Source organism: Paenibacillus sp. NPDC058174 (genome assembly GCF_042883865.1).
Lineage (GTDB): Bacteria > Bacillota > Bacilli > Paenibacillales > Paenibacillaceae > Pristimantibacillus.
This window is the reverse complement of the sequence record NZ_JBHVUY010000001.1, coordinates 1,909,157-2,139,842: the sequence shown is the minus strand read 5'-3', so window position 1 is coordinate 2,139,842 and position 230,686 is coordinate 1,909,157. Positions and strand designations below refer to the sequence as shown.

Here is a 230,686-nt window from a genome sequence, read left to right as displayed (position 1 = left end):
CGTTGCAAATAATTATATACTGTATACTATCAATTTGTAGTCAGGAGAGAAAACGGCATGAACAGCAAAAAACAAACCTCACCGGCAGTAAAAGTCATTTCAAAAGTACTGTTGGTTATGATCGGAGCCATTATCACGGCATACGGTCTCGAAGCGATATTAATACCGAACAACGTCTCGGACGGCGGCGTGACAGGCATTAGTATCGTTGGTTCACAAATGTTCGGATTACCATTAGGGATGCTTATTGGAATTATCAACATTCCTTTTGTATGGTTAGGCTATAAGCAGATCGGTAAAAGCTTTGCGATTTATTCCGTTATCGGTATCGCCTCGCTGGCAGTCAGCACTACACTCATGCACCATGTTCCTACAATTATTGAAGGGGATACGCTGTTAGTTACCGTTGTTGGCGGGATTATTATCGGTTTCGGGATGGGTTTAGCCCTGCGTAATGGCGGAGCATTGGATGGAATAGATATGCTAGCGGTACTGCTGTCGCGGAAATTGCCTTTTGGAACGAGTGATCTGATTCTATTCTTAAATATGTTTGTATTTATTATCGTTTCAACGGTGTTCGGCCTTCAAGGAGCTATTCTGTCGGCACTTGCTTACTTTATTGCATCTAAGGTTATACATATTGTGGAAGAAGGCTTGAGCGGCTCGAAAACGTTTAAGATCATTACGAAGCAGCCAGATATCATTATCGAGACGATTCGGGACCGCTTAGGCCGTGGAGCGACCTATACCGATGTGTATGGTGGTTACTCCAACGAGCCGTTCAAAGAAATCACTTGTGTCATTAACCGGATGGAAGAAAGCAAAATTAAAGAAATTATCCAGCAAATAGATCCTAATGCCTTTATCATCGTCTATGATGTAGCTGAGGTTAAGGGCGGCACCTTTAAGAAAAAGGATATTCACTAGCTGTATAAGATTAGCTCACTGAAAAAGTGGAAAGCCGCTAAATTAGCGGCTTTTCTTGATATTAGGCCAATCAGTTATATGATATAATCGCCATGACAATGACACCATGAAGAAGGGGAGGTACAGCCAATGCTTCAAGATGAGAAGTTTATAAAAGGCGGGCCTCTGTCCTGGAAGCTCTTTTTCGGGCTGAAGCTCATACTTGGCTTGCTCGTCTCCGGTATTTTTTATTTTGAGACGTCAATTGAGGCCTTTTGGCGGTTCAGCTTCCTAGTATTTTCGGTTGTGGTGTTTCTGCTCGTCAATCTGTTCTATTCGAATGCAGAGAAGCGGAAAAAATGGCTGTTTCATCTGCTCATTCTGGATTTTCTAGTATCCGCTGCTTATGGCTATATCTTTATCGGCGGACACTTTCCGAATCAGCTGTTCGTTGGCATTACGGCACTAGCGATTCTTATGTTTTTAAACAATTTTCGCATGCTTATCCTCACTTGCCTGTTTTTGCTGATCCTCTATCTGGTGACGATGGGCAGTGTCGATTGGTATTTATATGGGCAGTTTGATAGCATGAGCTATTTCATTACCTGCTCTTTCATTATATTTGCAGGTATTGTCAGCTCGCTGATTCATTTCTATCAGAAGGCGCGCAAGGATACGCAGAAGCTATACGAGCAGCTGATGGAGTCTCATGAGCGTCTTCAGGAGTATGCGATTAAGGCAGAAGAGTGGGCAGCTGCTAGAGAGCGTGTGCGAATTGCTCGCGATATTCATGATACGGTGGGCCATAAGCTGACGAGCCTGATTGTGCAAATGCAGGCCGCTCGCAAGCTGAGTCAGATAGATGCGGGGCGAAGCGAGAAGCTCTATCTGGAGAGCGAGGATCTGGTGCGATCTGCTCTTCAGGAGGTCCGACTTACAGTCCGGACGATCAGGGACGAACCGGTTCAGCCGATGTTTCTGCATGAAAGTCTGGACAAGCTGTCGGAAGAGTTCACGAAGTTTACGCAGGTTGAGACTCGATTTGAGGCTGAAGGAAGCACGGTGCCGCTGCCGGGTGAGCTTCAGCTCGCGGCATACCGCATCGTACAGGAATCGCTCACGAATGCTAAGAAGCATGCAGATGCAGAACATGCGGTTATCCGAATTGTCTATTCGGAGGGCGGGTTCTCGCTTCGCATCTCCAATGACGGCAGCGTGCCGGACGAAGTGAAGCCGGGCTTTGGATTATTAAATCTTCAAGAGCGAGTAAAGGAATGGAATGGCCGGGTATCCTTCGGGAAGATTGACCGGACGCAGTTTGCGGTGCAAGCAGACTTTCCATATCCAAACACAGAAACGGAGGTGCCGCTTCTTGAGAATTCTGGTAGTTGACGATCAGCGGCTTATGCGGGAGGGGCTTGCGACCATCCTCAATCTGGAGCCTGATATGGAAGTGGTTGGGACAGCTATCGACGGCCGGGATGCGTTTGCTAAAGTAACTGAATTGCAGCCGGATGTCGTATTAATGGATATCCGCATGCCAGGCATGGACGGGGTGGAAGGCGCCGAGCTGATTCTAAGGCACTTCCCGGAAATGAAAGTATTGATCTTGACCACCTTTGATGATGCAGAGCTGATTCTGCGCGTATTGGAGAAGGGTGTGCATGGCTATTTGCTGAAGGACATGCCCTCCGAGGCTATCGTCAGTGCCATCCAAACGGTATACAATGGGGGAACGGTTCTTCAGCCGGATATTACGGCCATGCTGCTGAAGGAATTGAAGAAAATGCCGGCTGTCCCGTCTGTGCCGGCGCCTCTGTTGAATGAGAATGATGGAGAACGGCTGGGAAGTCTGACTGACCGGGAGAAGGAAATTTTGGCTTTATTGGGGCAAGGCCTGAATAATAAGGAAATAGCTGACCGGCTGTTTATTTCAGAAGGGACGGTCAAGAACCACGTATCGAGCCTGATGTCCAAGCTTGGGCTGCGCGACCGGACACAAGCAGCAGTATTCTCAGTCCGTCATTATAAGTAATTAAATAGCATGACTTTTGGCAGGGGGGTGAAAATCTTCCGGTCCGTTCACTAAAAATGTATACATAAATCCATGACAACCCGCACATTTGCTGCGGGTTTTTTGTTGTTAAAATTCAGCTATAGACAGGCGAGATCATATGGAGGTGGCAGAAATGAGGTTTAAAAAATACCGATATTACGTATTGCCGGTTGCTCTGGCTGTCGTCATGGCCTACTACTTCTACAATGGGCCTAACCAATCCGCATTGATGATGGAGGGACATAAGTCTGTAAATATTGCACATGCCGGTCCCGTAACGAAATATGAAACTGCCATTTTTGCAGGAGGCTGCTTCTGGCAGTTTGAGCCGTACTTTGAGGATCTTACAGGCGTTCTCAGTGTTTCAACCGGATATACAGGAGGTCATACCGAGAATCCGACCTATAACGAAGTATCCTCTGGAGGAACTGGACATTTGGAGTCGCTGGAAGTTCGTTTTAACCCGAGCCAGATTTCATATGACAAGCTGCTGCAGGTATTCTGGCACAGCATTGACCCAACAACTGCAGACGGCCAGTTCGACAACCGCGGCCCGCAATATCATACCGCTGTGTTCTACAACAGCGAGGAGCAAAAAGCTGCCGCTGAAGCTTCCAGAGATGCACTAGCAGAATCTGAGAAATTCGACAAGCCCATAGTGACCGAGATTGCTGCTGCAACTGAATTTTACATGGCAGAGGAAGAGCATCAGGACTATTACAAAAAAAATCCGTTTCTCTATAAGCTTAACCAGTATATGTCGGGGAGGGATTCCTTTTTGAATCGAACTTGGGGATCAGACAGGACAGAAGAGGCTGCTGATCAAGAGAAAGCCGTGAAGGATTTCAATAAGGCGGAGCGGCTGAAAGCATTGACTACGATTCAATATAACGTAACCCAGAAAGACGCAGATGAACGGCCGTTCGAGAATGAATATTGGGATAACCAGCAAGAAGGTATCTACGTGGATATTGTTTCCGGTGAGCCGCTGTTTAGCTCCAAGGACCAATTTGATGCCGGAACAGGCTGGCCTAGCTTTACACAGCCGCTAGACAAGGATCATGTTGTGCTGAAAGAAAAAGGCGGCTTTTTCTCTAAGTCTACCCAGGTAAGAAGCCGAGATGCCGATTCTTTCTTGGGTGATCTGTTCCATGATGGCCCTGAGCCTACGGGACTTCGCTATTGTATCAATTCTGCATCGTTGAAGTTCATTCCGAAGGAAGAGCTGAAAGATAAAGGCTATGGCGATTATGCCGGGCAATTCGAAGAGCAGTAATACTAGAAGGATACGGAAAGTTAGGTCGACCAATATGAGGAGGTATAAACGATGAGAAACGATTTTATTTTCGACATTTTGAAGAGCCGTCATAATCAATTGATAGAGCTGGTTGCCCAGTGTCCGGAGGATAAGCGTAATATTGTGCCGGAAGGCTTCAAGAACAGCATTCACTGGCATATCGGACATGTGCTTACGGTGACAGAATTTCATGTGTTTGGCCTTTCGGAATTTGAACAGAATCAGAAGCTTCCTGCAAGCTATCAAGACTTTTTCGCCTATGGCACGAAGCCCGCAGACTGGCAGAGCGAACCGCCCGCATGGGATTTGCTGATCGGTCAATTACGGAAACAGCCGGACGAGATCCGGGAATTGCTGGAGACTAAGCTGGACGTACCGGTAAAAGAAAACTTTTTGAAGGCGGAGACGTTCGGTGAATTGATTGTCTCCACGGTGCTGCATGCAGCCGATCATATCGGCTTTGTCTCCGCCTTGCTGAAGGCATTGAAATAATTGTACGATTCTAAATCCATGACAGCAGTTCAAAGGGAACTTTGGACTGCTGTTAATGGGTTATACAGCTAAATCCGGCGTATACAGGCGATACGCTGTATGATACGGGATTTATTTCAACGGGGGGATCATCATGAAAGGAAAGACAGAGGGGAACAGAAGACAATGGCGGTTCACAATCCGGAATAAATTGCTGGTCACTTCGCTCGCAATTCTGATCATTCCGGCATTGCTGGTAGGGAGCATGAGCATCTGGGTGTCAGCGCGAGAAGGCGATCGGCAGACGGAGACAAATCTTCGGAACACGGTACAAATGGCTTCGGAGCTGATCGTCTCGTTCGAGGATGCCGTTAAGAAAGGCTCAATAAGCAAGGAAGAGGCGCAGGAGAAGATGAAGCAGCTGCTTCTTGGGCCAAAGCAGGGGGATGGCACACGGACCATTAATACAAATATAGATATTGGCGAGCACGGGTATTTTTTTGTGCTGAATGATCAGGGTGATCTGATTGCCCACCCGTCGCAGGAAGGGGAGCCTTTCTGGGACAAGCAGACCAGTGACGGCTTTTATCATATCCGGGATATGCTCCAGAAAGGGCAGCAGCCGGGCGGCGGTGTTACCGTGTATAGATGGCCGCTGCCAGATTCGAAAGCAGACGCTATGAAAATTGCCTATTCGCTAAGGAACAAGGAATGGGGATGGACGATAGTAGCCGGCTCTTACATCAAGGACTATAACGCGGGACAACAGCGAATTGTCCAAGGTATTGTATATACGCTGCTGGGATGTATTGCAGCCGGCGGGATTATCATTATCCTGTTCGCGATGCGTCTTACCCGGCCGCTTGTCCAATTGACACAGCAGGCCAGACAGGTGGCTGCAGGCGATTTGTCACAACGAGCGTTTGCTATACATAGCCGAGATGAAATTGGCGACCTGTACGACTCCTTTCAGATCATGCATAGCGGATTAAGGGAGCTGTCGCAGGGGCTGCTCTCCCATGCGGATGCGCTGTCTTTGGCCTCCCGTGACTTGTCCGTCACCTTCGGGGAGACAACAGCAGCGACAGATCAAATTTCCGTATCCGCACAAGAAGTGGCTTTAAGCAATAACACGCAAAAAAGAAGTCTGCAAGAGAGCACTTATGCGATGGAAGAGCTGTCAGTCAGTGCGCATCGGATTGCATCTACCTCATCGACAGCTCTTGAGGCTTCACAGGTTACTTTAACCCATGCCGAACATGGAAACGGGCTGATCTCACAGTCAACAGAGCAAATAGCTGCCGTATCTGCAACGGTGGGCGACCTTGCACTAATTGTTAATCAGTTGAATGAGCGGTCGCATCAGATCGGTGAGATCATTGATGCGATGACGGCTATTTCGTCGCAAACCAATCTGCTGGCGCTTAATGCAGCGATCGAGGCTGCACGGGCTGGCGAGGAGGGCAAAGGCTTTGCGGTTGTTGCGGACGAGATCCGGAAGCTGGCGGAGCGCTCCAGAATATCCGCAATGGAAGTCACCGAGCTGATTCAGGCCATTCTCGCTGATATTAATAAAGCAGCCCTTGCTATGGATCAAGGCGAGCAGGAGGTACAGGCTGGCGTTGATTCCATCCGGCATTCGGGGGAGGCGTTCCAGCGCATCCTGATCGCAACACGCAGCGCCGTCTTTCATGTAAAAGAAACCTCTGCTGCAGCTGAACAGATTTCTGCAAGCTCTCAGGAGTTCAACGCTTCCCTGCAAGAAATTGATCACATGTCGGTTAGATCCAATGATCTGGCACAGACAATTTCTGTCGCAACGGCCGAACAGCTTGCGGCGATGGAAGAGATCTCCGCTTCGGCAGATTCGGTGAATCGGATATCGGAAGAGATGCTTCTGCTCGTGAAGCGATTTAAGCTATAGCTTCTTGTAAAAAAAGGACAAGCCATGCAGAGTATGATGCGTATGGCTTGTTCTTTTTGCGCTGCTAAAAATGGGCTTGACCCTGCAAATCCGGCTTTGTTTCAGGAAGGAAAGTATATTCTTTTAAAATCAATGTAAATTCTTAAAATAACTTTTTTATATATGCGTTATTGCCAATATACCTATACATATCTATGTAATATTCGGTTTTTAACTTTTATAATAATGGTGTAGTAATAAGCAACAAGAGACCACATCAGGAGGAATATTTCATGAAGGAATCATTGCGCCAAGCGCATCGTTTGTTTAAAGAAAATTTGCCAAGCAATCCGGCATCGATTGAAGAGTTGAGGGCAGGTGTAGAAGCGATGTTTGGTCTGCTGCCTGTAGCAAGCGATTTAGTTACAGAAAAGGTAGACATCGATGGCATGGAAGCGGAGTGGCAACTGCTTCCGGAATCTAAAGATGACCGCGTGCTGCTATACTTTCACGGCGGAGGCTTTATGTACGGGAGTATTGAATCCTACCGGATCGAATCCAGTGAAATGGGTAGAGCGGCTCAAGCACGCGTGTTGTCGATCAATTACCGCCTGGCTCCGGAGCATCCGTTTCCTGCTCCGATTGAAGATGCGTTGAAGGCCTATGACTGGCTGTTGGATCAAGGGTATAAACCTCATAATATAATCATTGGCGGAGTTTCGGCAGGAGGAAATTTAACAGCTGCCTTATTGATGAAGATCAGGGACACCAAGACACCTATGCCTGCCGGAGGGGTCATGGTTTCACCGTGGATTGATTTGGGACAAACAGGTGAAACCTATGTCACGAAAGAGGGAGTAGATCCTGTCGTAACCAAAGAAGCCCTCGTGCAGCTGGCCGACAATTATTTGAACGGAGTTTCCCCGAATGTACCTTATGCGTCACCGATTTATGGTGATTTGAGAGGGCTTCCGCCGATTTACGTAATGGTTGGGGAGTCTGAACTTATGCTGAGTGAAGCTCTGACGTTTGTAACTCAGGCTGCAATGGCAGGTGTTGATATCCGTTTCAGATCTTGGCCTTCCATGTTCCACAACTGGCTTAGCTTTCATTCCACTTTGGAGGAAGCGCAAGAAGGCGTAATCAGTACCGGAAACTTCATGAATGAATTGTACGAGAAAAATCAGTAATAGATTTGAGAAAAACGCAATTATTAAAGAAGTTGATAGCTTTAATAGCCATATCGGAGAAGCTCCGGTATGGCTATTTTTCATATCCTATTGATCATTTCTGATCTAGCTACCCTTCCGCCGAGCTTACTGTTTCTGAGAAAGCCATGCCGCAAGCTCCTCTGTCTGTGAGAGAACTGCGATGGGATCATAGTACCAGGAGCGCTCTTCCTTCCACACATATAGACGGTCATTTTTGACAGCGTCTAACGTATTCCACAGCGGATCTTTCTTATAATCCTCAAGTGTCCGTGAGTTTGAAGTTAGAATGATATAGTCGCCAGCATATTGAGTCATCATTTCTTTGGACAGCTCCACATATTGCTTCTCCATAATTTCAGCTGCTACGCCGGAAGGCGGCTTGCGGCCAAGCGCCTGATAAATTGGCTGCCCGCCCCGGCCAAAATTATCTCCATACACATATACGGCTTTTTCGACATCTTCAAAGATCGTAAAGGTAGCTTCAGGAGGAATCGCTTGATCCACTTGCTCTCTCGCTTTAGCTAGTCTGTCCTCATACGCTGCCAGCCAAGCTTCAGCCTCTTGCTCCCGGCCAAGCAGCTTGCCGAAGTAGGTCAATTCTTCTCGGGCGTTTTTCAAATCGCCATAAGGGACAGAGATAGTAGGAGCTGCTTTGGACAGATTGTCATATTTGGCGGGATCATTTTCCGCTGTGATGATCAGATCCGGCTGCAACGCAAGGATCTTTTCCAGAGAAACGTTGCCATAGTCGCCGATATCTTCAACACCTTTAAGCGCTTCAGCAAAATAGAGATTTTTTAAATGCAGTCCAGGTGTACCAACAGGCGTAACCCCTAGCGCAATTAGAGAACCCAGATAGTCATCGGTTACGATGCGCATCGGCTTAACAGGGATTTCAATATCGCCATTTTTTGTGGATACGATTTTGGTCGTTGATGCTGTCGTTCCATCTGCAGACGAATCTGCTGTCGCAGCAGCTGCCGGAGGGACGTTGTTGTTACCAGCTGCCGTTGAATTGTTGTTTCCGCAAGCTGCCAGAAGCAGCACAAGCATGAGTAAAGCAAGCCCTAACCAGGAAGAACTCCATTTGTTTTGTTTCATGTGCTTAATTCCCCTCAATCTCTAATAATGATAATCATCCTCACTTGATTACTTTAAGCTTGTATGCATCCTATCGCCATGTCATAAAATGATATGGAAGGATGGCATTTTATGATATGAAACTGGCCATTAATAGTTTCAGTTGCTGCAAGGTGGATTGAGGGTCAAATCCATAGAAGAGATCGGCATGCTTCAGAATCACAACACGATGCTGCTTAACGGCCTCCATAGCAAGCCAGTCTGGTAAATCAAATAGCCGTTCTGTCTGCGGAGAATAGGGCGAATCCAAGAGCACGATATAATCTGCGGGATAATTGCAAATCTCATCCAGAGGCACTTCGATATAACCGCTTGTACGTATTCCTTTTTGGATTAAGAGATCAGGCATCTCAAAACCAAGATCATCATATAGCACATGCCCGCCGCGGCCATAACGATTGCCAAACGCATAGGCCGTATTCTCTTGTATTTCCCATATAATAAGGCTTCCGCGGCCGCCGAGTGCCTTATCCAGTTGAATATTGGCAAGCTTCACTTGCAGATTATACTGCTCAAGCAGATGCTCTGCCTGCTGCTGCTTTCCGGCGATTTCTGCAATTTGACGAAACTGCTCTCGCCAATCGAGTCTCATGAACGGCAAGGCAACTACGGGGGCAATGCTTCTCAGCTTCATGTCCTCGGACAACTTCTCGAAGCCAATGACGACATCCGGCATCAGCGTCTGTACCTGTTCATAGCTGCCGTAGTTCCCATCCCACCCAAGCTCTTGTCCCTGATCGTTTGGTGTACTTGAATATTGCGTTTGCACAAATGCGGAGTAAGCACCCAGAATCGGCTGGGTTTGTAAGGTAAGCAGCATCGCGGTATAGTTGTAATTTGTCGACAAAATGCGTTTTGGCTTGCGAAGGAATGTAGTGGGGGAGATCCCTACTACTTGCTTAAATTTGCGGCTTAAATAATAGCCGTCTTTGTAACCAACCTTCAGAGCTAGATCATGCAAATTACTTGGATTTCCAGTTAACAGTTGTTGCTGGACTTCCCTAATGCGCAGCGTGTTCATATAAGAGCTGAAGGTGCTGCCAATCTGTTTATGAAAAGTCCGGGAGAAATGCTCCGGGCTAATGCTTCCTAGCGCGGCAAGCTGCTCTCGTGTAAGCTCTTCGCGATAATGCAAATGGATATGGCTTAGCACGCTGCGAAGCCAATCACTTCCCTGGCAGACGGCTTTCTCCAATTCAAGCAGAAGCTGTTCAATAAGTTCAAGAAACAGCCGCTGAGCTTGAAAAGGCTGCTCGGATCTCGACTGCCACGCGGTATACAACCCTAGAGCCAGCATAGCCGTACGATAAGAGCCAGCAAGGGGCAATATACTGTTGGGCAGCGGCCTGGGAGCAGAATGATTCAGTGTTGTACAACTGTATTCAATGAGAAATGCCCGTTGTACCTGTTCCTCTATTATTTGAAGACTGGAACCTTTATCGCATAACAATACCGAATGGCCTTTTAAAGACTGCTCAAGCTTATTCACACGAAGTCGTAAGCTGCCATCCATAACGACCAGTAAAGAAGGATGTTCACGGCTTGTCAAATGACCTTCAATAGAGAAGGCGTCCAGTAAACTGCGAATTTTAACAGGAAAATAATACGTATAGTCAGGCATCCTGGTTATCGGTCTGCTCTTATTATTGTTCATAAGGACACCTCCAACTTATATTGTGAATGATAATTATTATCAATTAGAATTATAGTTGATGCATGACTGATATTCAAGAATAGGTAGAAATAACAGTGGTTGAACATCGGTACCGTTCTCGTCATGTAAATACGGCTTCGAGAAGACGACGGCAATACAAGTTTAAATGGAACTTCAAGAACAAAAGATTTTTAATAAAAAGGCACTTGTAAAAGTAAAAAGGGGCGTATATAATATGATCACAAGATGAAAGCGGTTTATATGTTAGCGTTTGCAGTGAATGTGGAATCGATACCAGAGAAAACCAAGGGAAGCAAATGAGGGATTAAAATTATACTTCATCGTAAAGTTTGATAACAATATGGAATCGATACCAGATCGAATGGCCAGAATCATTTCTGGAATCGATACCATACTAATGGTCTCAAATATGGTATCGGTTCCAGTCAAGTGCCGAATGAAAGGTTGTATGACTGAAGGAGGTGATGCAAAAGATAAATAAATGAATGTGAAGAAAATGAAGGATGGAATCATTAACAAGCTAAGCAAATGATCGTTACTAAATAGGGGGAATATACCAATGAAAATGAAAGCCTATTCCAGTATTTTATTGGCACTATGCCTTGCACTTGTCATTTCAGCTTGCTCTCAAAACACTTCTAAAACAGATAACGAAAACAAAGGCGATAATGGAAAAGTTACGCTTAAGCTATGGTACTGGAACGGCGCTTTTTCTGATGCATCGCTTCAAGCGGCAAAAGAAAAGTTTCCAAATATCAATTTGGAAGCCGAAAAGCTTCCATCCGGCGATGATTATCTGACAAAGCTAAGAACGACACTTGCTGGCGGCGGTAATGGCCCGGACATTGTAGCGATGGACAGCTGGGTTTCCTCCATGCTGCAGTACAAAGATCAATTCGTGAATTTGTATGACCAGGGCGCCCGTGACATTGAATCCCAATACTTGGACTGGAAATGGAAGCTGGCTGCAGATCAAGAAAATAGCTATTTAATCGGGCTTCCGATTGACGTAGCACCGGTCGTACTGTTCTACCGCACAGATTTGTTTAAGCAAGCCGGTGTAGCGAGCACGCCTCAAGAGCTTCACGAGCAAGTGAAGAGCTGGGAAGATTACTTTGAATTGCTGAAGAAAGTAAAGGATAAAACCGGCAGCCAAACCGGTAATATCGCGGATATCTTCAGATCGATTGTTGGTCAAAGCGCAGAAAACTTCTTTGATAAAGACGGGAAATATATTGGTGACCAAGGGGATGTGAAACGCGCTTGGGATCTTTCGGTTAAAGCGTTCCAAGACGGACTGACCTTCCCGTTCACGAGTGATACGGAGAAAAATGCAGCAATCAATGCGAACAAAATTAACTCCTTTAACGGCGCTTCGTGGAGCGTTGGCGATTTGGTCAGCGCTGCACCGGATACAAAGGGTAAATGGGGAATTGCTTATCCTCCGGGCGGAGTTGGCAACCAAGGGGGCTCTTTCTTAGGCGCATTGAAGCATACGAAGCATCCAAAAGAAGCTTATGAAGTGATCAAGTTCCTGGTAAGCCCTGATAACCTGGTTCAAGCCTATAAGGAATTCGGCAATTACCCGTCCACACCGGGAATTTATAACCTGCCGGAAATGGAAAGCAAAAATGATTTCTTCGGCGGACAAAACTTGAATGAAGTGTTTAGTGAAGCGGCTAAGGATGTGCAAGTTGCGCCGACCAATCCGCAAGACATCATGGTTCTGAATACGATTGTTGAAGGCTTGACCCAAGTAGACACCATGAAAAAGGATTCTAACAAGGCATGGGAAGAAGCCCAAACGAAAGTTAAACGCCAGCTTTCACGTTAATCGTTAAATCGTTACAACACAGGGAGAGCGCCTTAGCTTTCCCTGTACATCCTACTAGTGGAGGAATAAACATGGGAGGACTCTTAAAGGAGATTTATAAAAGCAGAACGTTATATCTGTTTATTTCTCCGTTTTACATCTTGTTTTTATGTTTTTCCGTATTCCCGATTTTCTTTTCCATGTACTTAGCTACACAAAGCTGGGATGGAATCGGGGAAATGAAATATGTTGGTTTAGACAATTTCGTCTATCTGTTTAATGACCCGGTGTTTTGGAAGGCTCTTCAAAACAATATTATTTTATGGCTGCTTAGCAACGGTCCGATGCTGATCATTTCGTTAGCCATCGCTTTTATTATTAATCTGCAGCTCGTTAAGTTTAAAAGCTTCTTTCGGATCGCTTTCTTCTTGCCTAATATTACAGCGATGGTAGCTGTCGTAATCATTTTCCAATCGTTTTTCGGCAATGAATTTGGCCTGATGAACTATTTGCTGACAGAGCTTGGCTTGAATAAAGTCGCTTGGTTTAACTCAGAGCTGGGCGTACAGACGGTCATTGCTTTAATGATTGGCTGGCGTTATATGGGCTACAACGCCATTATTTATCTGTCTGGCCTGCAAAAAATCCCGAAGGATTACTACGAGGCAGCAGAGCTGGATGGCGCCACTTTGTTTCAGCAATTTACGAAAATTACGCTTCCCGTTCTTAGACCGATTATTTTGTTCACGATTATGATGTCGACAATCGGCGGATTTCAGATCTTTACGGAACCGCAGGTGTTAGCTGGTCCTCAATCGCCATATCCGGGCTCGGATACTGTTGTTTTGTACCTGTTCCGTGAAGGCTTTAAATATCAGCATTTCGGTTATGCCGCATCCGTGTCGTGGATTTTGTTTATCATTATTGGTCTTTTCTCGTTTATTAACTGGAAGTTCTTTAACAAGTCGGAGGATTAGTAAAAAGAGGTGAACAGCATATGAGTGTTGAAACTTTATCGAAGAAAGCATTTTTTTACACCTTGTTAATAGTTGGAGTTATTATTTCTGTGTTTCCGTTTTATTGGCTTGTAGTCATGTCAACAAACGAAACCAGTGCAATGTTCGCCTTTCCGCCCAAACTGACCTTCGGCAGTTATTTCTGGACTAACTATGACAATGTCATGCAGAACATGAATTTTTACAGAGCCTTTTTGAATACCGTATTTATTGCAGTTGTGAGCACAACCCTTCAATTGTTTTTCAACTCGCTTACGGGTTTTACTTTCGCTAAATTCAAATTTCCTGGTTCAAAGATTCTGTTTTATATTATGATTGGTACGATGATTCTTCCGAGTCAAATGCTTCTAGTGCCTCAATTTATTATTATGAAAAATTTAGGCTGGCTTGGAAGCTATGTAGCATTGATTATCCCGAGCATTGCAACAGCGTTTGGTATTTTTTGGATTAGACAGTATGCACTGGCTATCTATGATGACTTGCTAGAGGCGGCTAGAATTGACGGATGCAACAAGTTCGGTCAATATTGGCATGTAGCATTGCCGGTATTGCGCCCTGCGCTCGCCTTCTTGGCTATTACTACATTCGTAGGCGTGTGGGAGGACTATTTGTGGCCTCTGATCGTATTGACTGATTCATCTAAATTTACGATGGTGCTTGCTCTTCAGCAGTTGAAGGCTGCTCATACATCTGATTACTCAATGGTAATGACAGGCACGATGCTTGCTACCATTCCATTGATTATATTTTTCTTAATTGTCAGCCGTCAGTTCATTGCAGGAATTATGGAGGGGGCGGTAAAAAGCTAAAACGTTATACGGAAGGTAGGATGGTAATCATGGCACCGAAAATTAAGGATGTTGCTAAACGTGCGGGTGTTTCTGTAACGACTGTGTCAAGAGTGTTGAATGGTGAAAAGTATGTGAAGGACGACTTGAAGGACAGAGTCAGAAAGGCAATTGATGAGCTTGGTTATTCACCCAGCCATATTGCCCGCAGTTTAGTTCGTAACAAAACCAATTTGATCGGGGTTATTGTACCGGATATAACGTCAAGCTTTTACTCCTCGATTCTTAGCAGCATAGAACGGTATACGAGCTTAAATGACTATAACCTTGTTGTATGCAACATTATGGAGGACGAAGACAAGGAATATAAATATTTGCAGGTATTTAAGGAGATGCGCGTGGAAGGCATTATTATTATGCACGAAAAGCTGAATGACGAGACGCGCGAGCTGATTGGCAAGCTTGGGGTTCCGATTATTTTTTCCAGCGTAAAGCCGGTTGAACAGCCTTTTATTTCTGTCATTATTGATGATTTTCATGCCGCTTATGATGCAGCCTGTCATCTGATTGAGCTTGGGCATAAGCAAATAGCCTTTATAGGCGGGGATATGCGGGACGTGACCTCCGGGCAGAACCGTTATGCCGGTTATATTCAGGCTCTCAGGGATCATAATATTGAAGTTGTTAAGGAATATATTCACTTTGGAGATTATAAAACGCCTAGCGGCTATGAGATTATGAAGCAGTTGCTTGCGTGTGAACAGCGTCCAACCGCAGTGTTCGCGGTCAGTGATGATATGGCGCTTGGGGCAATGAACTGTATTCATGATCATGGTTTAAAGGTGCCTGATGATATTTCTTTGATGGGCTTTGACGGCAGCCAATTAACTGAACTGGTGCGCCCGCGCTTGACTTCAATGGAGCAGCCGATTCAGGAGATGGGGAAAGAAACCGTCAATGTTCTGCTGAAGCTAATTTCAGGCGAGCAGAATATCGCTAATCATGACGTTATATTTGAGCATAAGCTGGTCGTGCGTGAAAGCTGCAGACCGATTGGCGTGCAATCGCAGACATAAATGTGGACTGGAAGAGGGAGACAGAATGGTTAAAATTTTCGATGCGGTAGTTATTGGGGATGCCAATGTCGATCTGGCGGTTGTAGGAGCAAATGAAATACCGCTGCCAGGTCAGGAGGTTTATGTGGACCATGTGTTGCTGAACGTTGGAGGAGGGGCAGCTATTTTTTCCCTGGCGCTAGCTAAGCTTGGTCTGCGTGTGGCGTTTAACGGTATTCTTGGAGATGATGTTTACGGACGTTATGTTCGGGAACATTTCTTAAAATATGGTATCGATACCAGAATGGTAAAAACGAGTGAATCGAATCAGACAGGCATCTCGATTGCCTTTAATCCCGAAAAGGACCGTTCCTTTATTAGTTACGCCGGTACGACTGCTGAGCTGCGCATGAATGAACTCGATTATGAGCAAATTGCCCAAGGCAGGCATGCTCATATTACGGGATACAAGGGCAAAAGCAATCATGAGGCTTATATTAAAATGGCCAAGGAACTGAAAGCAAGAGGGATGACGATATCCTGTGATGTCGGCTGGGATGATACAGGAGAATGGTATAAAGGCATCTTTGAGTTTATGACTTATACCGATGTGTTCTTAATGAATGAAACCGAGGCCTTTCATTACACAGGTCTTGAGGATATAAATGAAAGCTTGCGTTATATGTCCCAATATTGCGGCAATGTTGCGATCAAGCTGGGAGAGCAAGGCTCTGCAGCGATTAAAGACGGCGTTATTACGCATCAAGCTGCGTTCCGTGTGGAATCCATCGATACAACCGGAGCAGGGGATTGCTTTAACGCCGGCTATTTGATGGGCTTTCTGACCGGGAAGGATGTGCCAAGCAGTCTTATTCTCGGAAATGCTTGCGGTGCAAAATCAGTGTCAGCGTTTGGCGGAAGCACAGGCTTGATTGACGGGGCGGATTTGCAGCAATTCATTGCACAGCAGCAAGCGGATAAAGGAGCGGATCACGCATGCAACTCCCGGGCTCAGTAATTGCTTTATTGGAAGAAGCGAACGAGAAGCTGGCCCATGAGCCAAAGCTGCTCCAGCTGTTTAGAAACTGTTATCCGAATACACTAGAGACGACAACATCTGAATTGCAGGACGGTACAACGTTCGTCATTACTGGTGATATACCTGCAATGTGGCTGCGTGATTCGGTGGCGCAGGTCAGACATTACTTGCCGCTTGCAGCGGAGGATCAGGAGCTTCAAGGAATTGTCGAGGGACTGATCAAACGTCAAGTTGATTATATTCATATCGATCCTTATGCAAATGCCTTTAATGTAGAGCCGAACAGCAATCGTTACGATGAGGATTTGACGGAGCTGACGCCTTGGATCTGGGAGCGCAAGTATGAAATTGATTCGCTGTGCTATCCGATACAGCTTGCTTATCTCTATTGGAAGGCGACAGGACGCAAGGAAGTATTTACGGATAAGTTCCGTGAGGCTGCAAGTATCATCATTAAGCTTTGGAAGGTCGAGCAGCGCCACTTCGAGCAATCTCCTTACCGGTTTGCCCGTGAGAATTGTCCGCCAAGCGATACGCTGCGCAACAATCGGATGGGAATGCCGGTTAATTATACCGGGATGACCTGGTCCGGGTTCCGGCCAAGCGACGACGCTTGCACCTTTGGCTACTTGATTCCATCCAATATGTTTGCTGTTGTCGTACTGCGTTATCTAGTGGAAATAGCCAATGATGTATGGAGTGATAAAGCATTTGCTGCTTTGGCTGAGGAACTGCGCGAGGAGATCGATTTCGGTATTCAAAATTACGGAACGGTTCTTCATCCGAAGTACGGGCGTATTTACGCTTACGAGACGGACGGATTCGGCAATTATAATCTGATGGATGATGCCAATGTGCCTAGTCTGCTGTCTATCCCTTATCTCGGGTATACGGATGCTAATGATCCGATCTATAGAAACACGCGGCAATTTTTGCTCAGTACAGATAATCCTTATTATCATATCGGCGAATATGCGCGAGGCATCGGCAGTCCGCATACGCCAAAAGGCTATATATGGCCTATTAGTCTTGCTATGCAGGGCCTCACCTCCGAGGATGATGCGGAAATTAAAGAATTGCTGGACACTTTTAAACGGACGGATGCAGGTACTGGCTATATGCATGAGGGCTTCGATCCTGATGAACCTGCCAACTATACAAGACCGTGGTTTGCATGGGCAAACAGCTTGTTCGCGGAATGGATTCACAGATTGATGATGAAGGGCTATTTTAACTAGTTGATTGCCTGAACCTGAAAGGAGCGGATAACGGGTGTTGAACCTCAATCGTTATTGGGAAAACTTAGACGTCTTGCAAGTGAATCGAGAGGCAGCCAGAGCTCATTACATTCCTTATGGCGAGATGGAAGGCGCAAGCTCGGGTAAACGCGGTTATTCCCCTTACTATCAGCTGTTGAACGGGGCTTGGAAATTTCAATATTATAGCAGCATTGCGGATGTTCCGGCCGGTTTCTATGGGGAACATACGAATACACAGCTGTGGGATGATCTGATCGTTCCCTCCTGCTGGCAGATGCAGGGCTATGACCAGCGTCACTATACGAATCTGAACTATCCGTTTAACGTGGACCCGCCATTTGTTCCAGCCAGCAATCCGGCAGGAACCTATGTACGGGAATTTAATATCGCCGATGATTGGGAAGCGAAAGAGAAGTATGTCGTATTCGAAGGCGTGAACTCCTGCTTTTATTTGTGGGTAAACGGAGAGTTTGCCGGTTACAGCCAAGGAAGTCGTATTCCTGCTGAATTTAATATCTCATCTCAGCTTCGCCCGGGGAAAAACCGGATGGCTGTTCTCGTATTGAAATGGTGCGACGGCTCTTACCTGGAGGATCAGGATGCATGGCGTTATACAGGGATTTTCCGTGATGTCTATTTGCTTGCTCGTGATAGAGTACATGTTCGGGACGTCTTTAACCGTCAAACCTTCGAAGAGGGCTATGCCAAAGCAGTCCTCACAACGGAAATCGAGACGACCGGATCAACGGCTGTTGCAGGTGAGCTCAAGGATGCTGAAGGCCGCACGGTTGCTTCAGCTAATGCGGTCATTGACGGCAAGGGCAAGGGAACGCTCACCTTTGAATTAGAGCAGCCAAAGCTGTGGAATGCGGAACAGCCTTATTTGTACCAGCTCTATCTGACGAGCGGGGAAGAAGTATTGAGATTTCCGGTTGGCTTCCGTGAAATAAAGGTGGCGGACGGCCAGTTTTTCGTTAATGGCCAATCGATCAAGCTTAAGGGTGTGAACCGTCATGATTCCCATCCGGAGCTTGGGCAGACGATACCGGTTAAGCATATGATTCAGGACCTTGTACTGATGAAGCAGCACAATATTAATACGATTCGTACCGCGCATTATCCGAATGCTTCCCGGTTTATGGAGCTGTGCGACGAATACGGATTTTATGTGATTGATGAAGCGGATCTGGAGACACACGGTATGGGGATTGCTGGTCCCGATTGGAACCAGAAGAGTGTTCACCGCTTGTCGGCTAGTCCGGAGTGGCGTGAAGCATACTTGGACCGCATCATGCGGGTCGTGGAGCGGGACAAAAACCACCCTTGCGTCGTGATGTGGTCGCTCGGGAATGAGTCCGGGTATGGTGCCAACCATATTGCCATGGCGGAATGGACGAGAGAGCGTGACGGCTCGATTCCGATTCATTATGAGGGCGCAGCGCCTATTAATGAAGGATTGACGGATACAGCTTGCCTGGATGTCGAGAGCCGCATGTATACCTCTGTTCCAGACATCGTAGCTTATGCTACAGATGAGAACAATAGCAAGCCGTTGTTCATGTGCGAGTACAGTCATGCTATGGGGCAAGGGCCAGGCGATCTTCGCGAGTATTGGGAGGCCTTCTACCGGCATCCGAAGCTGATTGGCGGATGCGTATGGGAATGGTGCGACCACGGCATCTTGCAGCATGCGGAAGACGGCTCACCTTATTATGCTTACGGCGGAGACTTTGGCGACAGTCCGAACGATAAGCATTTTTGCATCGATGGATTGGTATCACCTGACCGCAAACCGCATACCGGCTTGCTGGAGCTAAAGTATGTGATGGCTCCTGTTGGCGTGAAGGTACTTGATCTTCAACAAGGCGTCTTTGAGCTGGAGAACCGCTATGACTTTGTTGATTTATCTCATTTGGAGCTTTATTGGAAAGTAGAATCGCATGGCAGCGTTATTCAACAAGGCCGTATGACTGCGCCAAACATCGCGCCTCACTGCGCGGATAAGGTATCGATTCCATATCAGCTGAAACAAGCGGATAGAGATGTAAACTTGCTTACGTTGTCCTTCAAGCTTAAAGAAGAGACATCGTGGGCAGAGAGCGGCTATGAGCTTGCCTTCGCTCAATTTGAGCTTCCAGTTCCGCAGACGGCACCGCAGAAAGCTGTGTTCCGTCCGAAGCACCCGCTGCATGCGGCCGAACAGGGACAATTATTGCAGGTGGAAGGCTTTGACTTCTGCTATTCGTTTAATCTTGCAACCGGCATGCTGCAGTCAATCGAGCGCAATGGCGTTGCGATGCTGTCGGCTCCGGCACAATACAAGATTTGGCGGGCGCCTATAGATAACGATATGCAAATCAGGGATAAGTGGCAGGATGCCGGGTATGACCGGGCGGTAATGAAAACGTACCGTACAGATTGGAATCAGCAGGCTGACGGCTCTATCCATGTAGAAAGCTCCTTCTCGATGGGAGCGGTTGGCAAGTTTGTTCTTCTTCATGGCAAAGCGGTATGGAAGATTTCCGCAACCGGTGAAATGGCGATGAAGACCGAAATCAAGATTGCCGAGGACCAGCCTTTCCTTCCGCGCTTTGGACTTCAGCTTGTACTGCCGCAAGGAATGGAGCAGATCGAGTATGAAGGACTAGGTCCGGATGAGAGTTATATCGATAAGCGTCAATATGTACGGCAGGGCCGGTTTCATATGACGGTAAATGACATGTTCGAAAACTATGTCATGCCGCAAGAAAACGGCTCTCGCTATGGAACGAAGTGGGCGATTGCAGCAAATAGTCAAGGCATGGGCCTGCGATTTGGAGCTGCAGATCCTTTTTCATTCAACGCTTCCCATTTCACGCCGGAGGATCTCACTGCAGCGATGCATACTTGTGAGCTGAAGGCGCGCAAAGAAACGATTATTCATTTGGATTACAAGATGAGCGGAGCAGGGTCGAACTCTTGTGGTCCCGAGCTGCTGCCCGAATATCAATTAAAGGATCAAGCCTTTGCTTTCGAGCTGACTATTCGTCCGATCTTCAGCGAGGATGAGCAATAAATAGCGGCGCCTGCGATTGGCGAGACATCAAAGGAGGAGTTCATAATGAAGCAATTGCATATTCCAGGTGTAGACAAGCCTCTCTCCCGGTTAGTAATGGGTACAGGCGACTTAAAGAAATTGGAGGAGCCGCAGCGCCAGATGCTGGCTGCCTATATTGAAGCGGGCGGCAACGTATTTGATACTGCTCATCAATATCGCGGCAGGGAGCAGGTGCTTGGACAATGGCTTGCTGAACATAACCTGCGGGAAAAGGTCGTTATTTTGTCAAAGGGCGCTCATCATGATGACGGAAGTCCGGGCGCGCGCGTGAACCCGGAAGCCATCCGCAAGGATTTGACGGAAAGCCTTGAGCGTCTAGGCACTTCCTATGTGGATCTGTACGCCTTGCACCGTGATGACCCGGCTGCGCCAGTGGGTCCGGTTATCGAGGAGCTTAATGAGCATCTGGCTGCCGGACGCATTCGCGTAATTGGCGCCTCGAACTGGAGCCATCAGCGGATTCAGGAAGCTAATGATTATGCTGCTGCCCGCGGCTTGACGGGTTTTACCTTTAACAGCCCTAATCTTAGTCTAGCCAAGCCTAACGAGCCTCGCTGGGAGGGATGTGTATCCGCAGACTTGAGCACTTGCCAGTGGCATGCCGGCAATCAGCTGCCGCTGCTGTCCTGGTCGGCGCAAGCGGGCGGCTTCTTCTCCGGCCACTTTACGCCGGACAACCGGACCGATGAGGAAATGGTTCGTGTTTATTACAACGACAATAACTGGGAACGATATAGCCGTTCCGTTCAACTTGCGGAGGCGAAAGGGATAACGCCGATTCAGGTTGCCTTGTCCTACGTACTGAATCAGCCGTTCCCTACTTATGCGATTATTGGTCCTCGCAGTCAAGTAGAGCTGCAGTCTTCGATTGAGGCTATGAATCTGGAATTGACGCCTCAAGAGGTAGAATGGCTTGATTTGATCAGAGAGGAGCTGTAAGCATGGGAATCAGACATCAATTGGCAGCGCAGCTGTCTACCGTTCGCAAGGAACTGAAGCAGGACTTTGAAGGCGTATTGCGCGAGCTGCATAAAATGGGCTGGACCGCCGTTCAAATCGACGGCCTGCACGGCAATCCGGCAAAGGACATAGCCGCCATAATGAATGAGCTGGGGCTCCGAACAGCAGGCATGCATGTCGGCCTTGAACGAATGAATAATGATCTGGAAGCCGTGCTGGAGGAAGGCCGTCTATTCCAGACTAAAGATTTTATTTGCCACTCGCTTCCGGACGGTCTGCAGACGCCAGAGGGCTATGCAAGTGTACGCCGTGATCTGTTAAGCGTAGCTGAACGGGTAAAGGGGACGGGCTTCCGTCCGGGCTATCACAATCATGATTTCGAATTTCACACTAAGCTTGATGGAAAATATGCGCTTGAATATTTGCTCGAGGATCCGGCTGTTTATCCGGAAATTGATACGTATTGGGTCCGGAAGGGCGGACTTGATCCCTTAACCTTCATTAGCAACTATGCAGGACGGATGCCTATTCTGCATTTGAAAGATATGACGAGCGATGGCAGAGAGTATTTTGCAGAAATCGGAACAGGTCTTATCGATTTCGTACCTATCCTGCGTTGGGGACTGGCTAATGGTGTTGAATGGTTTGCGGTCGAACAGGACTATTGCCCGGGCAGCCCGCTGGACAGCTTGGCGCTTAGTCTGGAAAATCTGCTGAAGTTAGAGAAACAGCTGTAAGCAGCACGTTATTTAGGATTTTAGGAGGGTAAGAGCCAATGTTATTTACAGAAAAAAAGTTGAAGGCAAGGCTTGAAGAGCTGAGCAATACTCGCTATAGAGACGTTATCAAGCTGGAGAGCTTCTGGGCTGCTGAAGATGAAGCGGGTGCGATCGGCGGCAGACCGCCTGCTGCAGCCTCTTCTTCGAAGCTTATGACAGGCGAAAGCTGGGTTGGCCGTGACCGTTATTTGTGGCTGACTGCTAACGCAGAGATACCTGCGGCATGGGCGGGCAAAGCGATCATGGGCCGTTTTGATTTTGGCGAGACCGGCGGAGGGAATAACAGCGGCTTTGAGTCGCTGTTGTATTGGAATGGAACGCCTTATCAAGGCGTCGATTCCAACCATCAGGAGGTTTTTCTTCCCGAGAATGCGGCAGGAACAACAGGGAGGATGGATATTCGCCTGTGGTCCGGTCTTGAAGGCGGCGGAGTACCCCGCGACCAGAAGCATACGATAAATGTGGCCGAGCTTTGCTGGCTGGATGAGAAGATCGACGATTTGTATTATACAGGCCGCGCCGTGCTGGAGACGATCGAAGTGCTGGACCCGAACAGCCCTGACCGTATGCGGCTGCTCAAGGCTCTTGACCGTGCGTTTCTGCTTATTGATTGGGCCGTGCCAGGCTCCGAGGCTTATTGCGAATCCGTATATGCGGCCCGCGAGCAGCTTCATGCCGAGCTGAATGAAATCGAGAAAAATCATCCCGTTACGGTTACTACAATCGGACATACCCATATTGACGTAGCTTGGCTATGGCGTCTTAAGCATACGCGCGAGAAATGCGCACGCTCCTTCTCGACGGTATTGCGCCTAATGGAACGTTTTCCAGATTACGTGTTCCTGCAAACGCAGCCTCAGCTGTACGCTTATATTAAAGAGGATTATCCAGAGCTGTACGCGCAAATTCAAGAACGGGTTCGCGAGGGCCGCTGGGAGATTGGCGGCGGCATGTGGCTGGAGGCGGATTGCAACTTGACCTCCGGAGAATCGCTCGTCCGTCAATTTCTGTTCGGTACACGGTTTATGCGCGATGAGTTTGGCGTAGAAAGCACCTATTTGTGGCTTCCGGACGTATTCGGCTACAGCTGGGCGCTTCCGCAAATTTTGCGCAAATCAGGCTTTGACGCCTTTATGACGACCAAGATCAGTTGGAACCAAATTAACCGCATGCCGCATGATACGTTTAAGTGGCGCGGTATTGACGGCTCCGAGGTCGTTACGCATTTCATTACGACGCCAGATGACTGGGAAGAAGCCAATTCCTTCTTCTATACGTATAACGGATTGATTTCTCCGCTGACGGTAAAAGGAGCCTGGGATGCCTATCAGGATAAAGAGGTCAACCAGGAGCTGTTATTGTCCTATGGTTATGGTGACGGGGGCGGCGGTGTAAACCGCGAGATGCTGGAAATGCGCCGTCGGCTGGAGGATATGCCAGGGCTTCCTAATGTGAAGACGGGCAGAGCGGACGACTACTTTAAGCGCTTGGTAACTACGGTGGAAGAAACCGATCGTTATGTTCATGTGTGGGACGGCGAGCTCTACTTGGAGTATCATCGCGGAACGTACACAAGCCAAGCGTACAACAAAAAGATGAACCGCAAGCTGGAGCTGCTTTACCGTGAAACAGAATGGCTGCATGCGCTGTCGGCAACCGTCCGCAAGGATTGGAGCAGCTATCCGCAGGAAGACATTAATCGCGGCTGGGTCATTATTCTTCGCAATCAGTTCCACGACATCATTCCGGGCACATCGATTGCTGAGGTTTATGAGGATAGCCGCCTTGAATATGCAGAAGCACAGCAGCTGGCCGATCAAGCTTGGGCTAATGCGGCAAGCGCACTTGGTGGAGCTCAGGCAGCTGGCGGGCAAATGACGGTACTGAACAGCTCATCTTGGCTGCGCGAGGATCTTATCGTTATTGAAGGCAAAGCTGATGGCGCTTGGTATAATGCAGAAGGCCAAGAGCTGGACGCGCAATATTCGGATGGCCGCTGGCTCGTTAAAGCGCCGTTGGTGCCTGCGCTTGGGATGGCGGGTATTCAATTCCAAGCTGCTGAAAGCTCTAGAGCAGAAACAGAGTCGCCATTCCGACTGGAAGGCCGCCAGCTGGTGACGCCGCACTATGAGCTGGAATGGAACGAGAACGGCCAGCTCGTTCGTATTTTCGACCTGGATCACAACCGTTCCGTCTTGGCAGAGAGTGCTCGCGGCAACGTGCTTCAAGTGTTTGAAGATAAGCCGCTTCATTTCGATGCATGGGATGTAGATATCTTTTATCAGGAAAAAATGCGTGAAGTAACGGATCTGATCTCTGTAGAACTGACAGAGAACGGCCCGCTGGCTGCTACGGTATTGTTCAAATGGCGTTATGCGAGCTCATTGATTACGCAATATATGACGATTTATGCGGACAGCCGCAGAATCGACTTTAAGACAGAAATCAATTGGCAGGAGCATCAGCAGCTGTTAAAGGTTGCGTTCCCTGTGGACGTTCGTTCAACCGAAGCAACCTATGATATTCAATATGGCAACGTCAAACGTCCAACTCATTGGAATACAAGCTGGGATTGGGCGCGGTTTGAAACGGTAGGCCACCAATGGGCGGATCTGTCCGAGCGCGGTTATGGCGTCAGCCTGCTGAATGATTGCAAATACGGCTATGACATTAAGGATAACGTCATTCGTTTGTCGCTGATCAAATCTGCGATTCATCCGGATCCAAATGCAGATATCGGTGAGCATTCGTTTATCTATTCCTTGTATCCGCACAGCGGCGACTGGTATGCCGGCGGAACGGTGCAAGAAGCATGGGCGCTGAACAATCCGCTGACAATTAGCAAAGCGGAATATGCGCAAGCGCCAGTTTCCTTGTTTACGCTATCTGCTTCTAATGTGATGGTGGATGCGGTTAAAAAGGCGGAGGACAGCGATATGCTGGTCTTGCGCGTGCATGAATTTGCCGGCGTGAGAACGCAGGTGGAGCTTGGAAGCGATTATGGCATCTCGTCCATTCAGGAATGCGATTTGATGGAAAAGGCGCTAGCGGATAGTGTGTTGTCCGCTCCTGTATTTGAGCTTAAGCCTTATGAGATCAAAACGTTCCTGGTTCGACTGGGAGGCTAATCTTGGAGAAATCGGCCAAGGCGTCAGTCGGCTGTTCGTTGGAGCAGCCTGTCTTGCCTTGGCCGACTAATCTACATGGGGGAGGTATGGCAATGGAAACGATTCGTTTAACGATGGCACAAGCGTTGTTGAAGTTTTTGGATCAGCAGTATTTGTCCGTTGATGGTATTGAAACCAAATTTGTTGCGGGCGTCATGGGCATTTTTGGCCACGGTAACGTGACTGGCATCGGGGAAGCGCTGGAGCGCCAGCCGGGTAGTCTTGCTTTTATCCAAGGGAAAAATGAGCAGGGGATGGTGCATGCCGCCACTGCCTTCGCCAAGCAGAAAAACCGCAAGCAAATTTATGCTTGCACGACATCAATTGGTCCGGGTGCGCTGAATATGGTCACTGGGGCGGCGACAGCAACGGTCAACCGTATACCGGTATTGCTGCTGCCCGGAGATCATTTTGCATCACGCCAGCCGGACCCTGTTCTTCAACAGATGGAAATTCCGAATGATTATACGATTTCGGCGAATGACTCCTTTAAAGCGGTAAGCCGTTACTGGGACCGGATCGTTCGTCCGGAGCAGCTGATGGCATCCTTGCTGCAAGCGATGCGGGTATTAACCGATCCGGTCGACACTGGCGCTGTTACGCTTGCTTTGCCGCAGGATGTACAGGCAGAAGCTTATGATTATCCGGCTGTTTTCTTCGACAGACGCGTTCATTATATGGACCGCAGACCGGCAGCAGCGGAAGCGATTGCCCGCGCTGCAGCACTTGCAGCAGGCAAGAAGCGTCCGCTTATCATTGCGGGCGGCGGCGTTCATTATGCGGAGGCGGTCAATGAGCTGCATGCATTTGCCGAAGCTCTTCAAATACCGGTGGCGGAAACGCAGGCCGGAAAAAGCGCCATGCCATGGAATCATCCGTTAGCGGCTGGCGGTGTAGGTACAACAGGAACGCTTGCCGCCAACCGGCTCGCTGCGGAAGCGGATCTGATCATCGCGGTTGGGACGCGGCTATCGGATTTCACAACCGCTTCCAAATCGGCCTTCCGCAATCCGTCGGTCTCTTTTCTTAATCTTAACGTGAGCGCCTTTGATGCGGTGAAGCTGGAGGGAACAGCGGTTGTTGCAGATGCCCGGCTGGCACTGCCCGTACTTCAAGCGGCATTGCAGGAAATCGGCTATAAGGCTTCGTACAAAGATGGCGAGCTGAAGGCGTTAAAGTCGGAATGGGATGCCGAGGTAGACCGTTTGTATGCGCTGGAAAGCGATGAAGGCTTTACACAAACGAAGGCGCTTGGCATTGTTAACCGCTTCCTTGGCGAGAAGGATGTTATTGTCGCGGCTGCCGGAAGCCTGCCGGGTGATCTGCACCGCGTATGGCGAGTGACTCAGTCTAAAACCTATCATATGGAGTATGGCTTCTCGTGCATGGGCTATGAGGTAAGCGGTGCTTTTGGCACAGCATTGGCAGAGCCTGACCGCGAAGTATATGCGATGGTCGGTGACGGAAGCTATTTAATGCTGCATTCCGAGCTTGTTACAGCTATCCAAGAAGGAGTCAAAATGACGGTTGTCTTATTCGACAATCATGGCTTCCAGTGTATTCATAATCTTCAGCGCGGCCATGGCAGCGAAGGCTTCGGCAATGAGTTCCGTTTCCGTTCCCCATCGACTGGCAAGCTAAGCGGAGCTTATATGCCAATTGACTTTGCCGCACATGCGCGGAGCTTGGGCGCAGCAGCTTATAAGGCTGTTAACGCAGAGGAGCTGGAACAATCGCTTGCCTTAGCCAAAGCGGAGAACGGGCCAGTGCTCATTGAAGTGAAAGTGCTGCCGGGTACGAATACAGGCGGCTATGAATCGTGGTGGCATGTCGGCGTGCCGGAGGTATCGGTCAGCGATAAAGTAACGCAGGCTCATGAACAGATGAAATCAGATCTTAAAGAAGCTAGACCCTACTAAAAATCAGAGGCTAAAGTGGTAAGCCTCTAACTGTCTTGAAGAAAGAAGGGACATGCCATAATGGATTCTATTGCATTTGCAGCAGACCGGCCGCTGGATTTTACAGCCATTGGCCGCTTGTGTATCGATTTGAACGCGAACGAAATTAATCGTCCGATGGAGGATACGGTTACCTTTACGAAATATGTGGGCGGATCTCCCGCTAATATTTGTATTGGTATGGCTCGTCTTGGCATGAAAACAAGCTTCATCGGCAAGCTGGCGGATGATCAAATGGGACGCTTCATTCAGTCTTATTTGCAGAATTCTGGTATCGATACCACAGGCATTAGTACGGACTATACGGGTGCTGTAACCGGTCTTGCGTTCACTGAAATCAAAAGCCCGGAGGACTGCAGTATTCTGATGTATCGCGATAATGCCGCCGATTTGCTTCTAGCTCCTGCCGAAGTGAACGAGACGCTCATTGCGAACAGCAAGGTGTTGCTTGTATCCGGAACCGCGCTAGCAAAAAGCCCTTCGCGCGAAGCGGTCATGCTTGCCTTGCAGTATGCCCGCAAGCATGGCACCAAGGTCGTACTTGATATCGACTATCGTCCTTATACATGGACATCTGCGGATGAAACAGCGGTTTACTATAATCTTGCTGCGGAGAAAAGCGATATGATTATCGGGACGCGAGAAGAGTTCGATATGCTGGAGAAATTCAGCAACAACAGTGAGCATAGCGATGAGTTTACAGCAAAGCAGTGGTTTGACTGCCATGCCGAAATCGTCATTATTAAGCACGGCAAGGATGGCTCGATCGCTTATGACAAAGACGGCGGCAGCCATACCAGTGAAATTTTCCCGGCTAAAGTCGTAAAAACGTTCGGAGCAGGCGACTCGTATGCAGCAGGCTTTATTTACGGCTTAATGCAAGGATGGCCGATCAGCCGGAGCATGTCGTTCGGCAGTGCGGCAGCATCGATTGTTATTTCCAGCCATAGCTGCTCTGACGCCATGCCGACCCGCCAGCAGGTGGATGCCTATATAGAAGCCGCAGGAAGAGCTTAAATTTAAGGAGAGATATAGCAATGACTCAGGACAATAAACCTGTAACGCTCCGCAATTTTATTGGCGGGGTATGGACAGCTTCCGCTGCTGAGGCTGCAGAGCCTGTATATAACCCGGCAACAGAAGAACTGCTGGCGTATACGCCGCTTTCATCACGTGAAGATGTTGATGCGGCAGTAGCCAGCGCTAAAGCGGCGTTTGGATCTTGGAGCAAGACAGCGGTTCCTCGCAGAGCGCGTGTATTATTTAAATACCAGCAGCTTCTAGTAGACAACTGGAGTGAGCTAGCCAAGCTGATAACACTCGAAAACGGTAAAAGCTATGAAGAGGCTTACGGGGAAGTGCAGCGCGGAATCGAGTGCGTGGAATTTGCCGCGGGCGCGCCATCCCTGATGATGGGCAAGCAGCTGCCGGATATTGCTACTAATCTGGAGTCAGGCATGTATCGTTATCCAATCGGCGTTATTGGCGGCATCACGCCGTTTAACTTCCCGATGATGGTTCCATGCTGGATGTTCCCGCTTGCGATAGCCTGCGGCAATACATTTGTGTTAAAGCCTTCTGAGCGTACGCCGCTGCTGGCTAATCGTTTGGCAGAGCTGTTCCAGCAAGCCGGTCTTCCAGACGGCGTTCTGAATATCGTGCATGGCGCGCATGACGTTGTCAACGGACTATTGGAGCATCAGGATGTGAAGGCGATTTCCTTTGTCGGCTCGCAGCCGGTAGCGGAGTATGTGTATACCAAAGCTTCGGCTAGCGGGAAACGGGTACAAGCTCTGGCAGGCGCCAAAAACCATTCCATCGTTATGCCTGATGCCGATATGGACGGAGCTGTCAAACAAATTATTAGTGCTGCATTTGGTTCAGCCGGCGAGCGCTGCATGGCTTGTTCGGTTGTCGTAACCGTTGGAGCTGCAGCGGATGTGCTGATCGATAAACTGCTTGCGGCTGCAAATGCAATTACGATCGGCAACGGCATGCATGAAAAAGTATTCCTTGGCCCGGTTATTCGTGATTCGCATAAGGATCGTACGCTTCGATACATCGCAGCCGGCGAGAGCGAAGGTGCCGAGCTGCTTCGCGACGGCCGTTCAGATGAAGCGGCAGACGGAGCAGGCTACTTTGTAGGTCCAACGATCTTTGACAACGTGACCTGCGAGATGTCGATTTGGCAGGATGAGATTTTTGCGCCGGTCTTGTCTATAGTGCGTGCTGCAACGTTGGAGGAGGCTATTGAAGTCTCGAACCGTTCTGAATTTGCAAACGGTGCTTGCATCTTTACAAGCAGCGGGGCAAGCGTTAGACAATTCCGCGAAAATATAGATGCCGGTATGCTTGGCGTCAACCTGGGCGTTCCGGCACCGATGGCCTTTTTCCCGTTCTCGGGCTGGAAAAAGTCGTTCTATGGCGATCTTCATGCCAACGGAACGGACGGCGTAGAGTTCTATACCCGCAAAAAGATGATTACAACACGCTGGTAAACCGAAAGGCACAATCCAGCAGAAACGGGGCGATAGCTATGAGTTCGTTAATCGTAACACCGGCGGCGGCGCCGGATCATGAAGGGAAGCTGCTTGAAGTTACGCCTGCATCCGCTGGCTGGACGTATGTCGGCTTTGAGGTATACCGCTTAAAGCCAGGCCAGAGCTTAACCCGGCAAACGTCGGATCGCGAAGCCTGTCTCGTCTTGCTTAGCGGAAGAGCCGATATCAAGACGGCGCATGAAGCTTGGGACAATATCGGCGAGCGGATGAGCATATTTGAGAAAATACCGCCGTACTCGGTGTATGTTCCCGGCAAAGACCGTTTTACCGTAACAGCAGCAACCGAGCTTCATATTGCAGTATGCTGGGCGCCAGGCGGCACTGCTCATGCCGCGCGTCTAATCGCGCCTGGGCATGTTGGGGTAGAAATGCGAGGCGAAGGCTCGACAGAGCGCCTTATTCATAATATTTTGCCAGAGTCGGAGCCGGCTGACAGTCTGCTGGTCGTCGAGGTCTTTACACCGGGCGGCCACTGGTCGAGCTTCCCTCCGCATAAGCATGACCGCGACGCGCTGCCGGAAGAATCCTTCCTGGAAGAAACCTACTACTATCAGGTTCAGCCTGAGCAAGGCTTTGCCATACAACGAGTGTACACGGACGACCGCTCCTTAAATGAAACGCTTGCTGTTCATAATGGTGAGGTTGTTCTCGTTCCGAAAGGATATCACCCGGTATCAGCGCCCCCTGGCTATGATGTGTATTATTTGAATGTGATGGCAGGACCAACGCGCACATGGAAGTTTTGGAATGATCCGGACCATGCGTGGCTAATGCCTCAGCCTAAATAAGCAACAGGAATGGCGCCGATTCGCTATCGGCGCCATTTTTTTTCGTTCCGCCAGCGGCCGGACAGCTGCTCCTATCATTAGAGCTTTGTTTGGATTACAGTTCATTCAACGTATAGTTGATCTCTAAATTGTATGCTATATTGGTTGGAAGAACAGTTCATAATAGCGAGGAGCAGTAAGATGGCAGTAGTAAGCCGGTATACAGTTGCACTCCATATATTGACCCTTTTAGCCTATAGTTCCACACGAAGCGGTACTTATTTGACTTCGGATTTTATTGCAAAAAGTGTAAACACGAATCCCGTATTTATACGCAGAATATTATCAAGCTTATCGGCTTCGGGACTCGTCCAAGTGAAGTATGGAACGGGATCGGGCTGGTGTTTGGGGAAAAAATCGGATGAAATTACATTTTTGGATGTTTACGAGGCGGTCGAGCAGAAGCAGCTGTTTGAGTACCATCACAGCACGCCAAACCAATTTTGTCCGATTGGCGGAAACATTCAGACTTCATTGGAGCCGTATTATCATGCAGCAGAACAGGCAATGAGAACGAGCTTGTCCCGGTCAACCATTGCCGATTTGTTATTGGATACGGTTCAATAGTCAGGGATAATTGGCAATTCGTCCGAAATGGACAAGCATAATTAGCCTTGTGGCCTCCTGTGGAGTACAGGGCTATTCAGCATGTCCTCCTTAGTAAACGGGAGACTGCATTTGATAGAAGTTTGCTAATTGACAAATGATCTGGATGTAACTATAGTAGTTTTAGCGAGAGTTAGTAAAAGCCAGTTTCATCCATTGAATTGCATATTCATGTTGACCGTATAAACGGAAACAATCCAAGGTAACGAGGGAGGTTTCTTTTTTTTATGTCTTGGATGAAACTGATTCAGTTACACTCATGTCGCATTAAATCCGATTATACTTATGCGGATAATAGAAACGAGGGTGTTGTTATATGCAAGAGGGTATCCGTATCGCATCGCTTTCCGACGCTCCCAGACTGCTGGAATTAACGCATCGGGCGTACGAATCGATTCGTGAACTTGGGCTGCAATTCCCTGCTGCATCAGCAGATTTAGAGATGGTCAATAACAATATTACAAACAACCTATGTTAAGTATTTACCATTCATGATGTCATAGTCTCCACAGTGTCGGTGGTTCAAGCCGAGTCGGTAAAAAAAGTCATCGATTACCCGTTTGAGCTTCCTTTTATTTGGTGGTTTGCAACCGACCCGGCTTATGGCGGACAAGGGGTTGGCGGGAGGCTGCTGGATGGCGTAGAGGACATTATTCGCAACGAGCGGCAAGCCGCTGCGGTTACGCTGGCTACTTCCATTCACCATCCTTGGCTTGTTGACATGTACAAAAGACGCGGCTATGACGTCGTTCATGAAATAGGGGAACACGGGGATTCGGTCATTCTTGAGAAGAAATTGATATAAGTCGCAAACATGAGGTGAAAGGATGCCTGTCAAATTAAGTGTGCTGGACCGAAGTCCTGTCATGAAGGGCGAGGATTCCGTCCTTGGTATATTGAACACGGTTAAACTGGCTCAACGGGCCGATGAATTAGGATTTCACCGCTTTTGGGTTGCAGAGCATCACGGTTCGGACATACTTGTAGGTTCTTCTCCCGAGGTGCTGATCTCTCATTTGACTGCACAAACCAGACGGATACGCATCGGCTCCGGCGGCGTGATGCTCCAGCACTACAGTCCCTATAAGGTCGCAGAAAATTTTAATCTATTGTCTGTTTTGGCTCCCGGCAGAGTAGATCTTGGAATTGGCAGAGGACCGGGCGGATTGCCGCTTTCAACGCGAGCCTTGCAAGCGGCTGTCATATCTGAATCTATTTCCTTTACAGAGAAAGTAGAGCAGCTGGATCAATATTTACGTTCGCAAGACGATGATGGGCTTCGAGCGGAGCCAGTTCCATCCATCCCGGCTGCACTGTATATGCTCGGAACTGGGGAGTCCAGTGCTAAGCTGGCTGCTGAACAAGGGATTCCATATGTTTATGCGCATTTCATTAATGGAGATGCTGAGCTGCTTCAGAATTCCTTAGCCGTGTATCGGTCCAAGTTCAATGCTTCTAAGGGCAGAAGGCCCGAGCTGATTTTGGCCGTATCGGTTCTTTTTGCAGAGTCGGAGGAAGAAGCTGAGCGTCAGGCAGAGGAACATGTGAACTATAAGGTGATTTTTGAAAGCGGGAAAACACTCTCCATCTATTCATTAGAGCTTGCGCAAAAGCTGGGGGAACAGGCTAAGGAGCCTTTTAGAATTAATGCCGTGCCTGCGAGCATTATTTATGGAACGAAAGAGACCGTGTTAATTAAAATCGAAGCCATAAGCCAGCTTCATAACGTTGATGAAGTAATGATTTTGCCAACCGCACATGCGCTGGAGCAAAGGATGCAGACCTATGAGTGGCTGTCCGCCGGTATCGTACATCATGTTGATGGAGGAGTAACGAAATGACAACGAATAGACAATTAAGACTGGGATTGGGGTTAACCGGAGTTGGAGCCAATCAGGCAGCATGGCGCAGACCTCAAGCGAATCTTAGAGCGAGCGTAGATATTGATCATTACATCCGTCAAGCACAGAAGGCGGAGTCGGGAAAGTTTGATCTGCTTTTTGTCGCGGACGGCTTATTTATTAATGAAAAGTCATTACCCCATTTTCTTAACCGTTTTGAGCCGCTTACGATTTTATCCGCCTTGGCAGCAGTAACTAAGCACACAGGACTTGTTGCAACCATTTCCACCTCCTATAGTGAGCCTTATACGATAGCCAGGCAGTTGGCTTCCCTCGACCAGATTAGTAAAGGCCGCGCCGGCTGGAATGTTGTAACTTCTCCGCTAGAAGGATCTGCGCTGAATTATGGCAAGGCGCACCCGGAACATGATGATCGCTATCATATAGCTGAAGAATATCTTCAGGTTGTGAAAGGGCTGTGGGATTCCTGGGAGGACGATGCCTTTGTCGGCGACAAGGAAAAAGGGGTCTTTTTCGATCCCGCCAAGCTGCATACGCTGAATCACCAAGGCAAATATTTTTCAGTGCGGGGCCCCTTGAATATTTCGAGATCCCGTCAAGGGCATCCGGTAATCTTCCAAGCGGGAACATCGCCTATCGGCCGTAAATTCGCTTCCACCCATGCCGACTGCATTTTCACAAACCTCGTATCGATTGAGAGAGCCAGGGATTATTATCAGGATTTAAAGAAAAGGGCGTCGGAAGCCGGTAGAGACCCCCATTCGCTTGCTATTCTGCCAAGCATTCAGCCCGTCTTGGGAAAAACACAAGAAGAAGCGGATGCCAAATTTCAAGCGATCGGAGATCTGCTCAGCCCAGAGGATACCTTGAATTATTTGGGACGCTTCTATGATCATTTCGATTTCTCGCAGTTTCCGTTGGATGAGCCGTTCCCTGACATTGGAGATATCGGCAAAAATGCATTTCAAGGCGGGAAGGAGCAGCTTAAGAAGGAAGCAAAAGAAAAGGGCTGGACTCTCCGTCAAGTCGCATTAAATATGACCCACCCGCGTCATCCGTTCATTGGAACGCCGGAGAAGGTTGCAGATGAAATTCAGAAGTGGTTTGAGACGGGAGCTGCAGACGGTTTTATTGTCGGCGAAAGTGAGGGAGGCGCATTTGATGAATTCGTTGACCTTGTTGTGCCTATTTTGCAAGAGAGAGGGTTATTCCGTACGGAGTATGAATCGGAGACATTCCGCGGCAATCTTGGCATCCCGGTTCCGCGGAATCAATACGAGACAAACTAAGCGTGAAGCGTAATTCAATAGACTGATTTATAGGAGATAGTGACATGAATCTATTTCATTTAAGAAATCAAGCCATTGTTCTAGCTGTACTTATCTTAACTATTGCTCTTGCAGGATGCGGTTCTGCCAAAAATGAATCTGCTGCCGTGAGCAGCAGCACTCCTGCGGTAAAGGACGAGAAAGCAAAAGTGATTAAAGTGGGTACATCGGCAGTTGTTAAAAACGTATCCTTTCTTGACGATAATGGAAAGCTGACCGGGTATGACATTGAGGTTGTACGGGAAATCGATAGCCGGTTGCCGCAATATGAATTTGAATTCGAAACGATGGATTTTCCAAATTTGTTTTTAAGTCTGGATGCCAAGAAAATTGATTTCATCGCAATGCGCCTGGAGCAAAATGAAGAAAGAAGAGCCAAATATCTTTTTAATCAGGAATTTTATGATTCCTCCCAATTATTAGTTGCTGTTAGTGAGAAAAGTACGAATATTCAATCTATTGATGATCTGAAAGGAAAAACCGTTATCGTTCCGGCTTCCAGCAGTTCAGCTGCTCTTATCGAAAGATACAACAAGGAGCACCAAGATGCGATTAAAGTGATATACGGTGATTATACCAATGCAGTTAATCAAATCAAATCCGGCAGAGCAGATGCAACGGTAATCGATGCGGGTCTTGCTAAAAGCTTGAATAAGGATGCAAATGCGCAATTAAAGCTGGTCGGAGAGAATCTTCATGCGGACTCAGGCGTCTACTTTGCTTTCCGCAAAGAGGACGGCTCAGAGCTGAGCCAAGCGATAGACGAATCGTTAAAGGCTATGAAGGAAGATGGAACGCTGAGCAAGCTGGCGAACGAATGGTTTAAAAGGGATTATCACTAAAGTAAAAGGTGAGTCGAATGAATGGGAAATGCGTTTGATTGGCAATCGATCTGGAAATACTTTCTGATTTTACTGCAATACTTGCCCGTTTCATTGATAATTCTCGTTAGCTCACTATTTGTTGGAAGTGTTGCGGGGGCGCTATTGGCTGCCCCCCGCCTTTACAAATGGCGATTTGTGAATGGCTGGAGTGCGGCTATCATTTCCTTTTTCCGGGGAACGCCTATAATCATTCAACTTATTCTAATTTTTTATGGCTTGCCTGAGCTGATGAAACCTCTTGGCCTGGACTTAACCAGAGTCTCACCTGCAGTATTTGTTGTTCTGACATTCGGATTAAACAGCGGAGCTTCATTAGCTGAAATTTATCGGCTGTCGGTCAATAGCATTGATCGCGGACAATCTGAAGCGGCAGCCTCTATCGGGATGACAGGCTGGAGCACCTTTTACCGGATCATCTTTCCGCAAGCTGTTCGTGTAGCGATGCCTCATCTATCGAATGTCGTCGTTTCGAGCCTGAAAGATACCTCGCTTGCCTTTTCTGTAGGCGTGATGGATATGATGGGCCGGGGAGAAGCGATCGGTCTTGTATCGTATCGTTTGCTTGAAGTGTATATCAGTCTGGCTATTATTTATTATTTGGTCTTTCTAATTCTGCAATATGTGTTTACACGGTTGGAGCGCAGAATGCAGCGATATTCACGTGCTATGACATAAGCAGCCGCTGTTCAAGCGGATGCAGGAGGCGATCTACATCACATTCGATTTCATCTTTTTCTGGGAAACATTAAATAAAATTATCGGTGCTGTGCCGCTAACCTTGTATATTGCGTGTTCGTCAATGGCAATTGGTTTGATCATTGGATTGACTGTCGCCATTATTCGTCTGAAGAAGACAGCAGTTCTTCATCCGCTGGCTGAGTTCTATGTTTCATTTACGAGGGGAACGCCTGTCGTTCTGCATTTGTATATCGTCTATCTAGCCCTTCCTATGATTTGGGACACAGTCGCAAACCATTATAACTGGGCCATCTACTCCAAGGATGTTCCGTTGCATTTGCTGGTTGTAGCGGCTTTATCGCTTACAGCCGGAGCATATATGTCTGAAATTATCCGGTCCGGCTTTCTGGCGGTGCCGGAAGGGCAGTTGGAAGCGGCTTATTCGGTGGGGATGACGACTTTTCAAGCGGTTTATCGTGTCATTTTTCCGCAGGCGCTCGGCGCGAGCATTCCTGGGATTTGCAACTTGGCTATAGGGATCCTTCACGGTTCTTCTTTAGCTTATTTGGTCTCTCTGCTTGAGGTCAATGGGGTGGCAATGATGGCGGGGAGCCAAAGATGGAGCTTTCTTGAACCTCTGTCCGCTGCTGCGCTGATCTACTGGGGGATCGCGGTACTCATAGAAAGAGCAGCAGCCCTCCTGGAGAAGCGCTGGAAGACTTACAGCGGAGGAGGTGTAGCATGATTAAGCTGGCAAATTTGAAAAAATCATTTAACAAGCTTGAGGTGCTGAAAGGAATTGATCTGCTGGTTCAGACAGGAGAGGTCATGGCGGTGCTCGGTCCAAGCGGTTCGGGCAAATCCACATTGCTGCGCTGTATTAATTTTTTGGACAGGGCAGATGAAGGCATCGTTACGATCGGGAGTACTACCGTTCCTTGCGACAATCCAGACAACCGGGATGTGCTTCAGCTTCGCCGGAAAACAGCCACCGTGTTTCAGAACTATAATCTGTTCAGGCATAAGACAGCATTGGAAAATGTAATGGAAGGTTTAATGATTGCACAGAAACAAAGCAAAAGCGCAGCGAAGGAAAAAGCTAAAGCGGTATTGGAGAAAGTTGGGCTTGCAGATAAGCTGGACTCGTATCCCAGCCAGCTCTCCGGGGGGCAGCAGCAGCGGGTCGGCATTGCCCGGGCACTCGCTTTGGAACCGGAAATCATTCTATTCGATGAGCCTACCTCAGCACTTGATCCCGAGCGGGTCGGGGAAGTGCTGGCGGTCATCCGGAATATTGCCAAGGAAGGCATCACCATGATGATTGTTACCCATGAGCTGAGTTTTGCGAGGGAAGTTGCGAACCGCGTTATATTTATGGCAGACGGGAAAATCATTGAGCAAGGACCGCCCGAGACGATTTTTAACGATCCGCAGCAAGAGCTCACCCGCCAGTTTTTCTATCGCTTTATGAACCATGCCACTTATAGTATATAGCCATCCATTCTTAGAGGAATGGAAATAACGATAATGATAGAGGGATGAATCTTAAATGGAAAATCAATTTATCGAAGCATTACAGAAAGGTTTGTTCAAGCCCTTTAATAGTTCCAAGCTTACTTTAAATAATCGGATTGTAATGGCCCCAATGACAAGAGGCTTCTCCAAAGATGGAATTCCTGATGATCATGTTGCAGCCTATTATCGCAGACAGGCAAAAAGCGGTGTCGGGCTGATCATTACGGAGGGAACACTTATCGATCATCCGGCTGCATCGGCTAATCCGGACTGGCCGCATATTCACGGCGAACAAGCGCTTGCAGGATGGGCGAAAGTCGTTGCTGCTGTTCATGAGGAAGGGGGAAAGATCGTTCCGCAGTTATGGCATTTGGGGACCGCGAGAAAAGCCGGCAGCTTGCCTAACCCTGAGGCGCTGCCGATCGGCCCTTCCGGATTGGATGCTGAGGGCAACAAGGTGAACGAGCCATTGGCAGAGGGAGAAATTGCTGATCTGATCTTGGCGTATGCAAAAGCTGCCGCCGCAGCAAAGGAAAATGGATTTGATGGCATCGAGCTTCATGGTGCACATGGCTATTTAATTGATCAGTTCTTTTGGGCGCAAACCAACAGAAGAACGGATAAGTACGGGGGTGATGTAAGAGGCCGTACCCGCTTTGCCGCCGAAGTTGTTCAAGCTTGCCGCAGCGCTGTTGGTCCAGACTTTCCTATTCTGTTTCGCTTCTCCCAATGGAAAGGCGGCCACTACGAGGCTAAGCTTGCTCAGACGCCGGAGCAGCTGGAGCAATTGCTTAGCCCGCTTGTCGACGCGGGAGTCGATGTGTTCCACGCCTCCACCCGTCAGTTCTGGCAGCCGGAATTCGAGCATTCCAGCTTGAATCTGGCAGGCTGGACGAAGAAGCTAACAGGACGTCCAACCGTTACGGTTGGTTCGATTGCTTTGGATCAGAGCTTTTGGCAGCAGACGGAAATAGTCCGGCGTCTTGCGGAATTATTGGAGCAAGGAGAGGCGGATTTGGCAGCCATCGGCAGATCGCTATTGTCCAATCCGCAATGGGTAAGCCAAGTTAGAGAGAATCGGTTGTCGGATTGGGCAACCTATGACAGCGATCTATTGAAGACTCTGAACTAGAAACAGTATTTAGCCCTGCGTAAAGCAGGGCTTTCTCGCTGGATATGGAGAGTAATTGGGCCGGACTCTCTGGCAGGAATGAACGGATAACAGCTAGAATGCTTCAATCCTCAGCGGAATGTCTGCTCCTGCTCTATCTGCAGCTTGAGAGAAAGAGGGGTCAGCATAGCCCAGATCCAGCACTGCAGCGATCCGTTCCTGCTTCTGTAATCGGAAACGTGTACGGAATTCCTCTGCATTCAGCCCGGTATGAATGGCCGTTCGCACGCCGAGCTGAATTTCATTAGCGAGCAGCCGGAAGTTCTGAATAAGTCCGTATACGGCGCATAGATCCTCTGTTTGCTTATGGGAGGATTCACTTAGACAGGCTACTACAATTAAATGTGCTGGTGCATATGGATGTCCCGGTAATACATCCTTGCCTGCGTTTCCATTCATATAAATAAACCGCCAAGGTTCACGAAGTCCGTCATTCGGGGCCCAGACGGATGATTCCAGCAGGGTGAGCACATCTTTCTCGTTCACAGGGCGGTCTGCCCATTTTACAGCAGATAATGGTGGTGATATTACGAGCGTCATAGCCATTCCTCCTATTTTATAGTTATTCGGCTGCTGAATATACGGTCCAGCGTTTAGCGGCAGGGGTACGTTTACGCGGACGAGGCGTTTTGTTGAAATAACCATAATGGATAATGCCCAGCATCCGTTCATTTTGTGTGAGAGAAAGGGCATCCAGCAATTTAGGTGAATAGAGCAGCTCATCCGTATCCCACAGCATGCCTATTCCGCGCTCCCACGCCAGCAGCTGCAAGCTCTGCATCATGTAACAGGCTTCAGCGATATATGCATCCTCTTGCTCTGTAATGACAATTAAGTGCCCCGGTATTTCCATGAAGCGATTGTAGGTCGCCTCCAACAGTTTGTCTGGCAGCCACTTGCCTAGCTTAGTAACGGAGAAAGCATCGGTCATGCCGCGCGACAAGCGAGATTTCGTATCCTGCTCGTTAGCCAGCAGGAAGCGGGTACCCGCCAGACGTTGCGGATGAGGACATAGGCCAGCAGACAATTGCAGCAATTCATGCAGTACAGAGGTTTCCACTTGTTTGTGCTCATATCTCCGAATGCTTCTGCGATTCTCAATCAAATCTTTAATACTCATGCTTCACCTTCTCCTTCATGGACTCGTTGTTCTAAGGAATGCCCCAGGTGTTGAAAAAACCGCAAAATGATCGTTAAATCCTCGCTGCTCCATTCCTCCAAAAATTGCATGAACTCCTTCTCCGCTTGCTGATGCAGCTGTGCATGCAGCTCAAACAACTCTTTACCCTGGTCAGTAAGTGAGAAGAGGTATTCTTTTTTGTTTTGCGGCAGCTGACTGCGCGTGATCAGCCCGTCACTTGTCAATCGGGTACTAATTTTTGTGATAGCAGCCTTCGAAAGCCGCATGAGAGCAGCTAGTGCTGTCCCGTTGACTGGCTCGAATCGTCCGATACAGTCGAGCACATGAATGGCGGTAATATTTATCGAGAGAGCCGGAAATGATGCCGCATCGGCCAGCTGCTTCAATTTCAACGGCTCCAGCTCGACGGTGCGTTCTGTGATGTGAACCAGATGCAAGTATTGATCATAAAATTGGCGTAAAAGCGTTTGTCGATCCATTAGCCGCAGCCTTTCTATTCAATAATGATTAACTAGTTAACAATATTTATATCACAAACAATAATGAGAATCAATATCATTTTATGATTAGGTAAATGCCGAGTCTATGTATGCCGTCCAAAACTGAAAAAACGCCATCACGTTATGTGAGGGCGTTTTTGTATTAACTTTGCTTATTTCTTTTTATCCAGAGCTCGTATAGGTACTGGAACTAGGGCAGCTGCGCATCTGCTTAAAGCGCCGGGTAATTTCAGGCAGGGCGATTGAGCCCAGTACAATAAGAACACCTGCCCAGCGAAGCGGGCTAATCGCCTCATGAAGGATGAAATACGAGGAAAGTACGGCGACGGGAAGCTCGGTAGCTCCTAGTATACCAGCCATTCCTTCTCCAACATGCGGAACGCCATAAGTGAACAATAGGGGCGGAATGAAAGAACCTAGGAATCCTAGAGAGAATCCATAGATGAGCAGCTCTCCAAAGATTTTACCGTTAATCAAAAATTCCGGTGGGAACAAGATGAATACGAGCACCATGCCGCCAGCCAGCATCCATACGCCTCGAGTCGCTACGGGCGCTTGGGGTACGGCTGATCCGCTTAGCAGGATGAACAAGGAATATAATAAAGCGGCACTTAGCCCGAAGAAAATGCCAAGCGGGTTCCAGCTTCGTATTCCATCATCCAGAAGACCGGCAGCAAGCACAGTCCCGATTAGCAAAATGAAAATAACGATAACAGTCATCCGGTCCGGAAGCCGTCTGTTTCTAATCGATTGGATCAGTGCGCCGATCCATATAAATTGGAATAACAGAATGATAGCTACAGAAGCAGGTACATAGGTTAATGATTTGAAATAAAGCAAGAAGCCTCCAGTGAGTGGAATGCCGGCGCTGGCAAGCGTAAGCTTTTGCTTCCAGCTTAGTTTTGCATGGTTCATCTGGCGGGATGCCGCTTTCTGCTTTTGCCTACTTGTACTCCATTTTTTCACCGTATAGAAAACAAGAGACAACATGAATCCAAAAAACAGTTGCGAGCCTACGACTTCGCCAAGCTGAAATCCTCTTTCATTGGCTAGTACAGCTATTGTTGATAATAGTCCAAAGCATGCTGATCCCATCATTACGGCTGCCATATATTTCATAGTGTCATTACATTCTTTACTACTTCAACAATAGCTCTCCCGTAATCGTCCAAATTGCGGCTTTGACTCATGTATGCTCACCCTCAGCTTAAAGTTTTGTTGATGCCAATAAAACTCTAAGAGTTAGAGTATAGTCGAAGTCAAGTGCCCTGTTAGATGCTTTTTTTATCCATTCAAGTATGAAGCTTCGTGATTACAAATTATTCAATATCCAGCCATGTACAGTTTGTTTGCGCGTGTATCGCTTCCGTCCCTGCTTCAATAGCTGTTTTGTAATAGTCAATTTTGAAATCGATTTTCCTCAAGTATTTGTTAAGCTCATCGATTTGGTTTAAGACCGCTTGTTTATGCGCTTCAAAGGTTGTAAGCCGCTCGGTTAACGTAACGTCTCCTTCCATGCACATTTTTATATATTCTCTAATTTGCTTCACAGGCATCCCGCTTTTTTTCAAGCAGGTGATAATGTCCAGCCATACAAAATCGCTTTCTTTAAAATCCCTGTTCCCCGCTTTATCGCGATCAACGAAGGGCAATAAGCCTTGTTTGTCGTAATAACGCAGAGTATAGGCAGTTAATCCTGTCCGATCGGCAACCTGACTGATTGTATATCTCAAGTTTTTTCCGCCTTTTATAGTGAATTATCATTAACCTATCGATTATACAGGTTAGAGTTTGCTCTAAGTCAAATCAATATTCATTCAGGAACAGATGCTTGACTTAGACCAGACTCTAACGTTTAGAGTTCGGTTTGTATCAATAACTATCTGTTAAGGAGAGATATAGATGAGCAACGATAAAGTTTGGATCATTACAGGATGCTCCACAGGCTTCGGCAGAGAGCTTGCAAAAGCAACGATAGATGCAGGGCATAAGGTTGTCGTTACAGCACGGAATGTTCATTCAATTGCTGATCTTGCGGATGGAAATACGGATAGCGTTCTAGCTCTAGAGCTTGATGTGACCAAGCCGGATCAAGTGGACAGAGCGGTAAAGGCTGCTATAGAGAAGTTTGGACGGATTGATGTACTTGTTAATAACGCAGGGGTTGGTTACTTCAGCTCGATTGAAGAAGCAGTTGAGGAAGAAACGCGGAAGATGTTCGAGATCAACTTCTGGGGTCTTATGCAAATGACCAGCGCTGTTTTGCCTATTATGAGGAATCAGCTTTCCGGGCATATTATTAATATATCGTCCATCGGCGGTCTAACATCGTATCCTGGAGTTGGTTATTATAACGCTTCGAAATATGCAGTTGAGGGCATTTCAGAAAGCCTTGCTCAGGAGGTTGCTCCTTTTGATATCCATGTAACGCTCATTGAGCCAAGTAATTTCCGTACGGACTGGTCCGGACGGTCAGCGGCCAGGACAAGCTCGGCTATCAAGGAGTACGAACAGCTAATCTCTCCATTCGTAAATGGAGAAACCCATGGGAACGAGCCTGGTGATCCTAAAAAAGCGGCAGAAGCCATTATCAGCATCGCAGGGTCTGAGGAACCGCCGCTTCGTTTGCTGCTTGGCGCAGATGCTTACCATTTCGCGGTGAAGAAATATACCGAGTCGCTGAAAAACTTCGAGAAGTGGAAAGATGTTGCGGTCAATGCTGATTTTTAATAAAAGATTCGTGCGCAGTCCAATTGGACTGCGTTTTTTTATTGAACCAGTCTTGTGAGGTTCAGTTCTGTTGCTAGAGAAGTTGATCTTGATTTAAGCTAGCTAGGGGCTGGAATTTCTCGTATAACGGGTCAAATGGATATCAACATGCAAAAGTGCAGGTTGTCAGCCGCTTTATTGACGATTTATCGCTTCAACATGCAAAAGTGCATTTTGATTGGTTCAAATCGTCTCATTTGAGCGGGTTTAGGAGGTTTCAACTGCACTTTTGCATTTTGAATGCTGTTTTGGGCATTTTGAGGCGGATCAGCCTGCACTTTTACATTTTGTTTATCGCGGAGTACGAGGAGATAGGCATATGAAGCGGATTTGATGCGGAATGGATCCGGATCCGGATAGGCGGCGGTTGTTGCGGTCGACCCGAACCTTACCAGCTTTCTGCCTCAAATGTGTCAATATAGCTACAGACATATGAAGTTCCTTCGTTATGTGATAAAATAAGTGGTCAAATTGATTTCTAGTAATCGGAGGCTTCTTAGTTTATGACATCATCGCCGCAACAAAATGTAAAAATTGTAACAGCAGACCCGAGCGCAATTGGATTATTCGGTCTGGCCATCGTCACGCTCGTTGCTTCATCGCAAAAGCTGGACATCACTTCCGGATTGAGTTATGTAATCCCATGGGCTATTTTCCTTGGTGCATTCGCTCAACTATTTGCTTGCATCCAGGATGCCAAGCATAACAACACGTTTGGTATGACTGCGTTTGGAGCTTATGCGTTCTTCTGGTTCGGCATGGCATCAAGCTGGTTAATTAAATTAGGTGTTTTTGGCCCAGAGCTGGCTTCCGGCCTTGATGTTAAGCAGTTAGGCTTTGTGTTCGCCGGCTATCTGATTTTTACGCTCTTCATGACCATTGGCGCAATGGAAACGAATAAAGTGCTGTTCGTGATTTTCCTGTTAATTGATCTATTGTTTATTGGATTAAGCTTAGATTCCTTCGGGGTAGGGAACGGAGCTTTTCACGATTTGGCGGCTTATGCTGAAATGGCAATCGCTATCGTATCCTTCTACGGATGTGGTGCTGCTGTGCTGAACACACACTTTGGACGTGTTTTCCTGCCGGTTGGCGCTCCTTTCGGAATCTTCAAGAAGTAATTCATGGAGTAGAAACCTGCTTTGCTTGAGCGGGGTTCATTATAGGAACAAGACAACAAGATACAACCATATTTGAAGAAAACCCGCAGGGCAGACTGCTTCCAGAAAAGCAGCCCATGCGGGTTTTCTTTATGTCCAAATGAAATGATAAGGATCGAATCACAATTAATTAGAGCCGTGATCTGATTTCTGCGAGAAGCAGCGCTTTCTCTTCCTCGCTGATTGCATCCGCACATAGCTTGCGGGCTGCAACAGGCATAATCCAGTCCTCGACTTCATCCAGAGAATTGCCTGACAAGCGGCGATACTCCTCGCAAAACACTTCAATAATATGCTTTCTCAGCGAATCAAAGCGGGCAACAGCGCTGCTTGGCGTGTGGGGAGGCAAGATGGCATAACGAATCATGATGATGTATTCGGCCAGATCTGCCTCGGGATTGCCTGTTGAAGCATTCATCCAATCAATGAATACTGCCTGATCTCCGCGAACCATAATGTTGCCCGGGTTAGGGTCGCCGTGACATACTTGCTTTTTGAGGGGCAGTGACTTCAGATGCTCAATCACCTGAGCTTTCTCGGACTTGGTTAAATAGCCAGCCGATTGAATAGAATGTATCATCATTTCTCTTTGGAAAGGCAAAGGCAGGTTATCTATACGATGCGTTTCACTTAATAATCTTGCAGTTATTTTTATCACGTCTTCGTTATCGTCAGTTTGATCGATTTCGGAAGGAGTTAGCATGAGATAACGGAAGAAATGCTCCATTAACGATTCCCCGTGAACTCTCTCCATGACGATCGAAGGACGGCCGTCAACTTCCAGAAATTGATAGGGACGAGGGGCTGGCAAGCCGTTCTCCCAGACAAGCATGCTATTCGAAAATTCTCTTTTCACCGCATCCGCGATCGTGTTGCCTTTCGCCACTTTCACAATTTGCTCATTTCCGCCGCCCCATTCAAATACCTCGGAACAACCGCCTTCGCCGACTTTTTTACCAACCATTTGCATCATGTTGATGCTCTCCCTTCATAGGCCATGATTGCTTCATACATGTCTCTAACCATTTCCACAGCTTCGTGGAAATCCATTTTCAGCGTGCCTGAATGGATCATCGTGCCAATGCCAATAAGATAGATCGAGATTTTGATGAAAATATTTCTTTGCTTACTTTCGTCAACAGCCCGAAACCGCTTGCTGTGGAGCATCGGTTTCATGCTTAATGTCTCGCCTATGAACACTTCCTGATTTAAATCAAAGCTTTTGTACCCGGATAAATACACGAACTGAAACATATGTCTTTCTTGCTTGGCAAAATGTAAAAATCCGATCGCCATATTGAGCGCGGGCGAGTTTTGCTCATCCTGATAGCTGAATATTTGATCCCGCATGAGGTCTACTGCCATTTCATAGACATGATCCTTCACTTCGTCCATATTCGCGTAGATTCGATATACCGGCTGCGTTGAGCAATTGAGCTTCTGTGCAATGCTGCGGGCAGTCAAGTATTCCAGGCCCTGCACCCGGACGATTTCAAATGCGGCTTGCAAAATCTGTTCTTTAGTTATGGTTGCTTTGGGAGGCATTGCTCTCAACATCCTTTTTTAAATAACATATGTTATGTAACTAATGTTATTTAAAGTCGTCGCTAGTGTCAACCCATTTTTTTCCGATCTAAAGACATCCTTACAGACACATCGAATTGTTTTCTAATCTTTGATTGATTATGCTAAGTATGAAGGAGATACATAGGTAAGTATCCAAATTACTTGTCCAGTTACAACAGGAGGGAGCGGCAGAGTGCGGGGAGAGAAATTTTATAGACATTTGTCGGCGGTTTTGCTTTTGGTTTTAGCATTAGGTGCAGCTGTATTTATCGGGTATGAGACGATAATTGCTATAGCAACGATTAGCTTGTTGGCAGCGGAATTAGGTATTTCTTATCTGTTATTAAAAAAGCGCACGCCACTGCAAATGATGCTTGCAGGTGCCATTGTTACAGAAGTCTTGTTTTTGCTAACCGGTATGTTTTGGACGCTGGTGCTGTCTATGGTATTGCTGCTGACAACCGGCATTTGGAAAGCGCTATTTGTGAAGTCAGCAAGCAACAAAGTAACCTCTTTACGGAGCATTGGAAAAGTGTTGTTCAGCATTGCAGCCTTGGTCATTAGTGCGTTATGGGTAATTAATATTTATGCGAAGCCTGTTACAACACCGTTGAAGCTGCCCGCTGATTTGTCAGTGACAATTGATGAAGTGAAATTGGATTCGGCAGAAGTTATGCTGAAGGATATTGAAGTGATGAACGCTTTTGGAAGCCGGGTCACTGGCTCCGTAGGACATAATGAATTTATCGCCTGGCTCGAGCAGCAGGTGACAGATATGGGACTTACCGTATACCGGAACAGCTACACGTTTGACCGTTGGGAGGAAAAGCGCAGCTCTATTTTTATTGATAATGAAAAAATTCAGGTTTCTTCCGCCCATCCCTATTCAGGGGAGACGGATGAGAACGGGGTAACGGGTGAACTGGTGTTTGCGAAACGCGGCGATTACGAGCAGGCGGCAGGGAAAATAGCAGTCGTTGAGATTGAAACGCTGAAAAGCTTTCCTATCGGCATCATTATGAATGTGCGGGATCATTATCCCAAGGACGTCCAGCAAACTCCAAGCGATGGCGATCTCGTTGTTACTTCAGCGTTAAAAGAGGCTAAGCTGGAGCAGGCGAAGGGAATGGGAGTTAAAGCCGTTATTTTAGTATGGAAGGGCGCATCTGATGCGAAGCTTGCCAAGCAGTATTTGCCTTTTACAACGGATTATATGGGGATTCCTGCTGTATGGGTGAATGAAACGGAAGGGCAGAAGGTGATAAATGCTGCTAACGCACATAAGAACGGGACTGTGATTCTAGAAGCGGATACGCAGAACAATGCGCTGACGGAATCCTTTTACGTGAAGGTAGAAGGGAAAAATAAAGGCGAGTCGATCATCGTCAATACCCATACGGATGGCGTAAATGTTGTCGAGGAGAATGGCGCGATTGGCATGCTGTCGATGATTCGTTACCTGCAGCAGGAGCAGCCGGAACGTACGATCATATTCGCTTTTGTAACCGGACATTTCAGATTGCCGGAGTTCAAAGGCACTTCACAGGCGACTTCCACCTGGATGGAGGACAATCGTAACCTGTGGGATGGTGCTGACGGTAATATGAAAGCAGTAGCAGGAATCACGGTCGAGCATCTTGGCAGCATGGAATGGAAGGATAATAGCGCCGGGCAGTATAGTCCAACGGGAAAAATCAGCACAGAATTCACATATGCAGGCAACGAAATGATGGCAGCGATTTGGCTGAAGGCCGTCGAGGAAAGAGACAACACTCGTACCGTGTTGTTGCGCGGACATAATAAGTTCCAGTTTGGCGAAAGTCAGCCACTCTTCGAGGCGGGCATACCCGTCATTGGATTAATCCAGATGCCTGATTATTTGACCGTGGACAGTGAAAATAGAGAGATGGACAAATTTGATGTGAAGCTGATGCATGAACAGGTTACATCATTATTGAAAGCAGTAAAGCTTGTAGATGCTACAGAGACTGCCAAGCTCGGGAAGTCGGACGGTTATTCTTTCTTCTATGGGCGTGCGAAGTAAGGCTGTCTGCAACGTCTATCCGATGCTGAATCAGCTCATGGAGCAGCCTTCCTGGGCTAAACAAGAAACAAAATGTAAAAGTGCAGGCTGATGAGCGTCAAAATGCCCAAAATGGCGTTCAAAATGTAAAAGTGCAGTTGAAATCGTCCATTTTACTCTATAGAGCCCTTTTTGGGCCAATCAAAATGCACTTTTGCATTTTGAAGCTCGAAATCGCCGATTTAAGGCAAAACAAACTGCACATTTGCATTTTGATTCGTGATATTGGAACAGTCGGGAGCGAGCAACGCGCCGGGCTGATGATAAGCGAGAGTTCGCCGCGTTGCGCTGAGTTCCGTATTCTATCCGATCGCATGATCATGATGGCCCAAATGGAGTCGTAGAGGAACAAATATACCGGATCAAAACGCACAGCCACTCCGCAATCCGCCTGACATGTATTGTTAAATAGACTATAAAGGCCGCCGAGATGGTCTCGACGGCCTTACGCTAAACACAATCCCGTGTTTAGCGTTTTTTTTACAATTTTACTTCTTCGCGTGAATCTGCTCGGCAACCTGTTCGCCCAGCTCCGCAGAGGCCCGGCTGAGGTAACTCAGCACAATGTTCTGCGTTTCTTGCGAAACGCTGCTCAGGTCGGCAGCAAGGTTGGCAACAAGATGCTCTTGCTGCTCGGGAGGCAGCGCTTCATAATACTCGCCCGCTTGCGAAAAATCATCGGTCTTGAACAATTCGGACCGGACGAGGTGTCCTTCGACATACCGTCCAGCACCGCTGGTCACCAGGGAATCAGGTGTCCAATCATGCTGATGATTGATCGGAACGCTGCGGAAATCAGGCCCTATCCGCCGGCGCTGCGAATCCCAATAAATATTCGCTCGCCCTTGCAGCATTTTATCATCCGATAGCTCGGCTCCTTCTAATAGATTGGATGGGGAGAAGGCGAGCTTCTCAACTTGTTCCATAAAGTTGTCCGGATTACGATTCAATACGAGCCGTCCGACCGGCATGTAGGGATATTGCTTCTCATCCCAAACCTTCGTATCGTCCAGCGGATCAAAGGGCAAATTAACCTCGTCTTGAGGGTTCATAAGCTGCACGTATAGGCCGTATTCTACCGTTTTTCCCGAAGCTAGATGATCATAAAGATCCTGACCGGAGTAATCCGGATTCTCACCAGCCAATTTGGCGGCTTCTTGGCTATCAATGTATTGGATACCTTCAAGCGGATACCAATGATACTTAATATAAGTGCGGTGACCATTTTCGTTAATCCAGACATAGGTGTTGACGCCATGGCCGGGAATATGTCTAAGGCTCTTGACCGTTCCTGCATCCGAATACAGCCGTACGATGAAGTTCGTCGCTTCCGGGGCTCTGGCTATGAAGCTCCAGAATCGTTCCGGATCGATCAGATTATTGACCGGTGAAGGCAGGAAGGCTTTAATTGATTCCGGAAAACGGATCGCATCCCGAACAAGAAATACAGGAATATGATTGCACAGCAGATCGAATACACCGTGATCGGTATAAAACTTTGTGGAAAATCCGCGTACATTCCGCGAAGTGTCCGGCGTTCCCTTGTTGCTGACGGCAAGAGAGAACCTTACGGTAACGGGCACCTGCTGGCCTGGCGTCTGCAGAAAGCACAGCTTCGTATGCGCGCTCATACTATTCACAGTTTCGAAGTAGCCGAATGCGCCAAACCCTTTAACGTGCACAGGTCTCTCGATGATTTTGCTATGTACAAAAGTTTCCAGCGTCTCATGCAAAATATTGTCCTGCTCCAGTACAGGACCCCGTTCGCCAACCGTCTGCGAATGAAGAACTGACGGGATTTCGCTATTATCTTTCACTCCCTAACCTCCTTATATGAATAGGATCGTCCTAATTAATATATGCGGAGGATCAGGGCATCATGTTGTCAAGATTTCAGTGTCCGGTTACGGATTCAGAAAACGATTATTGAAAAAATCTTTGAGCCAATTCGTTAATTGCCGCTGCGAGCTGCCGATGAACCGGTCTGCGTCATAGATGAGCTCCAGGTGGCGTACAGGTCTAGGTCCCGTAATCGGTATTGCTGTAATGTCCGGCCGTACCGGAAATTGGCTGAGCAGCCCTTTCGGCTGAATCGTAGCGCCTACACCTGCAGAAACTAATTGCAGCAAGGAAGTGGCTGAGCTGGTCTCCATAACAGTCTGTAATTCAATTCCCTCGTTTTGAAAAACTTCATCGACCAGATCACGTCCCAAATAGCCCTTCGGATACATAACGATCGAATGCTTAACCAGCTCTTCCAGTGTGATATCCTCTCTGGCAGCGAGCTCGCTTGCCGAATTGACGAATAGATGATAGGGCTCCGACCCGAGCGGGATCTGGACTAATCTTTTATCGACTGGACCTTTCATGCCGATTCCCATATCGACCCGGTGATTAAGCACCTCATCTTGCACATGTATCGTGGAGAACACCTGCAGCTGTGTGCCCGGGTACTTGGACTTGAATTGCACGAATAGCGGCACGAGCTGAAAATCCAAATCGGAAGGGAGTACGGCCAGCCGGACTGTGCCGCGGTCTCCGGACAGAAGTTCTTTTATAGCGCTTTTAGAATCACGTTCGGCTTGGAGCATTTTTTCTCCATACTGACGAAGGAGATGTCCGGCTTCGGTGGCGACAACCTTTTTCCCGATGCGGTCGAAAAGCGGCGTGCCAAACTCCGCCTCCAGGATGCGGATTTGCTGACTTAAGGTGGGCTGAGAAATGCCGAGTTCTTCGGCCGCTTTCGTAAAATGAAGATGTTCATACACGGCTATAAAATACTGTATATTGCGCGTATCCATAAAGTTGCCCTCTTTTTATCGATAGTATTTTACTATCATAATAATATAAATTATAGGATTGTACAATGAATCATCAGCCCATATAATTGAGACTGTAAGATACAGATCAGAAAGAAGGCGCATCACCATGAAGAAATTTTATCTCTTGTTGGCCATATTTATTGCGGCATTGAACCTAAGGCCGATTATTACATCTGTCGCCCCGCTGCTGGGTACGCTGCAAGATGAGCTGGGCATGAGTGCTTTAACAGCAAGTCTTCTGACGACATTGCCTGTACTGTGCATGGGCATTTTTGCTCCGATGACCACTCTGCTGCGGGACCGGTTTGGTCTGGAGCGTACGATTTTTATCGCCTTATTGCTCATTACTGGGGCAACGGCGCTGCGGGGAACGGTTGGTTCCGTCTCCGTACTGGTCGTTACGGCTTTAATCGGCGGAATTGGAATCAGCTTGGCGGGACCGCTTCTATCAGGCTTTATTAAAAAGTATTTCCCTACAAAGCCCGGAATAGTGAGCATCTATTCAGCTTCCATGACTTTAGGGGCTGCAATGGCATCCGCCTCAGCGATTCCGTTATATAACCGGACTAACCATAACTTAACGTTAACTTTATCCTGTTGGGCCATTCTAGGCATTATTGCTCTGATCGTATGGTCGGCTTTACTCCAAAGAAAAGCGAGCAGCGAGCATTCTGTACGTTCGAAGCTTCCATTCACCAATAAAAGAGCGCTGCTGTTAACGTTGTTCTTCGGATTGATGGCCAGCATGTTTTATTCCGCTACCGCTTGGATTTCACCGATTGCCCGCAACTTCGGATATAGTGCTTCCAGCGCGGCAATGCTGCTTACCGTGTTTACCCTTATTCAAATTCCGGTGTCGCTGACGATTCCGGGACTTGTGTCGAAGTTCGGCAAACGGAGATTTTTTCTGGTCCTTTGCAGCGTGTTTGAGTTAATCGGAATTGTTATGCTGCTGCTCAAGCTTCCAATGCTGCCGGCAGTCATTGCTCTCGGCATCGGAGCAGGAGGATTATTCCCGCTGGCGCTTATGCTGCCGATTGTGGAGACGAATTCTTCTGAAGAAGCAGGGACATGGTCGGCGTTATCTCAATTTGGCGGCTATATCATCGGCTCAATGGGTCCATTAATGATTGGTGTCATCTATGACCACAGCGGCAGCTTCGTGGCTGCGCTTATCGCGATGCTGGTCATTGTCATTGCAATGATCGGTGTGCAGCTGCTTATTACAGCACGCAAGACTGAAGTGCAAGGATGAACCCAGTCTGCTCCATACCAAAAAGAAACGTTACCGTATCATGCGGTAACGTTTCTTTATTGCGAGCCTCAATACACTTCCTTCAATAGCTCAATAATTTCTTCAAGCGAGAAACCAAATGATTTGTAATAGGAAATATCAATCGTCATCTGATTCAAAATCATCTCTTTACGTCTTTGGAGCATCTCGTCGGGGGAGATATCCGCTACAAAACATCCTTTGCCGGTTACGGTATAGATTAGACCAAGCCGTTCTAGCTCTTCCCATGCTTTTTTAACCGTAATGATACTAACGCGAAGCTCTGTGGCCGCTTGGCGTATGGGCGGCAGGCTATATCCGCTTTCCAGCTCACCTTTCAATATTTGCGCACTGATTTGTTCGAAAAGCTGCTGATAGATCGGTTTATCAGAGGTGTTCGAAATTGCTATGTTCATTATGTTTCCACTTTCTCAAACCGTTTGATGGCAATATAATAAGCGATTATCGTAAATAGCGCAAATATCGCGATTCCGGCTATCAGGATGAATAGATGGGTGGCGAAATGATCCGTTGCCGTTCTTTTGAACAAATTAAATAAGGAAGAATTCTGTATGCCCAGCCACTCTGCGCCTCCGGCGAACAGAATAGCAGCCGTTGTTCCGGCAAATGTGGCTGCTCCGTATTTATAGGCTGTTTTATAATATATCGGTATAAAAAACACGTTGAACAGCGCAAGCATGACGAAGCATAGTCCCCAGAAGCCTAAGGATGGGCCGTAGAAATAATAGATTAAATTCGGATATAAGCGGAGGCTAATCATACCGTAGATCATGGCAATGACGATATGCATCAGCTCCAGAATGACAATGACGGACACCTTTGCTTTTACCATATCTTTTTTATTTACAGGGAGCATGTTTGTAAAGATCAGATCGTTCTGCGTCTTATACCCGCCGAACATATTCGGTATCGTAAGAAAACAAAAGTAAAGGAGGACGATGAAATACAGCCATCCGGGAATGAGCATTAAAGCGCCTGTCAAAAAGGGCAATAAATAAAAGAAAGGATTTACGCCTATTTTTAATTCTTTCATTAATAAGTTATACATGAGCGTCCTCCTTTTTCGAGACGTAGATCATGATTTCTTCCAGATTCGGCATGGTTGATTTGATATCCAATGAGGGATCGAGATTCTGGGTGTGAATCAAGCCCGTAAAGCCAAATGAATTCTGCTTGTAGGAAATTAACGCGTCTTTGATTAAATCCAGTTGCTCCGCTCTCCCGTTCACCAGCCGATAGGTCCCAATAAATTCTTCTTTATCGGCGCTTTTAATAATTTGGCCGTTATCGATGTAGGTAATATAATCTGCACATTTCTCCAAGTCGGATGTAATATGCGTGGAGAATAGAATGCTGATTTCCCCGTCTTTCACGAGCTCCTGGAAAATGTCGAGCAGATTATCTCTTGCGACAGGGTCGAGTCCGCTTGTTGGTTCATCCAGAACAAGCAGCTTAGCGCCATGTGACAACGCGAGGGCCAGACGGTATTTGACCTTCATCCCGGTTGATAATTCAGCTATTTTTTTATTTTCATTCAAATTGAATTTTTTCAAATAGCTATGATAGGTCTCATCATTCCAATTATGATAAAACGGTTTGATGACGTTGGTTAACGTTTTGATTTTGTTTCGCGTATAGAAGTTGATGTCCCCGAATGCGGAGCCGATTTCCTGCTTTAATTCAAGCTCATGCGTATGCATTGCTTTACCCATAATGTGTATCTCGCCGCTGTCGATCCGAATCAAATTTAAAATAGACTTAATCGTCGTCGTTTTTCCAGCGCCGTTAGCTCCGATAAAGCCCATAATATAGCCCTTCTCCAGCTGAAAAGAAACGTCTTTCAACTGAAAGTGCTCATACTTTTTATTGAGATTCTTAACATCCAATGCCAGCATGTGATTCCCTCCGTTTTAAAAATTGTGTATGTTGTATATGCACAATATATCATCAAGGCGAAGTGGATGTCAATTCTTAGGTGATCATTGTAAAAATTTATCTTATACTATTACCTATAAACGTTAGAGGGTAAAAGGAGAAGCAATGAATAATCCCATACATATACTTGTTGCCGAGGACGACAATGACATTAGCCGTCTGTTGTGCAGCATTATTAGAAAAAGCGGTTATATTCCACAGCCGGCCTACTCTGGAACGGAGGCGCTTCTCTATCTGGAGCAGCGCCAATGGAGTATGCTGCTTCTCGATCTGATGCTGCCAGGCATGACAGGCGAAGAGCTTCTCAATCGTATCGACAGACGTGATGATATGCCCGTTATTGTCATTTCGGCCAAGGGTGAGCCAACTACCAAAGTATCTGCCCTGCGCGGAGGAGCGGATGACTTCATTACAAAACCATTCGATGTCGAGGAAGTTTCCGCTAGAATTGATTCCCAGCTTCGCATGTATGCGCGAATCGCTCAGCCGGCTTTGCCTCAAGTGTTAGCACATAAGGAACTTGTACTTGACCGGGACACCATGTCGGTTACTGCAGCTGGGACGGAACTGTCGCTCACCGCCCGGGAGTTTGACATTCTTTCCTTGCTGTTATCGTCACCGAAGAAGGTGTTCACGAAGTCTAATTTATATGAAACAGTTTGGAAAGAGCCATTTTACGGTGATGACAACATAATTAACGTCCATATGAGCAACTTGCGAAGTAAGCTGTCTAAGGCGGCTCCGGGAAGCGAGTTTATTGAGACCGTATGGGGGATGGGATATCGATTAAAGCCTTAATACATTCTTAAGTATTGGCTTTAGTTCCTCTTATGTTTTTGTTTCTATACTTGGTCCATCACATAAAGGAGGCCAAGATGAAGATGCAGGAGTATGTATTACGAACGAATCAGTTGTCCAAAACGTACAAAGGCCATAGAGCGCTGGATAAAGTGAATCTATCCATCCGCAAAGGCTCGATTTACGGGTTTATTGGGCAAAATGGAGCCGGAAAATCAACGCTGATCCGCCTAGTGACAGGGCTTGCTTTTCCGACCAAAGGATCAATTGAGCTGTTCGGCGTCAGCGATGAGAAGGCGTTGATCCAGGCTCGTAAACGAATCGGCTCTATTATCGAGAGTCCGGCTTTATTTCCGCATATGACGGCAAGCGAGAATTTGGAGGCAAACCGGATCTTGCGCGGCATTCCAGGCAAAGAGTGCGTTCCCAGAATGCTGGAGCAGGTTGGATTGCAGGGGACGGGCAACAAAATAACGAAAAACTTCTCGCTTGGAATGAAGCAACGGCTAGGTCTTGCTATCGCCTTGCTGGGTGATCCGGAATTTTTGATTCTGGACGAGCCGACCAACGGGCTAGATCCGATGGGTGTTGTAGAAATGAGGGAGCTGCTCAAGCAGTTGAATCGTGAGCTAGGCATGACGATATTAATCTCAAGCCATATTCTTAGTGAATTGCATCTGATGGCAAGCCATTACGGCATTATCCATCGCGGTCAGCTGCTGGAGCAATTTACGGCTGAGGAGCTGGACGGGAAATGCCAACAGTATATTTATATCAAAGTGAGTGATCCAGGCAAGGCGGCAGCCGTCATCCAAAACGAACTGGGTACGACTGACTTCGAGGTTATGCAGGATGGCGCGATCAAGCTGTATGGCCATATGGAACAGCCAAGTAAAATATCGTCGGTGCTTTTCACGGCGGGCCTGGAGATTGAGAAGTTCACACCGATGGGTGAAGACTTGGAGAGCTACTTCAGTAAGCGGATCGGGGTTGATTCGCATGTATAATCTGATTAGAGTAGAGTTATTTAAACTCCATAAGAACAGATCGTTCTGGACACTGCTTATTGCCCTTACCGTACTTTCACTGGCTTACCCTCTGTTATACTACTTTGACCATCGATCCAGCGGAGAGCCTCAATTTACGGGCGCTGAATTTCTGATTACCTTTATCACAAGTAATGCTTATGTAATGAAGTTTGGTGTTGCATTTCTTGCCGGATTCTTTATTTCTAACGAATATTCTACCGGTATTATGAAGACGATCGCTTCGTCGGGCAATACGAGAGGGCGGCTATATGCGGCCAAGCTGACCGTATTCGCAATCGGTGCGATGGTGATTTCTCTCGTTTTTCCAATCGTTAGTACGCTGGAAGTGACGCTGCTTTCAGGCTTTGGTCATTTGCCAGAGGGAAGTACTGCGCTGTTCATTCCCCGAGTGCTCGGTCTTACGCTTCTATATACGGCGGCCTACGCATCCATTGGGGCGTTGTTCACTGTAGTTCTGACAGACAGCGGCAAAACGATCGGGTTTTCAATGATTTTCTTTCTGCTGATTGATATCGTTCTTGCCGGAGTAGGTTCGAAGGCTGAATTCATTGGTACATTGTATGATTATTCGATTTTTAAATTAGTGGGTGAAATCGCTGAACCTCGTATCCATAGCGGTGATTTGCCGACGCTCCTGTTCGTGCCTTTGCTGACTATTGCTTTAACCGCTATTATCGGTATTTTCGTATTCCGCAGGAAAGATATTAAATAAGAGATGGAGGGGAGAGCTTGCTGTTCATATTAATGATCGTATCGATGGCGGCAGCGGTTCTCCTGCTTATCCACCTGCTGATGCTAAGACGGGAACTAGGGCGAATGACAGAGCAGTTGCGAAGCTATAATGAAGGGGGAACGGGCAAAAAAATCGACGTGGCACTATTCGATAGGAAGCTTGAAGCGCTTGCCGGACAAATTAATCGCCAGTCTCAACTAATCGTCGAAGCAGAAGCCCGCAAACAACGAGTCCAGTATGAATCTCGGCAGGCAGCGGCAAATATTTCTCATGATATTCGTACTCCATTGACTTCGATTATCGGATATATCCAACTGTTGGAGGCCGAGCATATAACGCCTGAAGAGAAACTTGAATATTTTGCAACCGTCAAAAATCGGACCAGACGCTTGCAGGCATTATTGAATGATTATTTTGAGCTGTCTGTGATCGAGTCACTGGACTATCCCCTTAAAGCTGAAAAGATTGGGTTAACTGACCTGATCTCTGGCATTCTGGTCGAATTTTATGATTCGTTCAACGAACGCGGCATTACGCCTGACATTGTGCTGCCAGAGGAAAAGGTGACCGTGTACGCTGATGAGGCGTCTGTACGAAGAGTTGTTGAGAATTTGCTTAATAACACAGTGAAATATACGTCTGGACAGGTAGAAATTCGTTTCGAACAGCAACGGGAGACTGCAGATTTGATGATAATCAACGAAGCAAAGGAACTGGCCGGAAGTGATGTCAGCCTCTTGTTTGATCGGTTCTACACAGCAGATCGTGCAAGGTCCGCCCAAACCTCAGGGCTTGGACTTTCCATTGCCAAAAGCCTGATGCACAATATGGGAGGCACGTTGACGGCCGAGCTGCACGGCGATTCCTTCATGATTATCTGCCGCTGGAAGCTTGCAGCCAAGGCTGCCTCGTAAACATCTGCTTGTACGGAATTGACAGATATGCTGCGGATGTAGTATTTTTAATAAAGTTAAGTGCTTAACTAATTTACGGTGGTGACATGTTGAAGGATCTGCAAGAATACGTTCAGGAACTGCCGCTGCATTCGCTCGTTTTTTTCTCTCTAGTGGAGGCAACGGCGAGTTTGGTCGATGTATCGGAGAAATATTGGAAGTCCAGAGGCTTGAATGGCGCCCGAATTCGCCTGTTAGTTGAAATTATGAAAGAGGGCGGCACGATACTGCCTTCCATGCTCGCTAAGAGAATTGGCGTAACGAAGCCGAACATTACGCTATTGCTTGTTCCGTTAGAGAATGACGGATTGATTCGTCGAACGAGCCATCCTCAGGACGGCAGAAAAACGGTCATTTCAATAACGAGTGAAGGCCAGAGCCTCTTATTGAAGAATCTGCCTGAGAATCGTCAACGAATTGCCGAAAAAATGAATGCGCTGGATGAAGATGAATTGAAGCAGCTTCTTGTTTTGTTGCAAAAACTACAGAGAATATAAAATTTTTTTGGCATTTAGTTAAGTACTTAACTAAAATGAGACTAGAAGGGATGAGAGCAAATGTCGATCGTTATTACAGGTGCTAATGGCAAATTAGGAAGCTTGATTATAGAGCAGCTCCTTCGCAAGGTTGCGGCTGATCAGATTGTAGCTTGCGTTCGCGACTTAGAGAAAGCCGGTCGTTTTCACGAGTATGGAATTGAAGTTCGTCTATGTGATTACGATAAACCGGACACGCTGGAGCAGGCATTTGCCGGTGCTTTCAAGCTTTTATTCATTGCAAGCTCTAATCAGGATGATACGATTCGGCTGCGCCAGCATGCCCATGTCATTGAAGCGGCGAAGAAATCGCAAGTCGGGCATTTGCTGTTTACAAGCTTTGCTTTCCCGGAACAGAGTTCAATTTCAATGTCTCATTTATATATGGCAACAGAGCATGCCATTCTTACGACCGGAATTCCGTATACGTTTCTGCGCAATTCATTATATACGGATTTTGTTGGAGTACTTGGTTTGGATGCGGCTGTCGCTACAGGGGAACTGCGAATCTCTCCCGGGGAATGGAGCTTTAATACAGTGACACGTGAAGACCTTGCTCAGGGAATCGCGGCTGTTCTGTCAGAAGGAGATCATCGGAATAAGATATATGAGCTTACGGCATCCCGTTCATGGACCTTTGATGATCTAGCGGCAGCATTATCCGAACTGTCAGGCAAGCCTGTTACTATTCGAGAGGACGCAGAGATTCAAAACTGGATCTTTGGTTTTCTGCGTAAAATTAATACGTCTTCTGCCTCGCCCGATCTGGAACGGCTAATTGGTGGTTCCGTCACTCCCTTGAGGGAAAGTATTAGGCCATTTATCACTACGATATAGGTTAGTTATAAAAAACACCTTCGTTGCAGAATTGCTTACAACGAAGGTGTTTCATCAGAGCGTCGTTTGTATGTCCAGAAATTTCAGCTTCTTTTTCCAGATTTAATAATGAAACTGGGAACAATCAGCAGCAATCCAATTGAGCCATATATGCTTATCGTATAGCTGGCAGCGTAGTCCATACCAAACCCTTGATGACAGAGGGTGGTAATTAGATGAATCAGCATGTTCGTAAAGCAAAAAGCGTAGCTTCGGAGCATCCAGTTTCGATGCTGAACGATTCTTCTCCTCTTGATCTGGACGAGTGCTGTGATCGTAACAAACAGCCAGATGATGTTAAGGGCATTGAAGCCCATGCTGCTTATTTTTCCTCCAGTTGCGTAGGGAGCCATATAGCCTGATGTCAGCACGACAAGCAATACGGACATGAAATAGATATAGCCATTGATGCGGTGAAATTTGCGGCTTTTCTCAAAGATGCGATTCGAAAAGTTAAGCAGTCCGGCAGCCATGGCAATGCAAGCGAATGCAACATGCACATGCATCACCTTGAGCCAGACCGGTACAATAAGCTCCCGCTTTAAACCGATTTTATGGCTTAGGAATGCTTTAGCTTCGGGATCGATGAGATAGTTGTTCACTAGGGCATAAAGGATAATTAGACTTGTGATCCATGCAATAACAGTGTAAGGCTTTTTCATCTGCTCAGGATACCTTTTTGCCCGTTAATTTGGATGCTGGCAGTATACCGGCCTTAGCGATACCTGTCATGTCTTCGCCGCCAGCTTCAACTTCGAATTTCAGATTCAAGCGCATCGGTTTCGTAATTTGCAGCGACCAGTGCAGCTTGTTGTCCCGAAGTACAGGATTTATGAAATCAACCGTTTCATTGCCCTGCGTTGCCCTGCCCTGAATGATTCCATTGCTTGTTGTGATGGATAGCTTAACTTGAAGCTTTCCCACTGGCGTAGCGATCGTCGTATCCCAGTCGCCGTCGAAGACAGTGGAGGCAGTGGCCTGGTTATGGAAGGTGACGCCCGATGCCGCGGTCTTCTTCGTGTCTATCATGTCTGTTTCATCATGATCAACAGTCAATTCCTGATGTGTCCTTGGCGCAATTCCCGTCGGCTGCCAAACCGTTCCCCTACGCTCGAATTCGAACAGCTGCTCTACCGCATGCGCGATACGCGGGCCAAGCTCATGCTCCACCAGATATAGTGCAACATCAAGCCCCGAAGTTACACCGCCGCCGGAAATCAGATTTCCATCGTCTACTACACGTGCGGCAACAGGAATAGCTCCGGTTGCTCCCAGAACATCCATGCCCCTATGATGAGTAACCACTGTTCGTCCCTCCAGAAGCCCGCCCATAGCCAATAGCAGTGAACCTCCGCATACGGTAGCGACGATGGTATCTGGCTGCTTGAGTGCTTGTTCCATCATTCCGGTCAACGCTGTATTCATCGCTCGTGCCAGAATAGCCGGAATAGACTGGGGGCCGTTGCCCTCGACTTCGCCAGAGGCTCCAGGTACAACAATGATGCCTGCACGTTCCGGATTCAACGTGCCGCTTGCTTCAATTTTTAAACCGTTGATGCCGCTAGGGACAAGCCGGGGGCCTTCCGCGGTGACAAATTCGACATTCATTACCCCGCCTGCCAACATTTCCGCAGCACAAAATACCTCATAAGGCGCAATAGCATCCAGCAGATCAAAGCCGTCAAATAGTACGATTTGAACAGATTGCATCGTAATAGCCTCCTATGTCAGTTATTAGCGTCATATTGCTTCACAACAGAAGCATAACAACCAAATATCTCGAACGGCGGTGCGAAAAAGTCACAAAATAATAAACAGTCCATCACAAAACGAGACGGATTGTTGTTTCATCGAAAATAAATGATAAACTTATAGCGAAAATAAACGTGAGCAGCCAGCATGGCTAAAAGGTGGCGTTTGATGTGAGTGAAGCAGTGACGGTTCTGGTCGTGGATGATGACCCGAGTATCGTTGAGCTGTTAAAGGATTTTTTGGAAAATGAAAATTTTGAAGTACAAACCTCTTTTGATGCTAATCAAGCGCTTGCAGTGTTCCAGCAGGGCAACGTTCATTGCCTCATTATCGATATTATGATGCCGGGGCTTGACGGTTTTGAGCTGTGCAGGCGTATCCGTGCGAAAAGCAATGTGCCCATTCTATTCTTGAGTGCGCGCAGTGACGATGTGGATAAGATTAGGGGACTGACGCTTGGCGGCGATGATTATATTGTGAAGTCGGCTTCAATCGGAGAGATTGTAGCGAGAGTCAAAGCTGTACTTCGGCGCACCGGGTCTAATCAAGAGAACAAAAGCCGTGTTCTGGACTTTGGGCGGCTCCAAATTCATTTGTCGACCCATGAAGTTTATATAGACGGACAAAGTATCTCGCTTACTCCGAAAGAGTTCGAATTGCTGCGCTTATTTGCGGAACACCCGCGGATTGTTTTTTCCTACGACCAGCTGCTCAATAAATTTTGGGATGGCGTTGGCGACAAGCATACCATCCGCGTCCATCTCAGCAGGCTCCGTGAGAAAATCGAGCAGGATCCGAACCAGCCCGCCTATCTGATTAACGTATGGGGTGTAGGATACCGGTTCGAAGGCGGGAGGGTGACATGACAACACTTCGTATCCGCAAATTTACCCTGCTCAGTTTATTGTTCATCCTGACGGTGCCGTGGGTGTTTTTCATTGCCGCCCATTACTTGCAGACCGGTACGTTCAGCTTAGGCAGCAACCGTCTGCATAATGAGACCTTGCAAAAGGAATTTAACCGTATGATTGGCTTCATTGAAACAAACCCCAGCAACTGGCACAGCGTTGCTTGGCAAAGCCAGCTTCAAGCCCAATTAGAGAATATGAATAGGGATGCGCTTATTCTGGATGCCTCCGGTGGAGTAATTTATAATTCCGATCCCGAGCGCAAACGGACATTATCGCGGAAGGAGCAATTTTCTATTATCGAGAACGGTCAGCTGCTTGGCAGAATTGTTATATATGAGCCGAACACGAGCATAATCTCTATGATTGCAATTATTACTGGGCTTTTGCTTGGCTTTTTCATTGTCGGTGTCGAGATGCGGCGATTCATTCTCAAGCCGCTGGGCAGAATGAGCTCCGCTGTCAGACAAGTTGCTGCCGGAGACTGGGAGGCTCCGCTGCCCTTGTCCCGAATAACTGAAATCACCGAAGTAAGAGATGCCTTCAAAGTGATGATGGAGGGGCTTAAAGAAGCCGATCAGAAACAGCGGAAGCTGGAGGAAGAGCGCCGCTTCGTTATTGCTGCTGTTGCTCATGATTTAAGAACCCCATTGTTCACATTGCGAGGGTATCTGGACGGAATAGCGCAAGGTGTTGCTCAAACGCCGGATAAACTGGCCAAGTATGTAGCAGTCTGCAGGGAAAAGTCCGCTCAGCTGGACCGTCTGGTGGAGGATTTGTTCACTTTTACAAAGGTGGAATATTTGGAGGAGCTGAACAGAAGTACAGTTGACCTAAACCGTATTCTGCAAAAGGAGATAGACAGCCTTCATCCGTTAGCTGAGAAAAAACAAATTTCCGTAATGTTCAATCATACGGCAGAGGATATGAGAATGAGTGGCGATCCGCACTTATTGGAGCGTGCAATAAACAATCTATTGGATAATGCCGTCAGACACACGCCTGCTAATGGACAAATTTTCGTTCAGTGCTCTAAGGAAGATCAGCACGTGACATTTACCGTTCAGGATACAGGGCCGGGTTTTAGCGCGGAGGAGCTTGGGCGTGTCTTTGACCCGTTATACCGAGGGGAAGTTTCCAGAAACCGCTCTACAGGCGGAGCGGGATTGGGGCTGGCTATATCGCAACGAATTATAAGGCAGCATGGAGGAGAACTTACTGCGCGCAATCATCCCGATGGGGGCGCTCTTTTGGAAGGCTGGATACCATTAAGTTAAATGACTGACGACTGTATTGAGATTAACCGGAAGGCCGAAATAGGCAGAAAGGAGACTAAGCGAGTCTCCTTTCTGCCTGACGGATTTTATCTGCCCCAGTAAGTAAACTTTCTCCAAGCCCATTCCAGCGGCCCCATTTTGAAGCGGCTCAGCCACAGCTTGCTCAACAGCATCTGCAGGGCAAAGATGACAATCGTGATCCCTAGCCCAGTCACATCGCTTACTTTACCGAACATCCCCAGACCGTAGCTGTAAAAAATGAAAGTACATATAACCGATTGCATAATGTAGTTGGTAAACGCCATCCGCCCGACATAGGAGAATGGAAGCAGCCATTTGCGCCACCGTGCTTTTTGGAACAATATCGCTATCAGGGTCATCATGAAAATGGCTCCAAGCGGCCAGGTTAAGAACTTGAGCATCTCGCCTGCATTTTCCGGGACAAATGGTTTTAATCCATAGAGAAGAAGGCAAGCAAGTAAAGTTAAGCCGCAAAGACGGAGCAGTAATCGGCCATTGTCCGCTGCCTGGTGGAAAATTTTCTTTTTAGCAAAATAGCATCCCAATACAAACATGCCAAGCAAATAAGGGGCGAATGTAACTTGATTGAAGAAGCTGCTTAGCCAGTCTGAGAACCGCATAGCCATAATTTGACCGAAGCTGCCTTGGCTGTATATTTGCGTTTGAGTGTGTACAGCCTGCTGCAGCTGAAGCTGAAATTGCTCTGTATCGAATGACTCTGATCCGCCGCCAACGATCAGCATGAAGAGGGGCAGCACAGACATGAGCACAATTGACCAGATCAGCATGGTCCGTGGCTTGCGGTTTCGGAATAGCAGGAGCAGGAGAAACCCCATGAGCGCGTAATGCAATAAAATATCGCCGAACCAGATGAACAGGCCGTGTATAAGGCCAAAAATGATCATTGCCAGCAATCTTCTTGCATAAATGGTGGTGAATTTGCTGTTCTTAGCCTGAGCACGTTCCATCATAATAATCATCCCAAAGCCGAACAGAAACGAGAAGATCGATATAAATTTTCCCGCAACAAGCATTTCAATCGCTGTCTTTACAAACGCATTCCACTTGCCGGGCCATAATTCGAGCCCCATAACCGTTCCCAGATATGACGAGTTGAAGAATCGCATGTTTGCAGTAAATACGCCAAGCAGAGCAAATCCTCTAATGACATCAATCAGGTCAATCCGAGCATGTTCTGTTTTTAGAGACAATTGCTGAACCTCCATCATTTGTAGTAGATCTAACCTTTTGCTCCATCAGAATAGCAGTCCGGACTTTGCAGCAGCCATCGATTTTCCTTTCATTTCTAGTGAAAAACTTACATTATTGCAACCTTGACTGTTGCTGGTAGTAAACCGTCAGCTGTTGAACTATATTGGAGTTATGGGTTTAAATCTATGATTTAATGAAATGAGGGAAAGCCATGCAAACTTACACGGATCACACGGGGATGTTTGAAGATTTTAACTTTAAATTGGCTGTGATCGATGCGTTACTTGATCAAAATCCGGCATTTGAACAGGAGCTTGAAAAGCTGAAATCGGATTTTACGGATAACTATGAGTGGTATTCCGAAGATTCTGGACCCATTGCAGAGCTTTTAGAGTTTTTCTCTAGGCTGCTGCTTGAAAAAAATGATCTGGATAAAGTAACTGAGCATTGTTTGGATGGCGGAAATGAAATTTATCATATCATTCAGCCTGACTGGGACGGGGAAGATGATGTCTTTGATATTCGGCATGCAGGCGGGTTTGAAAACCTGGCAAATCTCAAGTCCGTTATCTATATCAGCATGTGTGAGGTAGAAGTGCTGAAGCCCATGATGGAAAAAATATCGAAATTAAATGAATATAAAAAAGAGGTTATTTCAATGCTGGCCGTAATGGCCGACGGAGAAATAACCTCTTTTTTATTTGTTTGCATTCCGTTCGTTTAATTATTTGTAGTCTTAACTTAAATTCAGATCGAACCATCTGCAATATTGCGAAAGTAAAGATTTTTTAAGGTTGTCATCGATCATATAGAGTGCCTTTTCCAATGAATGGTGATAAAACTCTAACAAATCTGTCTCGATTGCTTGCAGCTTATTAATTAGGTCATCCCGTACATACTCGATATAAAACATTTTTTGTAAGTCTTGCCCTGACAAATCCTTTCTAAATGTGCCAGAATAATCGTCAGACCAGACTCTTACCAAATTATTTGTGAATTCCAGAGTGGGGTATGGATCATGACCAAGCCATATATTCTTCTTGCTTAGAACTGCCTCAAGCACTTCTCTCCAGCCTTCAAGCCCGCAGCAACAACCCGGAAGTATTACTTTACTTTCATCCTCAAAGGCTAATCCACCACTTATTGCTACCTCTTCAACGGTTATGAGTTCATTGAATACCTCAGCAGGCTTTCTATTTATATCTATGTTGTTATACCCGCAAAGCAACGTTAAAAACAGGACGGCATTTTCCGATGTAGAAAGTCTGGAAAGATACGTGATTTCCTTGTATTCAACTTTTGTTATCCAAGAGGGCTGTTCATAATATGGATTTTGTATAACAGCACCGACTTTTCCCATGATTTAAACTCCTCATGATCTAATGTTTATACTTTACTCTAGCAACTAATTTCCAGCTTGACCCAATCCAAAACTATTAAATCCTCATATCTTATTGTATTAAATTTTCGGGGTGATGGATATGTTTCAATTAAATGGAATCGTCGGCGGCAGGCTCACAAATATCAATGTAGGCGGACGGAAAACCATTCTTCTGCAACAGATCGTGCTGGATGTGAAAAAGGGTCAAAAACTAATTTTACGGGACATTAATTTTTTGTTCAATAATGATGCCTTCGCGATAAAAGTGGAAGCCCAGCCTTCACCTGGCACTTTTATTGCAAGAGGTGGCGCAGGCGATTTAAGACCCAATAAAGTATTGTTTAATAACAATACAGGGGATGAGGTTCGTATCTTTTTATTAGTCAGTGCAATAAATACTGCGCGTAATTCTAGAAGTTTAAGCCGCTCAGACAGCTGGCATTTGACATTGACGAGACGTTAGAAATCAATGACTGATGAATACGGTATCCTCATTGTAATAAAAAGAGGTTATTTCACTGCTGGCCGTTAAAGCCGACGGAGAAATAACCTCTTTTTTACATGCTACAGGCTAGTGGTAAGCTGTTTGTCTCGCCGCTGATTGCGGGAAGCAACATACTGGACAAGCTGGTAAGTCGCTTCAGCGAACAAAATTCCGCCAAAGACATCGATTAACGCATGCTGTTTGGTGAAGACGGTGGAAGCAATAATGAGCCACAATAGGGTGTACATAAAAATTCGAACAGGCAGCTTGAGAGTCAGGTCACGCTTGAAAGTGATGAACAGCAAGTAACTTGTTAAGCAGTGAACGCTCGGGAAACAGTTGTAGGGAGCGTCGGATTGATAAATGAAATGAACAAGCCGGCTGGCCAGATCCGTACCAAGGAGATCAGGACGAGGCACATAGGTAGGAAAGAAAAAGAACACGACATTGCAAGCCATGACAGAAACGTTATAAATCAATAAGGTCCGCCAATAAATGTTGCGGTGTTTGAGAGCCAGATATAAAAAACTAAGATACAGAACAGGCATCCAGCTTATATAAGGGAAGATGAACCATTTGTTGAACGGAATCTTTGTATCAATCCAGAAGTAATCCAGAAAAACGTCCGATCCGACAGTTCGGGCAATCCCCATATAAATGAACCCCTGAATAGGAATGGATAGAATTCCCAAAAGATGGATCCATTTATTCAACCATAATTTCATTATGAGCCCCCGTTTGATCTTTTATGAAGTTTTTTTCATTCTAAACGTTATTAGTCCAACAGCACAACACACAGTTATTACATTTTTTGTGTCCGTTTAAAATCTTTTTCAATATGTTCAGAGCCTAATCGGTTGAGGTTTAATTATAACTTAGAAGTGCGGGGAGATGATAGCTGGACGAAAGTCGAGTTCTGCATATTTGTATTATGATTTTTCAAAAATCGATCATTGCTACAGTAATCATAAATTTTGGTTCAATTTTACTTTAATAGGATGGATAAAGTATAAATTAAACGTCATCATCTTCCGATATAGAAGTTTATACCATAAGAAATGGAATTTCGCTCCAATCGAGAACGTATGCCGTTTCAAAAAAAGAAAGGGGATCAAGATGTATTTCTTCAAATCAATGAATCGTTTCAAACTGGCTATGCTCACTCTGGCTCTTGCCGTAAGCATAGCTGCTTTACCAACTGTTGCTCTGGCTGAAGCTGAGACAGCGACAGGATCGGAGACTGAATTGCAATGGGTCATAGGATCAGGGCAAAAGCTGGATCTCGGCCAAATTGCTCAGCTTACATTGAAACAAGATTATGGTTTTCTTGACGGGGAGAACACGAAACAATATGTGCGCAGTTATGGCGCTATTCCTAGTGAGAAAGAAATAGGCGCGGTGTTTCCAGCCAGTGAGGATCAGCAATGGGTAGCCTATTTTGAATATACAGATTCCGGACATATTGAGGACAAAGAGAAGGATAAGATCGATGCCGACGCCTTGCTGGAAAGCTACCGGAAAGGGACGGAGCAAGTCAATAAGGAGGTATCCGATGACAACAAGATGTTCGTAGACAGATGGTTCGTGGAGCCTTCCTATAATGAAGAGCTGCACAGCCTTACTTGGTCTATCTTATTCCATGATATCAATAACGAGAGCATTATTAACTACAATATCCGGATGCTGACGCGGGAAGGATATGTATCGGCTATTCTAGTCAGTGATCCCGAGCATCTGGAGGCTGACCGCAAAGTGTTCGAGAGCCAGATCATCTCCAACTTCAGCGTGAAACCGGGAGAAACCTATAGCGACTTTGATCCGGCTACGGACAAGAAGGCGGAATATGGATTAACCGGCCTGATCCTGGGAGGCGTGGGACTGCTCGCTGCGAAAAAAGCGGGCCTGCTTGCTGTTGGGGTTGTGCTTATGAAAAAGTTCTGGTTTATTATTATCCTTCCGTTCATATGGCTATGGCGAGTAATTAGGGGCAAATCAAAGAAGAATGAGCAGTCCGCTGAGGATGAGTTGTCTCCTAATGATGGTGATGGCGGTCCAACGGTTGCGAAGTAAATGATGCGGATCGACGAATAGGAAAAAGGTAATCCAACTCAATGAAGTGGAGGCAGAAATGGAACTATTCCTTATGCACAAATTTATACATCGAACATGGGCGAACTACCTGAGGAGTCCAGCTAAAACCAATCAATTCGGTGAAATGGTTCTTACTTCGGGCGGCTGGATGAAATGGGCTCAGTTTGTCATCTTCTTCATACTTGCAACTGTGAGTATGATGTTCTTTGCAGAAGTAGCAGGTGAAGTAGAATTCGCATCAGACGGGTATGTCTATTATGATGAGGAAATCGAGTATAAAATTATTATCTTTTTCGCTACAGCAGTTCTTGCGTTTTTCATGCTTTTATGGTGGATTGCAACGATTATTTCTAAGTATGTGTTCAACCCGGAAGAGATCCGTATGTATAAATTTTACGGAAAGCGGACCATCCGTCTCGCTGATATTACTCGTATTGACCGGAGCAAACTTTTTGGAGGAGCGATCGTCGTCGTTGCTGGCAAGAAATCGATGCTGATCGCGCTTGATCATCGGGGAATCAGTCATTTCGTGAAGTTTCTGACCGAGCAGTTAGGGCCTGAGCGAACGGAGAATGCTGCTGCATTGATAGCGGAACGAAGAGAATTGCTTGGAATGAAGGAGTCTTAATTGAGTATGTCGAAAGGGTCAATCATGGTTAGTCTAGACCATGATTGACCCTTTCGTATAGCTGTTTTATGTAGATAGCGATATATTCCCTAATCACAAAAGCACTCGATGGTACAAATCCGTTCGTCATTTAACAGATCAAGAAATTCAGTTATAGGATGCTGCAGTTGTACGGGTAATTGAGGCTTTAGCAGCTGCAATTCAGCAATCAGTAGGGGGATCTCATTCGCTTGAATGAAATGGTCATTATAGTAATCTTTTAGCCTGGCAAGGATAGGGAACGCCATTGGTTGAAAGTTTTTGCTGAAGATCCCGCGGTGCAAGAACTCATCGATTGGAAAATGAGCGACCGCTATTGCAGCCTGGTCTTTAAGGTAACAATCTAACGCCATCCGGATTCACCTCTATTATGTTTTTTTGCAAAGGAGAACAATGAAAAGAAACCATAAAATAATGCTGTCCGCCTTTTTGTTATTAGTTATTTTATTGGTGAACCTGTACAACAATCGTTCAGTTGGTTTTCATGAGGTCGTCACAGCTTCATTAAAGCCTGAGGATGTGGCGTCTATTCAGATTGTTTCAATATCAGGTGAAGTTGAAAACGAGACAAATATAACCGGCTCACACGAGATTGCGTCTATTTTAGATCAGCTGATTCAGTTAAAGGTAAGAAAAATCAGTTCAGTTGACAATGATCCCTCAGATGATATTCGAATCATGATAAGAAGCAACAACGGGGCAAAGTATCTATTTCTAACAGTGTACGATAAAAGTTACATCCATGTATATGATGATAATCGCAAGAAAAATAAGATCAAAAATTATAAAATAGTAAGTGATAATGCTCATCTTATACGCTTATTAGAGCCATAAAAAATGATCGCCCCTATAATTGGAGGCGATCATTTTTCATATATGACCGCTATTCTAACACCTAGCCTGATTGCGGTACTCCTTGGGGACAAAGCCCAATTCTTTCCGAAACACATAGGAGTAATAACTTGCACTTTGAAAGCCGCAGCATATCGCGATTTCACTAATCGATCTGTCGGTATGGAGCAGCATCTCACAGCTTTTTTTGATCCGGTATTTGATTAGATAGTCATTTGGCGATTGTCCGACATACTTGTCGAACAGAATACAGCATTGGCTTCTGCTTACCGATCCTGCTGCAGCAATATCATCAAGCTTTATTTTGTGCTCATAATTGCCGTGTATGAATGCAGTCATCTTCCACACATAAATCCACGAAGGATCGATGTGATTCTGTTCGTTACTCTCTGTGATGTGATCTCCAATATTTGCGCATAGAGACATAGCCTTGGACAGCAATTGGAGCGGATTACACTGTGGACTGTGCATCTCCTCATAAAGCTCGCTTAAGCTAAGGAGGGCGTCTTGCTGCCAGGGAATATGATCGTTCAACACGATAAAATCCTCTGTATTTGGCCCAAACTTTTCTTCCCAATAGGGTTTGCCCATCCAGCGCTCATTTCCAAGCAATGAAGAATTGATGCATACGACGATATAGCTGCAATCGGTCCTATCCGAGGAAAAGCCATAGTGCAGCCGCTTGCTATTGACGAATATTCCGCATCCCTTTTCCAAATGAACCGTTTCTCCGTTAACGAAAAAGCTCATATATCCTTCGATTACGGAAATGAACTCTAAATCCGGATGCCAGTGGCAGGCTGCAGAAAATTGGTCAAAGGAAAGCAGCGAGCCCTTCTTCACGTACAAGTCGAAGTTGTTTAAATTGTAGTTCAATTTTTCAGATAAATCCGAAAAAACATCCAGCTGCATCTGTAGCGATTACCTCTCTTTTAAATACGATTTTGATATTATTATAGTCAATTCTGATGGTTATACGTACGAAAATGTATTATTTTTTTACTATGCCTAAAGTTTAGAGAGAGGAGAAGGGATATGCTGCGCCTTTTAAAATGGAGTTTTTCAAACGATAAAAACTTCAATCGTCAATTGATTAGCCTAGTTATACCAATCACTTTGCAAAATCTGATTTCAGCGCTGGCTATCACAGTGGATGTTGTGATGCTGGGCTTCATCAATCAATCGGCGATGTCTGCGGTATCGTTAGCCGGACAAATCACGTTTGTATTAACTTTATTTTATATGGGATTAGCTACAGGAGCAGGTGTCCTAACCGCACAGTATTGGGGGAAAAAAGATCTAAAAACAATTGAACGTGTGCTTAATATCGGATGTATGTATTCGATTATAATTTCCTTTCTGTTTTTTACCATATCGTTCTTTATGCCGGACACGTTGATGAGGCTTTTCACAAATGACGGGGAGCTAATCCGATATGGATCGATTTTCCTGCAAGTTATTTCATTTTCCTATTTGGTAAGCGGAATTTCACAAATGTATTTCAGTGTGATAAGAAGTATGGAAAATGCACGCTTTAGTGCTTGGATAAGCTCGATGTGCCTCGTTGTAAATATTTTGCTTAATGCACTGAGCATTTTTGTTCTTTCTCCAAACGACCCGGAAAGAGCAATTTTTGCAGTCGCCTTATCTACAGTTATTGCGCGTGTTCTTGAAGTTTGCTGTTGTTTTATTTATTCGGGAAAAATAAATTTAAATTTCAAATTTGCTCTGCGTGATACGCTGCGGAGCAAACTGCAGAAGGACTTTATGAAGTATACGCTGCCAGTTCAAGGGAATTATATCGTGTGGGGCTGCGCCTTGACTGCAACTGCAGCGATAATTGGTCACGTCAATGCCGATATGGTGGCTGCAAATTCTGTCGCCTCGGTTATCAAAAATTTGGCTATCGTATTATGCGGAGGCATTGCAAGCGGCGGGGCTGTACTCGTTGGCAAATATCTTGGAAACGGTGAGGTCGAGAAGGCAAAACGCGCCGGCACCCAAATCAATGTTTACGCTGTGTTGTTTGGCGTTCTTGCAGGCCTTATGATTTTAGCAATTAAACCTTTCGTTTTTCAAATAATAAATGTAAATGAGCAAGCGCAAAGCTATCTGAGCGGCATGCTGTTTATATGTGCGTATTACTGTATTCCGAAATCGATAAACTCTTCCACAATTGGAGGCATGTTTGTCGCGGGAGGGGACTCCAAGTTTGGATTTTGGTGCGACACTATTGTCATGTGGGGCATCATACTGCCGCTGGGGTATGTAAGCGCCTTTGTATGGCAGCTCCCGCCTATTGCTTTATTCGCCATTCTATCATTGGACGAGGTTATTAAATCTCCGGTTGCTCTATATCGTTATCGTCAATTCAAGTGGCTGAACAACATAACAAGAGAGGTTTCTGTAGCCGGTCATTAGCTAATTAGATGGGGAGGCATGAAAGTTGAATATTAGAGAGCGTATGGCGAGTATCCAGCTGTTTACGGATCATGATTCCAACTATCCTGAAGAAGCGAAGGCGTTAGCAGCAGCCCGTCAACGCGGCAAAGCGCTTTGTTATGAAATTAACCGGCTGCACCCGGATGATATGGAAGGCCGGGCGAAGCTGATGAAAGAGCTGTTCGGAAGTATTGGCGAGAATGTATGGATGGAGCCGCCGATTCGTATGGCGTACGGTTCTAACACGACTGTCGGGAGCAATGTCTATATCAACTTCAATTTGACGGTTGTTGATGATTATAAAGTGACGATTGGAAGCAACGTCATGTTTGGCCCTAATGTAACGATTGCCGTAACGAATCATCCTGTACATCCAGAAGTGCGAAGAGAGGGCGGCATGTTCGCATTGCCCGTCGTTATCGAAGACGATGTCTGGATTGGAAGCGGAGCCATCATTGTTCCCGGCGTCACAATTGGCAAAGGCAGTGTGATTGGCGCAGGCAGTGTGGTTACCAAGGATATACCCCCAAACGTAATTGCAGTGGGGAATCCATGCAGAGTACTCCGTGAAATTACAGAGCGAGATAAGGTATACTACTATAAAGACATGCGTGTCGATGAAGTTCAATGGTAGCACGATAAGACTAATGGGGAGATTGTGACAATGGATATCAAACAGAAACAGCATAATGGCAGCTTATACTTGCCAGGAGATGAACAATTAGCCAAAGAACAAACCCTTTGTCTCGAGAAGCTTTATGATTTTAACCAAACAAGGCCCTTGGAAAATGAAAAACGAACTGCACTGCTCAAAGAGATGTTTGCCGAAATAGGTGAGGGCTGCTACATCGAGCCTCCTTTTCATGCTAATTGGGGCGGAAAGCATGTTCACTTCGGGAAAAAAATATATGCCAATTTTAATTTGACTATGGTGGATGACACACATATCTATGTTGGAGACTACACGATGTTTGGTCCCAATGTGACTGTCGCAACGGCAGGACATCCGATTTTACCCGAGCTTCGTGAACAAGCCTATCAATATAATGCACCAGTTACCATCGGGGAAAATTGCTGGATAGGCGCTGGAGCAACCCTGCTTCCGGGTGTGACCATCGGAGATAATACCGTAATTGGAGCAGGCAGTATCGTGACAAAGGATATACCCGCGAACGTTGTTGCGGTAGGCAATCCGTGCAAAGTGCTTCGTAACATCAATGAACATGATATCAATTATTATTTTAAAGACCGCAAAATCGACTACAACAATTTAGGTTAATGAAAAAGAGCAGTTGAAGATTTGCCTCAGCACGCGGGCAGTCATTGCCCAGGAAATGTTGGCATTAGGCTTTATGAGAGGAAGGGAACAGAGCATCCCATTAATTCGGGAGGCCTGTTCCTTCTTTTAATTGTATGCCCTTATGAGGGGCTTGAAGCGGTATAGCGAAATAAGATAGCCCTTCCTGCGCCTCGCTATGGCACAAGAAGGGCTATTTAACGTTGAATTTGACTAGAAAATATAAAAGATAACGCCTTTGCCTTCAGCTGCTGCTTGACTGTAAAAACGGCGGATTTCTTCAAAATATTGCAGGATGTAAGCGAAAAGCTCATTCTCGTCTTCGTCTGGAGAAAACGGATAGATCTCCTCTTCTATCATTTTCTGAAAATCAAACTGTAAGCGGAGCTGAGCTTCATCCAGTTCAGCGATTGCTTGATATGCCTCAGCAACTTGCCCGGCCTGCAAATAAAAAGCTCCGAAAGAACCATAATCCAGGTGTTGACCGGTTATCAGAGGTACAACATAGCTAAGGGGAGGCTCGCCATCCGAAATATCTTTGCAGAGCAAGTAATGAATCCCCTCCCAGGACTTATCGATATCCAGATTAGGATAATCATTAGGATTCAAATCATTTAGTGAAGTTTCTCCTTCTATAACTTGCTGCATCAGCGTGTTGTCAATTGTAAAATAACAGCCGATCATTCCCATTCTTCAAATCCCTCCATTTTATGGCAGTGAATATACTAATTGTAGCATAAGATAGGCTAGAGCGGATTTAGTTCTTTAGTAGCGGAAGGGTCCTATCTTTGTCAGATTTACAATCAAAATGCAAAAGTGCATTTTGATTCGTCATAAATGGCCCAAAAACTCGATCAAAATGTAAAAGTACATTTGAAATCGCCATATTTTGCTCTTTGGAAGGCTTTTGGGCCAATCAAAATGCACTTTTGCATTTTGAAGCGATAAATCACCCATAAAATGGAAATCAGCTTGCACTTTTGCATTTTGATCGTTACAGCCGATAGAAAGCCAACCCTACTAGCAAAGTCACAGCCTCTGGTTAGTGTTGAATGTGAATAGACGCGAAACCAATACGCGCAGCGGACCCGTGTCCCCGTGAGAGTAGAGTGTTGATTTGCTGTAACAGTGCGCAGCTAAGCTGCGAGCTTTAGCATTTGTTGTTATTCTTTGCTTTTATCTGTACTGTGCGATCAGGGGGAGCGGAGCGTATTGAGTTCGGGATGACATTTTGCAGATTCTATCCATGAGTCATCGTAAAGCGATGAGGGAATGGAATCAAGAACGGCAGCACAAACCAATACGCGCAGCGGACCTGTGTCCACGTATAAGTAGAGTGTTTTAATGTGCTGTATCGGAGAGCAGCCGAGGTGCGAGCTTGGCATTCGTTGTTATGGTTTTCTTGTATCCGCACTGTACGAGTAGGGAAGGGGGAGCGGAGCGTATTGAGTTCGGGATGACATTTTGCAGATTCTATCCATGAGTCATCGTAAAGCGATGAGGCAGTGGAATCAAGAACGGCAGCACGAACCAATACGCGCAGCGGACCCGGGGTACAGTCCTAGAAGCATTATCCATAACAAAAAAAGCCGCAGACAACTGCGGCTTAACTCCCATGCTATCATCTAAACCCGATTAATCTTCAACAGCTTGCTCGCCATATCGCCATGCAGATTCACGTCGATGCCTCTGTACATCAGTGCGCGGCCGCTTAGCGGTTCTTCGATATCGCTTACCTTGTACAGCGCATCCTCCTGAAGGCCTCTCAAATAAATGCGAGGCGAAGGGTTTTGGAATTTTTGCGGATGCATCAGTGCGATGATCACCGATTCGTTTTGATCGGCAGTTACGTACTGAACAGCTGTCGTATTACCTTCCCTTGGGGAAAGAAGACGATATTGGTCGCCCTTCTGCACAATATGGCGAATGGACTTGTACTCTTCTACCCAGAAGCGGGATTCTTCTAATTCCTCCTCGGACCATTGGGTCAAATTGCCCCCGATGCCAAGCGAGCCCATCATGGAGGAATGGAAGCGGTAAGCGACAGAGGCGGGACGGTTTTTCACCCATTTGCCGGCATCGGCAACCCAGCACATCATCGCCTGGGCATTATAGCCCATGGAATAGCCCTCTTGAATGAACAATCTTTCGTAAGGATCTGTATTATCGCTGGTCCATACCTCGTCGGTCAGGCTCATGATGCCCAGATCGATCCGTGCGCCGCCGCCGGAGCACGCTTCAAATGCGACATGCGGGTGGTTTTTCCGCAGGCGGGCAATAATATCGTACAGTCCTTGAACGTGACGAACCCAAATTTCTTTTTGGTTTTCTTTAGGCGCGTCAGGCCAGCCCGGCTCGCTAATGGAACGGTTCATATCCCATTTCACGAAGTGAATGTTGTTGCTGCTGAGCAGTTTATCCAAGGCCTCGAACATAAAGGCTTGAACCTCAGGCTTCGTTACGTTCAGAACCAACTGATTGCGGCTTTCCGTACGCGGCCGGTTCGGGAAGTGATACACCCAGTCCGGATGAGCCCGGTACAGATTGCTGTCGGGATTTACCATCTCCGGCTCAACCCAGATGCCGAATTTCATCCCCAGCGATTCTACTTTGTCGATCAGCGGCTTAAGGCCGTTCGGGAATTTCTCCGGATTCACCGTCCAGTCGCCAAGTCCGGCGCGGTCGTGATTCCGTTCGCCAAACCAGCCGTCATCGATGACGAATAATTCGACGCCGATCGCGGCTGCTTTCTCAGCAAGCTGCGCTTGGCCTTGTTCGGTTACGTCGAAATAAGTCGCTTCCCATGAATTGTACAGGACAGGTCTTACGTTGTCGGCGATAGGTTTAGGCAGCACATGCTCGCGCTGATAGCGGTGAAGATTACGGCTCGCTTGGCCAAAGCCCCCGCGCGTGTATCCGCCAACAAAAGCCGGCGTCTGGAACGAGGTTCCGCCTGCCAAATGCCAGGAGAAGTCAAAGTCATGAACGCCTCCGGCAACCTGCAGCAGCTTGAATGGATTGTACTCAACGGTAATTTTCCAGTTGCCGCTCCAAGCTAGTGCTCCGTACCACACATCACCTTGATCCTCATCGGCAGTCCCGCGATCAACGGCAAACCATGGGTTAGCCTGTGCGCCGGTATTGCCGCGTTTGCTCTCCAGCGTCTTTTTCCCCGGCGTGATCTCGTCCTGATAGATTTGCGTTTCCTCAATCCATTTGCCTGCGAGATGCGTCAGGCGGTAGCGGTTCCCTCTAGGCGCATGCCAAGCGCCTGAAAGCGCTTGCTCTAATGTGATTGCATCTTGGCCTGTATTCTCGATAACGGCGTACCGTTCGATGACGTCATGCTCAGGGAATATCCGGTAGTGCAAATGAACGAGCAGCGGATAATAAGTATCCTTTAGAACAATGACCAATTCATCGGATTGCTTGCCTTCGGTTACGCGGTGTTCTTTATATACCAGTCTTGTATCTCTCACATCATCGGAAAAAGCAGCCTTCAAGCAAGGCTCATTATAGTACATCCCGCCCCATGCGGGGTATTCCTGCTGCGTGATGCCGCCAGACGGCTCGAAGGAGGAATGATGAATTGCCGTATTCGCATCCGGCAAATCAGCAACAAAAGGCAGCTTGGGTCCATAATAAAGATGCTGCAGCGTTCCATTGTGGTCTACGCCGAGACCATAGGACAAATTGCTGCCTTGAAGCAGCCAACGTGACGTTTGCGTATCAAACCATATTGCCAATCAACTTCGCCTCTTTCTAAATTTTAGTGAATAATTACTTTATAAGTGTAGTATAATTAAGTGAAAAAAGGAATGATCTTTTTCTTGACCCAAATATAAAGCGCTATCATCGTAAAAACCGCAGGAAAAAGCGTTTTTAAATTTTGATTGTAAAAATATTCTTTATTTGTTATGATCGAATTGTTCAAAAAATGAGCTGTAAATTCAGTGAAATTTACACCTTGTGTTTCACTGAATAAACAACATAAAATATAACTGAATATATTAACCAGACAGGGTGAAATAGAATATGGCTACAATTCGTGACATCGCTAATTTAGCAAATGTTTCTAGCGTTACGGTTTCCCGCGTTCTCAATCGGGACAACACGCTTTCTGTCTCCAAGGAGACTAGGGAACGTATTCTGGCAATAGCGGAAGAGTTGAATTACAAGACGCCGCGCAACCGCAAGGGGAAAGAAAATTCAGATTTATCCAACATCAGGATCGGTACCGTTATGTTTTTGACGGAGCATCAGGAGGAGATGGACCATTACTTTCTCGCTATCCGTCAGGGGATCGAGAAGGAATGCGTTGCGCAGGGCATTAACTCTACCAACATTCTGAGAATGTCCTTGTTCACAAATCCGGAATTGAATTTCGACGATGTTGACGGCGTTATTTTTATTGACCGGTCGTTTGACTTTACAGTGCAGCATGAGAGCCAGGTGAAGAATGTCGTCTTTATCGACTCGTCTCCCGATGTGGAAAGCTTTGATTCGGTCGTCATCGATTTCGAAAGAGTAACGATGCTGGCGATTAATCATTTGATTTCTCTAGGTCATACCCGGATCGGATATATCGGCGGTTTTCGTACATACGGCAAAGATCAGCGCGAATATTATTTCGAGCGGATTATGGCGGAAAAGGGGCTGCTGAATCCGGAGCATATTTTTATCGGAGGCTGGGGCACACCGGAGGGCAACCGCTTAATGAAGGAAGCGATTGATAAAGGCAATTTACCAACTGCTTTTTTTATCGCCAGCGACCATCTTGCTATTGGAGCTATTCATGCGCTTAAGGAAGCGGGCGTTCGGGTTCCAGAGGATGTTGCCGTCGTAGGCTTCGATGATATTGAAATATCCGAGTTTATGAGTCCTCCGCTTACTACGATTCGCATTCAGGCGGAAATGATGGGCCGGACAGCGGTGAAGCTGCTGCTGGAGCAGATGCAAGGAAGAGAGATTCCGTTGCAGGTGACACTGCCTGCTAAGCTGATTGTGCGCAGCAGCTGCGGTTCATAAAGTGCAGTTTATTAAAGTATTAGGGGAGGTGATGCCTGATTAAACAGGCAAGTTTCATAATCAAATGGTAGCGTTCTCAAGAGAATATGATAACGAGAGGGGTATTATAAGATGACAAAAATGAAAACGCTTTCAATTCTATCTTTGGTAATCGTACTGTTATTTGTGCTGTCTGCATGCAGTGGTGGGAATACACCGCCGCCAGCTAAACCTTCTGATTCGACGAACCAGGAAGCTGAAGGAAACAAGAACCAAGAGGAAGAGAAAGAGCCTGTAGTAGAAGAAGAGAAGTATGATCTTGGCGGCAGAGAAATCAGATTTTCCGCATGGTGGGACGGTACGCCAAACGCTGATACGCCAGAGGGCGAGAAGGCGCTGGCGCTGCAGGCCGAAGTGGAGAAAAAATATAACGTAAAAATTAAATACGTCGCTCAGGATATGTGGGAAACGGCTGAAAAGTTTTCCTCAACCGTAATGGCAGGCGAGCCATTCGCTGATGTTGTCCTGGTACCGCACGTATTTGTACTTAGCCTGCTCAAGGGCGGATATTATACAGCGCTGGATGACTTCATGAACGTGAAGGAAGAGAGCAAGCTGTCCGATCTCATTATCAAATCCGGCAGCTATGGCACTGGCAAAACTTATGGTTTTCTGAATTCGGTTGCCATGTATGACAATACCGGATTGTTCTACAACAAACGGATTTTCCAGGATGCAGGCTTGTCGACGCCTACTGAGCTGCAAGAGCAAGGGAAATGGGATTGGGATACATTCGTTGATGTGGCGAAAAAGCTGACAATCAGCAAAAGCGGCAACGGAAAAATCGATCAATGGGGTCTTACGGGATCGCAAATGACGCTTGGCTCCTACCTGATTTACTCCAACGGCGGCGTTATCTATGACGAGGACACTGAGAAGATTGCTCTCGACTCGCCGAATGCGATGGAAGGCCTTGAAATGATGAACAAGCTGTACAACGAGTACAAAATCGTGAAGCGCGACGAAGGAAACTCATGGGAAGATCCGGTTCGCTACTTCAGAGAAGGCAAAGTTGCGATGTACCCGGCCGGACTTTGGGAAGTTGGCCGTTTCCAGAAGGAAATGGTAGATGAATATGCATTCGTACCATTCCCTAAAGGGCCAAAAGCGGACGGATTTATTATGGGTCAGCCGCAAATGCACATCAACGTTATTCCGCGCGGCGTTAAAGATCCTAAGGTCGTCTACAAAATTTGGGAGGACCTGCAAGATTTCGAGCATATCGATGAGAACAACCGCACAACTGCAGAGTCCTGGTTCACGGACGAGGCTTCTGTTGAAAATGCGTTGAATACGTTCAACATTATTAAGTTCGCTCGTTACGGCGGATTGAACATCGATGATGCGATGTGGGATCTCGTTCGTGACATCTCGGACTCCAAGCTGACTCCTGCTTCCGGAGTTGCTAAGCTGATGCCGGTGATGCAGGCAAGCGTAGACAAGGTGCTGAAAGGCACAGAATAACTAGAAGCGATAGCAATGGAATGAAATCCCTGCCTTTTAGTACGGGTGGGGATTTATTTTCCTCGTATACAGGTACTTCGCGATAGGGGTACCTCATAATTTTTCAGCAGGGCAGGGGATGTTTGTGAATATGCCTAAAGTGTTGCGCGTAGCGGTTGCATTGTTGCTTTTGTGCACATGGGTCATACCATCGGCAGGGCCGCATTTGGCAAATGCGGAAGAGAGCAGGAAATCGGAGCGTACAGATGGCGACGTTTTTCAAGCGAACAGCTATGACAGCTATTTGCAAACGCATCAAAACGCCGGCAAGCCAGACCGGAAAATCGTAGTGGAGGGCGGTTCCTATACCTTTACGGAAGGAATGGAGCCGAAGAAGGTGAACAACGCGGGAGACCGGCAGGGCAATTTTGTAGAGACGGGCGACTCCGGCTCCATCGGCTGGGAGGTCAACATTCCGGAAGAAGGACTTTACAATTTGTCTCTGCGCTATTTTACAGTGGACGGCAAAGCTTCTTCGATCGAGAGAATGCTGATGATCGATGGCGAGGTTCCGTTTTCCGGTGCGAGAAGCTTTCTGTTTCCGCGCATTTGGACTGATGAGAAAGCAATTGAACAGGATAATCGGGGCAATGATATCCGTCCCCGGCAGATAGAAGCTTTCGGCTGGCAGGAGAAGCCGTTCCGCGATTTCGAAGGCTATTATGAGAAGCCTTATTCATTTTATTTTTCCGCAGGCAAGCATACGATCACGCTCGTTTCGTTGAAAGAGCCGGTCATTATCGATGCGATCGAAATCGGTCAAATCGAAGAGCCTCCAACCTATGAGGAAATCAAAAAGCAATACGAGCAAAAAGGCTTGAAAGAAACGAACGGACAGATGATTAAGGTTCAGGGTGAAAGCGCCCAATTCAAATCATCGCCGACGCTATATCCGATAACCGACCGCTCCAATCCTAATACGGAGCCGCAATCCATTGCGGAAGTCCGGATTAATACGATAGGCGGAAACAATTGGCGGATGCCGGGAGACACCATTACTTGGAAGATCGATGTTCCGGAGGATGGACTGTACAAGATTGCGATTAAGGGAAGGCAAGAGCTGTTAAGAGGCGTGTATTCGACGAGAACGTTAAGGATTGATGGTCACATTCCGTTTGAGGAAATGCGTGAAATTCCTTTCTATTATTCGAGCGAATGGCAGATGAATACGATTGGCAACGGGGACGAACCCTATCTGTTTTATCTAACGCAGGGAACACATGACTTGCAGCTTGAGGTAAGTCTGGGGTCGATTGCTCCGCTTATCCGGGAAGTGCAGTCCAGCATTCTGGAATTGAATGCGATATACCGCAAAATATTGATGATTACAGGTGGGGTTCCCGACCCGTTCCGTGATTATAATCTTGAGAAAAAGGTTCCGGAAATGGTAGAGGTGTTCAACAAGCAAAGCGCAATCCTGTACAACATTTCCGATCAGTTAGTCGAAATTACCGGGGAAAAAAGCGATCAGGTCGCGATATTGACGAAGCTGGCTTATCAATTGGAAGATTTGGCCGCCAAGCCGGAATCGCTCCAAACCCGTCTGGAATCCTTCAAAATCAACGTCGGCGGTTTAGGAACCTGGATACTGAAGGTGAAGGAGCAGCCGCTTGAGATCGATTATCTCGTCATCGCTTCTCCTGAGCAGCGCATGCCGAAAGCGAAAGCTTCGTTTGCGAGTAAAGTGAAGCATGAGATTAGCACCTTGTTCAGCTCATTCTTCATCGATTACAACAGCATTGGCAATTCGAGTGAAAATGAACGGTCGGTAACCGTCTGGATCGGTACAGGCCGCGACCAGGCTCAAGTGCTGAAAGCGATGTCTGACGACAGCTTTACGCAGCAGACGGGTATTAGCGTCAATCTGAAGCTGGTCAGCGCGAATGTTCTGATGCCAGCAACGCTGTCTGGCCAAGGGCCGGACGTAGCGATGCAAATATCGAATGACATTCCAGTCAACTACGGCATGCGCACAGCGATATATGACTTGACTCAATTTAGCGATTTCGAGCAAGTGGCGGACAGATTCCGTGACAGTGCACTAACTCCTTACAAGTATAAAGGCGCCGTATTCGGCTTGCCGGAGCAGCAAGTGTTCCCGATGCTGTTCTACCGCAAGGACATTCTGGAGGAGCTTAAGCTGGATGTTCCGCAGACGCTGGATGATATCTACGAGGTTATTCCGGTGTTAAAGAAGCATTATATGGACTTTGCTCTGCCGATTGCCGAGACGTCAGGCGTCTCTACACTGGAGCCTAGCAAAGCATTCGCGATGATGCTCTATCAGCAGGACGGCTCTTTCTATGAGAAGGACGGCGTGAGCAATCTGGCTTCCGAAGCCTCTATGCAAGCTTTTAAACGCTGGACAGATCTGTATATGAATTACAAGCTTCCGCTCCAATTCGATCTGACAACCCGTTTCAGAACGGGTGAAATTCCGATGGCGATCACCGATTACACGTTCTACAACACGTTGTCGGTCTCGGCTCCGGAAATTAGAGGGCTGTGGGATTTCGTTACGGTGCCGGGAGTTCAGCAGGAAGACGGCAGCATTCGCCGGGATGTGTCGAGCGGCGGCTCAGCAGTCATTATGATGGATCAAGCGAAGGATAAAGAGGCCGCTTGGGAATTTATGAAATGGTGGACGAGCAAAGATACGCAGGTTCGCTTTGGCCGCGAGATGGAAGGTCTGATGGGGGCTGCTGCCCGTTACCCGACCGCCAACATTGAGGCGTTGAAGGAATTGCCATGGCCGACCAAAGACTATCAAAGTCTGGAGAAGCAGTGGGAGTGGGTGAAGGGCATTCCGGAAGTTCCGGGCGGCTACTACACCGGACGAAATCTGGACAACGCCTTCCGCGAAGTCATTAACAATGGCACGAACCCGCGGGACGCTTTGTACGACTATGTGGAAGAAATCAATCGTGAGATCGAGTTCAAACAAAAAGAATTTAATTTGAAGCAGAGTTAGAGGTGACCGGATTGCAGCAGACAGATGCATTGCCCGCACAAGTAAAAGGACGATCACAGCAGACGGCCGCGCAGCCGAAGCCGGGGCTATTCCGGCGCATAATGACGGATGTAAAGCGCGATAAGCATCTCTACGTATTGATCGGTCCGTATATGATCCTGTTTTTTCTGTTTACGGTAGTGCCGGTAGCGTTATCGATTCTGATCAGCCTGACCTATTTCAACATGCTGGAGTTTCCGCGCTGGGCTGGCTGGAACAACTATATGCGATTGTTTCTGGATGACGACATTTTCATAATCGCCTTGAAAAATACGTTTATATTTGCCGTTATAACGGGTCCGATCAGTTATATTGCCTGTTTCTTGTTTGCTTGGCTCATTAATGAGCTTCGGCCGAAGGCGCGGGCCATTATGACGCTCGTATTTTATGCGCCTTCTATATCAGGGAACATCTATTTCATCTGGCAAATCATGTTCTCCGGCGACGCGTATGGCATTGTTAACGGCTTCTTGATGAGAACCGGCTTTATAAGTGAACCGATATTATGGTTCCAGAATCCGAAGTACACGCTCATGATCATTATCATCGTGCAGCTGTGGCTGAGTCTCGGAACAAGCTTCCTGGCCTTTATCGCCGGCTTGCAGACTGTGGACAGAACGCTGTTCGAAGCGGGGGCGGTGGACGGGATTCGCAACCGCTGGCAGGAGCTGTGGTATATTACCTTGCCTTCCATGCGGCCGCAGTTAATGTTCGGGGCGGTCATACAGATAACGGCGTCATTCGCCGTAGCGGATGTCGCGATGAACTTAGCCGGCTTCCCAAGCGTTCAGTACTCGGCGCATACCGTCGTTACGCATCTCATCGACTACGGTACAATCCGGTTTGAGATGGGCTACGCATCCGCGATTGCAACGGTATTGTTCATGATCATGCTTGGTTCTAACTTGATTATTCAGAAGCTTCTCAGGAAGGTGGGTGACTAGACACAGTGAGAATTTCACTCCGATTTGGCGGTCAAAAAAGAATCAACCGTTCCTGGCAAGTGGATTTTCTGTTGTTTCTTTTGCTTGGTTTGTTTGGGGCCTTTATGGTCATCCCTTTGATTTATGCCATCAACAATGCTTTCAAACCTTTAGATGAGCTGTTCTTGTTTCCGCCCAAAATTTTTGTGCGAAATCCTACGCTCAACAATTTTCCGGACTTGTTCCATCTGATGGCGAAATCATGGGTTCCATTCTCCAGGTACATTTTTAACACCGTGTTTATTACGCTTGCCGGGACGATAGGGCATGTTCTTCTGGCTTCGGCTGCTGCCTATCCTCTTGCGAAATACAAATTTCGCGGCTCGAAGGTGCTGTTCTCGATCGTTGTATTGTCTCTGATGTTCTCGCCGCAGGTTACAGCGATTCCGAACTATATGACGATGTCCTGGCTCGGATGGATTGATACGTATTGGGCGATTATTGTTCCGGCATTTGCTTTTCCATTGGGACTGTATTTAATGAAGCAGTTTATTGAGCAAATCCCGATGGCCTTGCTTGAATCGGCCAAGATAGACGGCGCGAACGAGTACCGCGTCTTCTGGTCGATCGTAATGCCGCTCGTCAAACCGGCTTGGTTCACGCTTATTATTTTGCTGTTCCAAATGCTGTGGGCGTCCGATGGAGGAAGCTTCATTTATAGCGAGGAGTTAAAAACGATGCACTTTGCGATGGGACAGATCATTCAGGGCGGTATTGCCCGTGCAGGTGTAGCGGCGGCAGTAGCCTTGCTGCTGATGATCGTTCCGGTTGTGATGTTTATTATTACCCAGAGCCAAATCATCCAGACGATGGCATCTTCCGGTATTAAGGAATAGGGCGGGGGGACACGATGAAGCTCATCAAGTTAATGACCAGTGCGGCTCTGCTGCTTGCAGCCTTCCAATTATTCGCATCGCCGCTGCAGGCGGCGGCGGCGGCTCCCTACGAGGGGTATTCCTATTCGTATTGGGGAACGACGTCAACGACACCAAACGCTTATTTGCCGGAGACGGTCGTTAACGGGGTCGAACAAGGGATTGGCAAGTTCAAGGAGCCGACGGATCTGTATGTGGATGACGAAGGCCAGCTTTATGTACTGGATGCAGGAAACGGACGAATCGTCGTTTTTGACGAGCAGTGGAAGGTTGTTAGACAAATCCGCGGCTTTCAAAACGGGGGCAAGCAGGATCAGTTCGCTAACCCGCAAGGTCTGTTTGTAACGAAAAAGGGCCAGATTTTTGTAGCCGATACCGATAACAGCAGAGTCGTTGAATTAACGAATGAAGGTGAATTTGTCCGGGAAATCGGAGCCCCGAAATCGGAGGTCATTCGCGAAGGATTCGAATATTTTCCGAAAAAAGTAGGCGTGGACAATGCCGGACGTATTTATGTCATTGGCAGGGGCGTCTTTGACGGCATTATCGAATTTGATTCCGACGGTTCATTTAGCGGCTTCATGGGTACAAACCGGGTCAAATTCGATGTATGGGATTATTTCTGGAAGAAGCTGTCGACCAAGGCGCAAAGAAGCAAGCTGGCTCAATTCGTTCCGCTTGAATTCAACAATCTGGATATCGATCAGGAAGGCTTTATCTACACGACAACGGCTGAAGTCAATTCTGCCGATCCGATCAAACGGCTGAATTCCACCGGCGTGGACGTGCTTCGCCGTGAAGGCTACTTTTTTCCTCGCGGAGATGTGTATTCCAGTAATCCCAATGCAAGCTCGATATTGATCGATGTCCAAGTTGGGCCTAATGGCGTCTATAGTGCGCTTGATTCCAGAAAAGGCCGTGTATTTACTTACAACGAGGACGGAAATTTATTGTATGTTTTCGGCCGTATCGGTACGCAGGAAGGGACATTCAAAACGCCTGTTGCCGTTGAGAGCAGAGGCAGTCAATTTTTTGTATTGGATCAGGGAATGAACCGGATTAACGTGTTCAGCCCTACTCGTTATGGCAGCTTGATTAACGAAGCCAATGCGCTTCTGGTATCCGGTGATTATAACGGTGCAGAGAGCAAGTGGCGGGAATTGCTTCGCCTCGATGCCAATAACGAGATTGCTTATGTCGGGATTGGCAAAGCGATGCTGAGGCAGGGCGAGAATAAGCTTGCGATGGAAAATCTGAAGCTTGGCTATGACCGTGTTTATTACTCCAAAGCATTCGGGAAATACCGCAAGGAAATGACGAGAAAATATTTCGGAGCGGGCATGACGGTTGTGTTCGTGCTCATCGCAGCCCTTTGGAGCTGGAGCATTATTAAAAGACGATCAACAGGAAAGGTGAAGGCCAATGTTATCTGAGTTCACAAAATTTCCGTTCTATGTGCTGCTTCACCCGTTCCAAGGCTTCTGGGATTTGAAATACGAGAATAGGGGAAAGCTTCGGGTTTCATTGTCCATCCTGCTGCTGTTGACGATCGCAACGATTATATTGCGTCAATACGCCGGCTTCGTAGTCAACTTTAACTATCCTTACGATTTGAACAGCATCAACGAGCTTCAATATATCGTGCTTCCCTTTTTTCTATGGTGTGTGTCCAACTGGTCGTTGACGACGCTGATGGACGGGGAAGGAAAGTTTAAAGAAATCGTCATGGCTACAGGCTATGCCTTGCTGCCGCTTGTGCTGATGCGCTTCGGCAATACCTTCCTGAGCAACGTCGTAACGCTGCGGGAATCCTCCTTTTATTATTTGATTGAAACGCTGGCTACGCTTTGGTTTGTGTGGCTGCTGTTTATCGGGACGATGACCGTTCATCAGTATTCAGTAATGAAGACGATCGTAACGATGCTGCTGACTTTAGTGGTCATGGGAATCATTATATTTTTGGGACTGCTGTTTTTTAGCCTGCTGCAAGAGATGCTGGGCTTCGTGTACGCGATTTATACAGAGATTTCATTACGATTGTAGGAAGGGAGGTAGCTATACGGATGAACAGCAAATGGAAAACAATGATGATGGCAGCCATTGTATGCAGCATGCTTGCTGCGGCAAGCGGTGTAGACAGCGTATCCGCTGAGCAAGCAGCTGAGGCAACAGCTTCAGGTGAAACAGCGGCAAATGAAACGACGCCAGCAGAATCTATGCCAGCAGGATCGACTTCAGCAGAAACGACGGTGCAACCAGCAGTCGAATCAGCAAATACAGTAACGCAGACAGCAGAGCTTGCCAATATGGAACTAGCCGCTCAGAACGAATACTTGGCTTTGTATTACAACCGCCAGACGACAGAGATTGCCGTCAAGAACAAGCGCGACGGATCGGTTTGGTATTCCAATCCCCAAGACCGCGAACAGGATATTCAAGCATCCGCCTTTAATAAATCCATGCTCTCAAGCCAATTGCTGCTCTCCTTTTCCGACAATTCGGGCAAACCGCAGCAGTTCAACAATTTCAATCAGAGTGTGAAATATGAGCAGTATGAGTACGAGAAGCTGAGCGACGGCATTAAAATTACGTATACCGTAGGCGAGAAAGTACGTGGTGTCGAGCAAATCCCTCCTATTATAGGCGAGGAGCGTTTCCAGACACTCATTCTCGATAAACTGCAGGAAAAGGATCAAACCGAACTATTAAAGCGGTTCAAGCATAACCCGGACAAGAAAGTTTATGAGCGTCGGGATGCTGCGCTGAACGGTCTGGCTCTGACCAAAGCGCTGAAGCTGCTTGCCGAAGCCGGTTATGACGAGGCCGAGATGAACATCGACCGTGAGGCGTATTCGGACGGGCAAGCCGCAAGCCAGGCGCTATTCGTCCTCCCGGTAACCTATCGTTTGGATGGGGAACAGTTTGTCGTACAAGTGTCGACGGAGAACATCGAGAATAACGGCTTTTATTTGCAGCAGCTGTCGGTGCTTCCTTACTTCGGCGCTGCGGGAGCAGATCAGCAAGGCTATATGTTTGTGCCGGATGGTTCGGGTGCGCTTATCCAATTGAATAATGGCAAGCTGGATGCTTCGCCGTACAACGAGGTGCTGTACGGAATTGATTCGACTCGTATCAATCAGTTGAAGCCGCTTGGCGGAACACCTTCACGCTTGCCCGTATTTGGCATGAAGAGGGACGATGCCGCTTTTGTTGCCATTATCGAGGACGGGGACGGTATCGCCCGGGTGGAGGCGGACGTCAGCGGCCGAACGCATTCGTACAATTTTGTTCACAGCAGCTACGGGATCAATTCATTCGAGCCGCTGACATTGTCCGGCAACTGGACGTCAAATACCGTACCTAAATTCCAAGTGAAACCGTATCAAGGCAATTTGACGGTTCGCTACGGCTTTTTGCAAGGAGAGGAAGCCAATTACTCCGGCATGGCCTCCTATTACCGCACTTATCTGATGGATAAGTATCATCTGGAAAGATTGGAGCAGAAGGAGCAAACGCCTTTCTTCCTGGAGTTGATCGGCGGCGTACCGAAGAAAAAGTTTTTTCTGGGCGTGCCTTACACTTCCTATCAGCCGTTGACTACGTTCAATCAGGCGCAGGAAATTATGGATGAGCTGAAAGGCAGCGGCGTCGATCATATCAAGCTGAGGTATACGGGATGGTTTAACGGAGGCGTAGCCCATTCGATGCCATCCTCGGTTTCGGTCGACAAAAAGCTGGGGGGACAAAAAGGGTTGGCGAAGCTGCTTGCGTATTCGGCAAGCAATGGCGTCGAGCTGTACCCCGACGCCAGCTTTATGACAGTGAACAAGAAATCCGGCGGCTTCAAGCCGAAGCGGGATGCTTCGCGCACGATGACTGGAACGTTAGCGAGTATCTATCCGTATGACCGTGCGGGTTATTATAAGGATACCTACTCCAGCGACCCGGCATTTGCTTTATCGCCTGCTAAACTGCCAGGTGTTGTTGAAGATTTTACGAGCAGATACAGCAAGCTGAAAGCGGATGCGCTATCTCTGCGTGATCTGGGAAGCGATTTGAATTCCGATTTCAATACGAAGCAAGTAGTGACGCGGGAGGAAACGAAACGAACCGTGGAGGAGCAGTTGGCCAGCTTGAAGGAAGCTTCCTCGAAGCTGATGGTATCCGGCGGCAATGCGTATTCGCTTCCGTACGTGGACAGCGTTGTTGATGCACCGCTTTCCGACAGCGGCTACAACATTTCCGACGGCGGCGTGCCCTTTTATGAAATCGCGCTGCACGGACTTATCGACTACGCGGGTTCGGCAATCAACATGTCCGATGAGCAATCGATGCGCTACCATGTTCTAAAGTCGCTGGAGACAGGGTCGAATTTGTACTTTACATGGTTTTACGCTAAATCGTCGTCCGTGAAGGAGACTAACTTCGATTACTTCTATTCGTCCCAGTACAAGGATTGGATCGGAGAGGCAGCGGCCGCTTATAACGAGGTTAATAACGTGCTTCGCCAGGCTCGGAACCAGTTTATTACGGATCATGAGCTGCTGGAGAAGGGCGTCTATCAAACTACCTACGAGGATGGAACAACAGTGGTCGTCAATTACAATGATTATGCAATCAACGTGAATGGTGACGCCGTCGAATCGATGGGATATCGGATTGGAGGCGTTCGCAATTGAAGCTGCCCAAATTGAGAATGACGCTGCATCAGAAGCAGAAGTATAAAGGGGTTTGGTTTATTCTCCCTTGGTTTGCGGGATTTCTCTTTCTATTTTTCACTCCGCTTGTCAATTCGCTGCGGTACAGCTTCAGCAAGCTGGAACTTAATGAAACGGGCTTTTCGATGCAGTTTGTGGGCTGGGCCAACTACCGGAACGCCTTGTTCGTCAATGAGCATTACGTTCGGGGGCTGACGGAATCGCTGCTGAACATGGTTATCAATGTGCCGCTGATCGTTATATTCAGCTTGTTCGCAGCGGTGCTGCTCAACCAGAAGTTTAAGGGCAGAGCCTTGTCACGAGCGATCTTCTTCCTGCCTGTTATTCTCGCATCTGGTGTAATCGCCTCTATCGAGAGTGGTGATTATATGCAGGGCGTAATCAAAGGCGCAAGCCAGCAAGCAAGCGGAGAATCCGCGATGTTCCAAAGCTTGGAGCTGGCAAAGCTACTGTACAATTCGGGAGTGAATCATCACATCGTTCAGTACCTGGTTGGTGCAGTCGAACGAATCTATCAAATTGTGACCTCCTCGGGCGTACAGATTCTAATCTTTGTCGCAGGCTTGCAGTCCATTTCGGGCTCATTGTACGAAGCTTCCAAGATTGAAGGGGCAACGGCTTACGAATCATTCTGGAAAATTACGTTTCCGATGATCAGCCCGCTTATTTTGACAAACGTTATTTATTCGATTATCGATAACCTGCTTGGCAGTCAGACAACCAAACAAATTCAGGAGACGGCTTTCAAGGCGTTCCAATTTGGACTTAGCGCTTCGATGGCGTGGATTTATTTTGCTGCTATTTCGCTCTTTCTGTGGGTTGTCGCGATGCTTATTTCCAGAAAAGTGTTCTATTACGATTAATCGACAAGGAGGGGCAGCATGAAGACTAGTACGGAAGGCGCGAAGCGTAGCTTTGTGGATTACCTGTGGGAGCGGATGTCCAAAGGAAGCTTTTGGGCAACCAAGCTGAAATCCTGGTTATGGATATTTGTTCGGACCGTTCTCATTAGCGGCATTTCCTTTATTATTTTGTATCCGATTCTGATCAAAGTGGTCATCGCATTCAAAGATCCAATCGATTTGTATGATGCCACTGTCGTCTGGATTCCGAAGCATTTTACACTGGATAACTTCAAGCTCGTTAGTGATGCCTTGCATTTTCCGAAAATATTGCTGAATACAGCCCTGCTGTCCGGAACGGTCATGTTTCTCCAGACGCTGTGCTGCGTACTCGCGGGCTACGGGTTCTCGAGAATTAAATTTCGCGGCAGCGGCCTGCTGTTCGGCTGCGTTATTTTCACCATATTGGTACCGCCGCAGACGATTATGATTCCGACGTATTTGCAGTACAAAAACTTCGATGTGCTGGGCATTGTGACTCTTTTTACAACGCAGCCATTGAATCTGATTAATACGTACTGGCCGTTTCTCATTTCGTCCGCACTTGGAATGGGAGTGAAGACGGGATTGTTCGTCTACATTTTCAGACAGTTTTTCAGAGGCATTCCGAAGGAGATGGAGGAGGCTGCACTCGTGGACGGCTCCGGCACCTTCGGGACGTTCGTCAAAATCATTCTGCCAAATGCAATGCCATCAGTTGTAACGGTCATGCTGTTCTCGTTCGTCTGGCAGTGGAATGATTCCTACTTTACGAATCTGATTTTGAATGATGCCAAAGTGATGTCGTCGATGATGTCTACAGCGGCAGCACAAATTTTGTTCTACCTGACGCCGCCGGGAGGATCATTCAAGCCGGATCCGCTGTATCTGTCGATGATTCAGAACACGGCCGTACTCATGGCTATTACTCCGTTGATCGTTATGTATCTGTTTGTACAGCGTCATTTCGTTGAAAGCATGGAGCGCAGCGGTCTTGTCGGCTAATTGATTGTTCACCAGCTAACAGCAGCCAAGTATCGCAATACAGAAAGGGAAAGGTGATGCAGTTGAACAGACAAAGGTGGACGCGATACTTTGCGGCTCTGCTTGTCGTCATCGGTATATCATTCGTTATTTACCGGATCGCTGTTCCGGGGCAGACGAAAGAGGAAATCCCGGTTGTTCAGAATGAGAGCGTAGAGGAGGAGAGTTCCCCAATGCCGGAAACTGCTGAGGTTGTGTATGCTTATGAGGCGCAGGACCTTGCCAACACATTGAAAGGGCCGCACACGAATATAGCGGATTGTGCTCCATGCTCTGGAGGAAAACAGGTTGGCGGCCTATTCGAAGGCGGGTCCGTGCAATTCAATGGGGTTGAAGTTCCGGAAGCAGGCGACTACGTCGTCACCATCCATTATATTTCCGGTGATCCGCGTTCCTTCTACGTAGGCGTGAATGGCGGAGAGTCGGAGAAATATGATTTGCCGGCCGTAGCGAAGGACGACTGGGAATCGGTTGGCACCTATGATGTAGCCGTAAAGCTGAATGCCGGCAGCAACGTTCTTCTATTCTCGGACGGAGACTGGTATTCGCCCAATCTGGACCGGATTGTCCTGAAGAAGGCGCCTAGCGTCACGGAAGGACAAAACCCGAGAACAGTCTGGGGTGACTCCGGCAATATTGGCGAGCAGGTGTCTGCACAGGAGTACGGGTCCATTAAGGTCGTTCAGCATACGAATGGTCTGACGATCGATAACGGTGCCTATCAGATTCTGTACAATACTTCGAACGGCTTAGCGGCTTATTCTTGGAATGGCCGCATCATTGCCAAAGGGGTATACAGCAGCTTCAAGCAGGACGACAAGCTGCTGAACAGCTATGAGTACGACGCTCATCAGTTGTTGCGGGATGGGATCGCTCCGGTAGAGGATGGTCACGGCAAGGGGATCAAGCTGACGATCCGCAATGAGAAGGAAGGTCTGCCGTCCTTCGATCAGCATTATTACATTTATGAGAAAATCGGCTACTTCGTAACCGAGGAAGAAGTGAGCGGCAATGAGCCGCTGAGCAGCAACTATATGGCGCCTGTCGTGCTTGATACCGAGGGCGGAGTCGATATCGGGCAATACGAGGATAACCGGGTATTAATTGTGCCTTTCGATAACGATGCTTTTGCCCGTTTTGCTTCCAAGACGATCAATACGAGCTTGAATACGGAACGGAATATTAGCTCCGAAGTGACGGCGGTCTTTGACAATGTTAGCCGCAACGGACTCATTATGGGCTCAGTCTCGCATGATACTTGGAAGACGGGCATTCACTGGAGCGGCTCGGACGACCGGTTGAACAAATTGCAGGTATATGGAGGCTTCACCTCCAAAAGCGTCACCTACGATACGCTGGAGCATGGCAAAATTTCAGGAACGACGCTCCGTTCCCCTCAAGTATTCGTTGGATTTTACAACGACTACCGGGACGGAATGGAGGAATACGGGCGGGCGAATGCAGCCGTTGCTCCTCCGCTCAGCTTCGGATCAAACATACCGAAAGGCGTGCCAGTAGGGTGGAACAGCTGGGGCGCTTATGCCGAGCATTTGTCGTATGACAAAATGATCGATGTATCGAATTTCTTTCATAAGCATATTCAAAACTCTTCATTTAACAATGAAGGAAATATTTACATTAACATGGATTCTTTCTGGGATAATCTGACGCATGAGCAGATTAAGGATGTTGTCTCGACCATTCATAAGAACGGCCAGAAGGCAGGCTCCTACCATACTCCGTTCGTCTATTGGGGCAAAAATTTCCTCCAAGAGGTAGAGGGGACGAACGGCAAGTATACGTACGGCGATATTGCCCTCAAGGACAGCGAAGGCAAGATCGTTCCGTATCAGATGGGAATTGCTCTTGATCCGACGCATCCTGGGACGAAGATGAAGATCGATCATGATATCGCAAAGTTCAAGGCGGACGGCTTTGAATTTCTCAAGCTGGATTTCTTGACGCATGCGACGCTGGAAGGCGAGCATTATAATAAAAATGCGCAAACGGGAATACAGGCCTACAACGAAGGCATGGCTTACCTGTTGGAGCAGCTGGATGGCACGATGTTTATCAGCGCCTCGATTGCTCCGATATTCCCGAGCCAGTACGCGCACAGCCGGCGGATTTCCTGTGATATCGACGGCTCGATCGGAACGACCGAGTATCAGTTGAACAGCTTAACCTATGGCTGGTGGCAGAACGGCACGATCTACCCGTATACCGATCCGGACTATATGACGCTGGAAAAGGGCGAGACATTCGAAGGCTCGCAGACGCGGGTGAATGCTGCGGTCATCTCCGGTACTGTATATTTCAGCTCCGATGACGTGAATAAGCCGGAATCGCAGAAGCTGATGAAGCAACTGCTGACGAATCCCCGGATTAACGAGCTGGCTGTAAAAGGTAAAGCGTTCCGGACGGTGGAAGGCAACACAGGAGCAGCAGCGTCGGATACGTACGTGCTGGAGGATAACGGTACTTATTACTTGGCCGTATTCAACTTCAGCAAAGACGGAGCGGAGAAGACGGTAGATCTTGCCCGCGCAGGAATTAGCGGGAACTACAAAATCTCCGATATGTGGACGAATAAACCGGTTCAGGATGAAGCGGGCAAGCTGAAGCTGTCGCTTGCCGGCCGGGAATCGAAGCTGTACCAGATTACGTTCTAACGAACGGTACGGTGTGATAAAAGCAAGAGCTCTGATGGCGTGATTCGCCTTCAGAGCTCTTTTTTTCTTTGCTGGTACAGCCGCTGCGAATGCCGGATAAAAACAATATGCCGTTTGACTTAATGAATAAGGGCTGATATTTTAATCATCATAGCAATAGACGAGTGAGCAGCGAGAGAGGTGAGCGATCTGGGTAAAGTGCTTATCGTGGAGGATGAGAAGGAAATTCGGAGCGGTCTGTGCAGTCATCCGATGTGGCGGGAATTAAATATTGGCCCTCTTCATGAAGCTGATGACGGACACACAGCTATGGATATCGTGAGGAAAAGGCCTGACATCCGGCTGATCATTACAGATATTCGGATGAAGCATATGTCGGGTCTCGAATTAATACAGAAGCTGTATGAAGAGCTGGCCTTTGACGGGAAAGTCATTATTATTAGCGGCTACGACGATTTTCAATACGCACGCAAAGCGATGAGCTATGGGGTCGTCGATTTTCTGTTAAAGCCGGTCAACATGACGGAGTTGGGTCAGGTGGTTATGAAAGCGCTGTTACTGTTGGAGAAGGAGGAAAAGCAGCAGCACAGCCTGAGCATCATGGAGGATGCGATGCCTAAGCTGCGGGAGAACATGCTGCAGGAGATGGTTGAGCAGGCTGCACGCGGCAGTGCAGCGCTATCCCTCCCTCATTTGCTGGATCAATATGACATCGGCTGGATCGGCTCCGATAAGCTGATGCTATTGCTGCTTGAGGCGGATAATTTGAAATCTTACGTCCATCAGGGCTATTCATCGACGGAGCAGAACCGGATTATGTTTGCGATGGGCAATGTATTGGAGCATTCACTGCTGGAGCAAGCCGCGCAAGCCGGCCGTTATGTGCGTTTTCGTAATGTATCTGAAGACCAGTGGGTCGTTTTGTTCAGGGTGCCTCAAGGCTCTTCGTCGGCATTCGCCAACTGGATTCGTACATTCAAAACGACGATCGCTTCCCGGATTAAGAAATATGTGAAAGTTACGGCAACGATCGTCATGACGCCGGAGGGAATGATGGAGACGCTCCCGGATTTATATAAAGACGCGCTGGAGCGGTTAACACAGACCAAAATATATGGTGATGCGGAAGCGGCTAATGAGCTTGAGCTGGAAGCGTTGAATGCGTTCCGGGACGTCGATCTGCTGCTGGAGACGAAGGCGCTGGCAGATTTGCTGAAGCATGGCGAGGAGCATGATGTCCGGGAGGCGATGTCGCTGTTTCCCGTCATGGTTCGGGAGAGGGGCGTTAGTCTGCTGCGGGACGTGCATCATCTCGTGTTCGAATGGCTGCTAGAAGTGTTTGACGATGCGAGAAGATTGGGATGGAAAAACGAGGAGTGGCGCAAAAAGCCTCTGCTGGTATGGGAGAAAATCGAAGCCTTCGATACGGTAGAAGCACTCCATTTGCTGGTGCTCGATTACTTGCTGAAGGTGAATGCCGAGCTGCAGGGAAGTCCGCGCAATCAGATTTTGCAAAAAGCCGAGCAATATATACAGGAGCATTTTTCGGAGCCGATTACAGTCCAGATGGTTGCAGATTATGTCTATTTGTCGCCAGAATGGCTCAGCACGTTGTTCAAAAAGAATGTCGGCATGACTTTTCTGGATTATGTTACGCATCTCCGGATGGAGAAGGCGAAAGAGCTGCTGCAGGATGTCTCCCTGAAAATTTACCAGATTAGCAGCGAGGTGGGCTACCGGGATACCGTCTATTTTTCCAAGCTGTTCAAAAAGAAATTCGGCTATACCCCCAATGAATACCGTAACTTAAAGGGGATTGACGGGAATGATTAAGCGCTGGCTTCGTTATCCAATGTCGATGAGATACCGGTTTATGTTCGTGTTCTTTATTCTGATCGCCATTCCCTTTGCGCTGGTCGGTTATATTGCGTTGTCCAAATCGGAGAAGACGATTCATAACAGCAATTTGGATTCGGTTGTGCAGACCGGCAAAAACTTGGACAACTTCTTTTATTACGTAAGGAACGAGCAGGACAAAATTATGGCGTCGGATGACATGCAGACGTTATTCAATGACGAATTAAACGGGCAAATTGACGAGATCGATTATGCCAATAAGCTAATCGCGTATACCGACACTTTGAATTATGCCAATAAGCTGTTTAAAATCCGCCTGTTTCCGCTTCGTCCGGACGAGCATCCGGTCTACATGAAGTCGGCCTATGATGTCGCAGCTATGGATCAGGTGCCATGGTTCGAAGACATCGTGGCTAACGGCCGGTCTTTCTGGAAAGTATTCGGGACGGAGGATCATTCCAGCCAGTTCGTTCAATCGGCGCTTGGCAGCGTGAAGCGGCTTCACAGCTTAAAGACCTTCCAGCCGCTCGGCATCGTCGTGATGGAGATCCGGCCTTCCATTCTTGCCGAGTTTATATACCCCGTCAAGCAGTTGGACAATCAGAAGCTGATGCTGGTCAACAAAAACAATGAAGTCATCTACAGTACTGACGATAAGTATGGGGAGATCGAGGACAGCTTAAAGCCTGTGTTGCTTGCTTCGCAGGTGTCAAAGACGATGAATTATGAGGGCAAAAGCTCACTCATTAGCGCTTCCGCTGTAATGGATGGCGAGCTTAGGCTGGTCAGCATTGTGCCGCTTAAGGATTTGAACAACCCCGTTGCCGTCTTGAACAAATTGACACTGGCATTCCTGATTTTCTATTTCCTGCTGTCCATTTTTCTTGCCGGATACCTGACGGTGAAATATACGAGTCCGATCTCATCCCTGGTCCGGCAGATGAAGGTGCTGGCCAGAAACAACTTCAAGGAAGACAGCTTGTCCAGCACGAAGCTGGTGGAGAGAAGCGATGAGGTCGGCTGGCTCTATCGCGGCATGCACAATATGATCGGGGAAATCAACAAGCTGCTTAAAGAGACGAAGGAGTCGGAGAAGCGGAAAAAACAGCTGGAATTTCAAGTACTGGCTTACCAGATCAATCCTCATTTTCTATACAACACGCTCGATACGATCCGCTGGAAAGCCGAAGCGCATCATATCGGTGAGATTAGCGAAATTGTCAGCTCGCTAGGCTCTTTGTTCCGTCTGAGCTTAAACGGAGGCAAGGAAATTACGAATGTGCGCAGAGAGCTGGAGCTGTTGAAAGCCTATGTAAATATCGAAAAAGTGAGACAGTCGAGCCTCGTTCGTATCACTTACATGATCGAGGAGGAGATCCTAAATCTGCCGTTCATGCGTCTTGTGCTTCAGCCGCTGGTAGAGAATGCGATCCGGCATGGCATTGCGGACAAAGGGGATGCAGGCATGATCTTAATTCAAGGCGGGCTGGAGGAGCACGGCATTTGTTTCCGGATTACCGACAACGGACCGGGCATTCCGGAAGAAATGCGGCAAACGCTGCTTGATCTTGCTGCAGGAACGAGACATGACCGCGAGGGCGGGCTTGGGCTAATCAATGTCCATGAACGGTTAAGGCATTACTTCGGAGACGCATATGGTTTGGAAATCGAAAGCGAGATCAACAAAGGAACGACAATCATTCTCTGGCATCCTGTATTGCCTGAAGATACAACGGAGCTTGATAGCTGACCAACAAACGAATAAACGAACAAACGAAAAAACGGACGGACGGCTAATGTCCAAATAGAATAAGCGGAGTGTCTGTCTAGATGGCAGGCAGTCCAAAGTTGAGGGAGATCCATGCATAGTGCATGGGTCTTTTTTATGTTTTACAGGAGGTAGGGTGATTCCTTAGATTTATAACAGTAAAGCTTAGAGTTGTCTCATAGGCAGCTATTAGCCCCGCTGGTATCCTGTTTACAGGAGGGGAATGCAATGAAGGAACTGGATGCATCATTGAAACCAAAGAGCAATCGAACCTGGAAAATATTCAAATCACAACTAACGTTGCAAATGATGATTTTGCCCTGCATGCTCTTTCTGCTCATATTCGCCTATATTCCGCTGGCGGGCAACATTATCGCTTTTCAGGATTTTAAAATCATTTCCGGATTTACGGGAAGCGAGTTTGTCGGGCTGAGTCACTTCAAGGAAATGTTCTCGGACCCCACTTTCTATATGGCGATGAAGAACACGGTCATCCTAAGCTTGTTTTATTTGCTGGTCGTATTTCCCGCGCCGTTGCTGTTTGCACTGCTGATCAATGAAATTCCATTTGTACGGTTTAGAAAAATACTGCAAACGACAAGCTATTTGCCGCATTTTATTTCATTTGCGATGGTCGCTTCCATGTGGATTATTTTGCTCGACTCCCAGGGAGTCGTCAATCAGTCACTGCTGACACTCCAATTGATTCAGCATCCGATCGAGTTTTGGACGGACCCGGATCTGTTTCGGCCGTTATCCTTGCTGGTGAGCATCTGGAAGGAGACCGGATGGGGAGCGATCATCTTCCTGGCTGCCGTTGCGGGCATTAATCCCGATCTCTATGAAGCAGCAATGATGGACGGGGCTGGGCGAATCAAACGGATCATTCACATTACGCTGCCTAACCTCATTCCTTTGTTCGCGATATTGTTTATTTTGAAAATCGGCACGTTGTTTACCGGCAATCTGGATCATTCCATTCTGCTTGGCAATTCATTTAACAAAGAATCATCCTACGTCATTGAGTATTATTCTTTGCAAATGGGATTGGAGCTTACCCGCTATTCCTATGCCACCGCAGTCAGCCTGTTCCAAGCTGTAATGTCGCTGCTGCTCGTATTGTTCGCGAACTGGTTCTCCGGCAAAGTATCCGGCAACCGCTTATTCTAAAATTACTGATGGGAGTGACTGCGATGCGTTCACCTATAAAGCTGACGCGAGAAGACAAGATCGTGAACGTTACCGTAATAATCGTTGGTTTAATCGCTTTTATAGCGACCTTTTACCCGCTTTATTATTTGCTTATCTATTCATTGAATGACCCGGTGGATGCGGCCAGCGGCCAGCTGTACCTGTTCCCGCGACAATTTACATTGTCGAATTACAGCGTCATTTTTCTAGATGATCAGCTATTGAATTCCTTTCTCGTAACGGTTGCCCGCACTCTTATCGGTACGGTTACGGGCGTATTGTTCACTGCAATGGGGGCATACGCGCTGTCCAAGGAACGGCTGCTGTACAGAAAAGCCTATTCCTTAGTGGGGCTGGTTACGATGTATGTGAGCGGCGGATTGATTCCGAATTACTTGCTGCTGCAAAAGGTACATCTGCTCAATTCCTTCTGGGTGTATATTATTCCGTCCTTGTTCAATATTTTTAACGCTTTGTTGTTTATGGCTTTTTTCCGGCAAATGCCGAAAGAGCTGGAAGAGTCCGCGAAGGTGGACGGGGCTGGTGACTTTTATATTTTCACACGAATTATTTTGCCATTGTCGAAGCCGGTTCTTGCTACCGTCGCTTTGTTTGTAGCGGTCAATCACTGGAATGACTGGTTCAGCTCCGCGTACTTTGTATCCAACCAGCAGCTATGGACACTGCCAACGATTATCGTCCGGATGTTATCCGATACGGCTATTATCGACAACATGCAGAACCTTCCGCCTAATATGCGGACCGATCCGCTGTCGACCTTGCTTGCGATTAAGTACGCGACGTTAATCGTCACGGTATTGCCCATTACGATCGTCTATCCTTTTATTCAAAAGTATTTCGTTCAAGGCATGATGGTCGGGGCTATCAAAGCTTAAATAGGGTATCATAAGGTCTATCGTTTACGACCTTTTAGATATAAAAACATAGGGGAGGTATTTTACTATGAAAAAATCAATACCGGCGTTATTGATCGCTAGTCTGCTGGTTGCCATGCTGGCAGGATGTGCAAGCAAAAATAACGGTAACGCTAATCCAAGCGCATCGCCCGGGACAAATGGGGAAAGCAGCGAAGGCGTGATTACGCTCGATCTTTATTCCGACCGGTCGTGGTATAGCGATTGGACTGGAGCGGGCGCGAAACGGATTACTGCCAAGACGGGCATCAGCTTTAATGTGAAAAAGCCGGTTCAGGATGACGGCGACGGCAAAGATATTTCATTGATGATCGCAAGCAACAGCCTGCCGGATCTGATGGTGGTCGATAAAGAAAATAAAATGCTCAATCAGCTAATCGACGGCGGTTATTTGTATTCGATGGATGAGCTGATCGACAAATATGCGCCAAACCTGCGTAAAATACTGGACGAGCAATACGGCGAGGAATTACTGACCAATTTTAAAGAGAAAGACGGCAAAACCTACAAGCTCATTTCCGGCTATCAGACGAAAAAGTATTTAGAGGAAGCGAAGGCGAACGGCGGACTGGCGCCGGTTTGGCTGCCTCAGTTCGTAGTCCGGAAGGATTATTATGATGAAATCGGCCGTCCGGACACTTCGACCCCGGAGAAATTTCTAGATGCGCTCCAGCAAATGGCCAAAAATCATCCCGACAAAATTCCGTATTTGGGCGATAAAGGGCAGCATTCGAAAGACTTGGGCTGGTTTTTGCCGCAATTCGGAATTGAAGACTATTATGTAAACGGTGACAAAGTTCAGCATAAGCTTCATAACCCGCAGTACAAGGAAATGATTAAATTCGCGAATGCGATGGCGAGCAAAGGCTTGCTTACGAAGGAATCCTTCGTTAACACTGGCGAGGTTACCGCGCAGAAGGTTGCGGCGGGCTCGGTTATCGTATCGGCTCAAAACTCGGCTGCCAAAAACAATGCGGCGCCAAAGGACAATCCGAACACAAGCTTTGAGATGCTGTCGCCATTCTCCACCTATATGTACCCGACGATTCCGAAGGGCTGGATGGCTCTTGTCATTCCGAAAAGCAACAAAAACCCGGAGCGTACCATTAAACTGCTGGAATATGCGGCATCCAAAGAAGGCCAAGCCGACTTTTTCTTCGGTGTAGAAGGGGCAGGCAAGGATGATTTCAAAAGTCTGGAAAGCGGGCCTCATTTCTATTATGACCAATCGGTTCCGAACAACTATTTCCCGCAAGGCAAACCAAGCTTTACAACCGGCTTCAACGATGAGCTGAGCAAGGATTGGAGCGGCTCCTGGAAGCAAGCGGGAATGGGCGAGCCTATTATGCTGGTAGCGAACTGGGCCGTATCGAATACCGTTTTCTGGAATCCGCAGGACCCGGATAAATTAGCTTACGATAAGCTGATGTCTCCGAAAATGAAGTTTTTCCCTGAATTCAACTTTACAATCGACAGCACAAGTGAAGTGGGCGTTATTGAAGCCAAAATCAATACGCTGCGTGCCGATTATTTGACGAAGCTTGTATTCGCGAAGTCGGAGACGGAGCTTGACTCCCTCTACAGTGAAATGATGAGTGTTGCGGATAGCATCGGCATTGTGAAGCTGGAGAACGAGTACACGAAGCAATACGCGAATAATAAAGCAAAGCTTGCGAATCAATAGGGAGAACGGGTAAGGAGAGGGCGGAGAGCTGGGCGCTGCCCTCTCCTTTGCTGTCAGAAGGAGGATATAGCATGTATATTTTGGAGAATGAGGATCTAAGAGTAGAGCTGTATGACTGGCCGGGGATTAAGCAGTATGTGCATAAAAAGACCGGTGCAAGGATGAACGGCAGCGGTTCTGACGGCAAGTGGGCGCTGAACGGTAATGCAGTTTCTTGGGAGCAGTGGGAGATTGCAGCGGCGTATGATCCTGGCAGTGCTGTGGTTGCCTATCAGATGAGATTGAGAGAATTTGATCTGGAGATTTCTGTGAACTATCAGCTGGAGCAGAATGAGGTACGGGTCACGTTAAAGGTGGCGGAGGACCATTCGCAGTGGCTGCAGACGATCGATTGGTTGGAACAGCCCCTGCTTGCCTGTAGCGATAGCAGTTATTCCTATGCCCGAACTGAGATTCATGCCAAGAGCTGGCGATTAATTCCGACCGGGGGCCGGGGGCTGTACGACCGGAGACAGGTCAAGGAGCTTATTAGCGATTCGGTTCCGGATCTAGCTGCTGTACCGACGATGCATACTTGCTTGTTCAATGATGAGCTTTGCTGCTTCGTCCATACTAATTATCCCGTTACTCCTCTTCTGAGCGAGGCTTCGGGCAGCGGCAAGTATACGGGCCGGGCGGATTCCTATGCGATTATGCCAAATACGTATCAGTACCGGGTGCGCGATGAGGTGATGGAGCCGCTGGAAATGAGCGTCGTTTTTCTGACGGACAGCAACGGCGACGGCAAGGCGGACGAATGCGATTACCAGCTATGGCTGAACCGGAAGTTCCCGGATGCGAATCGGATCTATAAAGAAGCGATCTGGTACAAAGTGTTTTGTGCAGAAAGAAAACGCGGCGTACTTACAACGTTCCAGGAAACGCTGGACATCATCCGCCAAATTCATCATATTACCGGCGGCGTTCCGCAAATCGTCTATCTGGTCGGCTGGCAATTCGACGGGCATGATACGGGGTATCCTTCGCTAAATGTGATTAATCCGAAGCTGGCAGTGAACCCGGACAGAGCACGCGAGGAGCTGCTGGAGCTTATTCAAACTGCTAAAGAGCAATATAATTGTACGATCAGCTATCATATTAATGTGGATGATGCTTATGAAGATTCACCGGATTGGAACCCTGCCAATCTGAGCCGTGATCCGGATGGAGCGGCGCGTGTATGGCTGGATCTCGAGCAGTGGGTATATCACATCTCCCATACAAAGGATGTGGAGAGCGGTCACGCATTCGAGCGGCTGAAGCAATTTCTGGAGCTTGTTCCTGTGGAGAAGACGGTACATTTGGATGCGTTCAGAAATACGAATACAAGCTGGGATGCAGATGGATATATTGGGCCGTTGGAAGAACTCGTGTGCGGCATGAAGCCGATTATTGCCTATTTTAATGAGAGAGGAATCGACGTGTCGACTGAAGGTCAGAACGGCATGCCGATCGAGGACAGCGGAGTTTTCAGCGCGTACTGGCATTTCTCTCCTTCACAAATGTATCATGGCAAAATTGTCGGCGGCGGCAGCGTTGATCTGAACGCAGTCGCATGGGGCAAAGGGGCCTCCATCGATGCCGATATTTTGTACCGGGGCGAGCCTACCCGCCTTGAAGGCGAGATGGTGCAATCGACGGCCTTCCATGATAATTGGAATCAGGTTGTCGATATTATTTACCTAGGCTCCATGCTGTACCGTTTCTACTTGGAAAGAGAAATGGTGGAGATGCGGGAGGATGAGCACAGCGTAATGATGCGGTTCAGCGATGGCGTTACAGTTAATATCGATAAAAAGAATGAGCAGCTCGCCGTGAAATGGGGTTCACTGGTCATCGCAGAAAACCACGACCGCTTCATTCCGACGGATAACCGGATCTATGCGTACAGCAGGCATGGCGTCACCCGGGCATGGCCGCTGCCGGAGAGCTGGCTGGCAGCCGATTACTCCGTATACCGCCTAACGAAAAACGGTAAAGAACTCCTTCACGATTATACCGTGAGGGACGGTGCAATCGAGCTCAAGCTGGAGCCTCATGTGCCTGTTATGCTGGAGTTGAAGGCTTAATATTTTTCTTAGACCGCTTCCCGGTGTTCCGCCGGGGAGCAGTTTTGTTGTATACGATGATGTTGCAGGCAGGATTGATTCCGGGGAAAAGGCAGCACATTTGGGCGTCAGACAGTGTATTTCTACTCCTAAAGCGTTCGAGTTCGGAATAGCTCATACTATTCGCAAATAAGTGGGCGGAACGGCTGAGTAATCGTTGAATCGTATGGTGCGTTCATCCAATTGCTTAATGAACTCCATAATCCAACCTTATTCTTGCGTTATGCTGAACCTGACTCTCATACGATCCGTAGGCTAGCCTTGCTCACTAAACAAAATGTAAAAGTGCATTTTGATCAGGCCTAAACGGCCCAAAATCGCCTTCAAAATGTAAAAGTGCAGTTGAAATCGCTAGATTTCACGTTTTAGAGGCTTTTTAGGCCAATCAAACTGCACATTTGCATTTTAATGCTCAAAATCGGAGGAAAAGCAGCAAACAAACTGCACTTTTACATTTTGATTCACAGAATCCCTATAGTAAGTGATGCAAGAGCTAAACACTGGTGGCAAACAGCCTAGTTGACTGGGGTGAGCGGAGCGTTTTGAGCTCAGGCTGATTTTTTGAAGATTCTATCCATATTCATCGAGAAAACGATGAGACTATGGAATCAAGAATAGCAGCATGAGCCAAAACGCGCAGCGACCCCTCACGCGCAGCGACCCCGTGCAGCGGAGCCTGGCGCACAGCAGCCATCCTGTATCTACTGCTCCACTCCATTATTCACCGAAAGCCGATAGTCCGATGGCGAGATCCCATGCACCTGCTTGAATTTGCGGAAAAAGTAGTTGGGGTCGAGGAAGCCGACCGCCGTCGCGATTTCCGACGCCTTCAGCGGCGTAACGGTCAGCATCTTTTTCGCATGGTTCAGCCGGACGCGGTTGAGATAATCGTTGAAAAACTCCCCCGTTTCCTTCTTAAACAACCGGCCCAAATAAACGTTGTTCACGTTGAACTGGATCGACAGCAGCTGAAGAGACAGCTCCTCGCTATAGTGCTCCTGTACATACCGTTCGACCTGTCTCGTAATCGGATTCTGAGAAATCACGCTTATCTCCCCATGAATATCCCCGGATGGTTGGCTGCTGCACTGCGCCAGTGCTTCATCATACGACTCATGCAGCTTATTGGGCAGGCAGGTCACTGTCCCGAAATAGTTGCTCCATGGCGTCTTCAATATAGCCCCATACCGAGCGGAGAGGTCGGCTATCCAGCTAACGTTGCCGGCATTGAAGCATTCGGCATCCTGCTGACTTTCATCCGTGAACAGTACAACAATTTGCCTATATTCGTTGAGAAAAGCGATGCCGCGGCCGCTTTCCTGAAGCGCCTCCTCGACGCTATTCAGAATAGCGAAGGAGCGGTATTGCTCCTCGCTTTGCGTCAGCTCGCCCTCCTGCTGGTCATGCCAGTCGATGATGCATATTTGATACCGCTCATTCATGAGAAGCGGCAGCTGCAGAAATTTCAGCTTCTCCCGTAGCTGATCATATTGAATCCGATTTTGCGCCCAGCGCAGCAAAATGTTGTTTTTCAGCAGCAGGAAAGATTCACGCTGCATTTGCTCTTCGATATATTGCCCCTGAAACCGTTCGGTGCAGGATGCGATAATTTGTGTAAGCTCCGAGGCATCGATTGGCTTCAGCAGGTAATCCTCGACCTGATATTTCATCGCCTGCCGCACATAGGCGTATTCATTGAATCCGCTCAGCACGACAATCGAGGTTTTCCAGTTCCGCATTCTAATCTGCTCAATCAGATGAAGTCCGTCGCCCTTCGGCATACGAATGTCGGTCAGCACGATATGGGACCGGTTCGCCTCCATCAGCTCCAGCGCTTCATAAGCGCCCTCGGCCTCCGATAGATGCGTCACATTCAGCTCTTCCCAATTAATTAGTCGCTTTAAGCCTTCGCGAATATATTGATCGTCATCAACAATTAATAGCCGGGTCATCGGAAATCTGCCTCCTTATGCAAGCTGGCTAACGTTTATAGGGGAAAATCATAAATAATCGGAACGGCTGATCGCCGGATTGCTTCGCGGGCAGCGACAAGCCATACTCATTGCCGTAAAAATGCTTGATGCGCTCATGAATGTTTTTCAGCCCTAAATGCTGCTCCGGGAACGTGTTTTCCGTCTGCAGCAGCTGCTGCAAGCGGTCGTATTCCTCTGCTGTTATCGGTTTGCCGTTGTTATGAATCTCGATAATAAGCAGTTCGGACTCTCTCTTGATCGCCACATGAATAACTGGGTTCTCGTATTGCTCCAACAGGCCGTGCTGGATCGCATTCTCAATGACTGGCTGCAGGGTGAATTTGAGCATAAAGCAGTTTTCCAGATTAAGCTCTGCCGTCACTTGAAGCTCAATGACGTTGGACTTTCCTAGCATCAGCAGCTCCAAGTAGTAGTTGGTATGCGCAAGCTCCTCCTGCACCGAAATGAGATCATCGGTAGGCTGGAGCATCCAGCGGTAGAGCCTTCCCAGATGATAGAGCTTTTCTGCCAAAAAAGGCTGATCGCTAATGACGGCCTGCATACGCAGCGATTCCAATGTATTGTATAGAAAATGAGGGTGAATCTGCGTCTTCAAAGCGATAAATTCGGCATTACGCTTGCGAATCTCAGCTATGTACACCTGGCTGATATGATTCTGCAGCTCCTGGGCCATCCGGTTAAAACGCAGCATCAAATCGCTAATTTCATCCTCGCCGCTTACAGGCATTAACGGGGCGAAGGGATTGCGCTGCACCTTTTTGAAATGCTTGCTCATCAGATTGAACCGCCCCACGATAAACCGCTGAATGACATGAATGATCACGATACAGACAAGCCAGCTTAACCCAAGTATCATAAAAATGCGGAAAGCGATGTCCGACAGCTTGCTCTGCAAATTGGATTTATAGCTGATGCCGATAATATCGAGTTCGTACTTATCAATAGAGAGCCGGGAGATGAGGTCATCGGAATGATCCCAAGCGGATGGCTCCTCCGGCCTGCTGTCCAGCAGCACATTATCCTTCTGCTTAATAATGAGGCGATAATCCAAGCTTTGGGTATCGAATTCGTTCGCAATCGTGTGTGTATTTAAGGTAACGAGATAATAACCGTACACCCGGTCGGGGTGAATGCTTGTTGGATTATAGATCGGATTGACGATATATAACATAGGGTCTTCCGGCGCTAGCAGCTGATCCGAGCTTCCAAAATAAGGATGCCGGTAAAGCTTCGGAAAGGCTTCGAAAAACGGTTCATAAGGAAACGAAAGACGGGACCGGTACATTTGCTGCTGGGACTCCATAAACAATCGCTTATCCTGCACGCGGTACATCATCACGGATGAAATGTAAGGATTGCGGGAGAGCATATGCGTCATTACATTTTTAATGTAATTTTGTTCCAAAAGCGCTTTCCTGTCTTCCGTCGCATCCGGAATATTTTCGGGCAGAAACAGCTCGTACACGCTCGTCTGCATATTGCCGTTCTGATAAAGGCTCATCGAATCGTACTTGAACCGTTCCATCATATCGGTCATTAAAATTTTCAGCTTCTCTGTGCGAAAGGTTAGCAGCTCCAGCTCTTTCTTTTCCAGAATAGAGTAGAAGTTGTTGTAGACGACAAGGCCCAGCAGCAAAAAGATGACAAGAAGCGCGGCACCAATGCCTATATTCAGCTTGCGAAATATAAATCTGCCGACCCATTCACGATACAGCTTTTTTATCCACATGGAGCCGACTCCTTCGCTGTTGATCTTACGTCATTTTATGAACAAAAATAAAGCGCTGTCAACTGCCCGGAGGCGTGCAGATACAGTTTTTCCAGTTAAAATATGGTTTTTACTCTAGCGCTAAAGACTGCGGATATCAGGTGGAACTATTCGTGAAAAGAAGTTTAATTGCTCTAGTGAAAGTGGAATTTATGCTGTGGCAGCGTTACACAACATCTTCCTATAATAGATTCGAGAATACTAAACGAGACGAAGAGGTGGTCAAGATGAAAAAGTGGTTCGCACTATGTATGATAATTATGCTGGCTGCGGTATTGGCGGCTTGCGGGGGCAAAAACAATAATAGCCCAGCTGAGCAGGGGACGAACCAGGAACCGGCGGTCAAGGATGTAGAGATCGTATTTCAATCCTGGATTACGCCAAACCTGACAGTTGAATATTACGATAACTTGATCAAGAAGTTTGAAAGCGCTAACCCGGGCATTAAGGTGAAACGTATTCAGCCTCCAGCGAACGAAGGAAATCCGGACAGCTATTTGAAAACGCTGCTGGCATCCGGCGACTTCCCTGACGTCGTTCAGAACGCTACGATTCAAATGTTCGTAGACGCTGACGCGCTGCTGGAAATTCCAATCGATGATGACATTAAGAAGATTAACAACTATGAAGCGGAAATGATAGACGGCAAGCTGTACAATATTTCGGCGATCAGACAGCCGCAATCGCTTATTTTCTACAATAAGAAGCTGTTTGCCGAAGCGGGCATTACATCCACGCCGAAATCATGGGCTGAGCTTGAAGCAGCTGCCGAGAAGCTGAAAGCGAAAAACATTACGCCGCTGCTGACGGCAGGCGATTGGACAGCCGGATTCACATTCTCGGTTATGACGTCTCCAACGATCTATAAGGACAATAAAACCTGGTATGCCGACCGCTTCGACAACAAAGTGAAATTCACCGACGCGAACTGGAAGGAAGCAGCAACGTACTACAGCAATCTGATTGAAAAGGGTTATTTCAACAAAGGTGCTTTGAGCATCGACTACACGGCTGTTGAGCAGGAGTTTCTGAAGGGCAAAGGTGCGATGTATCCGATGGGCTCGTGGTTTAGCGCAGCGGAAGCCGTTGCTCAGAAGGACTTTGAAGTAGGCGTGTTCGCAACACCTACGAAAGATGGTACGCAATATTTGCTAGGCGGGGAAAATGCGGGCGGCTACGCAGTTGCCAAGAACAGCAAGAACCCGGAAGCGGCGCTGAAATTCGCCAAGTTTATGATGCTTGATCCGGAAGCTCATAAAGGCTATCTGCAAGCCGATGCCTTGTTCTCGAACTTGAAGGATCCGCTCAAATGGGAGATGTCCCCGCTGCAGACGGAAATTTACGAGCTGCTGCTCAACAATCCTCCGATGGTGGGGCATATGAACAATAAAGTGGGCAGAGTGCCTGTTGCGGGCATTCAGGATCAATACAATAAAGTGGCGCAAAACATGATGCTCGGCGATATGGATGTCGAGAAGGGCATGCAGTCACTCGACGATTATTGGGATAAACATAACAAATAAAGCTGCTAGCAGAAGGGGCGGACAGAGCGCTTCGCCCCTTTCCCAATGGCATCATTAAGGCGGTGGTACGGTTTGCTTAACAAGGATCGATTGTCTTATGCATTAATGTTCTCACCAGGCATTCTAATCTATTTCGCTTTTCTTCTAATCCCTATTGTTCTATTAGTCTATTATTCGTTTTTCAACTGGGACGGTATCAGCCCAGCCTATCAGTTTGCCGGACTAAGCAATTTCACAGAAGCTTTTCAGGATAAAGGCTTCAGGCGCGCCTTGCTGGTTACTCTATTTATTGCGGTCGTTTCTACTTTCTTCGTGAATGTACTAGGTATCGCTTTTGCGGTTCTGTTGAATAAAAAAGGCCGGATGACGAATTTCTACCGCTCCGTCTTCTTCTTCCCGCTGCTGCTCAGCACGGTGTCGGTCGGCTTTATCTGGAAAAGTATTTTAAGCTATAACGGCTTGCTTAATAATTTGCTTGAGCAGCTTGGCGCGGAACGAATCGAGTTTTTCGGCAATCCGAATCTGGCTGTATTAACGATTACATTCCTCGCCATCTGGCAGTCTACCGGCTTTATCATTGTCATATATCTAGCCGGTCTGCAATCGATTCCGGGCAGCCTGTACGAGGCGGTTCGAATTGACGGGGCCAATCGCTGGCAGCAGTTCAGACATATTACGTTTCCGATGCTGGCGCCCGCTTTTACAATGAGCATTATCTTTATGTTCACAGGCTCCATGCGGGAATATGACCGTGTTGCTGTACTTACTTACGGAGGCCCGGCTGGAGCGACAGAAACGATCGCCTATCAAGTGGTTAAGGTCGGCTTTAGTGCGAACCGGCTGAGCTACTCGGCAAGTCTGGCTGTCTATATGCTCATTATCGTAAGCCTTCTGTCGGTATCCTTGACGGTCTACTTGCGCAGAAGAGAGGAGAGGCTGTTATGAGGAGAAATCTCGCATCCTATCTCAGGCATCTGTTCCTCATGCCGTTATCGCTATTGCTGCTCGTTCCGTTCTATATTGCAGCGGTCAATGCATTCAAGACAAAAGCGGATATTTTGGACAATCCTTTTTCGCTGCCGCTGTTCCGGCTGACGTTGGACAATTTTATCCGATCGGCGGTTACGCCTTCGTTTAATATTTTCAAAGCGTACGGCACGTCTGTATTAATTACTTCGGTTTCAGTCGTGCTGCTGATTGTACTCTGCTCGATGATGTCATTCGTATTTGCCCGCGTGAGCAACCGTTTTTTGTCGGTATGCTACCTGCTGCTTCTGTCAGGTCTAATGATACCGCCGCAAGTCATCTTAATTCCGCTTGTGAAGGTGCTGGCGAAGCTCGGTCTGATGTTCACGCCTCAGGGTCTCATCCTTTATAACATCGGATTTTACGTTCCGTTTACCGTCTTTATATTCGTTGGGTTTATTCGTACGCTCTCACGGGAGCTGGATGAATCTGCGAAGATCGACGGAGCGAGTCAATTTACGATTTTTTGGAAAATATTATTCCCGCTGCTTCGTCCGGCAACAGCTTCGGCAGTCATTTTCTTATGCTTGTGGATTTGGAATGACTTCATTAATCCGGTCATTATTTTAGGCTCCACCAAGAGCTATACGGTTACGACCGGTATCTTTCAAGCCGTCGGGCAGTACAGCACGAACTGGGAGGATGTGTTTGCACTGGTGGTATTGGCCTCGGCACCGATCTTCCTGCTCTATCTATTCATGCAGCGTCAATTCATTGCAGGTCTGACGGAAGGCTCGTTAAAGGGGTAGTTTGTTTCATACTCTCTGGAAAGGGGGCTGAGTTCTGACTTTGGCTGCGGTTATCGTCTATGCAGGATGGGGTTAATCCGATTCTGCATGGACTGCAAGGCTATAAGAAACCGAATAACAAATTGATAAGAAATGTAGGAGGCGTAATTCGATGAAAAGTAAGCTGGCATTGCTATTATCTCTAATCCTGGTATTTACAAGCTTGTCGCTGTCAGGTGCCGCTCAGCGGGCGCAAGCCGCAGCACCGCAAAGCTTTTACGTGTCGCCGCTTGGTGACGATAATAACAGCGGGACGGCTGAAGCGCCGTTTCGGACGATTGAAAAGGCAAAGCAGGCAGTACGAGCTGTCAACCAGACGATGACAGATGATATTTACGTCTATTTGCAAGACGGCGAGTATTTCTTGAATGACACGCTGACCTTTGACAGCCTGGATTCCGGCAACAACGGATACAATGTCATTTATACGGCAGCTGACGGAGCTGCACCTGTCATTAGCGGCGGGGTGGATATTAGCACCGGCTGGGAGCTGTACGACAGCGATCAGAATATTTATAAGAAGACCGGTGTAGACTGGAATTTCCGGCAGCTGTATACCGGCGAGGACCGGGGCATTCGGGCTCGTCAGCCGAATCTGACCGATGATATCGTCAAAGGCCCTTATTACAGAGCCCAGAATGGGGAATATCCCTATGTAATTGGCGAAAATGAGCGCGCTTGGGCGGAGCAGTTAAACGGCACATCCGCTGAAATGGTCATCCTGCAGAGCTGGAGCCAGGTACGCGGCCGTATTGACACGATGAATCCAACGACCGGTAAGGTTGATTTTAAGTTTCCTGAAAGCGGTTTCTCATATAATCATCATGGTCAAGGCAATTCGCCATATTTTTTTGAAAACGCTTTATCCTTGCTGGATGCAGAAGGAGAATGGTATCTCGATACAGCAGAAGCTACGGTTTACTATAAGCCTAGAGCCAATGAGACGATGAATACGACTCGAATCATCGCGCCTAAGCTGGAGACTGTCGTGAAGCTGGAAGGTAGCGCTGGCGACAAGGTGCATAACATCACTTTCTCCGGCATTCAATTTATGCACAGCAATTGGCTGGCACCGTCCAGCTACGGTTATGTAGATGTGCAAGCCGGCTTCCGGTATCAGTCCGTAACTGGCGGCAACAACAGCGAGATTCGCAACACTGCCCGCTACACGGCGTCCCGAGCGATGCTGGAGCTGAAGTATACGAGCCATATTACGATTCAGAACAATGCATTTCGTTATGCGGGAAGCTGGGGCATTATGGGGTATGAGGGTACGGATCACACCCTGATTACTTGGAATCACCTCAGTGACAATGCCGGGGGCGGGATCGCAATGGGCATTGTCGGAGATTTGTGGGATGACAACGAAGGACAAGACCCGACATATACACTGCCTGACGGTCAAAGCCAATACGATACGATTACACATAATACAGTCGATCATATCGGTCTCGATTACGGTGATATGGTCGGAATCGGAGCTATGCTGCCACAGAACATGACGATTGCGCATAATGAGATCAGCAACCTGCCGTATTCCGGCATTAGTATCGGATGGAACTGGGCGGATACTTACCACGGCATGACGAACAATCAGGTGCATAACAACTATATTCATGATGGAGTAAGGCTGGTTCAAGATGGCGGAGGCATCTATACGCTTGGCCGGATGGACGGCAAATCGAATATCTACCACAATTATATTAAAAATATGCGGCAAGGCCCTTACGCGGCCTGGAATCATATTATGGGCGTTTACTTAGACGGTGAGACGAGCTACAGGATGGTGGAGCGCAATGTGATCGATAATACGGAGCATGGCTTCTCCGGCTCGGCACATGACAATATCATTCGCTACAACTATTACAATGTAGACTTCGGCGGCGTCAACCCTTCCAGCACGGCTTACGGAAACATTAGCGTGTCCGGCAATAACTGGCCGCAAGAGGCGCAGGACATTATCGCCGCTGCAGGGCCGGGCAAAGCTTCCCAGCCATTGCCGACTGAGCCTGTCAATCTGGCATTGAAAAAACCAGTAACGGCTTTATCGCAAAGCAAAGATCCTGCATTTGCCGTTGACGGCGATACGGGAACGAGATGGGCGCAGGAAGAGGGCAGAACCGATCCGCAATGGCTGACCGTAGATTTGGGAGATGTCTATTCCATTGCATCTACCAGCACGATGTTTGAACTGAACTCGGGCTATAAGTATAAAATCGAATATTCGGAGGACGGAGACAACTGGTCGCTGTATGCCGACAAGATGGGTGTTGCGACAACTCAGCAAACGAATAACGACGTGAACGCTGTCATGGCGCGCTATATGCGAATTACGATGACCCATGATTGGGGCGGCAGCATTTATGAATTCAGCGTATATCCGGGAGCAGGCGGCACGCCTCCGGAAGCCAACTCTTTAATTCTGAAGGATGAAGTAAGCTTCGATAAAAATCCGCTTAGACAAAGTGATATCCAAGTTAAGATGGTCATGAACGGCGGAACGCTGAACGGAATTAAGAACGGTACGGCTGATTTGGTGCCAGATCAGGATTATACGTTATTCTGGGATCAGGTACTGATCTATAAATCTTATCTCCAAACACTGCCTGCCGGGGAGAATAGTCTGACTTTCGATTTTGCATCGGGTGCAGATCCCGAACTGAAAGTCAACGTTATTGATGATGACGGCTCCGTCAATGTGGCGCTCAACAAGCCGGTAACGGCTTCTTCGCAAAGCTTTGATCCTTCCCTTGCGGTAGACGGGAACACGAATACAAGATGGGCGCAGCAGGAAGGGATCTGGAATACGGAAGGCTGGCTCATGGTTGACCTGCAAGGTGTGTACAATATCAAATCCGTTACGACGATGTTCGAATTGACTAGCGGATACAAATACAAAATCGAGTCTTCCCTCGACGGGGAGAACTGGAGCACCTATGCCGATCGGACGGCAAGCACGACGACGCAGCAGACATATCACGATAATTCGGCAAGTCCTGTAACGGCAAGATATATGCGCATCAAAGCGCTATACAGCCTGGGGCCAAGCATCTTCGAGTTTAGCGTCTTTGGTACGCCAGTGTCGCCGAACTCTACGATTGATAAAGCGTCAGCTGCTTTCAATAAGACGCCAAGCAAGCAGTCGGATATTACGGTTGGACTGGATCTTCAAGGCAATACGCTGACTGGCATTAAAAATCGCTCGCTCTACCTGAAGCCTAACACTGATTATACGGTTTCTGGAAACAATGTGACGATTCTTCGCTCGTATTTGGCTGCTTTGGGTGAAGGGAAAAACAATCTGGCTTTTGAATTCAGTGCAGGCGACAATCGTACGCTGGAAGTAAACGTAACGGAGGCTGGCGGTACAGAAATCGATATCGCGTTAAGCAAAGCGGTTACTGCTTCCTCGCAAAGCAAAAGTCCATTGCTTGCGGTTGATGGCGACCCTGCGACCAGATGGGCGCAGCAGGAAGGATTAACGGTGCCGCAATGGCTGAAGGTTGATCTTGGCAGCGCTTATGACATTACCGGAGTGAAAACGAGATTTGAGCTGAATTCGGGCTATAAATACAAGATTGAATATTCGACAGACGGCTTCAGTTGGACTGCGTATGCGGACAAGACGAGCACAGCAACTACGCAGCAAGTAAATGAAGACCGCAAGGCATCGGCCGTATCGGCCCGCTATGTCCGGTTGAGTGTAACGGATTCCAACGGAAACGGCGCCAGCGTATACGATTTCAACGTCTACACGTTAAAGGCAGCGGACCCTAATGAAGGGGGAGGCAACGGCGGTGAAAACGGCGGCAATAACGGCGGTGAAAACGGTGGTAACACCGGTGGCAACAACGGTGGTAACAATGGCGGCAACACCGGCGGCAATAATGGTGGAGGCACTGGAGGCAATAACGGCGGCCAAACTGGCGGTAACAACAACGGAACGGGTAACAACAACGGTAATGGCAGCAGCAAGCCGGGCGACACAGGTGCCGAAGCTGCAAAGTTTACCGATGTGAGCGGCCACTGGGCGCAAGCCAACATTGACGAGGCTGTGAAGCTTGGCATCGTTAAGGGGTACACAGACGGCACATTCAAGCCAAATGCAGTCGTAACCCGTGCAGAGTTCGTAGTGATGCTGATGAACGGACTGAAGCTTGATGGAACCGGCGGAGAACTGAGCTTCGCCGATGGCAGCCAGATTGGCGCATGGTCGCAAGAGGCGATCGCGAAAGCGCTGCAAGCCGGCATCATAACCGGCTATAACGACGGGAGCTTCCGTCCTTCGGCAAGTGTGACCCGCGCGGAGCTTGCAGTCATGATCGCCCGGGCAAGCGGAGTGAAGCTTACTGACGTAGAGACAACTGGTTTTGCAGATGACAGTGACATTCCAGCTTGGGCGAAAAGCGCAGTCTATGCGATAAAAGCAGCTGACATTGTTAAAGGCAAAGAAGGCAACACGTTTGCTCCTAGTGCTAAGGCAACGAGAGCCGAAGCTATTACGATGATTTTGAATTTATTGAAGGCAGGCAAATAATCGAAATTTATGAAAAGCTTCGGCCGCTCCCGGGTATTAACCGGGGGCGGCCGTTTTGCTTTTATTCCGCTTATAAATCAACGGAAAAATTCTTCGTAATAAGTAAAATTATAAGTTTTAATTCATAATTGCCTTTATTACCAACTGTAAAATGGCAACTTCATTTTGTACACTTAGATTCAAGCAAAGCGAAGGCTTTCTTGGATGCCGGGTGCACCGATCCACTACTCATGTATAGGAGTTGCTTCAAATGAATAGATCAAACAAGACTGAAATTTCGGGAACGGCCGCTGCCAACGCAGACACTGGCCGCCTTCCCTGGGCAGCATTACTTGCTTTAGCTATGGCTGCCTTCATCTGCATTTTCACCGAAACGATTCCTGCCGGTCTATTGCCGCAGATAAGTGAAGGCCTGGCCGTCTCGGAGGGGATTGCTGGGCAGTTGGTTACGTTGTATGCGATTGGTTCCGTGGTGGCTGCGATCCCTTTAACGACAGCAACACGCGGCTGGCGGAGAAAACCGCTTCTGCTGACGATTATGATTGGCTTCTTTCTATTTAATAGTGCAACGGCGTTGTCTTCTAATATCGCTATGATGCTGATTGCCCGTTTTTTTGCGGGCGTGTGCGGCGGCGTGCTGTGGGGAATGGCAGCGGGCTATGCGCGGCGGATGGTGCCGGATGCGCTTAAAGGCCGGGCGATGGCTGTTGCCATGGTCGGGGCTCCGGTTGCGATGGCGCTTGGCGTTCCGGCAGGGACACTGCTCGGAACGATGACGGGCTGGCGTGCTGCGTTTGGTGTCATGTCGCTGCTCACCTTGCTGCTGGTAGCCTGGATCATCTGGAAAATGCCGGACTTTGCCGGACAGCAGGCAGAGAAGCGGTTGTCTCTACAAAAGGTGTTCGTCATTAAAGGCGTTCGACCCGTACTCGCTGTCGTTCTGATCTGGGTGCTTGCGCATAATATTTTGTATACCTATATCGCCCCTTATCTTGCCGGGGTTGGACTCGCGGGGCGGGTAGACCTGATTCTGCTTATCTTTGGCTTGACATCCATCGCCGGCATTTGGATTGTTGGCATGTATATCGACCGGAAGCAGCGTTCCTTAGTCTTAATCAGCCTTGCCGGTTTCGCCTTGGCGTCTCTGTTGTTTGGAATAGGCAGCAATCAGCCGGTTTTCATTTATTTAGCGGTTGCCGTATGGGGACTGACGTTTGGCGGAGCGGGAACCTTGCTGCAGACGGCCATAGCGGAAGCCGCCGGCGATAGCGCAGATGTCGCGCAATCGATGCTGGTTACATCATGGAATCTGGCTATCGGAGCGGGCGGCCTGGCTGGCGCATTATTGCTCGAAGTAATGGACGTTCGTTCTTTTCCGTGGGTGCTGCTCATTCTCATCTTGGCCGCTTTGCTCATTACGTATCAGTCCAAAAAATACGGTTTTACTGCAAAGCAGACCGGCTGAATTTATTCATCGAGTGAGAAAATAGGGTTTTTGTATTCCACAGGCGAAGACATCGCAATCAGAATGGAATACGTCCCGTATTTATCGCAGCTATTGCCGAACTCTTCAAGCGAACGATTGGATTCCGTAATGACCTTCATTAAATAGTTGTGCTCGCCGCTGATGCGGTGGCACTCGATGACGTGAGGAGAGGTTTGGACAAAATCAAGAAAGGCGTGGCAGTCGCTTGTCCGGAAAAGCATAAACGCAGTAGTATGCTTGCCTGTTTTTTCATTCGAAATGATAGTACGGTACTGCTCGATAATACCCTTCTCTTCCATCCGTTTTACTCGTTCAGTTACGGCAGGCTGCGATAGATTAACAAATTTGCCGAGCTCCGTCATCGACATTCTCGCTTGATTTTGAAGATGAAACAGAATTTGTTTATCAATAGGATCCATTAGTTGGACCTCCTTTATATTTATGGTTATATTCCAATAAGTCTTTAAATATAATCTTAAAAATTCATATTGAATTGGATTATCCACTAAAAATGGTCAAGTTGATTAGTATCATAAACGATAATCGTTCATTTGGCTACTAACAAGCTAATTTATCCAATTTTAATGTCAGCATGACTTGCTCTTAACCTTCCTATGACATTTCATTGCTAGAATAACTTGAATGTTTATAGGGGAGAGGGGTTTATTCATTTGAAAAAGACCAATCAGCGCTGGGTGGCGGCATTTCTTGCGACAGCGATGTTCGTTCAAGTACTCTGGCAATTTGCAGGGACAGGTTATGCTGCTGCAATTCCGGCTAATACCGACAATTTAGCCAAAAATGTAGTCATCAGCCAGTTTTACGGCGGAAAACTGAATGATACTGCAGACCTGTATGATAATGACTTTGTAGAATTATTTAATCCGACAGCAGTTCCGGTATCGTTAAACGGCTGGTCGATTCAGTTTGCTGACAATGGGCAAAGCGTCTGGAAAGTTGCGCCTCTAGGGGCGCCTACGGACAGCATTCCGGCTTACGGCTATTACTTGGTAGCCTTGGGGAGCAACGGTATTGTTCAGCGAAGTCTGCCAGCATCAGATGCAGCGGGTTCCTTTAAATTGGGCAATAACAGCGGCAAGCTGGCGCTGCTCAATACGACTCAGCCTCTTAGCGTTAATAATCCAATGAACGATGCTTTGAAAGACAACATCGTTGACTTTGTCGGTTACGACCCTGTAGTGGATGCCTATTGGGGCACGCCTGCGAAGCAGGCTGGCAAGTCGAATACGATGCAGCGGCTCGTATTTGACCCGCTTGACCCGACCAAGAATACAACGGCATTAGCGTTTCCGAATCGCGGACACAACTGGGATACGAAGAATAATGGCAAGGATTTCGAGAAAGTAAACACAGGGGTTCCTCATAATTCCAGCAATTCTGCTGCATACGTTGTGTTGGGAGAGAGCCAGAGCATTCGAATGAATACGGGCTCTACTGTAGACCCTGCGAATAATAAATTTCATTTGACTGCATTCAATGGTCTTGTCAAGCAAGGAGCATGGGCTGCGGGTGATTTCACGGTTAATGGCCTGCCAGCAGGCTTGACTGCGACAGCTGGCGCCAACGGATCGGATATCGAGATTACGTTAGCTGGGCAAAGCTCTCAGAATGTGGATGCCGACGCTAACCTGACGATCGACATTAATCCAGTTGCTTGGGATCAAGTTAACGCGCCGTCAGGACCGGTTGGCGTTTACCAGAAGACGAATACTTTAAGCTTGGTTAAATACACGCCGTCTAATATTATTGCTGCTGCTCCGGATGCGTTATCGTCTGCAATCCGCATGAGCGGTTCGAAAGCTTTGAACGCTGTCATTAAGCTGAATGTCACAGCGGGTACAGCTGTAAATGGTGTGCTGGATGCGGATGACTATCTCGTATCGGGATTGCCTGCAGGCAGCTGGAGCATCTCGGCAGAGGGGAATTGCAGCGGCAATTCCATTACATTCTCCATCTCAGGCACTGCCGGCGCTGCAGTCATGAAGACGGTACCGCTTACGATCATTTTGAATCCGGGCGCAGTGCAGGACAACAGCTTCCTGACTTCCGAGCCGATTGGAATCAGCTTGCTTCGTTACAGCCAGCCTCTTCTTACGGATGAAGCGCGGAAGCAAGCTGTCGTGCAAAGCATTATTGCTGATAATACATTTTTTAATGATGCCGTTACGAAAGAGTACAAATACAGCAGCAGTGCAATGGGAGCCAATGAATATACGTTCCTGCGCGGCACTAATTCTTTGTTTAAAGCGGACCAAGCCAGTAAGCTTATCCCGTCTCCGGAATCTTTAATTGACGGGTGGGAGGATAAGGACATTCTGGCTTATACACAAGGTGATGCCCATATTCAAAACGTAGGGTCTTTCAATGACAGCACCGGCGAGATGGTTTTCAGTCTGAATGATGTGGACTCTGCCGGAATCGGCAGCTTCTATGATGATTTGATCCGGTTTGTAACGAGCATTTATGTTGTGAAATACGATAAGGACAGCTCTGGCATCGTGAATTTGCAGGATTCCGACTTCCGGGAGGTATCTGAAACATTCCTCGAGACGTATAAGGATACGCTGATCGAGATTCATAACGACAACAGCAAGAAAGCAACCAAGCTGACAAAAAACAATGTGACGGCTTATACGAAAAGTATGATGGACGGCGTATCCAAAGTGTCTTACGCCGAAGCGCTGCAAAAATTGCTAGGCAAACGGGCGCTCAACGGAAAATTGAACATCGCAGGCAATGCCGATAAGTTTGAACTTGCAACAGAAGCGGAGATCTCCGCACTGACAGCGGGCTGGGATGCTTATAAAACGCAGGTAAGAGGCCAGTTCCCGAATCTGAGCGACGATCAGTTTAATCAGTATTTTACGATTAAAGATATTGTGCGCCGTATCCATCAAGGCATTGGCAGTATCGGCGTTATGCGGTTCAACGTATTGATTGAAGGGCCAAGCGGCGCGAATACCGACGATATCCTGCTTGATGTGAAGGCACAGATGAGGGATGCCGGCATTTCGAAGGATGCTTATCTGAAAACATCAATGGATGTGGATTCGTACCTGGGCACATTGGAAGCGTTGAATGCTTCATTCCTGATCCGGGAAGTGTCGCCGTTCAAGGGAGATTACACCGATAAGCCTTTCAAAAACAAAGCGGAGCTGGAGCAATATTTGATCGATGCTGCTAAGGCATACGCATATGCCGGTTCCCGCTTGAACCAGGTGTCCGATGAGCTGAATTACAAGTTTGAAGACCGTTTTGTAACGGACATCGTTCCAGTATGGAGCGATCTTGAGAGCTTTATTATCAATGCGGCGGAAGACTATTCGCATCAGATTGTGGCTGACTTTGCACTCGTTAAGAGTGATATGCTGGCAGGGAAGCTGATCGACGTATCGACACTTGATTCATTGTCTGTAGATACAGGTACGCTGAATCCTTCCTTCAATCCGGCTGTATCCAGCTACAATGTGTCGGTTGATTCAACGGTTAATGCCATTGCCATTACAGCGAAGGCAAGTGATGCTAAAGCGGCTGTTACGGCGAACGGCAGCCCTTACACAAACGGAACTAGCCAATCCTTCCAATTGTCCGAAGGGCAAAATGAAATTCCGTTTATCATTACAGCGCGGAACGGTTCTACAAAAACTTATAGGGTGACGGTGAACAAGGCTTCGTCGCCAACACCAACGCCATCGTCGACACCAACACCGTCATCAACACCGATGCCGACGTCAACACCAACGCCGACGTCAACACCGACACCGACGTCAACACCAACGCCGACGTCAACACCGACGCCGACGTCAACACCGACATCGTTGTCGACCCCGGCACCGTCACCAACCCCGGCTAATTCCGGAAATATTCCGTCAGCGGGCGGTTACTTGTCCGTGAATGGAGCGGGCATTCAAGTTCCGGCAGGCGCGCTTGACGCAGGCTTCGAGATTACAGTAACGAAGGTGAGCAACACCTCCAGCCTGTTTGTTGACGGCAAGCTGAAATTGCTGGGCGAAGTTTACGAGATTATTAAAAACAAGGCAGGCAGCTTTGCTAAGCCGGTTACGATTACACTTAATTATGATAAGTCGAAAGTGAATTTATCGAAATCGAATTTGGGCTTGTACTGGTTCAACGAAGACACGAAACAATGGATCTCTTTGGACAATATTCAAGTGGATCAAGTGAACGGAAAAGTGTCCGGAACGGTAACCCATTTCACCAAGTTTGCAATACTGATGTCGGATAAACAAGATTCTAAACCTCAGCCAACCGTGACATTTACTGACACGAAAGGTCATTGGGCGGAGTCAGGCATTAATGAATTAGTAGCGCTTGGTGCAATTACAGGTTATCCGAACGATACGTTCAAGCCGAATAACAAAATTACAAGAGCGGAATTCGTTACTATTATTACGAAAGCCTTTAATTTGCAGGGCTCGGCAGGCAAAGGGTTTGCCGACACCAAGACGCATTGGGCAAAAGACGCAATCGCGACGGCTGCGTCGCTTGGCATCGTGAATGGTTATAGCGACAATACGTTTGGCCCGGACGAGTGGATTACCCGCGAGCAGGTTGCGGCAATCGTCGTACGCGCAGCAGGCATTTCAGCAGCAGAGAAGAGCTTTACCTTCAAGGACAGCTCCAAAGTATCGCAATGGGCTAGAGCAGCGCTTGCGGCAGCTGCCGAGAAAGGAATTGTCAGCGGCTATACAGACGGTACGGTGAAGCCGCAAGGCAACACGACTCGTGCTGAAGCGGTGGCCATTATACTAAGAGCCTTGCAGAATTAAAGCTTGAAATGATAAGAGGGTGTCTCCAGAGCCATTGGCTTAAGAGACACCCTCTTTCATTTGGATATCAACTTAGCCTAATTATTAGGCTGAATGCAACATAAGCTGCGATTATCGCGTCAACTAGAACGCAGGAGTCCATTTGATACATACGGAGGGAACTTAGTAATGGCAGTCAATCATTGGCTCAGAAAATCCGCCATTTTGCTGGCATCAACAATAATTATCGCAGGGGCAGTGACGGCCTCAACCGAGTCCGTTCACACATCCATAGCTTCAGAAATAGCAGCAGGCGAGACTGCTATAACCGATACTTCGAATGTGAATCCTAAATTCGATCCTAAAGCGGCTCTTGGGGCTGAAGTGCAAGAAAAGCTGAAGCATGCAGGCCCTGAAGCTGTAGTATCCCGTAACTCGTCAACCGGTAAAACAATCGTTACAGACCGGAAACCAGTCCGTTCTGCAAATACATTTGGCACCGAGCCTTCAACACCTTCCAGTTCAGATGCTGCCGAAGCAGGCTCGGACGTATTCACTCCCAGTTTAGTCATTGGAACCGATAATCGAAGCCAGATCACGAACGTCAATGCCTATCCTTATCGTGCTGTTGTATTTCTAGAAATTACTTACGCAAGCGGGGCAAAAGGAACGGCAAGCGGCGCTTTTGTGAGCAATACCGCTATTCTGACAGCAGGGCATGTCGTTTACAGCCAGAAGCACGGCTGGGCAACTTCCGTCAAGGTCATACCCGGAGGAACGGGCTCCTCCAATAAAACCGCAACTACGTCCGACGTGCTGTCCGTTAATGCTTGGGTCAACAATGCGAATTGGGAATATGATTACGGCATGATCAGAGTTCCCGCAAGCTTAGGTACCGGATACTTTGGCACAAGCGCTAAAAGCGATGCTAACTTAACCGGCAAAGCCATTTACAATTATGGTTACCCCGCTGACAAGAAATATGGAACATTGTGGTATGATTCCGGCACAGTCGGCACAGCAATGGCAAAAAGGTTTCTCCACAATGCAGATACCTCATCTGGCAGCAGCGGCGGCCCTATAAGCCTCACTGCCGATTATACCCATATCGTTGGCATTCATTCCGATTCGTATAACTCAAGCTATAACATTGCTACGCGAGTGACAGCTGATGTCGTTGATTTCATCCAGACAAACACCAGTTGGTGATGAACGGATACTCATTATCAATAAAAGCAAGCCTTGTTCTCCTCATTGTTACGATGAGGGAGCAGGGCTTTTTCTATTCCTGGTTATCGTTACAACATTTTAACGAACATAGTTCTTTACGAACAGTGTTCGTTATGTTATAAATAAGAAGTCGACATTAAAGATGAGTTTAAAGGAGGAAGATAATCCGCAATAGAGACAGCGAACCAGCTTCGCTAAATAACGAAGCTAACTTCGTTCGATGATCGTTTCACAGGCAGCTGGAGGACGACAGCGAAGTAGGGTTCGCTATTGGAGAACCAAGGTTCACGGAGAGCGAATATAGCTTCGCTCCAATAGCAGGCAAGTGCCGCAAAGGCTGGATTAGCGAAGGAAGGTTCGTAAAAAAGCGAATCTGGTTCGTTCGAAGCGCAAGCATACACCCGAGTGGCAAGTTACTTTTGCAAACTAAACTAAATTAAGCCCTAAGCTAAATTAAGCTAAGTTAAGCTTTTCGTTAATGCGGCTTCATACAGATTCCAATTAAGAAAAGAGGTCGTTTGTTTGAATATGCAAGCTCAAAACGCTCCATCTGAATTTTCGCTGAAAAAGATTTTGCCGGTTCTTCTGGCCGTAGCAACGGGCATGTTCTTAATTATTTTGGACAGTACCATTATGAATGTGGCTGTTCCTAAGCTGGTGGATAACTTCCATTCTGATCTCGGCACGATTCAATGGGTTATTACGGCTTACACGTTGGCGCTATCGGCGGTTATTCCGCTCGCCGGATGGTTTTCGGACCGTTTCTCCGCGAAGCGCATGTTTCTTTTAAGCATTGTACTATTTGTCATTGCATCGATGCTTTGCGCATTAGCTCAAACCCCAGGGCAGCTGATTGTGTTTCGAATTTTACAGGCCCTAGGCGGGGGAATGGTCGCTCCTATCGGAATTGCAATGGTGTTCAAGGTTTCGCCTCCTGACAAACGCGGTTCCGTGATGGGTATTCTCGGCATTCCGATGCTGCTGGCTCCAATTCTTGGTCCTGTACTGTCGGGCTGGCTGATTGAATTCATTAACTGGCATTGGATCTTTCTCATTAACCTTCCAGTAGGCATCATCGCCTTTGCAATGGCGTGGCGCTTCCTGCCAGCCTCCAAGCCAAGCAAGGAAATGAAGCTGGATGTTCCGGGTGCATTGCTGGCTCCAATCGCTTTTGCTTCATTGGTTTTCACCGTTCACCAAGCAGGGGAGAAGGGCTGGCTGGATCATTGGACACTAGGGTCTTTAGCGTTAGGCCTTGTTGCTTTACTGCTGTTCATCTGGAATGAGTTCAAGCAGAAGCAGCCTCTTCTTGAATTAAGGGTGTTCCGCTCCAAAACCTTTACACATGGCATTATTTTAAGTTGGATGAACCAAATTGCTTTGTTCGGAAGCATATTGTTGTTCACGCTATATTTGCAGCAGGCAAAAGGACTCTCGCCTCTGGAGGCCGGACTATACGTTATTCCCCAAGCGATACTATCTACAATCGGGATTAATGTAGGCGGAAAGCTTTTTGACCGGTACGGAATTCGGCCGGTTGCACTCATCGGTATTTTATCTTTAACAGGCGCACTCTTTGCCTTGACGCATATTACGGCCAGCACCAGCGCATTTTATATCATGTGCAGCTTCGCTTTTGTCGGGCTTGGCCAAGGTTTAACGATGATGCAGATCAATACGCATGTGCTGAAATCCGCTCCGATCGAGCTTGTGCACCGGGTGACACCGATTACGACTTCAGCACAGCAGATCATGTCTTCCTTCGGAGTAACGATTACAGCCGCGTATCTGTCCCATCAGATCAGGAGCTTGCCTGCCGATCATACCGCGCAGCAGCTGGGACAATCATTCGGCCACACATTCTGGATTACCTTGTCCTTTGCAATTGTCGCTCTGGTTCTGAGCTTGTTTCTGAAAAAATTGCCGCAACCTTCTAAAAAGCTTTCTTGATAAGCAGTCAAAAGAGGAGAAAGGCATTTATTTTTTCGCTTGATTACGAACACTGTTCTTTAGGAACGATGTTCGCGACTTACTTATAAATTTATCATTTAAACAGAGGAGATGTATTTCAATGACAACAGTATCTAATGAACAAAAACGAATTGCGATTATCGGAGCTGGCCCAGGCGGATTGACACTGGCTTTGCTTCTGCAGCGTAACGGCATTCCAGCCGTTATTTATGAACGGGAACAGCAAGATCAAAGCCATGCAAGAGGCGGCACGTTGGACATTCATGAGGAATCCGGACAAAAGGCGCTCAAAGAAGCAGGGTTGTATGAGGAGTTCCAAGCTCTAGCCCGCTATGAGGAAGAGGATTTCCGTATCGTGGATAAAACCGGGAAAATCTATATTGATGAAGAGCCGGAAGCTGAACAGTTGGAAGCAGCACAAACAGGAGGGCGTCCCGAAATTGACCGTGGTGTTCTATGCGACCTGCTGCTGCAGGCGATTAACCCCGGTACAATCAAGTACGGGTATAAGCTTCAAAAGGCGGTTTCACTGGAAAATGGCATGACCGAGCTTCACTTTGAAAATGGCGAGGTCGAAACGGCTCATCTATTGATTGGGGCAGATGGTGCCTTTTCCCGAGTGCGTCCGTTGCTGACAGATATCGATGTCGAGTATTCAGGCCTTACGATGCTTGAGCTAAACATACTGGATGCAGCAGAGAAGCATCCTGAATTGGCAGCCTTCAATAAACGCGGCAAGATGTTTGCTCTGGACGACAACAAAGGCATTCTCGGTCAGCTCAATGGAGATGGACGAATTAAAGTATATGCCAGCTTTAAGGCGGAAAGAAGCTGGCTGGAGACAAGCGGGATCTCCTTCGATCAGCCCCAAGAAGCCAAGGAGCAACTGCTGGAGATTTTCCATGATTGGGATGAGCAGCTTAAAGATTATATTCGTTTCGCTGAAGATGCCATTTTGCCCAGACGTATCTACATGCTCCCTATCGGCTTCAAATGGGATCGTAATCCTGGTGTTACGCTAATTGGGGATGCGGCCCACGTTATGTCGCCTTTCGCGGGAGAAGGCGTTAATATGGCCATGTTTGATGCACTGGAGCTTGCTCTTGCGATTGCCCGGCATGCAGATGATTTTGGCAAAGCGATTGAGGAATATGAGGAGATTATGTATCAGTTTTCCGCTGAGAAGGCAAGGGAATCCGATGATAGCTTACAGCTCACCTTCGGAGATAATGCCGCTGCCAAGCTTGCTGAGATGATGAATTCGATTTATGAGCAATTCGCTCAGCAATAAAGATGTTGAATTTCTCACTGCGCTATATTATAAAGAGAATATGAACAATACAAATCGGGTTATCGTTAGTCGTCGGGACCGTCCGGCCAAAGATCCTCTAAGCCGTGAACTTATCGTGAGAACCGCCTATGAATTACTGAAGGAGCAAGGCTTGGCGGGCATGAGCATGCGTAAAGTGGCCAAAGCTTTAGATACAGGGCCATCTTCCTTGTACGTTTACGTTAATAATTTGGAAGAACTAAATTCATATGTATTGGATTCCGGGTTAGGTGAACTGGTACTGCCGGATTCCGGAGAAGGCTCCTGGAAGGAACGGTTATTCGGAGCGTTGAGCTCGTATTTCCTTCTATTGATTGAGAACCCGGGTCTTGCGGAAATCTCATTTTCCACGATTCCGCGGGGTGACAAATATATGGAGCTAATCGAATACATTCTAACTGCCTTGCATGAGGGCGGAGTCAGCCCGAAATCTGCAGCTTGGGGAGTAGATCTGCTGCTGCTGTATGTGACCTCAATAGCATTCGAGAAGCATACTTGGAGGAAGAATGGGACGATGCAACCGTCGGATCTGAAAGAAACGTTTAAAAATGCGGACCCCATTCGTTTCCCTTTCATTCGCAGTCTGAATGAGCAAATGTTCTCCGAAGGAACGGAACTTAGTGAACGGTTCCGGTGGGGGCTGGAAGCGACTTTGCAAGGCATTCAACTCAATAATAAGTAACAAGCAGCATAAAAAGAACAGCTGATTTCGGTCAGTTGTTCTTTTTGTTATATCCGGTGCTAGGATCATTTTTGTCGCAGAAATTATGCTATAATTTTAGAATCAAAAAGGGGGTGCTTACTGATGGAGAATCACTTAAGATTGTCTGGTACTGCTTCCACTCATGCAAAGCCTATTATTAGAAAAGCTATACTTTGCATGGGGCGAAACGTTCTACTATAGCGCTGAACGAACAAGCTTTCCTAATATGTTGGGCTTTGCACCTTATTTTTCAATCTTCAAAATAAGGAGCGGGCAGCAATGAAATATACGAATGCATCAAAGGTTTTACCTAAAGAGCTGATCAAGGAGATTCAGAAATATATTCAAGGGGAGACGCTTTACATCCCTAAGCAGCAGACGGAATATAAAGACTGGGGCAGCATAAGCGGCGGAAGAGAGCTACTGGATCGGCGGAATAACGCGATACGGAATGCTTTTATGAATCATATTAGTATTGAGCAGTTAGCGAAGGAGTATTTCCTTTCAGCCGACACCATTAAGAGAATTGTTTATTCGCATAAAAAGTAAGGAAAGGCACTGGTGAGATTTATTTCATCAGTGTTTTTTATGTCAATGATGATTCTAAATCATCTTTATCATTTCGGATTGTTATCGCAATCCTTACAATAGAAGAGTGACGATGGCGAGCTGAGGCATTCCCGGAATAAAACAAATGATAACCTGCAAATAATGAAGGTGGATTCAACAAGAGAGTGAGGAACAAGAACGATGAGTGAACCAACAAGCAGAAGCAGACATCTGATTGATCCGGAAATTGTGAGTGCAGTTGATTTAATACCAACAACCGATCTGACCTATTCCAAGTTAATTGAATCACGAGAGAATCAATCGAAAATGATGCCGCAGATCGATATAACGGAGAAGTTCCCGGTTACCTTTGAAATAAAGACTGTGCCTAGCTATTTTGGCGGTCCAGCGATTCGAATAGAGATTATTAAGCCTAAGCAGTCCAAGTATGATAAGCTGCCGCTCTATTATTCCATTCATGGCGGCGGAATGGTTATGGGAAGTCCGGTTGGCGAGCGTATTAATAATGCCTCGCTTGCGGTACAGCATGGTTTCTGTTGTGTATCGGTGGGTTATCGCCTGGCGCCGGAGCATGCTCAGCCAAGCCAGCTGCAGGATTGCTATTCAGGACTGAAGTGGTGTATCGAGCATGCTGAGGAATTAGGAATCGATAAAGAGAAGGTTGCTCTTGCAGGCAGCAGTGCCGGCGCCGGATTAGCAGCTGGCGTAGCCTTGTACATTCGGGATCAGAAGGAATTCGAAATTCAACATCTGCGGCTCATAAGGCCGATGCTGGATGACCGTACAAGTGTTGTGCCGGATCATCCCTATGCGGGCGAATATATTTGGAACAACCGAAGCAACTATTTTGGCTGGAAATCAGTATTGGGCCATGAGCCAGGTCTGGAAGAAGTAAGTGAGTATTACGTGCCAGCACGTGCAAAATCATTAGCGGGCCTGCCGCCGACCTATATTAATATAGGCACCGTTGATTTATTCATTGATGAAGCGCTGCTGTTTGCGAAGCAATTGGTATTCGACGGTGTCTTAGTAGAGCTGCATGTATACCCGGGATATCATCATTTATCACCAATGTTCCCGGATGCGCATTATTCGAAAGAAGGCGCCGCAACAAGCGAGCATGCGTTGTTGAAAGCTTTGAAGCTGATTTAATTTGTAGAATATTGAAGTGAAGCGACAGTTATACAAATGAGCCTTGGGGAGGTTTCCCCAAGGCTTTTTTTATTCTTATTTACGAATCATTGCATAGATACACGTATCTGTTAATTCGGTGCCATCAACTGATAAATCCTCATTTTTTAAAATCCCTTCTAGCGTAAAACCTAACCTCTCTGGAATTGCCCGACTTTTAACATTCAGTGAATCACAGCGTATTTCCAGCCTGCGGGCCTTTAGCTTACTAAAGGCAAAAGAAATGATGCCTTCAACCGCTTCTGTCATAATTCCCGTCCCGCTGTGGCGAGTATCCAGCCAATAACCAATTTCGAATTTTGGAATATCCCAATTGGGGTTATGCAGACCTGAAGAGCCTACAAATTGGCCAGTGTCTTTCAAAAAAATGAGCAGCCTCAGATCTTCCCGGGCTATAAATTTTGCATGGGCTTCTCTAACGTTAGCCTCTGTATCGGCTTCGTTTTGCTCCTTCTGCATAAAAGGCAGCCAGTGTTTTAACTCTGTTTTAGATGCTTGCAGCGATTCATAAACAAGCTTCCCGTCACCTGGTCTAGGCATTCGTATTAATAACCTTTCCGTCTCAAACTCAGCAGGAAAATCCAATAGCAGCGGATTCAATCTAAATTCCCCCTTCATTTTGCTTTTCCATATCCTATCACCGAATTTGAACACCTGTCTATTACGGTCGTTTAAATTCAGTTTAAAAACCGGAGTTAGGATGACATTAAATTCAGAAACATTGGAGGAATAGCAATGGGGCAAATTCAGACGAAGAGAATAGACCCGAATAATGGAGACTGGGCTGTAGAGGCGCATGGCCTTGTAAAAGTGTTTGGCGACAATCGGGCCGTCGATGGCGTGAACTTGAACGTGCGGGCCGGCTCCATCTACGGCGTACTGGGGCCAAATGGCGCCGGGAAGACGACGACGATCCGCATGCTCGCTACGCTGCTCAGGCCGGATGCCGGTAAAGCTCGCATATTCGGCCATGACGTGGAGAAGGAGTCGCAGATCGTCCGCCAATTGATTGGCGTAACCGGGCAGTATGCTTCGGTAGATGAGTCGCTTAGCGCCACTGAGAATCTGGTTATTTTCTCGCGGCTGCTGGGATTGGGACGTGCAGAAGCGAAGCGCAAGGCAGCTGATCTGCTTGAGGAATTTGGCTTGTCCGAGGCGGCGAAGCGTCCGCTTCGCAATTTCTCTGGCGGCATGCGGCGGCGGCTAGACTTGGCTGCAAGTCTCATTGCGCAGCCGCCGCTCATTTTCCTCGATGAGCCGACTACAGGATTAGACCCGCGCACAAGGTCACAGATGTGGGATACGATCCGCAGACTCGTAAAAACGGGCTCGACCGTTCTGCTCACGACGCAATATTTGGAGGAAGCCGATCAATTGGCTGATCGGATTGCGGTTATCGACCGGGGGGTAGTCGTAGCGGAAGGGACGGTAGACGAATTGAAATCATCCGTCGGCACTTCCTCGCTTCACCTTAGTGTCGAACATCCGCTGCAGATGGAGAAAGCTCGTCAAATCGTGGAACAAGTGCTCCAAATTCAAGCGGTCATCTCTCCGGAAGCGGGTAAAATTACGGCACCGATGGCTAACGCCGATCTGGTAACGGATCTGCTTATCGCATTGCGAGCTGCTGGAATTCCGCTGGCGGAGATGAGTGTTCAGAAGCCCACCCTTGATGAAGTATTTCTATCGATTACAGGCCATGGCGCCTCGGATGCGCCGGCATCCCGCGAGAAGGAGGAAGTAACGGTATGAGCACCATTCAAGTAAATGCGGCATCGGGCCGCAAATTGAAAAACCATACGAGCTTCGGCCAGACGGTACGCAATTCTTTGACGATGGCTTACCGGGGGTTGTTGAAGATTCGGCGCACGCCGGAGCAATTGTTTGACGTGACGCTGCAGCCGATTATTTTCACCCTGATGTTCACTTATATTTTTGGCGGAGCTATCTCCGGGGATGTATTGAGTTATCTGCCTGTCATCATTCCGGGTATTCTTGTACAGACGGTCATTACAACCTCTATTGTTACGGGTGTTCAGCTGCGCGAGGATATGGATAAAGGGGTATTCGACCGGTTCAAGTCGCTTCCTATTGCACGTATCGCTCCGCTTGCGGGAGCACTGCTCGCGGACACGATCCGGTATACGATTGCAACGGTGCTGACCTTCGGCATGGGATATATTATGGGTTACCGCCCTGAAGGCGGTCTTGGTTATGTAGCGCTTGCTGCGCTTCTCGTCATTCTCTGCTCTTGGTCAATAAGCTGGATCTTCGCCTTCTTCGGCGTCATCGCCCGTACAGCCTCCAGCGTACAAGGCATCTCGATGATTGTGCTGTTCCCGCTCACCTTCCTGTCCAATGCTTTTGTACCGGTCGACACGATGCCGAACTGGCTGCAATGGTTCGTCAACATTAATCCGATCTCGCATCTCGTTACAGCTGTAAGGGATTTGACGAATTCCGGAACCGCAGGCTGGGATCTAGGAATCTCCCTGATTGGAGCAGCGGTTATTGTTGCAGTGTTTGCGCCCATCACGGTTCGCGCTTATATGCGCCGGACGTAAGGCCGGGTTGGATTCATAAACAAAATGAGTCTCATCCATATGACGGATGAGGCTCATTTGTTTGGTTGAATACTATTCGTTAGTCAACAACTGTTTTCTTGGTTTGCCTAGAGCGGCGATGACAGCAAACAGCAGAAGTACAATGCCGGTAAACCTAAATCCGTCGATGATGCCTAGCGACAGCCAGCCCAATACAGAAGAGCCTGCAACGACACCTAACGAGAAGAAGGCGTAGAAGTAACCGTATGCTTTGCCCCGAAGCTCTGCAGGTACAGCTTGGATGAGCAGCGTATTAATTGACGGAAACAAGAAGGCGAAGCCGACTCCGTAAAGTCCAAGGACGATGTATAGCGTTAATGTCGTTGTAGCTTGGCTAATCAGCAGCTGACTTACTCCCATCAAGCCGATACCGATAGCCATCGTCCAGGCGGAAGCTACACGATCAAAGATGCGATTAGTAGGAAGGACGAAGATCAGTACGGCGATAATCCCGAACGTACTCATCAATGTACCGCTTAATCTAGAGTCATAGCCCAGTGTTTGAATGTGCAAAGGCAGCAAATAAGCGATGACGCCTTGCGAGAACATTAAGAAAAATGCGCCGCTATAAGCTTTGACTACACCGGAGTTGAATAAGGAAGCCGATGATGAAACGGCAGCGGCATCCGCTTCTTTCTTCGGTATTTTATATTTGCTGAGAAAAATAGCCGACAGAATGGCGAGTGCCAGCCCTAGTGAGGCTACGCAAATAAACACGAAAGGAACAGAAGTCTTGCTTGCCATGATTCCGCTAAATGCAGGTCCGATAATGGCAGCAAGTCCTACAAACGTACCGGTAAAAGCAACCTTTTTCCCCTGTTCATCCTTTTTGGTCGTATTCGCAGAGAACGTAAATGCCGCAGGGACGATTAAGCCGGCGACAAAGCCGTGCAGTAAGCGAACAACAATTAAGAAGGATGGCTCCTCAACAAATTGATAGAGCAGCAGGGCGCCGCTGGATAGCAGCAATCCGGCCATTAGAATTTTGAACGGTCCGATTTTGTCGGTCATAATGCCGGATAAAATATTGCCGATCGTGTTGGATAACGAATAGAGTCCGATGACAAAGCCTGCAACAAACGAGCTTGCACCGACGGATGCGGCAAAGGTGCTCATAACCGGCAGCTGCGAGAACAGATCAAAGAAGGAGAAGAATACGATGCTGTACACGAGCAGGCTATAGTTGAACGGCTTTATCGAGTACCTCGTCTGTGCCTTCTTGAGCTGCCAATCCAGCAGAAAGTTGCCGAAAGGGACGAAGGCTGCGGCAGCCGCTGCCGCTGGCCAAAGCAGGCTCCAGTTTACTCGTATAGCCGCATATAAGATCGTTAGCGCATAAAGACTAAAAATGCCCCCGTGAATGCTTCCAACAATGGTGACTGCCTGCCCGATGCCCCAAATATATTTCAAAGGCATAGCGATACCGAGCAAAACTAATAATGAAATGCCGTCTAAAAGTCCAGTAATACGTAAAAGGTAGATGGGATGTGCCCGCACTTGAGATGCTCCTAATTTTATATTTTCACCAGCCGCTTCTGAAAAGAGCCAGCTTATCCATTATAATAGAGGAAAACGTTCCGTGCACCCTTATACGGCCTTTAGACAAGAATACGTCAAAAGGATGGAATACATTCACACTTAATGGTTATGGAGGCTTTAGTTGTGACAAACAGGATTGTCCCCGAGTGGGAGGCGTCCCACTTTCCGTTATATATGGCTGACAGCATTCATTCGGTCTACAGTACTTCGAGCCGTCCGCTGCATCACATACATGAGCGCCTATCGGTATTGATTGCAATTGTCAGCGGCAAAGGCAGCTTGAAGACAAGCGATCAAGTGTATGAGCTGACGGAAGGCAGCGTTGTTTTGCTTCCGGCACACAGCGAGGCGGAGCTGGCCGCGAGTTCCGCACATCCGCTTCATGCTTACACGCTGGCTATCCGTGCGCGGGAGGGAGCAAGCTCCCTGAATGCGGGAGCTATGATGCAGAGGAGCGAGGCGGCCTCCAATTCCGTCGTTTATTTTCTGCCCAATGAACCGGCGATTGCGGCTCATGTGGAGGAACTTTATGTCCACCGGCTTCCGGAGAATGAAATTCGCCATGTGCAGAACCAAATTATTTTTCATCAGATTATATTGCAGCTGCTTCAGGGACAGGAGGCCAAGTACTCGGGAAGCGAGCAGCCCTCTATGGAACGAAGCATTGCCTATTTGGAAAACCATTTCAACGAGAAAATAACACGAGAGCAATTAGCCGAAATCGCGGGCGTGAGCCATTCGCATTATTCGATTCTGTTCAAGCAAATGACCGGCTTCTCGCCAAGTGACTATTTGTCGCGGCTTCGTGTTCACCGTGCCAAGGAGCTGTTGATTGGCGGATCTGGAACGCTTAGAGAAATTGCGTTGAAGGTCGGCTATAAGGATGAATTTTATTTGAGCCGCCGGTTCAAGCAGCAGACGGGAGCTTCGCCTTCAGGCTATAACCGGAGAAAGTTCGAGCGCGTAGCTGTACTGCTCTCACCCTACGCCAGCCATTTGCTGCTGCTTGGCCTGGAGCCGGCTATCATCATTTCGGACAGCAGCGAATATGTCCATACATCGGAATTGCAGCCGCCGCAGTCGATTACCTTTATTAACATTAATAGTTCCATTGAACAGGTAAAGTCTCTATTGCTCGAGGCTGACATTGAACTGATTATTGGAGCTCAGGAGCATTTGGAACTATCCGGTCTCCATGCAGGGCATTTGCGGGCTGTGGCGCCTGTTGCAGAAGTATCCTGGATGGATATGGGCTGGAGGGAGCATTTGCGAATTATCGCTCAGATCATTCAACGGCAGGAGCGGGCCGAGCAATGGCTGGCGGAATTCGAGCTGGAGGAACAGGCGGCTCGTTCACTTGTGAAGCAAAGCAAGGCAGCGAATGAGACGATAACGATCGTTGTCATTAAACCGGAGCAACTATTTATTTATGGCAACCGCAATTTCGGCTATGTCATCTATCAATCACTGGGCCTTAATCCGCCGCTAAAGGTCAAGCAGCAGATGGACAAGCTTGGGGACCGGTTTCATTCTATACCTGTTGACCTCTCGGAGCTGGCAGAATACGCGGGAGATCGGATGCTCGTCATTATTTTTCCCGATATTAAGGGCTCGATTGAGCACTCTGAAGCGGTATTCAAGTCGAACTGCTGGGAGGAGCTTCCGGCCGTACAGCAGCAGAACGTTCATGTACTTGATCTGGATGAGTGGATTCCGTACAATCCGATTTCTATTCGCCTGCAGCTGCAGCGGGCAGTTGATTTATTTACGGCCAATCAATAGTACAAGTTAATTTTCCAACAAAAAGGCATGGCTCGGCGAAGAGGGTATCCCTATAATTGGTGTAGACAATGAAAATGATAATTATTTTCATCATCATCAAAGGGACAATATAAAAGGGAGAGACTCATCGTATGAAAAAGCTTGCCGTTCCATTTATTCTGCTTTTTGTTATTATTCTGAGCGCTTGCGGCGCCAACCAAGCGAACAAATCAAATAAGGATGCGAATGCTGCATCTTCACCGGCACCGACAGAAGCGGCATCCCCGTCTAATGAAGCTGCTACATTTACTTATCAATCGGAGACAGGGCCTGTTGAAGTGCCAACGAATCCGCAGCGTGTTGTCGTGATCACCCGATTCTTGACTGGTAACGTAATGGCACTTGGCGTACCGGTTGTCGGCGTTGACGAAATGTCCAAAGAAAACCCTAATTTCAAGGATAAGCTGGCAAATGTAGAAGCGGTAACGGACGAAAGCCTGGAGAAAATCATGGAGCTGGAGCCCGATTTGATTATCGGACTGGACGGTATTAAAAATGTCGAGCAGCTCAAGCAAATCGCGCCAACCGTCATTTATACTTACGGCAAAGTCGATTTCTTTACCCAGCAGCTTGAAATCGGCAAACTGTTGAACAAAGAGAAAGAAGCGCAAGCCTGGGTGGATGATTTCACTGCCCGTTCGAAGAAAGCAGGCGAAGACATTAAAGCGAAGATCGGTGCAGACGCGACAGTGTCGGTTATCGAGACGTTTAACAAGCAGCTTTATGTGTACGGGGACAACTTTGGCCGCGGTACAGAAATTTTGTATCAGCAATTTGGCCTGAAAATGCCGGAGACGGTAAAGGAAGCGACGAAAACAGACGGCTATTTGGCCTTATCGACGGAAGTTTTGAACGAATACTCCGGCGACTATGTCATCTTTAGTAAAAATGCCGAAGAAGACAACTCGTTCCAAAACACCCAGACGTACAAAAGTATCGACGCTGTAAAAAATAATCATGTCTATGAAGCCGATGCTAAAGCATTCTACTTCAATGATCCAATTAGCATGGAATATCAGCTTCAGTTTTTCATTAAAAGCTTTCTTGGCCAATAATCTGACCAATGAATAATAAAGATTAGCGGGTACCGTTGAGAGACAATGACGGACCCAAATAAACGCCCTTGTGCGTATCCGAAAATCGGGTACGTCAGGGGCGTTTTGCTGTTCTCCATGTAAAGTTTCGATGGTGGGAGAATGGATTTTGAGAATATACATAAATTGGATAAAGAAAAGCTTCATCAAACAACGGATGCTGCCTTAGTCGGGTAAATTGAGCAGGCGGAGGGGACATACACGTAATGAAGATGGCAAATCGTAATCATATGGGCGTAATTATCGGGGGTTTGCTGCTGGCAATCCTTATGGCATCGATGGATAACACCATCGTAGCCACTTCAATTGGTACGATTGTCGGCGAATTGGGCGGCTTCGATAAATTGATGTGGGTTACCTCAGCCTACATCGTGGCAGAAATGGCCGGCATGCCGATTTTCGGCAAGCTGTCGGATATGTACGGGCGGAAACGTTTTTTTATATTCGGCATTATCGTTTTTATGACCGGTTCTGCGCTATGCGGAACAGCGGAGTCAATCGTTCAATTGAGCATTTACCGAGGGATTCAGGGGCTTGGCGGCGGAGCGCTGATGCCGATTGCCTTTACGATTATGTTCGATGTCGTTCCAGTGCATAAACGGGGCAAGATGGGCGGCTTATTCGGCGCAGTATTTGGCCTCTCCAGCTTATTCGGGCCGCTTCTTGGCGCTTACATAACCGACTATATTCATTGGTCTTGGATTTTTTATATTAATTTGCCTTTGGGTCTCATTGCGTTCATCATGATTGCTTTCTTTTACAAGGAGTCCGTCGTTCATTCCAGGCAAAAAATCGATTATCTTGGCGCAGCTTTGCTGGTAGCCGCAATCGTCTGCCTCATGTTCGCGCTTGAGCTTGGCGGGAAGCAATATGCTTGGAATTCCAGCTTTATATTAGGCTTATTCGCGGCTTTTGCCGTGCTTATGACCGGCTTCGTGTTCGCTGAGCGGCGAGCGGAAGAGCCGATTATTACCTTCGGCATGTTCAAGAACAGACTTTATACGACAAGCAACATTATGGCGATGTTCGCGGGAGCGGCATTTATTACAGCGTCGGTCTATATCCCGATCTTCGTTCAAGGTGTTCTTGGCGGCTCCGCAACTAATTCAGCGCTAGTGCTGCTCCCGATGATGCTGGGTTCCGTTACAACGGCGGCAGGCGGAGGTCTGCTCATGACCAAATTGAAGTACCGGACGATGATGATTCCGACATTGACGCTGCTAGTCATAGGAATTGGGCTATTGACTACGTTAACGTCCGGTTCATCGCACTTCATCGTAACGGTCTTTATGATTCTGGTCGGCCTCGGGATCGGGGCATCATTCTCCGTTTTGAGCAGCGCGGCCATTCATGGCTTTAGCATCCGGCAGCGCGGCTCCGCCAGCTCAACGCTTAACTTCATGAGGGCACTCGGGATGGCGCTTGGCATTACTGTATACGGCATGATTCAAAGTCATCTGTTCCGAAATAAACTGGATGCCCAATTCACCGGGGGCCATGCCGGGCTGCCGGAAGGACTGGATTTGAGCGATCCCCGTAAAATATTAACGCCGGAAACGCGGGATCTCATCCCGGCTTCCGTATTGGATCAAATTACGGATGCGCTCAGCTCCTCCGTCATTCAGACCTTTGCTTGGGCGCTGATCCCCTCCGTCATTGCATTGCTGGCGTCCTTCGCCATGAGCAAAGAGAAGCTGGACCCTGCAGCCGAGCAGGAACAATACTCGGCTTCGCATTAAGTGCTGGGGAATGCTTTGATTTTGCTTTTAATAGTCAGGTTAATGGCAGACGGAGCAATTGAATGATTCTGGAGAAGCGTCAGCGTTCACTTTTGTGAGGGGATTCCAGCCTTGACTCGTTGATTCAATGGAATCCCCGAGCAATGGCGAGCGGAAGAACATTCAATTGCACAGGATGCTGTTTAATCTGAACAACAAAAAATAGGCTATCCCCTTCGTCATCTTAATGACTTGGGACAGCCTATTTTTAGGTCATATACAGATCATTAAGCGGCCACATCGCGCTTCGTGAATAGAAGCCACGCGATAAATTGGAAAGCCAAGTAATAGATGACGAGCGTAATGATGGAGAAGGACAGTGTCATCTCCGGCCGGAGAGGAGAAGCTCCCTCCAAATATTGCGTCAGGTCGATGTTGGCGAAGAGCAAATATTTCACCCAGCTGTAGCTGCTTAGCAGCATCGTTACCGTATTGCCTACCAGCATGAACAACAGCGAGAACGCAATCGCCATGGAGGAGCTGCGGAATGCGGAAGAGATCATAAAGGCCATCGTGACGTACATAATGAGCGAGATGATAGAGAAACCGTATTTTTCCAATATTTCGAGAATCATTGGGCTTTGTTGGACGATACCGGTCTCAGAAACGGACAGAAGCGGCTGATTCATCCCGTCGAAGCCTTCCAATATGCCGCCTGCAGCGAAGGAAGATCCCAAGCAAAGCAAGAGCAGGAACAGGGCGAAGCCCATCGTAGCGATATATTTGCTGACCATAATTTTTGTCCGGGAAGCGGGACCGACGAGCAGCAGTTTGATCGTTCCCCAAGTGAATTCGGCCGCGATCATATCAGCTGCAATGATTACAGTTAATATCGTGACCAGAATGATTAGGTTGGAGGCGTTGTTCACATAATCCCAAAGCGACAGCTCGTGGGGGTTGACGCCCTGCTCCAAGTAGTATTCATTAAGTTTAATCTGCTCGGTCATCCTCGTTTTTTGATTGTCGTTAAGTTCCTGATTGCTCTGCAGCTCCTGCTGCATCCGGCTGTTGTCTTGAGTTAAGCTTTGCTGCCAGTCCGGGTTGGCGTTCTTGTGCGCTTCCCAATTCATAAGCCCGCTAAGCAAGGCGACGGTGAGGAGCAGAAAACCGATCATCAGCCATGTGCGGGGACGCCGGTAAATTTTCATATTTTCATTCTTAATAAGATTCGTTAAACTAGACAACCATTTCACCCCCGGTTATTTCGAGAAATTGATCTTCCAGCGATTTTTGCACGGCGTGAATGCCTAATACTTCAATCTCCGCATTGACGAGGAGCTTCGTAATATGTGGGACGGCTTCTTTATCTGCTGTTAGTTCCAGCTGGCTGCCCGTTACGCTCATTCGAGCCGTATCGAAGACGGAGGCGAGCAGCTGCTCTGCTGCCGGAATATCGTCCACCTCAATAATGATCTTCGTCTGCGCAGCGTCCCTTGTTTCCTGCAAGGACCGGATGTCCATCAGCTTGCCGCCTTGAATGATGGCGACTCTGTCGCACATCAGCTCCATCTCGGAGAGCAGGTGAGAGGAGACGATAACGGAGATTCCCTCTTCTCTTGTCAGCTTTCGCAGGTAATCCCGCAGCTCGCGAATGCCTGCCGGATCAAGGCCATTGGTTGGCTCGTCAAGTATAAGCAGCGAAGGGCGGTGCAGAATCGCTTGTGCGACGCCAAGACGCTGGCGCATGCCAAGAGAGTACCTTTTCACTTTCTCGTGAATCCGGTTCTGCAGTCCAAGCATCGTGACGACCTCATTGATCCTTTCTTTTGTAATGCCATTGTGCCGGCGTGCGAAATGGGTCAAATTCTGATAGCCGGTCAGAAACTTATACATTTCCGGATTCTCGACAATGGCCCCGACATGGGTCATTGCGAGCTCGAAGTAATTGCGGACAGATACGCCCTTTATGAGCGCTTCGCCCTTCGTCATTGAGATCAAGCCAACGATCATGCGGATCGTTGTTGTCTTGCCGGCCCCGTTGGGCCCAAGAAATCCGAATACTTCCCCTGCGGGTATATCGAAGGTAAGATTATCTACAATTGTGCGCCCGCCAATCTTTTTCGTGACATTGCGGAGCTGCAATACGGCTTCCGTCATACGATTAAACCTCCCGAAATTGTTCTACATGAGAACTATACCGGAAGAACGTCTGGCGCAAAATAGACCTTGGAACAGGATTCTCCCCCACCTTAGGTCGAGTATGCCAGTCCCAATAGCAGACTAAGTCAAGGGGCAAGCACAGCTGCGATTGACGATGGAAAGCGCGAATTATTATAATTGCTCTATGAACATACCGATAATAACTAAATTATATATTCCCCCGTCCCGGCCCCGTGCCGTCCATCGCATCCGATTGCATGAGCGGATGGATGAAGGACTCCACGGCAAGCTTACTCTCGTATCGGCTGCAGCTGGATTCGGGAAAACAACTTTAGTTAGCGATTGGCTTGCGGCTTGCAGTTTACCGGCAGCCTGGCTATCGCTGGATGAAGGGGATAATGATCCAGCACGCTTTCTGACCTGCCTGTTCTCTGCTGTACAGACGATCGGGATTAACATCGGAGAAGGTGTTTTTGGCATGCTTCAATCCCCCCAGCCGCCGCCAGCCGAAGCATTAATGGCCGTGCTTATCCGTGAAATTACGGCGGCTGCCGGACGATTTATCCTCGTGCTCGATGATTATCATGTCATTGCAGCAGAACCGGTACAGCAAGCTCTTGCCTTTCTGCTGGAGCATCAGCCGCCCCAGATGCATCTAGTCATTGCTGCCCGTGAGAATCCTGACTTGCCGCTTGCACGTTTGCGTGTCCGCAATCAGCTGACGGAACTGCGGGCAGCGGATTTGCGGTTCACTCCGGCTGAGGCAGCCGGATTCCTCAATCAGACGATGGGCCTTAACCTCTCGGCCCCGAATGCTGCCCGATTAGCTGACCGTACAGAAGGGTGGGCTGCCGGTTTACAGCTGGCTGCTCTTTCTTTGCGGGGCCTGGAAGGCTCGGCTGAAGGCGATATCGATACCTTTACTGGCAGCCATCGTTTTGTGCTGGATTATATAATAGAAGAGGTTCTGAAGCAGCAGCCCGAAAGCATTCAAACCTTTTTACTGCAAACCTCCATCCTTGACCGCTTATGTGGTCCGCTTTGTGAAGCCGTTATGGGTAAAGCAGCGAATGATAGCCGGACACGAGGAGAATTAGCGGGATTCGGACAAGAAGTACTGGAATATTTGGAGCATGCCAATCTATTCATTATCCCGCTGGATAACGAGCGGCGCTGGTTTCGCTATCATCATCTTTTTGCCGATGCCCTGCGCCTGCAGCTGAAGCGCCGTGCCAGCGCGTTATCCGGCAGTGAGGCGTCCGGGCTGCATATCGCAGCGAGTGAATGGTATGAGGAGCAGGGCATGGAGCTGGAAGCCTTCCGCCATGCCGCCGAAGCAGGTGATGTGGACCGGTCCGCTCGTTTGATTGAAGGAGCAGGGATGCCGCTGCAGTTCCGCGGTGAAGCCGTCCCTATATTAAACTGGCTGGAATCGCTGCCGCCGGCGGTTAAAGACGCACGCCCTTCGCTTTATATAACTCATGCCTCCGCACTGCTGCTGGTTAGCCGCACAGCGGGGGTTGAACCGATGCTGCAGGCAGCAGAACGGGTGCTGCAGCATGAGAAGCAGAATGAGCAGGTCCGGGATCTGATCGGACATATCGCCTCCATTCGGGCTACGCTGGCAGTTGGTCAGCAGCAGCCCGATGCCATCTACGAACAGTCACTTCTGGCTTTGGCGTCGTTGCACCCGGATAACCTTCCGGTCCGCACCGCGGCAGCTTGGACGCTGGGCTATGCCCAGCAGCTTCGCGGAGATTATGCCGCAGCAGGCCGCACCTATGCTGAAGCGCTGTTAAACAGCGAGCAAATCGGCCACCGGATGATCGCTATTATGGCTGCTATTGGTTTGGGAAACGTTCAAGAGCTAAATAAACAGCCCGATCTAGCGGCTGAAAGCTATCGATATGCGCTGCAGTTGGGGGGAGAACCTCCGCTGCCGGTCGTAAGCGAAGCGTATCTGGGCTTGGCCCGTATCGCTCTGGAGCGGGAGGGATGGGAGACGGCCGAGCAGCATGCGCAGCAAGCTCTCTTGCTTGCCCGTCAGATCGAAAATACCGATCGCTTCGTATCTTGCAAGTTAGTATTCGCACGCGTGAAGCTCGCTCAGGGAAAAATTGCTGCCGCTGCTGCGATTTTATCCGAGACAGAACAGCTTATCATTCAGCATCATTTTGTACAGCGGCAGCCCGAGTTAGCAGAATTGCAGAAACGGGTTCAGCTACATGAAGGGAAAGCTGAAACTCTTGTCCCTATTTCTCCACGGCATGCTCTCATTGAGCCGTTAAGCGAGCGAGAGCTCGAAATATTGAAGCTTATCGCCGAGGGGCTGTCTAACCAGGAGATATGTGACCGGCTTTTTCTGGCTTTGAGCACGGTGAAGGGTTACAACCGGAATCTGTTCGGCAAATTACAGGTTCAGCGGCGGACGGAAGCAGTAGCTCGCGCTCGGGAGCTTGATCTATTGTAGCTCCAGATGTAATCAATGCAAGGCTTATCAATCCCATTTTGTAAAAACATACTTTAGTATCTGCACGTATTGCCCGAACAGTTGTAACATTCCTTATAAGTTGGCTTCCTTAGGAGGATAAAGGGATGAAAGCAGTTGTTTTTTATAAATATGGAGGACCGGAGGTTCTCAGCCTGCAAGAGGTAGATAAGCCGGCACTTAGAGATCGTGAAGTAAGAATCCGAATCTATGCAACGACGGTATCGGCAGGGGATTGCAGAGTGAGAAGCCTGACGCCTCCGCCCATGTTCCGTATTCCGATGCGATTCATGCTGGGGTTCAACAGGCCAAGGAATCCGATATTAGGCATCAAGCTGGCGGGAGAAATAGAGGCAGCAGGCAGCAAGGTAACGCGATTCCGGAAAGGCGATCCCGTATTTGGCCCGACTGGCTTCAGGTTTGGCGCCTATGCCGAATATATTTGTCTGCCAGAAAACTCGCCTCTGGCAATCAAGCCATCCAATCTCACTTATGCGGAAGCGGCTGCTGTCCCAGTCGGGGGACTTACTGCTCTAGGCTTTTTGCGGAAAGCTTGCATACAGCCGGGGCAAAAGGTGCTGGTCTATGGTGCATCGGGCAGTCTGGGCACGTACGCGGTACAGCTTTCGAAGCATTTTGGTGCGGAAGTGACAGCGGTATGCAGCTCAGCAAATCTGGAACTGGTGAAGTCGCTCGGAGCTGATCATGTTATCGATTATGCCAAAGAGGATTTTGCCGCCAGAGGAGAGACCTATCATATTATTTTTGACACGGTAGGCAAAACCTCATTCGAAGCATGTATACGGATGCTGAAGGAGCACGGCTCGTATGTGATGGCTGTCATGTCGCTGAAGCCGGTTCTGCGCGGCGTATGGACATCGATGACCAGCAGCAAGAAGGTGATTTCCGGAATGGCCGGTGAACGGACTGAAGATTTGGATTACCTCAGAACGCTAATTGAGAAGGGGAAGCTGAAGCCTGTCATCGACAGAAGCTATCCGCTGGAGCAGATGGCAGAGGCTCATCGTTATGTCGATACGGGGCGGAAAAAAGGCAATGTAGTCATTACAATAAATGATAACCAATGATAGAACAAACATGAACAAGCCATAATAAAAGCAGCCAGCTTTTATTATGGCTTGTTTTGCATAGCTGCCAGCTTAGCTAGCAATCAGCTCTTTCGCTTGCCGTTTGCCGGAGGCCAGCAGACTGTCGCTCAATGCCGGGTCGTTAACGGAGCGGGCTAATACAAGCGTTCCGACCATCGTGCTAAGCAGTGCGCTGCCTGTAGCTATATCAATGCCAGCTACATCGGCAATAAATTGGATCATCCGCTCCAGCTCTTGTGTATACACGTCGCGGACTTCTTCCGAAGAACGGGATATTTCGCTGGAGAGAGCGGGAAGAATACAACCCATTTCTGTCCGGTCACGATGAGATTGGCTTAAATAATAGTCAATGACCGCATGAATTTTGGGATCACCCTTTGCGTTCTCTGCCGCTTCCCGCAAGTAGGCGATCGTATCGCCAATCGCATAGCGGCATGCTTCGGCCACCAGCTGTTCTTTATTGTCGAAATGCGAATAGAACCCTCCGTGAGTCAGCCCTGCTCCTTTCATAATAAAAGGCAAGCTTATGTCGCGGATGCCGTTCGTTCGAAAAGCTTGGGCGGCACTTTCAATGATTTTCCCCCGAACTTTGAGCTTATGGCCCTCAGGATAAGGCATCGCAATCACTCCTGTCGCTCGAAATCGATCTTTTTTTAAAATATTATAATCATCATAATAAAGCCTGTCAATTTGTCCTGCCGGATTCGGGAAAGGGAGAAGGAGGGGATTGACGATTTTAAAATATGATGATTATAATATATTACGGTCATAATATTTTAAGGAGGAATCAAGCTATGAGTCAGCATGAAACGGTAGACAACCTGGTCATCGGTTCCGGTCCGGGGGGATATGTAGCAGCGCTGCGTTCTGCGCAGCTTGGTTTGAAGACAGCTGTGGTTGAGCGCAATGGGATTGGCGGAGTGTGCACTCATGTAGGGTGTATTCCGTCAAAAGCATTAATCGCCGAATCACATCGTTATCAGCTGCTCAATCAGCTGAACAACGCGAATGATCCGTCGATCTTCGATACTGCACAGGCTTTCAAGCAGGGGGTCGTGAACAAGCAAGCCGGAGGAGTAAGGTTTCTGCTGAAAAATGCCGGTGTGCAAATTGTAGAAGGAGAAGCCAGCTTTATTGACGAGCATACAGCTCTTATTAAAGGAGCGGGCACGGAGCAGCATATTACATTTAAGCATGCCATATTGGCGACGGGCTCCCGTCCGATCGAGCTGCCTGCTTTGCCGTTCGGCGGCCGTATTCTCTCTTCTACAGAAGCGTTATCACTGTCGCATATTCCGGCCAGCCTAGTCATCATCGGCGGCGGCTATATTGGCGTGGAGCTGGGACAGATGTATGCCAAATTCGGAACAAAGGTAACAATTCTGGAGGGGGCTGACCAAGCGCTGCCAGGCTTTGAGCCGGAGCTTACCGCGCCTGTGCTGAAGCAGCTTAAAGCAGACGGCGTAACGATCATAACCGGGGCAATTGCATCGGCAGCAGAGCAGACGGCGGATTCTGTAACGCTGCATTATTCGCAGAACCAGGAGCAGCACGCCATTATAGCGGACTATGCGCTGGTTACTGTTGGCCGGAAACCGAATACGGACGGCAGTTTGGGGCTGGAGCGTATCGGGCTGTCCGTTGCAAGCAGAGGTCTCATCGAGACGGACGAACAAGGCAGAACGGCTGTGCCGCATATTTTTGCCATCGGAGATATTACGGCGGGCCCTGCTCTTGCCCACAAAGCTTCCTATGAAGCGAAGGTTGCGGCAGAAGCGATTGCAGGCCACGCCTCAACCATCGATTATAAAGCGATTCCGCTCGTTATGTTCTCGGAGCCGGAGCTGGCAAGCGTTGGCTTAAGCGAGACTGAGGCCAAAGCGAAGGGGATTGCGGTTGTCACCGGCAAGTCGCCCTTCTCAATCAACGGCAGAGCCCTTGCGCTGCAGGCGACAGAAGGTTTTGTGAAAATTGTTGCAGACCAGACATCCAACATCGTCATCGGTGCGCAAATCGTTGGCGTGGAGGCTTCAACGCTCATTTCAGAGCTGGCTTTGGCCATCGAGATGGGAGCGACAGCAGAGGATTTGGCGCTAACGATTCATCCGCATCCGACGCTTGGGGAAGTCATTATGGAAGCGGCGGAGCAAGCTGTGGGGAAATTAACTAAAAACAGAGCCTGAAGCAATCAGGGAGAGGGAGAGACATTATAATGAAGGTCAAAACAACGGTATATTTGGTTCTTGCGGTGATTTTAATTGCTGGAGGCTCGCTGCTTGCGATCAAAGGAAGAGATGCGGTCACTCAAGCAGAGAATAGAAAACAAGGCATTCTTGAATCGGAGCAGACGGCTGTAAGATATGGCGGCAATGCGGGGAAAATCATTGAGGTGGCAGCAGTGCTAGGCGACACAGTCAAAAAGGGCGATTCGCTGTTCAAGGTTCAGCCAGCTGAAGGAAGCGCTGTTGAGGTTGTTGCGCCAGAGGATGGGCTGGTTACTAAAATCGCAGCCAACACAGGTGATGACGTTGCGCAAGGCATGCCTTTGGCTGTTGTGCAAAAGACTGCCTATTACACGGATATTTACGTGCAAGAAAGCCAAATTCAAAAGCTGCAGCTCAATCAAAGCGTTAAGGTTCATTTTCCGAATGTGAAAAAGACGGATGATGCCGAAGGGGTAATTGCTTCAATCGCCGCTGCTCCCCAATTCGCGAGTTTGCGGATGAGCCGTGAGAAGGGGCAAGCCGATTTGAGCATGTATCTGGTCCGGGTGGCTATAGCTTCAGATGCGAAATTAATGCCGGGTATGACTGCAGAGGTGGATCTTGATGAAATCGCTTCTTGAGGAATGGAAGTACGTTGCAGGCAGCAAGTTTCTCATCTCCATCTTTGTAGGACCCCTTATCGCAGCCGTATTTTTTGGCTTCATGTTCTCGCATAACCAAATTACCAAATCGCCGGTCGTCGTTATTGACGAAGATCACAGCTCTTATTCGCGGGAGCTGATCTCCAAACTGAATGCTTCCCCGTACATGAAGGTGACGAATGTGTTCGCAAACCGGATGGAGCCTGAAACGCTGCTCGCCAATGAGCAGGCTGTGGCGGTTATTACGCTTCCTTCCGATTTGGAGCTGCGTCAGCTGCAGGGCAAGTCATCGAACATCGGAATTTTGATGGATAACACGATGCCCTCCGGATTAATGGGGATTCGAACCGCTATACAAGAAATCGTCACGACGGAAAATACGACGATCGCGATGACCCGTCTGGGGCAAACGGGATGGGATGCTGAAGCATCAAAGGGGCTGATTGCTCCGTTATCGCTTCAACAGCGCATCTTGTTTAATCCGACTGCCAGCTACGTCGATTTCATGGTGCTTGGCTTCGTCAATATTATCGTGCTGATGATGACTACGTCTGCGGCAGGATCTGTTGCTCCTCGTTTACGTAAGGAAGGCAGGCTGTTTGCGAACGGTGATTCTCCGCTGCAGCTGTGGGTTCGCAGCGTCCCATACGCCGTTCTAAGCGCGCTTTCGCTGCTGTTAGCCTATGGACTATTGAAGCAAATCGGGGGGATGCGGTTCGAAGCAGCGCCGTATATCTTTATAATCCCTTTGCTCATCTATACGTTTGCTTTGTCGCTTCTGGGCATGCTGCTTGGCTACACAGCGAAAGATGCGTCCAAGGTGGGCCTAAGAACAAGCTTCGTTTTATACCCTTCGTTCTTGGCAACAGGCATTCAGCTGACTCCGCTGGCGTTTCCTGCATTTTTCCAAGTTACCGCGTGGGCGCTTCCAATGAACTGGCTGAACCGCCTTATTCGCGGTATGGCGTTCCGGGGCGGAGCGCTTACGGCTTACAGCCGTGAGATTGGGGCACTCCTCATCATTATTGGCGCTGTCTCGCTCATTATCGGGCTGCTTGTCATCCGGGAAGCACGTAAAGCGAAGATGCCTGCGGATCAGCCGGCGGAAGCGGGGGTTAATCCTCAGCTCGCTGCAGCACAAGGGTAAATCTCTTTCCTGTCTGGCGTGAGATTCGGCTGGAAAACAATTCTATGTTAGAATAGTAGAATAGTTTTTGTACGCTGGACAGGAGGCTGTTAGGGCTTCCGGAGAGGGGAAGGCATGGCAGTCGTTAGAAGAATCTTTAGAAACAAGTGGCTGACAGGAGCACTTGTCATCGTATTCGCAGTGATATTGGCATTTTCTATTTTTTCGTATTTTCTGATCAATTCGGTTTCGCCCAAATTCGCAGCCGGGAGCATCGAGGCGAAATATGCAGCGGAAGGGGAGTATGCAGTTCAATCCGCAGTAATCACAGATGAGCATGGGGAAAATTTGTACAAAATCTACTACCCTTCCGTGCTTGATGCAGCTTATCCGCTGATTGCCTGGGGCAACGGAACAGGGGCGCTTCCTGCAAATTACGACGGGCTGTTCCAGCATCTCGCCAGCTGGGGATTTGTCGTTATTGATACGTACAATACGACAACGGGCACCGGGAAAGAAATTATCGATTCCATCTCCTACATGCTGGATGAGAACAATAATTCTGCCAGTCTATTCTATCAAAAAATTCAAGCGGATCAGATTGCCGCTGCCGGCCATTCTCAAGGCTCGACAGGGGTCATTAATGCCCATACGCATTTCGAACGCGGCGCCGCTATCAAGACCGTCGTATCCATTGCGCTTCCAGAGCTGAAATATTGCGATCCGGAGGATGTCTATGATACGTCGGAACTGAAGGTACCGTTTCTGGTGCTGGGTGGAACCCGGGATTTCATTGTTTCGCCGTCTGGCTCCAACAAGCTGGCCATTAGCGGTGCCAACCCCGATGTTCCAGCCATGATGGCGATGGCCAAAGGTGCGGCGCATACTGCAATTGAGAAAGACGGCGGCCAGCATAGAGGTTATTTGACAGCCTGGATGAGATACCGGCTTATGAATGATTCCGATGCGATGCGTGCCTTCGAGGGGAAGGACGCGGAAATACTGGCCAACAAGCGATGGAAAGACGTTGTGTCGAACGGATAATCGAGCAAAATGAAGATAAAATTTTAAGACTGTTCTGCTGCTGTTTCTAGGAATCAGAGCGTTGCAGGCTGCTGTACAAGAACCTTCAAATTCACCGGTATGGTGGAGATGATGGTTCTTTTTTATGTCTGGAATGTTGACAATCGGCAGAAAACTCATTAAAGTGGTGAAAGTGATAATCATTATCGTTTATAGCTGAAAGGGGATATTTTTAGAGATGAAAAAAACTGCCGTAGCCGTCATACTGTTGCTTACGCTTGTCATCAGTGCTTGCGGAGAAAACAGTGAACCGCAACAAGAGGAAGCAGCCGGCAAATCCGGAACTCGCGAATACATGTCGGAGAATGGACCGATTGAAATACCAGCCGATCCTAAGCGGATTGTCGCATTGACCAATGCGCCGAACATATTGGCAATGGACGTCGATATTGTTGGTGTGGATGAATGGACGAAGGCGAATCCATTGTTTGCAGATAGACTGGAAGGCGTTCAGACGGTTTCCGATGAGAAACTCGAGGAAGTGCTGGCGCTGAAGCCTGATCTTATTATTGCGGGCTCTACGATGAAAAATCTCGATAAGCTAAGCGAAATCGCACCGACGATCGTCTATACATGGGGCAAGCTGGATTACTTGAATCAGCAGCTTGAAATCGGCAAAGTGCTGAATAAAGAGAAAGAGGCACAGGCATGGATCGACGATTTCACGAGCCGCGCGAAAGCTGCTGGCGAGGAGATCCAAGCAAAAGCAGGAGCGAATACGACCGTATCCGTGTTTGAGACTGATTCGCAAAACTTCTATGTGCTCGGCAATAACTGGGCGCGGGGAACGGAGATTTTGTATCAGGCTATGGGACTGCAGATGACGGATATCGTGAAGCAAAATGCGCTTGCACCGGGCTACTATACGATCTCGCTGGAGCTGCTGCCTGAATATGCAGGCGATTTTATCGTGCTGAGCCGGAAGCAATCCGCTGAGAACAGCTTTATGCAGTCCGAGGTATGGAAAAAAATCGACGCGGTGAAAAATAACCGCGTTATTGAGATCGATACAGAAGCATCGTCATATAGCGATCCGATTACGCTGGAGCATTTGCTGAAGATTTTCCATGAGCAATTCCTTGCTGATTAACTAGGGGCTGGATAACCGGAACAGAAACCCAATACCGTCTCGGGTATTGGGTTTTGTTATGCTTTTCAAAAAGCTTTTCAGTTGTTGATGAGCAAAAAGATTCAATTCTGTGAAAACGTTAATCCTTTTGACCTAGGAAGCTGTGGTATAATTTTGCCCATCGGATATTTGTTGGGAGATTACACCAACCGGAATACAAGGAGGTACACATGATTAGAGCTGGAAAGCCGTATATAATGGCTATCGTGCTGGCATTGCTTGCATTAGGCTTTGGGCCGCAGTCGCATGTACTCGCCCGGGAAGCCGCTGATGCGAATGACATAACGATTAAGCTTGACGGCAAGAAGCTGACCGACTCGGTCCGCAAGCTTGATGGCAGACTGTACGTGCCCGTCAACCGGATGGCCGAACTGTTCGGCGCTACCACGAGCTGGGACCAGGATAATGAAGAAGTAACGATACATACTGCACTTAATGATAAAATTGTACTCGGAATCGGAGTGCCAACTGTTTATTTCAACGAAGACCGCTACCGGATGGAGGAGGCCCCGTTCTCCTCGGAAGGCCGGATTTTTGTACCGCTGCGCCAGTTAACGGAGATGCTGCACGGATCTTTGAAGATGAATGCTGACGTGGTTGAGCTTGCCAAGGTACAGCCTGCCGTTATATCGGCAGAGTACACGCTGGATGACGCCAGCAAGGAATTTGGCAGCAGCAAGGCGGAGCTTCTGAAGCGGAACGGACTAGACAGCAAGCAGATTAAGCAAGGAACGAGGCTTAAGGTTGTTGTACCGTCCATCTTAAATCAGCCGGCGAAGCCGTTTACAGACGCTGATCTGCAATTGCTTGCCAAGATTACGATGGTGGAGTCTGGCTATGAGTCCTACCAAGGGCAGCTTGGCTTGGCGAACGTCATCTTGAACCGGGTGAAGGACAGCAGGTTCCCGGATACGATTCGTGACGTTATTTACTCCGGAAAGCAATTCCCTCCGGCGCATAACGGCATTCTCGACAAGAGCAAGCCTAACGCGAGCGTCCTTCGCGCAGCCAAGGATGCATTGAACGGCAAGAACAATGTCGAGGACGCAATCTATTTCTTTAATCCCGACATTTCCAAAGGCTCATTCTGGTCGAGCCTGGACGTCATTGTTACGATAGGACATCATAGCTTTGCGAAATAGTTGCCTTAACAGCGCGTACCGTTTACGAACGGTGCGCGCTGTTTTTTTTGATAGATGTGATAAAGCGAAAAAATTACTTCAAGGTGCTCCAGCCAAGCAAATAGGAGAACCTTGTTTTTTCAATGAGTAAACAAAACTATTGAAAATGATAATTATTATCACATATAATAGATGCGTAACTTATAGATGAAACGGGAGAGAAAGAGGAAGGGGAGAACGAGCGGTGAACCTTAGTGACCACGTCAGACTATGGGATCATACACTCATAAAAATAATAGATGTACGCCATACGAAGATGGAACAAGGTGAGGAATTGAGCGCCTATCGGCTGCCCTCCAGCGCCTTCTTCTACATTACACGCGGCAGTGCGCAGATTCGGCTAGACGGAGTGCAGCATACGATGGGCCGGTTCAGCATCCTTCACGGCGGCAAAGGGCTTTGCCTGGATATTGCGGCAGAGGAGTTATTGGAGTATTACATGATTTTGTATAAAGCGGTGCTTGCGCTTCCGGCCCGCCCAGAGTTAGTTAAGCTCATGGAGCAGAACAATCCTTTCCGGATGCAATATTCGTTCACACCTCATTATCCGATTCCGGTCTTTCATAACGTGACGATGCTGAGTAAAGTATGGGAACGATCGGATACGTTAGATAAATTACATATCAAATCGGTATTTTATCAATTGCTCTATGTTATTTTTGAACAGATGGAACGCCAGAGTGTCGTGTCCGTGAAGCCGGATCTTGTGGCGCAGGCCATTCAATATATTCATGAGCGCTATATGGAGCCGGTTACGCTTGAATCCTTGCTGGAGATGCTGGATTGCAGCTCGCGTCAGCTGCTGCGGTCGTTCAAGAAGCAAGTGAGAACAAGCCCGATTGATTATTTAATTCAAGTCCGGATGAACAAAGCGAAGGAATTGCTGCTGACGACAGAGCTGACGTTGAAGGATATATCCGAAAGCGTCGGTTATGCGGACAGCTATTATTTTAGCCGGATATTCAAGAAGCATGAGGGCGTTTCGCCAACCCTGTTCAAAGAAAAAGCACAGCAGCAAAAACAGCGTCCAAATAATCCATCCTACTTGTTCAAATATCCCATTGTTGCGAGAAGGCATCAACGTTATATTGGTAATGAGTTTGAGAATCGTTATCAATCTAAACGAGAAGGGGATTTACCAATGTACAGGAAGTCTAGAACGGCAATGGCAGCAACACTATTATTTTGTTTCGCATTGTTTTTGAGCGCATGCTCGACAGGCGGAACGAATTCAGGCGCAACGAACGGCAACACGCCAAGCGGCAACGTTGCGGCAACGGCTACAGCCAGCCCGGCTGCTAACACAGCTGCTGAGGCGACAACGCGAGTAATTAAGCATGCGATGGGGGAAGAGACGCTTACCGGCAACCCTGAGCGTGTCGTTATATTGACGAATGAAGGTACAGAAGCATTGCTGGCTATGGGCATTAAGCCGGTTGGCGCCGTACAATCTTGGATCGGCGATCCTTGGTATGATCATATCAAGGAAGATATGGAAGGTGTGACGGTAGTTGGGGATGAGCTGCAGCCCAATATCGAGCTGATTGCGAGCCTGAAGCCGGATCTCATTATCGGGAACAAGGTCCGCCAGGAAAAAATCTACGAGCAGCTGAAGCAAATTGCGCCGACGGTTTTCTCGGATGATTTGGCGGGAGACTGGAAAATCAACTTTAAGCTATATTCGGAAGCGTTGAATAAGCAGCAGGAAGGCGAGCAAGCGATGGCTGCTTTCGATAAGCGTGTGGAAGAAGTGAAGGGCAAGCTCGGCAGCAAAGCGGATACGAAAGTGTCGGTTGTACGCTTCTCAGCGAAACAGGTGCGTATTTATCAGAAGCAAACGTTCTCGGGCGTTCTGCTGAATCAGCTGGGCATTGCCCGTCCTGAATCGCAAGACAAGGATTCCTTCATTGAAGTAATGTCCAAGGAGACGATTCCGAGCATGGACGGCGACGTGATGTTCTACTTCGTATCGGAAAATCCGGGCAAGACGGATGCCGCTAAAGTTGTTGAGGAATGGAAAAAGGATCCTTTGTTCCAAAACCTGAACGTAACGAAAAATGATAAAGTCATTCAAGTCGATGAGGGAATTTGGAATTCAGCAGGCGGTTATGAAGCGGCTAATCTGCTGCTGGACGAAATTGTTGCTTATTTTGACGTGAAATAAAGTTAGATGTGAAGCTGGCGTCGTTGTCGCGTCAGCTTCTTAATGATTTCAGATCTTGTGACCAATAGGAGGCTTGTGGTGGGCGGAAATAAGCTCTTCGTGATGCGAAGCAACAAGAGCAAGACTATAGGGCTTGCAGCAGCAGTCCTGCTGCTGCTAATCAGCGTTCTATGCAGCATTTTATTTGGCCTTCATCTTTACGGAATTAAGGATTTGTGGCTGGCGTACAGCAGCTTCGACGGTTCCAATGACCATCTTATTCTAACAACCGCGCGAGTGCCAAGAGCATTAATCGCTGCTTTGGTAGGGGCCAGTCTTGCAGTAGCTGGCGCTGTGATGCAGGTGCTGACACGAAACCCGATAGCATCCCCTTCGGTATTTGGAGTGAATGCCGGGGCGGTATTATTTATTGTGATCGGCTTAACGACATTTGGCGCTTCTCTAACGATGAACGGAATGGTGTGGCTCGCTTTTGCCGGCGCGATTACGACTTCGATGATCGTCTACGTATTGGGCTTGCAGGGCGGAGGGTTCGAGCCGATTAAGCTGACGCTGGCTGGCGCCTGCATCGCTGCTTTCGCTACCTCGATTACATCCGGCATTATATTGATTGACAAGCAATCGCTAGAATCGGCGCTGTTCTGGATGATCGGCTCCGTAGAGGGAAGAAATCTGGAGCATCTGCTGATGGTGCTGCCGTATATGGCTGCGGGTCTGCTGCTCGCTGCGCTGCTTGCCGGATCGCTCAACATTATGGCTCTTGGCGATGACGGTGCCAAAAGCTTGGGCCAGCGCCTGACCTTCGTCCGCCTGCTGTCGGCCGCTGCAATCGTCCTGCTGGCGGGCAGCTCGGTATCGGCGGCCGGACCGATTGCCTTCATCGGGCTAATCGTTCCGCATCTTTGCAAATATTTGATCGGCAATGATTACAGATGGCTGCTTCCTTACTGCGCCGTAATTGGGGCTATTTTGCTGGTGACAGCCGATTTGGGCGCACGTTTCATCCTAGATGGCAAGGAAGTTCCTGTGGGCGTGGCGACTGCGATAATCGGAGTTCCGTTTCTGATTCATGCGGCTAGAAGGAGGAGGCATGTCTAGACAACGCTCTATGAAATATATCGTCATCCTATTCTCTTTATTTGCTGCGGTTGTTCTCCTGTCCCTTCTTAGCCTGTCATTGGGCGGAGTAAAGGTGCCGATCCACGAAATTTGGCTTTCACTAACGGGAAGCAACACGGAAAACAGTAATTTAATTATCATGCAGTTCCGTCTCCCGCGTATACTGGCTGCTGTATTGATTGGAGCAGCTTTGGCTGTTGCCGGTGCTATTCTGCAAGGCGTGATTCGCAATCCGTTAGCGTCGCCCGATCTGCTTGGGGTTACAGGAGGCGCTTCCGTTGCAGTCGTTGCGTTCATGACCTTGATGACAGGGTACAGTATTCACTGGGTCCCGTTCATCGCAATAGCCGGGGCAATCGCAGCTGTTGTGCTGAATTATGTGTTCGCTTGGAAAAGAGGCGTGTCGCCATTCCGGCTGGTGCTGATCGGAATTGGCATCTCCACAGCGATGGGGGCGCTGACAACTTTTCTGCTTATTAGCGGACCGGCTTATTTGGCTGCTCAGGTGCTGAACTGGATGACCGGCAGCATTTACGGAACGAACTGGAGCTATATTAAAGTGCTCTGGCCTTGGGTAGCTCTATTTATCCCGCTCGCTCTGCTGTACGCGAAGGAATTGAATGTGCAGTCACTGGGAGAAGAGACAGCCCGCGGACTTGGAAGCCGCATTCAGCTCAGCCGGATGATCCTATTGTTTTATAGTGTTGCGCTTGCCGGGGCTGCAGTCGGAGTGGCCGGGATGATTTCTTTTATCGGGCTGATGGCACCGCATATTGCGAGGAGACTTGGAGGCAATTCTTATAAAATAATTATTCCTGTGTCGGCGCTGTTGGGCTCGATTATTTTGCTATTGGCTGATCTGGCGGGACGGCTGCTTTTCCAGCCGCTTGATATTCCCGCGGGCGTATTTACTGCGGGCATCGGTGCGCCTTTTTTCATGTATTTGCTGTTTAAGCGCAAGAAGGTTTAGAGGGAGGCAAGTGAGATGACAGATAAGCTGGAGCTTTATGACGTTACGATTATCGGCGGAGGCCCCTCCGGCCTGTATGCTGCCTTTTATAGCGGGATGCGCGATATGAAGACGAAGCTGATTGAAGCCAAGGAGGAGCTTGGCGGCAGAACGCTTATTTATCCGGAAAAAATGATCTGGGATGTCGGCGGAGTAACCCCAATCCGCTGCAGCCAGCTCACCCGGCAATTGATTGAGCAGGCGTATACGTTTGAACCAACTATCGTATTGGGACAGCAGATTACGGGAATGGAGAGGCTTGCTGACGGGACGATGCTGCTTACGGCCGAAAGCGGGGAGCAGCATCTCAGTAAAACCTTGATTCTGGCTGTCGGTCACGGGGTGCTGAAGCTCGCCAAGCTGGATATTTCCGGTGCCGAACGATATGAAGTGACCAATCTTTATTACACGGTGGAGGAATTGGAAAGCTTTCGCGGCAAACGGGTGCTCATATCCGGCGGAGGAGATTCTGCGGTGGATTGGGCGAATGAGCTGGTGAGCATCGCTTCATCCGTTACCGTCGTACATCGGCGTGAACGGTTCGGCGGACATGAGCGAAGCGTGAGACGGATGAAGGAGTCTTCCGCTCGGGTTCTTATTCCCTATGCCGTTACTCAATTGCATAGCCATGGAGACCGAGACCGGATTGAAGCGGTGTCTATTGCGCCAGTCAATGCGGACGGAGAGCCGTCAGAGAACTCCGAGCAGATTGCGGTGGATGCCGTGCTGATTAATCATGGAATGCGGGGCGATTTTGGTCCTGTTGTGGACTGGGGACTGCAGAGAGAGGACTGGAATTTCACAGCGGATGAGAAGCTGGCAACGAATTTGCCGGGCATCTTCGTAGCCGGCGATGCAGCCAATTACGGCAGCAAATTGTATTTGCTTGCCGGCGCCTTTACCGATGCGGCGCTGGCGGTTAACAGCGCGAAGCGGTATTTGGACCCCGATGCACCGCAGAGGGCGCAGGTTTCGTCGCATAACGCGAGGTTCGCGGAGAAGAACAAGGCGTTTGATGCCGTTGCTGAAGAAGAAGCATAGCCTTCTTCTGTTTTTTAGAGTGTTTGAGAACCGGCTGCCTTCATTGACAAGGCAGCCGGTTCTCTTTTCTTTAAGGCCGCGCTGTGCGCGGCTTTTTCAATTGTGTGTAGCCTCGTCTCCACTTGGTTAAGACCCCGAGAAGGCCTTAACCAGCTGCTGTGAGGTCAAATGTAATGCCATAAGACCCTCAGAGAGACTTAACGTCAACGAATGGCCGAAGAACAACGTAGCGAGGCGTTGTTTCCATGCGGTTAAGACCCTTAGAGGGCTTTAACCGGCCCCCATGAGGTCAAATGTAATGCGTTAAGACCCTTAGAGGGTCTTAACCTCAACGAATGGGCGGAAAATAACGGAGTATGGCGTTGTTTTCATGCAGATAAGACCCTGAGAGGGCCTTAACCGGCCCCTGTGAGGGCAAATGTAATGCCATAAGACCCTCAGAGGGTCTTAACGTCAACAAATGGCCGGAAAATAAGGGATCGAGGCGTAGTTTTCACATGTTTAAGACCCTGAGAGGGACTTAATCGGCCCCCATGATGCCGAATGCAATGCGTTAAGACCCTCAGAGGGTCTTAACGACAACGGATGGCCGGAAAACAACGGAGTGTGGCGTAGTTTTCATGCGGTTAAGACCCTTAGAGGGCCTTAACCGGCCCCCATGAGGTCAAATGTAATGCGTTAAGACCCTCAGAGGGTCTTAACGCCAACAGATGGGCGGAAAATAAGGAATCGAGGCGTAGTTTTCATGCGGTTAAGACCCTTAGAGGGCCTTAACCGGCCCCCATGAGGGCAAATACAAATGCTATAAGACCCTCAGAGGGTCTTAACCGCTTCCTGCTAGCACAAATATGATTGCCCGGCTGCCCATCAGGCTTGCAGCCGGACGGTAGAAGCGCGGACGATGAGCTCCGGCTCTAAGAACACCGTTTTTACCGATGCGGGTTCCTCAATCAGCTCGAAAATCGCAGCTGCAATAGCCGCAGCAATCGTCGAGATTGCTGCGCCGACTACAGTCATCGGCACGCCGATTTCCTCCATCTGGGGAAGGTTGTCGTAGCTGACGATCGATATATCTTCCGGCACGCGAAGGCCATGCTCTCCAATTGCCCGCAGCATGCCTCGCGTTAGATCGATACCGCCGCTTATGACAGCCGTGGGCCTAACCGATCTCTCAAGCATGGCGCGAGCCGCCATGTAGCCGTCATGGAATTCCAGGCCGCTCAACTGCAGAACGGTATCGGGATCATAAGGCAGGCCCAGTTGAAGGATTTCCTCGCGGAAGGCTTCGATCTTGACGGTCTGCAGAGGATCGGGGCTATCCGGTTCCCCGATATAGGCGATCTGCCGGTGTCCCAGCTGAACCAAATGGCGGACGGCGAGCCGGATCGCCTGACCCCGGTTGACATCAACCGCGGAATGCGCGGTATGTCCGGCTGTGCCATAGGTCAAAATCGGAATTTGCGGCGGATTTACGCGGGTGAAGCCGGCAATACTGTCCTTATCTCCAAATACGAGAATAGCGTCCACTTGGTAGCGGCGGAAAATCTCAACGGCTGATTCCATATGGCTGATCGACAGCAGCGTAATATAGCCTTGTTTTTCAAGCTCTTCATTCACTTTCGTTAAGAGCGAGGAGAGTGCAGCGCGTTCTATGGATGGCCATACGACGCCAATGGCCCCGCTTTTCCGGGACACGAGACTGCGGGCCGCGATGTTGGGCTGGTAGCCCATTTCTTTGGCGATGGACAGAATATGCTGTTTGGTTTTGTCCTGCACGAGCGGGCTGTCTCTCAGCGCCTTGGAGACGGTTGAGAAGCTGACGCCTGCGCGCTCGGCAATATCTTTAATGGTGACCATATTTGGTTGACCTCCGGGGAAACTGTTGGCGAACGAGTTCGTAGAATGAGCTTATCATAATACAGCTTTTTCAGAAAAGAAAGCGCATTATTTTCTGCTGGACAGCAATTGAAGATTCAGCTATCATAACAATAACAACGTTGTTATTATGGTGAAAAGGGTGGTTAAGCTGATGTTTAATTTGCAAAATACAGTGTCTGTCGTCATCGGCGGCAATGGCGTGCTGGGCGGCGCGATGTCGTCTGCGCTGGCGGCAGCCGGATCAAAGGTAGCAGTCGTCGGCCGGGATATGGAAAAGGCCAACCGGGTATGCGCTGAGATCGAAGCAGGAGGCGGTCAAGCGGTTGCCCTCCAAGCGGACGCTACTAACAAAGCCGAGCTGGAGTCGGTGCTTGAACAGGTTTTGCAATGGGGAGGCCGGGTGGATACGCTAGTCAACGCCTCCGGGACGAACAGCACAACACCGTTTTTTGACCTCACCATGGACGAATGGGACCGTATTATGGACGTGAATTTGAAGAGTGTCGTGCTTGCCTGCCAGGTATTCGGCAAACAGATGATTGAGCAAGGCGAAGGCGGCTCTATTATTAATATTTCTTCCGTATCCTCGTCGCCGCCGCTTTCCAAAGTGTTCACCTATTCCGCTTCGAAAGCTGGCGTCAATAGTGTCACCCAGTTTCTCGCCCGCGAGTTTGCTCCGGACCGGGTAAGGGTCAATGCGATTATTCCGGGCTTTTTCCCGGCTGAACAGAACAGAGCGATTCTATCGCCGGAACGGGTAGAGTCGATTATGAGGCATACGCCGATGAACCGCTTCGGTGATCCGGAAGAGCTGCAAGGAACGGTCGTATATTTGGCTTCCGCCAAAGCATCATCATTTGTCACCGGAGCGCTGCTTCGGGTTGACGGAGGATTTGGAGCGATGACACTATGAGTGACTTATTGAGAAGCCTAGTAGAGCATACGCCGATTCCAAGGATGGTGAAAATTCGCCAGTCCTTTGACGACACGATATTGGATGATCCGCTTGGAGAGCTTGAACGCCAACTGCGGAGCGAACCGTCTATGGGCAAAATCCAAGCGGGGCAAAAAGTGGCGGTAGCGGTCGGTAGCCGGGGAATTTCCCGTATTGCGGAGCTGACGAAGACGCTCATTGATGAGTTGAAGCGCATCGGAGCAGAGCCGTTTATCGTGCCTTGCATGGGCAGTCATGGAGGCGCTTCCGCGAAAGGCCAAGCGGAGGTGCTGGCGCATCTGGGCATCGATGAAGAGCGGATGGGCTGTCCCGTTCGTTCCTCCATGGAAGTTGTCGAGCTGGACCGGCTGCCTAACGGCTTGCCGATTTATTGCGATAAAATAGCGGCGACAGAGGCGGATGCTATCGTCGTGATCAACCGGATCAAGCCGCATACAGCGTTTCGCGGAGCGATTGAAAGCGGCCTGCTCAAAATGATTTCCATCGGTCTCGGCAAGCAAAAGGGAGCGGAAGCCTGCCATCAGCTTGGCTTCAAATATATGGCGGAGAATGTTCCGGCTATGGCCCGGGTGATGATTCAGAAGCTCCCGATTCACTTCGGCGTTGCCGTCGTAGAGAATGCCTATGACCAAATTTGCCGTATTGAGGTGCTTGGCGTTGACAGGATGGAGGAGAGAGAGAAGGAGCTGCTTGTCGAGGCGAAAAGCCGCCTGCCTCAAATTCTTTTTTCCCAGCTGGATGTGCTCGTTATTGATTATATCGGTAAAAACATTAGCGGCGACGGTGCCGATCCCAACGTTACCGGCCGTTATCCGACGCCTTACGCCCATGGCGGACCGGATGTGAACAAAATGGTCGTTCTCGATCTTACCCCAGAATCGAAAGGGAATGCCAACGGGGTAGGTACCGCTGACTTTACGACCAGCCGCTTGGTCGGCAAGACGGACTGGCCGGGAACGTATGCGAATGGCCTTACGTCCACGGTATGCGCGCCAACGAAGCAGGCGACTACGCTTGCTGATGACCGCGATGCGATTAAAGCGGCGATTAAGACCTGCAATATTTTAGACTATACGACGTGCAGACTGGCTCGGATCAGGGATACGCTGCATCTCGGCGAAATTGAAATTTCGGAATCGCTCTTGGAGGAAGCCAAGGCGAATCCGCGGATTGAGATTTTGGAAGGCCCATATGAATGGACGTTTGACGAGGAAGGATATTTGGCGAAATGACGATGAAAATAGTATTAGCGATCGATATCGGCACGACCAGCACGAAGACGCTGGCTGTGGACGCGGACGGAAACATTCATGGCAGCCACTCTATCGGGTACCCGCTGCACACACCGAGTCCAGGTTATGCCGAGCAGGATCCGGACGTTATATACGAGGCGGTGCTGGATGGCGTTGCCGCTGTAATGAAGAATGGCGGCTGGACGGCGGCTGATATCCGCTGCGTCGCCTTCAGCTCAGCCAATCATAGCTTGATCCTTGTTGATGGAGAGGGCGCGCCGCTTACACCAAGCATCACCTGGGCGGACCAGCGCAGCGCCGTCCAGGCGGAGCGCTTGTTGAGCGACGGTACAGGACTGGCAGTCTATTCCCGGACGGGTACGCCCATTCACCCGATGTCGCCGCTCGTCAAGCTGATCTGGATGCGGGAGGAGCGCCCGGAGCTGTTTCATGCTGCGCAGCATTTTATCGGCATAAAGGAATATGTGCTGAATAAGTTATTCGGAGTTATTGTGATGGATTATTCACTGGCCAGCGCTACGGGGATGTTCAATTTGAAAACCCTCTCTTGGGATGCGGAAGCGCTGCAGTTGGCTGGTGTTCACGAGGAGCAGCTGCCGCAGCTCGTACCGACAACGCACCGTATTGAAGGCTTGCTGAGCGAGCCGTCGAAGCGGATGGGACTGGATGCGAATACTTCATTTATCGTTGGTGCACAGGACGGCGTATTGGCCAATCTCGGTATTGGAGCTGTAGAGGAGGGCGTGATGGCAGTTACGATCGGCACAAGCGGTGCGGTACGTACAGCTGTCCAGCGCCCGACCTTTGATCCGGAGGGACGGCTGTTCTGCTATGCGTTGACAGAATCGTACTGGATTGTCGGCGGCCCTTCCAATAATGGAGCAATTGTCGCCCAGTGGATTTCGGAACGGCTTTATCCCGGCAAGCCGCTGGAAGAGGTTCTTCCGTTAGCTGCAGCTTCTCCGGCAGGCGCGAACGGCTTGTTGTTTCTGCCGCTGTTATCCGGAGAAAGGGCGCCATTCTGGGACGCTCAGGCCAAGGGCGTAATGTTCGGGTTGACTTTGGCCCATACGGAGACTGACATGCTGCGCGCTGCATTGGAAGGTGTAATGTTCCAGATTGCGGCGATCATTTCTTTAATGAAGCAAGCTGGCGAGAAGCCGAAGGAGATTCGGGCCTCGGGCGGTTTTGCCCGTTCCGCGCTATGGTGCCAGATGCTGGCCGATATGCTGGGCGTTCCGGTCAGTGTGCCGGATTCGGTAGAAAGCTCAGGCCTAGGCGCTGCCCAACTGGGGCTGTATGCCATGGAAGACTGCAGCGGCCCGCTGCTGCGCTGGAATCAATTGAAGGGCACACGCTATGAGCCGGATTTGTCCAATTACGAAAAGTATGAAGCGCTGCTTCCTTTCTATTTGAATCTATACGACCGGTTGAAAGAGCCGATGCGAGACATTGCCAAGCTGCAGCCTGCGAGCAACCGTTAGCCGAAGGAGGAATACAGAATCATGCATGATAAATACGCTAAGCTTCAGACGATTCTCTCCGAAATGGAATCCGTTGTCGTTGCGTTCTCGGGAGGCGTGGACAGCACTTTTTTGCTGGATGCCGCAATTAGAACGCTGGGCGCTGACCGGGTTTTGGCTGTTACTGCCGATTCCGAGACTTATCCGACGGAAGAGCTTGAGGAAGCGATCCAACTGGCGAAAAAGATCGGTGCGCGGCATCAGGTTATCGAGACGTCGGAATTAAGCATTCCGGGGTATAAGGAAAACAACGCCAACCGCTGTTATTTTTGCAAAAGAAGCCTGTTTGAGCATTTGGAGCCGTTTATTGCGGACGGTGCCTACAAGCATATCGTCTATGGGCTGATCGCCGATGACATGAATGAGCACCGTCCTGGCGTACAGGCGGCCAAAGAACGGGGAGTTCGCGGACCGCTGCAGGAGGCGGGACTGTTCAAGGAAGAAATTCGTGATTTATCCCGCGAGCATGGTCTGCCGACATGGAGTAAACCAAGCTTCGCATGTCTTTCCTCGCGGATCGCTTACGGGGAGACGATTACGATCGAGAAGCTGGGACGGGTTGGAGAGGCTGAACGATATATCCGCTCGCTCGGATTCGGTCAAGTGAGAGTAAGGAGCCATGGCGATATTGCCCGGATCGAGGTGGAGCCGGCTGTCATGGAACGTCTGCTGGCGCACTCGACAGAAATTTCTTTTCGATTGAAGGAGCTGGGTTATCTCTACGTTGCGATGGATTTGACCGGTTATCGCAGCGGCAGCATGAATAAGGCGTTGAAGCTTGGGGGTACGGCAGGATGAATGAATTCGAGGATCTTGGATTTTGCAAGCTGGACGTTGGCCGTGATGAGCGGACGGGGCATCCGGAGGTTGTATTTGGAATGGGGAAAACTGCCGGTCAGGTAGAGGTGATCTTTGCCCGGCTGGCTGAAGTTCATGGCCGTGCATTGGTTACGCGGGCTACAGAAGAAATGGCAGAGCGAGTGCTCGCGAGCTACCCGGAAGCGCGTTATGACAAGGTGTCGCGGCTTATCTCACTTGGACAATCGGCACGAATGCTGCCGGGAAAAGTAGCGGTATTGACTGGCGGCACCTCAGACATTCCGGTCGCGGAAGAAGCAGCCGGAACAGCCGAATGGATGGGCTGCGAGGTGGACCGGATATTCGATGTCGGCGTCGCAGGCATTGACCGGCTGCTTAGCCAAAAGGACAGAATTCGCGAAGCCTCTGTTGTCATTGGCGTAGCCGGCATGGAAGGCGCGTTAGTGAGTGTCGTTGGAGGTCTCGTGCGAAGACCGGTAATCGCCGTACCTACTTCGGTAGGGTATGGAGCTAATTTGCAAGGCATAACGACGCTGCTCGCCATGATGACCTCGTGTGCAGCTGGAGTTACCGTCGTAAACATCGATAACGGCTTCGGAGCAGGCTTTCAGGCAGGCATGATTCTACAACTAGTAGCGGAGGGCAAGTAGCATGAGGACGCTCTATTTGGATTGTATTTCTGGCATTGCAGGCGATATGACGCTATCGGCTTTGGTCGATGCAGGTGCGGACGCTGCCTACATCGTTCATCACCTTTCCAGCCTGCCAATCGACGCTTTCACGATGGAATTTGTCAGTGTGGACCGCAGGGGCATTACGGCAAAATGGCTGAAGCTAAGCTTCGACAATGACGTGCATGAGCACGATCACGGGCATGATCATCATCATAGCCACGATGCGCACACTCACGGGCATAACCATGTTCACGTTCATTCTCATACGCATGAACACGGGCATAACCATGGACACGTCCACCATGACAGTCACGATCATACCCATAGTCATCATCACCATGATCATCATAGCCATGACGAGTATGATCATCATCATGACCACGCTCATAGCCATCATCATTCTTACCATGACCATCATACTCATGACGAGCACGATCATCATCATGATCACGGCCACCATCATGAGCATCGGAAGGCTTCGGACATTATTGAGATGATTGAGCAATCAAGCTTGCCGGAACGGGTTAAAGCAAGGAGTCTGGCTATCTTTCACCTCATTGCTGAGGCCGAAGGAAAAATCCACGGCATGAATCCGGCGGACGTTCACTTTCACGAAGTTGGAGCGATGGATTCCATACTGGACATCATCGGCGTTTGTCTTGCACTGGAAAGTCTTGACGTTAGCCGGATCATCGTTTCCCCTGTGCCAACAGGGACTGGCAGGCTTCGGATGGCTCATGGCCTGTACCCGATTCCTGCACCGGCAACGGCGGAGCTGCTCCGCGGCGTTCCGTTATCGCCGTTTACAGCCAAGGGGGAGCTGACCACGCCAACAGGCGCGGGTATTGTCAAAGCACTGGCGGCGGAGTTCGCCACTTTGCCCGCCGGCACGATCGATCGCATCGGCTATGGGGCAGGAACCAAAAACTTCGAGCATCCGAACGTAGTGCGGGCGGTGTTGTACAAGCAGGAGCAAGAACAAGATCAGCGGCAAGGGACCCTATCAAAAGAAACGGTTATCGTCCTTGAAGCGCAGGTAGATGATTCTACCGGCGAAAGGCTTGGTTATGCAATGGAGCGGCTCTTTGAAGCGGGAGCGCTTGATGTGTATTACACGCCTGTATATATGAAGAAAAACCGGCCGGGTGTTCTGATAAGCGTATTATGCTACCCGCCCACTGCTGAGCTATGCGAGGATACGCTGCTTGCAGAGACGTCGACCTTTGGCGTTAGGCGCAGTGAATGGACACGCAGGGCGCTGGACAGACAATGGATCGAGGCGGAAACAAAATACGGAATGATACGGGTTAAACAAGCGCTCGAGGGAGGCCGTATCATCAGGCAATCTCCCGAATATGAGGATGCAGCGCAAGCAGCAAGAGCTTTCTGTGTTTCACTGGAGACGGTCTATAACGAGGTTTATCTGTCCATCGGACGACTAGAAGCTAAAGGGGAGAACTGAAGATGACGACACATACGCAAACGCAAGCAGTCGTAAGCTTGGCTGAGCTTCGGCAAACGGTGGAACGTCTGGCCATGACAACTCCTGTTACCGATATGCATACCCATTTGTATGCGCCGGAATTTGGCGATCTGCTGCTGTGGGGCGTTGACGAGCTGCTTACCTATCACTATCTCATTTCGGAATCGTTCCGGTGGTCGGAGGAAGAATACAGCCATTTCTGGTCGATGACCAAGCGCGAACAAGCGGACTGGATATGGCAAAGGCTGTTCCTTGATCATTCTCCGTTAAGTGAAGCGGCGACCGGATTTATTACGATTCTGCAGCGGCTGGGGCTGGACGTATCTTCCCGCAATCTCGACGATTACCGGGAGGCGCTGGCCAAACGTACGGTTCAGGAGCAAGTCGATACCGTCATGCAAATTTCCGGAGTGAGCAAAATCGTTATGACCAACGATCCTTTCGATTCCGTTGAACGTCCGGTATGGCTGGCGGGTCAAGGAAACGCTGATCCTCGGTTTTATGCGGCTCTTCGTGTAGACAGCTTGTTGAACGATTGGCCTCATGCGGTAAAAGAGCTGCAAAAACTCGGATATGACGTGCAGACAGAGTGGACCGAACGGACAAAAGAAGAGACGCGCCGTTTCCTGTCGGAGTGGATCGTAAGAATGGACGCCCTCTACCTTGCAGTATCCATGCCTGGCGAATTTGTCTACCCGGCAGATGACCATTGGAGCAAAATGATTGATGAAGTGATGGTGCCGGTATGCGGGGAACAGAGCATTCCGTTTGCGCTGATGATTGGCGTCCGCAGAAGGGTGAATCCATCGCTTGGTCTGGCCGGCGATATGAGCATGCGCTCAGATGTAACAGCTGTAGAAGCGTTATGCCGCCGTTATCCGGAGCAAAAGTTCCTCATTACGATGCTGGCGAGGGAAAATCAGCATGAACTAACGGTACTCGCCCGCAAATTCCGCAATTTGATGATTTTCGGCTGCTGGTGGTTCCTGCACATTGAATCGATGGTCGAGGAAATGACTCGTTTCCGCGTTGAACTGCTCGGCACCTCCATGATCCCGCAGCATTCCGACTGCCGCGTATTTGAGCAGCTTATTTACAAGTGGGAGCATTCGCGGAAAATTATCGGCAGCGTGCTGGCGGACAAATACGAAAAGCTGCATCATAGCGGCTGGAGCGTGACGGAAGCGGAAATTCAGCGGGACTTGGACGATATGCTGAATCAAAACTTTTGGCGCTTTCTTGGCAAGGAACCTAAATAATAGTAACAAAGACTTGATGCCTGGCGACCGCTTACTGCGGCTCGCCAGGCATCTTTTTCATATCCGTATGGAAGGCTTACTGCTGAGGCAGTCAAAAGAAATCTAATACATACTAGACGTTGAGAATGGTTTTCAATTACAATCAGTAGGAAGCATTCTCACGAAAGGGTGACATGGACATGACGATTGCTGAGCATCCGTCCTCGAACCAGCCTGTGAGCAAGCATTGGCTTTATCAGGCGTGGATTCGGTTAAAGGAAGCTTCCAAGCAAGACCATAGCACCTATCATTATCAGCTGCTATACGGAAGTGCTCCTTCTCATTTATTTATCGTGCTGAACGGCCAAATGGGCAATATCATTGTGGATGGATTACTCAGCCCGGCCAGTTCAGATAAAGTATATTGGATAAAGCCCGGTCAGCGGGTTGAGATGCATTATTCCTCCGTCGGAACAAGAGAGCTGTATCTATTCCCGTTCGAAGTAATGAATCTTGAAGCTTCTAGAGCGGAGGAGCAGGAGGACTTTTCTCCGGTAACGGAGGGATTGCCTGCAGCTTCTCCTTCTGAGCTTCAAACGTTATGCGAGAAAATATTCGATCATTGGCATAGCGTGGATGAGGTTGACCGGTTTGCCAGCCAGGCGGGCTTTCAGGAACTGCTTCATATGCTGTTCAAAAAGCAGGGGCAGCATGAGGAAGCGCTGGACCGGGTCAGCGAATATATGAGACTGCATTACCGGGAACCGGTAACGGTTGAGGCTTTGTCGGAAATGGCGGGCATGAGCCGCTATTATTTCATGAGATCGTTCAAGGAGCGATTTGGGCAAAGTGCGATGGATTATTTAACAGAGCTCCGGACGAATCAAGCGAAGCAATTGCTGGAAGAGGGCTTTCCCCTATGGGATATCGTAGATAGAATCGGCTACAAGGACCCGCAATATTTCAGCAGCCAATTCAACAAACATGTGGGAATATCACCTAGAACTTATACGTTAAACCGCAAATGCAAGGCTGCAGCCTACAGCTGGCCGAATATCGGACATTTGCTGACGCTTCAAGTCATTCCGTATGCCGCGCCAATCGATCAGTTCTGGTCCGATGATTACCGTAAAAAATACCGTTTCGATGTAAAGCATCTGCTAAGCCATGATTATGAATTTAACCTAGAGGTGCTGCGGCGTTCCCGCCCGGACCGCATCGTTGCGCTCGACGAGATGCTGCCGGAGGAAGAAAAGCAGAAGCTTCGGCAAATTGCTCCCGTTCTTTTCCTGCCATGGCATAAGGAAGATTGGCGGATGCACCTGCAATTGACCGCTCAATTTCTGGAGCGCGAGAAGGAAGGGGAAAGGTGGCTAGCCCGGTACAATCAGCAGGTTGAAGCTGTGGCTCAGTGTATGCCTGCCGCTTTCAGACAAGGAACGCTGCTCATCATAAGCATTTCGTCCCGCGGAATTAATGTGTGGGGAAGACGGGCGGGAACGGTGCTGTATGATGATTTGGAGCTGGCTTGCGCCCCGGGCGTTGATGCGATTGCATTTACAGATTATGTCCAAGCGGAGCAGCTTGGAGCCTATGATGCGGATTCGATACTCATTCATGTACTTAAGGACCGGGAATCACAGGCGGAGTGGGAGCGGCTCCAGCATTCCGAGGCTTGGCGGAAGCTTCGCGCTGTCCGCAGCCGTCATGTGTATCATACATCGGGGCATGCTTGGCTTGCAGAGCCGATTCTGGAATATACGGCAAACCGGCATGACCATATGCTGCAGGAGCTCAATGCTTTATTTCGTGCTCTGTAACGAGAGGAATCGGGCATGATTTCACATTCCTTCACGGGACAAAGGTGATATAATGATCTATATGATTATGATTATCACTATCAGTGGAGGCGAAACCATGCATCAAACAGAGAAAGCCTTTCGCGCAGGGGCGCGCGGGCTAGGACAAACAAGATCACGGGGGTTGGGGTTGCTGCTCATCCTTATTTGTATGGCAGTAATCATTAGCGCTTGCGGCAAACAAGCGAATACAAATGTTAAGCAGGTTGAGGAAACACCAGCGTCGACTGCTTCAAATGAAGGGGCACAAACCCAATTAATTAAGCATGCATTTGGCGAGACGGAAATTCCTTTACATCCGAAGCGGGTTGCCGTATTCGGGCTAGAAGATATTATGCTGTCACTAGAGGCTCCCATGGTGTACGCTTATGGCTTTAAGGGATATTACCTGGAAGAGCAATTGAAGCAGCAGAATGTTAAGCTGTCTAACGATACAAATTACGAGCCGAGCAATGAAGAAATTCTCGCTTCGCAGCCTGACCTTATTATCGTTCAACAGTATGCTATCGATCAGAGCAAATATGAAGCATTGAGTAAAATCGCGCCGACGATCGCTTTCGCTCCAAGTGACTGGAGGTCGTCTATTGTTGAAATCGGCAAGGCGCTGGGCAAGGAAGATAAGGCGCAAGAGGTTATTAAAGCGCATGATGAGAAGATCGAGCAAGCGAAAAAAGCGGTCACTGCTGCAGTTGGAGCAGATAAAACCGTTGTCTATATGCGTCCTTCCGAGAAGGAGTTGCAGGTGTTTTTCCCGAGCTTCAGCTTTGTCTACACGGCATTTGGTCTGAATCCGGATATCAGCATTGCCGAGTTCCAGAAGGAAACTTCTGATGACTGGGGGATTAACACTTCGCTAGAGAAGCTGCCTTCGATTAAGGCAGATTATATTTTCGCTATTTATGGAGGTTCCATCGATACGGAGGAAACGGTGCAGAAGGAGCTGGATGCCTCGACGGCAATTGAGCAGCTTCAGGTGTGGAAAGTGATGCCGGCCGTGAAGGAAAATCATGTATTCAAAGTTTCGCCAAGACATTGGATGTCTTCCGGCCCGATTGCGGAAAGCAGACAAATCGAAGATGTGGTGGCTGCGGTCACCGGCAAGAAATAACCGGCGTTCAGGTTCAGAGCGCAGCAGAGGCCGCTTATGTCAAGCGGCCTCTGCCGCTCTGTGCAGGAAACGTCATTTATTACGTTTGTATGATGGTAATGGAGGGAGTATTTTTACGTGATCTATAAGTTTTTTGCTTACTATAAGCCGTATAAAACATTATTTCTAATCGATTTCTGCTGTGCGGTATTTGCTGCCCTGCTGGAGCTTGGCTTCCCGCTTGCCGTTAATCAATTCGTAGATAAGCTGCTGCCTAGCGGCAACTGGAATATGATTCTATGGGCTTGTCTCGGCCTTCTTTCGATCTATGCGCTAAATAGTGTGCTGCAATATGTGGTGACGTACTGGGGGCATAAGCTGGGGATTAACATTGAGACGGATATGCGCAAAAAGCTGTTTAATCATGTGCAGAAGCTGTCGTTCCGTTTCTTTGACAATAACAAGACGGGGCATCTCATGACCCGGATGACCAACAATCTGATGGAGATCGGCGAGTTGGCGCATCATGGCCCGGAGGATTTATTTATTGCGGCTATGACGCTCATCGGCGCATTTATCCTGATGCTTATGATCAACTGGAAGCTGGCATTGCTCTCCGTTGTCATTATTCCGGGCCTGATTTATTTATCGCTCTACTTCAATCGCAAGATGATTCGCGCCTTCCAGAAGATGTTCAAGGATGTCGGGGAAATTAACGCAAGAGTGGAAGACAGTGTCGGCGGCATTCGTGTCGTGCAGGCGTTTACGAATGAAGCGCATGAGTCGGCCCGTTTTGCGGCAAACAACGAACAATACCGTCAGACGAAATTTATATCTTATAAAATTCAGGCGCAAAATGTTTCGATCAGTTATTTTCTGATGCGGATGGTTATTTTGTTCGTTCTCGTCTGCGGCACCTGGTTTGTTATTGACGGCCAGATGACGAGCGGAGATTTTGTCGGATTTCTGTTGTTGTCTAATGTATTCTTGGGGCCGATTAACAAAATTAATTCGGTCATTGAAAGCTATCCGAGAGGAATGGCGGGCTTTAAGAGCTATCTGGAGCTGCTGGAGACAGAGCCGGACGTTGCCGATGCGCCGGGAGCTCGGGATGCAGGCCCTCTGCGGGGCGATATTCGTTACAGCGGGGTTACATTCGGGTATGAGAATAAAGCCAAAATATTGAAGTCTATCGATCTGTCGATAAGCGCGGGTGAGACTATTGCGTTTGTCGGCCCTTCCGGCGCGGGGAAAACGACGCTTTGCAGCTTGCTGCCCCGTTTCTATGAGCCAGAGTCCGGAACAATTGCGATAGACGGTATCGATACAGCCCAGATGACGCTGGCCTCGCTTCGGGAACAGATCGGCATCGTGCAGCAGGATGTGTTCTTGTTTACGGGAACGATTTTCGAAAATATTGCCTATGGCGATCTCAAAGCGAAGGAAGCGGATATTTGGGAAGCGGCACGCCGGGCTCAACTGGATACGTTCATTCGCTCGCAGCCGGACGGGATGCAGACCATTATTGGGGAACGGGGCGTTAAGCTGTCCGGCGGCCAGAAGCAGCGGCTTGCTATTGCCCGGATGTTCCTGAAGAATCCTCCGATTCTCATTCTGGACGAAGCAACCTCCGCGCTTGACACCGAGACGGAGAAGGCGATTCAACAATCGCTTGCCGAGTTGTCTGAGGGAAGAACGACTCTCGTTATCGCGCACCGGCTGGCAACGGTCAAAAACGCCGACCGTATCGTCGTTGTGACGGAGAAGGGCATAACCGAGCAAGGCAAACATCAGGAGCTGCTTACGAAGGGCGGCTTCTACAGCAAGCTTTATGAATCGCAGTTTGGGGCATAGTAGTCTGATCGAAGTGAAGCTAATCTGATAAAAGGTCCTCCTTCAAGCAAATAGATTGCTTGAAGGAGGGCCTTTTGTGCTTTTATACAGAGATGTTAAAATAGTAGATATTACCACTTTTGGAAGGGGGGATAGAGTGATGAGGCTTGTATATACTAGGTATCTTTTTATTATTCTTATCCTGAGTGTAATCATTGCAGGCTGTCAGAACGAACAGGAAAAAGTGGAATTTGAATACCCGTCATACACGGAGTTATTTGAATATCCATCATACACGGAGTTAAAGGAGGGGATGTATTTACTCAATAATGAGTCTGACTCGATGCAATTGTCTAAAACAGAATATTTATCATTTGATAATGGAGACCTTGTCATCGATCCAAACTATTATCAAACACATGATTTAAAGAGAGGGGATGTGATTTATTTTGAAACTCCGGCAGATTATAAATCCGATCATCCTCAAAACAATATAGCTCGCATTATTGCTCTTCCTAACGAAAAATTGCGTATTAAGAAAGGGCAAATCTATACTAACAATGAGAAATTGAAAACCTTCTATGGAAAATCACTCACTGGAGGTTTACATAAGAAGGAATTTTTAAAAATGATAAAAAAGGCTCCCGGAAGTAAATGCGAAAAAGAGTGCTTAAATTCGTATAAAAATACGTTTGATTTCAAGCTAAAGGAAACTCTAATTCCCAATGATGCTATTTACGTAATCGGGGATAACTGGTCAAGAAGCTTCGACAGCAGATTGTTTGGCACGCTGCCTGTGACCAATATTTTAGGGAAAGTAATGGGTTACGCAAAAGAGTAATGAAAATTAAATCCGTATGCTGCAATTATCCGCATGAAAACTAGACAGGAAAATACAATAGATCTGAAGTCGAGTGTGAAAGGGGAATGAGATCATGCCTTTTCCTGTCTATCCCTATATCGGCTGGGAGCGGCACTGCACGGATGTTCCAGTTGTGTTTCCGCCGCAGCATCAGAATAGACATCCCGGCTATGAGTATGTCATGAATCCTCGTCCAATATCGGATAATCCGGCCTATATCGGCAGCGGCAAGCTGAAGGATAAGGTAGCGATTGTAACGGGCGGGGACAGCGGAATCGGCAGAGCTGTCGCCATTGCATTTGCCAAGGAAGGTGCGGATCTCGTTATTCCTTATCTCGACGAGCATCAGGATGCGGCAGAAACAAAGCTAATGATCGAGAAGCTGGGACGGCGCTGCGTAGTCATCGCTGCTGATTTGCGCCTGGAAGAGGCATGCAGCAGTGTTGTGGCATTGACGATCAAGCATTTTGGACGGCTTAATATTCTTGTCAATAATCATGGCGTACAGTTTCACCAGCCTAGCATCATGGATATTACGCAGGAGCAGTTGATGAATACGTTCCAAACGAACATTATTTCTTTTTTCTCCATGGTGAAAGCTGCCTTGCCCCATTTGCAGGCCGGAAGCACGATCGTCAATACATCGTCGGATACCGCGTATTCCGGAATGGCGAACATGATTGATTATACGGCTACAAAGGGGGCTATCGTATCGTTTACCCGTTCCTTGTCCCTGTCGCTTGCTGCCAGCGGTATTCGGGTCAATGCGGTGGCGCCGGGGCCTATTTGGACGCCGCTCATTCCATCTGCTTTTACGGCAGAGGAGACAAGAACCTTCGGAACGGAAGTGCCGATGCGGCGGCCGGGCCAGCCGTTTGAGCTCGCTCCCGCATATGTATGGCTTGCCTCCGACGACTCCTCTTATGTGTCGGGGCAAATCATTTTCGTCAACGGAGGCTCAATCGTCACTTGAAGAATGCGAAGCGCTTGGCACAGCCAAGCGTTTTTTTGCTGTGTCCGGCTGCGAACAGGATATTCGGCCGTCTTTGTCGAAATAGCGTTCAACGGAAGGGCAACCGCTAGAAGGAGAGAGTATGACATGCATAAGATACTGATCGTAGAGGATGATCCGAAAATCACGGAGCTTCTGCTGTCTACAATAGAAAAGTACGGCTATGAAGGAATACGAGTCAATGATTTCCAGCATGTGCTAGAGGAGTTCAATGCCGCAAAGCCGGATTTGGTGCTTCTGGACGTAAATTTGCCTAGCTATGACGGCTATTACTGGTGCAGGCAAATTCGCAACGCCTCGATATGTCCGGTGCTTTTCATCTCTGCCCGTGATGGTGAGATGGATCAGATTATGGCGCTTGAGAACGGGGGCGACGATTATATTACGAAGCCGTTTCACGCCGGGATTGTAGTAGCCAAAATTCAAAGCCAGCTTCGGCGTGCTTATGGAGAGTATGCAGCCAGAAACAGCGAGCGGGTTCTTGAGCAGGAGGGGCTTATTCTTTATCCCGAAAGACAGGAGCTGAAGCTTGGGGATACTGTTATACCGCTTACGAAAAAAGAGTCCGACATTGTAGAAAGCCTGATCGAGCGCTATCCGCGGGTTGCCAGCAGGGAGGCTTTGCTGGAGAAGCTGTGGGATGATCAAACCTATGTCGATGAGAATACGATCAATGTGAACATTACACGTGTGAGAAAGAAGTTTCAGGAGCTGGGCATTGAGGATGCTTTAGTGACGGTTAGAGGAATGGGCTACCGGCTCAACGTCACTTGGGCGAAGGAGAACTGCGAGTGAAATTGTTTCTGCGAGAACACGCCTTGCTGCTTGTCGTCCAGCTTGTGCAATTAGGCTTTATCGTTTCGATTTATTGGATGGACGGCTATCGTGAGCTGCTAACCGTTTTATATTCTATATTTATTGCTTTTTTCATTTTATGCGGATATCTGGTATATCAGTTTTTCAGCCGCAAGCATTATTACCTCCGCCTTAGCCAGCCTCTCGAATCGTTTGATGCTTCCATTCAGCAGCGCGAGCATGCTCCCGTCTCCGTGGCGCTTCAGAAGCTAATGCATAGCCAGTACCGCCATTATGAGCAGCAGCTTTACACGCTCAAGAAACAGCAGGAGGAGCATCTGATTTTCATGGACCAGTGGGTGCATCAGATGAAAACGCCGTTGTCGGTCATTGATCTCACGGTGCAAAATATAGACGAGCCTGAGTTTGCCAGCATACGTGAGGAGCTGGAGAGAATGCGCTTAGGCTTGAACACGGTTCTTTATATGTCCCGGCTTCGCGCCTTTGAACAAGATTTTCATGTCAAGCCAGTCGTGCTGTCGCAAATTGTCAGCGCCGTTATTCACGATAACAAACGATTATTTATCCGCAACCGGATATACCCTGAGGTTCAAGGCTATACGTCAGAGATCACGGTCGAGACGGATGAGAAATGGCTGTTTTTCATGCTGTCTCAGCTTGTTATCAATGCTATTAAATACTCAGCCGGTACAGATGTAGAAGGGAAGAAGGTTGTTGTTTCCTTCTATTTGCGCGGAAACGAAGCCGTTATTGAGGTTATGGACCGGGGAATCGGAATCCCTGCTGCCGACATTAAGCGGGTGTTCGACCCCTTTTTTACCGGACAGAACGGGCGCAGCACGCGTGAGTCCACTGGCATGGGGCTTTATTTGACGAAGGAGGCGGCTGACCGTCTTGGACACCGAATCGAGCTGACGTCCGAGGAAGGTGCCGGTACACAGGTGCGGATTGTTTTTGCATCCTATCGAAAGCTTACAAGCGTGTAATAAAAGTGAAAGCCAAATCGATAGTTAGCGGCCAATCGTCTGCAGTATACTGATCACAGAATAATTGTTTGCCTTGTGAAAGGAGATCGGAAATATGCTGCAAGTAAGACGGGTTAGTAAAGTATATGATGGAAAAGTCGCTTATCGGGCTTTGACTGATATTGATTTGACGATTGATGACGGTGAATTTGTTGGTATTATGGGGCCGTCCGGAAGCGGGAAAACGACGCTGCTCAACCTGATTGCTACCATTGACGAACCGACAACCGGAGAGATTCTATATGATGGCAAGACGACGGGCAAGCTGAGCAAAAATGAACTGGCCATATTCCGTCGCCGTGAGCTTGGATTTGTTTTTCAAGATTTTAACCTGCTCCATACCTTAACGGTTGAAGAAAATATTGTGCTGCCGCTGACGCTGGACGGGAACAAGGTCAGTGATATGAAGCAAAAGGTAAAAACGATAGCAGACAAGCTAGGGATTACCGGGATTATGAACAAACGGCTCTATGAAATATCCGGAGGGCAGGCTCAGCGGGCTGCTGTTGCCAGAGCGATGATTCATTCTCCGAAGCTGCTTCTCGCTGATGAGCCAACTGGCAATTTGGACTCCAAATCGGCGAAGGATGTTATGGAATTGCTGGAGAGAATTAACCTGGAGCAGCGAGCGACGATGATGCTGGTTACGCATGACGCGGTGGCAGCCAGCTATTGCAAGCGTGTTGTCTTCATTAAAGACGGCAGGTTCTATTCGGAAATACACCGGGGGGATAACCGCCAAGCTTTTTTCCAGAAAATTATCGATACACTCTCGCTGTTAGGGGGACATCACAATGACGTTTCGTCAATTCGCGTTCCGTAACGTCTCCCGGAATAAAAGGCTTTATGCGGGTTATTTCCTAAGCAGTCTATTTACGGTCATGGCTTTTTTTACTTTTTCGATCTTTGCCTATCATCCTGAACTTAGCGGGCTGGATAATCAAAGCGTGACGTTAGCCCTTTCTGTATCCAAGTGGATCATTTATGTCTTCTCATTCTTTTTTGTTCTTTACTCCATGGGGACATTTCTGCAATCGCGAAAAAGAGAATTTGGACTCATGATGATGCAGGGCATGACCACGGTACAGCTTCGTCTGATGATTTTTTTGGAAAATATGATGATTGGTTTATCCGCTACAATAGGCGGAATTGCTCTGGGGCTTGTATTTGCCAAGGTTATACTGCTTGCAGGAGAAAACTTCCTTGCCGTCAACGAAAAGCTGGCTTTTTATATTCCCTACAAGGCCATTGTTCTGACCTTGCTTTCATTCTTGCTGCTATTTATTTTGATTTCCTTTTTTATTTCGGCTGTACTGCAGAGTGGAAAGCTAATTACGCTGTTAAATGGCGACAAGCAGGCAAAGAGTGAGCCTAAGTCCTCCGTGTTACTAGTTTGGCTAGTGCCTATTTTGCTCGGAACGAGTTACTTTCTTAGCTTGCGGGCCGAAGGCTTAGAAGCTCTGTTTTTACTAGTTCCCGTCGTTATTATGGTATGCATCGGCACCTATCTGCTCTTTACGCAGCTTAGCGTCTATACGATTCGGAAGCTGAAAAGGATGGAATCGATTTTTTGGCTGAACACAAATATGCTGCTTTTTTCCGATCTTGCCTATCGTATGAAGGACAATGCACGTTCGTTTTTTCTGGTTGCTATTATTTCTACGGTTTCGTTTTGCTCGATAGGCACGTTATACGGATTCCAATCGATGATTGGCGGCCACAATGTCAAGGATAATCCTTATTTATTTACCTACACGACCACGAATGGCTATAGTCATGAGCAGAAAAATTTAGAGCAGATTGACCGCACGCTTAAAGAGGCGAATCTTGCAACTGAACAAGCGTTCCTTAAACTTGGTTACTACAAGGCCTACAATAGCGATAAAACGATTGCAGTCGTTCAATTGTCGGACTACAACGAGATGATGAAACTCATGGAGATGAAGGGGATTACGCTCTCCGGCGGAAAAGCGGCAGTTGTTGATTTTGGACTATCACGAACGGGTCAATCCATGCTTAACCAGCCTGTAGCCTTGCAGCCTGATGTTGTCATTGAAGCCAATCAAGCGGTTGTGTCGTCAGCGGTTCACGGTATGAACGGCTACTTCGTTGTATCAGATGATCAATATGCAAAGCTCGGAGTGCCTGTACAAGAGAAACACTACTATGCATGGCACGGGGCGCTTGGGCAAAAGCAATCCATAGCGGCGGGAGAAAAGCTGTCTAATAGCTTTCCATATTCGGACAGCTACGAGTTCCTTGCCCTTGAATATCAAAATTCTGTTCTAGATCAGCAATTTGGTCCAATATTGTTCATCGGCTTATTTATCGGCATCGTGTTTTTTGTCTCCGCAGGCAGCTTTCTCTATTTCCGGCTGTACAGCGACTTGGATGATGATAGAAGGAAGTTCAAAGCCGTTTCCAAGATGGGTCTGAGTGAAAAAGAGCTTACGAAAATATTGAACCGGCAAATGATATTGCTTTTCTTTGCGCCAATTGTTGTTGCTCTGTTACATGGGGCTGTAGCACTTACTACACTGTCCAACATGTTTCAATATTCGCTGTTGAAGGAATCCGTGCTCGTTCTTGGTCTATTCTTTGTCGTTCAAGTGATCTATTTCTTTATCGTCCGCTTCTTCTATATTAGACAGGTGAAGATGGCGATTGTCTGAACCGTTTGAATCAGTCACTCGCAGCAGTTATTCCATTTGTATATGGTCTTAACCCTTCCACACTGACAGAAAAAGCCCCGAAAAGTGAGCTGTTTGATTCGTATAAGACCCTGACAGGGTCTTATACGAATCAATTGTGCTTTCCGCTCATGAGTTAAGACCCTCGCAGGGTCTTAATCCATCCACACTGGCAGAAAAAGCCTCGGAAATGAGCTGTTTGATTCGCATAAGACCCTGACAGGGTCTTAACCGTGTCAATTGTGCTGTCCGCTCATGAGTTAAGACCCTCGCAGGGTCTTAACCCATCCACACTGGCAGAAAAAGCCCCGGAAATTGAGCTGTTTTATTAGCATAAGACCCTGACAGGGTCTTAACCGTGGCAATTATGCTGTCCGCTCATGAGTTAAGACCCTCGCAGGGTCTTAACCCATCCACACTGGCAGAAAAAGCCCCGAAAAGTGAGCTGTTTGATTCGTATAAGACCCTGACAGGGTCTTAACCGTGGCAATTATGCTATCCGCTCATGGGTTAAGACCCTCGCAGGGTCTTAACCCATTCATACCACATATGTAACTTGAAGTCAGGTTAGACGTTGCTGCGGCTTAGTGCCCTTATTGAATTTATGTAGCAGTTGTTGCGGTTACGGAAGCTCCTTGCACCAAAGCCACATATACCCGCTCGTTCTCAACAGGCTCGTCCGCCAGCATTTTGATTAGCTGCTCGGAGGCGAGCGCTCCCCATTTGCGCATCGAATAATCAATTGTAGCGAGCCGCGGCTCTACAAACTGGGCCAGCTCGGTATTATCGAAGCCGATGATATGTATATGCTCGCCTATGATGAGATCCGTATGGTTCCGAATATAACGGTACATACCGATTGCCATTTCGTCGTTGAGACAGAAGACGGCTGCAGGCCGGGTATATTCCGCTGCGATTCGCTGCGCGGCAGCTTCGCCCGACGATTTAGTAAAATCTCCGGGAATGACAGTGAACGCCACGCCGGGAACGCGTTCGACGGCTTGATTCACAGCGCGCATGCGCTGAAGAGCATCGTAGGAGCCGGCAGGTCCGGCAACAGCGTAAATGTTGTCATGTCCCTGCTCGATCAAATGCTCGATTGCTAGCGTTGCGCCGGCTTTATTATCAAGCAGCACTTGATTGATATGCGGATGCTGCAATTCCCGGTCCAGCACGACAGCCTTGTGGCCGTTATTGGCGTATTGAAGCAGCTCCTCGTCGGAGAACGTCGCATCAAGAATGATCGCACCGTCAATCATCCGCTCGGAGATCAGGCGCCGCGATTGCGGGCCGCTGCATACGAGCAGATCATAGCCTTTGGCGCTGACGTATTCTTTAACTCCTTGCAGCAAGTTTCCGTAAAAGTTGCCTTCGAAATCGGTCAGAAAGATGCCGATCATGTTTGATTTTTTTGTCTTCAGCAATCTGGCTGCTGCATGGGGCACGTAATTCAACTCTTCGGCGGCCTGCAATATTTTCGCGGCGGTCTCTTTCGTAACCTTGTCGTTGCCGTTAAGGGCATAGGAAACCGTAGAGATAGAGACGCCGGCCCGTTTGGCAATATCCTTAATACTAACCAATAGATTCGCTCCTCTAACCTAGTCGGTGAAACGTTTAGATTTTAACTATAACCGAAAATAAACAAGCCTACAACCTTGAAAATAACCTGTTTCCACTTGAATTAATCCGATTGACAGGGGATTGAATCGCCAATTATAATCGGAATCAAATGGAATCGAAACGTTTCGATGAACCATTTATACTATGTATAGAGAGGTTGCGAGTGACCTGACTACTTCAAATTCACAATCCGCCGAGCAATCGAATACTGACTTAAAATTAAATGACTTAATCCGGCAAATGACGCTGGATGAGAAGGTTGCACAGCTGATTCAGCTGGCCGTTCCTTTCTATGAAGGCGCAGGCGGCGAAGGGCAAATTACAGGTCCGATGGACTCCCTTGGCATTACACAGGATACCGTGCACAACTCGGGCTCCGTGCTCGGCATGGCCGGCGCACAGGATGTTATCGATATGCAGCGTACGCATTTAAGCCATAACCGTCTAGGCATTCCGCTGTTGATGATGGCTGATATCGTTCACGGCTTCAAGACAATATTTCCGGTTCCGCTGGCGATTGGCTGCTCATGGGATATGGAGCTGGCAGAGAAAAGCGCGGAAATCGCGGCTAGGGAAGCTTCGGTGTCTGGTGTACATGTAACGTATGCGCCAATGGTCGATCTTGTCCGCGATCCCCGCTGGGGCCGCGTCGTTGAGTCGACGGGGGAAGACCCTTATTTGAATGCTGAATTTGCCAGAGCTTTCGTTCGCGGTTTTCAAGGACAAGACCTGTCGGGCGATTATGATCGCGTAGCCGCCTGCGTCAAGCATTTCGCCGCATATGGCGCTGCGGAAGCCGGCCGGGACTATAACACGGTGGACTTGTCGGATCGTCAGCTTCGTGAATTTTATTTGCCGGCCTATAAGGCGGCGCTGGATGAAGGCTGCGAGATGGTGATGACTTCCTTCAATACGGTGGACGGCATTCCGGCAACCGGAAACCAGAAGCTGATGCGAAAGCTGCTGCGGGAGGAATGGGGCTTCAATGGCGTACTTATTTCCGACTGGGGCGCGGTGAAGGAGCTGATTGCCCATGGCATTGCTGCCGATGAATCGGAAGCGGCTTACAAAGCGATCCGGGCCGGTGTCGATATCGAGATGATGACTGCCTGTTATGTCCATCACTTAGCTGAGCTTGTGGAGCGCAAAGAAGTGGAAGAGCCGCTTATCGACGAAGCCGTGCTGCGTATTCTGCAATTGAAGCAGAAGCTGGGTCTGTTCGATAATCCTTACCGTGCAGCCGATCCGGAACGGGAGCGGGAGATCGTATTCAGTGACGCGCATCGACAAGCTGCCCGTGAGCTGGCGGTGAAATCCTGTGTGCTGTTGAAAAATGAAGGTGTCCTGCCGCTTAGCCGCGATCGCAAGATCGCGTTAATCGGTCCTTTTGCCTCCAATCATGACGTGCTTGGACCGTGGTCCTGGACAGGCTCTAAGGAGGCTGCGGTTACGCTTGCCGAGGGGCTTGGCAGCAAGCTGGGCGAGAAAGCAAAGCTTGTTATCGCCGAGGGCTGCGGCATTGAGAGTGCTACAAAGGCGCAGCTGCAAGAAGCGTTGGCGGCTGCACGTGATGCGGAGACGATCGTTCTGGCGCTTGGCGAGCATACGGATATGAATGGAGAGGCAGCATGCCGTGCAGATATTCGTCTGCCGCAGGTTCAGCTGGAGCTGCTGCGCGAGCTTCGTGCATTGAATAAGCCGATTGTGGTTGTGTTGTTCAACGGACGTCCTCTCGATCTGCACGGCGTATATGAGGAAGCGGATGCAATTCTGGAAGCTTGGTATCCGGGCTCCGAAGCCGGCAACGCAGTGGCTGAACTGCTGCTTGGGGAAGCTAATCCGAGCGGCAGATTGACGATGTCATTCCCTTACAGCGTAGGTCAAGTTCCAGTCTACTATAACGCCTTCAATACAGGGCGCCCTCAAGGTGCGCCAGACGCGCAAGTCCGTTATGTATCGCAGTACCTGGACATTCCGAATGAGCCGCTGCTGCCGTTTGGCTTCGGGCTCAGCTATTCCGAGTTTGAGTACGGAGAGGCTTCGCTATCTTCTTCTGTGATCACCGAAGAAGCACCGATCAAGCTGACCGTTAAGGTGACGAATAAAGGCGCAGTCGCTGGAGTAGAGACGGTACAGCTGTATGTGCGAGATATGTCGGGGGAGGTCGTTCGTCCAGTAAAGGAACTGAAGGCTTTCCGTCAAGTCAACCTGCAGCCGGGAGAGAGTGCAGAAATCCAATTTGTTCTCCAAGAGGAGCAGTTGCGCTATTATCACTCCGATCTTTCGCATGAGAGCGACGCAGGTGAATTTATCGCTTTCGTTGGTCCGAATAGCAGTACGAATACCCGCCTCCCGTTCCGGCTGGAGAAGTAAGTCAATCAACTATAGCTAGAGGCAACAAGGCCAACCCGGAGCTCGGGTTGGCCTGCCTTTGGCTTTATTTTTGCCATTGTAAAATGCCATTGTCATTATTGCCTCATATGAAAAAGAGCTGCTCCGGCATTTACCGGAGACAGCCCCTATAGATAATTGAAATCGCATTCGCTATTCCTTGACCGCACCGATAACGATGCCTTTGACGAAGAAACGCTGCAGAAACGGATAGACGATCAGAATCGGCAGCGCGCCGATGAAGATCTGCGAAGCGCGAAGCGTCCGCTGCGACATGTTGGCGATGACGGCCGGGTCGAAGCCGGTGGTGCTGCCTTGCACAATCAGCGTCTGCATGAAGCTGGCGAGCGGGAGATTTTCGGCTCCCTTCATATAAATAAGCCCGTCGAAATACGCATTCCAGTGTCCGACCATCGTAAACAAGGCGATCGTTGCAATAGCCGGCAGCGAGATGGGCAGGTAGATCGAAATAAAGCTGCGGAAAAAACCGGCGCCATCCATAAAGGTCGCTTCTTCCAGCTCCTTCGGTACCGTACGGAAAAAGTTGAGCAGCAGAATGATGTTGTAGACAGTTACGAGTCCCGGCAATATTAAGGCAAGAAGATTGTTTAGCAGGCCAAGTTTCAGTATGAGAATGTAGCCCGGAATGAGGCCGACATTGAACAGCATCGTCACGACGAAATACCACAGGTAGACGTTGCGGCCGCGAAACACGCGGTTGTCCTTGGACAAGGCGTAGGCGGCAAGAGCATTGACGGCCAGAGCCATTGCCGTGCCGAGGACGGTACGCTTGACGGATACCCAAAGCGAAGTGAGAAAGTTGACGTTCTCGAACGTCTTGGCGTACGCATCGAGTGTGAAGCCAATCGGCCAGAACGTAACGAGCCCGGCGTTGGCAGGGGCCGTATCGCTGAAGGAAACCATCAGCAAATGGTAAAGCGGCAGCATGCAGCCGATGGAGATGATAGCGAGAAGCGTATAGTTGAACACGCTAAACAGGCGGTAGGGCAGCGTTTTATGATACATGGACGGTCATCCTTTCAATCGTTCAATCGAACTAGAAAATGCGGTAGCCAGCGAATTTATAGGCAAGCCGGTACGATACGACGATGAGTATGAGGCTGATCATCGATTTGAACAGGCTGACGGCAGTTGCGAAGCTGAACTGTCCGCTTAGCAAGCCTTCCCGGTAGACGAAGGTGTCGATGATGTCGCCTTGCTGGTAAATCATCGGGCTGTACAGGTTGAACACTTGGTCGAAGTTTGCGTTAAGCACATTGCCCAGCGCGAGTGTCGCTACGACGATCAGAATCGGAATAAGTGAAGGAATCGTAATATGAATCGTTTGCTTCAGCCGGGTTGCCCCGTCGACTTCAGCGGCTTCGTACAGCGCAGGATTAATGCCGGCAAGCGCCGCCAGGAAAATAATCGTATTGAAGCCAAATTCCTTCCACACATCGCTGAAAATAATCGTCAGCCGGAACCAAGTTCCGTCGCCAAGGAAAAAAATCGGTTTGATACCGAACACGTTCGTTAGAAACTGGTTGATAATGCCGGTCTGTGCCAGCAAATCGATCAGAATGCCCCCGAGCGTAACCCAGGACAGAAAGTGCGGCAGGTAGACAAGCGTCTGAATGGACCGTTTGAATCCCATTTTCCGAACTTCGTTCAACAATAGAGCGAAGCCGAAAGGTACGATCAAGTTCAGGATGATCTTGGAGCAGGCGAACAACAGCGTGTTCAAGGTGATTTTCATGAAATAGTTGTTCTCGAACATGTATTGAAAATGCTTCAAGCCGACGAACGGAGAGCCGGTAATGCCTAGTGAGGCTTTGTAGTCCTGAAAGGCCATAACGACGCCCGTCATCGGTATATAGGAAAAAACGAAAACGGACAGCACGGCTGGCAGCACCATCAGATGCAAAATCCACGGTACGCTGTAGCCTTTTCTCTTTTTTGCTCCACGGACAGCCGTGAGCTTGACATCTGGCGAAGTAATTGGGTCCATCGTTTTCTTCCTTTCTATATTTTTCATTTGTATATGGGGTGAAGCCCTGCTATATATAATAACAACACGCAGGATGACCCAACTATAAGACAATGTTAGGATTGATAGTGTTTTGTTAGGGATATGACCGGGGGGAAGATGATCGATGCGAGGCAGATTCATAAGCATATTCCGAATCAAGCGAGGCTCCAGAATGAGTCTTTTTGCGAAAATGAACGGATTAATCATTCTATTGTTCATTCCGATTATTTTATTTTTCACGTATTCCAATCAGGTCTCGATTCATGTTATCGACAAGGAACTCAAAGCTTCGAATATTAAGCAGCTATCGTTCTTGTCCAGCCAGATCGACTCGCGTGTCAATCAGACGATGGATTTCGTTGTGACCTTCTCCAGGGATCCCAACGTCCGCAAATTCAACGGATTGAACATTTGGGACGACCGCTATGACAAAATGCAGACGAGATACATCATTCAAGAAAAGATGATGCTCCAGTCCGGGGTGATGAACATCTGGCCGGTCCATTTCACGGTGTATTCGCAGCTGAACAAAGCAGCGATTTCGAATGCGAGCAGCATGGTGGAGTATGACGAGGAGTATTTAACGCGGAATGTAACGGGCAAATGGTCATACGGCGACGGAAGACCAGTCGGGCCTGGAGAACCGCAAGCCTTTCATTGGTTCTACACCGATTCCTTCGGACAGCAAACGCTGAAAGGCAGTGATTTGGTCGTACAAGCCAGCTTTTACCCGGAAAATATTCAGAACATGCTGGACACCTATAAGGCCGGCGGCCAAGGCGATCCGCTGCTGTACCGCAAGGGCGTCACGCCAATCTTGAACCGCAGCGCCGACGGGCCTCTGTCGGAGGAGCTAGTCCGCTTTCTCGAATCGAAAGACCTGGGCGATACGATGCAGGAAGTGGTCGAGCTGGACCGCAAGCGTTATCTCATCAGTTCTGTGAAATCGCTTTCTTTGGACTGGCAGCTGGTGGACATCGTGCCGCTTGATCAGATCGTAGGGCCGATCTCCTTCAGCCGCAATTTATTTTATTTGGCGATGGCGCTGCTTTTTATTGTCGGTATTTCTTCTTCCGTGCTGCTGTACCGCAATGTTCAGCGGCCGATCCGGAGGCTGATTCGCGGCTTGCAAAGTGTACAGCGGGGCGATTTTACCGTGCAGATCGATTCCAATGTCAATAATGAATTTGCGTTTTTATTTTACCGGTTCAATGATATGTCGAAGCAAATTCAGAGCTTGATCGAGAATGTGCTGAATGAGAAGCTGCGGGCCCGCGAGGCGACATTGAAGCAGCTGCAGGCGCAAATCAATCCGCATTTCTTGTATAACTGCATCGGTTATATGATAAATATGGCGCAAATGAAGGATGAAGCCGCCGTCGTCTCCATGGGGCATAACTTAAGCGCGTATTACCGGTATATGACTCGTCTGGAACGGCCGACTGCATCGCTGCAGGAGGAGGTTCAGCTCATCATTAATTATTTGGACATTCAGAAGCTGCGCAACGGACGCATTCATTACCGGATCGATATTTCCGAGGAAATGCTGAAGCAGCATGTTCCGCGATTGATGCTTCAGCCGATCGTTGAGAACGCTGTTATTCACGGGGTTGGAAAAAGCTATTCGTCCGGGGAAATCCGAATTACCGGCGTATTGTCGGAAGGCCGCTGCAGGCTTTCGATTGACGACGACGGTCCCGGCTTGACCGAAGAGCAGCTTTCCGCGCTTAACCGCAGTATGAGGCAGCCGCTGCAGGATGATATGGGCTATGGCTTCTGGAATACGAATCAGCGGATGATTCACCAATTCGGTGATCAATCGCAGCTGGTGTTCAGTCAATCAGAGCTCGGGGGATTGCGGACGGAGATTGTATGGGAATATAGTTCGCTGGAGGCACAGCGCCAGCATACCGCAAAAGAGGGGGAATAACCGTATGCAAATGATCATCGTGGATGATGAAGCACATTGGGTAGATAATCTATCGACGACCAAACCGTGGCATACGCTAGGCATCGAGCAGGTTCACAAAGCGTACTCCGCGCAAGAAGCGCTGCGGATTATGGAGGCTTATCCGATCGATATCGTCATCTCCGACGTTCTGATGCCGGAGATGACAGGCATTGAGCTCATTGAGATCATCCGCAAGCGCGACAAAAAAACGAAATGTATTATTTTGTCGGGTTATTCGGACTTTGAATATACGAAGGAGGCGCTCCGCCACCAAGCTGTCGATTATTTGCTCAAACCGCCTATGGACGATGAATTGCTGGGAGCTGTAAAAGCGGCAGTCGCGCAATTGGAGGAGGAGTGGGGCAGTATAAGCTCATACGAGCGGATTGAATCCACTCTTCGGGAAAACTTGCCGCTTCTGCGCGGCCAGCTGCTGCTGAACGCTTTGCGGGGAGAGCGGCTGGAGGCCGACGAGTGGACGCGAAAGCTGGAAAGCTGCGGTCTGCCGATCCGATCCGGGGAATGTGCGCTGCTGCTCGTCCGGATGGAGGAGGAGTTCGGTAAATACCGCAATAAAGGCCAGCATCTGATGGAATATGCCATTATTAATATGACCGAGGAGCTGTTCGGCGAATTTGCTTACGTATGGGGAGTGAAGGAGGAGCATGGCTATCTCGCTTTTCTCGTTCAGTATAAGGAGGCAGCTCCGAGCGGCAACAGGGAGTCGCTGCTGGAGAAAGCTGCGATGCAGCTTCAGGCGAAGGTAAAGCAATATTTGAAAGGCTCGCTGTCTATCGTCATGACGGAGCCCTTTGAATTCCCTGAAAGGCTGCCGGAGCGATATCGCCATGCGCTGGCCTACTTCCGGCAAATCGTTGGCGATGAACGGGAATTTGTAATCCGCGCGGGAGAGCTGGAAAGCCCGATGTCCAGCGGGGCTCTGGATGCCGTCTATGCACCGCCGGTGCTGAAAAGCCTGCTGGAGGCCGGCCGTTGGGAGTCTGCCGAGCAGAAGCTGGGCGAGATTCTTGCAGAGCTGGATGACCGCTGGTCCGATTCCTGGGAGCATTGCCTGGAAGCGGGCTATCATATCGCTTCGGATTTCGCCCATTACGCGCATCGAAGCGGTCATTCGCTTGCGGGATTGCTGGGCGCAGACATCGAACTGCTGCAAGGCGGAGAGGCGTTCTCGACCATCGGCAAGCTTCGCAACTGGGCTTACGGCGCGCTGGGCAAGCTGAAGGAGGGAACGTCCAACGAGGTGAAGGACATTCGCTCCGTCTACGTGAGGAAAATTCAAAGCTTTGTGGAGGCGAACCTGCATCTGGACGTATCGCTGCGTGCCTTGGCGGATCATGTCAATCTTCATCCGACGCATCTCTCCAAGCTGTATAAGATCGAGACGGGCGAAGGCGTCAGCGATTTCGTCTTCCGGCTGCGTATGGAGACAGCCTGCCACAAGCTAAAGACGACTGACAAGAAAGTGTATGAGATCAGTGCGGAGATCGGATATTTGGACCCTGCTTATTTCATCAAGGTGTTCAAGCGGCAGTATGGAACGACCCCACAGGAATTCCGGGAATAAATAGAACAACATGACAGAGTCCTATGGAAACTAAAAAAATCATATAGATGACCTCCTGTGCCCGTTGGTAAAGTAGCGATAGAAATCATTTTACATCGTAGGGGGAAAATCAAATGGGTACATTCAAGAAGCTTTGGCTGCCGATTATTGCGTTGGCGCTTATCCTCTCCGCTTGCTCCGGCAATGCCGGCAACTCCGGAAGCAACAACGGGGGAGGCAAGGAAGATCCGGCTGCAACGGCAACAGGAAGTGCTGCCGACCTGGCCTTCGAAAAAGGCAAATACGATCCGCCGATAGAGATCAGCACTGTTATTATGCCGCGTGAATACACGAAAGGCGAGACAAAGGAAAATAACGTGCATGACCGCTGGATGCTGGAAACGCTGGGCATCAAATATAAAAACACATGGTACCCTGCAGGCGGCGACCAATACAAGCAGCAGCTTCAGCTTGCATTGACGTCCGGTGAGAAGCTTCCCGATTTCGTCATGGTGCCTACTGATGCAGTTCTGACGAATCAGTTGATTGATTCCGAGCAGTTCATTCCGATCGATGAGCTGTTTGAGAAATACGCGAATCAAGCATGGAAGGACCATGCAGCGCAGCATCCGGAGCTATGGTATCCGTTCACGAAGAACGGCAAGAAGTGGAATCTGCCGATCATGGAATACACCGACAATGATGATACGCTTCTCTGGCTGCGCGAGGACTGGATGGCCAAGCTGAAGCTGGAGGCGCCTAAGACAATCGCCGATCTTGAGAACATTATGGACAAATTCAAGAACGAGAATCCGGACGGACTTGCTCCTAAGGATGTCTATCCGCTGGCAATCTCGATGAAGAGCAACACGAATACGTGGATGGGCGGCCTCGACTGGCTGTTTGGCGCTTATGGCACTGTCCAAGAGCAATGGAATAAGGATGCAAACGGCAATTTGGAATACGGCTCTGTGAATCCAGGAGCGAAGCAAGCGCTTGCCAAGCTGCAGGAATGGATGGAGAAAGGGTATATTCATCCCGATTCCGCATTGTGGGACGAAGGGAAATCGGCGGAAATTTGGACGAAGGGCAACGCGGGTATTTTGCCGGGCGCGAACTGGGTTCCGGATTGGCCGGCCCCAGATTTGCTGAAAAACGTTCCAGGCTCGCAATATAAAGCGTATCCGGTACCTGCTGGTCCAGATGGCTTGATCGGTACCAAATGGCAAAACTCGGGCGTCAACAGCAGCTTTATGATTAATAAAGACGCGAAGCACCCGGAAGCGATTATTTTATACTACAACTATTTGCTTGATCATTTGGCTAACCCGGCCGTTGGAAGCAAATACGAAAACGGCTTTGCGCAAGGCTATGACTGGGATATGGTCGATGGCCAGCCGACAAGCGACAAAGAGAAAATTAAAGACTTTTTCGATAAATTCCCGTACATTACCGGACCTGCCCGTATTCCTGATCTGTATATGAGCACACTGGTTAAGCTGGCGAACGGCGAGAAGCCGGAGACGCCTTACGAGAAGCAGCAGGCCCAATTCCGCAAGCCGGAAAACTGGTATGCCGCTAAAGTCGTCATGTCGCAGCTTGATATCCGCAAGCAGAACTATTTTACAGGTGCAGCAACGCCTACGATGATTGAGAAATGGAATCTGCTCCGCCAATCCGAGCTGGAGACGTTCAACAAAATCGTTTACGGCAAACTGCCGGTAGACGCCTTCGACACGTTCGTTGCAAACTGGAAAGCGAATGGCGGCGAGAAAGTGACCCAGGAAGTAAACGATTGGTTCCAAGCGGTTTCGCAGAAATAATAGATTGTAGCGGTGGGCGGAGTCTGACTAGCCCTTCAAGAAAAGAGCCCTTAATTCCATGTTGCATTGGAAATAAGGGTTTTTTTGTATGTGAATGGGGATGCTGCTAGAGCTTCCGAACATGTATGATTTATCCTCCTTTTACGGCCATTAGGTAATCTAGATTGAAATGGCTAACTTAATAATCTATTAAAATAACGGTAACCTGCGCATGACACTCGGTTGATAGGATGAAGCGGTGAATTCTAACGATGGGGTGATAGGTTTGAACCGTTTATTAAAGAGTAAATGGTTTGTTTTGTTTTTGACAGTATTGGTGACGGCTGGGGCTATAAGTCCCGTTACAGGAGGCTTACGTGAAGCGGAAGCTGCGGGAGAAGCAGGCCCGGCTCCGGTTGAACTGGTGGGTAAAGGCTCCCATTGGAGCTACAGCGCGGAGGGAATTGATTATAGTGCCGCGATGAAAAATCCGTCCTTTGATTTCTCGAATTGGCAGCTAGGGTTAGCCCCATTAGGCTACAAGGAGAAAAGCGGCGTAGCATCTAATGATGTAGGAGTTGATCCGTTCGGCTTGGTCTCAACGGTTATTAGCTACGGTACCGATGCCAAGAAGAAATATCCGACATCTTATTTCAGCAAAATCATAACGATTGATGATGTTAGCAAGTTCGACAGCTACCATATCACTTTGGGCGTAGATGACGGTTTGATCTTCTATGTCAACGGTACTGAAATTTACCGGGTGAGCTTGCCGGCAGGCGATGTGGACTATAATACGTTTGCAACAACGGGCTACGCGGACCCTAAGGTTTATTCGCCTGATTTGAGCGCAGCGCTCAAGGCTGCATTACATAACGGCGCCAATCTCTTGACGGTTGAAGTTCATAATCAAAGCTTGTCGAGCTCTGATCTTTACTTCGACATGCTGATGACAGCTCTTCCGAAGGATGAAACGGGCGGCGGGAATCCGGAAGTGCCCGGACAACCAGAGCAACCCGGACAGCCAGAGGTTCCGGAACAGCCGGGAGTGCCAGGCAAGGATATACCGATGCTTGCTAAAAATTCGGCATGGAAATTCCTTGATAACGGCACAGACCAAGGAACGGCTTGGAGAGCAGCAAACTTTGACGATTCGGCGTGGCAAAGCGGCTCCGCTCCGCTCGGCTATCCAGTCGCCACTTCGACTGCACTGTTCGGCGGCATTAAGCAGCTGATCAGCTACGGTCCATCCAGCTCCAAAAAATACATTACCTCGTATTTCCGGACGACTATTGATGGTGCAGGCCTGTCTGATATTACGAAAATCGTCGGCCAATTCGGCGTAGACGATGGCGTTGTCCTCTATGCAAACGGGACGGAAGTGTACCGGTTCAACATGCCGGAGGGCGAGCCTAACTATTTGACGCTTAGTGCGACGACGCTGAATGATCCGTCTACGGAGACAGCGGATTTGACGCAAGCTTTGAAGGCTGTATTGCATGAAGGCACAAACGTGCTGGCTGCTGAAGTTCATCAGCGCAGCGCAGGCAGCTCCGACGTTTATTGGGATATGCAGCTGATCGGCAACCCTCAGGCGACAGCGCCAGGAACGCCGCTCGATCCGCATCCAACGGCGATTGCATTGACGTATAAAGGTGATCCAAGCAATACGCAAGGTTTTGCGTGGTACACGGATCCAGCAGTGACAGGTACGCAGCTGGAGCTCGCGGAAGCCTCGAAAGTAACCGGCGGAACGCTTCCGGCCAATGATACGATGTCGTTCACTGGCGATACGATGGAAGTGTATGTATTCCAGTCGAGTGCGGATAAGAGCGCAGGCAAGAAGACGACGTATGCCAGCCATAAGGTGGCAGCGGTCGGCTTGAAGCCGGGCACAGAATACAGCTACCGGGTAGGGGACGGCGAGACGGGACACTGGAGCGACATTCGTACGTTCAAAACAGCCGACCCGAGCGATAATGCCTTTACATTCCTCTATACGACCGATCCGCAAGGAACGACTGAGGCCGAATATGTGACCTGGAATCATACGCTGGAGCAAGGACTGGCGAAATTCCCGGATTCGCGCTTCATTACAATTACCGGCGATTTGGTGGATAACGGGGATATTGAGAACCAGTGGATGTGGCTTCTGAATAAGCCAAAAAACATTTTTGCAGAAGTGCCGCTTGTTCCAGCGCTTGGCAACCATGAGAGCAAGCTGAACAACAACTTCTGGTATCATTTTGATCTGCCTAACATTTCGTACACAGGAGCGAAGCCGGACGGCTCGGTATACTCCTTCGATTATGGCGATGCTCACTTTATGGTTATGAATACCGAATATAATGAAGTGAACGGCGTTGACGTTGTGTATAAGAAGCAAGAGGAATGGCTTCGTGCAGAAGCGGCTAAGAGCGATAAGAAGTGGAAAATTGTCATGTTCCACAAATCGCCTTATTCGGTAGCAAGCCATACGAATGACAGCGACGTATTGTTCTTCCGCAATAAGCTGACGGCTCTGTTCGATGAGATTGGCATTGATGTTGTTCTAAGCGGTCATGACCACACGTATACCAAATCGTATCCGATGTATGGCAATGTGCCGCAAAAAGATACGCCGACCGATGCGGACGGCAGCCTGCTTAATCCAAAAGGCACGATGTATCTCGTAAGCAATGCGGCGGGCGACAAACGGTATACGCCAAAGGCGGGACCGTTCCCTTTCGCGGAGAAATACGGCCAGCCGAATAAGGAAATGTTCACGGGCGTGACGGTTACGAATGACAAGATTTCATTCGACGTGTACACGACGACGGAGAACGGCACGACCGACCGTTACGATCAATTCAGCATTAAGAAAACGCAGCCTGCTCCGAACCCGGTACAAGATGCGAAAATTAGTAAAATCGAGAATGGGGCGGCAACGCTGACTTGGTCCGCTCCAGCTGGCGGACGAGATGTTACTGCCTATCGAGTTTATGAGAACTCAGACCAATTGGGTCCGAACTGGTCTGCACGCATTCAACCGGAAAGCGGGAAAGCTGCATACGAATATGCACTCACCGGGCTGGATGCAACGAAATCGTATCAATTCGTCATTAAAGCTTTAAGTGATAAGGATAACTCTGCCCCGATTATCGCTCAGGCGGCAACTGATCCGGGCAACGGAGGCGGAACGAATCCAGGCAATGGAGGCGGGACTGATCCAGGTAACGGAGGCGGAACAAATCCAGGCAATGGAGGCGGAACAAATCCAGGCAATGGAGGCGGAACTGATCCAGGCAATGGAGGCGGGACGAATCCGGGCAATGGAGGCGGAACAAATCCGGGCAACGGAGGCGGAACGAATCCAGGCAATGGAGGCGGAACAAATCCGGGTAACGGAGGCGGGACGAATCCGGGCAACGGAGGCGGAACGAATCCAGGCAATGGAGGCGGAACGCCGAAGCCTGTGCTGACTGATATCGGCAGCCACTGGGCGGAGTCCGGCATCGAGCGGGCGATCGATAAAGGATTCGTAAACGGCTATGCGGACGGCAAATTCCGTCCGGATAACAAAACAACTCGCGCAGAGTTCATTACGATGCTGGCACGGGCACTAGATCTGCCTGCGGCCGGAAAAAACAGCAGCTTCACAGACCAAGGCGCTATTCCGCAATGGGCACAGGAAACAATTGCGAAGGCGGTTGAGCTTGGACTAATCGGAGGCTATGACGATGGGACATTCCGGGCGAATGAACAAATCTCGCGTGCCGAAATGGCAGTTATTATCGTACGTGCGGCCGGCCTGAAGGTCGAGCCAAACGCTTCGCTATCTTTTGCAGATGCGGGCCAAGTACCGGCATGGGCAGTGCCTTACGTAGCCGCAGCTTATAAGGCAGGCTATATTTCAGGCGTAGGCCAAAACCGGTTTGCTCCTAACGCTAGCGCGACGAGAGCAGAGGCGGTTACGCTGATTCTGAAGCTGTTGGCCCAAAGCGGGAAGTAATTCATTAATTCAGGCAGGGTAACAACCAAAAAGGCGGTGCAGGGATAGTTTCCCTGTACCGCCTTTCTTTTTCTCGTATGAATTAAGACCCGTACACTTCAAAATCATAGAGGGAATAGCCATAGGCCGTTCCTCTTGCCGAGCAAAGCACCCGGACATAACGTCCGCTTTTTGCCGTGAACGTCAGATCATCGATTCCGCCGTCACCGGTCGTTGTGGAATAGGCATCTGTCCATGAGGAGGTGTTGTCGGAAACTTGGATTTTATAGCTTTTGCCATAAGCGGCTTCCCAGTTTAATTTCACCCGGTTGACGCTTTTTGTTGATCCGAGATCGACATAAATCCATTCATTGTTGCTGCCCTCGATGCTAGCCCATCTTGTCGACGAATTGCCGTCTGTCGCTTTGTTGGCTTCGAAGCCGGTGCCTTCAATTGAACTGGCAACTGCGGTTTTGTTCAAAGCAAGATTGGTGCCGGTAGATGTGCCCGAGGTAGTCGTCGCTGTTGCCGTATTGCTGCTCGCCGAAAGATTGCCAGCCGCATCAATGGCTTTGACCGTATAGCTGTAGGCTGTCGAAGCGGTTAAGCCGGTGTCGCTGTACGTTGTGCCCGATGGCGTTCCCACTTGTGTACTGCCGCGGAATACGCGATAACCCGTCACTCCCACATTGTCGGTCGAAGCCGTCCAGCTTAAGTTAATTTGGCTGCCGGAGACAGCCGTCGCAGTGAGGTTGGTCGGTGCAGTAGGCGCTTGTGTATCGGTTGGAGTGCTGCCGGCAGTTGGCTTCCACCAGTTGCCCGATATGAACAGCATATTCAGCAGGTTGTAGGAATCGCTGAAGTAGGATTCCTTCTTATTTTTCATCCAGTCCCAGCCGGAGTTGACCCAAGCCTGATGTGCAGTATTTGTAGTCGCAGCTGAGATAAAAGGCGATACGAATACGGCTGTCGCGTAGCTGCCGCTAGCTGTTCCGTTTAACTGATAGCCGTCTTTAATGTTGCCGGGACTTCCGCCGGTATTGCCTTTAATCCACACAGCCATCTTGTTCGCAATATCCCGTCCGCGAGTGTCGCCGTACAAGGCATAGTCCATCACGATCCGCAGCGGAACACGGCTGGCGTTGTAGAAGTATTGGTTCGTTTCCGGAAACTCATCCAAGTAGTTTTGCGGAGCCGGCTTCGGCGGATTATCGACGACGAAGTCAGAGATCAGCCCTGTAGTGGAGGAGTAGGTATTCGAAAACTGCGTATATACGCTGTACAGATTGTTAATGACATTCAGCCATGTTTGATCGCCTGTTACTTCATAAAAAGCTCTAAGATGGGAGAGCATCCAGTCGGAAGGACGCGTATTCAAGGCGCTTTTTGAATCCCAGTCGCCCAAGTTCAGCCTGTTGTTCGTCGTTACGTTGCTCGCTTTGATGCCGTTCGTAATCATCTTTTTCGCTTCTTCTAAGTAGTTGATCGTACCGGCCGAGCCCCACTGGCGATCCGCAAGGATAAGGGAATACGCAATATCCAGATCCCCGTCTGTAGCCGAGGAGAAATGGCCTTGGGCAGCGCTGCTGTCCGCTACGACCCAGCCCATCAAGTTGGAGTTGGTCGAGCTTTTGAATGCTCTTGCGGTTTTGAACATGCCGTCATAGATCGTTTTGGCATTGGCATCATAGCCGGCCATTAATACGGTAATCACCATGCCGTAGCCTTGCCCTTCCGAGGTGCCGAGCGGGTTAAAGCCTTCGGCACTGCCGGTAATATCGCCTTTTACATAGTAGCCGCCAGGCAGGGAGGACAGGTTGTTTTTCACATACTTCCCTTTCCAGTAGTCATAGTAGCTTGCGACGGAGCTGTTAATAGCGGCTTGGGTCACATGATTGGGCTTAATGATGCCCGGATAGCTGACTTGCTGCGGGAAAGGCTTCAATTCCCCGGCGGCATGCGCCTTATTCTGGAATGGAGCGGGAGCGCCGAGCAGTGTGACAAGCATTGTGAGACAGAGAAGAGCAACACCAAACTTTTTTGATTTGCTGCGGTTCGATTGTTTCAAAATGAATTCCTCCTTTTATTAGGTTGGAACTGAACTTGACCTCGGTCGCGGCCCTCCCTTCATAGAGTGCATTTTATAAATTAAAGCGCTTAAACTTTTATTTCAAAAAAATAACGCAAACAAATTATGTTTAAGCGCTTTAACTTTTGCGGTAACAAAAAAAGCAATTCAGTTGATGACGGACGGAGTCTGTGACGCCGCGGGATCAGCCAAGTTACTTCTGATTTCCATTTGTTGAATGTTGATGTATTGTAAAAAGAATTTATCATATCGTATTTGATTATGTCTACCCTCATGTTAACTTTTTGTCAAAAATAGGACTGTACGCCCTCCATGCCGGGGTGCCCAGCGTTTTCGGACATGATCCATTAAATGTTATACTGTAAGCAGTATTTATAAGGAGGGCATCGATGTTTATCGCAATTGGCATTTTATTTCTTGTGTTATATGGACTCATTGTATTTTATATCGGATGGAGCGGCTGGTCTTGGATGAAGCCGTCCTGGTCGCGCAGGTTCAGGTTCATTTACGGGGCCGCGCTAGTCTTTCTGGCCAGCTCTTTTATTCTCGCCAGAGTGTTCGGAGGCTCTATTATTCTGAATGTGATCGGCAACTATTGGTTGGCCTTGTTCAGCCTGCTTGTGATGCTGCTGCCGATCGTTCACCTAATTGTATGGCTGTCGAGACTTACCCGGCTGCCGCGCCATAAAGTGCAGAAATGGGCGGGTATCGTTACGCTGGCTGTGCTAGCTTTTCTGATGGGTTATGGCAGCTTCCAAGCTTATAGTCCAACTGTCCGCACCTACTCCATTACGATTGACAAAAAAGGGCCGGAGAGCGGCAAGCTGAACATCGTGATGGCTTCCGATATGCATTTCGGCTATTTATCCGGCAAGAACCATGCCATTCGGATGGTAAAAGAGATTAATGCGCTGAAGCCGGATATCGTCCTGTTCCCCGGCGATCTGATCGATGACGATATCGTGCCGTACAAGGAGAAAGGCATCGGCGGCATTTTGGCGGGCATCAAAGCGCCATATGGCGTTTATGCCTCATTAGGCAATCATGACAAGTTCAAAGGTGAAATGAGCGAATTAATTGCTCTTCTGGAAGAGAGCGGAATGAAGGTGCTCTATGACGAGGTCGTCACTATTGAAGACTGGCTGACGATTATCGGCCGCAAGGATGCCAGCGACAAGGGGCGGTCCGAGCTGGCTGATCTGACCCGCGGCATGGATGAATCCCGCTCGGTGTTTATGCTGGATCATCAGCCGTTAGGTTTTGATATCGCGCAGCGTCAGGGCGTCGATCTGGTCGTGTCGGGACATACGCATCACGGGCAAATTGCGCCGGGCAATCTCATTACTCAAAGGCTGTTCGAGAATGATTGGGGCTATCTGCAAAAGTCCCAGCTGCATTCCATCGTTTCCTCAGGGTATGGCTTCTGGGGACCGCCGATCCGCATCGGCTCTCGTTCAGAGATCGTGCAAATCGCAGTATCTTTTACAAAATAAAGGCAAGCAAACTTTAAATCCGGAGCAAGCGCCGGCACCAAAATAATATGGTTCCATCCCTCATATAGATAGAAAGTAGAAGGGGGATCAGAACATGTGGATTATTATTCTAGTGTCGGTAGGCTGTCTCTCCGGATTTTTTTTGTTCAAAAAAAACACATTGCCACTCGACCCCGAGCTTGAGCCTTACCGAGGAAATCTGAAGTTGTCCGTGATTATCCCGGCAAGAAACGAAGCTTGTAATTTACCTCATTTGCTCCAATCCCTTCAATCGCAAACCGTCCCCCCATACGAGATTATTGTCATTGATGATTTCTCAGAGGACCGGACGAAGGAAATAGCAGAAAGCTATGGCGTCAAGGTCATTGCCGGCAGCACGCTTCCCTCGGGCTGGACCGGTAAAAGCTGGGCGGTATGGAATGGATATTTGAATGCAACGGGCGATGCGTTCGCTTTTCTCGATGCAGATATCCGCTTGGCTCCTCATGCGCTCGACGCGCTCTTGAAGGCGAGGGAACGGGCAGGCGGCGTCGTATCGGTCGTGCCGTTTCATCATACAGAGAAGCCGTATGAGAAGCTTGCTCTTGTCATGAATATGCTGGGCATTTTTGCATTTACATCGATATTTGAGCGGAGCAATCCGCAGAAAGGGCTGTACGGCTCTTGCATACTGGCTTTGAGAGAAGATTATGAGCGGATCAACGGACATGCCAGCGTCAGAACCGAAGTGTTGGATGATCTGCTGATCGGTTCGAAGTTTATTGAGGCCGGAATACCGGTCACCAATTTTATCGGCCATGGACTTGTTTCATTCCGGATGTACCCGCAAGGCATTCAGAGTGAAATCGAGGGCTTCAGCAAGGGGGCGATATTAAGCACCTCAAGGCTAAGTCCGTGGACGATTATTCCCATCGCCATCTGGGTGGTAGGGCTGCTTGTGTCAGAAGCGGTGTTTTTGGCGATCGGCACCTCATGGTTCATCCCTCTGCTGGCAGGCTATTTGCTGTACATGCTCCAATTCATCTATTTTAAAAAATATGTGGGCAAATTCGGCCTTGTCATTCCGGTGCTGCATATCATCGCTGCTTTGTTCTTCATTGCCGTCATGCTGTATTCGGCTTACCAGGTCGTATTTCTTGGGCATGTGAGATGGAAGGGGAGAAAGATCCGGGTAGGGGGCCGACGGGAACAATGATCATCTTGTTGACGGTCTGTTCGTTTCTGTCGGGTGCGCTCATGTTCTCATATTGGCTGGGGCTTGCGGGCAAAAGAAATTTGAAGGCTGTTGGAGACGGCAACCCGGGCGCTTTGAATCTATGGAAGGCTTCCGGTTACAAGCTGGGTATTGCCGGCGTGCTGCTGGATTTTCTGAAAGGCTTTGTGCCGCTGTTCTTGATCATTGAGGGCGGATACGGGAAAGGGTACGCCCTTATTCCGCTTGCCCTCGCACCTATTCTGGGTCATGCGTTTAGCCCGTTTCTTAGAGGCAAGGGAGGCAAGGCAATTGCTGTTACGTTTGGCGTATGGAGCGCCTTAACCAACTTCGAAGGGGCGTTGGCGTATGCCATTATATTGGCGCTGCTGGCAGCGGCCAGCCGCCTGCTGGCGAGATCGAATACGATGTCTTCGCGTGCAGACGGCTTGCAGGTTGTCAGCGGCATGCTGCTGCTTTCCGTCTATTTGGCGGCTAGAGCGTTCTCCCCCGCTGTCCTCTGGGTCTGGTTCGGTAACTTTGTCGTCCTATTGTACACGCACCGGAATGAGCTAAGTGCTTTGCTGAAAGAACGCCAGGGCGGCTGATGTTGATGCAGATGTAGATGCAGCAAAAGCAACTGCAACAGTAGTAACCGTTGTTTATCGTCGAAACTTTGCTTTGTTGCGGCAGTTTCAGCTTTTAAAGATAAGTAACATTAATATAACGAATATAAAGATTATAACGTAACGAAAGAGAAGGCCGCGTTATTCAATGCTGGCGGGTTTCTCTTTCGTTTCGCAGGGACTATTTTTAATAGGGAGTAGTGTTGAGTTTCCTATTATATGGAAATTTCAATCAAGTAAACCGCGACAAAATGCAAAAGTACATTTTGATTTGCTTAAAACGGCCCCAAAATGGCCTCAAAATGCAAAAGTGCATTTAGAATTGCCCGATTCGGCTCTTTTCGTGTTTTTAGGCCAATCAACCTGCACTTTTGCATTTTGATGCGATAAATCGCCCGAAAAGCGCCCGACAAAATGTATTTTTACATTTTGATTCGCTTAGTCTAGTCTCTAACAAACCTAGCTCGCAATGAAAGTTGTGAATTCGTGAACTAGATGGTGATAGCTGCAACTGTTCTGAGCCTTAGTGTTCGGGAAGGGAACGAGATGCAAAAACTTGATTTCTTTCAAACAGGTTATATACTTGCTCCGCCATATAATGCGGGGGATGCTGCAGATTGTTTCGAATCCACCACTCGATGGTTCCAACGAAGGCAGAGGCTGAAAATTGAATGATGAGCTCTTTGTCCATCTTCTGGTTTATACCTTGCATATCCATTTGTTTCTGTATCGCAGCCATAATGACTTTAAGCACGCAGTCCCGGAATGAAGTTTTTTGATAAGAGAGCATGGAGGAAAAAAACTGAAAATTTTGTTCAATGTAGACAAATAAGGCCTCCAGAGCCTCAGTGGCCTCGACCGGATCGGTTATTTTTGTCTGAGTCATCTTGCTGAAGGAGCAAGAAAGGATCATTTTGTCCAAAAGATCGGCGACGCAATTATAAAAAAGATCATGTTTATCTGTGTAATGAAGATAAATGGTTCCTCGGTTTACGTTGGCACGATCAGCAATTTCGTTAATGGTGATTCGATCGAAATCCTTTTCTGTAAATAGATCTTGAAACGCTTTATGGATAGCTTCTTTTGTTCTTAAAGTTCGTCTATCGATTTTGGTTTTGGTCTCCATTTTGATTTCCTCCCTTATATAATTAACAGTCCCATCGCATTTGTTGTATATCCAACAATAACGATAGGATTAACAATTGATTTCTGCTTCTTGATCTCTATAATAATAATCAACGATCGTTAAATAAACAACAATGTTGAGAAAATATAATGCTGTCGACAGTGAAATTATTCAGGAGGCTATTTTATGGTTTACGATAATTACAGTTCGATCCGCATTGCTCGTGAAGGCGGCGCTATGTGGGTAACCATTGATCATTCCCCGCTCAATATTCTGGACGCAGTGCTCATGTCTGAGCTCAATGATCTGGCGGGTCAGGCTGCAAAGGATGATGAGGTGCAGGTTATCGTATTTCAGAGCGCGGACCCGGATTTTTTCATCGTTCATGGGGATATGAATTTCGTTAACGATCCCGAAACGCTTATGGACCTAAATCTCGGCGATGCTGGAACCGAACAATTCAATCCGATGATGCGTTTGCATGAGCGGATTCGTGCCCTGCCGCAAGTAACAATAGGAAAGATTGCTGGTCTGGCCCGTGGTGGCGGAGCCGAATTCCTTTCGTCTCTAGACATGCGCTTCGCAGCGATCGGAAAGGCGGGGCTGGCGCAGATGGAGGCGCTGATAGGAATTATTCCAGGTGCAGGGGGTCCCGTTTACCTGCCGCAAATCGTCGGCCGAGCCCGCGCTTTAGAGATCATAGTCGGAGCAGCGCTGTTTGATGCCGAGGAGGCTGAGCGGTACGGGTGGGTGAATAGGGCGTTCCCCGCTGATCAACTCGATGATTTTGTAGACAATCTGGCGCGAAGCATTGCGGGCAGGGCTCCGGGTGTCGTTCGAGCCGCAAAGCAGGCAATTAACGCGAGTACCCCCGGCTTCGCCAAGGCATTGGACATCAACAACCAGCTTCTTGGCGAGACTTTCTCCGCCCCGAAAGCGACAGAACTAACGCTTGCGGCATTGGCTGCGGGTGCACAGACCCGCGAGGGCGAGAAGAATTTAGAGAGAATTCTTCGAGATATTTGATGCCGAAGCCGGCTTAAGAAAGAATTCACTTATAAACCGATTGTTCCCCTGGAGCAATCGGTTTTTTGCGATGTCTAACAAGTACAGTCATCCAAGAAACGTACAGGTTTTACGAATGATGTGGGGTACTGCCCGCTTTTAATTGCCCTTATGATGAACGTACATGAGGAGAACTCATGCCACCACAGCAATAGTCAAAGTTGTCATTCAAGCAGGGTGAAGGGGTGACTTATGTATAAAATTGCGGCAGTTATAGGCGATTATTATCATCGCGAGGATGCAATTAAGTCAGCGCTAATGTCCGCGTTGCAAGTAACGTTTGGCGGCAAAGCAGCTGTTGATGTATGGATAACCGATGCGCTAGAGCTGCCTCAGACATTGGCAAAGCGGCCGGACGCCGTTGTGCTGTTCAAGGAAAATCGCGTCGATCCGGAGGGGGATCGAGAGGCACTATGGATGAACGAAGCCATCGCCCAGTCGATTACGGCCTACGTGAAGCAAGGCGGAGGCTGGCTGGCTTGGCATTCGGGTCTGGCATCGTACCCGGAGGACGGAGCCTACGTCGAGATGCTGCGGGGCAGCTTCGCGTCGCATCCGGAGCTTCATGAGCTGGTCGAATATGAGGGGAACGGGGTTCAATTCGCGATCAAGGACGAGCACTATTTTGTCCATTGCGATGAAGACAGAACCGAGGTGTATTTGCGCTCCTCATCGGTTGACGGAACCTCGATCGCCGCATGGCGCCATTATTATGGTGAAGGACGGGTATGCGCGCTGACGCCGGCGCATCGGCCGGAAGGACTGCAGCATCCAAGCTTTATCAGACTGCTCGGCGAGGCTTTGGCCTGGTGCTCTGGCGCAGCGGAGCAAGCCAATTATAAGGAGGTTTAACGGATGAGCCATACAGCGAATTCACATATAGCAGATGCGAAGCGGATCGCGCTGGTCAAACGGGCACTGCTTAGCATGCAGAGATATTCCTGGGAGCAGGGAGTTGCGGCGCAGGCGCTGCTGGAGTCCGGCGATACAGATTTGGCGTTTCTACTCGCCCGGGATGCGGTTAACCGGCAGGATGCATCCGGCAAGCTTGGCGTCATGAACGACGGTTATTCCGTCACTGATTCGGCTGCAAATGGTGAAGCCGTTGCACGCGCAGCCCAAGTAACAGGCGATCCGTTATTCGTACAAGGCGCGGCAAGCATGCTGGATTGGCTGCTGCATTACGCGCCGAAGACGGAGGAAGGCATTTTGCGGCATGTAATTGACAAGCCGCAGGTATGGATTGATTCCTTTTATATGGCGCCGCCGTTTTTAGCTGTCTCGGGTCATTACGAGGAAGCAGTGAAGCAGATAGACGGATACCGCAAGCTGTTGTGGGACCCGGAAGCTAAGCTGTTCGCCCATATTTATGATGATGAGGCGAAATCGTTTATCCGGGAGGCGCATTGGGGTGTAGGCAACGGCTGGGCCGCCGCTGGCATGATACGGGTTCTGGCAAGCCTGCCAGATGGCATGACGGAGGAGCGGGAGCGGATCGCAAGTTATTTGCAGCAGTCGATTGACGGCTGCCTTGCGCATTTGCGCGAGGATGGGCTGTTCCATGATGTGATGGATGATCCGACAACCTTTGTGGAGACAAACGCTGCGCAAATGGTCAGCTATTCGATTTATCGCGGCGTGCAGCTCGGTGTGCTGGATAAGAACTACATTCGTTTTGCAGATCAAATGCGCGCGGCTGTGCATACGCGGGTTGATGAGAGCGGATTGGTGCAAGGCTCCTGCGCGGCTCCGTTTTTCGACCGGCCGGGAACGGCTCCTGAGAGCCAAGCCTTCTTCCTGCTGATGGAGAGCGCAGTCAGCCGATATCGAGAGACGGAAGGAGGCGAGTCATGAAGCTCGATGTCATTTGCTTAGGCGAGCTGCTGATTGATTTCGTATCGACGGCGAAGGATGTTGAATTAATTGACAGCCCCGGCTTTGTGAAAGCACCAGGTGGAGCGCCGGCCAATGTGGCCGCAGGTGTCGTAAAGCTGGGCGGTACAGCCGGCTTTATCGGAAAAGTGGGCGATGATCCGTTTGGCCATTACTTGAAGCGGGTGCTGGATGATTTGACGGTAGACACCCGATGCCTGGCGCTGGACAGGGAAGCCCGCACGACGTTGTCATTCGTCGCGCAAAAGCCAGACGGCGACAGAGATTGTATGTTTTACCGCCATCCCGGCGCAGACATGCTGCTGTCCGCCGCAGACATCGACGAGGTGTACATGAGCCAAGGCACTATTTTCCACTATGGATCGATCAGTCTGGGCAGTCCGAGCAGCAAGGAAGCTACGCTGCAAGCACTGGCTTTCGCGCGCGCCCATGGACTTCTTATTTCCTACGATCCGAATTTACGGATGGATTTATGGCCGGATCAGGAGCATGCCCGCAAGGAGATAAATGAAGGCTTTGGCTACGCCGACATCGTGAAGATCAGCGAGGAGGAATTCCGCTTTATTACGGGATGCTCCACGGTAGAGGAATGCGGACGTTATATTTTGGAGCGCGGCCCTAAGCTGGTAATTGTCACTCTTGGCAAGGACGGCTGCTACTATACGACCGGCGAATCGAGCGGCTATAGCGAAGGCTTCAAGGCCGAAGTAGTAGAGACGACCGGCGCCGGTGACGCTTTTGTCGCAGCGGTGCTGCAAGGCTTGGCTGAAAGAAAGAAGGCGGGACAGCCGCTATTTGAAGAACTGCCGGAGCTTCTCCGTTTCGCCAACGCAGCAGCTTCGCTTGCCACAACGCGAATTGGCGCAATCCCGTCATTGCCAACGAGAGAAGAAGCGCTCGCAAGGCTCGTCTGAATGGCGGAAAGCTTTGCCGGATGCTAGAACGGGATAGAACTCTATAGAACGCTAGACGGACAGCGGGAATGTCAGGATGAACAGTGGAGTTCGATTCATTGTTTGAAAAGGCTGCTAAGCATTATTCGGCTAGATTAATAGCCAGATTGATAGCCAAATATCAAAGCGTCGAACCGAAGCTGCGTCTAAAAAAACACGAAGTGAAGCGATTCGAGTTCAGGTGACTTTTTGAAGATTCTTTCCATTGGTTTCGCAAGAATAAACCGGATGGAATCAAGAATGGCACCTGAACCGAAACGCGCAGCAGAGTGTACTTTTAGGTGCGAAAACTGCTAAAGGAGGAGCTTCCCTGCGATGAAAAGCTTGATTGTAGATAAAGACGGACAGCTCTCGGTCCGCGAAATAGCAAAACCCTCGTATGGTCCCTATCAGGCGCTGGTGAAGATGGTCAGCTGCGGCATTTGCCGCGGTACGGACACGAAGCTCATTCATGGCGAGTTCAAAGGCTTCGATACGTATCCGGCCGCGCTTGGTCATGAGGGCGTAGGACGCGTCGTCGAGACTGGAGCGAAGGCTCGAAATTTGAAGGTTGGAGACCTGGTGCTGCTGCCGTTCTTAGAAGGTGAGACGGATGGCATTCATTCCGGCTGGGGCGCTTTTTCCGAATATGCGGTAGTGGGCGACAGCCAGTCTTTATTAGAGGATGGAAAAGGCCCCGGCTCGCCGGAGTTTTCAGAAGCCTATTATGCCCAGCAGAAGCTGCCGCCGGATATCGATACAACGATTGCGCCGATGATCGTGACGTTTCGTGAAGTGCTCAGCGCCTGTAAGCGGTTCGGCTTTCGTCCGGATGCCAGCATTGTCGTCATCGGAGCCGGCCCCGTCGGACTTGCTTTTATTACCTTCGCCAAGCTGCTTGGAATGGGTCCGGTCATTGCGGCGGTAACGAGCGAGACGAAGGCAGAAGAGGCGCAGCAGGCTGGTGCGGACTATATCGTCAACAGCAAAGTCTCAGATCTGACAGCCGAAGTGCGGGCGATCTGTCCGGACGGCGTCGACTTCACAGTAGATGCAGTAGGCAAGAACGAAATTATAAATCAAAGCATGGAGCTGCTCGCCCCTTACGGACATATTTGCTGCTACGGCATTTCTTCGGAGACGACCATGCAGCTGGACTGGAGCAAAGCGCCGTATAACTGGCATTTGGACTTCAACCAATGGCCGTCCAAGCTGGAGGAATCGCAAAGCCATCGTCAGGTGCTGAGCTGGATGAACAGCGGCGCGCTGCGGGCAGAGCAATTCATCTCCCATGTATACGGATTTGACCGGATATTGGAAGCTTTCGAGCAAGCGGCCCAGCCGGGCGGAATGAAAAAAACAATTATTACATTCGAATAGCCGGGCGGCAATGCCAGACATGCCCTGCTTAACAGGAGGCTAAACCCTATGAATACACCCCGATTGTTTGCTTTATTGCCGGAAGAACTGGTAACGACGCCGGATGGAATGGCGATCGCGGCAGACGGAGAGCTTGTGCTGTCCTGCCCGAATTTCGCCGACCATTCGCGGCCTGCCTGTCTGGTCAAAATCAATGCGGACCGTCAGGTTCGCAAGTGGGTAGACGTTCCTGTCCATCCGGACACCGGAATCGCTTGCCCGATGGGCATTGCGTTTGGCCCGGACGGCGATATATACGTATGTGACAATCAGGGCTGGTCGGGCTCGCCGGAGGGCAGCTTCCAAGGCCGCATTCTCCGGCTTCGTATCGAGAATGACGAGGTCGTCTCGACGACAACCGTTGCCCAAGGCATGGAGCATCCCAATGGCATCCGTATTCGCGACGGGTACATGTATGTAACGCAAAGCGTGCTGACGAAGGTTCAGGACCCTACCGGCCTGCTGCGCAGCTGCGTGTATCGTTTCGGTCTGGATGAGGAAGGCATCCAGATTCATAACAATCTGGACGATGCCCATATGTTGACCTCACTGCTGACGCTTAACGAAAACGATCAATACGGCGCAGACGGCATCGAATTTGATCCGCAGGGCAATCTGTACGTCGGCAATTTCGGCGACGGGGCTGTTCATAAAATTACGTTTCATCCTGATGGCTCCGTAAAAGACAACGTCGTATGGGCGAAAAATCCGGAGCAGCTGCAAACGACGGACGGCATGGTGATGGACGAAGCCGGCAATCTCTATATTGCCGATTTCTCGGCAAACGCCATCGCTAAGGTGTACCCGGACGGAACGGTAGAGCGTTATGCGCAAAGCCCGGATTCGGACGGCTTCCAGGGCGAGCTGGATCAGCCAAGCGAGCCGATTATCTGGAACGGGAAGCTGATCGTTTCTTGCTTCGATTTGGTAACAGGCCCTGGAAAGGTAAATACGAAGCATGAGCTGCCGGCTACGATGTCAGAGCTGGATCTGTAGAGGGGTGAGACGATGCCGAAAGTGCTAATTACGCCAAAATCATTCGCGAATTATAAAGCTTCCGTCTACCCGCTCATTACCGCGCAAGGCTATGACATCATTGAGAACAACCTGGGCCGCACGATGACCGGAGCGGAGATCGCGGAACAGGCTCGTGAAGGCGTGGTTGGCATCATTATTGGCGTCGACCCGCTGCCCGCCGAAGTGCTGGCGCAGTGCAAAGATTTGCGCGCCGTCTCCAAATACGGCATGGGCATGGACAACATTGACCAGGACAAAGCGGGGGAACTCGGCATTCAGCTTCGCAACGCAGCGGGCTCCAATCATATTTCTGTTGCCGAGCATGCGATCGGACTGTTGTTTGCATTAGCGAGAAACATTCCGCATATTGTGTCATCCGTCAAGCAAGGACATTGGGAGCGTTCCATGGGCATTGAGCTGACGGGTAAAATGATTGGCGTAATCGGCGGCGGGCAGATTGGCCGCGAGGTTGCGCTCCGGGCGAAAGGCATAGGCATGCAGCCCGTTATCTATGATCCGTTTCTGCGGGATGAATCGTTTCTGGAAGCGAACGGCATAGGCCGGATGCATGAGCTGGACCTCCTGCTGGAACAATCTGATGTCGTCTCGCTTCACCTTCCGTACACGCCGCAAACGAAGCATCTGATTAATGGGGAGACGCTGGCGCGAATGAAGCCTTCTGCTCTTCTCATCAATACGTCGCGGGGAGAGCTGGTCGATGAAGATGCGCTGTATGAGGCATTAATAAGCGGCGGCATTGCCGGAGCGGCGCAGGATGTGTTCTCTGTCGAGCCGCCGGAAGCGGGACACCCGCTGCTGCAGCTTGACCGGTTTCTGCTCACTTCGCACACAGGAGCTTTCACACAAGAAGCCGTTGCAAGAATGGCGACTCTATCCACACAAAATCTGCTTGATATGCTGAGTTCTGCCCCTTCTGAACGGAAGGCATGAAGCGGACGAACAGAAGGGCTAGAAATGAACGGACAGCTTGAAAGGAGCAACTCCATGCTTAATTTGCAAAAGGCTGAGCAGCCTACCTTATATTTTATCGGCGTGACGACGACGCAATCTTCCATTATGAAGCTGTTTCCGCTTTGGGCGGCAGCGCTGGGACTGAAGGACGCAGTTATTCGTGGTATTGATATCGGCATTCATGCCGACCCGGCCCTGTATAGACAGGCCGTGCAATTCATTAAGGAGGATGAGCAATCACTTGGTGCGCTCGTGACGACTCATAAGATCGACCTGTATCACGCGGCCAAAGATTTATTCGATTACTTGGACCCTTATGCGACGATGTTTGGCGAGCTCTCCTGCATTTCTAAAAAGGATGGCAAGCTGGAGGGCTATGCGAAGGATCCGATTTCCAGCGGTCTGGCTTTGGAGGCTTTCGTGACCGAGAGTTACTGGCAAGAGCATAACGGCGAGCTGCTCGTCATGGGGGCGGGCGGCAGCGCGATTGCCATCTCTGCCTATTTGCTGGATAAGCAGCGGGCGGGACGGCCAAGCAAGCTGATCGTGACGAACCGCAGCCAGCACCGGCTGGATGAAATTGAACGCATCATGAACGAGATTGCGCCGGACGTGCCGGCTGCCTATCATTTGACCCCGCAAGCGAGCGCCAACGACGAAGTAATGGCATCTATTAAGCCGCATTCGCTCATCGTTAATGCGACCGGCCTTGGCAAAGACCAGCCGGGCTCGCCGATTACCGATGCTGCGCTTTTTCCTCAGGATAGTCTCGTATGGGAGCTGAATTACCGGGGCGCGCTGGACTACTTGCATCAAGCGAACCGTCAGAAGGACGATCGCCGCTTGTATGTGGAGGACGGCTGGATTTATTTCATTCACGGCTGGACACAGGTGATTCAAGAGGTATTCCACCTCGATATTACAGCCGACACCTTTGCAGAACTGGAGCGCATCGCCGGAACCTTGCGCTGATACCGATACAATTCAACATGAATGGAGCGATTCATTAATGAGCACGGTCCCTTTTTCCGCGTATTTCGATTTGCTGAACGGAGCATCACAAGATTACGAACCGACGAAACGGCTGTTGTCCAAAATGGCCGGCATGTACGAGAACGCCGAGGCGTTGGCGGAGCTGGTTGCATCGGGCGATCCGCTCGTCTATGAATTTTACGAGCTGTCGATGCCGGAATCGCCAAACGAGCTGCTCTTCGGAACGAGCATCGTACATCCTGGCAAAGTCGGCCGCGAATATTACATGACGAAAGGTCATTTTCATACCATATTGGACACCCCCGAGGTGTACTACTGCTTAAGCGGGGAGGGCTATATGCTGATGGAAAATCCCGAGGGCGAATGGCAGGCCGAGCGATTCGCTCCAGGGCAAGCGGTATACGTACCGCCGCGCTATGCTCACCGCAGCATCAATACGGGCTCGGTACCGCTCGTTACTTTCTTTGTCTATCGCGCCGATTCCGGCCATGATTACGGGACAATCGAGAGCAAAGGCTTCCGTAAGCTGATCGTCGAGCAGGATGGCGCAGCCGTCATCGTCGACAATCCGAAATGGGAGGAGAGATAAGGCCATGCAATACAGCTACTTGGGAAGAACGGGAATGAAGGTTAGCCGGCTTTGTCTCGGTACGATGAACTTTGGCGTATCGACCGACGAGAAGGAAGCGTTCCGTATTATGGACGAGGCGCTGGACGCCGGCATTAACTTTTTCGATACGGCGAACATCTACGGCTGGGGTGAAAATGCGGGAACGACGGAACGCATCGTCGGCCGCTGGCTGGCACAGGGCGGCAACCGCCGCGAACGGACAATTCTCGCGACGAAGGCGTATGAGAAAATGTCCGATCCGCTGGACGGGCCAAATGATGAAAAGGGGTTGTCGCTTTACAAAATCCGCCGTCATCTCGAAGGCTCGCTTCGCCGTCTGCAAACCGATCATGTTGAGCTTTATTTCATGCACCATATCGATTGGCGCACAGGATGGGATGAGCTGTGGGAAGCGCTGGAGGGTGTTGTCCGTCAAGGCAAGGCCGATTATATCGGCTCCAGCAATTTTGCCGGCTGGCATCTCGTCAAGGCGCAGGCTGCAGCCAAGGAACGCAAGTTTATGGGGCTCGTCGTGGAGCAGCACATATACAGTCTGCTGAACCGGACACCGGAGCTCGAAGTGCTTCCAGCAGCGCAGGACCTTGGTCTTGGCGTCGTCGCTTGGAGTCCGCTGGCCGGAGGCGTGCTTGGCGGCAATGCGCTGAACAAGAACATCAGCAACCGCACTGCGCAGCAGGCAGCCGTTATCGAGAAGCACCGCGCAAGTCTGGAAGGCTTCTCCGCATTATGCCGTGAGCTGGGAGAAAAGGAAGCCAATGTCGCTCTCGCTTGGGTGCTGGCCAATCCGGCATTGACCGGCCCGATTATTGGACCTCGCACAGTTGAACAGCTGCGTGATACGCTGCGTGCCACCCAAATCCAGCTTGATGCTTCCACCCTGCAGCGGCTTGATGAGCTGTTTCCAGGACCGGGCGGCCCGGCGCCGGAATCCTATTCCTGGTAATCCTGCCCCTACAGCTGCAGGCTAGTCCTGCACCAGATTAATAATGAGAAGCCCGGTTCCTCCCAGGAATCGGGCTGTCTATCTTTTCAGAATCTGATTTGCGGAGTAAGCTTATACGTAAATAGGCATAAGGGAGGAAGCGACATGCTGGCCAAAATTAAAAACTTCTACCTGGAGCTTCCGATCCGCTTCAAAATCCAGCTGTGGTTCATGCCAATGCTCGTCTTCACGGCTGCCAGCATCGGTTACGTCTCTTACACGACCGCTTCCAATCAGGTGCTGGAGAAAATCGCTCAAGCCCAAGACAACATTGCCTCACAAACGATCACTCATCTGGATTACTTGGCCAAAGATATATATGACACGTATAGCTATCTTTCGCTCTCCTCAGAACTGCATGATGTGCTGTCGCCGGATGCCAGCTACAATTCCGCGCAGGTGGTCAATTCGATGATCAACCGGCTGCTCAGCACGCGGCAGTTTTTTCAGTCACTGCTCATCTTCTCGGACAACTTTCCGACCATTAAATTCAACAGCCTGAACAATAATGAAATTATCGGCTATGACGAATATAAAAAAAGTGAAATCTATGAACATACAATAGACAACGTCATCAAAGGAGCTTGGGGCGTAGAAGAAGACCCGCTCAAGCTGTTTATCGGCGATGCGCGCAAAAAAGTATTTTACAGCAAAGTACTCGTCAATCCCGAAACGTTAGTGCAGGAAGGGCTGATGATCATCGGCATGACGGAGGCGGACTTCCGTAAGTCATTTGGTCCGAAGCGCGATAACGTCGAAATTGTCGTCATGAATGAATACGGTACCATTATGTCGGATTCGGACGGCATCTGGAGCGGACATGCTTTTACCGAGCTGCCCTATTATAATCAAATGCCGCTGGATCAGGTGGACTGGTCCAAGCACGACAAGCAATGGCTCATCTCACATGCTTCATCCTCGGCGACCGGCTGGCATGTGCTCGTCATTCAGCCGAGAATCGAGGAGCTGCAGCAGCTGAACAAAATCCGCTGGCTGACGCTTGGCTTCGTATTCATGATTATTCTCATCAACGTCCCGCTAAGCTGGGTCATTGCCAAGCTGTTCCTTAATCCGCTCAAGCGGCTGCTGAAATCGATGCGCGAGCTGCAATCCGGCGACTTCAGCCAGTATGTCGATATGGAGTTGCGCGATGAGATCGGACAATTAGGCCATGGCTACAACATTATGGTGACAAAAATCAAAGAGCTGATTCAAGACGTGTACGAATCGGACTTATCGCAAAAGGAAGCGGAGCTGCGCATGCTGCAATCGCAGATCAATCCGCATTTCCTATACAATACGCTCAATTCCATCACATGGATGTCCTATCGCGAAGGCGCAGACAAAACGGCGGATATGATCCAGCGGTTATCGGTGTTTTTCCGCTTTAATTTAAGTCAGGGCGCCGATATCATCACGATTGAAAAAGAGCTGGCGATCGTCGAAAATTACTTGTTTCTCAGTCAAATCCGCTTTGGCGACAAGCTGACGTTCTCGATTGAAGCGGAGCCTCATCTCCAGCAAATTCGCGTACCAAAGCTGCTGCTGCAGCCGCTTGTGGAGAATGCAGTCGTTCACGGTATCGAGCCAATGGAGGGACAAGGCTTTATCCATCTCTTTGTCTATGAGACTGACAATGAACTGGTGATGGAGGTTACGGATAACGGAATCGGCATCGCGCCGGACAAGCTGGAGACGATACGAGCTGCCATTGAAGCGAAGCAGCGCTCACATGCACCTGAGCATACCGACGGGTTCGCCTTGTTTAATATGAAGGAGCGGCTGCGCAATTACTTCGGGGATGATGCTGCCATCGAAATTAACAGCAAGCTGAACATTGGAACTTCGGTCAAATTAAAAATCGACCGGAGCCGCACAGGAATGCAAAGAAAGGATGAACGGCATGCTTAAATTGCTGATTGCAGAAGATGAGGCGACATTTCGCGAAGGAATTCTTACGATGATTGATTGGGAGGCGGAAGGAATCCGTGTGCTGGGAACGGCCTCCAACGGCCGGATTGCGCTGGAGATGATGGAGCAGGAGCAGCCTGACATTCTGCTGTCGGATATTCGGATGCCGCAAATGTCAGGCCTGGCGCTAATCGAGGAGGTATCCCGGCGCGGCTGGGAGCTCGTCCCGGTTCTGTTGACCGGCTACAGCGAATTCGAATACGCGCAGCAGGCAATCAAGCTTGGCGTGCTGGATTACATTCTGAAGCCATGCAATCCGAAGCAGGTGCGGGAAGCCATTATGCGGGCCAAGCTGAAAATCATCTATGCCAGAAGCCAGCATCAGCAGGTAGACCGTTTGGAGCGGCAGTGGAATGCGAACGTCCGGGCGATCAAGGAGGATCGGCTGATGAAATGGCTTCGTGCCGCCAAGCCTCTTGATTCCGGGAAGATGGCGGCTGAGATTAAGGAATATGACATTCAGCTCCTCGCAGATAAGCCAGCGCTCGTTATCGTATTCCGGTTCGATAAGAAGGCGATTAATGCTCTATCTTACACGGAGGAGGATCTTCCGCTGCTTCGTTATGCGGCTTCCAATATTATGGAGGAGACGATTGGCGACCGGTTCTCCGGGCATCATGAGCTGCTGACGCTGGAGGAGCAGTTTGTCTTGATTGCCAACGTTCCGGACGGCATGAAGCTGGAACTGGAGCACTTCCATCACGGCCTTGAGCCGATTCAGCGCAATTTATCGCAATTTTTGAAAGTAAGCATCAGCATCGGCGTCGGCGGGGCGCATTCCCTGAACGAGCTGCATGTTTCGTACCGGGAGGCGGAGGAGGCGTTGTCCCGGCGTTTTTTTCATGGCGGTCAGGGTGTGTTCATGGCGTCGGAGACCGGGCCATCCGAACCCGAAGCAGGCCGCAGGACGAAGTTCAAGGAGGATTTCGCCGATTTCGAGCTGCGTATCCGTGAGTCGCTGGAGGCGAGCAATTACTCTGATTTCGTTATTGAAGTAGAAGAGTGGCTGAATGCGTTCAAGGAGCAGGAGCTGTCGATCCAGCGCATCCATTTGCATTCTTATTCGTTTATTAACACTTTGATCATGGAAATTAAAGCGGCAAATGGGGAACAGGCCAAGGAGGCGGTCGAGCAGCTGGAAAATTTCGCGGTTCAGGTGCAGCGGCAGGAAACGTTCGAAGAGCTGTCTACGCTGCTAACCGTAGTAATCCAGAGGTTCGTTGAGTTCCGCCGTATGAAGAAGCTGCCGCATAAGACGATTCAGCATGTCTTGAATATGATCGAAGAGAAATATATGACGAACCTGACGCTGAAATCAATCGCAGAGGATGTTTTTATATCGCAATCCCATCTGTCGACGCTGTTCCGCCATGAAATGGGAATTAACTTTCTCGATTATTTGCACCAGTACCGGATCGAGAAGGCCAAGCAGCTTTTCAAGCAGGAGCAGGGCAAAGTGTACACGGTAGCCAAGCAGGTCGGCTATTACGATGAAGCGCATTTTGTCCGCTTTTTTAAGAAATGGACCGGTATGCTGCCTTCCCAGTACAAAAAACAGAACGGCTTCTAATAAACATACAGCTTTACCGAAGAATCATAGGTTATCCCTTCAATTAGCCTCATTTATAATGAAGCTACAGCGCTGATGAAAGATATTAAGAGGAGGGTTCTTTTGAAAAAGTTACTTACTACGCTATCTGCAATTCTGGTGTTTACAGCCGTCGTTACCGCTTGCGGCGGAAACGCTGAAAAGCCGGCATCTAACGACGGAGCGAAGCCAGCCAACACGGCAAATACAGAGAAAAAGCCGGATTCCGGTCAAAAGGTTGAAATCAAGTTTTTCAGCAACAATCCGGATCGCACCGGAGGCCAGGGCAAAGCGGAGCAATTGCTGATCGACCAGTACATGCAAGAGAACCCTAACGTAAAGATTACTGTGGAAACGCTTTCTCCCGATCCGCAATTTCAAGATAAGCTGAAAATTTACAACGTATCGGGCGATCTTCCCGATGTGACGATGATGTGGGGCGGCGCGCGTTACCTCAGCCCGTTTGTTAAGAATAAATCGCTGGTGGCCTTCACGAAAGAGGATTTTGCCGGCCAGGGCTTTATCGACGCTGCATTTGATTCCTTCACGATGGATGGCAAAATTTACGGCATTCCAAAAAATACGGACTTCCTTGTCGTTTATGTCAACAAAAAGGTGTTAGCCGACAAAGGTCTGGAGCCGCCAAAAACGGAATCCGACCTGTTCAAAATCGCTGAGAAGCTGAAAGGCACGGATATCGTTCCGATGGCGCTCGACGGAAGAGATGCTTGGCCGCTGGCCCTGCTGTTCGACGCCGTTGTATCCCGTCAATCCGGCGGATTCGACGTTTACCACAAAGCGATTGACCGCACAGGCTCGTTTAACGATCCGGCCGTTATCGCATCTGCGCAAAAGCTGCAGGATATGGTGAAAAGCGGCGTGTTCGGCGACGGCTTCCTCAATCTCGATTACGGTGCGGCGCGCAACCTGTTCGGCCAAGGCAAAGCGGCTATGTACCTGATGGGACAATGGGAAATGGGTCTGTCCACGGATGCGAACTTCCCGCAAGAAGTGCGCGACAATATGATTGCGATTCCATACCCGGCTTCCGATGACGGCAAAAGCCCGACAACAGATCTGCTCGCTTGGTTTGGCGGCGGCTACAGCGTAGCCAGCACGACGAAAAATACCGACGAAGCGAAAAAATTCGCAATCTGGCTGTTCAAGAAAGAAAACTGGGCAAGAACAGTATGGCAAAACGGCATTACGTTCCCGGCACAAGCCTATGATGAGTTCGCAACGGGCAATGAAACGCAGCTGCAGAAGGATTTGACGCAAATCTTGAAGTCTGCCGATGAAATTAGCGGCGCGAACTCCCAGGACCGTCTTTCTGCTTCAACATCCAAAGGATACCTGGATTCCATCACGGAGCTGCTGGCGCTCAAGACGACGCCTGAGAAGTTCGCCGAAGCGATCGATGCGATTGCCGATAAATCGCATAAAGAATTGAATCCTTAAAATTAATCAACAGCACCCATGGAGCAAAGCGGGATCGATAGTTTTGCTCCATTTTTGCAGAGAGAAATGGAAGTGACGGATATGAATAAACTATGGATGGACAAACGGAATATCGCCGTGCTGATTACACCGGGGCTGCTGTTCATTCTCGGGCTGATCCTGCTGCCTATTCTGGTTGCCCTGTACCTCAGCTTCACCAATTACGATGGCGTCGACTACCAATTCCAAGGGTTTGACAACTATACACAATTGATCTTTCATGACCCTATATTTTGGAAATCGCTCCGGCATGCGGTCTTTCTCGGCTTGGCATTCGTTCTCCTGCAGCATCCGCTTGCGATGTTCATGGCCATTATTACGCCGTATACGGGGAAATTTGAGCGCATACTGCGGGTACTCATCTTCATCCCTTCCATTATCTCCACGTTTGTCACGTCGCAGATGTGGGTCAGTATTTTATCGGTTCAATTTGGTCTGATTAACCGGGTATTGGGGCAAGTCGGATTAGCTTCCTGGAGACAGGATTGGCTGGGCGACCCGTCCATTGCGATTTTCTCCATTATATTTGTAGCCAGCTGGCAAGGCTTCGGCTATGCTTACCTGCTCTATTATGCGGGCATCAAGGGTATTCCTTCCGATTTGTACGAAGCGGCCATTGTAGACGGGGCCAACCGCTGGCAGTTCAATACACGCATTGTGCTTCCGCTCATGTCGCCGGTTATCCGCATTAATGTCGTGCTTGCAATCGTTGCCGGGTTTAAACAAATGGAGACGGTTTTCTTAATGACAGCCGGGGGGCCTGCCAACAGTACGCAGTTTTTGGCCACTTATCTGCATTCGAAAGCGTTCCGTGAAGGACTGTTCGGTTACGGCAGCGCGATATCTGTTCTGTTTGTCGTCTTCTGCCTGCTCATTACACTCGTAATGAACCGCTTGTTGAAGAAAGATGTAGGTGAGTTCTAATGGTGACATCAACGAGTAAATTCATCGTAAAAGTCGTTCTCTACGCAGGATTGGCCCTCGTGGCGCTGGCTCAAATCTTTCCGTTGATTTGGATGTTTAACTTTTCGCTACTGAAGAGCGGGGATTTCTTCGGCAGCTATATTCTGAAGTGGCCGGAGCCTTTTCAATGGAAAAACTATTCCGATGCATTCAACTTCGGTCATGTCCCCGCCTATTTGCTGAACAGCGTCATCGTCACGGTCGTCGTTATTGCTGTAACCGTTGTCGTATCGTTAATGCTCAGCTATGTCATCGCAAGGATTGACTGGAAATGGAATAAATATTTGGCGGGGCTGGTCATGATCTGCATGATTGTACCAATATACGCAACGTTGCTGCCGAATTTTTTCATATTTACGAATACGAAATTAATCGATACGTATTTGGCCTTGATTTTACCGAATATTGCCTTTATGATTCCAATCAGCGTCTTTATTTTCATGGGCTTCATGCAAACGACGCCGCGGGCGATCGAAGAAGCGGCCGTAATCGACGGACTGAATCTGCTTGGCGTCGTATTCCGGATCATCTTCCCGATCTCCAAACCAGTTATCGCTTCTGTAACGGTGCTTACCTTCATGAGCACATGGAATGAGTTCATTATGGCAGTCACCTATATTCGCAGTGATTCGTTCAAGACGCTGCCGTTCTCGCTTATTCAATTTACGGGGCAATACGCTTCCAACTACGGCGCTCAGTTTGCGGTTATGACGATTATTGCATTGCCGTCCGTGCTGCTGTACATGCTGTTTACGGAACAAATAACGAACAGTCTTACTGCAGGCGCGGTAAAGGGCTGATTTATAGGCAGGTGCTGTCCGGCGTGCAGTGCAGTTGACTGCCAAAGGACAGCTTTTTTTATTAGGACTATGAATGAAGGGGAGGGACAGGATATGCCGATACACACCGTTCGGGGGAATGTGGACAAGCAGCAGCTTGGGTTTTGCCACAGCCATGAGCATCTGTTTCTGGCCAAGGGGCACCCGGCGACGCTGAACCCGGCGCTTTGTCTGGACGATTATGAGAAAACGCTGGAGGAACTGCTGAGCCTTCGCAGCTGTGGAGGACGGGCGGTCGTAGATGCTCAGCCGCTAGGCAGCGGAAGGATGGAGGCTTGGCTGCTGCAGGCATCCATCGATGCGGATATGCACATCATCGCCTCCACCGGCTTTCATAAGCTGATCTTTTACCGTGACGATCACTGGATTCACCGCTATAGCGAGGAACAGCTGACAGAGGTATTCGTACATGAGTTGACCGAAGGCATGTACACGGGAACGGATCTTGGCGAGCCGGTTCATTCGATTGCCGCCAAGGCGGGCATCATTAAGACGGCCATGGATGCGCAGCGGATGAATGATCCCAATAAAAGGTGGTTTAATGCAGCCGCCGCCGCGGCCATTAGGACAGGTGCTCCAATTCTGTGCCATATCGAATCGTATGATGAGGCCGATGAGCTTGTACGGATGTACATGGAGCAGGGTGTTCCGGCGGATCAGATTATCGTATGCCATCTGGACCGCAAGCTGGACTATCCGGAGCGGCACCGCAGACTGGCGGAGCTTGGCGTATATTTGGAGTATGATACGATTGCCCGCTACAAATATCATGGTGACGAGGAAGAAGCGGAGCTGATCCGCCAGATGATGGATTGGGGACTGGAGCGGCAGGTGCTGCTAGGTCTGGATACGACACGCGAACGGATGAAGAGCTACGGCGGTTCTATCGGATTAGACTTTATTTCGGTTAGCTTCCTGCCTTTATTGCGGCAATACGGGGTGACCGAGAATCAGATTGCGAGCATGATGATTGGCAATCCGGCAAATGCGTTCGAGTGGCGGGAAGCGGGGAGAGGCGTATGAACATATTGACGTACACCTCCAATGAGGAGCTGTCTGCTTATGCAGCCGATTTCATCTTAGATCTGGTACGGGCGAAGCCGGACGCCGTTCTGGGATTGGCGACCGGTGAGACGCCGATCGGTGTCTATGAGCAGCTTGTTGACCGGCATCGGAAGTCGCAGGTCAGCTTCCGGCAGGTCAAAGTATTTAACTTGGATGAATATGCGGGTTTATCGCCCGGTCATGAGCAAAGTTATCAAACTTATATGCGCAAGCATTTGTTCAGCGGCATCGATCTGCCTTCTGAGCATGCGTATATTCCTTGCGGCATAGCGGATGATCTATCGGCTGCAGCCCGTGATTACGACCGTTTGCTGGAGGAAGCGGGACCGCTGGATTTGCAGCTGCTGGGAATCGGGCATAACGGTCATATCGGCTTTAATGAGCCGGGCGAGGAGCTGTATGCCGAGACTCATGTCGTTAAGCTGACTGATGAGACGAGGGCGGCTAACTCCCGTTACTTCGAACTGCTGGAGGAAGTCCCAGAATATGCGGTAACGATGGGTCTTGGTCCAATTATGAGGGCCAGACAGGTTCTGCTCATCGTACGTGGAGAAAATAAAGCGGCTGTGCTGAAGAAAGCATTGTATGGTCCGGTTACGACACAATGTCCGGCCTCGCTGCTGCAGCTTCACCCGCGGCTGACCGTATTGCTGGATGAAGGCGCAGCTAAAGAGCTTTAATTGTTTAAGCTTATAAGGCAAACCACGCTTGGATGGCATGTCCAAGCGTGGTTTTTTTACGGATATTAGTACAAATCGAACATGTTGACTTCATACCCCTGCATTTTCAGATAAGTAAACAGCTGTCCGCGGTGATGCTGAAGATGGGTGACGATTTCGACCAGCCATTTGGCTTGCGTAGCGGCATGATCAAGGTAGAACGGTTTCGTCTGCAAATGGAGAAACTCATCATCCGTCAAGCCGTCCATATAATCTCGCAATGCTTTCACACCGTCCTGCATCCGGGCGATTAGAGCATCAACCTTCTCTTCAGCGGCATACACGGCTTCGAGCGTCCGAACCTCATCCTCTGTTTTTTGCTGCAAAATAGTGAGATCGACAGCCGGAATAGCGGCCAAATGCTCGGCCAGTTCCCGTAAGGAACGCATGTTTTCGCGAGGACGGAACTCAAGGTCCTCCTGTTTGATTTTGGACAGCAGATTTACGGATGTACGGACGATAAGCTCCATTTCGTCGTAAAGCGTGGATTTCATTTGTTGCAATGCTGGCATCATATTCGCTCCTTTTGTTGATGAAATAATTGGATAGGCTGGACGTTCTCCTTCATTGTAGACTAAAATAGTGACAACTATTGTCACATTTTCCGAAAGAGATTTTTCTAAGACAGAGAGGAGGGAAACCGGATGCCGAAGTCCAAGCGTCTGCTGGAGCTGATGCTGACGATTAACCGCAAACGAAAGTTTACGGTCAGAGAGCTTGCGGAGGAATTTGGCGTATCGTCACGGACGATTCTGCGCGATCTGCAGGAGCTAGGCGAGCTGGGCATGCCGCTTTACTCGCAGGTAGGCCTGCATGGGGGCTATCAAGTGTTAAATGAGCGGACGCTCCCGCCGATTGCATTTACCGAAAATGAAGCGGTGGCGATTTTTTTCGCCAGTCATGCGCTCCGGCATTATCCCGTGCATCCGTTTAAAGCAGAATCAACTTCTGCGCTTAACAAGTTTTATTTGAATATGCCCGGTGACACCCGCGAGCGGATCGATCAGATGAAAAACCGGTTTGATTTGTTTACACCCTCCCGTGCGGCTGAGTCACCTCATTTGACGCTGCTGCTCGAAGCGGCGATATCCCAGCACGTCTTGTCAATCGAGTATGAAGCTTCGAAAGGCCGAACGAAGCGAATGATCCAGCCCATCGGCATTTACGCGGAAAGCGGACTCTGGTATTGTCCGGCGTATTGTCTCCTTCGCGGGGAGCTGCGCTTGTTCCGCTGCGACCGGATTACTGCGGCCGAGCTTGCCGGACCGGATGTTGTACCGGTTGCACTGGAGAAGATGCATCTGGGCAATTGGACCTCAGCTGAGCGGAACGAGGCCGATTATCTTCCCTTCTATGTCGAGCTTCATAAAGACGGTGTGTCCCCTTGCGAGGCGGAATTTAGCCGAAAAACGGAAGTTCATGTCCGTCCGGATGGGAGCGGATGGATCCGATCCCAAATTCCGAAGGATGATCTGAACTTTTTTGCCGATTTTTTTATCGGCCTTGGCGAACGTGCTTCCGTAAGTGAGCCGCCCGAGCTGCTTGCGCTTATCCGGAGCAAGCTACAGCGCTTGATGGATAAATACACGGGACTATAGCGGCGATCCAGGGTAGCTTGTGAACTGACGAGCGCCCCCGGCCCCCTGGCAATATCGATCGCCCCAAACCACCTACTCATTAGGGGATACCGCATCAAAATGTAAAAGTGCAGGTTGTCAGGCGGTTTTTCGGCGAATCATGGCTTCAAAATGCAAAAGTGCAGTTTGATTGGCCGAAATCGCCTCGAAATGGCGATATTCAGCGATTTTAAATGCACTTTTGCATTTTGATGGCGATATTGGCCCTTTTGGAGCGCATCCACATGTATTTTTACATTTTGATGATACGGTTGAAGGATAAGGGCTCAACTGTCTCCCTAATCCTTGCCGCGACTCTATCCGGCTCTAAACCGCCTATTAAGCAGCAAAACTTGAATCGCTTCCGCTAAAATTCCGGCACGCCAAAACGGCGTGTTTTTTTGCGCCTTTACATGATCGCATTAATTTTTTAACAAATCTATTCACTTCGGATGACCTTGGGAAAATAAACGCTACCTATACTCGAAGTAGGGTGAAAACAACAAGAATGAGCGTGAAACCCACAATAATCCACATGGGAGTGAATGAGAGATCATGAAACCTTGGTTCAAGAAAGAGATAGCTGTTGGACTTGTTCTAGCTGTATTTGTTGCAACGCTAGCTGCATGCGGGGGAGGCTCGAATAAAGAGACAGCCGTCAACGAAGGCAGTACGGGTTCGGAAAACTTATCCATATCGGATATTGAAGCGAAAGCCAAAACAGAAGGATCTGTCGTCAGTGTCGGCATGCCGGATTCCTGGGCGAACTGGAAGGATACTTGGGCGGACATGCAGTCCAAATACAGCTTGACGCATACGGATACCGACATGTCGAGCGCAGAGGAAATTGCCAAGTTTGAAGCTGAGAAGGACAAGCCTACGGCGGATATCGGCGATGTGGGTATCGCATTCGGACCTGTTGCTGCAGAAAAAGGGGTAACACAGCCTTATAAAACATCCTACTGGGAAGAGATCCCAAGCTGGGCGAAAGACAATGACGGCCACTGGGTTGTAGGCTACCAAGGCTCGATTTCGTTCCTGACGAACACAAAGCTCGTTCAAAACCCGCCGCAAAGCTGGGAAGATCTTAAGAACGGCAACTACAAAATTATTGTAGGCGACGTAACGAAAGCCGCACAGGCACAAATGGCTGTACTGGCTGCTGCTATCGCATTTGGCGGCGACGAATCCAACATCGAGCCAGGCATTGCGTATTTCGAAGACTTGGCTAAAAAAGGCCGTTTGTCCAATGCGGAAGCAAGCTTGGCGAATATCGAAAAAGGCGAAGTTGAAGTGACTTTGCTGTGGGACTTCAACGCTTTGAACTATAGCGATCAGCTTGGCAAAGACAAATTCAACGTTGCTATCCCGAAAGAGGGCAGCGTAGTAAGCGGCTATGCTACGATCATTAACAAATACGCTCCGCATCCAAACGCGGCAAAACTGACTCGCGAGTACATTTTGAGCGATGAAGGTCAAATCAACTTGGCTAAAGGCTATGCAAGACCAATCCGCGAAAGCGTGAAGCTGCCGGATGACGTTGCAGCTAAATTGCTGCCAACTGAAGCTTATGCCAACGTTAAGCCTGTAGGAGACTACAAAGTATGGGAAGCTACGGCAAAAACGATTCCGCAGCTTTGGCAAGAACGCGTACTCGTACACATGAACTAATTATAGCCTAACATGGGGCGTCGTCGTCTTCAGCCGACGGCGTCCTTTTATCTGGAAGGAGCACTTCAATGAAACGAAGGAACCGATGGATCTATGCCGGCCTCATTCCCTTTATCTTCATGATCGCCGCATTTCAAATCGCGCCTATTCTGTCTATGCTGACGGGCAGTGTCGCACGGGAGAATGGTCCCGGTATTACGTTTGGCTTTTATGCGAAGGTTTTGCAAAGCTCTTATTATTTGAAAGCCATCACCAACAGCTTACTTATTTCTATCTTGTCGAGTGCGATTGCGATTGTTATAGGGCTGATCTGCGCTTACTCCATTACGCGATTTTCACCCAAAATACGTGATCTGCTGCTTACGATTTCCAACATGACTTCGAATTTTGCAGGCGTTCCGTTAGCCTTTGCTTATATTATTCTGCTTGGAAGCAATGGCGTATTTACGCTGCTGTTCAAGCAATGGGGCTGGGATGTATTCGAAAGCTTTAATTTGTTCAGCTGGTCCGGCCTCATCCTTGTCTATGTGTATTTTCAAGTACCGCTGGCTCTGCTGCTGCTGTATCCTTCCTTCTTCGGCATTCGCGAGCAGTGGAGGGAAGCGGCTGAGCTGCTGGGAGCGGGAAGATGGAAGTTTTGGTCTACGATTGGCCTTCCGGTGCTGACACCGGCGATCTTCGGCACACTGGGCATCCTGTTCGCGAATGCAATGGGCGCTTATGCGACGGCCTATGCGCTTGTCGGCGGCAATTACAATTTGCTTGCTGTCCGGATCGGCTCGCTCGTCGCGGGCAACGTCATCAATCAGCCGCAGCTGGGCAATGTACTGGCAGTCGTGCTGGCAGCTTCTACACTGTTGGCCGTTTATTTGAATCATAAAATGACGCAGCGTTCCAGCAAATTTAATGCTGCTCCGTCATCGGAACCAGTAACTGTACGCAAGCGCCGCAATTGGCTGCGGCCTGCTGCACCGGCTTCGGCGAAGGAGGAACTGTCATGATCGGAAAAGCGAAGAAAGCCGGCTGGGTAAACCGTTCGCTGATGGTAGCGCTCATGTTCTATTTGCTTATTCCTTTGCTCGCAACGCTCATCTATGCTTTCGCGAAGGAATGGCAGGCGACTGTACTGCCTGAGCGATGGACGCTGGAATGGTTCAGCCAAATGTTCAATGACGCCCGCTTTATTGATGCATTGTGGACTTCTCTGTATCTATGCGCCATCAGCGTGGCGCTTAGCCTCGCGGTTATGCTGCCAGCCGTATTTATAATTACAGTCTATCTGCCCAAGTGGGAGACGTTCATGAAAGGGGTCGTCGTTCTCCCATATGCCGTGCCTGGTGTTGTAGCAGCGGTGGGACTCATTCGCGCATACTCTTCGGGACCGGTTTCGATTGCGGGAACACCGTACATTTTGATCGGCGCTTATTTTATCGTCATCCTGCCTTATATGTATCAAGGAATCCGAAACAGTCTGCTTACTGTGTCGGCAGTGGATCTTCTGAATTCTGCCGAACTGCTTGGCGCCAGCCGGATGAGGGCATTTGCGAACGTCGTGCTGCCCAACATTTGGCCGGGGGTCATGATCTCGACTTTATTGTCGTTCTCGGTGCTGTTCGGCGAGTTTGTATTAACGAACATGCTGGTAGGCGGACATATTCATACGATTCAAATTTACTTGTATCAAAGGCTGGGCGAGAGCGGGCATTTGGCCAGCGCCATCGTCATTTCTTATTTTGTGTTTATTCTCGCGCTGTCTTTGATTCTAATGAAGCTTACTCAGAAAATGAACAGGGGGATGCAAGGATGAGTGCTTATTTGGAGCTGCAGGCCATTCGCAAGCAATTCGGGCATACGAATGTATTGAATCATATTAATTTGCAAATTCGCGAGGGAGAACTGGTCACCCTGCTTGGTCCCTCTGGCTGCGGCAAAAGTACGCTGCTTCGCTGCATCGCAGGTCTTGCCGACATTGACGGCGGGAAAATTATACTGGACAACAAAGATATCGTGAACGTGCCTCCCCGCAGCCGGGAGATTGGCATGGTGTTTCAATCCTACGGCTTGTTCCCTAATATGACCGTCAGCGAAAATATTCAATACGGGATGAAAATGAGGGGGGCCTCCAAGGAAGAGAGACGCAAGCGCTCTGAGGAACTGCTGGCGGTGATCGATATGGAAGACAAACGGAACGCATATCCTCAACAGCTGTCCGGAGGCCAGCAGCAGCGTGTAGCGCTTGCCCGGTCGCTTGCTGTTCAGCCTAAAGTTCTTCTGCTCGATGAGCCGCTCAGCGCCTTGGATGCCAAAATCCGTAAAAGCTTGCGGACTGAAATCCGGGAAATTCAGAAGCGGTTTCAGATGACGACGATATTCGTCACGCATGACCAAGAGGAAGCCTTCATCGTGTCTGACCGGGTATGCCTGATGAACAAGGGCAGCATCGTGCAGGAGGGCAGTCCGGAGGAGCTGTATACGAGGCCGAAAACAGAGTTTGTCGCCCGTTTCATGGGGAGCTACAATGTCCTTACGAAGCCTGAGGCATTGCGACTGTTCGGGCAGGTTGACAGTCAGGCCGACAGTTTTGCGATTCGTCCGGAGTCTGTCGCTCTGCTTGGCGGAGAAGACCGCCAGAGCGCCCTAAATGCCGGCAAGCAAATTGTTGATGGCAGCATCGAATCCATCTCCATTCTAGGCAGCATTATCCGCTATGCGGTGAATGCCGCCGATGTCAAATTAACGATTGATGCGCTGAATGACGGGCGTCCGCTTCGGCAAGCGGAAGGCGGCGGTATCAGCCTGGCCTTTGACCGCTCGCAGCTGCTGCCGCTTGAGAAGGAAGGAGCTTGAAGGAATGTCGATCTCTTCGGAAGAACGCAAACGAATCATCAAGGAGCAATTAAAGCTTGAAGGGCAAGTCAAGGTGCCCGAACTGTCGTCGCGTTTAACCATCTCCGAGGAAACGGTTCGCCGTGATCTTCTCGTTCTTGAACGGGAGGGACTGGCTAAACGCGTGTATGGCGGAGCGGTGCTCATTAAGCAATCCAATTTCGAATCGCCATACTTGCAGCGCCAGAAAGTGCAAGCGAGCGAGAAAGAAAGAATCGGGCAAGCGGCGGCTCAATTAATCGAATCCGGGGATACCATCGCGATTGATGTAGGGACGACGACGCTTGAGCTGGTTAAGGCGATTTCCGGACGGGAGCGGTTGACCGTATTGACCAATTCTTTAGCCGCCGCTTATCATCTAATGGAGGCGCTGAACGACGGAAGGTTCACCGGCAAGATTATCGTGATTGGAGGCGAGCTTAATCCTGAGCAGCAATCCATTACGGGGACGGTTGGTGAAAGCGTGATGGCCCAGTTCCGTGTCGATAAGGCGTTTATCTCGGTAGGCGGCATTTCCTTAAAGCGGGGCATTAGCGATTATGACTTAGGCGAGGTCGCCATGTCGAGACAAATGATAGAAGCGGCCAATCAGACGATCGTGCTGGCCGATGATTCCAAGCTGAACAAAGAAGCGTTTATGGAAATTTTACCTCTGCAAAGGGTACATGCGATCGTCAGCAACGTTGCACCCCCGAGAGAATGGGGGCAAATGCTGCGCAACTATCATCTGCAATGGATTGAAGCGAAACAATAGGAGGGAACGGAATGACAAATCAGAATAATAAGCTGATCGTTGTTGTATTGGATGGACTTCGTTATGATTCGGCACGCAAATATTTGGGCTATATGGAGCATCTAGTGGAGCAAGGCGAAGTGCAGTGCTACCGGGTGCGCTCCGAGCTTCCGAGTCTGTCCCGCCCATTGTACGAGGTGCTGCTGACAGGTACGCCGGCGGCAAGAAACGGCATTACGGCCAACCATATCGCGAGGCTAAGCTACGAGCAGAGCGTGTTCCACCTGGCAAGCCAAGCAGGGCTGACTACGGCGGCCGCTGCTTACCACTGGGTTAGCGAATTGTACAATTCGGCGCCGTTCAATCCCGTAACCGATCGTCATCAGCATGACGAGAGCAAGCCGATTCAACACGGCGCATTCTATTTCGAGGATCATTACCCGGACAGCCATCTGTTTGCGGACGCTGAGTATTTGCGGACAGCGTATGATCCTAATTTTCTGTATGTGCACTCCATGAACATTGATGATGCAGGGCATAAGCATGGCGGCGAGGGCAAAGGATACGAGGCAGCCGTGCGGACAGCAGACGGCATACTGGCGACACTGGTTCCGCTTTGGCAGTCGCAAGGGTACAGCATCGTCGTAACTTCTGATCACGGAATGAACGCTGCCGGCATGCACGGCGGAACGGAACCGGAGGAGCGGGAAGTGCCGCTTTATTTGTGGGGACAGCAGCCTTCTGTTATCAGCCAGTCTATTGCCAAGGACGAGCCTTTGTCACAGCTGCTGCTGGCACCGCTCATGTGCTATTATCTTGGACTGGCCGCTTCCGAGGCGATGCTTGATCTGGAATAATTATTGTTATTCAAACAGCGATTTTCCTAAAGCAGGAGGATAGCTGTTTTTTTCTTTGGGATGGCCGTACAAAATGGACCGACGGTAAGGCATTACAGGAAAATGGTACGTCCAAATGCCAAAGTGTACCTTATGCCGACAGGTACAATCCGGTAATATTAACCGTTAGAAAGCACTATTATTACCGGATTGTACACTATAACTGTTCAGCCTGATCGTATGCCGGCGTAACGATTCGGGCTTTGTTGCTGTCTATATCGTTCTGGATACGCACACGTATTTATTGCTGAATGCTATTGCAGAAATAGCAATAATCGGTTATGATAGCGCTCTCATAATGTTCTTTTTCAGAAGGGGAGAGATCAATATCTTGCCAAAACATTCCAGAGTATTCAGAAGATTTCTGGTCTCTTATATTATTATCCTGATCATCCCGAGCATTGCCGGCTATATGTCCTATCAAACCTCGATATCCGTTACCCAGTCGCTGGCGATTGAGAATAGTGTGACCCAAATTCAGAAAAGCCAAGAAATATTGGAGCGGAGAATGGCTGAGGTTGAAGGCTTTACGAGACAGATGGCCATAAACCAGGATTTAGGGATATTAATGAATGAAGTAAACTCGTCGGATAAAACGAATGTGTACGGCATCTGGAAAATGATGAAGGATGTTTTGACCTTTGGTCAAACGAATGATTTTCTGCAAAATTTCTTCATTTACCTGACTAATTATAATGTCGTTCTAACCCCTGGCTCGGCCTATTACCGCCCGGAGCATTATTACGCAAGCTTTCATTATAAAGATCTTACCTTTGATCAATGGAAGAAAGAGGTGCTGGATTCGACGCACCGAAGTGAAATTAAGCCGCTCAGCAAGTTTGTCAATAAAGGGGCAGAAACGTCAGTCATCACCTATATGCAATCGCTTCCGCTAGACAGCTTCAGCAAAGCTTCTCCCGCCATAGTTGTCGTTATTATTGATCAAAAGACGATTACGAGTCTGCTTTCCGGATTAACGGAACGTTATGGCGGCTGGGCGCGGATCGCGGATGCGCAGGACCGGACGATTGGCTTGCAGGGCATCGAAGAGGACGAGGTTAAGAAGCTCGTATCGGATAAGCGCTATGATATGGGCAAGGTTAGCCAGTTTTACGGGGATGATCTTGTCATTACGCTTACCTCCAACACGAATGACTGGGTATATCAGGCCGGCATTCCAAGAAAGCTATTGCTGGAAAATGCAAACAAAATCAAGTCCATTACGTTCACGGTAACCGGTCTGGCATTGTTTGTCGGATTATTCGTCGGTTTCCTGCTCTCTTATCGGAACAGCGCGCCAATGGATCGTCTGGTCGGCATAATGAAGGAGCAGTTTGGCCACGAGAATACGCCGGGCCGCAACGAGTATGACTTCCTTCACGGCAACATTTCCGAGATGCTTAACCATAATAAACGGCTGGAATCTCAATTGCATGAACAGCAGCCGCTTATTCGGGACGCCTTTCTGAAGCGTCTGATTGCAGGCGATTTTCAGCTCCGGGAAGAGCTTGTCGCAGCAGCTGTACAATCGCATGCCGGACTTAACGGAAGCACCGGCTATGTTGGCATCATTCAAATTAACGGCTATTCCTCCGGTATGGAAAGCATAGAGATTCTCAATGAGCTTAGTGTAGCAAGATTGCTGCTCAAACAGTCGTTAATGGATTCGGGCAGCCCCATCCCCATGACCGACATGTGGTCGGACAAAATTGTATTCGTATTCGCCTTCCAGGAGGCGGATATGGCAAAGCAGCTCGGCCGGGAGGAAATTGCGAATACGATGAAGCATATTTCGGAGCATGCCTTCCAGGAGTACCGGATTTCGGTTACGGTAGCTATGGGCGACTTTTTTGCCAATGAGCTGGAGATCAGCCAGTCCTTTGACCAGGCGAAGCAGACGCTGGAATATGCTATGCATACGAATAAGAAGGATCTTGTATGGTTTGACGAAACCCGGATGGACAGTACTACCTACTATTATCCGCTGGATGTTGAGACGCGTCTGATCCGGACGGTTAGAGCAGGGGAGATCGAAGCTGCATTAAGAATTTTCCAATCCATTATCGATCAGAATACGGTTGACCGCGAGCTCTCGGTGGAGATGAAGCATCAGTGGATCGGAGAAATAAAGGGCACCTTCCTCAAGCTGCTCAACCAGAAGGCTTTTCAAGAATCAGAACTGTTTGAACCGGTCAAAAACCGGATTATCGAAATTCAGGAATCGTCTGCCATCGAACAAATTCACGAGGAACTGAATGAAGTAATGGCGGCATTATGCGGTATGATTACCAGCAAAAAGAACGATGGCCATGCCAAGCTGGTCGACAGCATTAAAGCATACATTAAGGAATCGTATTCCGACTCCGAGCTTACGCTTTACCGGGTCGCAGAACAGGTCGGCAGGCCGTGGAAATACATTTCCCAAATTTTCAAAGAGGTAACCGGCACGAATCTCTCCGAATATTTGGAGAAGGTCAGAATGGAAAATGCTGAAGTTTTATTGCGTGAAAGCGACCTGACGATGGAGGAAATATCGGAAAAAGTGGGCTATAGCAGCTCGCATTCGTTCCGACGAGCCTTCAAACGGGTAACGGGCGTTCCGCCTAGCTCCTATAGACAATCTGCGGAGGGATAGCGATGGAGAGGAAAGAAGCGGCGGCGTGCGCGCGTCTGGCAGTGATGCTGATATTGACGAGTTTGCTGCTCGTCGCTTGCAGCGGAGAATACAAATATAATTCCGTCGAAGGGCAAGGCGAAACGAAGCAGCAGCCCGTTAAAATCCGGGTATTTGCGCATCAGAATAACGGGCAGGATTTAAAAACCAATGAATTCTCCAAACATCTGGAGCAGAAATTCAATGTTGATTTTGGGTGGGAAGCGGTTTCCTCCGAAGGCGCCAAAGAAAAGCGGCAAATCTCGCTTGCCAGCGGCAAATATCCGGATGCTTACATTCTGACAGCATATGTCGATCAATTTTCCCAGTTGGATGTGCTCCGCTATGGTCAACAGGGCGTATTTGTGCCGCTTAATGAGCTGATTGATCAATATGCGCCTCATATTAAAGAAGCGCTGGAGAATAATGCCCAGCTTCGGGCATATTCAGTGGCGCCTGACGGCAATATTTACGGTCTTGTCAGCTATAGCGAGTGCTTTCACTGCTCTTATCCGAATAAGCTATGGATCAATACAGAATGGCTGGACCGGCTTCATCTGCAGATGCCAGAGACAACTGAGCAGTTCAGAGAAGTGCTGCGGGCGTTCAAGAACGGCGATCCTAATGGCAACGGCTTGCAGGATGAGGTGCCGCTCAGCGGTTCGATCGAGGAATTTGGCGTTAGGGTCATTCCTGTGCTGATGAACGGCTTTATTTACGATGATGACAGAACGTATCTGACGCTGCATGGCGGCAAGGCCGGCTTAGTCGCGGATAAGGAGGAATGGCGGGAGGGCTTGCGCTATATCAAGTCTTTATTTGACGAGGGACTGATCGATCCGGGGGCATTCACGCAAAGTGCAGACGCGTTCAAATCGATTGGGAACTCTTCAGAGGAAGCCGTTCTTGGCGCGGGAGCGGCTATGCATCCTGACATATTCGTCAAGGTAGATGCCGATAATCCGAGAAGTAAGGCGTATAATCCGGTGCCGCCGCTTATCGGTCCGCATGCTCAGAATGCCGTCTATATCCAGGGCGGCATTTCGCCGGGGGCGAAATTTGTCATTACGAATCATGCCAGCCGGGAAGCGCAAATCGCGCTGATTAAGATGATCGATTATATGTATACGCCGGAAGGACAGGCGTTAGCCGAGGTCGGCAAGGAAGGTATCGACTGGAGACGGCCGGTCGCCGGAGAAAAGGGGCTAGGCAGCAACGTTACGCCTGAATTCGCCAGAATTCCGCAAGCGGAAGGGGAACCGGCGCGGAATACAGGCTGGTTCGGCATGGGACATTTTTATATGCCAAGGGAGTATAGGGACAGCTGGGTGCAGGGAGAAGATATCTATGCATCGGACGGATACGAGCGCAGGCTTTATGAAGCGACGCAGCTTTATGAAGGCAAGGAGCCAGATGAGCTGTATCCGTTATGGGAGGTGTGGATCGATACGAAGGATGCGGATGAGGCCAGCTCGCTGCAAGCCAACTTGAAGCATTATATTGATCAATATGCACTCCGTTTCATTACCGGCGACATGGATCTTGACCGGGAGTGGGACAATTATTTGGCCGGCTTGAAGCAGGTGGGGTCGGAACGTTATGTCGCTATTATGCAAAAAGCGTATGATGGCAGGGAAGCAAATCGGAAATGAAGCGCTGAATTGAACAGCAGACGGAGTGATGAAGAAGGCGTGCCGAACCGGCACGCCTTTTCTGTATGCCTGTAAGGACGCGCTTCCCCGGCAATACCCCCGATAAATGCCCTTTCCGGCGGACATTTGCACCGTACAAATGGGGAGAAATGTACGCCAAATTGCCCAATTGTACCTTTCTCACAGGCTGTCAGACCACTAATATGACGATATAGAAAGCGCTGTCATTACGAGAGGCGATCAACAAGGAGGAATGGACGTGGAGGCCTCAACAAGAAAGATAGGGGCAGTAAAAAGCTTCAAGAAGCATTGGCAGCTGTATTTAATTCTGATACCGCCAATGGTGTTTTTCGCTATCTTTAAATACTATCCCATGGCAAACATGGTGCTGGCATTTAAAGATTACAACGTAACGAAGGGAATTTGGGGAAGCGAGTGGGTCGGCTTCAAGCACTTCGAATTGTTTTTCAACAATCCGGTTTTTTGGGATCTGTTAAGCAATACGTTGCTGCTCAGCCTATATTTGCTGGCTGTCGTGTTTCCGCTTCCGATTATTCTTGCTCTGATGCTCAATGAGGTAAGGAGCAGAAAGTTCAAAAAGGTCGTACAAATGGTCACATTCGCACCGTATTTCATCTCTACGGTCGTTATGGTATCGATTATTATGCTGTTTCTGTCGCCGCGGCTGGGCTTCATTAACATTTTATTGAATAGCTTAGGTTTCGATTCGGTCAACTTCCTCGGTGAGCCGTCGATGTTCCGGTCCATCTATGTATGGACGGATTTATGGCAAATGGCGGGCTACTCGTCGGTCATTTATCTTGCCGCATTGGCCGGTGTTGATCCGTCGCTCTACGAGGCTGCCAGAGTGGACGGCGCTTCACGGCTTCAAAAAATTCGCAACATCGACCTGCCCAGCATCATGCCGACGCTTGTTGTCATTCTTATTCTCACAGTGGGCAACGTCATGGCGCTCAGCTTCGAGAAGGTCTATTTGCTGCAAAACGACCTGAACCGGGCTTCGTCGGAGGTTATCGCAACTTATGTGTACAAGGTTGGT

The 230,686-nt window shown here is 48.9% G+C and carries 185 protein-coding genes and 3 pseudogenes (1 of these 188 only partly in view); 149 read left to right on the top strand and 39 right to left on the bottom strand.

Annotated features, from left to right (window positions below; all coding sequences use genetic code 11):
- The first annotated feature begins 57 nt into the window (after positions 1–57).
- From ACFVVF_RS09640 to ACFVVF_RS09610, 7 genes are all read left to right on the top strand, one after another.
- Positions 58–927: a YitT family protein gene (locus ACFVVF_RS09640; protein WP_042163390.1), complete on the top strand. Its 870-nt coding sequence runs from the start codon at positions 58–60 to the stop codon at positions 925–927.
- A 129-nt stretch (positions 928–1,056) separates the two neighbouring features.
- Positions 1,057–2,298 (top strand): histidine kinase, encoded by a 1,242-nt coding sequence (locus ACFVVF_RS09635; protein ID WP_387807685.1) that lies wholly within the window; start codon positions 1,057–1,059, stop codon positions 2,296–2,298.
- Between the two features lie 13 nt (positions 2,299–2,311).
- The gene (locus tag ACFVVF_RS09630) at positions 2,312–2,941 is read left to right on the top strand and encodes a response regulator (RefSeq protein ID WP_387808969.1); all 630 of its coding nucleotides are present in this window, start codon (positions 2,312–2,314) and stop codon (positions 2,939–2,941) included.
- 253 nt (positions 2,942–3,194) lie between these two features.
- Positions 3,195–4,238 (top strand): peptide-methionine (S)-S-oxide reductase MsrA, encoded by a 1,044-nt coding sequence (gene msrA / locus ACFVVF_RS09625; RefSeq protein WP_387808965.1) that lies wholly within the window; start codon positions 3,195–3,197, stop codon positions 4,236–4,238.
- A gap of 51 nt (positions 4,239–4,289) precedes the next feature.
- On the top strand, positions 4,290–4,751 hold the full coding sequence (locus ACFVVF_RS09620) for a DinB family protein (protein WP_387807682.1): 462 nt from the start codon (positions 4,290–4,292) through the stop codon (positions 4,749–4,751).
- A 133-nt stretch (positions 4,752–4,884) separates the two neighbouring features.
- On the top strand, positions 4,885–6,654 hold the full coding sequence (locus tag ACFVVF_RS09615; RefSeq protein WP_387807679.1) for a methyl-accepting chemotaxis protein: 1,770 nt from the start codon (positions 4,885–4,887) through the stop codon (positions 6,652–6,654).
- A 272-nt stretch (positions 6,655–6,926) separates the two neighbouring features.
- Positions 6,927–7,823 (top strand): alpha/beta hydrolase, encoded by an 897-nt coding sequence (locus ACFVVF_RS09610; protein ID WP_387807676.1) that lies wholly within the window; start codon positions 6,927–6,929, stop codon positions 7,821–7,823.
- Positions 7,824–7,949: 126 nt separating this feature from the next.
- Here ACFVVF_RS09610 and ACFVVF_RS09605 read toward each other — a convergent pair whose 3' ends face one another.
- Positions 7,950–8,945 carry an ABC transporter substrate-binding protein gene (locus ACFVVF_RS09605; protein WP_387807675.1) on the bottom strand — a complete coding sequence of 332 codons (996 nt, stop codon included), beginning with the start codon at positions 8,943–8,945 and terminating at the stop codon, positions 7,950–7,952.
- A gap of 109 nt (positions 8,946–9,054) precedes the next feature.
- Positions 9,055–10,638 (bottom strand): ABC transporter substrate-binding protein, encoded by a 1,584-nt coding sequence (locus tag ACFVVF_RS09600; protein ID WP_387807672.1) that lies wholly within the window; start codon positions 10,636–10,638, stop codon positions 9,055–9,057.
- Positions 10,639–11,218: 580 nt separating this feature from the next.
- Here ACFVVF_RS09600 and ACFVVF_RS09595 point away from each other — a divergent pair.
- The 24 genes from ACFVVF_RS09595 (at position 11,219) to ACFVVF_RS09480 (ending at position 38,983) form a co-directional block, all read left to right on the top strand.
- A complete protein-coding gene (locus ACFVVF_RS09595) occupies positions 11,219–12,493 on the top strand; it encodes an ABC transporter substrate-binding protein (protein WP_387807669.1) in 1,275 nt (424 codons plus the stop codon).
- A gap of 71 nt (positions 12,494–12,564) precedes the next feature.
- Positions 12,565–13,449, top strand: coding sequence for a carbohydrate ABC transporter permease (locus ACFVVF_RS09590; protein WP_387807667.1), 885 nt, complete (start codon positions 12,565–12,567; stop codon positions 13,447–13,449).
- Between the two features lie 20 nt (positions 13,450–13,469).
- The gene (locus tag ACFVVF_RS09585; RefSeq protein WP_387807665.1) at positions 13,470–14,297 is read left to right on the top strand and encodes a carbohydrate ABC transporter permease; all 828 of its coding nucleotides are present in this window, start codon (positions 13,470–13,472) and stop codon (positions 14,295–14,297) included.
- 29 nt (positions 14,298–14,326) lie between these two features.
- Positions 14,327–15,352, top strand: coding sequence for a LacI family DNA-binding transcriptional regulator (locus tag ACFVVF_RS09580; RefSeq protein WP_387807662.1), 1,026 nt, complete (start codon positions 14,327–14,329; stop codon positions 15,350–15,352).
- 25 nt (positions 15,353–15,377) lie between these two features.
- Positions 15,378–16,349 carry a carbohydrate kinase family protein gene (locus ACFVVF_RS09575; protein ID WP_387807659.1) on the top strand — a complete coding sequence of 324 codons (972 nt, stop codon included), beginning with the start codon at positions 15,378–15,380 and terminating at the stop codon, positions 16,347–16,349.
- On the top strand, positions 16,328–17,608 hold the full coding sequence (locus tag ACFVVF_RS09570; RefSeq protein WP_387807656.1) for a glycoside hydrolase family 125 protein: 1,281 nt from the start codon (positions 16,328–16,330) through the stop codon (positions 17,606–17,608). The genes ACFVVF_RS09575 and ACFVVF_RS09570 overlap by 22 nt, the downstream gene beginning before the upstream one ends.
- A gap of 34 nt (positions 17,609–17,642) precedes the next feature.
- Positions 17,643–20,684, top strand: coding sequence for a glycoside hydrolase family 2 TIM barrel-domain containing protein (locus tag ACFVVF_RS09565; RefSeq protein ID WP_387807654.1), 3,042 nt, complete (start codon positions 17,643–17,645; stop codon positions 20,682–20,684).
- Positions 20,685–20,729: 45 nt separating this feature from the next.
- Positions 20,730–21,665, top strand: coding sequence for an aldo/keto reductase (locus tag ACFVVF_RS09560; RefSeq protein WP_387807651.1), 936 nt, complete (start codon positions 20,730–20,732; stop codon positions 21,663–21,665).
- 2 nt (positions 21,666–21,667) lie between these two features.
- Positions 21,668–22,423, top strand: coding sequence for a sugar phosphate isomerase/epimerase family protein (locus tag ACFVVF_RS09555; RefSeq protein ID WP_387807649.1), 756 nt, complete (start codon positions 21,668–21,670; stop codon positions 22,421–22,423).
- A 38-nt stretch (positions 22,424–22,461) separates the two neighbouring features.
- Complete coding sequence (locus tag ACFVVF_RS09550) at positions 22,462–25,593, top strand: alpha-mannosidase (RefSeq protein ID WP_387807647.1); 3,132 nt, start codon at positions 22,462–22,464, stop codon at positions 25,591–25,593.
- A gap of 92 nt (positions 25,594–25,685) precedes the next feature.
- Positions 25,686–27,551 carry a 3D-(3,5/4)-trihydroxycyclohexane-1,2-dione acylhydrolase (decyclizing) gene (gene iolD / locus ACFVVF_RS09545; RefSeq protein ID WP_387807644.1) on the top strand — a complete coding sequence of 622 codons (1,866 nt, stop codon included), beginning with the start codon at positions 25,686–25,688 and terminating at the stop codon, positions 27,549–27,551.
- A gap of 60 nt (positions 27,552–27,611) precedes the next feature.
- Positions 27,612–28,607, top strand: coding sequence for a 5-dehydro-2-deoxygluconokinase (gene iolC, locus ACFVVF_RS09540; protein WP_387807641.1), 996 nt, complete (start codon positions 27,612–27,614; stop codon positions 28,605–28,607).
- A 20-nt stretch (positions 28,608–28,627) separates the two neighbouring features.
- Entirely contained in the window at positions 28,628–30,088 is a 1,461-nt protein-coding gene (locus ACFVVF_RS09535; protein ID WP_387807638.1) for a CoA-acylating methylmalonate-semialdehyde dehydrogenase, read from the top strand.
- Positions 30,089–30,126: 38 nt separating this feature from the next.
- On the top strand, positions 30,127–30,939 hold the full coding sequence (gene iolB, locus ACFVVF_RS09530; RefSeq protein WP_387807635.1) for a 5-deoxy-glucuronate isomerase: 813 nt from the start codon (positions 30,127–30,129) through the stop codon (positions 30,937–30,939).
- Positions 30,940–31,119: 180 nt separating this feature from the next.
- Positions 31,120–31,545, top strand: a complete 426-nt coding sequence (locus ACFVVF_RS09525) for an Rrf2 family transcriptional regulator (RefSeq protein ID WP_387807633.1) — start codon at positions 31,120–31,122, stop codon at positions 31,543–31,545.
- A 355-nt stretch (positions 31,546–31,900) separates the two neighbouring features.
- Complete coding sequence (locus ACFVVF_RS09520) at positions 31,901–32,062, top strand: hypothetical protein (RefSeq protein ID WP_387807630.1); 162 nt, start codon at positions 31,901–31,903, stop codon at positions 32,060–32,062.
- A gap of 33 nt (positions 32,063–32,095) precedes the next feature.
- A complete protein-coding gene (locus ACFVVF_RS09515) occupies positions 32,096–32,389 on the top strand; it encodes a GNAT family N-acetyltransferase (RefSeq protein ID WP_387807627.1) in 294 nt (97 codons plus the stop codon).
- Positions 32,390–32,411: 22 nt separating this feature from the next.
- Positions 32,412–33,425: an MsnO8 family LLM class oxidoreductase gene (locus ACFVVF_RS09510; RefSeq protein WP_387807624.1), complete on the top strand. Its 1,014-nt coding sequence runs from the start codon at positions 32,412–32,414 to the stop codon at positions 33,423–33,425.
- Positions 33,422–34,735, top strand: coding sequence for an LLM class flavin-dependent oxidoreductase (locus ACFVVF_RS09505; RefSeq protein WP_387807622.1), 1,314 nt, complete (start codon positions 33,422–33,424; stop codon positions 34,733–34,735). Before ACFVVF_RS09510 ends, ACFVVF_RS09505 begins: the two co-directional genes overlap by 4 nt.
- 44 nt (positions 34,736–34,779) lie before the next feature.
- Positions 34,780–35,616 (top strand): transporter substrate-binding domain-containing protein, encoded by an 837-nt coding sequence (locus ACFVVF_RS09500; RefSeq protein ID WP_387807619.1) that lies wholly within the window; start codon positions 34,780–34,782, stop codon positions 35,614–35,616.
- A 21-nt stretch (positions 35,617–35,637) separates the two neighbouring features.
- Positions 35,638–36,333 carry an amino acid ABC transporter permease gene (locus ACFVVF_RS09495; protein WP_387807616.1) on the top strand — a complete coding sequence of 232 codons (696 nt, stop codon included), beginning with the start codon at positions 35,638–35,640 and terminating at the stop codon, positions 36,331–36,333.
- Between the two features lie 19 nt (positions 36,334–36,352).
- Entirely contained in the window at positions 36,353–37,081 is a 729-nt protein-coding gene (locus ACFVVF_RS09490; RefSeq protein WP_387807613.1) for an amino acid ABC transporter permease, read from the top strand.
- Complete coding sequence (locus ACFVVF_RS09485; RefSeq protein WP_387807611.1) at positions 37,078–37,830, top strand: amino acid ABC transporter ATP-binding protein; 753 nt, start codon at positions 37,078–37,080, stop codon at positions 37,828–37,830. The genes ACFVVF_RS09490 and ACFVVF_RS09485 overlap by 4 nt, the downstream gene beginning before the upstream one ends.
- A 55-nt stretch (positions 37,831–37,885) precedes the next feature.
- Positions 37,886–38,983, top strand: a complete 1,098-nt coding sequence (locus tag ACFVVF_RS09480) for an NADH:flavin oxidoreductase (RefSeq protein WP_387807609.1) — start codon at positions 37,886–37,888, stop codon at positions 38,981–38,983.
- Positions 38,984–39,076: 93 nt separating this feature from the next.
- Here the strand turns inward: ACFVVF_RS09480 and ACFVVF_RS09475 are convergent, their stop codons facing one another.
- The 5 genes from ACFVVF_RS09475 to ACFVVF_RS09455 all read right to left on the bottom strand — a co-directional run bounded on the left by ACFVVF_RS09475 (position 39,077) and on the right by ACFVVF_RS09455 (position 42,396).
- Entirely contained in the window at positions 39,077–39,562 is a 486-nt protein-coding gene (locus tag ACFVVF_RS09475; protein WP_387807606.1) for a nitroreductase family protein, read from the bottom strand.
- 22 nt (positions 39,563–39,584) lie between these two features.
- Positions 39,585–40,142: a nitroreductase family protein gene (locus ACFVVF_RS09470; protein ID WP_387807603.1), complete on the bottom strand. Its 558-nt coding sequence runs from the start codon at positions 40,140–40,142 to the stop codon at positions 39,585–39,587.
- Entirely contained in the window at positions 40,139–40,642 is a 504-nt protein-coding gene (locus ACFVVF_RS09465; RefSeq protein WP_387807600.1) for a MarR family transcriptional regulator, read from the bottom strand. The genes ACFVVF_RS09470 and ACFVVF_RS09465 overlap by 4 nt, the downstream gene beginning before the upstream one ends.
- 183 nt (positions 40,643–40,825) lie before the next feature.
- A complete protein-coding gene (locus ACFVVF_RS09460) occupies positions 40,826–41,761 on the bottom strand; it encodes an EamA family transporter (RefSeq protein WP_483875026.1) in 936 nt (311 codons plus the stop codon).
- A gap of 221 nt (positions 41,762–41,982) precedes the next feature.
- The gene (locus tag ACFVVF_RS09455; protein WP_387807595.1) at positions 41,983–42,396 is read right to left on the bottom strand and encodes a MerR family transcriptional regulator; all 414 of its coding nucleotides are present in this window, start codon (positions 42,394–42,396) and stop codon (positions 41,983–41,985) included.
- Positions 42,397–42,565: 169 nt separating this feature from the next.
- Here ACFVVF_RS09455 and ACFVVF_RS09450 point away from each other — a divergent pair, with 169 nt between their 5' ends.
- On the top strand, positions 42,566–43,393 hold the full coding sequence (locus tag ACFVVF_RS09450) for an oxidoreductase (protein ID WP_387807593.1): 828 nt from the start codon (positions 42,566–42,568) through the stop codon (positions 43,391–43,393).
- A gap of 542 nt (positions 43,394–43,935) precedes the next feature.
- Positions 43,936–44,553 (top strand): acetate uptake transporter, encoded by a 618-nt coding sequence (locus ACFVVF_RS09445; protein ID WP_387807591.1) that lies wholly within the window; start codon positions 43,936–43,938, stop codon positions 44,551–44,553.
- A gap of 169 nt (positions 44,554–44,722) precedes the next feature.
- On the opposite strand, the gene ACFVVF_RS09440 is transcribed toward ACFVVF_RS09445, so the two are convergent.
- Positions 44,723–45,565, bottom strand: coding sequence for a phosphotransferase (locus ACFVVF_RS09440; RefSeq protein WP_387807588.1), 843 nt, complete (start codon positions 45,563–45,565; stop codon positions 44,723–44,725).
- Complete coding sequence (locus ACFVVF_RS09435; protein WP_387807586.1) at positions 45,562–46,137, bottom strand: TetR/AcrR family transcriptional regulator; 576 nt, start codon at positions 46,135–46,137, stop codon at positions 45,562–45,564. Before ACFVVF_RS09435 ends, ACFVVF_RS09440 begins: the two co-directional genes overlap by 4 nt.
- 259 nt (positions 46,138–46,396) lie before the next feature.
- On the opposite strand from ACFVVF_RS09435, the gene ACFVVF_RS09430 reads away from it, so the two are divergent.
- Both ACFVVF_RS09430 and ACFVVF_RS09425 read left to right on the top strand, forming a co-directional pair.
- Positions 46,397–48,202: a hypothetical protein gene (locus ACFVVF_RS09430; RefSeq protein ID WP_387807584.1), complete on the top strand. Its 1,806-nt coding sequence runs from the start codon at positions 46,397–46,399 to the stop codon at positions 48,200–48,202.
- Positions 48,203–48,282: 80 nt separating this feature from the next.
- Positions 48,283–48,585: a hypothetical protein gene (locus tag ACFVVF_RS09425; protein ID WP_387807581.1), complete on the top strand. Its 303-nt coding sequence runs from the start codon at positions 48,283–48,285 to the stop codon at positions 48,583–48,585.
- A 144-nt stretch (positions 48,586–48,729) separates the two neighbouring features.
- On the opposite strand, the gene ACFVVF_RS09420 is transcribed toward ACFVVF_RS09425, so the two are convergent.
- Positions 48,730–50,058: a catalase gene (locus ACFVVF_RS09420; RefSeq protein ID WP_387807579.1), complete on the bottom strand. Its 1,329-nt coding sequence runs from the start codon at positions 50,056–50,058 to the stop codon at positions 48,730–48,732.
- A gap of 87 nt (positions 50,059–50,145) precedes the next feature.
- Complete coding sequence (locus tag ACFVVF_RS09415) at positions 50,146–51,042, bottom strand: LysR family transcriptional regulator (RefSeq protein WP_387807576.1); 897 nt, start codon at positions 51,040–51,042, stop codon at positions 50,146–50,148.
- A 127-nt stretch (positions 51,043–51,169) separates the two neighbouring features.
- Between ACFVVF_RS09415 and ACFVVF_RS09410 the strand changes: the two genes are divergently transcribed.
- The gene (locus ACFVVF_RS09410) at positions 51,170–52,318 is read left to right on the top strand and encodes an MFS transporter (RefSeq protein WP_387807573.1); all 1,149 of its coding nucleotides are present in this window, start codon (positions 51,170–51,172) and stop codon (positions 52,316–52,318) included.
- Positions 52,319–52,386: 68 nt separating this feature from the next.
- On the opposite strand, the gene ACFVVF_RS09405 is transcribed toward ACFVVF_RS09410, so the two are convergent.
- Genes ACFVVF_RS09405 through ACFVVF_RS09395 form a run of 3 tightly spaced genes read right to left on the bottom strand, consistent with a single transcriptional unit; the run spans position 52,387 to position 54,252 of the window.
- Positions 52,387–52,752 (bottom strand): GntR family transcriptional regulator, encoded by a 366-nt coding sequence (locus tag ACFVVF_RS09405; protein WP_387807570.1) that lies wholly within the window; start codon positions 52,750–52,752, stop codon positions 52,387–52,389.
- The gene (locus ACFVVF_RS09400; RefSeq protein WP_387807568.1) at positions 52,752–53,405 is read right to left on the bottom strand and encodes an ABC-2 transporter permease; all 654 of its coding nucleotides are present in this window, start codon (positions 53,403–53,405) and stop codon (positions 52,752–52,754) included. The genes ACFVVF_RS09405 and ACFVVF_RS09400 overlap by 1 nt, the downstream gene beginning before the upstream one ends.
- Positions 53,398–54,252: an ABC transporter ATP-binding protein gene (locus tag ACFVVF_RS09395; RefSeq protein ID WP_387807565.1), complete on the bottom strand. Its 855-nt coding sequence runs from the start codon at positions 54,250–54,252 to the stop codon at positions 53,398–53,400. Before ACFVVF_RS09395 ends, ACFVVF_RS09400 begins: the two co-directional genes overlap by 8 nt.
- 145 nt (positions 54,253–54,397) lie before the next feature.
- Here ACFVVF_RS09395 and ACFVVF_RS09390 point away from each other — a divergent pair, with 145 nt between their 5' ends.
- The 6 genes from ACFVVF_RS09390 to ACFVVF_RS09365 all read left to right on the top strand — a co-directional run bounded on the left by ACFVVF_RS09390 (position 54,398) and on the right by ACFVVF_RS09365 (position 59,198).
- Positions 54,398–55,090 carry a response regulator transcription factor gene (locus ACFVVF_RS09390; protein ID WP_387807562.1) on the top strand — a complete coding sequence of 231 codons (693 nt, stop codon included), beginning with the start codon at positions 54,398–54,400 and terminating at the stop codon, positions 55,088–55,090.
- A gap of 83 nt (positions 55,091–55,173) precedes the next feature.
- Positions 55,174–56,097, top strand: coding sequence for an ABC transporter ATP-binding protein (locus ACFVVF_RS09385; protein ID WP_387808962.1), 924 nt, complete (start codon positions 55,174–55,176; stop codon positions 56,095–56,097).
- Positions 56,090–56,851: an ABC transporter permease gene (locus ACFVVF_RS09380; protein ID WP_387807560.1), complete on the top strand. Its 762-nt coding sequence runs from the start codon at positions 56,090–56,092 to the stop codon at positions 56,849–56,851. Before ACFVVF_RS09385 ends, ACFVVF_RS09380 begins: the two co-directional genes overlap by 8 nt.
- 17 nt (positions 56,852–56,868) lie before the next feature.
- The gene (locus ACFVVF_RS09375; RefSeq protein WP_387807557.1) at positions 56,869–57,786 is read left to right on the top strand and encodes a sensor histidine kinase; all 918 of its coding nucleotides are present in this window, start codon (positions 56,869–56,871) and stop codon (positions 57,784–57,786) included.
- A gap of 86 nt (positions 57,787–57,872) precedes the next feature.
- Positions 57,873–58,322, top strand: coding sequence for a MarR family winged helix-turn-helix transcriptional regulator (locus ACFVVF_RS09370; RefSeq protein WP_387807555.1), 450 nt, complete (start codon positions 57,873–57,875; stop codon positions 58,320–58,322).
- A 60-nt stretch (positions 58,323–58,382) separates the two neighbouring features.
- The gene (locus tag ACFVVF_RS09365; RefSeq protein ID WP_387807552.1) at positions 58,383–59,198 is read left to right on the top strand and encodes an NAD(P)H-binding protein; all 816 of its coding nucleotides are present in this window, start codon (positions 58,383–58,385) and stop codon (positions 59,196–59,198) included.
- Positions 59,199–59,281: 83 nt separating this feature from the next.
- Here the strand turns inward: ACFVVF_RS09365 and ACFVVF_RS09360 are convergent, their stop codons facing one another.
- Both ACFVVF_RS09360 and ACFVVF_RS09355 read right to left on the bottom strand, forming a co-directional pair.
- Positions 59,282–59,899 carry a DUF2306 domain-containing protein gene (locus ACFVVF_RS09360; RefSeq protein WP_387807549.1) on the bottom strand — a complete coding sequence of 206 codons (618 nt, stop codon included), beginning with the start codon at positions 59,897–59,899 and terminating at the stop codon, positions 59,282–59,284.
- Between the two features lie 4 nt (positions 59,900–59,903).
- Positions 59,904–60,947 carry a DJ-1/PfpI family protein gene (locus ACFVVF_RS09355; protein WP_387807547.1) on the bottom strand — a complete coding sequence of 348 codons (1,044 nt, stop codon included), beginning with the start codon at positions 60,945–60,947 and terminating at the stop codon, positions 59,904–59,906.
- A 212-nt stretch (positions 60,948–61,159) separates the two neighbouring features.
- Here ACFVVF_RS09355 and ACFVVF_RS09350 point away from each other — a divergent pair, with 212 nt between their 5' ends.
- Both ACFVVF_RS09350 and ACFVVF_RS09345 read left to right on the top strand, forming a co-directional pair.
- Positions 61,160–61,855, top strand: a complete 696-nt coding sequence (locus ACFVVF_RS09350) for a response regulator transcription factor (RefSeq protein ID WP_387807544.1) — start codon at positions 61,160–61,162, stop codon at positions 61,853–61,855.
- Positions 61,852–63,174, top strand: coding sequence for a sensor histidine kinase (locus tag ACFVVF_RS09345; RefSeq protein ID WP_387807542.1), 1,323 nt, complete (start codon positions 61,852–61,854; stop codon positions 63,172–63,174). The genes ACFVVF_RS09350 and ACFVVF_RS09345 overlap by 4 nt, the downstream gene beginning before the upstream one ends.
- Positions 63,175–63,260: 86 nt before the next feature.
- Here the strand turns inward: ACFVVF_RS09345 and ACFVVF_RS09340 are convergent, their stop codons facing one another.
- On the bottom strand, positions 63,261–64,406 hold the full coding sequence (locus ACFVVF_RS09340; RefSeq protein ID WP_387807539.1) for a DUF418 domain-containing protein: 1,146 nt from the start codon (positions 64,404–64,406) through the stop codon (positions 63,261–63,263).
- Positions 64,407–64,645: 239 nt separating this feature from the next.
- On the opposite strand from ACFVVF_RS09340, the pseudogene ACFVVF_RS09335 reads away from it, so the two are divergent.
- Positions 64,646–65,023, top strand: a pseudogene (locus ACFVVF_RS09335) (DUF6892 domain-containing protein); the annotation flags it as partial.
- 120 nt (positions 65,024–65,143) lie between these two features.
- Here ACFVVF_RS09335 and ACFVVF_RS09330 read toward each other — a convergent pair.
- The gene (locus ACFVVF_RS09330) at positions 65,144–65,767 is read right to left on the bottom strand and encodes a hypothetical protein (RefSeq protein ID WP_387807536.1); all 624 of its coding nucleotides are present in this window, start codon (positions 65,765–65,767) and stop codon (positions 65,144–65,146) included.
- 121 nt (positions 65,768–65,888) lie between these two features.
- Between ACFVVF_RS09330 and ACFVVF_RS09325 the strand changes: the two genes are divergently transcribed.
- On the top strand, positions 65,889–66,251 hold the full coding sequence (locus ACFVVF_RS09325; protein ID WP_387807533.1) for a hypothetical protein: 363 nt from the start codon (positions 65,889–65,891) through the stop codon (positions 66,249–66,251).
- Positions 66,252–66,352: 101 nt separating this feature from the next.
- On the opposite strand, the gene ACFVVF_RS09320 is transcribed toward ACFVVF_RS09325, so the two are convergent.
- Entirely contained in the window at positions 66,353–66,925 is a 573-nt protein-coding gene (locus ACFVVF_RS09320) for a phosphatase PAP2 family protein (RefSeq protein ID WP_387807532.1), read from the bottom strand.
- Positions 66,926–67,406: 481 nt separating this feature from the next.
- On the opposite strand from ACFVVF_RS09320, the gene ACFVVF_RS09315 reads away from it, so the two are divergent.
- The 3 genes from ACFVVF_RS09315 to ACFVVF_RS09305 all read left to right on the top strand — a co-directional run bounded on the left by ACFVVF_RS09315 (position 67,407) and on the right by ACFVVF_RS09305 (position 69,864).
- On the top strand, positions 67,407–68,342 hold the full coding sequence (locus ACFVVF_RS09315; RefSeq protein WP_387807529.1) for a DUF2167 domain-containing protein: 936 nt from the start codon (positions 67,407–67,409) through the stop codon (positions 68,340–68,342).
- A gap of 145 nt (positions 68,343–68,487) precedes the next feature.
- Positions 68,488–68,991 (top strand): hypothetical protein, encoded by a 504-nt coding sequence (locus ACFVVF_RS09310; protein WP_387807527.1) that lies wholly within the window; start codon positions 68,488–68,490, stop codon positions 68,989–68,991.
- Between the two features lie 432 nt (positions 68,992–69,423).
- On the top strand, positions 69,424–69,864 hold the full coding sequence (locus ACFVVF_RS09305; protein WP_387807524.1) for a DUF5301 domain-containing protein: 441 nt from the start codon (positions 69,424–69,426) through the stop codon (positions 69,862–69,864).
- Between the two features lie 54 nt (positions 69,865–69,918).
- Here the strand turns inward: ACFVVF_RS09305 and ACFVVF_RS09300 are convergent, their stop codons facing one another.
- The gene (locus ACFVVF_RS09300) at positions 69,919–70,758 is read right to left on the bottom strand and encodes an AraC family transcriptional regulator (RefSeq protein WP_387807521.1); all 840 of its coding nucleotides are present in this window, start codon (positions 70,756–70,758) and stop codon (positions 69,919–69,921) included.
- Between the two features lie 159 nt (positions 70,759–70,917).
- Between ACFVVF_RS09300 and ACFVVF_RS09295 the strand changes: the two genes are divergently transcribed.
- The 3 genes from ACFVVF_RS09295 to ACFVVF_RS09285 are packed head-to-tail and all read left to right on the top strand — an operon-like array spanning position 70,918 to position 73,603.
- Complete coding sequence (locus ACFVVF_RS09295; RefSeq protein ID WP_387807518.1) at positions 70,918–72,303, top strand: MATE family efflux transporter; 1,386 nt, start codon at positions 70,918–70,920, stop codon at positions 72,301–72,303.
- Between the two features lie 25 nt (positions 72,304–72,328).
- Positions 72,329–72,958: a DapH/DapD/GlmU-related protein gene (locus tag ACFVVF_RS09290; protein ID WP_387807516.1), complete on the top strand. Its 630-nt coding sequence runs from the start codon at positions 72,329–72,331 to the stop codon at positions 72,956–72,958.
- Positions 72,959–72,988: 30 nt separating this feature from the next.
- A complete protein-coding gene (locus ACFVVF_RS09285; protein ID WP_387807514.1) occupies positions 72,989–73,603 on the top strand; it encodes a sugar O-acetyltransferase in 615 nt (204 codons plus the stop codon).
- A gap of 231 nt (positions 73,604–73,834) precedes the next feature.
- On the opposite strand, the gene ACFVVF_RS09280 is transcribed toward ACFVVF_RS09285, so the two are convergent.
- Together ACFVVF_RS09280 and ACFVVF_RS09275 are read right to left on the bottom strand one after the other, a co-directional pair.
- Entirely contained in the window at positions 73,835–74,311 is a 477-nt protein-coding gene (locus tag ACFVVF_RS09280) for a YfbM family protein (protein ID WP_387807511.1), read from the bottom strand.
- A 935-nt stretch (positions 74,312–75,246) separates the two neighbouring features.
- Complete coding sequence (locus ACFVVF_RS09275; protein WP_387807509.1) at positions 75,247–77,367, bottom strand: alpha-galactosidase; 2,121 nt, start codon at positions 77,365–77,367, stop codon at positions 75,247–75,249.
- Positions 77,368–77,656: 289 nt separating this feature from the next.
- Between ACFVVF_RS09275 and ACFVVF_RS09270 the strand changes: the two genes are divergently transcribed.
- The 17 genes from ACFVVF_RS09270 (at position 77,657) to ACFVVF_RS09190 (ending at position 103,917) form a co-directional block, all read left to right on the top strand.
- Positions 77,657–78,649, top strand: coding sequence for a LacI family DNA-binding transcriptional regulator (locus ACFVVF_RS09270; RefSeq protein WP_387807506.1), 993 nt, complete (start codon positions 77,657–77,659; stop codon positions 78,647–78,649).
- A 111-nt stretch (positions 78,650–78,760) separates the two neighbouring features.
- On the top strand, positions 78,761–80,152 hold the full coding sequence (locus ACFVVF_RS09265; RefSeq protein WP_387807504.1) for an ABC transporter substrate-binding protein: 1,392 nt from the start codon (positions 78,761–78,763) through the stop codon (positions 80,150–80,152).
- Between the two features lie 130 nt (positions 80,153–80,282).
- Positions 80,283–83,162, top strand: coding sequence for an extracellular solute-binding protein (locus ACFVVF_RS09260; RefSeq protein WP_387807501.1), 2,880 nt, complete (start codon positions 80,283–80,285; stop codon positions 83,160–83,162).
- A gap of 101 nt (positions 83,163–83,263) precedes the next feature.
- Positions 83,264–84,145, top strand: coding sequence for a carbohydrate ABC transporter permease (locus ACFVVF_RS09255; RefSeq protein WP_081735231.1), 882 nt, complete (start codon positions 83,264–83,266; stop codon positions 84,143–84,145).
- A gap of 5 nt (positions 84,146–84,150) precedes the next feature.
- Positions 84,151–85,020 (top strand): carbohydrate ABC transporter permease, encoded by an 870-nt coding sequence (locus tag ACFVVF_RS09250; RefSeq protein ID WP_042163305.1) that lies wholly within the window; start codon positions 84,151–84,153, stop codon positions 85,018–85,020.
- A 14-nt stretch (positions 85,021–85,034) separates the two neighbouring features.
- Positions 85,035–86,492 carry an SMP-30/gluconolactonase/LRE family protein gene (locus ACFVVF_RS09245; protein ID WP_387807498.1) on the top strand — a complete coding sequence of 486 codons (1,458 nt, stop codon included), beginning with the start codon at positions 85,035–85,037 and terminating at the stop codon, positions 86,490–86,492.
- Entirely contained in the window at positions 86,482–87,102 is a 621-nt protein-coding gene (locus tag ACFVVF_RS09240; RefSeq protein WP_042163301.1) for a Yip1 family protein, read from the top strand. Before ACFVVF_RS09245 ends, ACFVVF_RS09240 begins: the two co-directional genes overlap by 11 nt.
- Positions 87,103–87,122: 20 nt before the next feature.
- Positions 87,123–89,738 carry a DUF5696 domain-containing protein gene (locus tag ACFVVF_RS09235; protein WP_387807495.1) on the top strand — a complete coding sequence of 872 codons (2,616 nt, stop codon included), beginning with the start codon at positions 87,123–87,125 and terminating at the stop codon, positions 89,736–89,738.
- Positions 89,735–90,640 (top strand): carbohydrate ABC transporter permease, encoded by a 906-nt coding sequence (locus tag ACFVVF_RS09230; RefSeq protein WP_387807493.1) that lies wholly within the window; start codon positions 89,735–89,737, stop codon positions 90,638–90,640. The genes ACFVVF_RS09235 and ACFVVF_RS09230 overlap by 4 nt, the downstream gene beginning before the upstream one ends.
- Positions 90,641–90,658: 18 nt before the next feature.
- Positions 90,659–91,663 carry a carbohydrate ABC transporter permease gene (locus ACFVVF_RS09225; protein ID WP_387807490.1) on the top strand — a complete coding sequence of 335 codons (1,005 nt, stop codon included), beginning with the start codon at positions 90,659–90,661 and terminating at the stop codon, positions 91,661–91,663.
- A 62-nt stretch (positions 91,664–91,725) separates the two neighbouring features.
- Complete coding sequence (locus ACFVVF_RS09220) at positions 91,726–94,374, top strand: carbohydrate-binding protein (RefSeq protein WP_387807488.1); 2,649 nt, start codon at positions 91,726–91,728, stop codon at positions 94,372–94,374.
- 180 nt (positions 94,375–94,554) lie between these two features.
- Positions 94,555–96,207, top strand: coding sequence for a helix-turn-helix domain-containing protein (locus tag ACFVVF_RS09215; RefSeq protein WP_387807485.1), 1,653 nt, complete (start codon positions 94,555–94,557; stop codon positions 96,205–96,207).
- Positions 96,200–97,981, top strand: a complete 1,782-nt coding sequence (locus ACFVVF_RS09210; protein ID WP_387807483.1) for a cache domain-containing sensor histidine kinase — start codon at positions 96,200–96,202, stop codon at positions 97,979–97,981. The genes ACFVVF_RS09215 and ACFVVF_RS09210 overlap by 8 nt, the downstream gene beginning before the upstream one ends.
- Before the next feature lie 246 nt (positions 97,982–98,227).
- Positions 98,228–99,169: an ABC transporter permease gene (locus ACFVVF_RS09205; RefSeq protein WP_387807480.1), complete on the top strand. Its 942-nt coding sequence runs from the start codon at positions 98,228–98,230 to the stop codon at positions 99,167–99,169.
- A 23-nt stretch (positions 99,170–99,192) separates the two neighbouring features.
- The gene (locus ACFVVF_RS09200) at positions 99,193–100,086 is read left to right on the top strand and encodes a carbohydrate ABC transporter permease (protein WP_387807477.1); all 894 of its coding nucleotides are present in this window, start codon (positions 99,193–99,195) and stop codon (positions 100,084–100,086) included.
- Between the two features lie 67 nt (positions 100,087–100,153).
- Positions 100,154–101,809 (top strand): extracellular solute-binding protein, encoded by a 1,656-nt coding sequence (locus tag ACFVVF_RS09195; RefSeq protein ID WP_387807474.1) that lies wholly within the window; start codon positions 100,154–100,156, stop codon positions 101,807–101,809.
- A 71-nt stretch (positions 101,810–101,880) separates the two neighbouring features.
- Positions 101,881–103,917: an endo-alpha-N-acetylgalactosaminidase family protein gene (locus ACFVVF_RS09190; protein WP_387807472.1), complete on the top strand. Its 2,037-nt coding sequence runs from the start codon at positions 101,881–101,883 to the stop codon at positions 103,915–103,917.
- Between the two features lie 740 nt (positions 103,918–104,657).
- Here the strand turns inward: ACFVVF_RS09190 and ACFVVF_RS09185 are convergent.
- Entirely contained in the window at positions 104,658–105,908 is a 1,251-nt protein-coding gene (locus ACFVVF_RS09185; RefSeq protein WP_387807470.1) for a response regulator transcription factor, read from the bottom strand.
- Positions 105,909–105,936: 28 nt separating this feature from the next.
- A complete protein-coding gene (locus ACFVVF_RS09180; RefSeq protein WP_387807467.1) occupies positions 105,937–107,679 on the bottom strand; it encodes a sensor histidine kinase in 1,743 nt (580 codons plus the stop codon).
- A gap of 152 nt (positions 107,680–107,831) precedes the next feature.
- Between ACFVVF_RS09180 and ACFVVF_RS09175 the strand changes: the two genes are divergently transcribed.
- The 5 genes from ACFVVF_RS09175 to ACFVVF_RS09155 all read left to right on the top strand — a co-directional run bounded on the left by ACFVVF_RS09175 (position 107,832) and on the right by ACFVVF_RS09155 (position 117,057).
- Positions 107,832–109,241, top strand: a complete 1,410-nt coding sequence (locus ACFVVF_RS09175) for an ABC transporter substrate-binding protein (RefSeq protein WP_387807465.1) — start codon at positions 107,832–107,834, stop codon at positions 109,239–109,241.
- 45 nt (positions 109,242–109,286) lie between these two features.
- The gene (locus ACFVVF_RS09170; protein ID WP_387807462.1) at positions 109,287–110,186 is read left to right on the top strand and encodes a carbohydrate ABC transporter permease; all 900 of its coding nucleotides are present in this window, start codon (positions 109,287–109,289) and stop codon (positions 110,184–110,186) included.
- Positions 110,183–111,016 (top strand): carbohydrate ABC transporter permease, encoded by an 834-nt coding sequence (locus tag ACFVVF_RS09165; protein ID WP_387807460.1) that lies wholly within the window; start codon positions 110,183–110,185, stop codon positions 111,014–111,016. The genes ACFVVF_RS09170 and ACFVVF_RS09165 overlap by 4 nt, the downstream gene beginning before the upstream one ends.
- A 151-nt stretch (positions 111,017–111,167) precedes the next feature.
- Positions 111,168–115,592 (top strand): discoidin domain-containing protein, encoded by a 4,425-nt coding sequence (locus ACFVVF_RS09160; RefSeq protein WP_387807457.1) that lies wholly within the window; start codon positions 111,168–111,170, stop codon positions 115,590–115,592.
- Positions 115,593–115,842: 250 nt separating this feature from the next.
- Positions 115,843–117,057 (top strand): MFS transporter, encoded by a 1,215-nt coding sequence (locus ACFVVF_RS09155; protein WP_387807454.1) that lies wholly within the window; start codon positions 115,843–115,845, stop codon positions 117,055–117,057.
- A 2-nt stretch (positions 117,058–117,059) separates the two neighbouring features.
- Here the strand turns inward: ACFVVF_RS09155 and ACFVVF_RS09150 are convergent, their stop codons facing one another.
- A complete protein-coding gene (locus tag ACFVVF_RS09150; RefSeq protein WP_387807451.1) occupies positions 117,060–117,497 on the bottom strand; it encodes an Lrp/AsnC family transcriptional regulator in 438 nt (145 codons plus the stop codon).
- Between the two features lie 252 nt (positions 117,498–117,749).
- On the opposite strand from ACFVVF_RS09150, the gene ACFVVF_RS09145 reads away from it, so the two are divergent.
- The 7 genes from ACFVVF_RS09145 to ACFVVF_RS09115 all read left to right on the top strand — a co-directional run bounded on the left by ACFVVF_RS09145 (position 117,750) and on the right by ACFVVF_RS09115 (position 128,824).
- Entirely contained in the window at positions 117,750–121,889 is a 4,140-nt protein-coding gene (locus tag ACFVVF_RS09145; RefSeq protein WP_387807448.1) for an S-layer homology domain-containing protein, read from the top strand.
- Between the two features lie 168 nt (positions 121,890–122,057).
- Positions 122,058–123,077 carry a trypsin-like serine peptidase gene (locus ACFVVF_RS09140; RefSeq protein WP_387807446.1) on the top strand — a complete coding sequence of 340 codons (1,020 nt, stop codon included), beginning with the start codon at positions 122,058–122,060 and terminating at the stop codon, positions 123,075–123,077.
- Between the two features lie 549 nt (positions 123,078–123,626).
- Positions 123,627–125,048, top strand: a complete 1,422-nt coding sequence (locus tag ACFVVF_RS09135) for an MDR family MFS transporter (RefSeq protein WP_387808957.1) — start codon at positions 123,627–123,629, stop codon at positions 125,046–125,048.
- Positions 125,049–125,169: 121 nt separating this feature from the next.
- Positions 125,170–126,360, top strand: coding sequence for an FAD-dependent oxidoreductase (locus tag ACFVVF_RS09130; RefSeq protein WP_387807443.1), 1,191 nt, complete (start codon positions 125,170–125,172; stop codon positions 126,358–126,360).
- Positions 126,361–126,400: 40 nt separating this feature from the next.
- Positions 126,401–127,081 (top strand): TetR/AcrR family transcriptional regulator, encoded by a 681-nt coding sequence (locus tag ACFVVF_RS09125; protein ID WP_387808955.1) that lies wholly within the window; start codon positions 126,401–126,403, stop codon positions 127,079–127,081.
- A 300-nt stretch (positions 127,082–127,381) separates the two neighbouring features.
- Positions 127,382–127,651: a CD3324 family protein gene (locus ACFVVF_RS09120; protein WP_387807441.1), complete on the top strand. Its 270-nt coding sequence runs from the start codon at positions 127,382–127,384 to the stop codon at positions 127,649–127,651.
- 201 nt (positions 127,652–127,852) lie between these two features.
- Entirely contained in the window at positions 127,853–128,824 is a 972-nt protein-coding gene (locus ACFVVF_RS09115) for an alpha/beta hydrolase (RefSeq protein ID WP_387807438.1), read from the top strand.
- Between the two features lie 75 nt (positions 128,825–128,899).
- On the opposite strand, the gene ACFVVF_RS09110 is transcribed toward ACFVVF_RS09115, so the two are convergent.
- Positions 128,900–129,463, bottom strand: a complete 564-nt coding sequence (locus ACFVVF_RS09110; RefSeq protein WP_387807435.1) for a GNAT family N-acetyltransferase — start codon at positions 129,461–129,463, stop codon at positions 128,900–128,902.
- A gap of 135 nt (positions 129,464–129,598) precedes the next feature.
- Between ACFVVF_RS09110 and ACFVVF_RS09105 the strand changes: the two genes are divergently transcribed.
- Positions 129,599–130,615, top strand: a complete 1,017-nt coding sequence (locus tag ACFVVF_RS09105) for an ATP-binding cassette domain-containing protein (protein ID WP_387807433.1) — start codon at positions 129,599–129,601, stop codon at positions 130,613–130,615.
- Complete coding sequence (locus ACFVVF_RS09100; RefSeq protein ID WP_387807430.1) at positions 130,612–131,427, top strand: ABC transporter permease; 816 nt, start codon at positions 130,612–130,614, stop codon at positions 131,425–131,427. Before ACFVVF_RS09105 ends, ACFVVF_RS09100 begins: the two co-directional genes overlap by 4 nt.
- Before the next feature lie 72 nt (positions 131,428–131,499).
- Here the strand turns inward: ACFVVF_RS09100 and ACFVVF_RS09095 are convergent, their stop codons facing one another.
- Positions 131,500–132,963: an MFS transporter gene (locus ACFVVF_RS09095; RefSeq protein WP_387807428.1), complete on the bottom strand. Its 1,464-nt coding sequence runs from the start codon at positions 132,961–132,963 to the stop codon at positions 131,500–131,502.
- 165 nt (positions 132,964–133,128) lie between these two features.
- Between ACFVVF_RS09095 and ACFVVF_RS09090 the strand changes: the two genes are divergently transcribed.
- The 3 genes from ACFVVF_RS09090 to ACFVVF_RS09080 all read left to right on the top strand — a co-directional run bounded on the left by ACFVVF_RS09090 (position 133,129) and on the right by ACFVVF_RS09080 (position 137,659).
- A complete protein-coding gene (locus ACFVVF_RS09090; protein WP_387807425.1) occupies positions 133,129–134,787 on the top strand; it encodes a helix-turn-helix domain-containing protein in 1,659 nt (552 codons plus the stop codon).
- Positions 134,788–134,918: 131 nt separating this feature from the next.
- Positions 134,919–135,881 (top strand): iron-hydroxamate ABC transporter substrate-binding protein, encoded by a 963-nt coding sequence (locus ACFVVF_RS09085; protein ID WP_387807423.1) that lies wholly within the window; start codon positions 134,919–134,921, stop codon positions 135,879–135,881.
- 245 nt (positions 135,882–136,126) lie between these two features.
- Positions 136,127–137,659, top strand: coding sequence for an MDR family MFS transporter (locus tag ACFVVF_RS09080; RefSeq protein ID WP_387807420.1), 1,533 nt, complete (start codon positions 136,127–136,129; stop codon positions 137,657–137,659).
- Between the two features lie 266 nt (positions 137,660–137,925).
- Here ACFVVF_RS09080 and ACFVVF_RS09075 read toward each other — a convergent pair whose 3' ends face one another.
- A complete protein-coding gene (locus ACFVVF_RS09075; RefSeq protein WP_387807417.1) occupies positions 137,926–138,882 on the bottom strand; it encodes an ABC transporter permease in 957 nt (318 codons plus the stop codon).
- Positions 138,875–139,795, bottom strand: coding sequence for an ABC transporter ATP-binding protein (locus ACFVVF_RS09070; protein WP_387807414.1), 921 nt, complete (start codon positions 139,793–139,795; stop codon positions 138,875–138,877). Before ACFVVF_RS09070 ends, ACFVVF_RS09075 begins: the two co-directional genes overlap by 8 nt.
- Positions 139,796–139,982: 187 nt before the next feature.
- Here ACFVVF_RS09070 and ACFVVF_RS09065 point away from each other — a divergent pair, with 187 nt between their 5' ends.
- Positions 139,983–142,268, top strand: a complete 2,286-nt coding sequence (locus ACFVVF_RS09065) for a winged helix-turn-helix domain-containing protein (RefSeq protein WP_387807412.1) — start codon at positions 139,983–139,985, stop codon at positions 142,266–142,268.
- A 125-nt stretch (positions 142,269–142,393) separates the two neighbouring features.
- On the top strand, positions 142,394–143,374 hold the full coding sequence (locus ACFVVF_RS09060; RefSeq protein WP_387807409.1) for an NAD(P)-dependent alcohol dehydrogenase: 981 nt from the start codon (positions 142,394–142,396) through the stop codon (positions 143,372–143,374).
- A gap of 72 nt (positions 143,375–143,446) precedes the next feature.
- Here the strand turns inward: ACFVVF_RS09060 and ACFVVF_RS09055 are convergent, their stop codons facing one another.
- The gene (locus ACFVVF_RS09055) at positions 143,447–144,013 is read right to left on the bottom strand and encodes a TetR/AcrR family transcriptional regulator (RefSeq protein WP_387807406.1); all 567 of its coding nucleotides are present in this window, start codon (positions 144,011–144,013) and stop codon (positions 143,447–143,449) included.
- Between the two features lie 176 nt (positions 144,014–144,189).
- Between ACFVVF_RS09055 and lpdA the strand changes: the two genes are divergently transcribed.
- The 10 genes from lpdA to ACFVVF_RS09005 all read left to right on the top strand — a co-directional run bounded on the left by lpdA (position 144,190) and on the right by ACFVVF_RS09005 (position 156,113).
- Positions 144,190–145,578 (top strand): dihydrolipoyl dehydrogenase, encoded by a 1,389-nt coding sequence (gene lpdA / locus ACFVVF_RS09050; RefSeq protein ID WP_387807404.1) that lies wholly within the window; start codon positions 144,190–144,192, stop codon positions 145,576–145,578.
- Between the two features lie 29 nt (positions 145,579–145,607).
- Positions 145,608–146,240, top strand: coding sequence for a biotin/lipoyl-containing protein (locus ACFVVF_RS09045; protein ID WP_387807401.1), 633 nt, complete (start codon positions 145,608–145,610; stop codon positions 146,238–146,240).
- Positions 146,224–147,408, top strand: a complete 1,185-nt coding sequence (locus tag ACFVVF_RS09040) for an ABC transporter permease (protein WP_387807398.1) — start codon at positions 146,224–146,226, stop codon at positions 147,406–147,408. The genes ACFVVF_RS09045 and ACFVVF_RS09040 overlap by 17 nt, the downstream gene beginning before the upstream one ends.
- A gap of 114 nt (positions 147,409–147,522) precedes the next feature.
- Positions 147,523–148,431, top strand: coding sequence for a poly(ethylene terephthalate) hydrolase family protein (locus ACFVVF_RS09035; protein ID WP_387807395.1), 909 nt, complete (start codon positions 147,523–147,525; stop codon positions 148,429–148,431).
- A gap of 217 nt (positions 148,432–148,648) precedes the next feature.
- Entirely contained in the window at positions 148,649–149,560 is a 912-nt protein-coding gene (locus ACFVVF_RS09030) for an iron-hydroxamate ABC transporter substrate-binding protein (protein WP_387807392.1), read from the top strand.
- Between the two features lie 209 nt (positions 149,561–149,769).
- On the top strand, positions 149,770–150,741 hold the full coding sequence (locus ACFVVF_RS09025) for a cell wall hydrolase (RefSeq protein WP_387807389.1): 972 nt from the start codon (positions 149,770–149,772) through the stop codon (positions 150,739–150,741).
- Between the two features lie 223 nt (positions 150,742–150,964).
- A complete protein-coding gene (locus tag ACFVVF_RS09020; RefSeq protein WP_387807386.1) occupies positions 150,965–152,944 on the top strand; it encodes an ABC transporter substrate-binding protein in 1,980 nt (659 codons plus the stop codon).
- A 102-nt stretch (positions 152,945–153,046) separates the two neighbouring features.
- Complete coding sequence (locus ACFVVF_RS09015) at positions 153,047–154,042, top strand: FecCD family ABC transporter permease (RefSeq protein WP_387808952.1); 996 nt, start codon at positions 153,047–153,049, stop codon at positions 154,040–154,042.
- Complete coding sequence (locus ACFVVF_RS09010) at positions 154,035–155,033, top strand: FecCD family ABC transporter permease (RefSeq protein WP_387807383.1); 999 nt, start codon at positions 154,035–154,037, stop codon at positions 155,031–155,033. The genes ACFVVF_RS09015 and ACFVVF_RS09010 overlap by 8 nt, the downstream gene beginning before the upstream one ends.
- Before the next feature lie 15 nt (positions 155,034–155,048).
- The gene (locus ACFVVF_RS09005) at positions 155,049–156,113 is read left to right on the top strand and encodes an NAD(P)/FAD-dependent oxidoreductase (RefSeq protein WP_387807380.1); all 1,065 of its coding nucleotides are present in this window, start codon (positions 155,049–155,051) and stop codon (positions 156,111–156,113) included.
- Positions 156,114–156,980: 867 nt separating this feature from the next.
- Here ACFVVF_RS09005 and ACFVVF_RS09000 read toward each other — a convergent pair.
- Positions 156,981–157,970: a LacI family DNA-binding transcriptional regulator gene (locus ACFVVF_RS09000; RefSeq protein ID WP_387807378.1), complete on the bottom strand. Its 990-nt coding sequence runs from the start codon at positions 157,968–157,970 to the stop codon at positions 156,981–156,983.
- 172 nt (positions 157,971–158,142) lie between these two features.
- On the opposite strand from ACFVVF_RS09000, the gene ACFVVF_RS08995 reads away from it, so the two are divergent.
- The 16 genes from ACFVVF_RS08995 (at position 158,143) to ACFVVF_RS08920 (ending at position 177,102) form a co-directional block, all read left to right on the top strand.
- The gene (locus tag ACFVVF_RS08995) at positions 158,143–158,904 is read left to right on the top strand and encodes an SDR family oxidoreductase (RefSeq protein ID WP_387807375.1); all 762 of its coding nucleotides are present in this window, start codon (positions 158,143–158,145) and stop codon (positions 158,902–158,904) included.
- Entirely contained in the window at positions 158,901–160,178 is a 1,278-nt protein-coding gene (locus tag ACFVVF_RS08990; RefSeq protein ID WP_387807372.1) for a nickel pincer cofactor-dependent isomerase, group 22, read from the top strand. The genes ACFVVF_RS08995 and ACFVVF_RS08990 overlap by 4 nt, the downstream gene beginning before the upstream one ends.
- 2 nt (positions 160,179–160,180) lie before the next feature.
- Positions 160,181–161,683: a gluconokinase gene (locus ACFVVF_RS08985; protein ID WP_387807369.1), complete on the top strand. Its 1,503-nt coding sequence runs from the start codon at positions 160,181–160,183 to the stop codon at positions 161,681–161,683.
- 21 nt (positions 161,684–161,704) lie between these two features.
- Positions 161,705–162,520, top strand: a complete 816-nt coding sequence (gene larE, locus ACFVVF_RS08980) for an ATP-dependent sacrificial sulfur transferase LarE (RefSeq protein ID WP_387807366.1) — start codon at positions 161,705–161,707, stop codon at positions 162,518–162,520.
- On the top strand, positions 162,517–163,191 hold the full coding sequence (gene larB / locus ACFVVF_RS08975; protein ID WP_387807363.1) for a nickel pincer cofactor biosynthesis protein LarB: 675 nt from the start codon (positions 162,517–162,519) through the stop codon (positions 163,189–163,191). The genes larE and larB overlap by 4 nt, the downstream gene beginning before the upstream one ends.
- Position 163,192: 1 nt before the next feature.
- Entirely contained in the window at positions 163,193–164,677 is a 1,485-nt protein-coding gene (gene larC, locus ACFVVF_RS08970; RefSeq protein ID WP_387807360.1) for a nickel pincer cofactor biosynthesis protein LarC, read from the top strand.
- Positions 164,678–164,679: 2 nt separating this feature from the next.
- Positions 164,680–165,957, top strand: a complete 1,278-nt coding sequence (locus ACFVVF_RS08965; protein WP_387807357.1) for a glucuronate isomerase — start codon at positions 164,680–164,682, stop codon at positions 165,955–165,957.
- Between the two features lie 179 nt (positions 165,958–166,136).
- Positions 166,137–167,756, top strand: a complete 1,620-nt coding sequence (locus ACFVVF_RS08960; RefSeq protein WP_387807354.1) for a helix-turn-helix domain-containing protein — start codon at positions 166,137–166,139, stop codon at positions 167,754–167,756.
- Positions 167,757–167,946: 190 nt separating this feature from the next.
- A complete protein-coding gene (locus tag ACFVVF_RS08955) occupies positions 167,947–168,903 on the top strand; it encodes an ABC transporter substrate-binding protein (protein ID WP_387807351.1) in 957 nt (318 codons plus the stop codon).
- 117 nt (positions 168,904–169,020) lie between these two features.
- Positions 169,021–170,736, top strand: coding sequence for an ABC transporter ATP-binding protein (locus tag ACFVVF_RS08950; RefSeq protein ID WP_387807348.1), 1,716 nt, complete (start codon positions 169,021–169,023; stop codon positions 170,734–170,736).
- Positions 170,737–170,812: 76 nt separating this feature from the next.
- Positions 170,813–171,556: a signal peptidase I gene (gene lepB / locus ACFVVF_RS08945; protein WP_387807345.1), complete on the top strand. Its 744-nt coding sequence runs from the start codon at positions 170,813–170,815 to the stop codon at positions 171,554–171,556.
- Positions 171,557–171,650: 94 nt separating this feature from the next.
- Complete coding sequence (locus ACFVVF_RS08940; protein ID WP_387807342.1) at positions 171,651–172,550, top strand: SDR family oxidoreductase; 900 nt, start codon at positions 171,651–171,653, stop codon at positions 172,548–172,550.
- Between the two features lie 126 nt (positions 172,551–172,676).
- Positions 172,677–173,384, top strand: a complete 708-nt coding sequence (locus tag ACFVVF_RS08935) for a response regulator transcription factor (protein ID WP_387807339.1) — start codon at positions 172,677–172,679, stop codon at positions 173,382–173,384.
- Positions 173,381–174,391, top strand: coding sequence for a sensor histidine kinase (locus tag ACFVVF_RS08930; protein ID WP_387807336.1), 1,011 nt, complete (start codon positions 173,381–173,383; stop codon positions 174,389–174,391). Before ACFVVF_RS08935 ends, ACFVVF_RS08930 begins: the two co-directional genes overlap by 4 nt.
- 94 nt (positions 174,392–174,485) lie before the next feature.
- Positions 174,486–175,253: an ABC transporter ATP-binding protein gene (locus ACFVVF_RS08925; protein ID WP_387807333.1), complete on the top strand. Its 768-nt coding sequence runs from the start codon at positions 174,486–174,488 to the stop codon at positions 175,251–175,253.
- Entirely contained in the window at positions 175,225–177,102 is a 1,878-nt protein-coding gene (locus ACFVVF_RS08920) for an FtsX-like permease family protein (RefSeq protein WP_387807330.1), read from the top strand. The genes ACFVVF_RS08925 and ACFVVF_RS08920 overlap by 29 nt, the downstream gene beginning before the upstream one ends.
- Before the next feature lie 620 nt (positions 177,103–177,722).
- Here ACFVVF_RS08920 and ACFVVF_RS08915 read toward each other — a convergent pair.
- A complete protein-coding gene (locus ACFVVF_RS08915) occupies positions 177,723–178,700 on the bottom strand; it encodes a LacI family DNA-binding transcriptional regulator (protein WP_387807327.1) in 978 nt (325 codons plus the stop codon).
- Positions 178,701–178,980: 280 nt separating this feature from the next.
- Between ACFVVF_RS08915 and ACFVVF_RS08910 the strand changes: the two genes are divergently transcribed.
- Positions 178,981–181,113, top strand: a complete 2,133-nt coding sequence (locus tag ACFVVF_RS08910; RefSeq protein WP_387808949.1) for a glycoside hydrolase family 3 N-terminal domain-containing protein — start codon at positions 178,981–178,983, stop codon at positions 181,111–181,113.
- 171 nt (positions 181,114–181,284) lie between these two features.
- Here ACFVVF_RS08910 and ACFVVF_RS08905 read toward each other — a convergent pair whose 3' ends face one another.
- Positions 181,285–182,157, bottom strand: coding sequence for a carbohydrate ABC transporter permease (locus ACFVVF_RS08905; RefSeq protein ID WP_387807324.1), 873 nt, complete (start codon positions 182,155–182,157; stop codon positions 181,285–181,287).
- Positions 182,158–182,188: 31 nt separating this feature from the next.
- Positions 182,189–183,139 carry an ABC transporter permease gene (locus ACFVVF_RS08900; RefSeq protein ID WP_387807321.1) on the bottom strand — a complete coding sequence of 317 codons (951 nt, stop codon included), beginning with the start codon at positions 183,137–183,139 and terminating at the stop codon, positions 182,189–182,191.
- A gap of 193 nt (positions 183,140–183,332) precedes the next feature.
- Between ACFVVF_RS08900 and ACFVVF_RS08895 the strand changes: the two genes are divergently transcribed.
- The 4 genes from ACFVVF_RS08895 (at position 183,333) to ACFVVF_RS08880 (ending at position 192,468) form a co-directional block, all read left to right on the top strand.
- On the top strand, positions 183,333–185,090 hold the full coding sequence (locus ACFVVF_RS08895; RefSeq protein ID WP_387807318.1) for a sensor histidine kinase: 1,758 nt from the start codon (positions 183,333–183,335) through the stop codon (positions 185,088–185,090).
- A 4-nt stretch (positions 185,091–185,094) separates the two neighbouring features.
- Positions 185,095–186,696 carry a response regulator transcription factor gene (locus ACFVVF_RS08890; RefSeq protein WP_387807316.1) on the top strand — a complete coding sequence of 534 codons (1,602 nt, stop codon included), beginning with the start codon at positions 185,095–185,097 and terminating at the stop codon, positions 186,694–186,696.
- 113 nt (positions 186,697–186,809) lie between these two features.
- The gene (locus ACFVVF_RS08885; RefSeq protein ID WP_387807313.1) at positions 186,810–188,498 is read left to right on the top strand and encodes a type 2 periplasmic-binding domain-containing protein; all 1,689 of its coding nucleotides are present in this window, start codon (positions 186,810–186,812) and stop codon (positions 188,496–188,498) included.
- A gap of 304 nt (positions 188,499–188,802) precedes the next feature.
- Positions 188,803–192,468, top strand: a complete 3,666-nt coding sequence (locus tag ACFVVF_RS08880) for an S-layer homology domain-containing protein (protein ID WP_387807311.1) — start codon at positions 188,803–188,805, stop codon at positions 192,466–192,468.
- Between the two features lie 82 nt (positions 192,469–192,550).
- Here the strand turns inward: ACFVVF_RS08880 and ACFVVF_RS08875 are convergent, their stop codons facing one another.
- From ACFVVF_RS08875 to ACFVVF_RS08865, 3 genes and pseudogenes are all read right to left on the bottom strand, one after another.
- Positions 192,551–193,015 carry a discoidin domain-containing protein gene (locus ACFVVF_RS08875; RefSeq protein WP_387808946.1) on the bottom strand — a complete coding sequence of 155 codons (465 nt, stop codon included), beginning with the start codon at positions 193,013–193,015 and terminating at the stop codon, positions 192,551–192,553.
- A pseudogene (locus ACFVVF_RS08870) lies at positions 192,992–193,198 on the bottom strand (fibronectin type III domain-containing protein); the annotation flags it as partial. The pseudogene ACFVVF_RS08870 and the gene ACFVVF_RS08875, both read right to left, overlap by 24 nt.
- Before the next feature lie 30 nt (positions 193,199–193,228).
- A pseudogene (locus ACFVVF_RS08865) lies at positions 193,229–194,404 on the bottom strand (family 8 glycosyl hydrolase); the annotation flags it as partial.
- 521 nt (positions 194,405–194,925) lie between these two features.
- On the opposite strand from ACFVVF_RS08865, the gene ACFVVF_RS08860 reads away from it, so the two are divergent.
- From ACFVVF_RS08860 to ACFVVF_RS08850, 3 genes are all read left to right on the top strand, one after another.
- Entirely contained in the window at positions 194,926–196,029 is a 1,104-nt protein-coding gene (locus ACFVVF_RS08860; protein ID WP_387807308.1) for a metallophosphoesterase, read from the top strand.
- Between the two features lie 94 nt (positions 196,030–196,123).
- On the top strand, positions 196,124–197,224 hold the full coding sequence (locus tag ACFVVF_RS08855) for a glycosyltransferase (protein WP_387807306.1): 1,101 nt from the start codon (positions 196,124–196,126) through the stop codon (positions 197,222–197,224).
- Complete coding sequence (locus tag ACFVVF_RS08850) at positions 197,221–197,829, top strand: glycerol-3-phosphate acyltransferase (RefSeq protein ID WP_387807304.1); 609 nt, start codon at positions 197,221–197,223, stop codon at positions 197,827–197,829. Before ACFVVF_RS08855 ends, ACFVVF_RS08850 begins: the two co-directional genes overlap by 4 nt.
- A gap of 541 nt (positions 197,830–198,370) precedes the next feature.
- Here ACFVVF_RS08850 and ACFVVF_RS08845 read toward each other — a convergent pair.
- Positions 198,371–198,973, bottom strand: a complete 603-nt coding sequence (locus ACFVVF_RS08845; RefSeq protein ID WP_387807302.1) for a TetR/AcrR family transcriptional regulator — start codon at positions 198,971–198,973, stop codon at positions 198,371–198,373.
- Between the two features lie 186 nt (positions 198,974–199,159).
- Between ACFVVF_RS08845 and ACFVVF_RS08840 the strand changes: the two genes are divergently transcribed.
- The 17 genes from ACFVVF_RS08840 (at position 199,160) to nagB (ending at position 217,480) form a co-directional block, all read left to right on the top strand.
- Positions 199,160–199,999: an enoyl-CoA hydratase/isomerase family protein gene (locus tag ACFVVF_RS08840; RefSeq protein ID WP_387807299.1), complete on the top strand. Its 840-nt coding sequence runs from the start codon at positions 199,160–199,162 to the stop codon at positions 199,997–199,999.
- Between the two features lie 231 nt (positions 200,000–200,230).
- Positions 200,231–200,890 (top strand): ThuA domain-containing protein, encoded by a 660-nt coding sequence (locus ACFVVF_RS08835; RefSeq protein ID WP_387807296.1) that lies wholly within the window; start codon positions 200,231–200,233, stop codon positions 200,888–200,890.
- 3 nt (positions 200,891–200,893) lie between these two features.
- Entirely contained in the window at positions 200,894–201,892 is a 999-nt protein-coding gene (locus tag ACFVVF_RS08830) for a glycoside hydrolase family 88 protein (protein ID WP_387807295.1), read from the top strand.
- Positions 201,889–202,845, top strand: coding sequence for a PfkB family carbohydrate kinase (locus ACFVVF_RS08825; protein ID WP_387807293.1), 957 nt, complete (start codon positions 201,889–201,891; stop codon positions 202,843–202,845). Before ACFVVF_RS08830 ends, ACFVVF_RS08825 begins: the two co-directional genes overlap by 4 nt.
- Positions 202,846–203,199: 354 nt before the next feature.
- Positions 203,200–204,243 carry a zinc-dependent alcohol dehydrogenase gene (locus ACFVVF_RS08820; protein WP_387807290.1) on the top strand — a complete coding sequence of 348 codons (1,044 nt, stop codon included), beginning with the start codon at positions 203,200–203,202 and terminating at the stop codon, positions 204,241–204,243.
- 48 nt (positions 204,244–204,291) lie between these two features.
- Entirely contained in the window at positions 204,292–205,278 is a 987-nt protein-coding gene (locus tag ACFVVF_RS08815; protein ID WP_387807287.1) for an SMP-30/gluconolactonase/LRE family protein, read from the top strand.
- Between the two features lie 12 nt (positions 205,279–205,290).
- Positions 205,291–206,250, top strand: coding sequence for a phosphoglycerate dehydrogenase (locus tag ACFVVF_RS08810; protein WP_387807285.1), 960 nt, complete (start codon positions 205,291–205,293; stop codon positions 206,248–206,250).
- A gap of 54 nt (positions 206,251–206,304) precedes the next feature.
- Positions 206,305–207,243: a shikimate dehydrogenase family protein gene (locus ACFVVF_RS08805; protein WP_387807282.1), complete on the top strand. Its 939-nt coding sequence runs from the start codon at positions 206,305–206,307 to the stop codon at positions 207,241–207,243.
- A 37-nt stretch (positions 207,244–207,280) separates the two neighbouring features.
- Positions 207,281–207,853, top strand: a complete 573-nt coding sequence (locus ACFVVF_RS08800) for a glucose-6-phosphate isomerase (RefSeq protein WP_387807279.1) — start codon at positions 207,281–207,283, stop codon at positions 207,851–207,853.
- A 4-nt stretch (positions 207,854–207,857) separates the two neighbouring features.
- Positions 207,858–208,838, top strand: coding sequence for an aldo/keto reductase (locus ACFVVF_RS08795; protein ID WP_387807276.1), 981 nt, complete (start codon positions 207,858–207,860; stop codon positions 208,836–208,838).
- A 144-nt stretch (positions 208,839–208,982) separates the two neighbouring features.
- Entirely contained in the window at positions 208,983–210,788 is a 1,806-nt protein-coding gene (locus ACFVVF_RS08790) for a sensor histidine kinase (protein WP_387807274.1), read from the top strand.
- Positions 210,781–212,418: a response regulator transcription factor gene (locus tag ACFVVF_RS08785; RefSeq protein ID WP_387807271.1), complete on the top strand. Its 1,638-nt coding sequence runs from the start codon at positions 210,781–210,783 to the stop codon at positions 212,416–212,418. The genes ACFVVF_RS08790 and ACFVVF_RS08785 overlap by 8 nt, the downstream gene beginning before the upstream one ends.
- Before the next feature lie 102 nt (positions 212,419–212,520).
- Positions 212,521–213,894, top strand: coding sequence for an ABC transporter substrate-binding protein (locus ACFVVF_RS08780; RefSeq protein WP_387807269.1), 1,374 nt, complete (start codon positions 212,521–212,523; stop codon positions 213,892–213,894).
- An 81-nt stretch (positions 213,895–213,975) separates the two neighbouring features.
- A complete protein-coding gene (locus tag ACFVVF_RS08775) occupies positions 213,976–214,857 on the top strand; it encodes a carbohydrate ABC transporter permease (protein WP_387807266.1) in 882 nt (293 codons plus the stop codon).
- A complete protein-coding gene (locus ACFVVF_RS08770) occupies positions 214,857–215,696 on the top strand; it encodes a carbohydrate ABC transporter permease (RefSeq protein WP_387807263.1) in 840 nt (279 codons plus the stop codon). The genes ACFVVF_RS08775 and ACFVVF_RS08770 overlap by 1 nt, the downstream gene beginning before the upstream one ends.
- Positions 215,697–215,789: 93 nt before the next feature.
- Positions 215,790–216,758: a phosphotriesterase family protein gene (locus ACFVVF_RS08765; RefSeq protein ID WP_387807260.1), complete on the top strand. Its 969-nt coding sequence runs from the start codon at positions 215,790–215,792 to the stop codon at positions 216,756–216,758.
- Positions 216,755–217,480: a glucosamine-6-phosphate deaminase gene (gene nagB / locus ACFVVF_RS08760; RefSeq protein WP_387807257.1), complete on the top strand. Its 726-nt coding sequence runs from the start codon at positions 216,755–216,757 to the stop codon at positions 217,478–217,480. Before ACFVVF_RS08765 ends, nagB begins: the two co-directional genes overlap by 4 nt.
- Positions 217,481–217,545: 65 nt before the next feature.
- Here the strand turns inward: nagB and ACFVVF_RS08755 are convergent, their stop codons facing one another.
- Complete coding sequence (locus ACFVVF_RS08755) at positions 217,546–218,034, bottom strand: DinB family protein (protein ID WP_387807254.1); 489 nt, start codon at positions 218,032–218,034, stop codon at positions 217,546–217,548.
- Between the two features lie 129 nt (positions 218,035–218,163).
- Here ACFVVF_RS08755 and ACFVVF_RS08750 point away from each other — a divergent pair, with 129 nt between their 5' ends.
- From ACFVVF_RS08750 to ACFVVF_RS08705, 10 genes are all read left to right on the top strand, one after another.
- Positions 218,164–219,117 carry a helix-turn-helix transcriptional regulator gene (locus ACFVVF_RS08750; protein WP_387807251.1) on the top strand — a complete coding sequence of 318 codons (954 nt, stop codon included), beginning with the start codon at positions 218,164–218,166 and terminating at the stop codon, positions 219,115–219,117.
- Between the two features lie 573 nt (positions 219,118–219,690).
- A complete protein-coding gene (locus ACFVVF_RS08745) occupies positions 219,691–220,806 on the top strand; it encodes an ABC transporter substrate-binding protein (protein ID WP_387807248.1) in 1,116 nt (371 codons plus the stop codon).
- Between the two features lie 68 nt (positions 220,807–220,874).
- Positions 220,875–221,807 (top strand): ABC transporter permease, encoded by a 933-nt coding sequence (locus ACFVVF_RS08740; protein ID WP_387807245.1) that lies wholly within the window; start codon positions 220,875–220,877, stop codon positions 221,805–221,807.
- A complete protein-coding gene (locus tag ACFVVF_RS08735) occupies positions 221,804–222,613 on the top strand; it encodes an ABC transporter permease (RefSeq protein ID WP_387807242.1) in 810 nt (269 codons plus the stop codon). Before ACFVVF_RS08740 ends, ACFVVF_RS08735 begins: the two co-directional genes overlap by 4 nt.
- Positions 222,610–223,653: an ABC transporter ATP-binding protein gene (locus ACFVVF_RS08730; RefSeq protein ID WP_387807239.1), complete on the top strand. Its 1,044-nt coding sequence runs from the start codon at positions 222,610–222,612 to the stop codon at positions 223,651–223,653. Before ACFVVF_RS08735 ends, ACFVVF_RS08730 begins: the two co-directional genes overlap by 4 nt.
- A gap of 4 nt (positions 223,654–223,657) precedes the next feature.
- Positions 223,658–224,446: a DeoR/GlpR family DNA-binding transcription regulator gene (locus ACFVVF_RS08725; protein WP_387807237.1), complete on the top strand. Its 789-nt coding sequence runs from the start codon at positions 223,658–223,660 to the stop codon at positions 224,444–224,446.
- Between the two features lie 11 nt (positions 224,447–224,457).
- Positions 224,458–225,282, top strand: a complete 825-nt coding sequence (locus ACFVVF_RS08720; RefSeq protein ID WP_387807236.1) for an alkaline phosphatase family protein — start codon at positions 224,458–224,460, stop codon at positions 225,280–225,282.
- Positions 225,283–225,652: 370 nt separating this feature from the next.
- Positions 225,653–227,956, top strand: coding sequence for a helix-turn-helix transcriptional regulator (locus ACFVVF_RS08715; RefSeq protein ID WP_387807233.1), 2,304 nt, complete (start codon positions 225,653–225,655; stop codon positions 227,954–227,956).
- Between the two features lie 2 nt (positions 227,957–227,958).
- Positions 227,959–229,626 (top strand): extracellular solute-binding protein, encoded by a 1,668-nt coding sequence (locus ACFVVF_RS08710; RefSeq protein ID WP_387807231.1) that lies wholly within the window; start codon positions 227,959–227,961, stop codon positions 229,624–229,626.
- Between the two features lie 253 nt (positions 229,627–229,879).
- Positions 229,880–230,686 carry the 5' portion of an ABC transporter permease gene (locus ACFVVF_RS08705; RefSeq protein ID WP_387807228.1) on the top strand. The gene runs 123 nt beyond the window's last position, so the window shows 807 of its 930 coding nt (coding positions 1–807); the start codon lies at positions 229,880–229,882; the stop codon falls past the right edge of the window.

Coding starts and splice junctions, on each gene's coding strand:
- ACFVVF_RS08990 (WP_387807372.1), top strand. CDS start 158,901: ATGAGTGACTTATTGAGAAGCCTAGTAGAGCATACGCCGATTCCAAGG.
- ACFVVF_RS09535 (WP_387807638.1), top strand. CDS start 28,628: ATGACTCAGGACAATAAACCTGTAACGCTCCGCAATTTTATTGGCGGG.
- ACFVVF_RS08985 (WP_387807369.1), top strand. CDS start 160,181: ATGAAAATAGTATTAGCGATCGATATCGGCACGACCAGCACGAAGACG.
- ACFVVF_RS09400 (WP_387807568.1), bottom strand. CDS start 53,405: ATGTATAACTTATTAATGAAAGAATTAAAAATAGGCGTAAATCCTTTC.
- ACFVVF_RS09185 (WP_387807470.1), bottom strand. CDS start 105,908: ATGACCCGGCTATTAATTGTTGATGACGATCAATATATTCGCGAAGGC.
- ACFVVF_RS08810 (WP_387807285.1), top strand. CDS start 205,291: ATGCCGAAAGTGCTAATTACGCCAAAATCATTCGCGAATTATAAAGCT.
- ACFVVF_RS08905 (WP_387807324.1), bottom strand. CDS start 182,157: ATGTATCATAAAACGCTGCCCTACCGCCTGTTTAGCGTGTTCAACTAT.
- ACFVVF_RS09195 (WP_387807474.1), top strand. CDS start 100,154: ATGAAAAAATCAATACCGGCGTTATTGATCGCTAGTCTGCTGGTTGCC.
- ACFVVF_RS08745 (WP_387807248.1), top strand. CDS start 219,691: ATGAAACCTTGGTTCAAGAAAGAGATAGCTGTTGGACTTGTTCTAGCT.
- ACFVVF_RS09470 (WP_387807603.1), bottom strand. CDS start 40,142: ATGAGTATTAAAGATTTGATTGAGAATCGCAGAAGCATTCGGAGATAT.
- ACFVVF_RS08895 (WP_387807318.1), top strand. CDS start 183,333: ATGAGTCTTTTTGCGAAAATGAACGGATTAATCATTCTATTGTTCATT.
- ACFVVF_RS08800 (WP_387807279.1), top strand. CDS start 207,281: ATGAGCACGGTCCCTTTTTCCGCGTATTTCGATTTGCTGAACGGAGCA.
- ACFVVF_RS09245 (WP_387807498.1), top strand. CDS start 85,035: ATGAAGCTCATCAAGTTAATGACCAGTGCGGCTCTGCTGCTTGCAGCC.
- ACFVVF_RS09405 (WP_387807570.1), bottom strand. CDS start 52,752: ATGAACATAGCAATTTCGAACACCTCTGATAAACCGATCTATCAGCAG.
- ACFVVF_RS09030 (WP_387807392.1), top strand. CDS start 148,649: ATGAAAAAAACTGCCGTAGCCGTCATACTGTTGCTTACGCTTGTCATC.
- ACFVVF_RS09390 (WP_387807562.1), top strand. CDS start 54,398: ATGAATAATCCCATACATATACTTGTTGCCGAGGACGACAATGACATT.
- ACFVVF_RS09490 (WP_387807613.1), top strand. CDS start 36,353: ATGCAGGAGGCGATCTACATCACATTCGATTTCATCTTTTTCTGGGAA.
- ACFVVF_RS08910 (WP_387808949.1), top strand. CDS start 178,981: ATGACGCTGGATGAGAAGGTTGCACAGCTGATTCAGCTGGCCGTTCCT.
- ACFVVF_RS08805 (WP_387807282.1), top strand. CDS start 206,305: ATGCTTAATTTGCAAAAGGCTGAGCAGCCTACCTTATATTTTATCGGC.
- ACFVVF_RS09440 (WP_387807588.1), bottom strand. CDS start 45,565: ATGATGCAAATGGTTGGTAAAAAAGTCGGCGAAGGCGGTTGTTCCGAG.
- ACFVVF_RS09040 (WP_387807398.1), top strand. CDS start 146,224: ATGAAATCGCTTCTTGAGGAATGGAAGTACGTTGCAGGCAGCAAGTTT.
- ACFVVF_RS08885 (WP_387807313.1), top strand. CDS start 186,810: ATGGGTACATTCAAGAAGCTTTGGCTGCCGATTATTGCGTTGGCGCTT.
- ACFVVF_RS09015 (WP_387808952.1), top strand. CDS start 153,047: ATGCGAAGCAACAAGAGCAAGACTATAGGGCTTGCAGCAGCAGTCCTG.
- ACFVVF_RS08890 (WP_387807316.1), top strand. CDS start 185,095: ATGCAAATGATCATCGTGGATGATGAAGCACATTGGGTAGATAATCTA.
- ACFVVF_RS09060 (WP_387807409.1), top strand. CDS start 142,394: ATGAAAGCAGTTGTTTTTTATAAATATGGAGGACCGGAGGTTCTCAGC.
- ACFVVF_RS08995 (WP_387807375.1), top strand. CDS start 158,143: ATGTTTAATTTGCAAAATACAGTGTCTGTCGTCATCGGCGGCAATGGC.
- ACFVVF_RS08725 (WP_387807237.1), top strand. CDS start 223,658: ATGTCGATCTCTTCGGAAGAACGCAAACGAATCATCAAGGAGCAATTA.
- ACFVVF_RS08820 (WP_387807290.1), top strand. CDS start 203,200: ATGAAAAGCTTGATTGTAGATAAAGACGGACAGCTCTCGGTCCGCGAA.
- ACFVVF_RS09025 (WP_387807389.1), top strand. CDS start 149,770: ATGATTAGAGCTGGAAAGCCGTATATAATGGCTATCGTGCTGGCATTG.
- ACFVVF_RS09165 (WP_387807460.1), top strand. CDS start 110,183: ATGAGGAGAAATCTCGCATCCTATCTCAGGCATCTGTTCCTCATGCCG.
- ACFVVF_RS09225 (WP_387807490.1), top strand. CDS start 90,659: ATGAAGACTAGTACGGAAGGCGCGAAGCGTAGCTTTGTGGATTACCTG.
- ACFVVF_RS08730 (WP_387807239.1), top strand. CDS start 222,610: ATGAGTGCTTATTTGGAGCTGCAGGCCATTCGCAAGCAATTCGGGCAT.
- ACFVVF_RS09640 (WP_042163390.1), top strand. CDS start 58: ATGAACAGCAAAAAACAAACCTCACCGGCAGTAAAAGTCATTTCAAAA.
- ACFVVF_RS09415 (WP_387807576.1), bottom strand. CDS start 51,042: ATGGATACGCGCAATATACAGTATTTTATAGCCGTGTATGAACATCTT.
- ACFVVF_RS09385 (WP_387808962.1), top strand. CDS start 55,174: ATGCAGGAGTATGTATTACGAACGAATCAGTTGTCCAAAACGTACAAA.
- ACFVVF_RS09525 (WP_387807633.1), top strand. CDS start 31,120: ATGGCAGTAGTAAGCCGGTATACAGTTGCACTCCATATATTGACCCTT.
- ACFVVF_RS09360 (WP_387807549.1), bottom strand. CDS start 59,899: ATGAAAAAGCCTTACACTGTTATTGCATGGATCACAAGTCTAATTATC.
- ACFVVF_RS09115 (WP_387807438.1), top strand. CDS start 127,853: ATGAGTGAACCAACAAGCAGAAGCAGACATCTGATTGATCCGGAAATT.
- ACFVVF_RS09410 (WP_387807573.1), top strand. CDS start 51,170: ATGAAGAAATTTTATCTCTTGTTGGCCATATTTATTGCGGCATTGAAC.
- msrA (WP_387808965.1), top strand. CDS start 3,195: ATGGAGGGACATAAGTCTGTAAATATTGCACATGCCGGTCCCGTAACG.
- ACFVVF_RS09610 (WP_387807676.1), top strand. CDS start 6,927: ATGAAGGAATCATTGCGCCAAGCGCATCGTTTGTTTAAAGAAAATTTG.
- ACFVVF_RS08965 (WP_387807357.1), top strand. CDS start 164,680: ATGACGACACATACGCAAACGCAAGCAGTCGTAAGCTTGGCTGAGCTT.
- ACFVVF_RS09140 (WP_387807446.1), top strand. CDS start 122,058: ATGGCAGTCAATCATTGGCTCAGAAAATCCGCCATTTTGCTGGCATCA.
- ACFVVF_RS08860 (WP_387807308.1), top strand. CDS start 194,926: ATGTTTATCGCAATTGGCATTTTATTTCTTGTGTTATATGGACTCATT.
- ACFVVF_RS08935 (WP_387807339.1), top strand. CDS start 172,677: ATGCATAAGATACTGATCGTAGAGGATGATCCGAAAATCACGGAGCTT.
- ACFVVF_RS08815 (WP_387807287.1), top strand. CDS start 204,292: ATGAATACACCCCGATTGTTTGCTTTATTGCCGGAAGAACTGGTAACG.
- ACFVVF_RS09200 (WP_387807477.1), top strand. CDS start 99,193: ATGCGTTCACCTATAAAGCTGACGCGAGAAGACAAGATCGTGAACGTT.
- ACFVVF_RS09605 (WP_387807675.1), bottom strand. CDS start 8,945: ATGAAACAAAACAAATGGAGTTCTTCCTGGTTAGGGCTTGCTTTACTC.
- ACFVVF_RS08825 (WP_387807293.1), top strand. CDS start 201,889: ATGAAGCTCGATGTCATTTGCTTAGGCGAGCTGCTGATTGATTTCGTA.
- ACFVVF_RS08920 (WP_387807330.1), top strand. CDS start 175,225: ATGACGTTTCGTCAATTCGCGTTCCGTAACGTCTCCCGGAATAAAAGG.
- ACFVVF_RS09505 (WP_387807622.1), top strand. CDS start 33,422: ATGACAACGAATAGACAATTAAGACTGGGATTGGGGTTAACCGGAGTT.
- ACFVVF_RS09005 (WP_387807380.1), top strand. CDS start 155,049: ATGACAGATAAGCTGGAGCTTTATGACGTTACGATTATCGGCGGAGGC.
- ACFVVF_RS09580 (WP_387807662.1), top strand. CDS start 14,327: ATGGCACCGAAAATTAAGGATGTTGCTAAACGTGCGGGTGTTTCTGTA.
- ACFVVF_RS09485 (WP_387807611.1), top strand. CDS start 37,078: ATGATTAAGCTGGCAAATTTGAAAAAATCATTTAACAAGCTTGAGGTG.
- ACFVVF_RS08840 (WP_387807299.1), top strand. CDS start 199,160: ATGGTTTACGATAATTACAGTTCGATCCGCATTGCTCGTGAAGGCGGC.
- ACFVVF_RS09480 (WP_387807609.1), top strand. CDS start 37,886: ATGGAAAATCAATTTATCGAAGCATTACAGAAAGGTTTGTTCAAGCCC.
- ACFVVF_RS09045 (WP_387807401.1), top strand. CDS start 145,608: ATGAAGGTCAAAACAACGGTATATTTGGTTCTTGCGGTGATTTTAATT.
- ACFVVF_RS09035 (WP_387807395.1), top strand. CDS start 147,523: ATGGCAGTCGTTAGAAGAATCTTTAGAAACAAGTGGCTGACAGGAGCA.
- ACFVVF_RS09085 (WP_387807423.1), top strand. CDS start 134,919: ATGAAAAAGCTTGCCGTTCCATTTATTCTGCTTTTTGTTATTATTCTG.
- ACFVVF_RS09460 (WP_483875026.1), bottom strand. CDS start 41,761: ATGATGGGATCAGCATGCTTTGGACTATTATCAACAATAGCTGTACTA.
- ACFVVF_RS09395 (WP_387807565.1), bottom strand. CDS start 54,252: ATGCTGGCATTGGATGTTAAGAATCTCAATAAAAAGTATGAGCACTTT.
- ACFVVF_RS09435 (WP_387807586.1), bottom strand. CDS start 46,137: ATGCCTCCCAAAGCAACCATAACTAAAGAACAGATTTTGCAAGCCGCA.
- ACFVVF_RS09500 (WP_387807619.1), top strand. CDS start 34,780: ATGAATCTATTTCATTTAAGAAATCAAGCCATTGTTCTAGCTGTACTT.
- ACFVVF_RS09325 (WP_387807533.1), top strand. CDS start 65,889: ATGTTTCAATTAAATGGAATCGTCGGCGGCAGGCTCACAAATATCAAT.
- ACFVVF_RS09065 (WP_387807412.1), top strand. CDS start 139,983: ATGAACATACCGATAATAACTAAATTATATATTCCCCCGTCCCGGCCC.
- ACFVVF_RS09130 (WP_387807443.1), top strand. CDS start 125,170: ATGACAACAGTATCTAATGAACAAAAACGAATTGCGATTATCGGAGCT.
- ACFVVF_RS08755 (WP_387807254.1), bottom strand. CDS start 218,034: ATGATGCCAGCATTGCAACAAATGAAATCCACGCTTTACGACGAAATG.
- ACFVVF_RS09125 (WP_387808955.1), top strand. CDS start 126,401: ATGAACAATACAAATCGGGTTATCGTTAGTCGTCGGGACCGTCCGGCC.
- ACFVVF_RS09310 (WP_387807527.1), top strand. CDS start 68,488: ATGGTTCTTACTTCGGGCGGCTGGATGAAATGGGCTCAGTTTGTCATC.
- ACFVVF_RS08750 (WP_387807251.1), top strand. CDS start 218,164: ATGCCGAAGTCCAAGCGTCTGCTGGAGCTGATGCTGACGATTAACCGC.
- ACFVVF_RS09595 (WP_387807669.1), top strand. CDS start 11,219: ATGAAAATGAAAGCCTATTCCAGTATTTTATTGGCACTATGCCTTGCA.
- ACFVVF_RS09235 (WP_387807495.1), top strand. CDS start 87,123: ATGAACAGCAAATGGAAAACAATGATGATGGCAGCCATTGTATGCAGC.
- ACFVVF_RS08960 (WP_387807354.1), top strand. CDS start 166,137: ATGACGATTGCTGAGCATCCGTCCTCGAACCAGCCTGTGAGCAAGCAT.
- ACFVVF_RS09630 (WP_387808969.1), top strand. CDS start 2,312: ATGCGGGAGGGGCTTGCGACCATCCTCAATCTGGAGCCTGATATGGAA.
- iolC (WP_387807641.1), top strand. CDS start 27,612: ATGGATTCTATTGCATTTGCAGCAGACCGGCCGCTGGATTTTACAGCC.
- ACFVVF_RS09600 (WP_387807672.1), bottom strand. CDS start 10,638: ATGAACAATAATAAGAGCAGACCGATAACCAGGATGCCTGACTATACG.
- ACFVVF_RS09160 (WP_387807457.1), top strand. CDS start 111,168: ATGAAAAGTAAGCTGGCATTGCTATTATCTCTAATCCTGGTATTTACA.
- ACFVVF_RS08765 (WP_387807260.1), top strand. CDS start 215,790: ATGCCGATACACACCGTTCGGGGGAATGTGGACAAGCAGCAGCTTGGG.
- ACFVVF_RS09285 (WP_387807514.1), top strand. CDS start 72,989: ATGGATATCAAACAGAAACAGCATAATGGCAGCTTATACTTGCCAGGA.
- ACFVVF_RS08855 (WP_387807306.1), top strand. CDS start 196,124: ATGTGGATTATTATTCTAGTGTCGGTAGGCTGTCTCTCCGGATTTTTT.
- ACFVVF_RS09170 (WP_387807462.1), top strand. CDS start 109,287: ATGGCATCATTAAGGCGGTGGTACGGTTTGCTTAACAAGGATCGATTG.
- ACFVVF_RS09520 (WP_387807630.1), top strand. CDS start 31,901: ATGCAAGAGGGTATCCGTATCGCATCGCTTTCCGACGCTCCCAGACTG.
- ACFVVF_RS08830 (WP_387807295.1), top strand. CDS start 200,894: ATGAGCCATACAGCGAATTCACATATAGCAGATGCGAAGCGGATCGCG.
- ACFVVF_RS09010 (WP_387807383.1), top strand. CDS start 154,035: ATGTCTAGACAACGCTCTATGAAATATATCGTCATCCTATTCTCTTTA.
- ACFVVF_RS09205 (WP_387807480.1), top strand. CDS start 98,228: ATGAAGGAACTGGATGCATCATTGAAACCAAAGAGCAATCGAACCTGG.
- ACFVVF_RS09210 (WP_387807483.1), top strand. CDS start 96,200: ATGATTAAGCGCTGGCTTCGTTATCCAATGTCGATGAGATACCGGTTT.
- ACFVVF_RS09055 (WP_387807406.1), bottom strand. CDS start 144,013: ATGCCTTATCCTGAGGGCCATAAGCTCAAAGTTCGGGGGAAAATCATT.
- ACFVVF_RS09450 (WP_387807593.1), top strand. CDS start 42,566: ATGAGCAACGATAAAGTTTGGATCATTACAGGATGCTCCACAGGCTTC.
- ACFVVF_RS09355 (WP_387807547.1), bottom strand. CDS start 60,947: ATGCAATCTGTTCAAATCGTACTATTTGACGGCTTTGATCTGCTGGAT.
- ACFVVF_RS09240 (WP_042163301.1), top strand. CDS start 86,482: ATGTTATCTGAGTTCACAAAATTTCCGTTCTATGTGCTGCTTCACCCG.
- ACFVVF_RS09560 (WP_387807651.1), top strand. CDS start 20,730: ATGAAGCAATTGCATATTCCAGGTGTAGACAAGCCTCTCTCCCGGTTA.
- ACFVVF_RS09585 (WP_387807665.1), top strand. CDS start 13,470: ATGAGTGTTGAAACTTTATCGAAGAAAGCATTTTTTTACACCTTGTTA.
- ACFVVF_RS09615 (WP_387807679.1), top strand. CDS start 4,885: ATGAAAGGAAAGACAGAGGGGAACAGAAGACAATGGCGGTTCACAATC.
- ACFVVF_RS08835 (WP_387807296.1), top strand. CDS start 200,231: ATGTATAAAATTGCGGCAGTTATAGGCGATTATTATCATCGCGAGGAT.
- ACFVVF_RS09590 (WP_387807667.1), top strand. CDS start 12,565: ATGGGAGGACTCTTAAAGGAGATTTATAAAAGCAGAACGTTATATCTG.
- nagB (WP_387807257.1), top strand. CDS start 216,755: ATGAACATATTGACGTACACCTCCAATGAGGAGCTGTCTGCTTATGCA.
- ACFVVF_RS09330 (WP_387807536.1), bottom strand. CDS start 65,767: ATGGGAAAAGTCGGTGCTGTTATACAAAATCCATATTATGAACAGCCC.
- ACFVVF_RS08785 (WP_387807271.1), top strand. CDS start 210,781: ATGCTTAAATTGCTGATTGCAGAAGATGAGGCGACATTTCGCGAAGGA.
- ACFVVF_RS08955 (WP_387807351.1), top strand. CDS start 167,947: ATGGCAGTAATCATTAGCGCTTGCGGCAAACAAGCGAATACAAATGTT.
- ACFVVF_RS08735 (WP_387807242.1), top strand. CDS start 221,804: ATGATCGGAAAAGCGAAGAAAGCCGGCTGGGTAAACCGTTCGCTGATG.
- ACFVVF_RS09345 (WP_387807542.1), top strand. CDS start 61,852: ATGACAACACTTCGTATCCGCAAATTTACCCTGCTCAGTTTATTGTTC.
- ACFVVF_RS08940 (WP_387807342.1), top strand. CDS start 171,651: ATGCCTTTTCCTGTCTATCCCTATATCGGCTGGGAGCGGCACTGCACG.
- ACFVVF_RS08720 (WP_387807236.1), top strand. CDS start 224,458: ATGACAAATCAGAATAATAAGCTGATCGTTGTTGTATTGGATGGACTT.
- ACFVVF_RS08790 (WP_387807274.1), top strand. CDS start 208,983: ATGCTGGCCAAAATTAAAAACTTCTACCTGGAGCTTCCGATCCGCTTC.
- ACFVVF_RS09365 (WP_387807552.1), top strand. CDS start 58,383: ATGTCGATCGTTATTACAGGTGCTAATGGCAAATTAGGAAGCTTGATT.
- ACFVVF_RS08795 (WP_387807276.1), top strand. CDS start 207,858: ATGCAATACAGCTACTTGGGAAGAACGGGAATGAAGGTTAGCCGGCTT.
- ACFVVF_RS09295 (WP_387807518.1), top strand. CDS start 70,918: ATGCTGCGCCTTTTAAAATGGAGTTTTTCAAACGATAAAAACTTCAAT.
- ACFVVF_RS09380 (WP_387807560.1), top strand. CDS start 56,090: ATGTATAATCTGATTAGAGTAGAGTTATTTAAACTCCATAAGAACAGA.
- ACFVVF_RS09180 (WP_387807467.1), bottom strand. CDS start 107,679: ATGTGGATAAAAAAGCTGTATCGTGAATGGGTCGGCAGATTTATATTT.
- ACFVVF_RS09270 (WP_387807506.1), top strand. CDS start 77,657: ATGGCTACAATTCGTGACATCGCTAATTTAGCAAATGTTTCTAGCGTT.
- ACFVVF_RS09555 (WP_387807649.1), top strand. CDS start 21,668: ATGGGAATCAGACATCAATTGGCAGCGCAGCTGTCTACCGTTCGCAAG.
- ACFVVF_RS09255 (WP_081735231.1), top strand. CDS start 83,264: ATGACGGATGTAAAGCGCGATAAGCATCTCTACGTATTGATCGGTCCG.
- ACFVVF_RS09070 (WP_387807414.1), bottom strand. CDS start 139,795: ATGACGGAAGCCGTATTGCAGCTCCGCAATGTCACGAAAAAGATTGGC.
- ACFVVF_RS09635 (WP_387807685.1), top strand. CDS start 1,057: ATGCTTCAAGATGAGAAGTTTATAAAAGGCGGGCCTCTGTCCTGGAAG.
- ACFVVF_RS08740 (WP_387807245.1), top strand. CDS start 220,875: ATGAAACGAAGGAACCGATGGATCTATGCCGGCCTCATTCCCTTTATC.
- ACFVVF_RS09370 (WP_387807555.1), top strand. CDS start 57,873: ATGTTGAAGGATCTGCAAGAATACGTTCAGGAACTGCCGCTGCATTCG.
- ACFVVF_RS09620 (WP_387807682.1), top strand. CDS start 4,290: ATGAGAAACGATTTTATTTTCGACATTTTGAAGAGCCGTCATAATCAA.
- ACFVVF_RS08925 (WP_387807333.1), top strand. CDS start 174,486: ATGCTGCAAGTAAGACGGGTTAGTAAAGTATATGATGGAAAAGTCGCT.
- ACFVVF_RS09155 (WP_387807454.1), top strand. CDS start 115,843: ATGAATAGATCAAACAAGACTGAAATTTCGGGAACGGCCGCTGCCAAC.
- larB (WP_387807363.1), top strand. CDS start 162,517: ATGAATGAATTCGAGGATCTTGGATTTTGCAAGCTGGACGTTGGCCGT.
- ACFVVF_RS09550 (WP_387807647.1), top strand. CDS start 22,462: ATGTTATTTACAGAAAAAAAGTTGAAGGCAAGGCTTGAAGAGCTGAGC.
- ACFVVF_RS09105 (WP_387807433.1), top strand. CDS start 129,599: ATGGGGCAAATTCAGACGAAGAGAATAGACCCGAATAATGGAGACTGG.
- ACFVVF_RS09475 (WP_387807606.1), bottom strand. CDS start 39,562: ATGACGCTCGTAATATCACCACCATTATCTGCTGTAAAATGGGCAGAC.
- ACFVVF_RS08845 (WP_387807302.1), bottom strand. CDS start 198,973: ATGGAGACCAAAACCAAAATCGATAGACGAACTTTAAGAACAAAAGAA.
- ACFVVF_RS09150 (WP_387807451.1), bottom strand. CDS start 117,497: ATGGATCCTATTGATAAACAAATTCTGTTTCATCTTCAAAATCAAGCG.
- ACFVVF_RS09445 (WP_387807591.1), top strand. CDS start 43,936: ATGACATCATCGCCGCAACAAAATGTAAAAATTGTAACAGCAGACCCG.
- ACFVVF_RS09265 (WP_387807504.1), top strand. CDS start 78,761: ATGACAAAAATGAAAACGCTTTCAATTCTATCTTTGGTAATCGTACTG.
- ACFVVF_RS09135 (WP_387808957.1), top strand. CDS start 123,627: ATGCAAGCTCAAAACGCTCCATCTGAATTTTCGCTGAAAAAGATTTTG.
- ACFVVF_RS09575 (WP_387807659.1), top strand. CDS start 15,378: ATGGTTAAAATTTTCGATGCGGTAGTTATTGGGGATGCCAATGTCGAT.
- ACFVVF_RS09120 (WP_387807441.1), top strand. CDS start 127,382: ATGAAATATACGAATGCATCAAAGGTTTTACCTAAAGAGCTGATCAAG.
- ACFVVF_RS09465 (WP_387807600.1), bottom strand. CDS start 40,642: ATGGATCGACAAACGCTTTTACGCCAATTTTATGATCAATACTTGCAT.
- ACFVVF_RS09280 (WP_387807511.1), bottom strand. CDS start 74,311: ATGGGAATGATCGGCTGTTATTTTACAATTGACAACACGCTGATGCAG.
- ACFVVF_RS09320 (WP_387807532.1), bottom strand. CDS start 66,925: ATGGGGATTGCCCGAACTGTCGGATCGGACGTTTTTCTGGATTACTTC.
- ACFVVF_RS09495 (WP_387807616.1), top strand. CDS start 35,638: ATGGGAAATGCGTTTGATTGGCAATCGATCTGGAAATACTTTCTGATT.
- ACFVVF_RS08770 (WP_387807263.1), top strand. CDS start 214,857: ATGGTGACATCAACGAGTAAATTCATCGTAAAAGTCGTTCTCTACGCA.
- ACFVVF_RS09080 (WP_387807420.1), top strand. CDS start 136,127: ATGAAGATGGCAAATCGTAATCATATGGGCGTAATTATCGGGGGTTTG.
- ACFVVF_RS09570 (WP_387807656.1), top strand. CDS start 16,328: ATGCAACTCCCGGGCTCAGTAATTGCTTTATTGGAAGAAGCGAACGAG.
- ACFVVF_RS09510 (WP_387807624.1), top strand. CDS start 32,412: ATGCCTGTCAAATTAAGTGTGCTGGACCGAAGTCCTGTCATGAAGGGC.
- lpdA (WP_387807404.1), top strand. CDS start 144,190: ATGAGTCAGCATGAAACGGTAGACAACCTGGTCATCGGTTCCGGTCCG.
- iolD (WP_387807644.1), top strand. CDS start 25,686: ATGGAAACGATTCGTTTAACGATGGCACAAGCGTTGTTGAAGTTTTTG.
- ACFVVF_RS09260 (WP_387807501.1), top strand. CDS start 80,283: ATGCCTAAAGTGTTGCGCGTAGCGGTTGCATTGTTGCTTTTGTGCACA.
- iolB (WP_387807635.1), top strand. CDS start 30,127: ATGAGTTCGTTAATCGTAACACCGGCGGCGGCGCCGGATCATGAAGGG.
- ACFVVF_RS08850 (WP_387807304.1), top strand. CDS start 197,221: ATGATCATCTTGTTGACGGTCTGTTCGTTTCTGTCGGGTGCGCTCATG.
- ACFVVF_RS09315 (WP_387807529.1), top strand. CDS start 67,407: ATGAATCGTTTCAAACTGGCTATGCTCACTCTGGCTCTTGCCGTAAGC.
- ACFVVF_RS09100 (WP_387807430.1), top strand. CDS start 130,612: ATGAGCACCATTCAAGTAAATGCGGCATCGGGCCGCAAATTGAAAAAC.
- ACFVVF_RS08900 (WP_387807321.1), bottom strand. CDS start 183,139: ATGGACCCAATTACTTCGCCAGATGTCAAGCTCACGGCTGTCCGTGGA.
- larC (WP_387807360.1), top strand. CDS start 163,193: ATGAGGACGCTCTATTTGGATTGTATTTCTGGCATTGCAGGCGATATG.
- ACFVVF_RS08775 (WP_387807266.1), top strand. CDS start 213,976: ATGAATAAACTATGGATGGACAAACGGAATATCGCCGTGCTGATTACA.
- ACFVVF_RS08710 (WP_387807231.1), top strand. CDS start 227,959: ATGGAGAGGAAAGAAGCGGCGGCGTGCGCGCGTCTGGCAGTGATGCTG.
- larE (WP_387807366.1), top strand. CDS start 161,705: ATGCATGATAAATACGCTAAGCTTCAGACGATTCTCTCCGAAATGGAA.
- ACFVVF_RS09305 (WP_387807524.1), top strand. CDS start 69,424: ATGAAAAGAAACCATAAAATAATGCTGTCCGCCTTTTTGTTATTAGTT.
- ACFVVF_RS09190 (WP_387807472.1), top strand. CDS start 101,881: ATGTATATTTTGGAGAATGAGGATCTAAGAGTAGAGCTGTATGACTGG.
- ACFVVF_RS09000 (WP_387807378.1), bottom strand. CDS start 157,970: ATGGTCACCATTAAAGATATTGCCGAGCGCGCAGGCGTCAGCTTCTCA.